208 protein-coding genes, 3 tRNA genes and 2 pseudogenes (1 of these 213 cut by a window edge) are annotated in these 226,187 nt (G+C 35.7%); 79 read left to right on the forward strand and 134 right to left on the reverse strand.

Annotated features, from left to right (window positions below; genetic code table 11):
* A protein-coding gene (locus DAY19_RS09790; RefSeq protein ID WP_115361881.1) for a hypothetical protein crosses the window boundary here: on the forward strand, positions 1–82 show its final stretch. The gene continues 206 nt to the left of window position 1, outside the view; 82 of the gene's 288 nt are visible here — the last part of the coding sequence; the start codon falls outside the window, past its left edge; its stop codon occupies positions 80–82.
* 3 nt (positions 83–85) lie between these two features.
* Here the strand turns inward: DAY19_RS09790 and DAY19_RS09795 are convergent, their stop codons facing one another.
* A complete protein-coding gene (locus DAY19_RS09795; RefSeq protein ID WP_115361884.1) occupies positions 86–922 on the reverse strand; it encodes a type II secretion system protein in 837 nt (278 codons plus the stop codon).
* A gap of 20 nt (positions 923–942) precedes the next feature.
* Between DAY19_RS09795 and DAY19_RS15155 the strand changes: the two genes are divergently transcribed.
* Positions 943–1,212, forward strand: coding sequence for a hypothetical protein (locus DAY19_RS15155; protein ID WP_133296936.1), 270 nt, complete (start codon positions 943–945; stop codon positions 1,210–1,212).
* A gap of 161 nt (positions 1,213–1,373) precedes the next feature.
* Here DAY19_RS15155 and DAY19_RS09800 read toward each other — a convergent pair whose 3' ends face one another.
* The 15 genes from DAY19_RS09800 to ybeY form a co-directional block, all read right to left on the reverse strand.
* Complete coding sequence (locus DAY19_RS09800; protein ID WP_115361886.1) at positions 1,374–3,107, reverse strand: 30S ribosomal protein S1; 1,734 nt, start codon at positions 3,105–3,107, stop codon at positions 1,374–1,376.
* Positions 3,108–3,270: 163 nt separating this feature from the next.
* On the reverse strand, positions 3,271–4,419 hold the full coding sequence (locus DAY19_RS09805) for a glycosyltransferase (protein WP_133296937.1): 1,149 nt from the start codon (positions 4,417–4,419) through the stop codon (positions 3,271–3,273).
* Positions 4,419–5,504 carry a DUF3108 domain-containing protein gene (locus DAY19_RS09810; RefSeq protein ID WP_158536867.1) on the reverse strand — a complete coding sequence of 362 codons (1,086 nt, stop codon included), beginning with the start codon at positions 5,502–5,504 and terminating at the stop codon, positions 4,419–4,421. Before DAY19_RS09810 ends, DAY19_RS09805 begins: the two co-directional genes overlap by 1 nt.
* Positions 5,497–6,588 (reverse strand): tetraacyldisaccharide 4'-kinase, encoded by a 1,092-nt coding sequence (gene lpxK / locus DAY19_RS09815; protein ID WP_115361892.1) that lies wholly within the window; start codon positions 6,586–6,588, stop codon positions 5,497–5,499. The genes DAY19_RS09810 and lpxK overlap by 8 nt, the downstream gene beginning before the upstream one ends.
* 15 nt (positions 6,589–6,603) lie before the next feature.
* The gene (gene lpxB, locus DAY19_RS09820) at positions 6,604–7,740 is read right to left on the reverse strand and encodes a lipid-A-disaccharide synthase (RefSeq protein ID WP_115361894.1); all 1,137 of its coding nucleotides are present in this window, start codon (positions 7,738–7,740) and stop codon (positions 6,604–6,606) included.
* Positions 7,737–8,684, reverse strand: a complete 948-nt coding sequence (locus DAY19_RS09825; protein WP_115361896.1) for a Gfo/Idh/MocA family protein — start codon at positions 8,682–8,684, stop codon at positions 7,737–7,739. The genes lpxB and DAY19_RS09825 overlap by 4 nt, the downstream gene beginning before the upstream one ends.
* A gap of 16 nt (positions 8,685–8,700) precedes the next feature.
* Positions 8,701–9,504 carry an acyl-ACP--UDP-N-acetylglucosamine O-acyltransferase gene (gene lpxA / locus DAY19_RS09830; protein WP_233500256.1) on the reverse strand — a complete coding sequence of 268 codons (804 nt, stop codon included), beginning with the start codon at positions 9,502–9,504 and terminating at the stop codon, positions 8,701–8,703.
* Positions 9,505–9,521: 17 nt separating this feature from the next.
* Positions 9,522–9,998 carry a 3-hydroxyacyl-ACP dehydratase FabZ family protein gene (locus DAY19_RS09835; protein WP_115361898.1) on the reverse strand — a complete coding sequence of 159 codons (477 nt, stop codon included), beginning with the start codon at positions 9,996–9,998 and terminating at the stop codon, positions 9,522–9,524.
* A gap of 8 nt (positions 9,999–10,006) precedes the next feature.
* Complete coding sequence (lpxD, locus tag DAY19_RS09840) at positions 10,007–11,029, reverse strand: UDP-3-O-(3-hydroxymyristoyl)glucosamine N-acyltransferase (protein ID WP_115361900.1); 1,023 nt, start codon at positions 11,027–11,029, stop codon at positions 10,007–10,009.
* Positions 11,030–11,105: 76 nt separating this feature from the next.
* Complete coding sequence (locus tag DAY19_RS09845) at positions 11,106–11,606, reverse strand: OmpH family outer membrane protein (protein ID WP_115361902.1); 501 nt, start codon at positions 11,604–11,606, stop codon at positions 11,106–11,108.
* Positions 11,607–11,622: 16 nt separating this feature from the next.
* Positions 11,623–13,857, reverse strand: coding sequence for an outer membrane protein assembly factor BamA (bamA, locus tag DAY19_RS09850; RefSeq protein WP_158536868.1), 2,235 nt, complete (start codon positions 13,855–13,857; stop codon positions 11,623–11,625).
* A 156-nt stretch (positions 13,858–14,013) separates the two neighbouring features.
* Positions 14,014–14,670, reverse strand: coding sequence for an ABC transporter ATP-binding protein (locus DAY19_RS09855; RefSeq protein ID WP_115361906.1), 657 nt, complete (start codon positions 14,668–14,670; stop codon positions 14,014–14,016).
* Positions 14,671–15,864 (reverse strand): ABC transporter permease, encoded by a 1,194-nt coding sequence (locus tag DAY19_RS09860; protein ID WP_115361908.1) that lies wholly within the window; start codon positions 15,862–15,864, stop codon positions 14,671–14,673. It abuts the gene before it with no gap.
* Positions 15,865–15,876: 12 nt separating this feature from the next.
* Positions 15,877–16,990 (reverse strand): peptide chain release factor 2 gene (gene prfB, locus DAY19_RS09865; protein WP_233500261.1). Its coding sequence is split into 2 segments (ribosomal slippage): positions 15,877–16,917 and positions 16,919–16,990, totalling 1,113 coding nucleotides; the frame shifts between segments, so codons are not numbered across the junction.
* Positions 16,991–17,007: 17 nt separating this feature from the next.
* A complete protein-coding gene (ybeY, locus tag DAY19_RS09870; RefSeq protein WP_115361910.1) occupies positions 17,008–17,568 on the reverse strand; it encodes an rRNA maturation RNase YbeY in 561 nt (186 codons plus the stop codon).
* Positions 17,569–17,615: 47 nt separating this feature from the next.
* Between ybeY and mazG the strand changes: the two genes are divergently transcribed.
* Both mazG and coaE read left to right on the forward strand, forming a co-directional pair.
* Positions 17,616–18,422, forward strand: coding sequence for a nucleoside triphosphate pyrophosphohydrolase (gene mazG / locus DAY19_RS09875; protein ID WP_115361912.1), 807 nt, complete (start codon positions 17,616–17,618; stop codon positions 18,420–18,422).
* Position 18,423: 1 nt separating this feature from the next.
* Positions 18,424–19,071 carry a dephospho-CoA kinase gene (coaE, locus tag DAY19_RS09880; protein WP_133296938.1) on the forward strand — a complete coding sequence of 216 codons (648 nt, stop codon included), beginning with the start codon at positions 18,424–18,426 and terminating at the stop codon, positions 19,069–19,071.
* A gap of 205 nt (positions 19,072–19,276) precedes the next feature.
* Here the strand turns inward: coaE and DAY19_RS09885 are convergent, their stop codons facing one another.
* From DAY19_RS09885 to DAY19_RS09965, 17 genes are all read right to left on the reverse strand, one after another.
* Positions 19,277–21,577 (reverse strand): hypothetical protein, encoded by a 2,301-nt coding sequence (locus tag DAY19_RS09885; RefSeq protein WP_115361916.1) that lies wholly within the window; start codon positions 21,575–21,577, stop codon positions 19,277–19,279.
* A gap of 198 nt (positions 21,578–21,775) precedes the next feature.
* Positions 21,776–22,561 carry a FliA/WhiG family RNA polymerase sigma factor gene (locus DAY19_RS09890; protein WP_115361918.1) on the reverse strand — a complete coding sequence of 262 codons (786 nt, stop codon included), beginning with the start codon at positions 22,559–22,561 and terminating at the stop codon, positions 21,776–21,778.
* 16 nt (positions 22,562–22,577) lie between these two features.
* Entirely contained in the window at positions 22,578–23,486 is a 909-nt protein-coding gene (locus DAY19_RS09895) for a MinD/ParA family ATP-binding protein (RefSeq protein ID WP_115361919.1), read from the reverse strand.
* A gap of 49 nt (positions 23,487–23,535) precedes the next feature.
* Positions 23,536–25,011 (reverse strand): hypothetical protein, encoded by a 1,476-nt coding sequence (locus tag DAY19_RS09900; RefSeq protein ID WP_115361922.1) that lies wholly within the window; start codon positions 25,009–25,011, stop codon positions 23,536–23,538.
* A 1-nt stretch (position 25,012) separates the two neighbouring features.
* Positions 25,013–27,088, reverse strand: coding sequence for a flagellar biosynthesis protein FlhA (gene flhA / locus DAY19_RS09905; RefSeq protein WP_115361924.1), 2,076 nt, complete (start codon positions 27,086–27,088; stop codon positions 25,013–25,015).
* Between the two features lie 22 nt (positions 27,089–27,110).
* Positions 27,111–28,187 carry a flagellar biosynthesis protein FlhB gene (gene flhB / locus DAY19_RS09910; protein ID WP_115361925.1) on the reverse strand — a complete coding sequence of 359 codons (1,077 nt, stop codon included), beginning with the start codon at positions 28,185–28,187 and terminating at the stop codon, positions 27,111–27,113.
* A 12-nt stretch (positions 28,188–28,199) separates the two neighbouring features.
* A complete protein-coding gene (locus tag DAY19_RS09915) occupies positions 28,200–28,976 on the reverse strand; it encodes a flagellar biosynthetic protein FliR (RefSeq protein ID WP_115361927.1) in 777 nt (258 codons plus the stop codon).
* A 9-nt stretch (positions 28,977–28,985) separates the two neighbouring features.
* Positions 28,986–29,255: a flagellar biosynthesis protein FliQ gene (gene fliQ / locus DAY19_RS09920; RefSeq protein WP_115361929.1), complete on the reverse strand. Its 270-nt coding sequence runs from the start codon at positions 29,253–29,255 to the stop codon at positions 28,986–28,988.
* A 17-nt stretch (positions 29,256–29,272) separates the two neighbouring features.
* Positions 29,273–30,022 (reverse strand): flagellar type III secretion system pore protein FliP, encoded by a 750-nt coding sequence (gene fliP, locus DAY19_RS09925; RefSeq protein ID WP_115361932.1) that lies wholly within the window; start codon positions 30,020–30,022, stop codon positions 29,273–29,275.
* A gap of 36 nt (positions 30,023–30,058) precedes the next feature.
* Positions 30,059–31,228: a flagellar biosynthetic protein FliO gene (locus DAY19_RS09930; RefSeq protein ID WP_115361934.1), complete on the reverse strand. Its 1,170-nt coding sequence runs from the start codon at positions 31,226–31,228 to the stop codon at positions 30,059–30,061.
* Between the two features lie 12 nt (positions 31,229–31,240).
* Positions 31,241–31,621 carry a flagellar motor switch protein FliN gene (gene fliN, locus DAY19_RS09935; protein ID WP_162929496.1) on the reverse strand — a complete coding sequence of 127 codons (381 nt, stop codon included), beginning with the start codon at positions 31,619–31,621 and terminating at the stop codon, positions 31,241–31,243.
* A 16-nt stretch (positions 31,622–31,637) separates the two neighbouring features.
* Positions 31,638–32,660 (reverse strand): flagellar motor switch protein FliM, encoded by a 1,023-nt coding sequence (fliM, locus tag DAY19_RS09940; RefSeq protein ID WP_115361936.1) that lies wholly within the window; start codon positions 32,658–32,660, stop codon positions 31,638–31,640.
* A 63-nt stretch (positions 32,661–32,723) separates the two neighbouring features.
* Positions 32,724–33,257 carry a flagellar basal body-associated FliL family protein gene (locus DAY19_RS09945; protein ID WP_115361938.1) on the reverse strand — a complete coding sequence of 178 codons (534 nt, stop codon included), beginning with the start codon at positions 33,255–33,257 and terminating at the stop codon, positions 32,724–32,726.
* Between the two features lie 291 nt (positions 33,258–33,548).
* Positions 33,549–33,827: an HU family DNA-binding protein gene (locus tag DAY19_RS09950; RefSeq protein ID WP_115361940.1), complete on the reverse strand. Its 279-nt coding sequence runs from the start codon at positions 33,825–33,827 to the stop codon at positions 33,549–33,551.
* A gap of 119 nt (positions 33,828–33,946) precedes the next feature.
* Positions 33,947–34,384 (reverse strand): hypothetical protein, encoded by a 438-nt coding sequence (locus DAY19_RS09955; protein ID WP_115361942.1) that lies wholly within the window; start codon positions 34,382–34,384, stop codon positions 33,947–33,949.
* A 107-nt stretch (positions 34,385–34,491) separates the two neighbouring features.
* Complete coding sequence (locus DAY19_RS09960; protein WP_115361944.1) at positions 34,492–35,286, reverse strand: DsbA family protein; 795 nt, start codon at positions 35,284–35,286, stop codon at positions 34,492–34,494.
* Positions 35,287–35,364: 78 nt separating this feature from the next.
* The gene (locus tag DAY19_RS09965; protein ID WP_115361946.1) at positions 35,365–36,330 is read right to left on the reverse strand and encodes a hypothetical protein; all 966 of its coding nucleotides are present in this window, start codon (positions 36,328–36,330) and stop codon (positions 35,365–35,367) included.
* Between the two features lie 141 nt (positions 36,331–36,471).
* Here DAY19_RS09965 and DAY19_RS09970 point away from each other — a divergent pair, with 141 nt between their 5' ends.
* The gene (locus DAY19_RS09970) at positions 36,472–37,113 is read left to right on the forward strand and encodes a hypothetical protein (protein WP_115361948.1); all 642 of its coding nucleotides are present in this window, start codon (positions 36,472–36,474) and stop codon (positions 37,111–37,113) included.
* A gap of 3 nt (positions 37,114–37,116) precedes the next feature.
* On the opposite strand, the gene DAY19_RS09975 is transcribed toward DAY19_RS09970, so the two are convergent.
* Together DAY19_RS09975 and DAY19_RS09980 are read right to left on the reverse strand one after the other, a co-directional pair.
* A complete protein-coding gene (locus tag DAY19_RS09975; RefSeq protein ID WP_115361950.1) occupies positions 37,117–38,268 on the reverse strand; it encodes a SpoIID/LytB domain-containing protein in 1,152 nt (383 codons plus the stop codon).
* 79 nt (positions 38,269–38,347) lie between these two features.
* Complete coding sequence (locus tag DAY19_RS09980; RefSeq protein WP_115361952.1) at positions 38,348–39,187, reverse strand: uracil-DNA glycosylase family protein; 840 nt, start codon at positions 39,185–39,187, stop codon at positions 38,348–38,350.
* Positions 39,188–39,348: 161 nt separating this feature from the next.
* On the opposite strand from DAY19_RS09980, the gene DAY19_RS09985 reads away from it, so the two are divergent.
* The gene (locus tag DAY19_RS09985) at positions 39,349–39,561 is read left to right on the forward strand and encodes a hypothetical protein (protein WP_115361954.1); all 213 of its coding nucleotides are present in this window, start codon (positions 39,349–39,351) and stop codon (positions 39,559–39,561) included.
* A gap of 4 nt (positions 39,562–39,565) precedes the next feature.
* Here the strand turns inward: DAY19_RS09985 and uvrC are convergent, their stop codons facing one another.
* A complete protein-coding gene (gene uvrC / locus DAY19_RS09990) occupies positions 39,566–41,446 on the reverse strand; it encodes an excinuclease ABC subunit UvrC (protein WP_115361956.1) in 1,881 nt (626 codons plus the stop codon).
* A gap of 87 nt (positions 41,447–41,533) precedes the next feature.
* Here uvrC and DAY19_RS09995 point away from each other — a divergent pair, with 87 nt between their 5' ends.
* Positions 41,534–41,956, forward strand: a complete 423-nt coding sequence (locus tag DAY19_RS09995; protein ID WP_115361958.1) for a hypothetical protein — start codon at positions 41,534–41,536, stop codon at positions 41,954–41,956.
* 360 nt (positions 41,957–42,316) lie between these two features.
* Here DAY19_RS09995 and DAY19_RS10000 read toward each other — a convergent pair whose 3' ends face one another.
* Positions 42,317–44,191: a hypothetical protein gene (locus DAY19_RS10000; RefSeq protein ID WP_120404159.1), complete on the reverse strand. Its 1,875-nt coding sequence runs from the start codon at positions 44,189–44,191 to the stop codon at positions 42,317–42,319.
* A 153-nt stretch (positions 44,192–44,344) separates the two neighbouring features.
* On the opposite strand from DAY19_RS10000, the gene DAY19_RS10005 reads away from it, so the two are divergent.
* On the forward strand, positions 44,345–44,893 hold the full coding sequence (locus DAY19_RS10005; RefSeq protein ID WP_115361962.1) for a hypothetical protein: 549 nt from the start codon (positions 44,345–44,347) through the stop codon (positions 44,891–44,893).
* Between the two features lie 29 nt (positions 44,894–44,922).
* On the opposite strand, the gene DAY19_RS10010 is transcribed toward DAY19_RS10005, so the two are convergent.
* Both DAY19_RS10010 and murJ read right to left on the reverse strand, forming a co-directional pair.
* Positions 44,923–45,363 (reverse strand): hypothetical protein, encoded by a 441-nt coding sequence (locus tag DAY19_RS10010; protein ID WP_115361964.1) that lies wholly within the window; start codon positions 45,361–45,363, stop codon positions 44,923–44,925.
* 100 nt (positions 45,364–45,463) lie between these two features.
* Positions 45,464–47,041, reverse strand: a complete 1,578-nt coding sequence (gene murJ, locus DAY19_RS10015; protein ID WP_133296939.1) for a murein biosynthesis integral membrane protein MurJ — start codon at positions 47,039–47,041, stop codon at positions 45,464–45,466.
* 42 nt (positions 47,042–47,083) lie between these two features.
* On the opposite strand from murJ, the gene DAY19_RS10020 reads away from it, so the two are divergent.
* The 3 genes from DAY19_RS10020 to feoB all read left to right on the forward strand — a co-directional run bounded on the left by DAY19_RS10020 (position 47,084) and on the right by feoB (position 49,947).
* A complete protein-coding gene (locus tag DAY19_RS10020) occupies positions 47,084–47,659 on the forward strand; it encodes a deoxycytidylate deaminase (protein WP_199506642.1) in 576 nt (191 codons plus the stop codon).
* An 84-nt stretch (positions 47,660–47,743) separates the two neighbouring features.
* Positions 47,744–47,974, forward strand: a complete 231-nt coding sequence (locus DAY19_RS10025; protein ID WP_158536869.1) for a FeoA family protein — start codon at positions 47,744–47,746, stop codon at positions 47,972–47,974.
* Positions 47,974–49,947 carry a ferrous iron transport protein B gene (gene feoB / locus DAY19_RS10030; RefSeq protein WP_115361972.1) on the forward strand — a complete coding sequence of 658 codons (1,974 nt, stop codon included), beginning with the start codon at positions 47,974–47,976 and terminating at the stop codon, positions 49,945–49,947. Before DAY19_RS10025 ends, feoB begins: the two co-directional genes overlap by 1 nt.
* On the opposite strand, the gene DAY19_RS10035 is transcribed toward feoB, so the two are convergent.
* The 3 genes from DAY19_RS10035 to DAY19_RS10045 form a co-directional block, all read right to left on the reverse strand.
* Positions 49,944–51,032, reverse strand: coding sequence for a hypothetical protein (locus DAY19_RS10035; RefSeq protein ID WP_115361975.1), 1,089 nt, complete (start codon positions 51,030–51,032; stop codon positions 49,944–49,946). The genes feoB and DAY19_RS10035 overlap by 4 nt on opposite strands.
* Positions 51,033–51,127: 95 nt before the next feature.
* Positions 51,128–51,625: a macro domain-containing protein gene (locus tag DAY19_RS10040; protein WP_115361977.1), complete on the reverse strand. Its 498-nt coding sequence runs from the start codon at positions 51,623–51,625 to the stop codon at positions 51,128–51,130.
* A gap of 24 nt (positions 51,626–51,649) precedes the next feature.
* Entirely contained in the window at positions 51,650–52,330 is a 681-nt protein-coding gene (locus DAY19_RS10045) for a transglycosylase SLT domain-containing protein (RefSeq protein WP_115361979.1), read from the reverse strand.
* Positions 52,331–52,462: 132 nt separating this feature from the next.
* Here DAY19_RS10045 and DAY19_RS10050 point away from each other — a divergent pair, with 132 nt between their 5' ends.
* Together DAY19_RS10050 and DAY19_RS10055 are read left to right on the forward strand one after the other, a co-directional pair.
* Positions 52,463–53,410 (forward strand): hydroxyacid dehydrogenase, encoded by a 948-nt coding sequence (locus DAY19_RS10050; protein ID WP_158536870.1) that lies wholly within the window; start codon positions 52,463–52,465, stop codon positions 53,408–53,410.
* A gap of 2 nt (positions 53,411–53,412) precedes the next feature.
* On the forward strand, positions 53,413–54,681 hold the full coding sequence (locus DAY19_RS10055; protein WP_115361983.1) for an adenylosuccinate synthase: 1,269 nt from the start codon (positions 53,413–53,415) through the stop codon (positions 54,679–54,681).
* A gap of 476 nt (positions 54,682–55,157) precedes the next feature.
* On the opposite strand, the gene mtaB is transcribed toward DAY19_RS10055, so the two are convergent.
* Positions 55,158–56,468: a tRNA (N(6)-L-threonylcarbamoyladenosine(37)-C(2))-methylthiotransferase MtaB gene (mtaB, locus tag DAY19_RS10060; protein ID WP_115361985.1), complete on the reverse strand. Its 1,311-nt coding sequence runs from the start codon at positions 56,466–56,468 to the stop codon at positions 55,158–55,160.
* A 202-nt stretch (positions 56,469–56,670) separates the two neighbouring features.
* Between mtaB and DAY19_RS10065 the strand changes: the two genes are divergently transcribed.
* The 4 genes from DAY19_RS10065 to DAY19_RS10080 all read left to right on the forward strand — a co-directional run bounded on the left by DAY19_RS10065 (position 56,671) and on the right by DAY19_RS10080 (position 59,150).
* Positions 56,671–56,747: transfer RNA gene (locus DAY19_RS10065), tRNA-Lys, on the forward strand.
* A gap of 32 nt (positions 56,748–56,779) precedes the next feature.
* Positions 56,780–56,857: transfer RNA gene (locus DAY19_RS10070), tRNA-Glu, on the forward strand.
* Between the two features lie 342 nt (positions 56,858–57,199).
* Positions 57,200–57,475, forward strand: coding sequence for a hypothetical protein (locus DAY19_RS10075; RefSeq protein WP_115361987.1), 276 nt, complete (start codon positions 57,200–57,202; stop codon positions 57,473–57,475).
* Positions 57,476–57,710: 235 nt separating this feature from the next.
* Positions 57,711–59,150, forward strand: a complete 1,440-nt coding sequence (locus DAY19_RS10080) for a hypothetical protein (RefSeq protein WP_115361989.1) — start codon at positions 57,711–57,713, stop codon at positions 59,148–59,150.
* Here DAY19_RS10080 and DAY19_RS10085 read toward each other — a convergent pair.
* Positions 59,147–59,971 carry an SDR family NAD(P)-dependent oxidoreductase gene (locus tag DAY19_RS10085; RefSeq protein ID WP_115361991.1) on the reverse strand — a complete coding sequence of 275 codons (825 nt, stop codon included), beginning with the start codon at positions 59,969–59,971 and terminating at the stop codon, positions 59,147–59,149. The two genes, DAY19_RS10080 and DAY19_RS10085, sit on opposite strands and share 4 nt — an antisense overlap.
* Positions 59,972–59,974: 3 nt before the next feature.
* Entirely contained in the window at positions 59,975–60,436 is a 462-nt protein-coding gene (locus tag DAY19_RS10090; RefSeq protein ID WP_115361993.1) for a hypothetical protein, read from the reverse strand.
* Positions 60,437–60,551: 115 nt separating this feature from the next.
* Here DAY19_RS10090 and DAY19_RS10095 point away from each other — a divergent pair, with 115 nt between their 5' ends.
* Together DAY19_RS10095 and DAY19_RS10100 are read left to right on the forward strand one after the other, a co-directional pair.
* Entirely contained in the window at positions 60,552–61,682 is a 1,131-nt protein-coding gene (locus DAY19_RS10095; protein WP_115361995.1) for a DUF3095 family protein, read from the forward strand.
* Positions 61,683–61,752: 70 nt separating this feature from the next.
* Complete coding sequence (locus tag DAY19_RS10100) at positions 61,753–62,592, forward strand: lipid A-modifier LpxR family protein (RefSeq protein ID WP_115361997.1); 840 nt, start codon at positions 61,753–61,755, stop codon at positions 62,590–62,592.
* Here DAY19_RS10100 and DAY19_RS10105 read toward each other — a convergent pair.
* The gene (locus DAY19_RS10105; RefSeq protein WP_115361999.1) at positions 62,589–63,125 is read right to left on the reverse strand and encodes a GNAT family N-acetyltransferase; all 537 of its coding nucleotides are present in this window, start codon (positions 63,123–63,125) and stop codon (positions 62,589–62,591) included. The two genes, DAY19_RS10100 and DAY19_RS10105, sit on opposite strands and share 4 nt — an antisense overlap.
* 177 nt (positions 63,126–63,302) lie before the next feature.
* Here DAY19_RS10105 and DAY19_RS10110 point away from each other — a divergent pair, with 177 nt between their 5' ends.
* On the forward strand, positions 63,303–63,548 hold the full coding sequence (locus tag DAY19_RS10110; RefSeq protein ID WP_115362000.1) for a hypothetical protein: 246 nt from the start codon (positions 63,303–63,305) through the stop codon (positions 63,546–63,548).
* A 73-nt stretch (positions 63,549–63,621) separates the two neighbouring features.
* Positions 63,622–64,044: a MarR family winged helix-turn-helix transcriptional regulator gene (locus tag DAY19_RS10115; protein WP_158536871.1), complete on the forward strand. Its 423-nt coding sequence runs from the start codon at positions 63,622–63,624 to the stop codon at positions 64,042–64,044.
* Here DAY19_RS10115 and DAY19_RS10120 read toward each other — a convergent pair.
* Positions 64,041–64,910, reverse strand: coding sequence for a radical SAM/SPASM domain-containing protein (locus tag DAY19_RS10120; protein WP_115362002.1), 870 nt, complete (start codon positions 64,908–64,910; stop codon positions 64,041–64,043). The two genes, DAY19_RS10115 and DAY19_RS10120, sit on opposite strands and share 4 nt — an antisense overlap.
* Before the next feature lie 102 nt (positions 64,911–65,012).
* Between DAY19_RS10120 and DAY19_RS10125 the strand changes: the two genes are divergently transcribed.
* The gene (locus DAY19_RS10125) at positions 65,013–65,891 is read left to right on the forward strand and encodes a hypothetical protein (protein WP_115362003.1); all 879 of its coding nucleotides are present in this window, start codon (positions 65,013–65,015) and stop codon (positions 65,889–65,891) included.
* A 52-nt stretch (positions 65,892–65,943) separates the two neighbouring features.
* Here DAY19_RS10125 and DAY19_RS10130 read toward each other — a convergent pair whose 3' ends face one another.
* From DAY19_RS10130 to DAY19_RS10150, 5 genes are all read right to left on the reverse strand, one after another.
* Positions 65,944–67,071, reverse strand: a complete 1,128-nt coding sequence (locus DAY19_RS10130; protein WP_115362004.1) for a hypothetical protein — start codon at positions 67,069–67,071, stop codon at positions 65,944–65,946.
* 80 nt (positions 67,072–67,151) lie between these two features.
* Positions 67,152–68,096 carry a hypothetical protein gene (locus tag DAY19_RS10135; protein WP_115362005.1) on the reverse strand — a complete coding sequence of 315 codons (945 nt, stop codon included), beginning with the start codon at positions 68,094–68,096 and terminating at the stop codon, positions 67,152–67,154.
* Between the two features lie 35 nt (positions 68,097–68,131).
* A complete protein-coding gene (locus DAY19_RS10140; protein WP_115362006.1) occupies positions 68,132–70,189 on the reverse strand; it encodes a DUF7844 domain-containing protein in 2,058 nt (685 codons plus the stop codon).
* A 128-nt stretch (positions 70,190–70,317) separates the two neighbouring features.
* Positions 70,318–70,590, reverse strand: a complete 273-nt coding sequence (locus DAY19_RS10145; RefSeq protein WP_115362007.1) for a hypothetical protein — start codon at positions 70,588–70,590, stop codon at positions 70,318–70,320.
* Between the two features lie 88 nt (positions 70,591–70,678).
* On the reverse strand, positions 70,679–71,356 hold the full coding sequence (locus DAY19_RS10150; RefSeq protein WP_115362008.1) for a TetR/AcrR family transcriptional regulator: 678 nt from the start codon (positions 71,354–71,356) through the stop codon (positions 70,679–70,681).
* Between the two features lie 194 nt (positions 71,357–71,550).
* On the opposite strand from DAY19_RS10150, the gene DAY19_RS10155 reads away from it, so the two are divergent.
* The 3 genes from DAY19_RS10155 (at position 71,551) to DAY19_RS10165 (ending at position 75,133) form a co-directional block, all read left to right on the forward strand.
* Positions 71,551–72,204 carry a lysophospholipid acyltransferase family protein gene (locus DAY19_RS10155; protein ID WP_115362009.1) on the forward strand — a complete coding sequence of 218 codons (654 nt, stop codon included), beginning with the start codon at positions 71,551–71,553 and terminating at the stop codon, positions 72,202–72,204.
* Between the two features lie 149 nt (positions 72,205–72,353).
* Complete coding sequence (locus DAY19_RS15490; RefSeq protein ID WP_115362010.1) at positions 72,354–74,066, forward strand: ABC transporter ATP-binding protein; 1,713 nt, start codon at positions 72,354–72,356, stop codon at positions 74,064–74,066.
* A 98-nt stretch (positions 74,067–74,164) separates the two neighbouring features.
* The gene (locus DAY19_RS10165; RefSeq protein ID WP_115362011.1) at positions 74,165–75,133 is read left to right on the forward strand and encodes a YheT family hydrolase; all 969 of its coding nucleotides are present in this window, start codon (positions 74,165–74,167) and stop codon (positions 75,131–75,133) included.
* A gap of 38 nt (positions 75,134–75,171) precedes the next feature.
* Here the strand turns inward: DAY19_RS10165 and DAY19_RS10170 are convergent, their stop codons facing one another.
* Both DAY19_RS10170 and DAY19_RS10175 read right to left on the reverse strand, forming a co-directional pair.
* Positions 75,172–76,320: a trypsin-like serine peptidase gene (locus tag DAY19_RS10170; RefSeq protein ID WP_115362012.1), complete on the reverse strand. Its 1,149-nt coding sequence runs from the start codon at positions 76,318–76,320 to the stop codon at positions 75,172–75,174.
* Between the two features lie 215 nt (positions 76,321–76,535).
* Positions 76,536–77,465 (reverse strand): LysR substrate-binding domain-containing protein, encoded by a 930-nt coding sequence (locus DAY19_RS10175; protein WP_115362013.1) that lies wholly within the window; start codon positions 77,463–77,465, stop codon positions 76,536–76,538.
* Positions 77,466–77,535: 70 nt separating this feature from the next.
* Here DAY19_RS10175 and DAY19_RS10180 point away from each other — a divergent pair, with 70 nt between their 5' ends.
* From DAY19_RS10180 to DAY19_RS10200, 5 genes are all read left to right on the forward strand, one after another.
* Positions 77,536–78,945, forward strand: coding sequence for a sodium:solute symporter family protein (locus DAY19_RS10180; RefSeq protein WP_115362014.1), 1,410 nt, complete (start codon positions 77,536–77,538; stop codon positions 78,943–78,945).
* A 71-nt stretch (positions 78,946–79,016) separates the two neighbouring features.
* Entirely contained in the window at positions 79,017–81,341 is a 2,325-nt protein-coding gene (locus DAY19_RS15495; RefSeq protein ID WP_148666856.1) for an NADP-dependent malic enzyme, read from the forward strand.
* Between the two features lie 14 nt (positions 81,342–81,355).
* Positions 81,356–81,742, forward strand: a complete 387-nt coding sequence (locus DAY19_RS10190) for a Rid family detoxifying hydrolase (protein WP_115362017.1) — start codon at positions 81,356–81,358, stop codon at positions 81,740–81,742.
* Positions 81,743–81,750: 8 nt separating this feature from the next.
* Positions 81,751–82,389 carry a YdcF family protein gene (locus DAY19_RS10195; RefSeq protein WP_115362019.1) on the forward strand — a complete coding sequence of 213 codons (639 nt, stop codon included), beginning with the start codon at positions 81,751–81,753 and terminating at the stop codon, positions 82,387–82,389.
* A 20-nt stretch (positions 82,390–82,409) separates the two neighbouring features.
* Positions 82,410–83,867, forward strand: a complete 1,458-nt coding sequence (locus DAY19_RS10200) for a leucyl aminopeptidase family protein (protein ID WP_115362021.1) — start codon at positions 82,410–82,412, stop codon at positions 83,865–83,867.
* A gap of 48 nt (positions 83,868–83,915) precedes the next feature.
* Here DAY19_RS10200 and DAY19_RS10205 read toward each other — a convergent pair whose 3' ends face one another.
* The 4 genes from DAY19_RS10205 to DAY19_RS10220 form a co-directional block, all read right to left on the reverse strand.
* Positions 83,916–86,105 carry a RelA/SpoT family protein gene (locus DAY19_RS10205; RefSeq protein ID WP_115362023.1) on the reverse strand — a complete coding sequence of 730 codons (2,190 nt, stop codon included), beginning with the start codon at positions 86,103–86,105 and terminating at the stop codon, positions 83,916–83,918.
* Positions 86,106–86,672 (reverse strand): guanylate kinase, encoded by a 567-nt coding sequence (gene gmk, locus DAY19_RS10210; RefSeq protein WP_115362025.1) that lies wholly within the window; start codon positions 86,670–86,672, stop codon positions 86,106–86,108.
* Between the two features lies 1 nt (position 86,673).
* A complete protein-coding gene (locus DAY19_RS10215) occupies positions 86,674–87,555 on the reverse strand; it encodes a YicC/YloC family endoribonuclease (protein ID WP_115362027.1) in 882 nt (293 codons plus the stop codon).
* A gap of 140 nt (positions 87,556–87,695) precedes the next feature.
* Positions 87,696–88,379 (reverse strand): hypothetical protein, encoded by a 684-nt coding sequence (locus tag DAY19_RS10220; protein ID WP_115362029.1) that lies wholly within the window; start codon positions 88,377–88,379, stop codon positions 87,696–87,698.
* A gap of 186 nt (positions 88,380–88,565) precedes the next feature.
* Here DAY19_RS10220 and DAY19_RS10225 point away from each other — a divergent pair, with 186 nt between their 5' ends.
* Positions 88,566–89,435, forward strand: a complete 870-nt coding sequence (locus tag DAY19_RS10225; RefSeq protein WP_158536873.1) for a flagellar basal body-associated FliL family protein — start codon at positions 88,566–88,568, stop codon at positions 89,433–89,435.
* Here DAY19_RS10225 and DAY19_RS10230 read toward each other — a convergent pair.
* Complete coding sequence (locus tag DAY19_RS10230; protein WP_115362033.1) at positions 89,424–90,698, reverse strand: sigma-54-dependent transcriptional regulator; 1,275 nt, start codon at positions 90,696–90,698, stop codon at positions 89,424–89,426. The two genes, DAY19_RS10225 and DAY19_RS10230, sit on opposite strands and share 12 nt — an antisense overlap.
* Before the next feature lie 53 nt (positions 90,699–90,751).
* On the opposite strand from DAY19_RS10230, the gene yihA reads away from it, so the two are divergent.
* Positions 90,752–91,429 carry a ribosome biogenesis GTP-binding protein YihA/YsxC gene (yihA, locus tag DAY19_RS10235; RefSeq protein ID WP_115362035.1) on the forward strand — a complete coding sequence of 226 codons (678 nt, stop codon included), beginning with the start codon at positions 90,752–90,754 and terminating at the stop codon, positions 91,427–91,429.
* Between the two features lie 6 nt (positions 91,430–91,435).
* Here the strand turns inward: yihA and DAY19_RS10240 are convergent, their stop codons facing one another.
* On the reverse strand, positions 91,436–91,726 hold the full coding sequence (locus tag DAY19_RS10240; RefSeq protein WP_115362037.1) for a hypothetical protein: 291 nt from the start codon (positions 91,724–91,726) through the stop codon (positions 91,436–91,438).
* Positions 91,727–91,802: 76 nt separating this feature from the next.
* Between DAY19_RS10240 and DAY19_RS10245 the strand changes: the two genes are divergently transcribed.
* Positions 91,803–92,717, forward strand: a complete 915-nt coding sequence (locus DAY19_RS10245; RefSeq protein ID WP_115362039.1) for a lysophospholipid acyltransferase family protein — start codon at positions 91,803–91,805, stop codon at positions 92,715–92,717.
* Positions 92,717–93,667 carry an NAD-dependent epimerase/dehydratase family protein gene (locus DAY19_RS10250; RefSeq protein ID WP_115362041.1) on the forward strand — a complete coding sequence of 317 codons (951 nt, stop codon included), beginning with the start codon at positions 92,717–92,719 and terminating at the stop codon, positions 93,665–93,667. Before DAY19_RS10245 ends, DAY19_RS10250 begins: the two co-directional genes overlap by 1 nt.
* Before the next feature lie 21 nt (positions 93,668–93,688).
* Here DAY19_RS10250 and DAY19_RS10255 read toward each other — a convergent pair whose 3' ends face one another.
* Entirely contained in the window at positions 93,689–95,596 is a 1,908-nt protein-coding gene (locus tag DAY19_RS10255; RefSeq protein ID WP_115362043.1) for an alkyl sulfatase dimerization domain-containing protein, read from the reverse strand.
* Between the two features lie 212 nt (positions 95,597–95,808).
* Here DAY19_RS10255 and DAY19_RS10260 point away from each other — a divergent pair.
* Positions 95,809–95,894 (forward strand) — tRNA-Leu (locus DAY19_RS10260).
* Positions 95,895–95,936: 42 nt separating this feature from the next.
* Here the strand turns inward: DAY19_RS10260 and DAY19_RS10265 are convergent.
* From DAY19_RS10265 to DAY19_RS10290, 6 genes are all read right to left on the reverse strand, one after another.
* The gene (locus DAY19_RS10265; protein ID WP_115362045.1) at positions 95,937–96,587 is read right to left on the reverse strand and encodes a hypothetical protein; all 651 of its coding nucleotides are present in this window, start codon (positions 96,585–96,587) and stop codon (positions 95,937–95,939) included.
* Between the two features lie 119 nt (positions 96,588–96,706).
* Positions 96,707–98,812: a hypothetical protein gene (locus DAY19_RS10270; RefSeq protein ID WP_115362046.1), complete on the reverse strand. Its 2,106-nt coding sequence runs from the start codon at positions 98,810–98,812 to the stop codon at positions 96,707–96,709.
* A 126-nt stretch (positions 98,813–98,938) separates the two neighbouring features.
* On the reverse strand, positions 98,939–99,775 hold the full coding sequence (locus tag DAY19_RS10275) for a restriction endonuclease (RefSeq protein WP_115362048.1): 837 nt from the start codon (positions 99,773–99,775) through the stop codon (positions 98,939–98,941).
* Entirely contained in the window at positions 99,775–101,115 is a 1,341-nt protein-coding gene (locus tag DAY19_RS10280; protein WP_115362049.1) for an MBL fold metallo-hydrolase RNA specificity domain-containing protein, read from the reverse strand. The genes DAY19_RS10275 and DAY19_RS10280 overlap by 1 nt, the downstream gene beginning before the upstream one ends.
* A 77-nt stretch (positions 101,116–101,192) precedes the next feature.
* Entirely contained in the window at positions 101,193–102,014 is an 822-nt protein-coding gene (gene fghA, locus DAY19_RS10285) for an S-formylglutathione hydrolase (RefSeq protein WP_115362051.1), read from the reverse strand.
* Positions 102,015–102,017: 3 nt separating this feature from the next.
* A complete protein-coding gene (locus DAY19_RS10290; RefSeq protein WP_115362053.1) occupies positions 102,018–103,139 on the reverse strand; it encodes an S-(hydroxymethyl)glutathione dehydrogenase/class III alcohol dehydrogenase in 1,122 nt (373 codons plus the stop codon).
* A 93-nt stretch (positions 103,140–103,232) separates the two neighbouring features.
* Here DAY19_RS10290 and DAY19_RS10295 point away from each other — a divergent pair, with 93 nt between their 5' ends.
* Positions 103,233–104,111: a LysR substrate-binding domain-containing protein gene (locus DAY19_RS10295; protein ID WP_115362055.1), complete on the forward strand. Its 879-nt coding sequence runs from the start codon at positions 103,233–103,235 to the stop codon at positions 104,109–104,111.
* Here DAY19_RS10295 and DAY19_RS10300 read toward each other — a convergent pair.
* From DAY19_RS10300 to DAY19_RS10310, 3 genes are all read right to left on the reverse strand, one after another.
* The gene (locus DAY19_RS10300) at positions 104,108–104,590 is read right to left on the reverse strand and encodes a hemerythrin domain-containing protein (RefSeq protein WP_158536874.1); all 483 of its coding nucleotides are present in this window, start codon (positions 104,588–104,590) and stop codon (positions 104,108–104,110) included. The genes DAY19_RS10295 and DAY19_RS10300 overlap by 4 nt on opposite strands.
* Before the next feature lie 196 nt (positions 104,591–104,786).
* Positions 104,787–105,296 carry a hemerythrin domain-containing protein gene (locus DAY19_RS10305; RefSeq protein WP_115362059.1) on the reverse strand — a complete coding sequence of 170 codons (510 nt, stop codon included), beginning with the start codon at positions 105,294–105,296 and terminating at the stop codon, positions 104,787–104,789.
* Positions 105,297–105,459: 163 nt separating this feature from the next.
* Complete coding sequence (locus DAY19_RS10310) at positions 105,460–105,789, reverse strand: DOPA 4,5-dioxygenase family protein (RefSeq protein WP_115362061.1); 330 nt, start codon at positions 105,787–105,789, stop codon at positions 105,460–105,462.
* 91 nt (positions 105,790–105,880) lie between these two features.
* Between DAY19_RS10310 and DAY19_RS10315 the strand changes: the two genes are divergently transcribed.
* A complete protein-coding gene (locus DAY19_RS10315) occupies positions 105,881–105,988 on the forward strand; it encodes an anion permease (protein ID WP_115362063.1) in 108 nt (35 codons plus the stop codon).
* 36 nt (positions 105,989–106,024) lie between these two features.
* On the opposite strand, the gene DAY19_RS10320 is transcribed toward DAY19_RS10315, so the two are convergent.
* The 7 genes from DAY19_RS10320 to DAY19_RS10350 all read right to left on the reverse strand — a co-directional run bounded on the left by DAY19_RS10320 (position 106,025) and on the right by DAY19_RS10350 (position 115,645).
* Positions 106,025–107,686, reverse strand: coding sequence for a HAMP domain-containing methyl-accepting chemotaxis protein (locus DAY19_RS10320; protein ID WP_115362065.1), 1,662 nt, complete (start codon positions 107,684–107,686; stop codon positions 106,025–106,027).
* A 22-nt stretch (positions 107,687–107,708) separates the two neighbouring features.
* Positions 107,709–109,586, reverse strand: a complete 1,878-nt coding sequence (gene cheB, locus DAY19_RS10325; RefSeq protein ID WP_115362067.1) for a chemotaxis-specific protein-glutamate methyltransferase CheB — start codon at positions 109,584–109,586, stop codon at positions 107,709–107,711.
* A gap of 26 nt (positions 109,587–109,612) precedes the next feature.
* A complete protein-coding gene (locus DAY19_RS10330) occupies positions 109,613–111,709 on the reverse strand; it encodes a methyl-accepting chemotaxis protein (RefSeq protein WP_115362069.1) in 2,097 nt (698 codons plus the stop codon).
* 35 nt (positions 111,710–111,744) lie between these two features.
* Positions 111,745–112,218: a chemotaxis protein CheW gene (locus DAY19_RS10335; RefSeq protein WP_115362070.1), complete on the reverse strand. Its 474-nt coding sequence runs from the start codon at positions 112,216–112,218 to the stop codon at positions 111,745–111,747.
* A gap of 25 nt (positions 112,219–112,243) precedes the next feature.
* Positions 112,244–114,232: a chemotaxis protein CheA gene (locus DAY19_RS10340; RefSeq protein ID WP_115362072.1), complete on the reverse strand. Its 1,989-nt coding sequence runs from the start codon at positions 114,230–114,232 to the stop codon at positions 112,244–112,246.
* A gap of 147 nt (positions 114,233–114,379) precedes the next feature.
* A complete protein-coding gene (locus tag DAY19_RS10345) occupies positions 114,380–115,216 on the reverse strand; it encodes a chemotaxis protein CheX (protein WP_115362074.1) in 837 nt (278 codons plus the stop codon).
* Between the two features lie 15 nt (positions 115,217–115,231).
* Positions 115,232–115,645, reverse strand: a complete 414-nt coding sequence (locus DAY19_RS10350) for a response regulator (protein ID WP_115362076.1) — start codon at positions 115,643–115,645, stop codon at positions 115,232–115,234.
* Positions 115,646–116,011: 366 nt separating this feature from the next.
* On the opposite strand from DAY19_RS10350, the gene DAY19_RS10355 reads away from it, so the two are divergent.
* Positions 116,012–117,985 carry a hypothetical protein gene (locus DAY19_RS10355; protein WP_115362078.1) on the forward strand — a complete coding sequence of 658 codons (1,974 nt, stop codon included), beginning with the start codon at positions 116,012–116,014 and terminating at the stop codon, positions 117,983–117,985.
* Between the two features lie 32 nt (positions 117,986–118,017).
* Here DAY19_RS10355 and DAY19_RS10360 read toward each other — a convergent pair whose 3' ends face one another.
* The 4 genes from DAY19_RS10360 to DAY19_RS10375 form a co-directional block, all read right to left on the reverse strand.
* Entirely contained in the window at positions 118,018–119,049 is a 1,032-nt protein-coding gene (locus DAY19_RS10360) for a pseudouridine synthase (RefSeq protein ID WP_115362080.1), read from the reverse strand.
* Between the two features lie 117 nt (positions 119,050–119,166).
* Entirely contained in the window at positions 119,167–120,696 is a 1,530-nt protein-coding gene (gene scpB, locus DAY19_RS10365; RefSeq protein ID WP_115362082.1) for an SMC-Scp complex subunit ScpB, read from the reverse strand.
* Positions 120,697–120,717: 21 nt separating this feature from the next.
* A complete protein-coding gene (locus DAY19_RS10370; RefSeq protein ID WP_115362084.1) occupies positions 120,718–121,614 on the reverse strand; it encodes a segregation and condensation protein A in 897 nt (298 codons plus the stop codon).
* A 25-nt stretch (positions 121,615–121,639) separates the two neighbouring features.
* A complete protein-coding gene (locus tag DAY19_RS10375) occupies positions 121,640–122,272 on the reverse strand; it encodes a site-2 protease family protein (RefSeq protein ID WP_158536875.1) in 633 nt (210 codons plus the stop codon).
* Between the two features lie 164 nt (positions 122,273–122,436).
* On the opposite strand from DAY19_RS10375, the gene DAY19_RS10380 reads away from it, so the two are divergent.
* The 11 genes and pseudogenes from DAY19_RS10380 to DAY19_RS10420 all read left to right on the forward strand — a co-directional run bounded on the left by DAY19_RS10380 (position 122,437) and on the right by DAY19_RS10420 (position 133,094).
* On the forward strand, positions 122,437–122,847 hold the full coding sequence (locus tag DAY19_RS10380; protein ID WP_115362087.1) for an NUDIX domain-containing protein: 411 nt from the start codon (positions 122,437–122,439) through the stop codon (positions 122,845–122,847).
* The gene (locus DAY19_RS10385) at positions 122,835–123,791 is read left to right on the forward strand and encodes a hypothetical protein (RefSeq protein ID WP_115362089.1); all 957 of its coding nucleotides are present in this window, start codon (positions 122,835–122,837) and stop codon (positions 123,789–123,791) included. The genes DAY19_RS10380 and DAY19_RS10385 overlap by 13 nt, the downstream gene beginning before the upstream one ends.
* The gene (locus DAY19_RS10390; RefSeq protein ID WP_115362091.1) at positions 123,788–124,756 is read left to right on the forward strand and encodes a hypothetical protein; all 969 of its coding nucleotides are present in this window, start codon (positions 123,788–123,790) and stop codon (positions 124,754–124,756) included. The genes DAY19_RS10385 and DAY19_RS10390 overlap by 4 nt, the downstream gene beginning before the upstream one ends.
* 135 nt (positions 124,757–124,891) lie before the next feature.
* Positions 124,892–125,104: a hypothetical protein gene (locus tag DAY19_RS10395; protein WP_115362092.1), complete on the forward strand. Its 213-nt coding sequence runs from the start codon at positions 124,892–124,894 to the stop codon at positions 125,102–125,104.
* Between the two features lie 8 nt (positions 125,105–125,112).
* On the forward strand, positions 125,113–125,313 hold the full coding sequence (locus DAY19_RS10400) for a hypothetical protein (RefSeq protein WP_115362094.1): 201 nt from the start codon (positions 125,113–125,115) through the stop codon (positions 125,311–125,313).
* A 117-nt stretch (positions 125,314–125,430) separates the two neighbouring features.
* Complete coding sequence (gene trmB, locus DAY19_RS10405; protein WP_115362096.1) at positions 125,431–126,183, forward strand: tRNA (guanosine(46)-N7)-methyltransferase TrmB; 753 nt, start codon at positions 125,431–125,433, stop codon at positions 126,181–126,183.
* 21 nt (positions 126,184–126,204) lie between these two features.
* Complete coding sequence (gene dnaG, locus DAY19_RS10410; protein WP_115362098.1) at positions 126,205–128,088, forward strand: DNA primase; 1,884 nt, start codon at positions 126,205–126,207, stop codon at positions 128,086–128,088.
* A gap of 18 nt (positions 128,089–128,106) precedes the next feature.
* Positions 128,107–128,316, forward strand: a pseudogene (locus DAY19_RS15530) (RNA polymerase sigma factor region1.1 domain-containing protein); the annotation flags it as partial.
* A 72-nt stretch (positions 128,317–128,388) separates the two neighbouring features.
* Positions 128,389–128,497: pseudogene (locus DAY19_RS15535) on the forward strand (sigma-70 factor domain-containing protein); the annotation flags it as partial.
* 62 nt (positions 128,498–128,559) lie between these two features.
* Entirely contained in the window at positions 128,560–129,858 is a 1,299-nt protein-coding gene (gene rpoD, locus DAY19_RS10415) for an RNA polymerase sigma factor RpoD (RefSeq protein ID WP_267895879.1), read from the forward strand.
* A gap of 104 nt (positions 129,859–129,962) precedes the next feature.
* Positions 129,963–133,094, forward strand: coding sequence for a DEAD/DEAH box helicase (locus DAY19_RS10420; protein ID WP_115362102.1), 3,132 nt, complete (start codon positions 129,963–129,965; stop codon positions 133,092–133,094).
* Here the strand turns inward: DAY19_RS10420 and DAY19_RS10425 are convergent.
* On the reverse strand, positions 133,087–133,827 hold the full coding sequence (locus DAY19_RS10425) for an inositol monophosphatase family protein (protein WP_115362104.1): 741 nt from the start codon (positions 133,825–133,827) through the stop codon (positions 133,087–133,089). The genes DAY19_RS10420 and DAY19_RS10425 overlap by 8 nt on opposite strands.
* Positions 133,828–133,829: 2 nt before the next feature.
* The gene (locus tag DAY19_RS10430) at positions 133,830–134,714 is read right to left on the reverse strand and encodes an aldose epimerase family protein (RefSeq protein ID WP_158536876.1); all 885 of its coding nucleotides are present in this window, start codon (positions 134,712–134,714) and stop codon (positions 133,830–133,832) included.
* Positions 134,715–135,071: 357 nt separating this feature from the next.
* Between DAY19_RS10430 and DAY19_RS10435 the strand changes: the two genes are divergently transcribed.
* From DAY19_RS10435 to DAY19_RS10445, 3 genes are read left to right on the forward strand one after another with little or no spacing between them, the layout of a single operon-like run.
* Positions 135,072–136,016 carry a methylenetetrahydrofolate reductase gene (locus tag DAY19_RS10435; protein WP_115362108.1) on the forward strand — a complete coding sequence of 315 codons (945 nt, stop codon included), beginning with the start codon at positions 135,072–135,074 and terminating at the stop codon, positions 136,014–136,016.
* A gap of 1 nt (position 136,017) precedes the next feature.
* A complete protein-coding gene (gene metH / locus DAY19_RS10440; RefSeq protein WP_115362110.1) occupies positions 136,018–139,701 on the forward strand; it encodes a methionine synthase in 3,684 nt (1,227 codons plus the stop codon).
* 8 nt (positions 139,702–139,709) lie between these two features.
* Complete coding sequence (locus DAY19_RS10445; RefSeq protein WP_158536877.1) at positions 139,710–140,690, forward strand: glycosyltransferase; 981 nt, start codon at positions 139,710–139,712, stop codon at positions 140,688–140,690.
* Between the two features lie 15 nt (positions 140,691–140,705).
* Here DAY19_RS10445 and DAY19_RS10450 read toward each other — a convergent pair whose 3' ends face one another.
* Entirely contained in the window at positions 140,706–142,418 is a 1,713-nt protein-coding gene (locus DAY19_RS10450; protein ID WP_115362114.1) for an ABC transporter ATP-binding protein, read from the reverse strand.
* Between the two features lie 81 nt (positions 142,419–142,499).
* On the opposite strand from DAY19_RS10450, the gene DAY19_RS10455 reads away from it, so the two are divergent.
* Complete coding sequence (locus tag DAY19_RS10455) at positions 142,500–142,898, forward strand: hypothetical protein (RefSeq protein WP_115362116.1); 399 nt, start codon at positions 142,500–142,502, stop codon at positions 142,896–142,898.
* On the opposite strand, the gene DAY19_RS10460 is transcribed toward DAY19_RS10455, so the two are convergent.
* The 3 genes from DAY19_RS10460 to DAY19_RS10470 all read right to left on the reverse strand — a co-directional run bounded on the left by DAY19_RS10460 (position 142,895) and on the right by DAY19_RS10470 (position 145,471).
* A complete protein-coding gene (locus DAY19_RS10460; protein ID WP_199506643.1) occupies positions 142,895–144,481 on the reverse strand; it encodes an amidohydrolase in 1,587 nt (528 codons plus the stop codon). The genes DAY19_RS10455 and DAY19_RS10460 overlap by 4 nt on opposite strands.
* Positions 144,482–144,661: 180 nt before the next feature.
* Positions 144,662–145,156, reverse strand: coding sequence for a hypothetical protein (locus tag DAY19_RS10465; protein WP_115362120.1), 495 nt, complete (start codon positions 145,154–145,156; stop codon positions 144,662–144,664).
* Between the two features lie 9 nt (positions 145,157–145,165).
* A complete protein-coding gene (locus tag DAY19_RS10470; protein WP_115362122.1) occupies positions 145,166–145,471 on the reverse strand; it encodes a hypothetical protein in 306 nt (101 codons plus the stop codon).
* A 114-nt stretch (positions 145,472–145,585) separates the two neighbouring features.
* On the opposite strand from DAY19_RS10470, the gene DAY19_RS10475 reads away from it, so the two are divergent.
* A complete protein-coding gene (locus tag DAY19_RS10475) occupies positions 145,586–146,365 on the forward strand; it encodes an endonuclease/exonuclease/phosphatase family protein (protein ID WP_115362124.1) in 780 nt (259 codons plus the stop codon).
* On the opposite strand, the gene DAY19_RS10480 is transcribed toward DAY19_RS10475, so the two are convergent.
* Complete coding sequence (locus DAY19_RS10480; RefSeq protein ID WP_115362126.1) at positions 146,329–147,231, reverse strand: phosphatidylserine decarboxylase; 903 nt, start codon at positions 147,229–147,231, stop codon at positions 146,329–146,331. The genes DAY19_RS10475 and DAY19_RS10480 overlap by 37 nt on opposite strands.
* A 124-nt stretch (positions 147,232–147,355) precedes the next feature.
* On the opposite strand from DAY19_RS10480, the gene DAY19_RS10485 reads away from it, so the two are divergent.
* Complete coding sequence (locus DAY19_RS10485) at positions 147,356–148,444, forward strand: S1C family serine protease (RefSeq protein WP_158536878.1); 1,089 nt, start codon at positions 147,356–147,358, stop codon at positions 148,442–148,444.
* Here DAY19_RS10485 and DAY19_RS10490 read toward each other — a convergent pair.
* The 11 genes from DAY19_RS10490 to lepB form a co-directional block, all read right to left on the reverse strand.
* On the reverse strand, positions 148,434–149,360 hold the full coding sequence (locus DAY19_RS10490; RefSeq protein WP_115362130.1) for a FecCD family ABC transporter permease: 927 nt from the start codon (positions 149,358–149,360) through the stop codon (positions 148,434–148,436). The genes DAY19_RS10485 and DAY19_RS10490 overlap by 11 nt on opposite strands.
* The gene (locus DAY19_RS10495) at positions 149,357–150,019 is read right to left on the reverse strand and encodes an ATP-binding cassette domain-containing protein (protein WP_115362132.1); all 663 of its coding nucleotides are present in this window, start codon (positions 150,017–150,019) and stop codon (positions 149,357–149,359) included. Before DAY19_RS10495 ends, DAY19_RS10490 begins: the two co-directional genes overlap by 4 nt.
* Positions 150,016–150,735: an ABC transporter substrate-binding protein gene (locus DAY19_RS10500; protein ID WP_133296940.1), complete on the reverse strand. Its 720-nt coding sequence runs from the start codon at positions 150,733–150,735 to the stop codon at positions 150,016–150,018. The genes DAY19_RS10495 and DAY19_RS10500 overlap by 4 nt, the downstream gene beginning before the upstream one ends.
* 75 nt (positions 150,736–150,810) lie before the next feature.
* A complete protein-coding gene (locus DAY19_RS10505; protein WP_115362136.1) occupies positions 150,811–151,821 on the reverse strand; it encodes an ABC transporter permease subunit in 1,011 nt (336 codons plus the stop codon).
* Positions 151,818–152,777 (reverse strand): ABC transporter permease subunit, encoded by a 960-nt coding sequence (locus DAY19_RS10510; protein WP_233500257.1) that lies wholly within the window; start codon positions 152,775–152,777, stop codon positions 151,818–151,820. Before DAY19_RS10510 ends, DAY19_RS10505 begins: the two co-directional genes overlap by 4 nt.
* A 90-nt stretch (positions 152,778–152,867) precedes the next feature.
* Positions 152,868–154,514, reverse strand: a complete 1,647-nt coding sequence (locus tag DAY19_RS10515; RefSeq protein ID WP_115362140.1) for an ABC transporter substrate-binding protein — start codon at positions 154,512–154,514, stop codon at positions 152,868–152,870.
* 123 nt (positions 154,515–154,637) lie between these two features.
* Positions 154,638–155,327, reverse strand: a complete 690-nt coding sequence (locus DAY19_RS10520; RefSeq protein WP_133296941.1) for a hypothetical protein — start codon at positions 155,325–155,327, stop codon at positions 154,638–154,640.
* Positions 155,328–155,383: 56 nt separating this feature from the next.
* Positions 155,384–156,067 (reverse strand): class I SAM-dependent methyltransferase, encoded by a 684-nt coding sequence (locus DAY19_RS10525; RefSeq protein ID WP_158536879.1) that lies wholly within the window; start codon positions 156,065–156,067, stop codon positions 155,384–155,386.
* Positions 156,045–156,440 carry a hypothetical protein gene (locus tag DAY19_RS10530; protein ID WP_115362146.1) on the reverse strand — a complete coding sequence of 132 codons (396 nt, stop codon included), beginning with the start codon at positions 156,438–156,440 and terminating at the stop codon, positions 156,045–156,047. The genes DAY19_RS10525 and DAY19_RS10530 overlap by 23 nt, the downstream gene beginning before the upstream one ends.
* 30 nt (positions 156,441–156,470) lie before the next feature.
* On the reverse strand, positions 156,471–156,848 hold the full coding sequence (locus tag DAY19_RS10535; RefSeq protein ID WP_115362147.1) for a hypothetical protein: 378 nt from the start codon (positions 156,846–156,848) through the stop codon (positions 156,471–156,473).
* Between the two features lie 708 nt (positions 156,849–157,556).
* Positions 157,557–158,321 (reverse strand): signal peptidase I, encoded by a 765-nt coding sequence (lepB, locus tag DAY19_RS10540; RefSeq protein WP_115362149.1) that lies wholly within the window; start codon positions 158,319–158,321, stop codon positions 157,557–157,559.
* Positions 158,322–158,457: 136 nt separating this feature from the next.
* Here lepB and DAY19_RS10545 point away from each other — a divergent pair, with 136 nt between their 5' ends.
* Positions 158,458–158,847, forward strand: coding sequence for a hypothetical protein (locus tag DAY19_RS10545; RefSeq protein ID WP_115362151.1), 390 nt, complete (start codon positions 158,458–158,460; stop codon positions 158,845–158,847).
* A gap of 27 nt (positions 158,848–158,874) precedes the next feature.
* Here DAY19_RS10545 and DAY19_RS10550 read toward each other — a convergent pair whose 3' ends face one another.
* From DAY19_RS10550 to groES, 3 genes are all read right to left on the reverse strand, one after another.
* Positions 158,875–159,282, reverse strand: coding sequence for a response regulator (locus tag DAY19_RS10550; RefSeq protein ID WP_115362152.1), 408 nt, complete (start codon positions 159,280–159,282; stop codon positions 158,875–158,877).
* A gap of 500 nt (positions 159,283–159,782) precedes the next feature.
* Positions 159,783–161,426: a chaperonin GroEL gene (gene groL, locus DAY19_RS10555; RefSeq protein WP_115362154.1), complete on the reverse strand. Its 1,644-nt coding sequence runs from the start codon at positions 161,424–161,426 to the stop codon at positions 159,783–159,785.
* A gap of 28 nt (positions 161,427–161,454) precedes the next feature.
* On the reverse strand, positions 161,455–161,742 hold the full coding sequence (gene groES / locus DAY19_RS10560; RefSeq protein ID WP_115362156.1) for a co-chaperone GroES: 288 nt from the start codon (positions 161,740–161,742) through the stop codon (positions 161,455–161,457).
* A gap of 206 nt (positions 161,743–161,948) precedes the next feature.
* Here groES and DAY19_RS10565 point away from each other — a divergent pair, with 206 nt between their 5' ends.
* The 6 genes from DAY19_RS10565 to DAY19_RS10590 all read left to right on the forward strand — a co-directional run bounded on the left by DAY19_RS10565 (position 161,949) and on the right by DAY19_RS10590 (position 170,443).
* Positions 161,949–163,715, forward strand: coding sequence for a chloride channel protein (locus DAY19_RS10565; RefSeq protein ID WP_158536880.1), 1,767 nt, complete (start codon positions 161,949–161,951; stop codon positions 163,713–163,715).
* Between the two features lie 139 nt (positions 163,716–163,854).
* Positions 163,855–165,021 (forward strand): hypothetical protein, encoded by a 1,167-nt coding sequence (locus tag DAY19_RS10570; RefSeq protein WP_115362160.1) that lies wholly within the window; start codon positions 163,855–163,857, stop codon positions 165,019–165,021.
* Between the two features lie 64 nt (positions 165,022–165,085).
* Positions 165,086–166,726: a hypothetical protein gene (locus DAY19_RS10575; RefSeq protein ID WP_115362162.1), complete on the forward strand. Its 1,641-nt coding sequence runs from the start codon at positions 165,086–165,088 to the stop codon at positions 166,724–166,726.
* A gap of 28 nt (positions 166,727–166,754) precedes the next feature.
* Positions 166,755–167,276 (forward strand): hypothetical protein, encoded by a 522-nt coding sequence (locus tag DAY19_RS10580; RefSeq protein WP_133296942.1) that lies wholly within the window; start codon positions 166,755–166,757, stop codon positions 167,274–167,276.
* Positions 167,277–167,327: 51 nt separating this feature from the next.
* Positions 167,328–169,970 (forward strand): hypothetical protein, encoded by a 2,643-nt coding sequence (locus tag DAY19_RS10585; protein WP_115362166.1) that lies wholly within the window; start codon positions 167,328–167,330, stop codon positions 169,968–169,970.
* Positions 169,952–170,443, forward strand: a complete 492-nt coding sequence (locus DAY19_RS10590; RefSeq protein WP_115362168.1) for a hypothetical protein — start codon at positions 169,952–169,954, stop codon at positions 170,441–170,443. The genes DAY19_RS10585 and DAY19_RS10590 overlap by 19 nt, the downstream gene beginning before the upstream one ends.
* A gap of 2 nt (positions 170,444–170,445) precedes the next feature.
* On the opposite strand, the gene polA is transcribed toward DAY19_RS10590, so the two are convergent.
* Positions 170,446–173,112 (reverse strand): DNA polymerase I, encoded by a 2,667-nt coding sequence (polA, locus tag DAY19_RS10595; RefSeq protein ID WP_115362170.1) that lies wholly within the window; start codon positions 173,110–173,112, stop codon positions 170,446–170,448.
* 72 nt (positions 173,113–173,184) lie between these two features.
* On the opposite strand from polA, the gene DAY19_RS10600 reads away from it, so the two are divergent.
* Positions 173,185–173,652, forward strand: coding sequence for a GAF domain-containing protein (locus tag DAY19_RS10600; protein WP_115362172.1), 468 nt, complete (start codon positions 173,185–173,187; stop codon positions 173,650–173,652).
* On the opposite strand, the gene DAY19_RS10605 is transcribed toward DAY19_RS10600, so the two are convergent.
* Positions 173,649–174,146 carry an RDD family protein gene (locus DAY19_RS10605; RefSeq protein ID WP_115362174.1) on the reverse strand — a complete coding sequence of 166 codons (498 nt, stop codon included), beginning with the start codon at positions 174,144–174,146 and terminating at the stop codon, positions 173,649–173,651. The genes DAY19_RS10600 and DAY19_RS10605 overlap by 4 nt on opposite strands.
* A gap of 183 nt (positions 174,147–174,329) precedes the next feature.
* On the opposite strand from DAY19_RS10605, the gene trxA reads away from it, so the two are divergent.
* From trxA to DAY19_RS10630, 5 genes are all read left to right on the forward strand, one after another.
* Positions 174,330–174,668, forward strand: coding sequence for a thioredoxin (trxA, locus tag DAY19_RS10610; protein ID WP_330220808.1), 339 nt, complete (start codon positions 174,330–174,332; stop codon positions 174,666–174,668).
* Positions 174,669–174,732: 64 nt separating this feature from the next.
* On the forward strand, positions 174,733–175,314 hold the full coding sequence (gmhA, locus tag DAY19_RS10615) for a D-sedoheptulose 7-phosphate isomerase (RefSeq protein WP_115362178.1): 582 nt from the start codon (positions 174,733–174,735) through the stop codon (positions 175,312–175,314).
* 321 nt (positions 175,315–175,635) lie between these two features.
* Positions 175,636–176,289: a MotA/TolQ/ExbB proton channel family protein gene (locus tag DAY19_RS10620; RefSeq protein ID WP_115362180.1), complete on the forward strand. Its 654-nt coding sequence runs from the start codon at positions 175,636–175,638 to the stop codon at positions 176,287–176,289.
* 14 nt (positions 176,290–176,303) lie between these two features.
* Positions 176,304–176,831, forward strand: coding sequence for an ExbD/TolR family protein (locus DAY19_RS10625; protein WP_115362182.1), 528 nt, complete (start codon positions 176,304–176,306; stop codon positions 176,829–176,831).
* Positions 176,832–176,846: 15 nt separating this feature from the next.
* On the forward strand, positions 176,847–177,356 hold the full coding sequence (locus DAY19_RS10630) for a biopolymer transporter ExbD (protein ID WP_115362184.1): 510 nt from the start codon (positions 176,847–176,849) through the stop codon (positions 177,354–177,356).
* Between the two features lie 57 nt (positions 177,357–177,413).
* On the opposite strand, the gene DAY19_RS10635 is transcribed toward DAY19_RS10630, so the two are convergent.
* From DAY19_RS10635 to DAY19_RS10680, 10 genes are all read right to left on the reverse strand, one after another.
* Positions 177,414–178,697 (reverse strand): hypothetical protein, encoded by a 1,284-nt coding sequence (locus DAY19_RS10635; protein WP_115362187.1) that lies wholly within the window; start codon positions 178,695–178,697, stop codon positions 177,414–177,416.
* 1 nt (position 178,698) lies between these two features.
* Positions 178,699–179,451: an outer membrane lipoprotein-sorting protein gene (locus DAY19_RS10640; protein ID WP_115362189.1), complete on the reverse strand. Its 753-nt coding sequence runs from the start codon at positions 179,449–179,451 to the stop codon at positions 178,699–178,701.
* A gap of 158 nt (positions 179,452–179,609) precedes the next feature.
* A complete protein-coding gene (locus DAY19_RS10645) occupies positions 179,610–181,508 on the reverse strand; it encodes an AgmX/PglI C-terminal domain-containing protein (protein ID WP_115362191.1) in 1,899 nt (632 codons plus the stop codon).
* A 9-nt stretch (positions 181,509–181,517) separates the two neighbouring features.
* Complete coding sequence (locus DAY19_RS10650; protein ID WP_115362193.1) at positions 181,518–181,778, reverse strand: hypothetical protein; 261 nt, start codon at positions 181,776–181,778, stop codon at positions 181,518–181,520.
* Positions 181,775–182,674 (reverse strand): hypothetical protein, encoded by a 900-nt coding sequence (locus DAY19_RS10655; RefSeq protein ID WP_115362195.1) that lies wholly within the window; start codon positions 182,672–182,674, stop codon positions 181,775–181,777. The genes DAY19_RS10650 and DAY19_RS10655 overlap by 4 nt, the downstream gene beginning before the upstream one ends.
* Positions 182,674–185,502, reverse strand: coding sequence for a tetratricopeptide repeat protein (locus DAY19_RS10660; RefSeq protein ID WP_115362197.1), 2,829 nt, complete (start codon positions 185,500–185,502; stop codon positions 182,674–182,676). Before DAY19_RS10660 ends, DAY19_RS10655 begins: the two co-directional genes overlap by 1 nt.
* Positions 185,502–186,893 (reverse strand): hypothetical protein, encoded by a 1,392-nt coding sequence (locus tag DAY19_RS10665; RefSeq protein ID WP_115362198.1) that lies wholly within the window; start codon positions 186,891–186,893, stop codon positions 185,502–185,504. The genes DAY19_RS10660 and DAY19_RS10665 overlap by 1 nt, the downstream gene beginning before the upstream one ends.
* 11 nt (positions 186,894–186,904) lie before the next feature.
* Positions 186,905–187,609 carry an outer membrane beta-barrel domain-containing protein gene (locus DAY19_RS10670; RefSeq protein WP_158536881.1) on the reverse strand — a complete coding sequence of 235 codons (705 nt, stop codon included), beginning with the start codon at positions 187,607–187,609 and terminating at the stop codon, positions 186,905–186,907.
* Between the two features lie 86 nt (positions 187,610–187,695).
* Positions 187,696–190,899, reverse strand: a complete 3,204-nt coding sequence (locus tag DAY19_RS10675; RefSeq protein ID WP_115362203.1) for a UvrD-helicase domain-containing protein — start codon at positions 190,897–190,899, stop codon at positions 187,696–187,698.
* A complete protein-coding gene (locus DAY19_RS10680; RefSeq protein WP_115362205.1) occupies positions 190,899–193,205 on the reverse strand; it encodes a PD-(D/E)XK nuclease family protein in 2,307 nt (768 codons plus the stop codon). Before DAY19_RS10680 ends, DAY19_RS10675 begins: the two co-directional genes overlap by 1 nt.
* 82 nt (positions 193,206–193,287) lie before the next feature.
* On the opposite strand from DAY19_RS10680, the gene DAY19_RS10685 reads away from it, so the two are divergent.
* Positions 193,288–194,136 carry an Hsp33 family molecular chaperone HslO gene (locus tag DAY19_RS10685; RefSeq protein ID WP_115362207.1) on the forward strand — a complete coding sequence of 283 codons (849 nt, stop codon included), beginning with the start codon at positions 193,288–193,290 and terminating at the stop codon, positions 194,134–194,136.
* A gap of 3 nt (positions 194,137–194,139) precedes the next feature.
* Here the strand turns inward: DAY19_RS10685 and DAY19_RS10690 are convergent, their stop codons facing one another.
* A complete protein-coding gene (locus DAY19_RS10690; RefSeq protein WP_115362209.1) occupies positions 194,140–194,982 on the reverse strand; it encodes a hypothetical protein in 843 nt (280 codons plus the stop codon).
* 261 nt (positions 194,983–195,243) lie between these two features.
* Between DAY19_RS10690 and DAY19_RS10695 the strand changes: the two genes are divergently transcribed.
* The 5 genes from DAY19_RS10695 to DAY19_RS10715 all read left to right on the forward strand — a co-directional run bounded on the left by DAY19_RS10695 (position 195,244) and on the right by DAY19_RS10715 (position 203,769).
* Positions 195,244–197,274, forward strand: coding sequence for a heterodisulfide reductase-related iron-sulfur binding cluster (locus DAY19_RS10695; RefSeq protein ID WP_115362211.1), 2,031 nt, complete (start codon positions 195,244–195,246; stop codon positions 197,272–197,274).
* Positions 197,255–199,195: a hypothetical protein gene (locus tag DAY19_RS10700; RefSeq protein WP_115362213.1), complete on the forward strand. Its 1,941-nt coding sequence runs from the start codon at positions 197,255–197,257 to the stop codon at positions 199,193–199,195. Before DAY19_RS10695 ends, DAY19_RS10700 begins: the two co-directional genes overlap by 20 nt.
* Positions 199,182–200,231, forward strand: a complete 1,050-nt coding sequence (locus DAY19_RS10705) for a hypothetical protein (RefSeq protein WP_115362215.1) — start codon at positions 199,182–199,184, stop codon at positions 200,229–200,231. The genes DAY19_RS10700 and DAY19_RS10705 overlap by 14 nt, the downstream gene beginning before the upstream one ends.
* Entirely contained in the window at positions 200,228–200,986 is a 759-nt protein-coding gene (locus DAY19_RS10710; protein ID WP_115362217.1) for a hypothetical protein, read from the forward strand. Before DAY19_RS10705 ends, DAY19_RS10710 begins: the two co-directional genes overlap by 4 nt.
* Positions 200,987–201,102: 116 nt before the next feature.
* A complete protein-coding gene (locus DAY19_RS10715; protein WP_158536882.1) occupies positions 201,103–203,769 on the forward strand; it encodes a valine--tRNA ligase in 2,667 nt (888 codons plus the stop codon).
* A gap of 27 nt (positions 203,770–203,796) precedes the next feature.
* On the opposite strand, the gene DAY19_RS10720 is transcribed toward DAY19_RS10715, so the two are convergent.
* From DAY19_RS10720 to DAY19_RS10735, 4 genes are read right to left on the reverse strand one after another with little or no spacing between them, the layout of a single operon-like run.
* Positions 203,797–204,333 carry a GNAT family N-acetyltransferase gene (locus DAY19_RS10720; RefSeq protein ID WP_115362221.1) on the reverse strand — a complete coding sequence of 179 codons (537 nt, stop codon included), beginning with the start codon at positions 204,331–204,333 and terminating at the stop codon, positions 203,797–203,799.
* Positions 204,334–204,384: 51 nt separating this feature from the next.
* Complete coding sequence (locus tag DAY19_RS10725; RefSeq protein WP_115362224.1) at positions 204,385–205,317, reverse strand: hypothetical protein; 933 nt, start codon at positions 205,315–205,317, stop codon at positions 204,385–204,387.
* Complete coding sequence (locus DAY19_RS10730) at positions 205,298–206,032, reverse strand: EI24 domain-containing protein (protein ID WP_115362226.1); 735 nt, start codon at positions 206,030–206,032, stop codon at positions 205,298–205,300. Before DAY19_RS10730 ends, DAY19_RS10725 begins: the two co-directional genes overlap by 20 nt.
* A 3-nt stretch (positions 206,033–206,035) precedes the next feature.
* A complete protein-coding gene (locus tag DAY19_RS10735; RefSeq protein ID WP_115362228.1) occupies positions 206,036–206,446 on the reverse strand; it encodes a DUF309 domain-containing protein in 411 nt (136 codons plus the stop codon).
* Positions 206,447–206,576: 130 nt separating this feature from the next.
* Between DAY19_RS10735 and hisC the strand changes: the two genes are divergently transcribed.
* The 5 genes from hisC to DAY19_RS10760 all read left to right on the forward strand — a co-directional run bounded on the left by hisC (position 206,577) and on the right by DAY19_RS10760 (position 211,231).
* Positions 206,577–207,710 (forward strand): histidinol-phosphate transaminase, encoded by a 1,134-nt coding sequence (gene hisC / locus DAY19_RS10740; protein WP_115362230.1) that lies wholly within the window; start codon positions 206,577–206,579, stop codon positions 207,708–207,710.
* A complete protein-coding gene (locus tag DAY19_RS10745; protein ID WP_115362232.1) occupies positions 207,707–208,711 on the forward strand; it encodes a fumarylacetoacetate hydrolase family protein in 1,005 nt (334 codons plus the stop codon). Before hisC ends, DAY19_RS10745 begins: the two co-directional genes overlap by 4 nt.
* Positions 208,711–209,817 carry a homogentisate 1,2-dioxygenase gene (locus DAY19_RS10750; RefSeq protein ID WP_233500258.1) on the forward strand — a complete coding sequence of 369 codons (1,107 nt, stop codon included), beginning with the start codon at positions 208,711–208,713 and terminating at the stop codon, positions 209,815–209,817. Before DAY19_RS10745 ends, DAY19_RS10750 begins: the two co-directional genes overlap by 1 nt.
* Positions 209,818–209,819: 2 nt before the next feature.
* Complete coding sequence (locus tag DAY19_RS10755; RefSeq protein ID WP_115362234.1) at positions 209,820–210,449, forward strand: flavin reductase family protein; 630 nt, start codon at positions 209,820–209,822, stop codon at positions 210,447–210,449.
* A 131-nt stretch (positions 210,450–210,580) separates the two neighbouring features.
* Positions 210,581–211,231: a hypothetical protein gene (locus DAY19_RS10760; RefSeq protein WP_115362236.1), complete on the forward strand. Its 651-nt coding sequence runs from the start codon at positions 210,581–210,583 to the stop codon at positions 211,229–211,231.
* A gap of 34 nt (positions 211,232–211,265) precedes the next feature.
* Here DAY19_RS10760 and DAY19_RS10765 read toward each other — a convergent pair whose 3' ends face one another.
* The 15 genes from DAY19_RS10765 to DAY19_RS10835 all read right to left on the reverse strand — a co-directional run bounded on the left by DAY19_RS10765 (position 211,266) and on the right by DAY19_RS10835 (position 225,990).
* A complete protein-coding gene (locus DAY19_RS10765) occupies positions 211,266–212,012 on the reverse strand; it encodes a hypothetical protein (RefSeq protein ID WP_115362238.1) in 747 nt (248 codons plus the stop codon).
* Between the two features lie 97 nt (positions 212,013–212,109).
* Positions 212,110–213,390: a trigger factor gene (gene tig, locus DAY19_RS10770; protein ID WP_115362240.1), complete on the reverse strand. Its 1,281-nt coding sequence runs from the start codon at positions 213,388–213,390 to the stop codon at positions 212,110–212,112.
* Between the two features lie 111 nt (positions 213,391–213,501).
* Positions 213,502–214,266, reverse strand: coding sequence for a tRNA pseudouridine(38-40) synthase TruA (gene truA / locus DAY19_RS10775; protein ID WP_115362242.1), 765 nt, complete (start codon positions 214,264–214,266; stop codon positions 213,502–213,504).
* Positions 214,253–215,224 carry a hypothetical protein gene (locus tag DAY19_RS10780; protein ID WP_133296943.1) on the reverse strand — a complete coding sequence of 324 codons (972 nt, stop codon included), beginning with the start codon at positions 215,222–215,224 and terminating at the stop codon, positions 214,253–214,255. Before DAY19_RS10780 ends, truA begins: the two co-directional genes overlap by 14 nt.
* On the reverse strand, positions 215,205–215,966 hold the full coding sequence (gene pssA / locus DAY19_RS10785) for a CDP-diacylglycerol--serine O-phosphatidyltransferase (protein ID WP_158536883.1): 762 nt from the start codon (positions 215,964–215,966) through the stop codon (positions 215,205–215,207). The genes DAY19_RS10780 and pssA overlap by 20 nt, the downstream gene beginning before the upstream one ends.
* Positions 215,959–216,555: a phosphatidylserine decarboxylase gene (locus DAY19_RS10790; protein WP_133296944.1), complete on the reverse strand. Its 597-nt coding sequence runs from the start codon at positions 216,553–216,555 to the stop codon at positions 215,959–215,961. Before DAY19_RS10790 ends, pssA begins: the two co-directional genes overlap by 8 nt.
* A 36-nt stretch (positions 216,556–216,591) precedes the next feature.
* Entirely contained in the window at positions 216,592–217,185 is a 594-nt protein-coding gene (locus tag DAY19_RS10795; protein WP_115362250.1) for a hypothetical protein, read from the reverse strand.
* Positions 217,185–218,735 carry an RIP metalloprotease RseP gene (rseP, locus tag DAY19_RS10800; RefSeq protein WP_115362252.1) on the reverse strand — a complete coding sequence of 517 codons (1,551 nt, stop codon included), beginning with the start codon at positions 218,733–218,735 and terminating at the stop codon, positions 217,185–217,187. Before rseP ends, DAY19_RS10795 begins: the two co-directional genes overlap by 1 nt.
* 8 nt (positions 218,736–218,743) lie before the next feature.
* Positions 218,744–219,562, reverse strand: a complete 819-nt coding sequence (locus DAY19_RS10805; protein ID WP_115362254.1) for a phosphatidate cytidylyltransferase — start codon at positions 219,560–219,562, stop codon at positions 218,744–218,746.
* A 12-nt stretch (positions 219,563–219,574) separates the two neighbouring features.
* A complete protein-coding gene (gene uppS / locus DAY19_RS10810; RefSeq protein ID WP_115362256.1) occupies positions 219,575–220,327 on the reverse strand; it encodes a polyprenyl diphosphate synthase in 753 nt (250 codons plus the stop codon).
* A 7-nt stretch (positions 220,328–220,334) separates the two neighbouring features.
* Positions 220,335–220,892 (reverse strand): ribosome recycling factor, encoded by a 558-nt coding sequence (gene frr, locus DAY19_RS10815; protein WP_115362258.1) that lies wholly within the window; start codon positions 220,890–220,892, stop codon positions 220,335–220,337.
* A gap of 10 nt (positions 220,893–220,902) precedes the next feature.
* Complete coding sequence (gene pyrH, locus DAY19_RS10820) at positions 220,903–221,610, reverse strand: UMP kinase (RefSeq protein WP_115362260.1); 708 nt, start codon at positions 221,608–221,610, stop codon at positions 220,903–220,905.
* Between the two features lie 67 nt (positions 221,611–221,677).
* Positions 221,678–222,562 (reverse strand): translation elongation factor Ts, encoded by an 885-nt coding sequence (tsf, locus tag DAY19_RS10825; RefSeq protein ID WP_115362262.1) that lies wholly within the window; start codon positions 222,560–222,562, stop codon positions 221,678–221,680.
* Between the two features lie 26 nt (positions 222,563–222,588).
* Positions 222,589–223,371: a 30S ribosomal protein S2 gene (gene rpsB / locus DAY19_RS10830; RefSeq protein WP_115362264.1), complete on the reverse strand. Its 783-nt coding sequence runs from the start codon at positions 223,369–223,371 to the stop codon at positions 222,589–222,591.
* 186 nt (positions 223,372–223,557) lie between these two features.
* Positions 223,558–225,990, reverse strand: a complete 2,433-nt coding sequence (locus DAY19_RS10835) for a DNA translocase FtsK (RefSeq protein WP_115362266.1) — start codon at positions 225,988–225,990, stop codon at positions 223,558–223,560.
* Positions 225,991–226,187: the final 197 nt, after the last annotated feature.

Below are 226,187 nucleotides of genomic sequence, written 5' to 3' on the forward strand. Positions count from 1 at the left end.
GATGGATGAAGAAATTGCATCCCATATCGAAGAAGAAGGTAGTTGCTCAATTTGTCTTCCCGATGGAAAGATTCATCAATAAGAGCTAAAACTCTTCGTTCATCAAGGCTTCCATCTTCTTATTTGATTCTTGAAGTACCTTTAAAGACTCCATTGCCTTTTGAAGTTCAGGACTATCTTGAACGGCCTTCTTGATATCTTCCTGTGAAATTTGCTGTCCCGTTTTCTGACTTGCTTCCTGTATAGACCTTTGAAAGACCTTGTCCATATCATCCTTTGAACTTAAACTCTCACTACTGCTGTCATCTGCAGAACTTACACTCTCACTACTGCTATCATCCTGAGATTCATTAGTAGTTTCCGTGTTAGAAATTACAGAAGGACCAAGAGGGAGATAAAGCCCTCCTAAAACACCACAATCAGAGATCTTATTCTCATTATCAACATACATATCAATCTCAAAACTCTTATTTAGTTTTTTCGCTCCATAGGAAGTATTATTTATTCGCGTAAGCTCAACGTTTAAGACGGCCTCACCGCGGTGAAGTTCGCGATCTTCAATCTTATTAACAAATAGATCACTTATATACATCGATGAAAGAATATAGTTAGTAGCGGCCACTTTTTCTTCAAGAGAATACTTTGCTTCACCATCAGGTCTTAAAATCTTTTCTACTATTAATCGATTCTCTAAGCGGCCAAGCTTCTCAAAAGTTCTTTTACAAGTTCCAGGCTTCCCCATATAGGCCTTCATCCCCTGAAAGTAGTTATTTAACTCGGTTTTATTGATATTTGTCTTTGTCGATTTAATCTGATTTTGCTGATATTTCATAAACGCTAAAGCTAAGAAACCCAAAAGTCCCGCAGCAATAACTATTTCCATTAAGGTAAAACCATTCTCATTTTTCGTAAATTTAAGCATGGGTATATTTTAGTGGATAAATGGATTTTATGGTAGTAGGTATTTCATGTAGTTTCGGGAACTTGTACAAAAAAGGCCACCTTTCGGTGGCCTTATATATCTATTTTATCTTAGATATTTTTTGCTCATCCTGCGGCAAAAGTGCCCCAACGGGCAGTTTTGAAGCAGAGATGGATGTGATTCAAGAATCAAAGAGCGAAGCTCGCGTGATTCGGTTGTTTACCACAAACAAAAAAGGCCACCTTTCGGTGGCCTTATATATCTATTTTATCTTAGATATTTTTTGCTAACTTTAGCGAAGCTAAAGTGTCGCTTTCTGCTCGCCAACTTTCCCATTGCTCCTGAGGCGAACCGCTCGGGCTTGAACCCTCGCTCTCGGCATCAGTCTCTAGCTAAAGAGATGGGGAGCTGGCATAGCGTCCAATAGTTTGCCCTTGGGCAAACAATGACGCTATTCCTCATTTCCTAGGTTGAAACCCTTAAGAACGTCACCAAGAGTTGCAGACTTAACTACATCTTGTTGCATTCCTTGAGTATCAGAGTTTAGAGCAGACTTGATAGAAAGAGCAATTTTCTTCGCATCTTTATCAAGAGAGATAACCATAGCCTTAACTACGTCACCTTTCTTAACTACGTCTTCTGGCTTCTCAACTCTATCTTCAGATAGTTCAGAGATGTGAACTAGACCTTCAATACCAGTTTCAAGTTCAACGAAAGCACCAAAATCAGTTACTCTAACGATTTGAGCTTCAACGATTGTACCAACTGGAAGTCTTGTTTCAATCTTCTTCCAAGGATCTTCTTTAAGTTGTTTAACACCTAGACAGAATTTTTGGTTTTCTTTATCAACTGAAACTACAGCAGCTTCAATCTCGTCACCAACATTGTATTCTTCGTTTAGGTTGATATTCTTCTTAGTCCAAGAGAAATCAGATACGTGAATTAGTGCATCTACTTCTTCTCCAAGGTCAACGAAGATTCCAAATTCAACAATTGATTTGATTTTTCCGTTAACTTTTGAACCAACAGGGAACTTAGCTTCTAGAGCATCCCATGGGTTTTCTTGAAGTTGCTTGATACCAAGAGAGATTCTCTTGTTTTCTACATCTACTTCTAGAACCTGAGCTTCAACAATTTCACCTACAGTGAAGTGCTTAGTTGGGTTCTTGATAGAGTTTGTCCATGACATTTCAGAAACGTGGATTAGACCTTCGATTCCGTCATCAAGTTCAATGAAGATACCGTAATCTTTAACAGATACGATTTCACCTTTAACTTTAGTTCCTGCAACGTATTTCTCGTTAGCAGTTTCCCATGGATTATCTTGAACTTGCTTAAGACCAAGAGATACTCTTTCTTTTTCTTTATCAAACTTAAGAATCTTAACTTCGATTTCGTCACCAAGAGTTAGGATATTAGATGGGTGCTTAACACGTCCCCATGACATATCAGTGATGTGTAGAAGACCGTCAATTCCACCTAGATCGATGAATGCACCGTAATCAGTGATGTTTTTAACGATACCCTTAACAACCATTCCTTCTTCAATTTGAGAAAGAACTTCACCACGTAGCTTACCTCTTTCTTCTTGAAGAATAGCTCTTCTAGAAAGAACGATGTTTCCACGTTTCTTGTTGAATTTAATAACTTTGAATTCCATCTTTTTACCGATGTACTTATCAAGGTTTCTAGTAGGTCTAACATCAATTTGTGAACCTGGTAAGAATGCCTTAACACCGATATCAACAGAAAGACCACCCTTAACTTTTGCAACAACAGTACCAGTAACTGGAGTACCATCTTCACAAGCTTCAGAAATTTTATCCCAAGCTTTAAGGATTTGAGCTTTGTCCATTGAAAGAACAAGGTTTCCTAGGTGTGACTCTAGCTTATCTAAATAAACTTCAATTTCGTCACCCATAGATACTTTTAGAGAACCATCGTAGTTAGTGAATTCTCTTTTTGGAACTAGTCCTTCTTGCTTGTAACCAATGTCAACAAGAACATAGTCTGGTGAAATGTTAACAACTTTACCCTTGAAAACTTCACCTTCTGTGAAAGTTGGAGTTTCTGTCGAATCTAATAGTTTCGAAAACTCTGTCTCTTCCTTTGTCTCGATGTCTTCACCAAGAACAACTTCGTAATCTTGCATCCAAGATTGTTTTAGATTGTTTAAATCTGTCATAATTTACCTCACGGCAGACAACTGAAAGTGTCCAATCAGCGTCTTAATTTTGATATCTAAAGGCAAAGCCTTTAGCGCAAATCTCTTCTACTGAAGACAATTTACATTTTTTGATTTTGCGCATCTTATGATTTTTGGGACTCTACGTCAACAATAAAACCTATTAATTATAGAATCTTATACGTTTATTAAGGTGCTTTTCGTAGAGTTTGAATAAATTGTATTTATAGCCATCAATACCGTGCTCATTCCATAATTCATCACGAGAATTAAAACACGCCTGCTTATACTCTTTATTCTTTAAGACGATCTCTTTCACCTTGGATCTAAGCTCTCTTGCATCTCCTTGTCGATAAGTTTCAAGGGAGCCATGATAAATTCGATGAAGTTCCTGAGTTGTGGCATTACGCGGCACAACAGTTGGAATTCCTTTTAAGATGGCCAAGAGTGCATAATCTTCAATTGGTGACTTTGAAGTATATGATATCCAAATATCAGAGCGTACATTGTAAATATCATCGGCCTCATGAAACTCGACATAATTCTCAAGCTTATATTCTGCAATTTTTTCCTGAAGCGGCTTATAAAGTATATTTCTTTTCCATTTACGATTAGAGAAAATATGTAATTTAAAGCGCTTTGGCATTGTGCTGTCGAGATTTAAGGCCCATAAACTTTCAAGACAGACAGTTAAGTCATTTAATTCAACTTCATGATCATTAACCCAGCAAGATAAGTGTGTTAGGCTTTCCTCATCGAAAGTATACTTCTGATCAAAGTTAATTTTATCGACACCAAGACCTGAAGAATAAATCTTTCTTACGGGAACATCCATATGAGCATTGATTGACTCTATCATCTCTCTAAAAGGAATGAAGATCAGATCGATCCTTTTAATTAATGGACGATACCAGAACTGCTTGTAAAACTTCTTCATTTCAAAATTAATTGTAAAGAATAAGGCAGTGAGGTTTCTCTTTCTTAAATAAGAGGCTAAAGGCCAAAGAAAGTTTAATTGATAGCAGTGAACAATATTAATATCGTATCTTTTGATGATACCTCTAAGTTTATTTAACTTATACCAATTCCAGACACGAAGCTTTGTTGTCCCTGTATGAAAAATACAATCAATCCCCGCCTTCTTACATTCACGATGTAGAAACGAGTCTTTTAAACAGTATAGAAAAATATTATGCCCAATTTCTTTTAGCAGTAAGCAATCTCTAATGAGCATTCTCTCTCTAGAGCCAGAGTTATACGTAGGTGATACGTAGAGAATATTTTGTTGTTTTCTAAAGATATTAATCATCATTATTTCTTATATTCACCTTTCTTATGACTAATAAGCTCACCTTTTACAGCACCTATTTTAATTTTAGCGGCAAATTTTAGAAGCATTCGACTCTCATCAGTTGAGAACCAAAAGTTAATATCTCCAGACTTTTTCAAAACACCAGGAAACTGAGTTTGTGCTGTTATTCGATAAGCCTGAAACTTCTTATTCATGACTTCGACTTCTTCTACATTATCCACTTCTGCTTTTAAGATCCAAACCTTCCCTCTTGTTACAATTGGGAATTCAAATTTTGAACCAATTTTCATTGGTAGCCCGCGCAGGAAATATAATGCAGAGAAAGAGTCAGTAAAATAACGTGGTAAGTATTCTTGAATTTTTTTATTCTTAGTCTTTCCATCTTTTAAGCGATGATAAAAGAAATAAGTCTTTAACTTATCATGATCAAATAATTGTAGATCATCAACAAGCTGACCAGACTCTCTTTGCTTCATTTCATACTTAAGAGGTGAAAAGCCACCTTTTTCAATATCAACATAAACATCGAGTGTATCTTTTAACTTATAAATACCTTCAAAGTATTCTGCAGATTCTAAAAGCCCATTAACATGGAGAACTTCTTTACCACCCATTGTCGCCATTGGCATTGTTCTAATGGTTGCTGTGCCTGCTTTAAAAATTGACCACCCAATTTCAAACTTAAATTCTTCTCCAATTAAATACATTGGACGATAAGACTTCCAATACTCTTTAGACTTTTCATCAATCGCAATATATTGCTCAGGATAATCATCAAGAGTCTGAGGGTTTATAATTTTTTCTTCTTTTTTCTCTATCTTCTTTTTGGTTACTTTTTCTTTAAGCTTCTTCTCTTTGGCCTTTTCTTTTTTGACGATTTCTTTTTCTTCTTTAGTTGGCTCTTGAGTTGCTGACTTCAATGATGGTTCGGCAACAGGATTTTCTGTTTTAAACTTTTCTAAGGTTTCACGGTCACCATTTTCAAAGATCTCAACGAGATCTTTTTCATCACTCTCACCTTGCATAAGTGCCCCAGCACAACTAACAAGTAATAGAAAAAGTATGATTGAAAGAAGTTTATTCAACTTGCCCCCTAGAGTCTCTAATAACAGAATTAATTCTTTGTTTTACCAATTCCTCACCCTTTAGAAATTCAATTCCAATTTGTAAGTAATGGATGCGCTCACTACTTGAACACCTCTTCATTTTAACAATATCTTTTTCTGTTGTAAGAATGATGGCATCCTTTTCTTCCGCTAAGGACACTAAGCTTTCTAACTCACTGACTTTATATAGGTGATGGTCAGGAAAATTAAAATCATCAACTATATTGGCGTTTAGCTGTTTAACTAACTTTAAAAAAGACTGTGGTGAAGCTAACCCAGATACACAAATAACATTCTTTCCATTTAATTCATCAAGAGCAATATCTTCTTCATGTAAGAGGTTTCTAATCGCCCCCGGTGCATACTTAAACTGACCACTTGGTGTATCTTTCTTACAGTGAGTAAGGACAAACTTTTCCAATTCATCTAATTCACTTCTATCAACCAAATCAGCTCGTCCAAATAAGACGACATCTGCTTCCTTAAGAGCACTTAGTCCCTCTCTAAGATATCCCCTAGGTGGACAATGATATTTTGAAATCGGTAAAAGAGAGTCAAATAGTACGATATTTAAATCACGCTCTATTTTTAAATGTTGGAACCCATCATCAAGTAGGACGATATCGGCCTTCTCTTCTTCATAGTAGCGTCTTAGATTATCTCTACGGTCAGCTCCAACAACAACACTAGCATTCTTTAAGTTTCGACTTAAGACTAGGGCCTCATCTCCAAAAACAAATGGGTTTTCAGATATTTTCTTTCCCGTCTTAATAATTCCGCTAGAGTTTTCAAGCTCGCCTTTATAGCCTCTTGTTAGAACCATTGTCTTTTTTTCTAGTGAGTCATTTAGATAATTCCCTATCCATAAAGTGAATGGTGTTTTACCTGTTCCACCAAGAGATAGGTTTCCAATACTAATAATAGGCACTTCAAACTTTGAAGAATTAAAAACTCCCATCTTAAACGCGAAACGACGAAGACGATAGATCCATTCCCACAAGAAACTTACTGGAGTAAGAAGCTGGGATAGCATGTTGAAAACTTTTACATTTAACTGACTCATGAGTCTTTTTTCCTATTATCCTTCAGGGTAAGCTTGCTTAAGCTTATCAATCAAATACTGAGAGATCTCAATATCCTCTCCCTCAGTTAATTCTTTTACTTTCTTGAGTTCATTAATAACAAACTCATAACGTTCTTTATTTTCAAATAACTCTTTTGCCTTCCTCTCTAAATTATAATGGCCAAAAGCATCTCCTAATAACTCAGGATAGACATCATGTCCGAGAATGAGATTAGGTATTGAAACAAAACCCTTATATTTTACGATATTCTCAGCAATAAAAGTATTGAGTAAATTTAAATCATAAGAAATAACACTTGGTACACCATATAAGGCAAGTGAGAGATTTACCGTACCACTAGTTGCAAAAGAAAAATCTGCTTCTTTTAAAGCTTCATCTAGTTGATCATCACGATAAATTTTATCAAACTCACCTTCAAAACGAGAGAAGAGTTCATTATCAACAGAGCTTGCCTTAACAATAGTTAAGTTAAAATTATATTTCTTTTTAAGATTTCTTACGGCCTTTATGAATTCTGGAAGCATAAATTCAATTTCAAACCGACGACTACCAGGAAGAAGAAGTAAGTTAAATTCTTCGTTCTTAAAGTCTACACTTCTGCGTGTAAAATCTTTAAGAAGCGGCTTTGTCTTTTTCAAAAGAGGATGCTCAATTGTAATGGCCTTACTTACACCACGATCCATAAACCACTTTTTTTCAAAGGGTAAGATGCAAAAAAGCGTATCAACAGATTGTTGGAGATACTTCGTTCTCCATTCTTTCCAAACCCATGCCTGAGGTGCAACATAATAGAGAACTTTTACACCTAATTTCTCAAGTTTCATTGCTAACTTTAGATTAAAGGTTTGAAAATCAATCAGTATAGCAACCTTAGTATCTCTCTTCTTTACTTCATCGATAAGATGACGATATGCCTTGTAGTAAAAAGGAACCTTTCGTATTGCTTCAGTGACTCCCCAAGTTGAGAAGTCCTTTAATTCGTATAGTAGTTCAACGCCAGACTCTTTCATCTGACTACCGCCTACTCCATAGAAATGGATATCCGAAGCCCCTTCTTTAAGGGACGGAAGAAATGTCATTGCATGTTCTTCACCAGATTTCTCACCAGCAATAATTAGACAGCTTTTCAAACTAAGTTAACCTCTTTGTTTTCATTCAATGAAGTATTTACGGCAGCAATTAATTCCATTGCAGCAATCCCATCATCAATTGTTACAAATTCTTCAATATTATTTGTAATTGAATTATAGAATTTTTCTTGCTCAATATAGAGATGATCTCTCTTCTCATAGTCAAACTCGTGAATTTCTTGTTCACTATCAGATTTAATATCTTTTGAATAAGAAACTTTATTATTTAGAAGATCGACTCTTAAGATTCCATTAGCTGAATTTAGCTGAACACTTCGCTCTGTCTTTACATCATTTCGAGAGTTCTCAATTGTTACAACAGAATGACCGTAATTTAATAGTGCTTTAACATGATCAAATTTATCAGTGAGAACCTTCATTCCATAAGCTCTAATTGACTTAGGCTTACCAAATAACATCAGAGCAAGATCGAGATCATGAATCATCAAGTCCTCAACAACTCCAACATCTGCGGCCCTTCCTTTAAAAGGAGAATTTCTTACAATAGTTGCGACGCTATTATTTTTAACGATCTCACTAAACTCTTCTAATCTCTCCCAAACCTGGTGACATCTTTCACTATGTCCAACTTGTAACTTAACACCCGCTTTAGAAGCTAGTTCTTTTAATTCCTTAGCTTCTTCAACTGTTACCGTTACAGGTTTTTCACAAAAAACATGTTTTCCATTTTCAAGGAGGCCTTTAGCTATTTCATAGTGATAACTTGTAGGTGTTGCAATAACAGCAGCATCAATCTCATTCATCACTTCTTTGATATCTGAAACAATTTTGGTTTCTGGATATTTTTCCTGTGCTTTTTTCTGATTCGGCTCATAAGGCTCTACAATAGCAATCAGTTCACATCCATCTAATTGATGGGCCTTCTGAGCATGCCACTGTCCGAGGTGACCAAATCCAATTGAAGCAACTTTTACTTTTGTCATAATTAAAACCTAGTTCTTAAGTTAAAAATGGTGCAATTCCCATTTTCGTCGAAATAATATGTTCTTTAATTTGTGCAATAATTTCATTATTCGCATATGGCTTCATAAGCTCTTCTGTTTCAACAAATGTACGAGGAGAATACGTAGAAGCTTCCATATCACGGAAGAAATCAACGATTTCTGAAATAGCATTTCTTTCTACTCCAGCACGACGAAGACCAATAATATTGATTCCACGAAGCTTTGCGCGATTTCCATAAGCAGTACAATAAAGAGGAATATCTTTATCAATTGCAGAAGCACCACCGATATATGCTCCCTCTGCAACTTTAACAAATTGTGAAATATTTGTTCCACCACCAATAATAACTTTATTACCGACTTTTACGTGACCTGCGAGGTTTGTCGAGTTGGCCATGATTACTCGATCCCCAACAACTACATCGTGACCCAGGTGAACTTTTGCCATAAGAAGACAATTACTACCTAGAGATGTTTTTTGGCGATCCTTCATCGTTCCACGGTGAATTGAGACATATTCTCTCATTACATTATTATCACCAATTTCAACTTCTGTTGGATCTTCTTTATAAGTTAAGTCTTGTGGTTCTTCACCAATAGAGCAAAATTGATAAAACTTATTATTGTCACCAATTTTAGTATGACCATTTATAATAACGTGATTTCTAATTTCACAGTTTTTTCCAATCTTTACATTTGGACCAATAATGCAATATGCACCTATTGTTGTCCCCTCTCCAATTTCTGCTCCTTCAGAAATAAGTGCAGTCGGATGGAATCTTTCATTCATATCACTCATAATGAGCTCCTTGCTTGTTATTCTTTAACTTTAAAAGTTGCTAAGACCTGACACTGGCTCATTAATTCTCCATTGTGAAAAATCTTACAATCATTTTGTAAAAACCCTGTTCGCATTTTTGTACAAACAGTCTCAATTTCTAATCTCATCCCTGGATAGACAGGCTTTCTAAATTTTGCACCCTCAATTGATAATAGCGCAACTTCGAAGTCACCTTCTTCTAAATTTTTATAATAAAGTTTTAACTGGAATGAAGTGAACTGGGCCATCATTTCAACTTGAACAACACCTGGAAGAATAGGATTTCCAGGGAAGTGACCAGCAAAAATTGGATGGTCTTCTCTCGTTGTATAATTTCCTTTAACAACAGCACCAACTAGATCTTTGATATCATTGACCTCACCAGTCGCTTCAACACTTGTAATTTCATCAACAAATAAAAACGGTTCCCTGTGAGGGAGAATTTTCATTACTTCTTCTTTGCTTAAATGCATAACCTTACCTACCTTTTAATATTCTTTCTAATAAAGGCAATTGATCTTAAAAATTCACGCATTGGCCTTGCAGGATAACCTCCAACAGTTTCCTGCGCGGCCACATTACCGATAACAGTTGATCCACCAGAGATCTGAGCGGCCATTCCTACTTCTAAGTTGTCAGCGACAGCAGACTTACCACCAAAGACAGCATAATCACCTATCTTTGTACTTCCACCGATTGCAACCTGTCCGCACAGAATTACACCTTTCCCAAGTTGAACATTATGACCAACTTGAACATGATTATCTATTTTAGTTCCACTTCCAATACGTGTCGGTGTAAATGTTCCTTGATCCACACAAGAATTCGCACCGATTTCCACATCGTCACCAATAAGAACTCCACCGAAGTGCCAGATTTTATGATGAACGCCTTGATGGAAATTATAACCAAAGCCATCACTACCAATAGTAGTTCCTCCATGGATTCGACAATTCTTTCCAATGACAGTTTCGGGATAAATTGTCACATTTGAATAAAGAGTCGTTCCCTGAGAGATTTTAACATTTGGCATAATCACGCAACCAGGCATGATAAAACAATCGCTTTCAATTTCGACATTTTCGCCGATGAAAACACCTTCAGCAATTTTTACAGAAGGGTGAATCTTAGCACTTCCATCTTTTCTACCATCAAGCTCAAAAGCAATACTACCTCTTTGCTTTTCATAGAAAACCTTTGATGCTTTTGTAATTGAAATTGGAATATTACTAGAAGTTAACAGAGCAAGTGTATTATTTGAGAGAGACTCTCTATCTTCTTGGTCTAATTCTTCATAAAGCTTTTCATCGATAATAATTACAATTTTATTTTCGACTTTGGCCTGTTGATATTTTTTAAAGAACTTTTTATTTCCTAAAAATAAGACCTCTTCATCATTAATTTCCTCAATTGAAGAAATACTATTCAAAGATAAATCTTTATTTCCTGCTAATAACTTTAAATCTGAATCATTTTTGATGAGGCTTTCAAGACTAACTTTCACTTTTTACCTCCTCCTTTAAAACGACAAAAGGGAATACATGAAGTATTCCCTTAAAAGAGTCTATATCAGTAAAAAATTACTTATGTTTCTTATCGTAAGCTGTAATAACATCATTTGTGATGTCAGTAACTTTCTTAATGTAAAGAATTGGAGTTGTTGATGTTTCATATGTCCAATCAAGACCTTTCTTTTTAGAAACTTCTTCAACAACAGCTTTAATTTTATTTAAGATAGGACCTTTTGCACTTTGTTCCATCTTAGCAAGCTCACCCTGATACTTTTGCATTTTTTGTTGAAAAGTGAAGAATTTCTTTTGAAGCTCCTGACCTTTCTTCTGCTTTGTTTTCTCATTCATAACAAGAGCTTGTTTCTCAAACTTCTCTTTCTCTTTTACTAGAGATTCTTCTTCTTTCTTAAGTTCGGCTTGCTTCTTATCGATTTCTTTTTGCAGCTTGTCCTTAATTTGCTTTGACTCTTTAACAGATAGTAGAACTTTTTGAACATCAACTCGCCCAATATTCATCGCACTTGCAGTTAAAGAAGAAAAAAGTAATCCAACCATTAATAAGTTTTTCATATCGTCTCCTTACGAATTAGAATAATTGCCCAATATCAAAATGGAATTTTGTCCCGCCGTTCATGTCCTCATCAGGGTTGATAGGAATACCCCACTCAAACCTTAGTACACCAATTGGTGAGAACCAACGGAAACCAAACCCATAATCCATATATATTTTATCAACATTGTTGAAATCAGCAGCAGTACCAGCATCAAAGAAAGTAACAAACTTAAGTCCCGCTTCTTTTGCTAGAGGATGCTCTAACTCAAGAGTTGTAAATGCCGTAAATGGAGCACCAATATTAAACTCTTCATCTTCACCATCTGAGTTCTTTGCCGTCTCCTTAGGTCCAATATCTTCGATATCGTACCCTCTTAAGTTTCTTGCACCACCAAGTGAGAATTTCTCATTTCGTGGAATTGGAACACCCTTGTCTTCAATTTTACCAGTATATAGACGACTTCTAAAGACTAACTCTTTCCAAACAGGATAGAAGTAACGAATATCAATTTCATTCTTCCACCACTTCTTGTCACCACCTATACCTGCGTACTCTGTTGCCACATTCCAGTAATAACCATCAGTTGGCTCAAAACGGTTATTTCGCTTGTCTTTAACAACAGCAACTCTTGCAGAAGAAGTAACACCCGCTTCATTTTCATCAACCGTTTGGTCTTTGATATCTGTAAGTTCAGTTTCTTCAAGTTTATAAGTAGTATAAAGTCTTGTGTATTCAAAAATTGGGTAACCGACTCGAGCTGCAAAACCATGTTTCTTATAATCATATGAGTCAAGTTGTGTATCGACTGTTCTAAAAATCTCTCCACCTAAAGTCCACTTAGAATCCATAAAGTATGGTTCAGTAAATGACAGAGAGAAGTTCTGTGTTTCTTTTGCAAGATTGGTAGAGAATGAAAGCTGTTGCCCTAGTCCTCTAAAGTTATTTTGAGAAACTGAGGCTTGGAAGAATCCACCTGTTGCAGTTGAATAACCGGCTCCAACTGAAATCTGTCCAGTACTTTTCTCTTTAACACTAATTTCAACATCGAGAACATCATCCTGTCCCGGAGCTGAAACAGTATTGAAAACAACACTTCCTGGTTCAAAGAAACCTAAACGATTAACATTCTCTTTAGATTCTCTAAGGCCTGTACCAGAATATTTGCCACCCTCATGAATCTTTAATTCACGACGAACAACTTTATCACGAGTTTTTGAGTTACCAGTAATTGAGATACGACCAAACTTAGCAAGCTTTCCTTTCTCGAAAGAGTATTGAATATCAACTCGATTCTCACCTGGAACTAATTGAATATTTCTAATAACGTTGGCAAAAGCATAACCAAGATCTTGATAAGATTCTGTTAGACGTTGAATATCTTTTCTAAGTAATTCCTCAGAGTAAACTTCTCCGGCCTTAAGCTGAGTTTTTTCAAGAAGCTCTTCTTCTGTGAAAAGAAGCTCACCTTGGAAGTAAATATCACGTACTTCAAACTTTGGTCCCTCTTTAATTTTTACAGTAATAAAGACCCATTTCTTATCTTCTGAAACTGTAACTTCCGGAACAGCCACATTAACTTGTAAGTAACCCTTCGTTGAATAGAAGTATTTAAGACGCTCAATATCTGTTTTAAAATTTAGCTCTTTAAAGTTTCCAGAACCCGATAGGAACGAGAAGAGACTCTCCTCTCTTGTTTCCATTATTGACTTAAGCTCTTCTTCAGCAAACGCTGTAAGACCTAGGAAGGTAATCTTTTTAACGCGAACTTTATCGTACTCACTGATGTGATAAATTAGATGAACATTCTCATTATTAACTCTTCTAATTTCATATGAAACATTTGCAAGGTAGAAGCCCTTTTCCTCGTAAGTCTTTTCCATCTTACGAACATCGGCCTGTATTGAGTTAACATCAAGGATTGAGTATTCTCTGGTTTTTAGACCTTCACTCAAATCATCTTTATCAACTTCATCATTTCCTTTAAAAATGATCTTTGCCACAATTGGCTTTTCGACAACTTTGAAAATTAGCTTCTGCCCCTCTTGGTGAGCTTCAACTGATTCAAAATATTTTAAGTTATAAATAGTCTCGATATCGTTAAAGAGAATCTCATTTGTCAGAGTAAGACCTTTACGCGCGCGAAGCTTATCAAGAACAGCTTCTTTCTCTACTTTCTTTAGACCTTGAATTTGAACATCTGAAATTTTAAACAGACGTTTAGTAGGACCTATTTCATTTGCAATAACATTGAAGGTTATTGAAAACACAATAATATATATAAAACTCTTCCAAGAGTTAATCATTCAGTCTCCGTGATTTTGTCTTGTGTGCATGCTGACAAAAAATACTTGAGTAAAAAAATATCAACAATCTTACAAAGTTACAAAAAGAAAAACGAACACAGTGCGACACAAAATTGCGTTTTAATGCAATATTCCATCCACCATCGTGTGAGTTCTCTCAAATTTAGCGGCCATTTCCTCATCGTGAGTAACAACAAGAAGTGTTGTTCCCAATTCTTTTGAAAGATTAAAAATTAGATCCGCTACGATTTTAGAGTTTTTCGAATCGAGATTACCTGTAGGCTCATCACATAGTAACATCTTAGGCTTAAGTGATAGAGCACGTATCAGGTTAATACGCTGTTGCTGGCCACCTGAGATCTCAAATGGGTATCTTTTAAGACACTCCTGGACACCCAGGGCCTTTGCTAAAGACTCGATATACTTCTTCGTCTTCGACACTCTGTGCCCACCTAGTCTTGCTGGCAATAAAATATTTTCCAAACAACTTAGTGATGAAAGAAGAAAGTGAAATTGGAAAACAAATCCTATTTTAGAATTACGATATTTCGCAAGCCCCGCGTCATTTAATTTGCCAATATTGAGGTCATCGACAGTAATTTCTCCTGCAGTAATATTCTCAAGACCACCAATCAAATAAAGCAGTGTTGATTTACCACAACCAGATGAACCTTTGATGACACATCTTTCTCCCTCACTAAGTGAAAGATCCACACCTTTTAAGATATGTGAGTTTCCAAAGTCTTTTTGAACATTCTTTACATTTAAAACAGCCATTTATGAAAACTCCTCTCTCAGGCCTTGGGCCATTGATTTAGAATCTAATCTCTTTAGAACGAGATAAGTTAAAAATAATATAAGAGCTAATGAGATGGCCCCAACAGCGAAAATATCTTTGAAGGCCAGATACAACTCAATACGGCTTAAGTGATAAACATTTGTCGGTAATGAGAAAATATCTAAAGTCCCTAAAAGATAATCAAAGATTTCAACACAAATTAAAGAACCTAAAAATGCCAAAAGCCAGATGCCAACATTTTGAACAACCCAAAGAGTCTTAAACTTACTTGGAGACAATCCAATCGCATATAATAAGAATATTTCTTGAGATCTTCTTTCCTTAGAAAAGATGATAAAGGCCAGGCAATTAAATATTGCCAAGATGACAACAATTGAAAAGACAATTGAGATCATATACTTTTCAAATTCAACCGCTTTTAAAAATGTTGCAAAGTCACTCCAATAAGGGGCCACTGTAAATTCATAATAGAAGACACTTCTCATATCTGAGACGACTTCATTTATCTTATTAATTGTGCGGTATTCGGGATCGAGCCTGAGGCTCATGATATTAATCTTTTTCCCAACTCCAAGAAGCTTTTGAATATGATCTAAATTCACGTAAACAAAACGATTGCGATATTCATGAATTTTAAACGGAATAATATCAACAACTCTTAAAACAGCATTTGTGGGAAGATACCTCTCTCCTAGTTTCCCAGCAGAAAAACTAAACTTGAGAGTATCTCCCTTTTTGACCCCCAAATTCTCGGCCAACAGATCCCCGATAATAACTTCATTTTCTTTTGGCATGAATAGGCCATTATCAAGTTTTTCCACACCTTCATCAACACCGACAACAAAGACAGCTTTTCCTTTTTCGTCTTTATTTGCAAATGATTGTGTACGAAGCATTGGTATTTTAGTTTGAATTGGAAAGTTATTCAGGTCTTTTACTTCATTTTCATTTAACTCAAAAAAACCACTATTTGCAGTAAGAATGATTTCTCCACTACCTGCATTTAAAGATTTCTTAAGAGTCACCCCAAAACCATCCATTAGAGCAAGACTACATAGAATAACGGCCAACGAAAACATTAGGCCAAGTATAGTAGCAGAAATAAAGTAACGTGAAGAACGATCACGAAAAAAGAGTAATTGGAAATCTTTTAAAAGATAAAAAAAGTTCAATGCTATATTTCCTTATCCTTCTTTCTTACCATCAACAGACCATCTTAAGAATGCATCCATGAATCCATCAATATCCCCATCAAGTACTTTTTCAGCTTGAGAAGATTCGAAATTTGTTCGGTGGTCTTTAACCATTTTATATGGATGAAGAACATAAGAGCGAATCTGAGCTCCCCAACCAATTTCTTTCTTATTGGCCTCTTCTTCAGCGGCCGCAGCTCTTTGCTTTTCAAGCTCAAGTTCATAGAGACGAGACTTTAAAACTTTCATTGCTTGAATCTTATTTTGAAGTTGTGAACGCTCGTTCTGACATGTTACCACGAGTCCTGTTGGATGGTGTGTAATTCGAACAGCAGAATCTGTCGTATTTACAGACTGTCCACCGGCACCACCTGAGCGATACACGTCAATACGAATATCTTTATCGGCGACTTCAATTTCGATATCATCATCAACTTCTGGTGAAACAAAAATTGAAGCAAAAGAAGTATGCCTACGATTTGCTGAATCAAACGGAGAAATACGAACAAGGCGATGTACTCCTGTTTCAGACTTTAAATTTCCGTAAGCGTAATTTCCTTCAATGAGCATAGTAGCAGATTTAATCCCAGCACTATCTCCATCCTGTACATCTAAGACTTGAACCTTAAATTTCTTTTGTTCGGCCCAACGATTGACCATACGAAATAACATACTTGCCCAATCACATGATTCAGTCCCACCTGCACCAGCATTAATACTTACAATTGCATTATTTGAATCGGCATCATCTGAAAGTAAGACTTTAAGTTCAGCTTTATTGAAAGCATCGACGAATTCATCAGCAATGCTTATTGCACCTTCTGCTGATTCATCATCACCTTCACCAGCATATTCGAGTAGAATATCGAACTCATCGTATAGATCTTTTAATTTTGTATATGTATTTGTGACATCCTCTAAGAGGTTTTTTTCTTTTTGAACTTTTGTTGCGTTAGTATTGTCATCCCAGAAGCCAGGCATTGCTTCCATCTCTTGAATCTCTTTGATACGTGCAGACTTTTGGTCTACATCAAAGTGACCTCCTAAGACTTTCTAATTTATCCTTATAATCCGCCATGAGTGATTTTTTCTCACTAAGGCCAATACGTGTACTCTCTTCCATTACTTTCTTGCCTTTTTTATTTTTAAGAGAATCTCTTTTTCAAGCGACTCCATAATCTCTTCTTCTTTTTCAGATATTTCGTGATCATATCCTAACAAATGTAGGAGTCCGTGACAAAATAAGTGAATAACCTCTTGCTCAAGACTTAAGTTAAATTCACGTGCTTGTTTCCTAGCGACATTGCGACTGATGATAATATCACCAAGCATAACAGGCCCAGGTAGAACGAAATCCGTACTGTCTGGTCTAAGGCTTTCATACATTGGAAACGACAAGACATCAGTGGTCTTGTCTTTGTTGCGATGCTCACTATTAATTTGACGCATTCTTTTATCGCCACAGAAGTGAAGATCGACTTCTATTTCTTGATGAATCTTCTTATCTAAACAAGTATTCTTTGAGAAAAGGAAATTACTTAAGACTTTTAGTGAGTCCTGCATCATCTTTTCACATGCTTCTAATCCCCATTTAGACCTAGCGTTATCTGTTAAGTGAATAACCAATTTTGATTTATCAATTTGAATGGTTTTAGTGTAGGCCATTATTTCCAATCTCTTCATTCTGGGTGTAATATTCAGTTATTAGATTATATTACCAAGGCTAGATTATGTCACTAAGCGAAATGGAAAGATTAAAAGAGGTTGTGGCCAAATTAAGAGATCCTAAAGATGGATGTCCATGGGATTTGGAACAAACTCATAAGTCACTTCTTAAATATTTAATGGAAGAATCTTACGAATACATGCACGCCGTGGAAGATGGTGACTATAGAAAAATGGAAGACGAGTTAGGTGATGTTCTCCTACAAGTCGTGCTCCACTCTCAACTAGCTAGTGAAGAAGGAAAATTTAATCTTAATTCTGTTGCTAAAACTATTGCTGATAAAATGGTAAGACGCCATCCTCATGTCTTTACGAATAATAAGGCCCGCGATATTAAAGAAATCAAAGACAATTGGGAGGCCATCAAGAAAGCTGAGAAGGCCCAAGAAGAAAGTCTAAAGAAGTATGAAATATGCGATGAGCTTCTATCTTTTCCGGCCCTGACAAGCTCAGCAAAGATTGGAAAGAAGACAAGTAAAATAAACTTTGACTGGGAAGAATACTCTCAGGTTATGTATAAAGTGGAAGAAGAGTGGCAAGAGCTTAAAGAAGAGTTAACTCCAGGACGCGACTTAAATAAGGCACGTGTTCAAGAAGAGATGGGTGATTTACTTTTTTCAGTTGCTCAGTTAGCACGACACCTGGATCTTGATCCAGAAATGACTCTTAGAGAGGCCAACCTTAAGTTCAAAAGAAGATTTAATCAATTAGAAGATATTGCAAGACAAGAAGGTATTGCGATTCGAGAAAGTTCACAAGAAGAACTAGAAGGACTTTGGTCTCGTGTAAAAGAGATTGAAAAAAATAAATAATATGAAATCATCCATTAAATTAAAAAAGAAATATATTTCTCTTAAAAAAGACAAGCGTCTTTACGAAATGCCATGCCCAATTGTTGGTCTTACAGGTGGAATTGCCACAGGAAAGTCAACAGTCTCAAAAATTTTAAAAGAAAAAAACTTCCCTATTATTGATGCGGATGCATTGGTTAAAGAAGTCTACAAATCTAAAGAGTCTATAGAGCATTTAAAAAAGTATTATTCACAAGTAATTAACGATGAGGATGAAATTAATTTCAAACTCCTTCGAGAATACTTCTTTCAAGATATTCAAATTCAAAACGATATCGAAAGTTTAATCTATCGCCAACTACCTGAGATATTTCTCAATGCATATAAAGACCTTGGTTCTCCAAAGGTTATAATCTACGACGTTCCTCTTTTATTTGAAAAAAACCTTGCACCATTTATTGATTTCAAAGTCGTGGTGTATTGCCCAAGAGCAAAACAAGTAGAGCGTTTAATGGCACGTGATGGAATCGAAAAGGACCTTGCCTGTAAGATCCTTTCTAAACAGATCAATATTGAAGAGAAGGCCAAACTTGCTGACTATGTCATTAATAACTCTGGCAGCGCTGAGGATCTTAATTTAAAACAATTCTTAGATCATTTTGACTTTTAGGTACGCGGTCCTAAAATTAGTTTGGGTTGGACTAACTTTAGCTTCGCTAAAGTGTCGCTTTTTTTTGCGACTGCTTTCCCATTGCTCCTGAGGCAACAAAGCCGGGCTTGAACCCGGCTTGTTGAATATTATTTTCTAGCTAAAGATATGGGGAGCGAGCACCGCAAACAATAGACTGGCCTGAGCCAGTCAATTTTGCGGTTGCTTAAATAATAGGGTGACTGTCAGCAACAGTATTTTCAATTTCACCATTTTGAGTTCTTAAGTTTTGGAAACTTCCATAAAGTCCTCTAAGTGATGAAATTAATTCTTCATCTTCTTCTTGAGCGAAACGAGATAATTGTTGCGTTTGCGTTGAAACTTCATTCATTTCGCCTCTGATTGTTTTAAATGTCTCTTTAATTGCTCCAACATCAGGAACTTCTTTACTATCCATAATAATCTGAACCTTAGAAAGACCAACATCTAATTGAGTTGATACCTTTGAGAAGTTTCCTAGAGTTGAATTAAAGTCCCTAAGCTCACCTGCAAATTTTTCAATTGTAGCATCTGTCGCTACACCTCTTTGAATTTGATCAACGATTTGAGAACTTCGTGCTCTAAAGAGTTCAACTTGTGACTTAAGTGACTTAAATTGATCACGAGATTTAACAAGGCCAGCAAAGGCAGCCTTATTTTCATTTATAATTTCAACAATCTCACTTGAACGAGTCGCTAATTCAATCTCTTCATTGAAAAGACGATTACTCATCTCTACCATGTAACGATTCATTTCTTCAAACTTAGCTCTCATCTCAACTACTGATACAATCTTATCCTTAGCAGATTTGAACTTATTAATCGCTTCTTTTTGTAAGTCCTTTTGACCTTCAAAAATAATTCTTACATCATCGATTATCTTATATTGTTCAAATAAGTTATTTTCAAGAAGCTCTACCTCTTTTAAGAAAGATGCTTTTTGACTTAAGAAGTGATCGTTAACTTTTGTGAATTTATTATATACATTATCAATACCAGCAGCAGAGAAGTCTTGTTTTAACTTTTCTTTTAACTCACCTGAGAAGCTAGCTTCAACTAAAGCATCAAGAGACTTACACACCGGTGAGACGACTGATTTCATTTGATTTGTTAAAGTCTCTTCTAAACTTCTTAATGGATAGAAGATAACCATAATTCTTTTTTGATCTGCATATTCAACTGGTGAAACATACATTTCAAAAGGAGCAGCTTCTTTATCATTTTCTGTTTTTACCTGAATTTGATAAATTCCAGCAATACCATCTCTTACAGCACTAATAACAGGATCGTTTTCACCGAGGTTTGTAAATGTGCTTAGATAGTCCCAAGTAATACTGTGATCATTTTTAGTATTATCAATACTCCAATGCTCATAAAATAATGAGTTTGCCCAAACAGCATTTAAGTTTGAATCAAGTAATAAAGAAGAAAATGGCATTGCGTCTTGAAAGATTGATCCAAAACTCATTCTCTTATGAATATAACCACGATACTTTTCAATTTCTTCTTTAAATAAATGAGACCATTCCCCTTCTAATTTTGCACTGACTGGAATAACTCCATCTTTAATAAGATCTAGAGAAGTTTTTTCTAAGATCTTTGATGCCCTTCTTTCAGTGTAGGCAACCATAAATATTCCACCTGCAAATACGAGAGTAAGGATACCAACGATTGCAATTAGGCCATATAGCGTAGTTTTAGAAGCTTCATTTAATTCAATTTTTTGGTAAGTAAGTTTTGGACCAAATTTCTCACTCCAAATCTTATATGATTCATTTGTTGAGTTCCAAATTGATCCAAAGTCTCTAAGAGAATCTAGTGATCTTTTTAAGAGATTTAATTCTGTTTTTAATGTCCCAAGTCGGATAACAATCAAGTTCTTATCTTCATCAGATAATACCGATCTCATTGTTACTCTTTCCATATAATTAACATCTGATGAAATCGACTGATGTAATTTCTTTAAATTTGAATATGTATAAAAGTTAGAACTCTTTGTTGTGCCTACTGAGATTTTTGTTTTAATCTTTGTTGAAACTCTTGTTAATGTACGCCATTGATTGTGGACGACAAAGTTTTGAAAACCAATCACCTTTGTTCTTAAAACATTAATCAATGTCGACTTATTTGCAGAAGCTGTAATATCATTTAACTTCTTTTTCAAATTAGAGAAGTTCTCATTCAAAGCTTCATATTCTTCAATATTAGCAATATTATTTAATTCATTTACACCCGCTTCAAATCTTTCAAATTCTGAGATCGCTTCTTTCGTACGATCAACTCGAACAAGCTCTTTAATACTTGTTAGGGCATTTGAATTTTTAACTTCATCAAATTTTGAAGTCGATTCATAGATCATCGTCATTCTTTCAAAATTAGCAGGTCCTTTTTTCCAAAAGGTCCATACACCAGCGGATATAAGAGCTGTCGTTAGAATAAGAGAAACTGAGAAATAGATGTACAACGGCTTGCTGAAACGAAGCTTCATATTATTTATCTCCTAAATGGCGGCTAGGGAAAATCACTTCCATATGTTAACGGTCCTTCACTTCCTGTGAACGTAAGAATTTCTACATCTATTATGCTATTTTTTGCCGGGTTTTTAAAGGGTTAATTCATTTAATTTATAGGAAAAAAAAGGCCCTCTTTCAAAGAGGGCCTGATTATTTTGATCTGTTATTTTTTATTAGCTTACTAGTTCCTCATAACCTTCAAACATATTTTGTAGCTTAGCTTTAAGCTTCATTACAGCTTGTGTATGAAGTTGTGATACACGTGATTCCGTTACATCTAATACCTGACCAATCTCTTTAAGATTTAGATCTTCATAATAATACAGTGATAGTACTAGTCTTTGTTTCTCAGGTAATTGCTCAATACCCTCTTTAATTTTATCTCTAAAGTTTTTGTTAGAAACAGCAGTAAAAGGATTCATTGATTTACTGTCTTCATTTAAACCGGCCATTGCTCTCTTATCATTGCGATTAAAAGTTGCCGAGTCATCAATATTTAAGATTGAAACTGATTTTGCTTTATTTAGCATTTCATGGAACTCTTCTTTACTACATTCAAGTTCCTTACACATTTCATCATCAGTAGCAGGACGACCTAATTCTGATTCAAGCTTCTGATAAGCACGATCAATAGTCTTTGCCTTCTCTCTTACTGAACGAGGTACCCAGTCCTGTGAACGTAATTCATCAAGGATAGCTCCTCTTATTCTAAACTCTGCATATGTTTTAAATTTATTATCACGAGTTGGATCGAATTTCTCGATTGCATCCATTAGCCCGATAACTCCACATGAAATAAGATCATCTAATTCGATATTAGATGGAAGACGTGAAGCAATTTTCTGTGCGATATATTTAATTAGTGGTGCATATTCCACAACGATTTCATCTTTTACTTTTGGATCTACTGTTGAGCGGTAGTCTTTTAAATTCTTTAATTTTTTGGCCAACGATGACATCTCTCTCACTCCTTGATTAGGCTAACTGTTGTGGACTAGTTCCGGACTCACTAAATCCATTTAGGATTACCGGTGTAATACGACTATCGTCCTCGTCGGAAAATTTATTAATGATCTTTGTGTAATATTTTGAAAGGGAATTCTTTTCCGTTTTCAAAAGTGCATGATCAAATTTATCAGATGGAATTTCGATATTTTTAACCCCACCTAAAACACTCAAGTTTGCCTGCATAAAGCTTGAAACAGTATCAACGAGCGAACGTACAACTTTATTGTATTGTTGATTCGATTCTACTTTGTTTACGATTAAATGGTTGTCTTTGATATTGTATTTTTGATTTAGAATTTTAATTAGTGCGTATGTATCTGTGATTGATGAACGATCTGGATTTACAACCATAAATCGATAATCAGAATAGGCTTGAAGATTGATCGTCTCCCTATTCACACCAGCTGGACAATCAAGAATAATATGATCGTATTCAGTACGATGTTCAGCAATAATATCGATAATGAATTTATCGTGAGAGAAAGATTTCTCAAAGAGATCGCTATTACCATTACATCCACTTAGAAGATCTATATTACCTAATTTATAGACACATTCTTCAAATGGCTTCTCATTAGAAATAAGGGAGTAAAAGTTGTCATTTAAAGGAAGCCCTAGCTTAACTGCCGTGTTAGAAAGATTGTAGTCACAATCGATCAAAAGAACACGTTTTCCTTTAGAGCTTAATTCATTGGCCAACATCAAAGCTGTCGTTGTTTTACCAACTCCACCTTTTCCTGAACCAACAGCTATAATTTCGCAATCGTCACTGATTAAATTAAGAGATTCTTTTACGTTAAGATCTTCTAGATTAGAGATCTCATCGCTGTCACTTCTATGTGACATCAACCAAGTTGAAAGATCGTTTCTGGACATCCTGTCTCCTAAACAAAACTTAAAATTTAAATATAAAAAATAAAATCAGCTACAGTTTAAATATTCCTGCCAAAATCCTTTCGGCAGTTGCAGCTTCGAGGTCATCTGGAACAATCTCACCTGTTCCAAAAAACTTATATGGTAGCGAATTAAAATCAATTGCTAAATTAAAGAGTGATCCATAATTTAAACACTGATCTAAATGCGTCACCACGAGACCGTTAGCAATATTTGCATAACGATTAAGTACTTTTCTATTATACAACTCTGTGTTGATTCCCGAAAGACAGATTAAAACTTCCACATTTTCAAATGAACGTCTTAGGCCATCTACGAACTTCTTGATTTCATTGATTTCTTGATTTGTTGCCTTGTAGTCGATAAAAACATTTTTCTTGGTTTCTATTGATTTTCTTGTTTGCGCAACGATCTCAGAAATTGTTTCACACACATTTGATTCAACATTAAAAAACTTCTCAGAGAAAGAAGTATTGTCTTTATATCCAACTTTTCCCTTATTTCTAATAATCACTGAATCATCTTTAAGAGCAGAAAGCTTCGTTAACATCGAGCTCTGTCCACAAGTAGCATCAGAGATTAATACTGTAACAGTCTTTGAAGCTTCGTTATCGACTGAAGAAAAAAGTGGCATTGCCGTCTTTACTTCCCCCATCATCTCTTTAAGAGCAAATTCGAAAACTGTATCTGGATTTTCTTTATCATCATCAGAAAGATCAAAGTTTGCTTTGCGAACAATTTTTTGAATATATCTTTCTTCAATATCTAGACTTCTAAAAATTGTCACCATTTCCTTAACACCAAGTGCTTGCGGCTTAGTCATTCCCTGTACACTTTGTGTTAATTCATAAATCTTTTTTTCAAGATCATCGATTTTATTTCTTTGTGAATCAATTAAATGATTTACTTCTTCATTATTAATTGATGGTGTAGATGGACCAGTTACATAATTGTCTTGCATTGCTGGTCTAGCTTGAGCAACCTTTGGCTCCTCAACTTCAATCTCATCATCAAGAGAGAAATCTCCATTTAAAAAATCATTGAAGTTTTCAGAGTCTGCATTAGCTGTTGCTTTCTTAACTTCTTCTCTATCAATAGAGCTTAAGAAATCATCAAGTCCTGATGCAGAATTTGAAGTCGATTTTTCTTCAAGAGAGTTAACACTTTTGTTTAAGCCAAGGCTTCCATAACCGGCCATTGGATTTTCATTAGTGCCTTGATTTTGTTTATGTTGATCATGTGAATTTATCATATTTGCTATATAAGATGAGTTATTTTGATAAAAAGAATCTTTTTGTTCAGGATTTAAAACGCTATCAACTTGAGCTTTTTTCGTGTAGTTCTTCTCAGAGATTGCAGCAGTGATCTCAATTTTTTTCTTTTTGAAAGCACCCTTTATTCCCTTATTCGTCTGTGTTTTAAGAATAATTGCATCAGGTCCTAGCTCGGCCTTAATATTTGCTAATGCCTCATCTAAAGAATCTGCTTCAAATTTCCTAACGTACATCCTATAACCTCACCGTTCCAAGCGATCTAATATTCACATCTGGACTTAATTCATTATGACTTACAACAATTAAGTTTGGTATGAATTTTTCTGTTAATTTCTTAAAGTGGCCACGGATAACAGGTGAACATAGAACAACCATTTTTTCACCCATATTCGTTGCCTCCTCTATTTTCTCATTTAAACTGGCCAAAATCGATTGGGTAATTCTTGGGTCTAAAGAAACTTGTTGACCATTTTCTGTTTGTATGAGATTGCCAGCAACCTGCTCTTCTATTTTACGATCTAACGTAAATATCGGCAAATCACCATTTGGAGACTTAATAGACTCAGTGATAGTGCGGTATAACGATTGTCTGACATTTTCTGTCAGAAGATCTGTATCCTTAATTTTCACTCCATATTCAGATAAAGACTCTAAGATTGTTCTTAGGTCACGAATGGAAACATTTTCCCTTAAAAGGTTCTGTAATACCTTTAAAACAGCTCCTAGAGGAAGAATATCTGGAACGAGATCCGCAACAATTTTTGGATAATGTTCTTTAAAATTATCAAGAACACGAACAAGTTCTTGGCGTCCAAATAATTCATGTAAATTAGTTCTGAGTATTTCAGTCAAGTGAGTTGCAAGAACAGTTGATAAGTCTACTACTGTATAACCATTAAATCCTGCATCATCTTTCTGATCTTCTGTGATCCACACGGCAGGAAGACCGAAAACTGGCTCAATTGTTTCAATTCCATCAATTTTCTCAATGACACTACCAGGGTCCATGGCCAGGAAGTGATCAGGAACAAGTTCACCTTGAGCAATTTCGACACCTTTAATCTTTAAAGAATAACCACCTGGAGCAAGTTCCAGGTTATCTTTAATACGAACAGATGGAATGATAACACCCCAATCCAGAGCAAATTGCTTTCTCATATATGTGATACGCTCAAGTAAATCACCGTTTTGTGATGAATCAACGAGATTTACAAGTCCATATCCAACTTCTAATTCAACAAGTTCAAGATTAAGGAGATCCTCAAGTGACTCTGGAGTCGATTTCTTCTCGTCTTCAACAACTGATTCAGCTGCAACTTTCTCCTGAGCAATTTCATTTTCCATTTTATTTGAAACAAAAAGAAGAGCTAAACCGACAACAATAAATGGTAGTTTTGGAAGCCCTGGAATAAGTGAGAAAATAAGAAGCACACAACCTGCAATTAAGATTGCTTTTGGGTGAAGCTTAAATTGCTTACTCATTTGAGCACCAAGATTATCTTCACTTGTATTTCTTGTTGCAATAATACCGGCAGCAGTTGAAATAATTAGAGCTGGAATTTGAGAAACAAGCCCATCCCCTACCGTTAATAGAGTATATGTTTCAGCTGCTTGGCTAAAGTTCATATTATATTGGCCAACACCGACAATAATTCCACCAATAACATTAATAGCAGTAATTAGAATACCTGCAATGGCATCCCCTCGTACGAATTTGGAAGCACCATCCATCGACCCGTAAAAGTCAGCTTCTTCAGCAACTTCAGCTCGTCTTTGCTTTGCTTCAGCATCATTGATAAGTCCGGCATTTAAATCGGCATCAATGGCCATCTGTTTACCAGGCATTGCATCTAACGTGAAACGAGCACCAACTTCTGCAACTCTTCCAGCACCTTTTGTGATTACCATGAAGTTAATAATTACTAAGATGATAAAAACGATGATACCAACAACAAAGTTCCCTTCAACAACGAATTCACCAAAACTTCTAATGATCTCACCAGCAGCACTTGTCCCCTCACTTCCAGAACGAAGTAAAATATTTCGAGTTGATGCTACGTTTAGAGAGAGACGAAAAAGTGTTGTTACAAGTAGAACCGCCGGAAAAGTAGAAAATTCTAATGGCTTCTTTGTATAAACAGAAACTAATAGAATAATGATTGAAAATGAAAGAGTTGTCGCTAAAAGTAAATCAAGTACAATTGGTGGAACAGGAATAATCATGACTGCAAGAACAGCTAGAATCCCGACTGCAACTGCAAGATCTGAGTTTTCAGTTAATACTTTTAATCTCTTAAAGATACCATCCATGATACTTTTCCTAATACTTCAATTAACTTAGAGCTTTGTTCTTTCTCTTAAGCTTATAAACAAACGCTAATACCTCAGCGACTGCTTTATAAAGTGTGCGAGGAACTCCTTCCCCAACTTTTACTGATTTATATAATGCTCTTGCTAAAGGCACATTTTCTACAATTGGAATATTGTGTTCTTTAGCAATTTCTCTAATTCTCATTGCAAGGTGATCAGCACCTTTTCCAACAACCCCAGGGGCCACCATATTTTCTTGATCGTATTTTAAAACAATTGAGATATGTGTTGGGTTTGTGACAATTACATCTGCTGTCGGTATATCTGCAAGCATTCTCTTTTGGGCCTGCTCTCTTTGAATACTACGAATTCTTTGCTTAACTTCAGGAGAACCATCTTGTTCTTTTGATTCTCTTTTTGCTTCTTCTTTTGTCATCATGAGTTTCTTTTTGTGAGAATACTTTTGATAAGCAAAATCAGCGATAGCAATAACAACAAGACCTGCTAGGATTGCAAAACCTAACTTAATGAGAATATCTTTTCCGATTACAAATGCTTGAAAGAAGTCAACATGAAGAAAACCTACAAAAGATGCAATATCTTCTTTCATATAAAAATATACAATTCCTAGAATGAAAACAAATTTTAAGACACCTTTAACGGCCTCAACAACTGCTTTCATTGAGAATAGTTTCTTTATTCCCTTTATTGGATCAATTCTTTCTGGTTTCCACTCTAAAACTTCAGGAGCATAGATGAATCCGATTTGAGCGACGTTTGCAACGATCCCCATACAAAGAGCGACAAGACAAACAGGAGCGGCACAAACAAGGGCCGTAGAAGCTGTTTTATTAGCAATTGTTTTAAGTGATTTTTCAGTAAAGGCAGTCGCTGGATCAAGATACATAATCCATCTAATGAATTCTTCCATTTCTTGATAAATGAAAAGAAGAGAAAGACCTAATGTCATGATACAGGCGGCCAGTACTAACACACTGGTTAGTTCTTTTGAGGATGCGACCTCACCCTTTCTTTTCGATTCGTCAATTCGATGCTGGGATGGATCTTCCGTTTTTTCCTGATCTGTTTCTTCGGCCACGACTTACTTCCTTTAAAGTATAAAGTTAAACCACTCGCCTAATCTTTCCGTATACATTTTAAATGCAACGTGAAAGAACTCATCGCTTGTTGCCGTGAATACTAGTAGACCTAGGCCAATATTAACGACAAAGCTCACCATAATGATATTCATTTGTGGTACAGTTCGAGCAATAATTCCTAGAATCGAACTGATGAGCATATTTGTAAAAATCAATGGTGTTGCAAGCATAAGGGCAGCAACAAAAATTGATTTAAAAGCTTCAATATAGAAAATATGAGACTTCGCAAAGACACCCATATCGTAGATATGAATTGAATAAAAAGATTGGAAAATCCCTTTAAACATCGGTAAAAGTGCTCCGGAAGATATAACCATTACAAGAACAGTCCATTGTATAAGTTTTTCGAAAGGACCCACTTGTTGACCTGAAGAAGGATCAAAATAGCGAATCGCTGCAAATCCAATTTGCTGGGTAATAATACTACCTGCTGACAGGAAGATACCCATGATTGATTTTACCAAATATCCAATTATCAATCCAATGAGTGTGTAAATAATAGTGAGGGCCCAGAAGTTATCTTTTCCCACATACATGATGTCCTTGACTACTTCACCTTGAATATATGGAAAGAAGCAAAAACTCATAACAAGAGTTGAAAGGATCTTTACCATCATTGGGATTGGTAAGTTATCATAAATAGGTAGCTGAAAGTTAATAGCAAGTAATCTGGTAAAGATTAACCAAAAGGCGATTATAGGGACAATGTCAGTGATTTGAATTGTCATATATTACGATTACCTACCAGTTACTAGTTGTGGAATACTGATGATTAATTCTTTTGTAAAAGTAGTCAGTTGATCTGTCATCCATGGTGCTGTTAACACTAATGCACCAACAATCACTAGAATCTTAGGGATGAATGAAAGTGTTTGCTCATTGATTTGAGTAACTGCTTGAAATATCGATACTAAAATACCCATAATTAGAGCACCTGCTAACATTGGTGCTGAAATCATTAATCCTACAGTAACTGCTTGTCTTGCGATGTCTGAAAAAAAGTCCATCTTGTTCTCCAATTCTTTTAGTTAAAAGACCTTAGTAGTGAACCTGTGACCAGTTGCCAACCGTCTACAAGAACAAAGAGTAATAATTTAAAAGGCAATGAAATAACAACCGGAGGAAGCATCATCATCCCCATGGCCATTAAAACAGAGGCAACAACCATATCTAAAATGAGAAATGGGATATAAAGTAAGAAGCCAATTTGAAAGGCCGTCTTCAATTCAGAAATAATAAATGCAGGAATCAAAAAATGAATAGGAACATCATTAATTGATTGTGGTGCCTGTCTTCCTGTTACATCATAGAAAAGACCGATATCAGCTTTACGTACTTGTTTATTCATGAATCCACGAAGAGACCCTTCAATTCGATCAAGAGCAAGAGTCGTTGATATCTTCTTATCCATATATGGCTTAATAGCATTATTATAAATATCTTCACCAGTTGGCTGCATCACAAAAACAGATAGAAACATTGCAAAACCAATTAGTAGTTGGTTTGGTGGCATACTTTGAGTTCCAATGGCCTGTCTCATGAAAGATAGAACAACGATAATTCTCGTAAAACATGTACAAAGAATTAATACAGCTGGTGCTAACGTAAGAACTGTAAAAAGGACCGTTAACTCGATCGTATCGACTAGATCAACACCTTGACCAAAATTAACAGAAAGTCCTGGAAGCCCCAGGTTCGTTGACTGCTGTGCAAAGATCGTACTTAGCCATCCGCCGATACTAAATACTAATAATGCTTTTAAAAGGTTCTTCATTCAACTTCCTATTGAATTGATTTTAAAATCAAATATCTATTGTAAAGACTTCATGTCTTTTACTTTTTTCTTAATTTGAGCAGTAAGACTCACCTTCTCTTCACTTGTTGCTTGTCCTGCTAGACTATTTAAAATTGCTTCCTGTGAAGATCTTGTAGAGTTGCTTGCTTCATGCATATTTTGAGTTACTTCTTTTAACTTAAATTCTTTTGAACCTTCATTTGCAGAATCAAGGTTTGTATCAAAGTTAGATCCAGTGATTTGTTTTTCACCTTCCTTAAAGAAAGCTGATGTATCTTCAATCTCTGTTAAAAAATCCATACCTTTTTCTGACTGTGCCATTAAAAAGACTTGTTTTTGAACTCTAACAACAAGAAGACTTCTTTTTGGGGCAAGATATGTTGTCGATAATACTTCAACCATCTTTGCACTAGAGAAGATTCCTAATCCACCTTTCTTAAGCATTCCCTTTCTAAAAAAGTTCATTAGAAAGAAGATACCGGCAGCAAAAAGAGCGAAGAATCCGATAAATTTAAAAATATAAGTCGACATTTGAAATCCACCCTTTTCAACTCCAGAAGAAAGAGAGCTTACGCTATCTTCTACTTGTTGTTTTTTCTCTTTTGCTAATGCTAGAAGAGAATCATTTGTATCATTTAGTTTCTTATTATTAGGTTTTTCGTTCTTTGTTACTTCTTCTTTATCTTTTAAAAGTTTTTCTAAGTAACTTTCATCATATGCTTCTGCTTTTTTAGTTTTAGCAGGAGCCTTCTTTGGAGTAGCTGCTCTTGTTACAGCAACTTGTTTTTTAGAAGCTGAAATTGGAAAGAACATTTTTATTTGGTTATCTCCAACCTCTAAACTTACTTTATCTTCCTTACCTCTTAGTTCATAAGGAAGAATGGCACGTACACGAGCAACATCTTTATTGAATTGATACGCCATAAGTTTCGTATCAAACTTATTATTCACAGAAACTTGTTTTTCAATTTTTGGCCAAACAATTGTTCCATCAAGAGCAACTTGAATAATATCATCCTTAATTGTTAACTCAGGAGTATCTCGGTAGTTACCTTTTAACGCAATGGTTACAACACCAGTACTTCCATCTTTAGTTAACTCAACTTTTCCAATTTCAACTCTTGCATAAGCATTTGCTGTTATTAAAGAAAGTGCTAAAAATAATAATTTAAATCGTTTGGCCATAATAAGTTCCTATTATTTAAGGTTTTCAATTCTCTCAATTGGCGAAATGATATCTGTTAAACGAATTCCAAACTTTTCGTTAACAACAACAACTTCACCTTTAGCGACAAGCTTCCCATTTACTAAAATCTCAAGAGGCTCACCAGCTAACTTATCAAGTTCAAGTACAGAACCTTGTCCTAGTTGCAGAAGGTCTTTAATAATTACCTCTGTACGCCCTAGTTCAACTGTTACCTTTAGAGGAATGTCTAAGATAAAGTCTAGGTTTTGTACCTTTAATTTATTAATCGCATCATCACCGGCCCTAATTTCATCAGCAAGTTTTTCAACTTCCATCGTATTGAAATTTTCTAGACCTTGTACTTCATTATTTAATTCTGTTTGATCGCTCATTTATATACTCCCTTTATTACTCTACTTCGATATCCATAGAAACTTTCGGTGTTTTATCAACATGTGTGACTTGTACCGCTCGGCTTCCTTTATATGTTCCAATTAGACACTGTAACTTCTCTACTCCCTGAATTGTTCCCTTAACTTCACTTGAAGCTTCTTGGTTCAATGGAATAATATCTCCACTTTGAAGAGTGAGAAGGTCACCCACTGTCATCTGTGCCTCACCAAGTTTGACAACAATCTCAGCTTTCGTATCTTTAATGTGCTCATTCATTGCACTTGTCCAGATACTATCTGCCATGTCGTTATCAGTTTGGTAATTAGATGAAAGCTTTTGCTTAATTGGTTCAATTGTTGAGTAAGGAACAACGATCATAATCGTTCCAGATGCAGACTCAAATTCAACTTCTAGAGTTGTTGCGATAATTACATCTGATGGAGGAACAACCCCAACGAATTGTGGGTTAATCTCTGTTCTTACATATTGTGCATCAATTCTGTGAACTTGTGCCCAAGCTTCCTCAAGGTCAGCAATGGCCATATCCATAACTTTTCTCATGAATGAAAGTTCAATTGCTGTGAATTCCTTTCCTTCAATCTTTGTAAATGGACGATCCGTTCCACCGAAATATGAATCAATAATTGCATAAGCTAACTTTGATTCAAAAACTAGAAGAGCTGGACCTCTTAGTTCATTGAATTTCATAATACACATACACGAAGGAATCGGTAGTGTGTTTACGAACTCACCAAACTTAAGAAGATCAGTTGAGATCATTGAGATCGTTGAAATCTTTCTTAAAGAATTTGAAAGTGATACACGAAATGAACGAATAAATCTTTCGTAGATGATTTCAAGAATAGGCATTCGCCCACGAATGACTCGGTCTTGATTAGTTAAGTCATAGGGCTGTATATTCTCATCTTCAGCTTCATCATCGAAATCGCCACCATCACCTAAAAAATCATCTGCTTCACCATCGTTTACAGCGTTTAATAGAGCATCGACTTCGTCTTGACTTAAAACCTGTGCCATCGTTCCCCTCCTAGGATTTGATGATCTTGGCATCCTGCCAAAAGTTAAACTTTTATTTATGTACTAGTTGATCTGGAAACCAACGTAGTAAACATCTAAAACTTTTCCATCAACGAGATATGAGTTAATCGCTGATTTAATTTCTTCTTTAAGGTATTCCTTACCTTGTACTTTAAGAAGATCATTTGGCCTCTTTGAGTTTAGAATACTAATAATTGTATCTCTAATCTGAGGCTTTCTTGCTTTATATTCTTCCTCTTTTGCATTTAGAGAAAGCTTAAGTACAGCATTTAAACGAATGTAGCGTTGAGGTCCATCACCTTGTGAAAGGTTTGCTGTAAAGCTATCAAGAGGAAAGAGCTTACCTTCTTCTTCTTGTGCTTCACCAGTTGTCACAACGTCTGCTTCTTTATTTGCTTCGGCCATTTGGGCCTTAACAAGATCTTCTACTGAAGATTGCTGCGATAATTTCACATGTGTCTGATACTGAAAATAAGCGATTACACCCATTAAGATAATATTCAGTAGTAGAGCTACTGTTAAAAGAGGGCTTTTACCACTTCCTTGGTTTGTATTATCAGCACTTCCATCTGCCATACTTATAAATCCTTTACTTCACACAGAAAAAAATTCCTTTATAAACTGTGCCTCGTCAAAAATTATACATCCTACCGGCAAATTCTACAAGATAGTAAAGAATGTTCTACCACATTCTATTGCCCTTTAAAGGAATTCTAACCGTTTAGCTTGTATGTAAAAATTGGCCGGTGTCAAAATGTCGACGCTTTTTTGACGCTTACTGAGTTGAGAGGCAAATTTTTCCCCTCTAGAAATAAGAAAGCCTCCCAAAGGGAGGCTTCTTATTATGAAACTAATTTAAATCTAAAATTAGAACATTTCCTTCCAAGCTTTACCTGGCTTGAATTTTGGAAGAGTCTTAGCTTTGATTTTAATCTTTTCACCAGTTGCTGGATTGATACCAGTTCTAGCTGCTCTTCTTACTTTTGTGAAAGTACCAAAACCGATTAGTGATACATCGTCACCTTTCTTAACAGCTTTCTTGATTGTTTCAAGAGTAGTTGATACGAAAGTATCTGCATCTTTCTTAGTTAGGTGCTTAAGTTCTTTGTTCTTTAAGATTGCTTCTACAAGTTCTTTTCTGTTCATGTAAACTCCAAATAGTTAGTTATTTAGTTGTTGTAAAAATAGGATGAGGCCTGAAACACGCTTTGACAAGGCTTTTTAAGCCTTTTTTTTTAATTAAGTTATTTTTTTTATTTTTTAGGTTATTTTAGACTTTTTTCTTGCCAAACTACCACTTCTTCCTCTAGTGCGATTCTAACGGCTTTAAGCCACTCTAGCTCTAATTGAGAGTGCTCTTTTATGTCTTCAATTTCAACAAATAATTGAATGAAGACTGGGCCGAGTTGATGATAGAAAACTTCCATATTAGGAATCTTTATATCAACAGGAAGGTGCTCGGAAAGCTTATCAAGAATTTTTTCAAGCTCTAAGATCTCATGAGCAAGTTTATAAATCGAGTCAGTTTTAAGTAGAGATGAAACATGCTTGATATAAGCATGATCAAGTACATTTTGTTCAATGAGGTTATGAGGAATATCATCATGTAAAAAATCAGATAGAGAATAATCGATCTGCTTAGCAGATTCACGCATATATTCTTTATTAATTTTTACCTGGTTATGATCAAAGAAGCTTGTCATTTTTAACCTCCATTATTTCTAGTATAACAGAAGATTAGATTTTGCCCAAATAAGAAGGCCTGCAAAGAATGCAGGCCTCTTATTAAATATAGAAATGTATATTTGAATTAGTTCAGCTTTAGCTTCCCTTTCTCTTTTAATAGATCAATGATCATTTCAAAGTGTGACATTGGGTAAGCACCTTTAACTGGAACACCATTGATTACGAAACCAGGAGTTCCTTGGATTTCAAATTTTCTTGCTTCAGCTTCATCGGCCTTAACTCTATTTACAACGTACTCAGACTTAACATCTTTAGCAAGTTTAGTCATGTTAGCACCAACTTTCTTTGCTGCTTGCTTTAGGTACTTTTCTTTGTACTGTCTAAGTTTCTGCTGACCTTCTTGAGTAAAAAGCATATCGTGGAATTCAAATGCCATCTTTGGATCTTGTAGACGAAGAGCTTCATAGTACTCTGCTGCAATTCTTGCTTCAGAATGGAATGAAAGTGGAAGGTGCTTATAGATAAACTGTACTTGACCTTCATACTTTTCAAGCATTGGCTTTACAACATTTTCAAATCCTCTTGTACAATATGGACATTGAAAATCAGAGTATTCAACTAGAGTGATCGCTCCACCTTTTGTACCACGGATAGATTCATCCTCTCTAATTTCTGGCTTAAGAGGATTCTCAATAAATCCATGAAGTTTTTTATTCTCTTCCTCTTCTCTTTTCTTTGCCATTTCAGCTTTTGCATTTTGAGCTGCTGTTTGTAGAGCTTCCATAACTTCAGCAGGGTTTGCTTTAATTGCTTCTGCTAAAATAGTTGGATCATCTTTAAGAGCTTGTTTGATTTGATCTTTACCTACACAGCTGGCAAGTAGAAGAAGTGACATTACAATGCCGATTGATTTTTTCATTACTATCCCTTTTGTTGTTTTAAACAATAATTTCACGTCAAGTTATTATTAGAATTCTACTTGAACAAAATGAAATACTCAATCATCTTTTGCAGAGTACTCTTTTTCCATGTAGTCGAGATAGCGGTTTATGACACGTGTCTGATTACGCACATACTTATAACCGATTAAATGAACTCTTGAGGCATATCGTCCACTAATGAATGATCGCATAGTGGCAAAAATCCCGAAAGCAGGTGTAGCAACCTTGTTATAGAGATAGAGTAGAAAGATACCATAAGAAATAATATTGACAATAATTGTGATGTAGAGAATGTCGTTTTGCAGTATCGCCATGTTAACTAAGTAATCTTTAAAAACTTTACTATCTGTTAAGATATGATTAACCACCATAATAATGGCGTCAAAAAGAGCAAAGTTTATGATCGTAATAATCATTCCCATCAGTATGCAAACAATCGCAACATAGAAACTCTTATTAAGGAAGAACATTGATTCAAAGACAGGCTTGTGTATCTTTTTGTATTTATTTGGAACTTCAATTTTAGTTAAAACACCACTCTTTCTAAAAGTTTCAGTAGTTGTAAAAAACCAGTCACTAAAATTCGATAGTAATCTTAGCTCAGAACTAAAATCAGCATCAAATGTTGCATCTTTATTTTCTGCACACAGAAATTCATTACAGTAGTCTGCTATCTCATCAAATGGACGAAGCATTAATTGAGCAAGAATAATTCCTGCAATTAAGAGACAAATAAATGAAAAGATCACCCATGGCCAAACTTCGACTAAGCCTATCTGTAGGTAGTCTAAGATAAGATCATCAATAATGTAATCAAGATCCTTTCTAAATGTAGTAATGTAGATAACTGCCGACTTTAAAAGAAACCAATTTAAGATGAAGCCAGCAATGATTGATAGAAAAGGTAGAACGGCAAAAATGAGTCCTAGCTTCAAACGAAACTTTGCCTGGTCATCCTTTTTAAAGTCTTTTAAGGATTGTGCTACGACATTAAACATTGATTTCTTGAAATTTTCGTACATAAGTAATTCTATAAGTTGTTTTAATTACATATCTTTTCGGTTCATGATCTTTATTTCTTAATTAATTTTATCAATTTCTAAAGAAAATCTTCAGAGTCGCCGATACAGGAAGTAGCGTGAATATTAATATTTGAGGATATTATGAAAAAGTTTAAATTATTGATGGTTGCTACAATTACTTCAATGTTAATTACAAGCTGCGGTAGTGACTCAGGTGGCGGTGGCGGTGCTACAAACTTCTCTGGTTGGGGATCTAACGGAAGCGGTAATGTTGCAAGAGGTGTTGAACAACTTCACAATAGCCTTGAAGGCCACTTCCCATGTAGTACAGAAAGAGTTTTCATGAGTACTTATCTTGATAGTTATCAAACAACGTCCCAAACAAATGGAACGGGAATTATTGGTAATTTAAAACAAGGTGCCATGGGTGGAGAAACTGGTGATTACTATGCGGGAGCAAATGGTAATAGCGATATTCTCATTATAGCTAAAACAACAAATGGAAATAATGTTGGGTTCAATTATTATTTCTCTTTTTGTGGGCGCTACTTTACAGATAATCAATATGGAACTGGAAAATACCCTCTACTAGCAAAAGAAAGAGGTGTTAACGGTATTCAAATGACTTCACCTTCAGTTCTAACAGCAACTGCATTTTGTCCAACAAATGTAATCTCTGCTGGTCAATTCTACGTTTATGTACCACAGTACACTTCACCAAATGGTGTACCGTTACAAGCAACAGCGTTGACAATTAACTTTGCTCCTCCGGGATGTCAGTAAGACTTAATACAATTTTAAAATATTTAATTTAGGAAAATAATGGGCCAGAATTTCTTTATGGCCCTTTCCTTTTTGGGCAAGACCTAAGGCACCTACCTGACAAAGGCCCACACCATGGCCATTACCTTTTCCAACGAATTGAAGTCCTTCGCGGCCAAGATCAACAAGGTAGAAGTAATTAGAAGGAAAGTCTACTCGACCAAAATAGCGACGAAATAAACTCTTTTTAATCTTTATCTTATTCTTTCCATTTCGAACATAGATGGCCTTCGCATTTTTCTTGTCTGGATAAATTGAAAGTTTCTTGTGTAGCTTTTGTTTTTTTACATATCCCTTTCTCATACCCCACTCAATCATTTTTTTAAAACGAATTTGAGTGATCTTTGAATCCCAGTTCTTCTTTCTTTGGCAATAGGCACACTTTACAGTGGAGTAACCATGAACTTCATTTGTCCATACATCGTCAGGTTGTAGAGTATTTCCGCCACAACTTGCATGAAAAAATGCTGGTACAAGATTCCCTTGTTTATTTGTTAGTACCATTCCAGCTGTTTTTCTAGCAGCTTCAATTGTACTTGCTGTTACATCATTAAATGTTCCGTTTACTTGATGCTTTTCTGAATTCTCTAAATCGTAGAGAGTATCATTTTGAAGACCTGAACTCATCATATGATGAATTGCATATGTTCTAGCTGCTACGGCCTGAGCTTTTAAGGCCTCAACTGGCCAAGAAGCATTCATCTCTTTTGCTAGTAGTGTTGCAATGTAATCATCTAATTCCATCTCATTGACAACATCGCATGACTTTCCATCTTCACTTGTTACAATGTGCATCTGCCCCATGAATTGTTTTTTTTCAAAACCAATAAGACCTGTCTTTGAAGTTAAAGAAGCGAGATATTGTGGCCTTATCGAGCGAGCATGCTTTAAATTTCCGCAATTTATTTTTATTTTCTTAAAGCCTTTAAAGCTTTTCGATTTATTAGTTGCGATAACTTCTCTCGTTATTCCAACACCTTCTAGAAAGACCTTATTTAAGTTCTTAGCGACTCTCACTTTAATAGTGTGACCTGACTTAAAATTTTGAAGTGGACTAATTCTTGCAAAAGAATTGAAAGTAAATAAAAGAATAAAAAGTAAGAATAGACTTCTCAAATATCATCGTCCTGATTCGTGCGGCATCCTTGCCAAGCAACTTAATCTATTAAAATGATATATGATTTTACTATACTACTCAACTTGTAAGAAATTTAATCGCCTTTTGCATATCGGCCCAAGCCGTTTTCTTCATCGACTCATTAACTTCTAATAGCTTAGGGTGGAAAAGTGGCATTGTTTCTATTACTTGAGTTTTTCCATCAACTTCAGTTTGAATAGAATGGAATACTCCATGCACATTTGCCAATCGAACCTGCTTGTCTAAGCACAGCTTAGTGGCAGCCGCTCCAAGAGGAACAAGAAGAGAAGGCTTAAAGTGTGCACAACAAGAAAAAATAAATTCTTTTGCATCTTTTTTAATAAAAGGAACTCGAATAAAGCGCCCTGAAGAGATCTTCATCGCCTTAATCATTCTTCCCATAATATCTTGATCAGACTCAATCATTGATAGCGGAAGAAAATCAGGAAACTCTGACTCCTCTATTTCATCTAATCCAAAAAAGATAATATCAATTTCACCTTGATAGTCCTGATAACCAGGAATTGTCTCTAGTTTCCAATTTTCATTATATTTTTGAATTAAATTTGTGAACGATGTATCAACTTTAACCAAAGATGAGCTGGCCTTTTTTTCCACTTCAATCTTTACTGGCGCAGGGTTGTCTTCTATAGGAACTTCAATTTTCGCTTCTTGAGGCTTTGCTGCAATCTCTGGGACATTCACCTCAAAAGACTCTTTCTTGGTCTCAATAGGCTTATTAGAGGCTTCATTTGAGCTAAGAGTACGACCTACTAACTTAGGAAACCACAGGGTATTTTCAAAGATTTTTGCATAGTAATTCGGCTTCTCATTAGATGAGATTTTTAGCTTATTATTGAAATCTTTAGTTAATTTTGAAATTAGTTGCTGTGCCATTCAATTCTTTCCTATGGGTAAAATATCCCTAAGGCACTAAAATTAAAAGCTTAAATTTTAGAAGATTTATAAGCCTCCGATAAATCTAGCATACCCACTGAGGACGCCCTGCATCAAAGAGTCCAAAGTTACGGGGAATTAGATTTTAAAGGAGCTACTACATGTCTTTCGATCCAGATTTCCAACTTGAAAATTTCGAAGAACTTTTTGGGGATTTCGAGCAAGTACATAAAGTATTAAATGAGTGTCCAGTTTGTGGTTCAAATATGGTTCACACACACTTATCAGATTATAAGAATTTGTACATACACGAGAATTCGAGATGTACTGATTGCGGGCACGGCAATCGAAAAAAAATTCACCATATCAACTAGCACTCTATTTCTGAGGGAATTCTTTTAAAAGTTTTAATTGAATTCTCTCAGCAATACTCTCCTTCACATTTAACTTGTGGCTAATTTCAATCAAAGATAATTGCGCAAGCTCTTTTAAAGTTAAATCCATATTCTCGTGAATAGTTTTTAAAGTCTTCTCTCCAATCCCCTCAATATCATCAAACCATGAAGTAAAAATTCGATCCTTTTCTTTCTTATGATGTAGCTTACGAGAAAAACGATGGGCCTCATCTCTCATTTGAACAACAATTCTCATTAGTGAAGGTGTCTTCTTTAAAATATATGGATTAATGCGATTAGGAATAATTAAGCGCTCATCAGAACTTGAAACCTCTTTATCCTTAAAAGTTTCACTCTTACTTGTTTTTATTTTTGCAATTCCAACAACAGGAATATCTAATTCAAAATCTTCCAAAACAGCTAAGAAGCTTGAAACCTGCCCTTTACCACCATCGACAATAAAAACATCAGGTAGCTTTCCTTTCTTAAGCCTTCTTGCGAGAACTTCCCTCATCATAGCAAAGTCGTTATTACCTTCAGGCCTCTCTTCCAAATGGTAGTAACGGTATTGAGTCTTATCGGGTTTTCCATCGCGAAAAACGATTTGAGAAGCAGTTGGAGACTTACCTTGCCAAATGGCAACATCAAAACATTCTAAAATCTTTGGTGTCTCTTTTAGTTTTAAAAGTTCCTTTAACTTATTTAAACCGATCCAAGGGCCATCCATATTTTTAACGCGAAAGCGCTGATGCTCTTTTGCATGATCATACGTTAATTCATAAAGGGACTTCATTTTTCCAATTGGCTTTTGAACTTCTATTTCTTCGTCCACAACCTCTTTAAAAGCCTCGCTAATCATTGCAAGATCATTCTTTTTCTCGTCGATATAAATGCGACTTGGAAGTTTTTCTTTAGTATTAGAATAGTACTGAAATAGGAATGTTTGAAAAAGTTCGTGATTCTCTTTGTCACTATCCCCTTTCCCAAAATGAAAGTTCTTATGTCCTAATAAAATTCCCGATCTCATCATATAAATAGAAATATCGACTTCTAGCTCTCCCACATGATAAGCGGCAATATCAAAATCTTTCTCAGTAGATAATTCTACATTTTGTTTTTGATAGGCCTTTGAGAATTCTTTTAATTCTTCAATGCTATCGCGGATTTCAGCAGCACGTTCAAAATGCTCTTTTTCAGCTTCCTTAAACATTCTCTCTTCAAGAGTTTTTAAAACCTGACTACTTCTTCCCTCAAAGAAATTAATCACATTATTTAAATCAACCTCATAATCTTCACGTGAAATATAATCCACACAAGGAGCAGAACATTGTCGCATTTGATAGATAAGGCACGGCCTTTTTCGTCTGCGCATCTCCTCAATTGAACAGTCTCTCAATGTAAATGACTTGGTTAAAATACGAGAAATCTTGTGAATATTACTGCCTGTGGTGAAAGGACCAAAAAGGCGAACCTTCTTCTTTCTCTTAGGTCTTCGAGTATAAACTAGTCGCGGAAACTTTTCATTGAGATCGATTTGAATATAGGGATAACTCTTATCGTCTTTTAATTGAATATTATACTTAGGTATATGCTTTTTAATTAAGTTATTTTCTAAGATATATGCTTCAGCATCAGTCTTCGTCATGATGAAATCAAAGTCCTGAATATGAGAGACTAGGATCTGTGTTTTCGGTGACTTCTCTGAACTATTAAAATAACTAGAAACTCTCGCTCTAAGATTCTTCGCTTTACCAATATAGAGGATCTCTTCGACGCCTGCTCGCTTGCGTTTCATCAAATAGCAGCCGGATTTCGTTGGTAAATGTTTTGCTTTTTCAAGAAGCTGTAAAGTATTTTTCTTCATTATAATTATCTACATATAACCTTTTATTCTCTTTACTTTAACACTATTCCCCATTAAATTGATCAGATCATTAAAAGGAAGAGGTAAATGTCAAAACTAGGTGTTGGTAAGGAAATTGTAACATATTGTAGCAAATGTAAACTCGATCTTGCTCATTTAATCGTAGCAATGAAAGATACAGAAACTCCACATAAAGTTCTGTGTAATACATGTAAGTCAACTCACGCATACAAAGCTAAAAAAGTAGCTTCTCCAAGTGCTGCTCGTAAGAAGGCAGGAACTAGAAAGAAGCGTGTTTCTACTGAAGATAAAATTATCAACATTTGGGAAGATGCAATGGCAAAGCTTGATGGTGATCCAATCAAGTACAATATTCGCCAAAAATTTGAAATTGGTGATGTTATCGGCCACCCAACTTTTGGCCCTGGTTTAGTTGAAAAAAACCTGGATGCCAATAAGATCGAAGTCGTTTTCCGCGGCACAATCAAAGTTCTCATGCATAACAAATAAAAAAAGAGGCTGATAGCCTCTTTTTTTATTTGTGCGCCCCATTTTGGTGCACATACTATTCGAGAGAAAGACCTTTAGGTCTTTCGGTTCGCCACAGGCGCTACAAAAAAGAGACCATTGGTCTCTTTTTTATTTGTGCGCCCTACGCAAAAAAGCCTCCAATACTGGAGGCTTTCGCATATCTCTCAATGTTTTGCTAACTTTCACTTCGTGAAAGTGTCGCTCTTACTTTGCGTTAACTTTCCCATTGGCCTAGAGGCAACAAAGCCTGCATAAACGCAGGCTTGTTGAATTGATTATTTATTTCATTGCAATGAGGCCTACTACCGCATCAAATCTTGCTTACGCAAGATGCTGCGGCTAGTTCATTCCCCAATTCATTCCAGCGCCACCTTGGACACCAATACTGAATTGACCATTAAGTGCTCCACCGGCCATTGAGCCGTAATTTACACCAGAGTTATACATTCCAGAGTAATTATTAGCATAGATATTCTGCTGAGCATTTTGTAAATTTCTATAAAGGGCCTGATTTGCATACATTGCAGTTGCTTGGTTCTGGTAGTTACCTTGAGCAACAGCTTGTCCCTGTAGTCCATTAATATAGCTTTGGAATTGTTGTGTTTGGTATGCAGAGTTTCCTCCACCATTAACACCCCAGTTTCCATTAGCACCCCAGCCACCGCCAGCGTTACCATTTAGACCCCAGCTTGTTCCACCGTTGACTCCCCAGCCACCGTTGTTTCCAGCGCCCCAGTTACCATTACCTCCGCCGGCCCAGCCGCCATTAACGCCCCAGCCACCATTGATATTTCCGTTTCCACCAGGGTATGTATTTCCACATGAACAAGGAGCAGAGATACACATACAAGCTGCGTTTCCGCCTCCATTTCCACCCCAGTTTCCACCAGTGTTAATTCCCCAGTTTCCGTTACCACCGGCTCCTGGATATTGTCCTGGTGCTGGATAAGTTGGATAAACTCCACCGTTTCCACCCCAGTTTCCGCCTCCATTGACGCCCCAGCCTCCGCCAGCAACACCACCTGGATACATTCCTGGATAACCTCCAGCTCCAGCACCGCCGTTAATACCCCAACCTAAGTTGAATCCTGCATTAACACCTGCTCCTGGATACATTCCCATTCCAGAACCTGGGTACATTCCCCACGCTCCTCCTGAGTTCATTCCCGGATAAGCACCGATTCCAATATTAAGTCCAAAGCCTGCTCCGGCCCCAGCTCCTGGGTAACCAGACATTCCTGGATACATTCCAACACCCATTCCGTTGCCCATTCCCATTCCGAAATTAGCACCAAAACCTGAGCCGAAACCAGATCCAAATCCAGCTCCATATGGGTAGCCACCCATGCCCATACCTGCACCCATTCCAAATCCTGGATACATACCACCGTAAATATTTCCGCCAGGGTACATTCCTGGGTATCCACCCATTCCCATACCACCATTCATTCCGACACCGCCATTAATACCGATTCCGAAACCTGCGTTACCACCTGTAAGAAGTCCAGCAAGAGCTGATCCTGCAAGAGATCCCAGTGGATTCATATAAACATTTGCTTGGTAACCGCCACCAAAGCCGTTACCCATTCCACCCATTCCAGGGTATCCACCCATGCCAAATCCACCACCGCCGTAGATTCCGCCACCGAAGTTTGGTCCGGCCATTCCACCAAGGAAGCCACCTGTGTAACCTTGACCTTGCCAGCCATTTCCTACACCACCAAACATTCCACCAGTAAGTCCAAGACCACCAGCATATGCACCATAACCGTAACCATTACATGAATTGAGCATATTAGATTGCTCATCTGGAAGGATTGGGTTTGCCCCTCTTTCTAGGTTGTAGTTATGATATGAGTCGATTGAGCCATGACATGACTTAATTCCGTTTTCAAAAGAATTTGCCCACGCTTCTTGTGAATCAGCAGCGTGTTTTGATTGAAAATAAACACTTCCCATAGCAGCAAGAGAAGGGATTGCAACTTTAGCGACTTCGGCCCACTCGTTTCTTTCTGGTAGTTTAGGTAAACATTCCACACAGAAGTCACCGTTGTCTGAACCACCTCGAGAAGCTCTGGTTACACATGCCGCTGCATCATCTTCATAGCCATTGTCTCTTAAGTAGATACAATCGCTGATATCGATTTCAGCATATGTGTTGAACATCAGTGCTGCTAACAAGATGCTCTTTGCGCTAATAAGTCTTAACTTCATAGTTTTCTCCATAAAAACTTTAACAATCCTCATCTTCTTAACGACAGAATATGAATAAAACTTAAGCATTACGGCGACTTTTTTTATAAACTACTGATTTAACTGATTAATATTACGTTTACGAAGACAAAAAGACAGGCTAAATTGTCGGGTATGAGTAATACATTTTGGTGGATCCTTCTCATTTGCGTCTTAATTTTTGCCACTTATGCTGCCTTTGTTATTAAAGGTGAAAAGGAAGTGGCCCTAAAAGATGCTATCCCCTTCCCATTTTTTGGATTAGAAATTCCCGTACCACCTTGGTGGACACTAACAACTAACGAAGATGAATTAAAAATATTTGAAAGAACTGACACACGCTACGAGTGGCAGTCGCGCTTTAGTTTTTCAAGAGAAGAATACAAAGACCTGCAAGATGCTTTTGAACAACTTGCAATTAAAAATCAACTTGTCTTCGATAAAGACACTTCCATTATTCATGAACCAACTTCCTTTAAAGAGCTACTAGACCAAGGGATCGAAACTCTTAGGGTGGAAGGAACCGCAACCAAAGCTCACGAGCTTCGTGTCTACTACGATGCTGCCTTATTAAAAGTTGATGATGGGATTGTGATATTAGAAAGTGAAAGCTCGGTTTTAAATGGTCTACTTGAGGGACCGTTTTTTGAGCAAGCGCTACATCACATCAAAAAACAGAAATAAAAAAGGCTCCTTTCGGAGCCTTTCTAATATTAACGACTTCTAAAAGTTCTAATATTTTGTACTAGGAAGTTGTGAATCTCTTCATCCGTTCCGAAAACGTCGTCGATGAATTCACAGCCAATTAAGAATCTTGTCATTCTCTTTGCAATATTATGAAGAGACTCTACTAAGTAAAGGCCACCAATATTCTCACCACTAAAAGACTTAATGATTTCTTTACGAGCGTGATTGAACATTTCAGACTCAGTTACATCTTCAGGCATATTATCTACACCCATTTTCTCTTCAACTTCTTCAATTGCTTGGTCACGAATATCTTCGTCAGTTGCAAGCGCTACACCAAACTCAGTTGCCATTGCTTCGATAAGTTTCTCGCGATTTGCAATATCGAACTCAATAACACCTTTCTCTTTAAGTGTATTAATTGTATGACTCGCTAAATTTTCGAGTGTTTCAAAGTTTGTTCTCATTTAATGCTCCAAATATATAATCTTCTTAAGTTTAACGACTTGCAAGCGGTGAAGCAAGGCAAATAATGTAAGAAACTAATAAAATTCTAACGACATAGGACTACTTTCGACGCAGAAGCTTATTTAAGAAGCGCTGAATTAAAACGTAATCACCTAAGACACTTAGCGCAATAAGATAAGCTAATCCCCCTCCTAATGCACTTATACTAAATGCACCAAGGTTATCCACAGTAGAAAAAATATTCACTGGAAAAAAGGAACGTAAATAAGATGCTGTAAAAAAAGCAGCGACAGCGCATAAGCAAATTTTAAAAAATCTAATTGGAAAAAAGAATGTTAACTCTAAATTTAGCATGCGAAATAAAAGTACTGACTGAGTAACGATGATAAAGATCATTGAAACAGAAGTTCCCATTGCAAGAATTTTAAAGCCATAAGTTTCGACAAGTGAAATACAAAAAATAATATTAATAAGTACTGCAATTGAAGAAATCGTTACAGGAATCTTTGGCCTATCCAATGTATAAAAACTCGGTGAGAAGACCTTATATAGGCCATAAAAAGGTAGACCAATCAGATAAGCATAAAGGGCCTCCGTTACCATCTTAGTATCATCTAGCCCAAATGCTCCTCTTTGAAATGAGATTGCAACAGTATCTTGAGCAAGAGCAAACATCAGGGCCATGGCCGGCATAAGTACAAAGAGACTAGTTATATAGCTTGTTTGTAGAGCTTTTTTTGCATCTTCTTCATTTCCACTTCTCCACAACTCAGAAAAATAAACGAGATTTGAGTTTCCAATTGAAACCCCTAGGATTCCTACAGGAAATTGAAAGAGGCGAAAAGCATATTGAAGCCATGAGACGGCACCGATAACAGTACCTGTAGCTAAAAATGTTGAAACAAGTAAATTGATTTGCGTTGCTGCAACACCAATTGTTCCAATACTCATACGCTTTAAAATTTCTTTTACATCTTTTGAGAAGATATCAATTTTTTCAACCTTAAATAAACCCTTGCTCACAAGCATTGGTAGTTGGATGGCCATTTGAACAAAGCCACCGACTAAGACACCGATCCCAAGAGAGACAATTGGATGAAGATTTCTTGCTTCTAAATACTTTGGCAATGAAACCATCGAGATAATCATGATGATATTAAAGAAAGCTGGTGCCATCGCAGGCGCAAAGAACATGCGATAAGTATTTAAAACTCCCATAAATAAGGCAGCAACAGAAACAAAGGCCAAAAAAGGAGACATCATACGAGTTAAGAGAATCGACATCTCAAAGCGATTGGCATCACTTGTGAAAAGCTCATTTGTTAGAAGCTGAATTAATTCAGGAGCGAAAATAAAAATAAGCCCACAGATTAAGGCTGTCACACTGAAGAGAACAATGGCCATTGACCATAATAAAGTTCTGGCGTGCTTATCCCCGTCGACTTTTGCACTGGTAAAAATTGGCACAAAAGCAGCTGAAAAGGCTCCTTCAGCAAAGAGGTCTCTAAGCATATTGGGAATTCGAAAAGCAATCTGATAGGCATCTGTTAAACCTGAAGCACCAAATAATTTGGCCATCAAAATCTCACGAGCAAAGCCCAGAACGCGACTTGAGAGAGTCGCCATGGCCATTTTTATAGAAGATAATAAAAAATTCTTTCGGTGTTCAGTTGTCATTACAATATTTTGCACCACCCTCTATGACTTAACAAGTTGCCAATGAATGCAATATTTTCTAATCTTGTGGCCATGAGAACAGACATGGAAAAGACAATTAATCATATCAGCACAAAGAGTGCTGTGAACTGGGATGAATACTTCATGCTTCAGGCCATTATGGCCAGCTACAAAAGCAAGGACCCGGCCACTAAAGTGGGATGTGTTTTTGTTGATGATAATAATCATCAAATAACTTTTGGTTACAACGGATTTGTTGCAGGGATTGATGAGTCGAAACTTCCATGGGGAAAAGAGAGAACAGTACCTCTTGAGCATCAAAAATATGGCTACGTTGTTCATGCGGAAGCAAATGCTATTCTTCACTCTAACCGTCCACTCGCTAATACAACTTGCTACGTGACACTCTTTCCATGTCATGAATGTGCCAAGCTACTTGCCTCTTCAAAGATCAAAGAAGTCGTATACTTACAAGATAAGCATGCTGGATCAGAAACAAATCGCATCGCTCGTCGCATCTTTGACCTGACGGGAGTCACTTATCGTCAGCTTGAACTTGGAGAACATGTTCTAGACTCACTCATAGCACACTTTACAGACGCCTTTTACCGCGACTAGAACGTTGCACAATTTTCAGTAAATCCCTAGACAAGTTTGACTAATGAAACTATAGTAAGCCCGTTCAGACAAATGGAGAATACTATGGTTTTATCGAAGGCAAAGAAAGGCGCAAGCGTAAAGATACTATCTTTTAGCAACGAGCTTAAGCACAAAACAATAATGACTGGTTTAGGTATCCTACCTGGTGATTCAGTTTATATTGTTGCTCCTTCATTTCTTGGCTCTCCTTTAACTCTAAGATTAACAGATGGTGAAACAGTTGCTCTTCGTCTAAGTGAAGCAAGCTTCATTAACGTAGAGGAAATGCAATAATGAAAAAGACGCTACTTATAGGGCCAGCAAACTCTGGAAAATCTGCCATCTTCAATATGCTCTCAGGAGCAAATAGAAAAGTTGCAAATTACAATGGTATTACTGTTGATACTGCAACAGCGGGACTTATTTCAAACTCTCGCCATGAAGAACAGCTTGCTATTGTCGACCTTCCAGGGATCTATTCTCTAGTTCCTTCATCAATTGATGAGGCCGTTACAACTTCAACTCTAATTGGAAGAAATAACCAAGTAACAGAGTTTCACGATGTTGTTTGCGTTGTGGACTGTGCACGTCTAGACTCTTCTCTTTCATTAACTCTTGCTATGAAGGATCTCTTTGGTGGAAAGATAAAAGTTATCTTTAATAAGATTGATCTTGATATCGCAAAGAATTATGACTTTGATAAAATTGGTCAGCACCTTGGTGTTCCCTATTTAAAGTTTTCAACAATGAGAGATAGCAGTGCCACTGTCGATCAATTCATAAGAGAAAATGCATCAGCTTCTGTATTAACTCCAGTTAATAAAATTCAACTTTCAAATGAATCAACAGAGTATAATCCTTTTAGTGTTAACTTTGAGGAAGAAGAACATATTCAACTAGAAAATGAAGTTGCAGCTCTTTCAAATATTGAAAAGTATCAAAGAGAAGCACGTGATCTAAAAGCATCATATGCAATAGGAAAGAATAAAGGACTAATTCAATTATCAAATAAAATTGACCATATTGTTCTTCATCCAATTCTAGGTGGAGTTATCTTCCTGGCCGTTTTCTATTTAATCTTTCACTCAATCTATACTTGGTCAGGTCCAGCAATGGATCTCATCGATGGTGGCGTGGGAGCTTTTGGTGAATACGTAAGTTCAATACTTCCTCCAGGCATGCTCAATAGCTTTATTGTTGATGGTGTTATCGCTGGAGTTGGTGGGGTTATTATCTTCCTACCACAGATTATGATCCTCTTCTTCTTACTAAGCCTTTTAGAACAAAGTGGATATATTTCTCGTGCTTCAATTATTACTGACCGTGCAATGTCATACTTTGGACTAAATGGAAAAGCATTCCTTCCTTACCTTTCTGGATTTGCTTGTTCTGTACCTGCAATTATGGCAACGAGAACAATCTCAGATAAGAAAGAACGTCTTGCAACACTTATGACGATTCCTCTTATTACTTGTTCAGCAAGACTACCTGTTTATATTCTTTTAATCGGAACTTTTGTTCCAGAGAAAACAATATTTGGAATCTTCAATTCACAGGCACTTTCGTTCTTCTTCCTATATTTCCTAGGAAGTTTTGTGGCCTTAATTATTGCAAAGATATTTAGACTAACTCTTTATAAAGGTAGTACGACTTCATTTATTATTGAACTGCCACTCTATCAACTTCCAACTTTTAAGCCGGCTTTTAAGGCCATGACTTTTAAGGGAAAGGTTTTCTTAAAGAAGGCCGGAACAATTATCTTAGGTCTTTCGATGGTAATTTGGTTTCTTTCAACATTTCCAAAACCAGCGGAACAACTACTTGTTGGAAAAACTGATGCAGAAGCTGCTTCGATCTCACTTGAGCATTCAACGATTGGGCAATTTGGAAAACTAATTGAGCCAGTAATTAAGCCTCTTGGATATAATTGGAAAATGGGTGTCGGTATTACTGTTGCTATGGGGGCCAGAGAATTATTTGTTTCTACACTTGGAACAATCTATGCTCTTGGTGATGTAGATGAAGAGTCCACAACTCTTAGACAGCGCCTACAATCAGAGATCGATCCAGTCACTAATAAACCAGTTTTTAATACGGCCGTAGCTTGGTCACTATTAATCTTCTTTGCCTTTGCCATGCAGTGTATTTCAACACTTGGTATTGTAAAAAGAGAAACAGACGGTTGGGGACATGTCTTTCTTATGTTTGGTTACATGACAGTTCTGGCCTACGGTGGCGCATTCATCACATATCACATTTTAATTTAATTACATTCATATATTCTCACGGCATCGGATAATAAAATTCCGATGTCCAGAGGATCTCTTTCCAATATAACTGAAACCATTGTATCTGGTTCAACACTTTGTTTGCCAAGTGGATACCAACCACCTTTTCCTGATTTCATATTATAATTGATTAACCTTGAGAAGATCTCTATATCCTCTTGAAAAACAGTCACTTTAGCATTGGAGAGACCGCCAATAGTTGTCACTCGATAAATATCAATACAGTAATTTCTATTTTTAGGAATGAAGCTATAAATAGCGTATGCGTATTCATCCTCACTCATTCGCACCGTGCTTTCTTGATAGCCTTTAAGATTACTCTCCTGCCAATCTCCATATTCACGATACCCATCATTACTAGTAAATGATTTTTCATCCATTCCTTTGGCAAAGATCACCGCTTCTTTATTCACGTTAACATATTTTCTTCCCTGACAATCTTCATTCTCTTCTAGACGAGAGAAACGAACTTCATCAGCTCGTAATTTCTTGAGATCTTCAATACCTTTATAAACAATGACCTTAGCTTCTTGTTCATTAGTAAATGTAAACTCGCCAAGAGGATACCAGCCTTTGCGATCCGTCGGTAATGACATATTCACGCTGGCCACTCCAATTTGTTCAGTACCATCAAAAATATCCACAAATGCACTTTCGGTTGCATCAGGAGATGTTACTCGATAAAGCCATATACAATAAGTCGAATCACCTAGTTGATCTGTTAGATAAATACTTTGTGCCGTTGGGTCTACTGAATAGCGAGAAATACTGCCTCCGGAGCCACGAAGTTCATCCTGAAACCATGCTCCTTCCTGAATAAAGCCATCTGTATCCTCTTTAGAATTATCATTTGTAATGTCAAAGTAATTTCCAATAGTGAGGCTTTCAACACCTTCAACATAGGTACTGGCCGGAGAGCGATCAACTGCCATTGCACCTTCATTAGTTTTCACAACTTCTGAACTTGTTGTTCTAAGATTATGTCCTCTGCCAAGACAAGCGATGAGAACAATCAATGAAATTGGAATAAGAGAATAAGTGAACAATTTTCTAAATTTTGACATATGTGCCTCTGTAGCGTTGTTCTACACACATCTTATCAGCTATTTAGAAAAATTCTAAAATGAAGTTCAGTAAAGATACTCAAGAATTTTTAAGATCACAATATTGTCTGATAGATCTCGTAACTTTCATCATCAAAGCAACAAAATATCACATCATCAAAAGAATCGATTCCATCAAAACTCTTTACAGCAGAAGTTGCTGTAATGGCCGCTTCAATCTTAGGGTAACCAAAGATTCCTGTAGAGATACATGGAAAAGCAATGGACTTACACTCATTTTCTTGGGCAAGTGAGAGTGCATAGATATAACATTTTTCAAGTAGTGCTGATTCACCGTTATTGCCACCTTCCCATTTAGGACCGACAGCGTGGATGATAAACTCAGCAGGAATATTAAATGCCTTTGTTAAGCGGGCCTCGCCTACAGGGCAACCTCCCATTTCACTTAATTCCTTTTCTAACTCCTCACCACAGGCTGCATGAATAGCGCCATCAACACCACCACCGGCCTTGAGTTCAGAGTTTGCGGCATTAACAATAACGTCCACATCTAGAGTTGTAATATCGGCTTTAATAACTTGAATATTTTTCATAAGAGATTTCTAGCATGAATAAAATTAGATTTCATCGTAAAACTTCAAAATTGTACGAGCATACCAATATTTACGATCCCCTGGCTCCCCATTATAGTCCACTAACGCTTGATAATAATTATCCATTAGGTCTTGCTCATAATTCTTGGCCAAAAAGACCTTTAAAAGAATCATGCCGTAGACGATAGAAAGCTGAACATCTTCTAAGAATAATTCTTTCTGATTACTCCAGCCACGCTCTCTCAACCAAAGCTGCTGCCACTGATCAGTGCAATTTCCAATAATATCGTTTAAATAATTAGTATTGCGAGAATTCGCATATCGCGGGCCTCTCTCCCCTAGTTGATCAGAGACTTCTTGGGCACCAATAGAAGTAAATTGTGTTAATCCCACTGCTCCGGTGTGGGAAATGGCCGTCATATCAAAATTTGACTCCATTCTCATGAGGGCCACAAAAAGCTTTGCATCCACTTTAAAACACTCAGCAAGAGTGATCGTTTCATAAGCAATCTGAATCACTTGCTCAGTGGGAACTGCTGGATTTTCAGAAAGCATATAAGTGAGAAAATCATTAGGATTGTATTGTTTCTCAATTCGGTAATCCTTAATTAGCTTATCGTGGTCCACGAAGTATCCTTCTGGAATTGCGGCCACGGCACTTAGTGTTAATAGGCTTAATATAAGTATTTCTAATAATTTTCGCATTTAATAATTATTTCTAATGAAAAACTAAAAGGCAACTTACAAAAAGTTGCCAATAATAGGGTTACATGTAGTGGCTAGCGTTCTATAATCGCAGCACAACTAAGAAAACTTCAAAAAGCTATGGAGGCCTTTGTGAAACCATTTATTGTCGTATGTGACGGAATGGATGCTGACGTATTTGCATCATTACAAGCTGTAAGTGAATTTGACGTACATCCAAAAGCAAAATTAACTCAAGATGAGATTAAAGAACTTCTTCCAAAAGCAAGCGCTCTTGTTATCCGCTCTGCTACAAAGGTTCAAGAAGAATACTTAGAGCTAGCACCAAATCTTAAGTACGTTATTCGTGCTGGAGCTGGTACAGATAATATCGATAAAGTTAAATGTGGTGAGCGTGGGGTAAAAGTTTCTAACACTCCAGGTGCAAATAATAACTCGGCAGCAGAGCACGCCGTTGCTCTTATGATGACTGTTCTTAGACATACTGCTGCAGCAGATGCCACAATGAAAAACGGTGGTTGGGACAAATCAAAGTACACAGGAAATGAGCTAACAAATAAGAAAGTTGGTATCGTTGGTTTTGGTCAAATTGGAAAGATCGTTGCTAAAAGACTTCAAGGTTTTGAACCAGAAGTTAAATTCTTTGATCCATTTTGTGAATCAAGTGATCTAGCGTACGTATCAAAGGCCCAATCAGTAGAAGAAATTTTTGAAACTTGTGACATCATTACACTTCATACTCCTCTAATGGAAGAGACGAAAGGAATGATCAACAAGGACTTATTTAATAAAATGCAGTCTCATGCTATTTTAGTTAATGCTTCTCGCGGAGGAATTGTTAACGAGGAAGACCTTGTTAGTGCTCTTAAAGAAGGTAAGCTAAAAGCAGCTGGCTTTGATGTATTTGCAACAGAGCCACTTGAAGAAGACTCTCCCCTACGCCAAATCCCAAATCTCGTATTAACTCCTCACCTAGGTGCTGCAACAGATGAAGCACAATTAAGAGTTGGAGAAATGGCAGTAAATCAACTTAAAGAATACTTTTTAAATGATAATTTACTACACGAGGTTAAAGCTTAATTATGAAATCACTTGCGATTATTGGTTCTCAATGGGGAGATGAAGGAAAAGGTAAAATCACTGATCTACTTGGATTAAAATGCGATGTTGTTGTTCGCTACCAAGGAGGAAACAACGCTGGTCACACGATCATTGTTGGTGAAAAGAAAGTGGTACTACACTTGATTCCTTCAGGAATTTTACACGATCACTGTGTCTCAGTTATTGGCCATGGTGTTGTTCTAGATCCAGAAGCATTCTCTAAAGAAATAGAAAATGTTAAAAACTCTGGTCTAACTGTTACTCCTGAGAAACTTAAGATTTCTTCTAATACCTCTGTTATCACTTTTTATAACCGTCTTCTTGACGGGCAACGTGAAGCCAAAGGTCCAGTAAAGATTGGAACAACAGGAAAAGGAATTGGCCCAGCATATGAAGATAAGATTTCAAGAAAAGGGATCAAAGTAAAAGACCTTTTCGACAAAGAAGTTTTAACTGAAAAGCTAAAGGCAAACCTTTTAGAAAAAGAAACTCTTTTCACTAAATTATATGAGTGTGAATACCCAAGTGTTGAAGAAGAAGTAGAAAGACTTATGAGTCTTGCTAAAGAACTTGAACCATTTGTTTGCGATACATTTAGCTTCCTTGATGAAGCAAAGCGCGCTGGTAAGAAGATTCTTTTTGAAGGCGCACAAGGTGTTCTTCTTGATATCGACTTTGGTTCATATCCATTTGTTACATCATCTTCAACTGCTTATGCAGGAATTTACTCTGGAGCTGGACTTCCAGGTGGTACCGTTGAAGAAGTTCTAGGGATTACAAAAGCCTACACTACTAGAGTTGGAGAAGGTCCATTCCCTACTGAATTATTTGATCAAATGGGTGAAGATATTCAAACTAAAGGTGGAGAATTTGGAGCGACAACAGGACGTAAGAGAAGATGTGGATGGCTTGACCTTCCTCTTCTAAAATACTCTGTTAAATGCTCAAACTTAACTTCCATTGCGCTGACTAAGCTTGATGTTCTAAGTGAGATGGGACCACTTCAAGTTTGTACAGGATATGAGTACGAAGGACGTACAATCGATTGTGCCTATCCAGGAATTGATCTTTCAAAAGTTAAACCAATTCTTAAAGAAGTTGCTGGTTTTAACGATGACTTCAAAGGTGAGCTTTCAAAAGAAGTAAAAGATTATATCGCACTAATTGAAGAGGCGATTGAAATCCCAGTTGGAATCATTGCCTTCGGTCCAGAAAGATCTGAAATTAAATTTCTAAAAGAATACTTCTAATTAATCATTCAAAATAAGAAAGATTTTTGGCCTAGGTTCTACCTAGGCCTTTCTATCTTGAACGTTGTTTTGGGAGATGGCCGTTGCAGACTACCATCATTGAGGCGAGCGCCCTATTCAGAGCAACTCATTGGCGTGTGTGATATAGGTTCTATCGCATCTTTTCTAGAGCGATGTATTTTCTTACTTTCTTAGTCAAAAGATCTTTGTGCCATACCGGAGAGAGAGAGATGATCGAAATGGCACAAAGCTTTTGTACTCGTCGATAGGGACCTTCTCAGGGAGGGACAAGTTGAGATAAGCACAAGGTGTAAGAGGAGTTTTAAAAGCAGAACAAAATAAAGCTTACTTCCTTTTGCGTTCCCTATCGACAAGATTAGAATACGCAAAAGTTGATATGCATTTGTTCAACTATTGTTAGGAATCGGTTTTAAATTGTTAAAAAATTGTCAAAAGTGCCGTGAGCGGCGCAGCAATTACAATAACTCTGCAAAAACCTTATTGTCTTTAAACTCTTTAAGTTGCACTTGATGAATTTGATTCTTCAAATCACCATCATGAGATACTTTTACGCGAATAAAGTTGGATGTATAACCTTCCCAAAGTCCGTTCTTATCTTTCTTTTCAAAAAGAACGTTAGACGTTTCACCAATAAAGTCTTCAGAGAACATATTAAGCTTAGCATCGCCTAACATCATCAGAGTCTTTACTCGACTCTTCTTTACTGGATGTTGGATATGGTCTTCCATACGTGCTGCAACCGTATTCTTTCTCTTAGAGTATGGGAACACATGAAAGTGTGTAATTGGTAATTCTTTTAAGAGGTTAAAAGTATCTTGAAATTGCTCATCTGTTTCACCAGGAAAACCACAAATAACATCGGCCCCAATCCCAGCATTTGGAAAACGTTCAATGATCTTATTTATAATGCGACGATAATCTTCCACAAGATACTTACGCTTCATCTTTGTGAGGATCTCATCATTTCCACTTTGCATAGGAACATGAAAGTGATCAAGAAACTTAGGCGAAGAGGCCATATAATCAAGAAGCTCATCTGTGATAGTATTTGGCTCAACACTTCCAAGGCGAATTCTCTCTAGGCCTTCAAGTGCATTTAACTCTTTCAAAAGATCCAGAAGTTTTTCACCTGACGTTGTTTCGTATTCACCAATATTAACACCAGTGAGAACAATTTCTTTAAAGCCTTGAGCAATAACACTCTTTGCTTCTTCAATCGCCTGAGCGATTGAGACGGCCTTAGAGCGTCCACGAGCAAAAGGAATAATACAGAATGAACAAACGTAATTACACCCGTCCTGAATCTTTAGAAACGCTCTCGTGTGACCTTCTTCTTTTGAAGTTGCCGCACCAAAGAAATCCTTAGATTTATCAATATGGATTGTATCGGTTTCATCTTCACTTAAATAATCAAAGACTTTATATTTCTCACTTGTTCCAAGAACAAGATCAACACCAGTCATTTTAGCAATGCGTGGGGCATCCATTTGGGCGTAACAGCCAGCGACGACAATCTTTCCATCAGGAGAAGCTCGATGGGCCTTACGAATTAAGTTGCGGCACGTAGAGTCCGCACCATCCGTTACTGTACATGTATTAATAAAAGTAACATCAGCACTATCACCAAATTCAACAACCTCATATCCACGCTCAACAAAGCCTTGAGAAATCGTTCCCGTCTCTGAAAAATTTAAACGACATCCTAAAGTGTGGAATGCCACTTTTTTTTGTGAATTATTATCTGTTGAATTTACTTCTGTCGTCACTGAAGTCTACCTTTATAAAGTCCTGTATTAATCGGCTTAAAATAGACTATTTCGGCTTTCGTGACAAGTTAGGCGATAAAAAATACCATGAGTAAATAAATTTAACTTCCTAAAAAAATTACTATTTTTCTTAACTTTTTTGAAAATCAGCATTGACTTCTGAACCAAGAACACTTATATTCTATCTCACCAAAACACAGATGGTCTCTTAGCTCAGTTGGTTAGAGCATCTCCCTTTTAAGGAGAGGGTCCTGCGTTCGAGTCGCAGAGAGATCACCATTTTGGTTTCCAAATCCGGGAAATAAGTTAGCGCTCCCATCGTCTAGCCCGGTCTAGGACACCGCCTTTTCACGGCGGTAACAGGGGTTCGAATCCCCTTGGGAGTACCAGTTTTATAAAGAAGCCAGACCTAGTCTGGCTTTTTTATTTTTTGGAGGCAGCAATTGCCACGATGGCAAATTGATGCCGAACAACACCGACCGACCACTACGGGAGGTCAGGTGAACCAACTAAGCAAAATAGTCTCACTTACTTTTACTCACAATAATTCAAACAGAAGCGCCACGATGGCAAATTGATGCCGAACAACACCGACCGACCACTACGGGAGGTCAGGTGACGGGCCCTATTTTTCATTCAACCTCTAATTCATCAAATAAAATAACTAGACTAACCATTTCTTTAGAAGATATGTTCGTGAAAAAGTCACTAATAGATCATATGGAGGGGATATGAGATTTCTAGGTTTATTTTTCATCTTAATAACATTAAGCACTCAAGCATTTAATCTACCAGTTGTTGGAATTGGTAGATCGGGAAAAAAACATGAAGCCTATGAGGCCATGATTTCTTGGTGTGATAAAAATAAAGGTCAAATGGATGGTTATATTTGTCGTCGTGTAAGTAGTGAGGCCCACTGCTCATACAACACTTATGTATGCTCAGGGATTTGTATTGTTGGTGAAGAAGCATTAACAGAAGAGGCCCTAAGAGACTTTCAATTTTAATTGAAAACATTTCAATACTTTAGCACTATCAGGTACGAGATTGCGTATAAGAAGTTGCGATACGCGTCTCGTCCTGAAGCTGTATACCCGCTCTATCAGGGGTCTTCAAAGTAACAAAAACTGCATAAATATTTGTCATAACCCTGTTTAAATTACAAAAAGCACGTACCATACTGTGAATAAATACTATATATTGTATAATTAATACTATTTATTAAGGGGTGTACTAAATAGTATGCAAGCGAAAGACTACTTCCATTTGAATCAAAAATATCGTGAGTTCTTTCAAATGCACGTTTTGGCAGCAGTGATGATGATTATCATCTATATTGCCTTCTCATATTTTAATATTGAGCCTCACCTTTTAAAGGCCTTTAATCTTCTTATTCCATTTAATTTATTAATGGCATTTTGTTTTCATAAGAAATACTTTAAAAACCACTTAACGGGCTTCTTTTTTTTCACCGTTGTTGTCGAAAGTTTAATGTGGACTATTTACCCACGTTTGGCCGGATACACTCCAGCCAGCTCTTTTTGTTATATTGCTGCCATTATTATTTTGGCCTTTCACCTTCAGCATACAAATATAAAGTACTGTCTCCTGCACTTTCTTATTATTTCATTTAATAATTTTATGCTTGATGATCCCAATCTCGTATTAATTACATTTCTTCATATATTCATTACAACTGTGAGTTCAATCCAATCGATTATTTTTAGAAATAACGCTACTGAAATTCTACATAAAAAAGAATTCCACAAGAATATTTTAAATCTCAAAAGCTACTTCGCTCATAACTTATTAAATCCCATCAATAATATATTGAATGTCTTTTCTTCTGGGATTAAAGATCGAAAGAAAATAGAAGAAAGCCTAATTAAAAATAGCTCTCGTATCGAAGATTTTTTAGACGAAGACTTCGATGACGTTGACCACCTACTCGACTATCAAGTTGATATTTTCAACATTCCAATTTTCAATAACTTTAAGAAGTCTTCGATTATAGTCATCTTATCGATTTGTTTATTCTATATGCTCTATACAATTGATATCCATGCATCGATTTCAAATATCTCATATACTGGCCTAGCAATCGTTATAAACTTTCTAGTTTTTGCCTTTCATCTTTATAAGACAAAGAATCACTACTCTATTCAGAAAGTAAGTTTCTTTTATCTGCTGATAGCACAAATTCTTTTTTCAGCTAAATATTACTTCAGCCATGAGTCTGCTGTCTCACTCTCTCTACTATTGAGTAGCCTTCTATTTACAATAGTCTTAGCGGCCAATACTCGAGAGAAGTATATTTATATTTTATCGACAACGGCTTGCCTTCTCTCTCTTGTCACTGCAGATACAACACATATTATTATGTTTATTTCCTTTATCATTTACTTTACGAAAGTCGTCCTAGGATTCTATTTTAAGCATGAAATTATAAATGCAAGAATTAAAGACCTTGTTAAACAAGAAATATCTTTTGAATACTCAAATAAAATAGAGAAAAACCTAATTCCACTTTTTAGAAACCTTAAAAAAGATATTGATAACTTTATTATGAATAGTAGTGATAATCTCGATACAGAGGTTTTAAAAAGTGCACAGAGCCTCACCGAAGCGGTCTATATACTTAATCAAACAGACGAAAATGGCCAAACAGATTTCAGAAATTAATTAGATAGAGACTTTGCTAATTCAATGGCCTCTTGTACTTCATTGCCTTTAAAGCCTCGTTTTTCAATATAGCGTCGAAAAAAGCCACTCGCCTTTGCCACTAAAGTCTTGCGCTTAGGAATGACAACTAACTCAGCTCGATCTTCGAGGCCATTTAAGATCTCATCCACAACTTCTTCAACAGTGATCATTTTCCAAGGGCCTTCTTTATTTCCCCCCCATAATTTGTGCCCCACGGGATCACTCGTTACATTATCCATTAATGGAGAAGGAAAGAAAGTTGGATGATAGCTTCCAACATCGACTCCGAGATGTTTTACTTCTAATCTAATACTATTGCATACAGCGAGCATTCCGGCCTTACTAGCAGCATATGATGCCTGCAAAGGACAATGAACAAATGAGGCCATCGAGCAAATTGCAGCGAGGTAGCCCTTGCTTTCTTCAATATACGAAAGTGCAGCCTTAAATGTTCTCCATGAACCATTTAAATTTATATCGATAACTCTTGAGAAGTCTCTTTCATCAGTTGTCGTCATTGGTGCAATTTGAGTTATACCAGCATTAGCAATAACAATATCAATCTGTCCGTAATGATCGTTAACTTTGGCCATTGCCTTTTTAATCGATTCGTAATCTGTTATATCAACTTCTAATCCTAAGGCGTTGAGCTCAGTGGCCTGCTTTTTAACTTGCTCGACATCAAGGTCCATTAATGCAAGCTTAGCTCCTCGCTTTTCTAATTCAAGACTCAAGGCCTTTCCTAGTCCTCCAGTTGTACCGGTAATAGCAATGACTTTGTTTTTAAGATGACTGTTCATAGCCTATTGTAGGTCCACTTCAATAACGTTTTTAAATTTTGCATGACAGTTTAAAACCTTTTTAAAAAATCCGGTTTCTTCACACTTAATATTTGAAAGATAAGTATCTTCAAATGTTACTTCAATATTTTGCATTTTTGCCATTAGCTCAACGTAGAAATCATTAGTCATCTGTTTTATGATACTTTCTTGTGATCTCTCATCAGAATAAGAAAAGCCCATTGTAGACTCTTTGAAACGTCCAAAGTCAGAAAAAGAAAATAATCTTGCATCCACCTGCTTTCTCTCTTCCATGCTTAACTTTGCCATCTTTGCCGTTCTTCCATTCCTAACGACTGAAATGCTTCCAGCTTTCTTCTTTACAGAAACATTCCATTTAACATAACCATGATTTTCTAACGTAAATGAACCAGCATAAATACTAGAACATAGAACGCTTATAATTAAGCAGTATATGTACCTCATAATCTCTCCTTTGCTCATTTATATCATGTCACAGAAGGCAGATTTTATAGCTTGTAAATATGATAGTGTGTTAATTCTTTAGATAGGTTAAAATACTGTAATTAAAGGATATTCTATGGCTTTTGACTTCTATGAGAAATTACCGGTAATCACTGATTTTAATAATATGACTGATCGACAATTCTACCGCGATCTACCAAGTGATTGGTCGATTATTGTAACAGACGTCAAAGGCTCGACAAAGGCCGTTGCAGCAGGAAAATATAAGGACGTAAACCTTATTGGTGCAGCAACAATCTCCTCAATTCAGGCAAAATTAAAGACCTTAAACTTCCCTTTCGTTTTTGGGGGTGATGGTGCAACTGTTGTTTTGCCAAATGAAGCCATTGAAAAAGTCAGAGGCGAGCTTATTGCATTAATGAATATTTCAAAAAAGAAATTTGGCTTAGAACTTAGAGTGGGAATGATTTTAAATTCAGAATTACTTGAAAAAGATATCAAAACAAAAATATCTCGCTATCGAATTAATCCCAATCAAAGTATTGCAGTCTTTAGTGGCGGTGGCCTCAAAGAAGCAGACCGTATTATTAAAGACCAATATGATAAATACCAACTTAAAGATAGTAACCCTATTGCCGATTCTGACTTAAGTAATTTGTCATGTCGATGGAACCCTATCCCTAGTAAAAAAGGTAAAATCTTAACTCTACTTATTGAATCAATTGGAGTTGAAGATCATTACAAAGAAATACTTCAAAGAATTAATGAGATTATGGGCAAAGATATTGCTCAATCGGGTCCAATGAATCTTGAAAAGATGTCATACAAAAGTTTTCTTCGCTGCTTAATTGAAGAGTCAAAATTTTCTCTTTCTTTTAAGCGACTGAAAGATATCTTCTTTTCTATTGTGCTTTTTAAATGGGGAAAGTTTAAAAACTACCCAAATGTCGAAAATTATCGCAATCAAATGGGAAGCCATAGTGATTATAAGAAGTTTGATGACATGATTAGGCTAGTTCTTGATTGTTCTAATGATCAAATCGAATCAATCAAGACTTATTTAGAAGAGCAATATCAAAAAGGAACTATCATCTACGGAACTCACCTATCAGATACTGCTCTCATGACTTGTTTAGTTGAAACAATCGATGATGGAGGGCATATTCACTTTATAGATGGAGGAGATGGTGGCTATACATCAGCATCTGTTCAACTTAAAGCCCAAGCAAAGGCATTAGTCGAGTAATAAGGTCCGATAACTAGAACAATAATTCCGACTAATTTTTTGAACATTTGATTAATGATAAACTTTTTTAGTGAAAGTATTATTAATATCAATACTATTCTTAATTTCTCCTTTATCTTTGGCCCAAAGTAAGCGCGCCAATGAGCTTTCTATTAAATTTGATAATGATGCTGCCTTTGAAACAGATAAGTACTACTCCAATGGAATTGAACTTATGTATAAAAGAAGATTTGGTGGTCAAAGCTCGTTAACAAAGTTTCGTCTTGGAGTTGCCCACAAGATCTTCACTCCAGAAGCAACTCTGAGTACAGCTGTTGTTGAAGGAGACCATCCATATACAGGATTACTCTATGGAATCTTTGGATTTAGCCACGTCAATAATAGCTATTATCTAAGGGCCGATCTCTGGTATGGAAAACAAGGCCCAGATGCAAAGGCCGGATCACTTCAGAATCTCTTTCATCGAATGACGCCATCATCAGAAGTAAATGGATGGCAAAATCAAACAAGTAATCAAACTTTTTATAATGGTGAGTTTAAGATTATAAAAATTAATCGAGGTCCCGTTTTTGAATTCTCTCCCTGGCTACAAGGTCACACGGGTGGGCTTCTTAGAGATGTAGAACTTGGCCTTAAGATGGCCATCCATCTTGGTTTTCTTGAATTCTTTACAAATGGATCTGTTGTAAATAATTACTTCAATGCCATTTTACAAGGCTCAAAGAAGCAAGATTCTACTTATGTAATTGCCAGCGAGGATATGAAAGATATCTATTATAAGGCCGATGCAGGATTTCACCTTCTCCTACAATCATTTCGTCTAACTTTAAAAGTGAATTATTATAGCGCTCAATTTGAAGGAGCAAAAGATCATACCTACGCGACTTTAGAGACAGCTTTCTACTTTTAATCTCTAAGAATTGAGTAATATTTCATATCCCAAAACTTATTGCGATGATAAATCTCACGTCTTAATGTTCCCTCATAGGTCATTCCAAGCTTTTGCATAACCCTCTCACTTGCAAGGTTTTCAGACTTACATCGGCATTGAATTCGCTCGATATCAAAGTGCTCAAAGCAATACTCAATAACAGCATCTGCCGCTTCTACAATTATCCCTTGTCCCCAGTACTCATCATTTAGGACATAGGCCAATTCCATACTCTTATTCTTCGTTGATACCCAAAAGCATCCTACACAACCAATCAACTTTCCCTCACCTTTTAAAGTAATGGCAAAAGGCTCGGGAACTCCTTGCTCGTAATTTGAAAATGCATATTTTTCGATGAAGTCGATACTATCCTGGACAGATTCATGAGGCTCCCAAAGGGTGTATTTTGATATATGTGGCTTCTTGCCATATTCGAAAATGGCATCTTGGTCACTTAGTCTAATTTCTCTAAGCTCAAGTCGTTTTGTTTCAATTTTTGGTGGATGCCACATTTTTACCCTCCCCAGGAGATTCACTAAATATCAGATTTTATTATAAAGACAAAAAATTTACATAGGAAGTGCATTTTTCTATTGTGCGAAATTTGAGACAGGAATATTATATAACCTAGATATATAAATAAGGTATATATCTTAAGTATATACTAATAACTTATGAGGAAATTAATGATGAAAAAGCTTAGCCTACTGTTACTCCTATCTTTGATGTTCAACACTTCTTTAACGTTTGCACAAGAAGATTGGTCAGACTCAACAAGTGAGACTGAAACAGCAACAGAATATGAAAGTTCTGATAATGCACCAGCAACTGATTGCTCGGCGACTGATGATTGTGTAGATACTTCGTCAGAAGAATCATCTACACTTGGATCTGAGACAACGTCCGATGACTCTGATCTAGAAGTCGAATATTAAACCCTTTTCGCAGCGGCCATAGTGGTCGCTGCCTTCGTTTACTAACCAGCTTTATCGTGTATATAATATGCTTGTGAAAGACTTAGCATTTTCAAGAATACTTTTAGATATTATGCCCTTTATCGTTCGCTCAATTAGAGACGAAGTTAAGGCCGTGGCATCTCCACGTATTTCCTATCCCCAATTTAGGGCCTTATCAAATATAGGTCGCGGACTGACGACAGTGGGAGAATTGGCAGAACATCATGGGATTAGCCAACCGGCCATGACAAAGACCATCAATATTCTTGTTGATGAAGGGCTTGTTACAAAGAAGAAGTCAGTTGAAGATGGAAGACTAACACTATTAAGCTTAAGCACTAAGGGCCAGGGACTTTACAATGAGGTCTGGTCAGAAGTTCAAGAAAAGATCTCAGTAAAACTTAAAGACTTTCCTATAAAAAATAGAAAGATGATGGTTTCAAATCTTGAGAAATTAAAAAGTATTATTAGTTAGGACTTTTGAAATCGATTGATATAAGTGCAATGCTTACAGAACTCCTCAACTCTCTTATTATTATCAAAGCCTTCTCTCATTGCAATTGCTCTGTCTGACTTTAATATACCAGCAAGGTCTTGTTCAAATGCATTTCCAAGTGGAATCTGACATTCCTTATCCAGGCAACAAGGTACGACTGTACCGTCAGCATGAATTCCAATATGTGATTTAAGAGCATGGCAACGGCCGATCTCACCCTGATTTGGAAGATCCCAAGAAGGCCAATCAAAATGCGTATCAAAATGAAGATAGACACGATTCCAAATTCTCTTACTTTTAATTGATTCAACTTGTGTACGACGATTCACTTCAATATCGTAAAAGCGCTCAAGGATCTGGAAGACTTCTTCATTTTCTTCCATAATCTGCTCATTTCGGCCGAGATTCCAAAGTCGATAATTCACATATGTCTCAGGTGAGACTTCATTTAACTCACGAGAGAAATCGAGAATAGGACGCAAGTAAGTGTAGAAATCGCGATTGGGAAAATTATCTTTATAACTTTGTATCGAAAAATTTATTTGCCTAAGAACCTTGCTTTTTAGAAGGACCTCTTTTCGATTGGCAATCACCACACCATTAGTCGTTATCTGAACAGGTACGTTATTTTCTTCACATATCTCCATCATCTTAACAAAGTTAGGATGGGCCAGCGGCTCCCCCATTAAATGAAGACATACTTGTTTCGCCAAAGGCTTAGCTTGCTTTAGAACCTTTTCAAAATCCTCAGGGCCCATCACTTTATTATCGCGTTCGACCACTGGACAGAATGAGCACTGCAAATTGCAAATATTTGAAATTTCGATAAAGATTCTGTCTAACATAATCCATTTCTAACACGCTTCATCATGGCATGTCATGCTTTTTGACGAATGGCATATAGCACTCGATAATTATTATATTCAACAAAACTTAGGGAGTTCAAAATGAAGCAATTTCTATTGGTATTAGCTATTTTTATAAGCTCGGTATCGGCCCAAGCAAGCCTTGATCAATTCTGTAAATCAAAGAAAGGCGATACTGGTCACTATAAGAATGGTGATAACTACTATATCTACAAAGGAGCTTTTCTCTATAAATTTGAAGAAGATCAAATTAGATTGATCTTTTCAAAATATGAAATCCGTTCAGTAAGAGAACACGATAATAAGATCTATATCCTTACTCCAGACTATGTTTTTGTCCACCGTCTCGGTGACTATGGATTCGTCACAAGTTTTCCAACTACCGATCAGCAAATGACAAAGAATCATCAAACGGCTCAAGATATGGCCATACTCAATGATAAACTCTTTATCGCTCACGGCTCACTTGGCCTAATAAAGATTGACCTTCTTGGAAATAGCATCGAATCAAATCATCAATTTGACCTACCTCACGAAAGAGGACAGGTATCAACAGCAACAGGAATTGATACTTATAATGGAAGACTTTTTGTGATGCTCGATAATGTTACTTACAACTTCTCAACAAAGAAGAGGGCCTATGAAGGACTGGTTATCTTAGACGAAAATATGAATCAACAAAGAGTTGTTCCAATTCGTCAAAATAGAGAAGCACTACATATGCCAAAGGCCATCATTTCTGGCGGATTCCTTATTTCAAGAAATATGCAAAACCTATATTTTTATAAATTAAGTGAATTAGATCGAGTCAGAACACTCTGGCCCAAGCGTAGACTTTACGACTTTGCAGGAGTGGATTTAGACTCAAATCCTTGGATATCAAATGGACAAGTATATGGATGCTTTAATCGATATGATGGAAAAGGGTTTGAATACATGCACAGAGAATTTCAATTATAAAATAAGAAAGCCTAGCAATTGCTAGGCTCTCTTCACTTATTAGAATAAAGTTTTATCTAACAAATTCAATATGTCCTTCATTAATTCTCTCCAATTCCTCATCTAAATTAGGAACAGAAAGTTTTAATTTAATATAGGCATCAATTTCTCTATCTCCAAGAAGAGCATTTAATTCTTCTCCATTAACAACATTTTCATTAATCATATTTCTGATTAGATCACGTAGCCCCGCAAGACCTTCAACATCACCTCTTTCAACCATTTGTTCAATTTGTTCTCTTTCTTTTCTATTAAAATCAAATAAGTGAGAGATTCCTGTTGTTGCTTGTGAAACTAGGTAGAAAGCTGCACCAATACCTTCTGAAGTTAACGAGATACCATTTCCTGTATACTGTGTACCTTTTTCAAGATTGTCAGCACCAACTAGAAATGTTGTTAGTTCAGAAGATTCTTCACTGGCCTTAGCAATAAGTTCAAGTGCCTCTTCTGTTGCCATTGAAGAAATATCAATTGGCTTCTCGAGTACTTTTGAAAGGAATTCATTTAAGTCTGTTAAAAGCTCTGATCCTTTTGTCGTCGCTTCTAAAGCTAGTTCTACGATTCTCTCAATTCGAGAAAGACGTGTTGCCTTTGACAATAGCTTTGCAACTTCTTCTGTTGCCATCGATGTAATATCAATAGGCTTCTCTAATACTCTTGATAAGAATTCATTTATATTTGTCAGTAGCTCTGATCCTTCTGTTGTACCTTGATAAGCAAGGTCTAGGATGTGATCTAGAACCTCACCAGTTTTCTCTAAGCTTGGCTCTAGGAAAATATAGATTTTTCTTGAAGCTTGAAGGCCGGCTTTTGTAGCATCTCCAGATACTTCAAAAACCATCGCAATTCCATCGGCAGTGAAACGAAATACTGGTTTTGAGACTTCAGATATTTTAATAACTTGTTTAGCAATTTGTTCAGATGTACGGTAAGAAGACTGAAGACTCTTTGAAATTAAAGCTTCAAGTTGTTCACCAGTAATATCTGCGACTTCAACTGTTTTATCAATTGAACTTTTTCCGGCATCATATAATGCCTCTGATACTTTTGAAGAAGCACCTAGAGATGCATCTCTCATTTCAACTGCGTTTGCTTGAAGTGCTATTAATGTAAGCAATGCTGCTGCTGTCATCTTTTTCATTTCTATCCTCTCTGTGTATATGTATGTTTTGTTGTTTTGTTTTATAAATGGGAGCCAAAAATGGCCCCCAGTAGGAATGATTATTTTATTCCGTATACTTGTTTAAGATTTTCTTCTAAGTTAGGAACTGTAAGCTTAAGCTTGATATAAGCATCAACTGCATTGTCATCAAGTAGAGCATTAAGATCTTCACCATTTGCGATATTTTCGTTGATATTGTGTCTGATTAGATCACGAAGACCTGCTAGACCTTCAACATCACCTCTTTCAACCATTTGCTCAATCTGCTCTCTTTCTTTTCTGTTGAAATCAAATAATTGAGAGATACCAGTTGTCGCTTGAGAAACTAGGTAAAATGCTGCTCCAATTCCGTTAGAAGTTAGAGAAATTCCCTCTCCAGTATACTCAATACCTTTTTCAAGATTTTCAGCACCTAGTAAGAACTCAGAAACCTTAGTTGACTGCTCACTTGCTTTTTCAACTAGCTTTGCAATTTCTTCTAAAGTCATTGTTGTAATATCTAGTGGCTTTTCAAAAACCTCTGATAGGAATCTATTAATATCAGTAATTAGTTCAGATGCTTCTGATGTTCCTTCAAATGCAAGCTCGATGATTTCCATTAAGAATTCACCAGTTTGTTCAAGAGTTGGCTCAAGAAAAATATAGATTTTCTTTGAAACATCAAGACCTGCTTTTGTTGCATCTCCAGATACTTCAAATACCATTGCAAGACCTTTACCTGTTAAACGGAAAGCTGGCTTAGATACTTCTGATAGCTTTACGATCTGTTTAGCGATCGTCTCTGAAGCTCTGTAAGATGACTGTAGATTCTTAGAAATAAAAGCCTCTAATTGCTCACCTGTAAAATCAGCTACTTTAACTGTTTCATCTGTAGCACTTTTTCCTGCATCATAAATAGCTTCTGAAACTTTTGAAGAAGCACCAAGAGATGCATCTCTCATTTCAACTGCGTTTGCTTGAAGTGCGATTAGTGTAAGTAGTGCTGTTGCTGTCATTTTTTTCATTTTGTTCTCCTTTTTTGTTTTTTGTATTTTTAAAATTATTGGTTTGAATAAATCTTCATTGACATAATTCGTGATTCGTTTCTTATATTTCTAATTAAATCTAGTACTCTTGCTAAATCTTGTACTTCATCTTCATAGTTTGCTTTAACATCTTCTAATAACTGGTTCTCCATCTCTTCTAATTCGTGGGCCTTTGTATTGTGACGTTCAAAGTCTGAGTCCTTAACAACTAGTGGAATTCCATAATCATGGTCATTTGGTTTAACTCTTGTTGATTTACGAAGCTCATTCCATCTGTTAATTCTTTTTCCAAGTTCAGTCTCTTCTTCCATATTCTTATCTAAGAAGTTACCAACTTCTTCATCAATATAAGCTTGCTTAATCTTAAAGATTGCGCCTGTTAGAATTGAAAGATTCTTTAAACCTTGCTCAACATCTCTAGTTTCGCCAGCAAGTTTTAACTCTTCATATTTTTCAAATAAGCGATCAACATCAAATTCTTCTAAGATGTCTTTAATAAACTTTTCACGCTTAATCTTTTTATAGCGGTGGTGGTGCTGAGGACCAACTCTTCTGCGATATACTTTGTAGTCTGATTCTTCCATTCCAAATAATGACTTCTTAACATGCTTTAAAAGGTCGATATCACTTGGAAAGAACATTCCTTGCTCTTGGGCCTTTTCAAGGTCATCTAAATCTTCCTCATTTGAAAACTTACTTTCAGTAAACTTATCTAATAGTGAGTAAGGCAGAATTACTCTTTCATGTGCAAAGTCACTACTAGGAAAAGCTGCTTGAAATAATTCATTTGATTCTGAAGCACAATTGTTAGTGATAAACTTATAATCACCTTCGTACTCCCAATATGTTTCTAGAACTTTATGGATAAAGTCACGTTTCTCTTCTTTTGATAAATAGATAGGTTGGCTAATTAGGTCTCTTAACTCTCCACCATTGTACTCATTAAGTACTTCTGGAAATGAAAGCATAAATAACACTGAATCATATCCACCAAAGACACCTTTTAACATGTCACTTTTAATATCTGAAACGTTGGCACGATAAGATAGAACAACATGGTATAATTTATCTTTTAGACAGTTCTCATCGACCTTCTTTCTAAAAGGAGCACAAAGAACAATTCTAAACATTGAGTGACCAAAACCAGAAATTACAGAGTCACCTTTTGAAGCAAGTAAGTAATCAACACGATAAACACGATCTGGGTTTATATCTCTTACTGTTTTAAGATCGTCTAAAACAATCTTAGAATAGATTTCACAATTATTATCTTCAAATGGCCTGTGATTTAATAACTCACTATAGAACTTATAATAACTTGGTCTTTTACACTTATAGTCCTTATCCATTAAAAAGAATTCAAAGTTAACAGCATTATGCTCGTCTAGATTTTCATATTCGTACGAGTCTGCTGATCTCTTATTTGAAAGATTCTTTGTTTTCTTTTTAAAGAATCCCTTCTTCCAATTTGCTAATTTAAAAAATGAATGTAGTCCACTAATCGACTTTCTATTTCTCTCTTGTGAAAGTACAGCACGACATTCTGAAGACACATGATTGCGATCTTCTTTTTCTCTTTCACAAATACGTGCCTTTGATTTATGCTCGTCCGTTCTGACATACTTTAAGTCATAGAGGTGGGCAAGTTCATGTAGAATAGTTGCCTGGGCCTTACGAAGATAATTTCGATGACCACAGTTATATTGAACTGTGCCCTCTTCATTGTTGATAATCTCGTTTATAAATAGAGAAGATATTTTTATTTCATCGCGATTAAAGAAACTTACTTTTCCGTACTTAATCCCAGCTGCATCATCACAACGATTTGTAGGAAATTTTGAAAAGGCTTCATTCTCTTTAAATTTCGTAAAGGTAATTTCAACTGCTTCACCAATGGCATCGCGAACCGTGGCCGGAACTTTCTCATCAACATTAGATAGGAATCTTTCAATATTAGGAACTAGGTCTTTTGGGACACTCTTCTTATTAAGCTTAAACACTGGCCCACTATAAGAGAAAGCCACTGTTGTTAATAAAGTAGTCACTAAGTACTTAAAAGTTTGTTGTTTCATAACATTCCTTAAACAGTTGTCTAAAACTTGTTCAGCTTGAGATAGTTAACTAGCTGAATCTCGTTCTCATTTGTTTGTTTGGAATATTATGTTGCAACCACTGTGCCAAAACTGATTTTGTTCAGTGTTTAATAGTTATTCACCCCACTTTCAATATCTTCGATATTTTCTCCGCATATACGCAATGGAGCCTGACCATTATAGCTAAGAGGAATTGTCTCCAGTAGTGTCCCCACAGCATCATCTTCATCCAGATAGCCTCGACATTCTATTGAGTTATTTCCATAAGTAATAACTTTATAGGAATAGAAGCTGGCAGGTGCCCTTTCACGTAGCTCTGGAGTTTCTTGAATACACGAGAAAAGTATTATCAGTAATATTATCCACTTTGATTTGTTCATAAGGAGTTTATCGGTTTAATTCGAATGGTGAGGAGTTAAGAAAAAATGAAAAGGGAGCTTGTGGCCCCCTTTAAGAAAATCTGAATCGCTAAAAGTTACCTGTATTCGAACCTGAACCAAAGCCTTGACTTGAGTTTGCGCTGGCCTCTGAACTAGCTGAGCTAGAACCTAGTCCACCTAAAAGGTGTCGAGAAGTGAAACGTATATAATCAATACTTTCTTCTGCACCAAATGAAGAAGTGTAAGCATGAAAGCTTGATAGGAAGTGGTGCCAAAGCATTCTTCTAAAACCTTCCTCTTCTTCTGTTCGAATAATTATTCCTGCACTTCTAAAAAGCGGTTGAACCCATCCCCAATAGAGATCAATAATCTGAGGAGTTAATCGTGCTCCAACTGAGTCCTTATCTGAGACATTCTTTGTGTTGTATGCCAAAGACAAGAATTCATCCGCTATATTCTTATGAATCATTAACTCTTGGAAGACCTCTTTGTAATTTGCTGTGAGGTTATCTGCATTTGACATCGACTCATCAACCTTGAATGGCCGTTGAGTAATTGCCGCGTTCAGATTCTCTCGAAATAAACTAAAGATAACGTCTTCTTTCGACTTAAAGTAATTATAGTAAGTCCCAATTCCCAATCCACACACCTGGGCCAATTCTCGCATTCCTACTTCATCGACCCCTTTTTGAGTAAATAATTCCATTGAGTTTTTTAGAATCATTTCTCTTGTTCGTTGTTTTTTAATCTCACGTAATCCTGCCATAACACCTCCTTCATGGTCAGCGTCGAACTAGCAGCTCCCGAGCGATTCAGTCGAGAACTCTTTCTATATTGATCATAGTCGATAGATGAATGACGCTCATCTTAATTAAGTTAAAAGATGGTAATTCATTGGTAAAAATTTAGTCAGAACACCTTCATATTTACGAAGTCGAGCTTTTTACCTATAATTTGCGAATGAAATTCCTACTTAAATTAGTTCCGACGTTAGTCTCTTGGTATTTACGATTTGTCAGACTGACTTCTAAGATAACTGTCTTAAATAAAGAAAATCTTGAAAAGGCCAAGAGCATGAGCAAGCATGGCAATTATGCTCTCGCTGCTTGGCATGAACACTATCCTACAAGTGTAATTAGTGAGATTGATACAGGCATGATTGTCATGGCCTCGAAATCAAAAGATGGAACACTTGCAGCAGATACCGTTATGAAATTAGGCTTTACTCCAACGCGAGGAAGTTCATCACGAGGCGGTGCCCAGGCCCTCGAGTCCATGATCAGTCAAATTTCGCAAACTAGTCTTTGCGCTGCAATTACGGTGGATGGGCCGCGAGGACCTCGCCACAAACCAAAACGAGGAATAGTTCACGTTAGTCACGAATGTGAAATACCAATACTTCCAATTCAATGTGTTTCCAGTAGACATATCTGCTTTGAAAAAAGCTGGGATAAGACGAAGCTTCCAAAGCCATTTGGTCATATCTACATCAATTACGGTGAACCTTTTTTCGCAAAGGGTCTAAATAAAGAAGACCTCATTAAGTATTCTGAGCAGATTGTCGCATCGCAAGAGCTACTAACTAAAGAAAATCGTCTATACGTCGACTTCTAAGTACTTAAATATACGTAATTAAATCAGAGTTTTTGATGAATTAAGTCGTGAAATTATGTGTCGGAAGTGGTAGAAATTTAAGTTAGTATTAAGAGTTCAATAAGAATACATTATATAAATACTTATTAAATATCAGAAAGTGAGATGTTATGGCAGAAAAGTTGCTTGAAATTAAAAACCTAACAGTTGAATTTCAAACTGAAGATGAATCAGTAAAGGCCGTCAAAAGCCTCAACCTATCAATTCCAAAAGGAAAAACTGTTGGACTTGTTGGTGAGTCAGGGTCTGGTAAATCTGTTACTTCCCTTGCAATCATGGGCCTAATCCCTAATCCTCCAGGTCGTATCAGCGAAGGTGAAATCCTTTATCATGGTGAAGACCTAACAAAAGTTTCAAATGAAAGACTTAGACAACTTCGTGGAAATAAGATCGCAATGATCTTCCAAGAGCCTATGACTTCATTAAACCCAGTTTTTACAACTGGTAACCAAATTGATGAAGTACTAATGCTTCACCAAGGGATGAATAAAGAAGAAGCTCGCAAGAGAACAATCGAATTATATGAAGAAGTTGGTATTCCTGAGCCTAAAGAATCAGTAAATAAATATCCTCACCAAATGTCAGGTGGTCAAAAGCAACGTGTAATGATTGCAATGGCAATGGCATGTGAGCCAGAACTTCTAATTTGTGATGAGCCTACAACAGCTCTTGACGTTACAATCCAAAAGCAAGTTCTTGAACTAATGTTTGATCTACAAAGAAAGCACGGAATGAGTATGCTATTCATTACTCACGACCTTGCTGTTATTGCAGATATTGCAGATGAAGTTGCCGTAATGTTTAGAGGTGATCTTGTTGAGCAAAACACTACGAAAGCACTATTTGAAAATCCACAACACCCATATACAAAAGGTCTCCTAGCTTGTCGTCCAAGTCTTGATGAAAACCCAGTTAGACTTCTAACTGTTGATGACTTCTTAAATGCAAAAGAAGATATTGATGTTTCATCACTTGAAATGAAGAAGCCAAGAGCAATTAGCGAAACAGAAAACCCAGTACTTCTTGAAATCAAAAACTTCAATAAGCACTTTCCAATTAAAGGTGGAATCTTTGGGCGTACTGTTGATTGGTTCAAGGCCGTTGATGATGTAAGTCTTCAGGTTAGAAAAGGTCGTACCCTAGGACTTGTTGGTGAGTCTGGTTGTGGAAAGACTACTCTTGGGCGTTCAATTCTTAGACTTCTGGAGCCAACAGCTGGTGAAGTTATCTATGATGGAATTAACGTTACAAACTTAAATAAAAAAGAAATGAGAGAAATTAGAGAGAGAATGCAAATCATTTTCCAAGATCCATACTCATCTCTTAATCCACGTATGACTATTGGTGATATCATTACTGAGCCAATGGTAATTCACGGTATTGGTTCAACAAAGAGAGAAAGATATGATGTTGCGGCCGACCTTCTTGAAAAAGTTGGTCTTAAAGGTGATCACCTTAACCGTTACCCACACGAGTTCTCTGGTGGACAACGTCAAAGAATTTGTATCGCACGTGCTCTATCACTTAAGCCAGAATTTATCATCTGTGATGAGTCGGTATCAGCACTAGACGTATCAGTTCAGGCACAAGTACTTAACCTACTTCAAGACCTTCAAGATGAGCTAGGTCTTACATATATCTTCATTTCACACGACCTATCTGTTGTTAAGTATATCTCAGATGAAATTGGTGTTATGAACAAAGGTCAAATTGTAGAATATGGTCCAGCTGAAGAAGTTTACCATAATCCAAAAGACGAATACACGAAGAAGCTTCTTAGCGCGATCCCTAGAGGGGTTCCTAAAGAGCTACTTCAAGAATAAAAGAAAGTTAAAGTTTAGTTCATAAAAAGAAAGGAGGCACAATGCCTCCTTTTTTTTATTGAGACATTTCGTATATAATAAGTTGATGGAGGTTATATATGCCAGTCATTCAATCTGAATATCAATGTCATCAATCTCTTAAGAATGGCCATATTCAAACATTGATTCCATTCTTTATCCGATGGGGTAAGCCACATGAGCTCCTCACTCGTACCTTAACAACTCCCGATGGAGACTTCTTACGCTATTACATCTCCAAAGCAGAAAATCCATTAAATCATGTCATTATCATTAGTCATGGCCTAGAAGGCAACGGTCGAGATCGCTATATCATCGATATGAAGAAGAAGTTTACGGCCCAAGGTTATGATGTCATCTCATGGGATATGCGATCTTGTGGAGGAAAACTCAATCGTACAAAAAAGTTTTATAACGCCAAGGACTTTAAAGACCTCGAATTTTTAATTGAAAATATTGCTGATGACTATGAGAAAGTTTCTTTAATGGGAATTAGTCTTGGTGGGGCGATTACAACAAATTACTTAGGAAGAAATTGCGATAACGTTCATCCTAAAGTCTATCGTGCCTTTATTCTTTCCTCACCACTTGATTTAAATGCAAGTAACAAGAAATTGAGAACTGAATTTTCGCGATTTATCTATCGCCATGCATTTGTCTACTCAATGAGAAAGAAGGTTATTGAAAAAGCCAAGGTAATGGATCTTCCTGTGGATCTAAATAAAGTAAGAAAGATTAAACATATTGATGAGTTTGATGACTATGTAACAGCTCCATTATATGGCTATCGAAATGGCGAGGATTATCGCTCTCAAGCCTCACCACTTGCCCATTTAGAAAAAATAAAAATACCATTTTATATTCTAAATGCTTATGATGATCCATTTCTATCAAAGGAAAGCTATCCCTTTAAATTAGCCAAAGAAAAAGAGAATATATTTCTTGAAGTGCCAAAACATGGTGGGCACGTGGGGTTTGTGAAGTCTTTTCGAGATGAATACTATTGGTATGAATTGAGAATCTTAGAATTTTTAAAAATGAAAATATAAAAAAAGCCTCCATGATGGAGGCTTTTGTAACTAATTTTTTACTTCTTAAATTTCACTTCGTATTCTGCTGTCGCTCCTCTATAACCATAAACTTTTATATAATAAGCTTTACTTGTTGAAACACGTAATCTTACTCGTTCATCATCTGTTGAAGACTGCTTGCGGCTTACAACTTTAAATGATCCACCTACTTTCTTATAGACAACGAAGTCTAAGTCACCTTGAGCATGAGAGAACTTGATTTCAAAATCCAATACCTCACCTGCTTTCATTTCTACTTTATAAAAATCCATCTCTTGTGAGCTTTCGATTTCAGCTTTAAATGAATCTCCCGACTCTAATTTTGCAGCTGTTTCAAATGTATTATTATCTTGTGATGGAGTTGTTGAACCATCATCACTACTATCACCACTATCAGCTAAGACTGAAGGAAAGTTTGCTTGCATATGAGGTACAATCTTACTCATTGGTACTGCCGCATTCTTGATACCTCGCCCAGTCCATCCTCCTCCGTAACCAGCATGGTGGATAGCAAAGACCTTATCTGAGTCAGCGTTAAATACTGGAGATCCTGATGAGCCGCCTAAAGTATCAGCATCATAGAATACATCTGTTTCAACTCCGACAACCTTTCCTTCTGATACTTTCTTATTCCAGTTACAATTGTAATCAGAATAGTAGTCACAATTTTGTTGGATGATATAGATACTATCTCCTTCAACAGCTTGAGTTGTTTCTAAAGTAACTTTTCCATATCTCTGTCCAGGACTTCCTTCACATTTAACTAAGGCATAATCTAAAGTTACATCATTTCCGATAAACTCATTACACTTAACCTCTGCATATTCTGACTCAGGCACTCCTTTCTCATGCTTCATAAATACTTTCATCCCAACAACATCTGATGCACTTCCAATACAGTGCTCATTAGTCATTAGAACATCATCTGAAACAAAGAAACCTGTACATCTTCCACCATTTGCAAATTGCACATCGGCCACGGCCTTCGAATTCTTTCTGATCTCCGATTCAGAATCAAAAGTCGTAACTTCTACCCAATCAACTTCTCCTACAATAATTGATCCCGTCATTGAAGTTGCATTACCTGCAGGAACTGAATCTCCACATGAGACCGTTAAAAATGTGGACATTACGACTAAAAAAACCATGTAACCTTTCACTGACATACCCTCTCCTCAAATCTTCCTGTTTGAACTCACTCCAGATTCCCCTAATGAATCTGTTGATTAGGTAAGTTATAGAAAAATTGAAGCTAAATAAGAATGGCCATGGAGTTTCAGGAAGTTAAAAAGGCCCAAAGTTAAGCAAATGTAAGAAAACTCACATATATTACACCCGCTACACATAAGAAATAGGTGCAAAATGATCCCTCTATGATGATTTAATCAATTGGAACTATTTCAACATCTGTATTTTTGTAACTTTTTAACTCTTTTGGAATAAGTTTTAGAATAGTTTCTTCAATAGCATCAATTACTTTCTCTTTATAGAAGATACGACTATAGGCAATAGAAACTTCACGTGTCGGAACTGGTTGTTTAAATGGACGAACCATTTTCTTGCGTGCACCAGTTATATCTTGGACATCAAGATGAGGAATAATAGTGTAACCACTATCCTTTGCCACAAGATTCTTTATCGTCTCTAAAGAGCCACTTTCAAAATGCTGAAAGCCTTTTACTTTCTTACATAGATTTAAAACTTGGCCTCTTAGACAATGACCTTCTTGTAGAAGCCACAGGCCATCTTTATCAAGGTCTGAAAAGTCTAATTGGGTCTTGTGGTAAAGTTCATGATCTTTTGAAATGAAACCATATAGTGGCTCATAAAATAATACTCTTTCAATAATTTGATTATTATGAAGAGGAGTGACTAGAAGACCAGCATCAAGCTCATCACGGTCTAATTTATCAATAATTTCTTCAGTTGTTCGCTCTTCAATAATGAGATCAACTTTAGGGAACTCTTTCATAAAACGACTCAAAAAAAGAGGAACGAGATATGGTGCAAGAGTCGGGATAACACCTAATTTAAACTCACCTTCAATTCCAACGATTGGATCACTGGCAATATCTTTTAATTTTTTAAACTCTCTTGTAACAACTCTTGCTTGAGTAATAAAGATCTCACCTTCAATTGTTGGTACAATAGGATTCTTAGAGCGATCAAATATAACAAAACCCAAACTATCTTCGAGCTTCTGGATTTGCATACTTAAAGTTGGTTGTGAAACATGGCATTCTTCAGAAGCTTTTCTGAAGTGGCGGTGTTTATCAACAGCAAGTACGTATTCCAGTTGTGTTATTGTCATAACAAAAAGTCTCCGAAAGAGTTGATTTATAGAATCTATATTATATCATACTTCCATAAGCGGAGCCTATATGCAAAATAAAATTAATCTCTTAGAGAGCCTCTCTACTTTAGATTTATTTATCTTTTTTTCAATACTTGGAATTACAATAGCAAGTGTAATCTACGGTCAGTACCGTATGAATAAAACAAATGAAAAGGAAACTTTTCTCGATCTCTTAATCATGGGAAGACGATTAACACTTCCTCTTTTTATCGCAACTTTAGTAGCAACTTGGTACGGAGGGATTTTTGGGGTTACTGAAATCGCCTTTAATCAGGGGATTTACAACTTTGTTACTCAAGGGGTGTTTTGGTATGTCGCCTATATTATCTTCGCTCTATTTCTTATTCATAAAATTGAACCATATCGTGCCGTAACACTTCCAGACCTGGTAGGAAAAATGTTTGGGCCAAAGTCTGCAAAGATCACAGCAATCTTTAACTTCTTCAATGTTATTCCTATTGCATATGCAATTAGTTTAGGGATTTTTATTCAGCTACTCTTTGGAGGCAGCTTATTTGCCAATACAGCAATAGGCGTAAGCTTTGTTGTTCTCTATTCAATGTGGGGAGGACTTCGCTCCGTTGTTTACTCAGACTTAATTCAGTTCTTTGTAATGTGTGCAGCAGTCTTACTTGTTCTCGTTTTTTCAATATTTGAATTTGGTGGAATAAGCTTTTTGAAGGCCAATCTCCCTGAAAGCTACTGGAGCTTAACCGGTAAGAACTCACTTGCAACGACATTTGTCTGGGGATTCATTGCTCTTTCAACTTTAGTTGATCCAAACTTTTATCAAAGATGTTTTTCTGCTGTAAATGGAAAGGTTTCTAAAAAAGGTATACTTATCTCAACTGCCATTTGGTTTTGCTTTGATATTTGTACAACATTCGGTGCAATGTATGCCAAGGCCGTCATTCCAAATACAGAAAGCTCACAAGCATACTTAACTTATGCCGTACAAATTCTTCCTCACGGACTTAAAGGTTTTTTACTTGCAGGAATTATTGCAACAATTCTATCAACTCTGGACTCATATCTATTCATAGCTGGTACAAATTTAGCTTACGATCTAGCGCCAAAAAAGCTTCGCGGTCGTGTTTGGATTCACCATTTTGGTGTTATTTTTGTTGGCGTATTAACAGTAATTATGTCCGTTTATTTTCAAGGAAATATAAAATCTGTTTGGAAAACATTAGGCTCTTTTTCTGCCTCGTGTCTACTGCTTCCAGTCATGTTTGGACACCTATTTCCAAAGAAAATCTCCGACAACCAATTTGTGACGGCATGTATAGCAGGAGTCATCACTACTGCAACGTGGCGACATATACCAAAAACTGGCTTCTACCAAAATATAGATGAGCTGTATATGGGTATTGTTGCAACTAGTCTAACACTGATTTCTTACCACCTAATTAGGGATAAAAAACTGGTCGGATAACTGTCAAAATTGTATCCTAGGGACTTAATTTTATATGCTTTTAAGTATGATTTTAAGTCAAAGGAATACATATGTCGGAAACAAAAACTGATAAGGCGCAAGTGGACGCGCAAAAAATTCAAAAGGCCCTTGATTATCACTCAATGGGTAAACCAGGTAAAATTGAAGTTATTGCAACGAAGCCATGTTTAACTGCTTCGGATCTAACTAAAGCATACTCACCAGGTGTTGCTCATCCATGTCTAGAAATTGCAAAAAACCCAGATGATGTTTACAAGTACACTGCAAAAGGAAACCTTGTTGCTGTTGTATCAAATGGTTCAGCGGTTTTAGGTCTTGGAAATATTGGACCTGCAGCTGGTAAGCCAGTAATGGAAGGTAAAGGTATTCTATTCAAGCGTTTTGCCGACATCGATGTATTCGACATTGAAGTAGATGAGACTTCTGTTGAAGGAATGGTAAACGTTGTAAAGTCACTTGAACCAACTTTTGGTGGGATCAACCTAGAAGACATCAAAGCTCCTGAGTGTTTTGAAATTGAAAAACAATTAATAGAAAAAATGGATATTCCAGTATTCCATGATGACCAACACGGGACTGCAATTATTGCAGCAGCTGGTTTCATCAATGCCCTAGAATTATCTGGAAAGAAAATCGAAGATGTAAAAGTTGTCTTCTCTGGTGCAGGTGCCGCTTCAATGGCATGTGCAAATATCTTCTTCGCTCTTGGTGTAAAAAACGAAAACTTGATGATGACAGACTCTCGCGGTGTTATCTACAAGGGCCGTAAAGACGGAATGAACGAATACAAAGAAAAGTACGCAATTGATACCGATGCAAGAACGCTTGGCGATGCCATGAATAATGCTGATGTATTTATTGGTTGTTCAGCAAAAGGTGTTTTAACAAAAGACATGGTTAAAACAATGGCCTCTAATCCAATTATCTTTGCAATGGCCAATCCAGACCCAGAAATTCTTCCAAGTGAAGTTGAAGAAGTTCGCGATGACGCTATTATGGCAACGGGACGCTCAGACTTCCCTAACCAAGTTAATAATGTTTTAGGTTTCCCTTCAATCTTTAGGGGGGCCCTTGATGTTCGCGCTAAGAAAATTAATGAAGAGATGAAACTAGCTGCTGTCTATGCTCTAGCAAATCTTGCAAAAGAAGAAGTTCCTGATGAAGTTAAATTAGCTTATCAAGGTGAAGACTTTAAATATGGAAGAAATTACATCATTCCAAAGCCATTTGATACAAGAGTTCTCACAAAGCTTGCACCAGCAGTTGCAAAAGCAGCAATGGATACAGGTGTTGCAAGAACAAATATTACAGATCTTCAAGAGTATTCAGAGCACCTAGCAAGTCGTCTATCGGCATCTGGTGCATTTATGAAAACTGTTCGAGATCGTCTTGCTTCACAAATTAAAGCTCGTGATGGAAAGAAAATTAAGATGGTATTTGCAGAAGGTGTTAATACGAGAATTCTTCATGTTGCTAAAACACTAGCAGAAGGTGATGCAATTCAACCAATCCTTCTTGGTCACCCAGATGATATTAGAGCTAAGATTAAATCACTCAACCTTGATGATGTTCTTGATGATAGCATCGAAATTATTCGCCCACGTAAAGCTCCAAATTTCAAAGAGTTCTACACTGAATATTGTGAAATGAAACAAAGAGAAGGTGTCTCTCTAAATGCAGCTGAAGACTTAATGATTCAAGAGAATTACTATGGATCAATGATGGTTAAAAAAGGTCTAGCAGATACATTTATTGCTGGTCCAAGTCTTAACTATAGTGACTGTCTAAAGCCAGCTTTAAGCGTAATCGGTGCACAGCCAGGAAAGAAGGCAGCCGGTGTCTTTATTCTAGTATTTAAAGACCGTGTTCTATTCCTAGCAGACACTACAGTTCAACCAGATCCTTCAGCAGAAGATCTTGTGGAGATTGCAAAGTCGACTCAGCACTTATACAAGTCTTTAATGAGAAGAGAGCCAAGAATTGCATTCTTAAGTTACTCTAACTTTGGTGACTCAAAACTTCCTGATGCAAGAAAAATGAAAAACGCAACGAAGATGGCAAAAGAGAAGTACCCTGAATTAATTATTGAAGGGGAAATGCAGGCCGACGTTGCAGTTAATGAAAATATTATGAATCACCTATTTGATTTCAGTAAGCTTGGTGGTTCTGCAGATATCCTAATCTTCCCAGAACTTAACTCAGCAAATATTTCATATAAGTTACTTGCACAATTAAGTGAAGCTTCAGCAATTGGGCCAATTCTTGCTCCAATGAATCAAACAGTTAATATCATTCAAAGAACTGCTTCGATTAAAGAAATTGTTGACTCTTGTCGCTTAACAGCTCTAAGAGCACTTGAAGAACCGAAACACTAATAAAAGGATCTAATATGAGTTTTAAAAAGAATATAATCTCAACAGATAAAGCACCAAGTGCAGTAGGTACTTACTCACAGGGTGTCGAATTCAATGGCGTTTTCTACTTTTCAGGACAAATTGGAATTGATCCAGCTGACGGAGTTCTTAAAGAAGGATTTGTTCCACAGCTTGATCAAATCATGAAAAATATAGACGGCCTTTTAGAGTCTCAAGAGCTTACAAGAGAAAATATTATTAAAACGACAATCTTCGTTACAGATCTTGCAAACTTCGGTGAAGTAAATGCTGCTTATGAAAAGTATTTTACAGCGCCGTATCCAGCAAGAAGCTGTGTACAAGCAGCAGCTCTTCCAAAAGATGCAGTTGTTGAAATTGAAGTTATTGCTGCAAAAAACTAGTTTAATATATGTTTGATAAGAAGTATGTATTCGAGACCACAGAGACAAGATTTTGGAGAAAGGCAACGAGCCTTTTCTTCAAAGTCTTATTTGTTTTCCTCGGATACTCTCTTCTTTCTTATATCCTCATACTCTACTCACAAAACGAAAACGTAAAAACGAAAGAGACCTTCTTTAAAAAGAGGCCTGACCTTATCGCCGTCTTCACTGGTGATCGCGGACGAATTCAAGAGGCCATAAAACTAGCTAAGGAATACAATCAAGAAAATATTCTGATCTCAGGTGTTCACACAAATAATAATGTAAATATCCTAGTTAGAACTCATGATATTACAGATGAAATTAATCATGACTTTCTTGATATTGATTATAATGCGAGAAATACCCTGGAAAACGTTCTTGAGACACTACAGGCCTTACGTAAGAAGAGTAATATTGAAACTGTTTTAATCGTTTCTCACGATTATCACATCCTTAGAATCAAATCGATTCTAAACTACAGAAGAAGAGAAACTGATAATTACCAATTCTATTACTGGGGGGTCAAGTCTGATCTCGCATCTTTTAGAAGTCTAAAAATCATCTACAAAGAAGTATTTAAATACTTCAGAACACTTACTTACTTAGCTCTTGCAAGTAAAGATTAAAAAATACAAAGGGAGGAATAATGAATATCGTTCCATCAATTATGGCAACTAAGAAAAGTGCCGCAAAAAACCTACGTTCAACAGTAACAAAAGTTTATCTTCTAACTACTGAAGCTCTTAAAGACAGTAAAATTACTCATTCAGAAAGTATTCCAGAATGGATTATTGAGAGAATTGGAGATGAGAAAGAAGTTAGTATCCTTGGTAGTGAAGGACCAATTATCTTTAAGGTTATCGACACTCAAAGCCAAGAAGATCAACACTATAACCTCATTGCTGACAGCAATTACTCTATTGCCAGAGAGGCCCTAGGCTCTCTTGTTGGAAGCATTAAGAAAGAGCGCTCTAAGAAAGTTGAAATCAATTTCTTTGGACTAGATGAAGAAATGGTAACTGGTGCAATCGTTGGTTTAGAACTTGCGCTATATCGTTACAACGAAGAGTTAAGTCATGGTTCAATTACATTCCTAGATGATGGGAAGAAAGTTAAAAAATCAATTGCTGATAAAGCACTGGCCATTGCTCAGTCAATTAATACAGCAAGACACCTAGTAAACCTTCCAGCAAACTTACTTAACCCAGTAACTTATACAAATGCTGTAAAGAAACACTTTGCAAAGTCTTCAACAATGAAAGTCGTTGTCTACGATGAAAAGAAGCTAGAAAAAGAAAAGTGCGGTCTAATCCTAAGTGTTGGACAAGCTGCTGCAAATCCTCCAAGAATTGTTCATTTAAAATATAGGCCAGCAGGAGCAAAGGGAAAACCTACTGCAATCGTTGGAAAAGGTATCACTTTTGATAGTGGTGGACTTAATGTTAAAAGTGGCGCCGGAATGGGTGTTATGAAAAAAGACATGGGTGGATCAGCAACAGTTATGGGCTTTGCTACATGGCTTGAGAAATCAGGAGTTAAAAAGAAAGTTGATATCTATCTAGCTCTTGCAGAAAATGCAATTAATGAGCACGCTTCTCGTCCAGGAGATATCTACACTTCTCGTAATGGACTTAAAGTCGAAATTGGAAACACTGATGCAGAAGGAAGACTAGCTCTTGCAGATGCAATGGATATTGCAATCACTCAAAAAGAAAAACCTGAAGTACTTATCGACTTCGCGACTCTTACAGGTGCAGCAAAAGTTTCAATGGGTGATTTTGTTACAAGCATGTTTGCAAATGATGATGAACTCGCTGATAAGCTTTTAAGAGCATCACAAGCAAATGGTGATCTTTCGTGGCGTATGCCTCTTTACCGCCCATATTATAAAGGATTCAAATCGAATTTTGCAGATATGAATAATATGTCTAAGGTTAAAGGTGGCTCAATTGGTGCTGCTCTTTTCCTAGAAAAGTTCATTGGTGATACAAAGTGGGCACACTTTGATATCTTCGGTTGGACATCAGGATTTAGGCCATCACTTGTTCAACAAGGTGGATCTGGTCAAGGTGTTGAAACGCTAATTGGTTACTTTAAAAATTAGGTATAAAAAAAAGCAGGCTTATGGCCTGCTTTTTTTATCTTAAAAGGGCTATCCCCTTGTAACAGAAATTACGGCATCTAGTGCCTCAAGACCCGAGATGGTCTTTAAAAGTTCAGAATAATCTTTTACTTCAATTTCAAAAACTAAACTTCCCTTTCTATCTTGCGTTGACCTTGCAACAGCAGAGCGAATATTAACCCCTAAGTTACCAAGCTCTTTTGAGATCATCGAAAGGATACCTGGACGATCATGTGTTAGAACTCTGATATTTACAGGATGCTTAAAGCTGAAATTCTCATTCCATTCTACAGCTATTTGTCTTCCAACATCACCAACATCATAACGTGTACAATCTGAGCGGTGAATTGTAATCCCTCGTCCTCTAGTGATATAACCAATAATCGGATCACCTGGAATTGGATTACAACAACGGGCCATTCTAACCATTAAATCATCAAGGCCATCAACGATAACTGCATTATCTTTATGGGCACGTCTCTTTGCCGTTTTAGAAATTGTCGTAGAAAGAGTATCTATCTCTTTCTTCTTTGTTTCGTCTTTATCGTGATCATCTTTTAAGCCAGGAATACATTCAATAACCTTATCAACGTGAAGCTTACCTGCTCCAACGTTATTGTAGATTTCACTAAAAGTTTTTATATTAGAAAGCTTCTCTTTTGCATTATCTAATTCATTTCTTTTAAGAACCGCTTTTAAGCTTGTTCCTAGAACTTTAAATGCTTTATCTAAAGTTTCTTTACCAACTTCAATATTTCTTTCACGTTCAGCTTTTAAAAGATAAGATTTGATCTTGGCCTTAGCCTTTGATGATCTTACAATATTAAGCCAGTCTTTATTTGGTGTTTGAGTCTTAGAAGTTAGAATCTCAATTGTATCCCCAGACCTTAGAGAATATTTTAGTGGAACCATTCTTCCGTTTACTTTTGCACCAACACAGCGATTTCCGATATCAGTGTGTACACGATAAGCAAAATCTAGTGGTGTCGCATTATCCTGTAGTTCGAAAACATCACCATTTGGAGTAAAGACAAAGACTCCACCGACATCTAAGTCGTTTTTAACATGTGACATGAATTCAGAACTATTGTCTGTATCTTTATTATACTCAAGAAGTTCTTGTACCCAATCAAGCTTAGTTTTACCTGATGAGACACCCTCTTTGTACTTCCAGTGGGCCGCAATCCCTCGTTCAGCAACTTCGTGCATTTCCTGGGTACGAATTTGAATTTCAATTCTCTCTGCCTTAGGCCCGACAACTGTCGTGTGAAGAGATTGATAATTGTTAACTTTTGGAATAGCGATATAATCTTTAAAACGACCAGGAATTGGAGTAAAGGCCGAGTGAATAATCCCAAGGGCCTTATAACACTCAGTGATATTATTTACGATAATTCTAAAAGCAAGGATATCGTGGATTTGTTCAAAGTCGACACCACGAGAAACCATCTTCTTATAAATTGAATAAAAGTGCTTTGAGCGTCCTGTAATATCGGCCCTTACAGAATACTCAAATAGCTTTTCTGTAACAACACCTATCGTTTCACCAATATAATTTTCACGTTCAGACTTCTTCATCGCAACTTTTTCAGCTAAGCGATAATATACATCTGGATGTAAATAGCGAAGACAGATATCTTCAAGTTCAATCTTAACTGAGTTAATACCGAGTCTTGAAGCTAATGGAACATAAATATCCAGAGTTTCTTCAGCTATTCTTTTTTGCTTTTCTTCACGCACATATTGAAGTGTTTTCATATTGTGCATTCTATCTGCAAGCTTAACAATAATGACCCTTAAGTCCTGGGCCATTGCTACAACCATCTTACGAAAGTTTTCTGCTTGAGATTGTTCCTTTGACTTAAATTTCATTTTTGAAATCTTTGTCAGGCCAACAACAATTTGTGCAATCTCTGTCGTAAACTCTTTTTCAATCTCTTCTGGTGTTACATTACAATCCTCTACAACATCGTGTAAAAGACCTGCAATGATAGTATCCAAATCCATGTGTAACTTAACTAAAGTCGCTGCTACATTTAATGGGTGAATAATATACTTTTCACCAGAGCTTCGCATTTGCCCTTCATGTGATTTTTCAGCAAAGAGATACGCTTTTCTCAATAGAGTAAAGTTCGCATCGGGATAATAGGCTTCGACACGTCGACAAAGTTCATCAATATTTAATTCACGCTCGTGAGTGAAATCAAGTTGCTGGTACATTTATCTAAGGATTCCTTCAAAAATATCTTTTAAGTCTAAATATGCTTTTTCTAGTTCGTCATTTACGACAAGATAGTCATAGTCATCTTTACGAAGTAATTCTCTCTTCGCATTTTCAAGACGAATATTAAGACTCTCCTCTGTCTCAGTCCCTCTACCTCTTAGCCTATTTTCTAAAGCTTCAACGCTAGGAGGAGCAATAAAGATTACTCTTGCGCGATCTCCAAAGTATTCTTTAAAAGAATCAGTTCCTTGAATATCAAGATCAAAAAGTAAGTTGTGACCTTTTGAAATCTCATCTTCAACAAACTTCTTTGAAGTACCATAATAATTCCCGTGAACCTTGGCCCATTCTAGAAATTCATCATTTTCTTTACGATCAAGAAACTCTTGTTCTGAGATGAAATTATAATGTTGTCCATTTATTTCACCTTCTCGTGCTTTACGAGTTGTAAAAGACACAGATTCAAGTAAATCAAGAAACTCCGCTTTAATTCTCTTTATAAGCGTCGATTTACCTGAGCCCGATGGAGCAACAATTACGATTATCTTTCCTTTATTCATCATATTACTCGAGGTTTAATCCTTGTTCACGAATCTTCTCAAGTTGAACCTTCATTTGAACAACGGCTTCAGAGATCTCTTGTATCGTTGACTTCGAGCCAGTTGTATTTGTTTCTCGGTTCAACTCTTGAACTAAGAAGTCCAGTTGACGTCCAACTTCTCCACCTTTAGATAGAATATCATTTAACTTCGTCAGGTGGGCATTAATTCGGTTAATTTCTTCGTGAATATCCATTTTCTCAAGATAGAAGATTACTTCCTGCATAAAGCGAGGCTCATCTGTAGGCATTGAAGTTTTGTATTCTTCAAACTTCTTTTCTAATCTTTCTTTTACTGTATCTTGAAATTCTTGAGATTTATCTGTGACTACCTTAAAAAAGCTTTCATATGCTTGTTGGTGTTTTTCAATTACACTCAGCATCTTCTGGCCTTCGCTTCGACGTGACTCTTTTAAATTTTCAATCGCCAAATCTAGCGCCTCTAAGGCATAGCTCGACATTTTTTCAATAGAAGACTCATCCACTTCTTTCATGAATTCATTTCTTAAGAAATCTGTCGGTTTGATATCAAGTTGAACATCATTAGCATCGGCCAAAATTTTCATGGAACTAACAAATGCGTTCACTTTTTCTTTATCGATATCATCAAAACGTGATTTAGTTTCAAGCTTCTTGTAATTGACATTAATATCAAAACTTCCTCGCTTAAAGTTTTTAGCGATGCGATTTCTCATTTCTAATTCAGTGCTATTAAAAAGTGAGGACATCTTAAATCTAATGTCTTTAAAACGGTGATTAACTGTCTTAATCTCAACAGTTAATTGAAGTTTGTCATCTCCAGCTTCGCCTTTACCAAAACCAGTCATTGAATGTATTTCTTTGGCCATTTCCTCTCCCAATGAATGACTTTTTTAACCTAATTAAAAGACCTTATCAACAACAAGCTTTATAATAATATTCAATATTTACTAGCTTATTTATAACGCAGTCCATATCAAATCTATTGCTGCTGAATTGGCCCCTTAGATTACTCTAAAGTCCATCCATCAACCTTGCCTTTACTAAAGAAAACATATTTACTGTCCCCATTCTCATAGAAAGTCCAACGCTCATTGCCAAGTCTAGGATTACCGGCCGTATCAACTCGGTGTGGATTTCCCCATCTCTGTATAACGGCTTTCTTATCCATTCCGATCTCGATTTCACGATGTGCCTGTGCTCTTGGTGAATAATGAAAAACTGAAGCTAAATTACGACTTTTTGCGCTCGTCTTTCTATTATGTCTAAAACTTCTTTGATTGCGGTAAGCATATAGATTCTCATCATACTCCTTTTGTTCATATCGCCCTAAACTTAAATAATAGAGCTTTTGTGAATCATTTTCAAAGTAGCGCTCTTTACGATAAAACTCTTCGCGATCAGCTGGCCTTAGGCTATTAAGCTTACCTTGTAGCTCACGCTTAAGCCTTCGATCCTGGGTCCACTCTGGATAATCTTCTTCACTTGCGGGAGTTCTCTCCATCATCTCTTCACGAGTATAGCGTTCATAACTTGGATCGCCCCCAACTGTATCAAAGGCCTTTCCTGGGCTAAAAAGTGCAAATCCATCATCTTCTTCTGTTCCCATCTCATTTAAGAAACGACGGTCCATAGAAATTGGCCCACACGAAACGATTGCTATTAATGAAAGTAATGTTAATGCTTTAAGCATAATTTCTCCTTACTTATCTCCCCCATCTTCTGCACTTTACGGTGAAAATAGGTGAAATTCTTAAAATTTGCCCACATTTAGCTCAATTTCAGCAAAATCTACCTAGCTAAATGTTTTACTCAGGAATACTTAGGAAATCTCATTTCCTACCGATAAGAGTTAGAGAGAATAATGGGGATTTTCCATATGATGGACAAATGGGTCAAACTTGAAAATTTAATCAATGGGCTTTTAATTAAGCTTGTTAACTTCTTTAAGAAGTTAACGCCCAATAGTTTCAAAAATACATACCTTGGAGTTAAGAAATCTATTAGTAAATTCTTTGCAACCTTTGCAAAGATCCCTCTTTTATTTAAAGAAAATGGAAAACGTTGGTTTATGGCAAAGCTTGCCATCATTATCAGTTTTCTAATGGCCAAGAAAGAGTCTGCGGCGAAACTAGTAGCATCTCTAAAAGGCTTTAAGTTAACGGGAGAGCTTCCTCTCCTAATGTATAAAAGTACACAGCAATTTGTATCAAAGAATATTGTCGCAAAAGTTGCTGCACTATCTCCAGCAAAAGCAGTAGGTCTTACTTGTACCCTTACAGTCTTTTCACTTGGAGGAATTTCTGTTTATCAAAATGTAAAAGAAATTGCTGATAAAACATCCCCAAAGCAAGTTAGAAAAATTGCAAGTGTATCTAAAGAAGACAAAGAAAGATGGGGAAGAACAAGATTTCGCAATATTCAAAAACAACGAATCTTTCTAAGGAATGTCTATATTCCAATTTATATCAAGAATAGAAATGGAATGAAGAACTTACAAATTGATGTTTCACTTAAAACTAATAATCGCTACACCGCTCGTTACTTCTACAAGCCAGAAAACGAGATCATGATACGCGATCGATTAAACTCTTCTCTCCAGGCCGTCGTACCTAACTTTCCTCTCGAACCAGAGGGAAAGAAGATTATTAAGGAAAAAATTCGCAGAGAAGTTAATCATCTCATAGAAGACTTAAAGATCGAAGGCCGTGTCGATGAAGTATTCATTCACTCAATTTTAAATGGCTAGAACGGAACGAACGGTCTGATCTGATACCTTCAATAACTTTGATGTCGCCTTTACATTTTGATGACAACGATTATAAACCTTTAAAAAGTACTGATATTTAAGTTCTCGATAACTCGGAAGATTTTCTTCGATATCTGAAACGAGATTACTTTTACAAGTAAGCTTCAAAAGTGCTTCATCAATTTCACAATATGTTAGTAAACTTCCCTTTGATTTAATTTTCTTCTTTTTTATATGAGCATTGATTTGTCTTATATTACCAGGCCATTCATATCCATGATAAAAACTTTTCAATTTAGGATGAATTGTAATTCCAAATTTCATCTCATATGAATCTAGAATATCTTGTAGCCTGTCTTTATTTTTACGAAGAGGCTTTAAGAAAATAGTTTCCTCAGAACTGATTCGATAATAGAAGTCTCTGCGCATCTCTCCCTTATTCACTAAGTTTAATAAATCTTGACCAGAAGAAACAATAAGACGAGTTTTCACATATTGTGGTTGATTCTCTCCAACAGGATAATAGAGCCCATCATCGAGAAAGAGTAGCAATTTAGTTTGCAGCTCTTTTGATATCGAATCAATCTCATCTAAAAAAAGAGTTCCTCCATTAGCACGTTTTAATGCTCCATCCTTATCATTTACTGCTCCAGTAAAAGACCCTTTTCGATGGCCAAATAATTCTGATTCAAGAGTTCCTTTTCCAAAGGCACTTAGATTTAAATGAACAAACTCCCCTTTAACTTGGCTTTCTTCATGTAGTTTTTTGGCCAGAAATGATTTTCCTGTTCCCGTTTCACCTTCAATTAAAACATTAAGACTGGGATGAATTGAGTTAATTAATTCTGAATGAGAGCGATCATAGGAATCACAATTTATTGGAGCCTTAATCTTAAGTTTATTGCGGCCAATAATAACTTCATCTCCAATTCTTAGATATGCATGAGAAGTATAAACACCATTGACCTTTATAAGATTTCCTCCCTTTTGATTACATGAAATACTGTAAATATCCCCAATATTTGTTGGAATTAAACTAATGCGAAATTTAACTTCAAGACCTTCATCAGGATTTATTAATTTAGGTAAAGTGATACTTGTGGCCGAAATAATCAGATCCTGACCACTTAAAACCAGATCATACCTTGTTCTCTTGAGCTCAATACGCCTCTTTCGTCCAAAAAGTGGTGTAATTTCTATATGATGGCCGAAATGGCAAAATGTATCTTTTACAAGCTTATCTAACTTTGGTACTTCTATCATGATATAACTCCTTGGAAATTAAGCACACTATAAATAATTGGAAGATAAAAGATATGGAATATAAAGTTGCCAGAGGTACTACAAAATTCAAATACGGAATGACTGATTCAAATCAATTAGTTGAATGGTTAAATGAAGAAAAACCAATTGGAGTAAGCTTTATTGGGCGCTCTAATGCAGGAAAATCTTCAACTATCAATTCTCTTTTTGGAAAGAATACAGCAGTTACTTCAAAAACTCCTGGTCGAACTCGACAAGTAAATATCTTTTCGTTTCAACTTGAAAAGGAAGGAAAACCTGTTGAGGACTTACCTCCATTTTACCTCTTTGACCTTCCTGGATATGGACATGCAAAAGTTTCTAAAGACATGAGTGCACAGTGGGCCCATCTAATGGATGAGTTCTTTAGAAATTGTGGTGATCAGAATCTAATGCTTAATCTTCAAGATGCTAGACACCCAAATCAAAAAGCAGACCTCGTCTTTAGAGATTACCTTGCTCCTTTTGGGCATGAAGCATTTTTACTATTTAACAAATTAGATAAGCTAAAAACTCAAAAAGAAAGAGCGGCGCTTAATAAATTAAAGCCAGAGATCTTTAAGCAACATAAATGGGTTTCGCAAATTCACTTTATTTCGGCATTAAAAGGCAAAGGTCTTCCTCAACTAGAAGATGCCATTGTAAATTATCTACTCTTACAAAATGAGCTTAATAAGCAAGCTTCAATGTAAGAAAGATTATTTCTTAGATTTAATTTTTGAGACATCTTTTTCCATAAGATCGAGCTGATTTTCGTACTCTTCAATTTCTTTTAAGAGTTCATTAACTCTTGGATTTTCCCACTCTAATATTCCACTACGAAGATGTTTAGCGGCAAGCTGGCCAAGTTCTTGATACTTCTCATTGAGAGCTGCATTAGTATGAGAAGCAGTAAGCATTTTCTTACCAATAACAGTAGCTTTTGACAGTTCCTGAGAGCAGTCATCAACTATTCTCTTAATCTTGGTTTTCCATTCCTCTTTTTGCATAATTCACTCTTTCAGATAGAATAAAGTAAGGGTTTCCCCAATAATTGTTATAGCAACATCTTACAAAAAGTTGAGTATGATTTCATTAGATTTTTTCACTAAAAAATTCATTAGTTTTGAACAAGTTCTTGAAAAAAAGCTCTCAGCTTACTTAGAGATGCTTACCAGTAAAGAAAAAGAACAAGTTGAGAAATCTTATCAAGCACTTCTTGAAAAATACGGTGAAAATGAAGATCCTTGGGGACTAAATATCCCAAAGGCCAGAAAGAGTATCGAAATACTCTACGCCATATATCAGCATTATTTTAAAGTACGCTTCTTTGGTAAAGAAAATATTAAAGACGAACATTATATGGTTATCTCAAACCACTCAGGACAAATCGCTATTGATGGCCTACTAATAGGCTGTGCCTTTGCTTTTGAAGTTGATAAACCAAGAGTTTTAAGGCCAATGGTAGAGAGGTTTTTTACAGCACTTCCCTTTATAAATAAGTGGTCTGCTGAGTGCGGAGCAGTCTTAGGTGACCGCGATAATTGCCTAAATCTTTTAAAACGAAAAGAATCTCTACTCATCTTCCCAGAAGGTGTTCGTGGAGTATCAAAGAGTACCAGTGACTTTTACAAACTTCAGGACTTTACAACAGGGTTTTATCGTATGGCCCTTAAAAGCGGAGTTAAAATACTTCCTGTTGCAGTCGTTGGAGCTGAAGAAGTTTTCCCTTATGTATATCAAGCTAAAGGGATTGCCCAAGCACTTAATCTTCCCGCATTACCCATAAGTGCCAATTACTTTCCTCTACCTTCTCCTATCGATATTCATGTCGGTAAACCAATAGAGCTTCCAACTGATATTAATTCAGAAAGTGAAGACCATTTGATCACACCACATATAAGAGAGATTGAAAGAACAATTCAAGAGATGATTAATGAGGGAAGAGAAAAAAGAAGACCTTGGATCTTCTCAAAAGATCAAAAAAAGGATGCAAATTAATGAACAAGCAACCTTCAATTCTTATCATTGGTGCCGCTGGTGGACTTGCCAATATTCTATGTGGAATACTGTCAAAACGCAGAAGTGAATGTCGTGTCATAGGGATCGATACAAGGGCCTTAAAAAATGATATCGACTTTGAGAACTTCTCTTTTGAAAGAATGAGATATACTCGAAGAAATTTTGAGAAGCTTTTTAGAGAAAATAAATTCGATGCCATCTATCAACTTGGACGTCTCACCCCTCCAGGTGGAACAATTGAACAACGCCTAAGTTTTAGTCTCGTCAATACAAATAAGGTTTTAGAATTAGCACAGAAAAATAAAGTAAAGAAATATATCCTATTAAGCTCGTATCATGTTTATGGAGCACTTGCAGATAATCCAGTTTTTATTACTGAAGACTTCCCTCTTAGAGCAAGTATCAAACACTCAGAATTAAGAGATGTTACTGAAGTTGATGCTCTATGTACGAACTGGATGTGGAAAAATCAAGATTCTATTGAGACTGTTGTGCTAAGGCCATGTAATATTATTGGGCCTCAAATTGATAATACAATCACAAAGTACCTAACATCACATATGACACCTGTTCCAATTGACTTTAATCCGATTCTTCAATTCATTCACGAATATGATATGGCCAATATATTGTTTGAAACATTAGATAAAGTTCCAACAGGTGTATATAATGTTGCTCCAGACCAAACAATCTCCTTACAAGAAGCAAAGAAAATCATCGGTACAAAGAATATCCCATTTCCTATATTCACTGTAGGAGTGGTTTCTAAAGTATTTAAAAAGCTATGGACATTTCCGGGGTACTTTTTAGACTTTCTTATGTATTCATGTGTTATTGATAATTCTAAGATTCAAAAATATATTTCAAAAGATATTTTCAAATACGATACGAAAAAGACTTTATCGCTATTAAGAAAGCCCCTCCCTTAAAAAAGGAAGGAGCTATAAAGTTTAGTCTTCTTGCTCACTCGCAATTGAGCGCTCAACAAGCTGCTTAAGTGCTGGATCATTTTGCCAATCATAAATCATATCAAATTTAGAGAAAGCAGAGATCGCTTTTTCATTAGAACCTTCTGTCACAGAAACGAGGTCCTGCTGAATCAAATTCTCAACATTATCGAGATTATTATATATACTCGCCCATACTTCAGGCTTCATTCTTAATTCGACAGTTTTTTCCTTTTCGATTCTCTTTTGATCATCAACAAAGTCAACAACTGCATTTCTAATATTTAGTCCATATTTCATACCGTTGCCAAAATCCAGAGAAATAAATTCTCTAGCTCCTACTGACTGCTCTGGATTAATTCTAATCCTAAAGTAGTTCACAAAGTCACCAACATTATTAACAACTTGAGTTTTATCTGCTGGTGCATTCTTAATTATTGCAGCTTTACCTTCAGCTTCTCTTGCTTGGCTAAGGGCCCAGCTTCGAGCTGTCGTCGCAAGACTTCTATATCCAATTTCATTGAGACAATTTGCCTTAATCTTACGATTATCCTTACTGTCATTAACATCCACTAAATATCGTGCTAATTGGCAAGACCACTGGTAATCACCATCACGATAAGCCTTATCTGCAAGATACTTAACACGTGCTTCCCCACCCATAGAAATTACCATACGGTTAGCTTCATCTTTTGGGTGAAGCTTAAATAGAGTTGTCGCATCACGATTGAATTGACCAAAGATTGCTGTAAAAATACGAGGGGCCATTGTCGAAATTGGGCCATAGTTTTGAATCAATGTCGCTTCTTCTGAAAGATATTCAGGAAGTTTTACAAAATAGCGAAGTTCATCAGGCCCCATACCAAGAGCAATACCCTTGAGAGTTTGATCAAGAACATAAGACAGGCCATCTTGATAATTTTGTAATCTTTGTGCAACTTTCTCTGCTCCAACAACACTTGTCGAATGTGTACTCATAAGAACTTCAGGCTTTAATTTTTTGATTAACTCAACTGACTGTTTCCATCCTAATGGATTTCGATAACGTCCACCACGCAGACTATAAATATTTGGGTACCAGCCCCACATGACATTATTTAAAACTGCCTTCTTAGATGGGATATGTACGAGAACTTGATTATTAGTGTCAGTTCCAACTCCTTCTGTATAAAAGACCATCTGAATTCCAGCCACTGTTAATTTTTGACCATCTTTAACGGGAGTATTTACAGGTACAAATCCAGAGGCTCCTGGAATAATGGTATTTTTAAATCTGGCATCAGGACCTGAGTCTGGAAGATAGAGATTAAATTGTTCAACTGATCTTGCCATAAGAACACCTCCAACCTCTGGATGAAGAGTTGAAACTCCTCCAGTAGTTAGCATTTCTTTATTTGTATCCGGATGGCCGATGATTCGAATCCTTGAATTTCCACGCTTCTTTTCTTCATCAACAATATACTTAGTACCAAGTGCATAATGTTCATGAGAATAGATAATGGCCTTAACAGGATAATTTGTGACCTTTCTCATTTCACTATAGAACTGTTTTGCGTCATGGGCATTATCTCCAGTATCATAGATAATGACTCCACCCTTGCCTACAATGAAATGCGAGTTTACAATACTCTCACTTCCAATAGTGTAAAGACCGTTTCCTAAGTTGACTGTTGTCAACTTATCATAAGAGCCTCTCTTCTCACTTTCTGATGGAAGATTTAAATAATCTTTTGTCTCTTGAGTGACTTTGGCTCCATTTTCAAGTGATACAAGTTTATCTTCTTTAGCATTCATCATTGGGTTTTTAAAATACTGCTTGGTTTCAGTGAATGCCGTCGACATGACACTTGTGCCTCGTCCAACAAAGAATGAGATTAGGCATAAAAATACAATTGCAAATCCTAGTTTCATAACTTTTCCTTTTTTATAGTTACGTAAACTTTTTCGGAACTGTATTCACATGTAATAAGTTAAGAAAGGTAAATTATTAAATGAAGGTTTTTTATTTTAAAACAACATTATTAAAAACCCAGCCATGGCGCATGGCACAAATAAAGACTAATAATATTAATAATTGACTGATATTTCATATATGAATAGACTTATAACTCACGTATCTCTATGCCTTGGTGGTGGAATGGTAGACACGACGGATTCAAAATCCGTTGCTAGCAATAGCGTGCGAGTTCAAGTCTCGCCCGAGGCACCATAAAAAAAGACTAGCTTATGCTAGTCTTTTTTATTCTTATAATTAATTTGGCCAAACAAAGTATTTTAAAAGAGTTCTCTCTAAATTATCAAGATTAACTTCTGTAGATACTAGAAGCCTTCCATCTTTTTCAATAATATGCTCGCCAGACATTGTCACAGGAGAGATTCCAACTTCTAAGTTTGTAACATCCATGACAAATCCACTTTCTTTAATCTTTGCAATTACTGCTAAAACAAGATCCTTTCCTAGGTGAAACTCCTCTGTATTAGAGCTATTATGTAGGAAAAACAAAATTCCATCCTCTGTAACAGTATCAAACCTAAAATAGTCAAGAAGTACTCTTTCTAAAGTATCTTCATCAATTGTAATTGAAACAAATAGCTTCCCATCCTTTAATACACTTAATCCTTCAGGCATCTTAACTGGTGTTATACCAATATCCAAAGTTGGTTGAATTGGTGTAAAGCCTTCATCAATGATTCCCTTAAGAACAGAGTTAACAAGTTCTCGTCCTCTTAAAAACTCTTTTACATTTGCTCCGTTATGAGCTGAATAATGTATCTTTAATGATTTAACAGAGTCAGTCAGTGCGTATTCAACAGTATTTAAAATATCAGATGTTTGAGCACTAGCGCCTTGTGCAAATAGTAAATTTAATAAAAATAGTGTTGTTGTAAGAACTCTTTTCATTTCCCCTCCATACAAGTTAATTAAAAAATTAGATGTACTTGTAGCAATAGAAAAAGACTCAGAGTACTTAAAGAAGGTTAATTGTAAGTAAAAAAAAGGCCCTAAAGTAGGGCCTTTCTTTACCTTGTTATTGTTGTTAAATTAGAACATTTATTCTTTTTATAAAACTTTTGTAAGCCAACTGTTCGATCGCGATTATTAACAATCTCCATCATTATTTGACCTAGGCGGTCTGCTCTTAATCCCTTATGACCAAATTTATCATCCAGGTACTCTTGGGCTTCTTCTAATGTCAACTCTTTACCGTAAAAGTTAATCGTACGAGCAACATTATCAGCAACTTCTAATGAGTAAGTTTCGCCTTCAATTTCAACTTCACTTCTTCCTAATTCTCTTTGCATTGAGATTTTCTTTAAGTAATTTCTAGCAGTAATGATTCTTCTTGCTAGAATTGCTGAATCATTATGAGACTTAATTTTTCTGCGATCCTTATTATCAGCATCTCCAAAGATATCATTATTTGTGGCCAAAAAGTCATAACCAAGCTCTGATAACTTTTGAGCATAAACCCATACTTCTCGAGTTGTTTGAACATCAACACAAGCATTTAGTTTTCTATCTTCGCCTAAGTCATCAGACTCACCAGATTTACTAATATTGTAATGCTTCTCTAAATCCTTATACTTATCATTAAAGTTCTTATTTTGATCTTCTGCCATACTTCTCATTTTATCGACAAACTCACGGCCGTACTTTCCGTATACATGATTTCTAATGATATCTAATGATTTAATAATTTCTCTTAGATCACCATCCTTAGAGTCTTCAGATGAGTATTCCTTTTTTGCAATAATCGCAGCAAGTCTATTGTCGACATCTGAAATTGCAGCTAAAGCATCAGTGATTCTCTTTTCTCTCTTTTTAAGATCTTCACTCTTTAATAGTTCCTTATACTCTTTCACTGTTATATTTTCATCACCCAAAGAGATAATATATGTGTCATCAAATATTGATCTTGCTTTCTCTCTCTTTGCACTAATATTTTTAAGAACACGATTGAAAGAACTTGCCATATCAGCAAGAAATTCTTTGTTAAAGTCTTTCACGCTCATTTCCATAAGTGCCATAGGATTATCCAAAAGACTTAGTTTCTGCTTAAATAAAATATTTAAGAAACGATCAGCTCCTTTTGACTCTGAAATATAAGAATCTAAGTACTCTTCTAATAAATCTTTAGAAAAAGCCAACTCTCCTAAAACTTCAGCTTGCTGATAGCGAGCAGACTTTCCTGGCAGATCTGTTAAAGGGGTTTTCATCTTCTCATAGAGACCTGAGATTAATTTTTCAACTTCTGCATCTATCTTATTAACTTCTGCCGACTTAATCTTTTCAAACTCTGCTTCAACATTTTCTTTCGCTTTTACTAATGCTTCATAATCTTTTTTAATTTGTGCAACTAGTGCTTTTGAAAGTTCACGATCTGTATAGTGTCTTTGAGTGTCAATATCAAAAATTTCTAAAGCTTTCACCTGATTACGAACATCATAGTAAGCACAATTAAGTTTTACGAAAGTATTTATATCTTCTTCATTTTCAAATTCAAATCTATCATTAAAGATATTGCTTACAAATCTTAAGATTGAAGCAACTGCTAATCCACCATATGCAACAGTAATTCCAGATGGAGAATATAAACCAAATTGTGAAAATGTTTGAATGATATCTGCTGATCGTTCTAAGAAAGGTGTTCTCTCTAAACTAGAACAACTATTATTTGAAAATAACGTATTTACCCCATTTATTACTTGAGCTACAGGAATACCATCTACAGTTACCTCTTCACTACTTGGGATTACATCTGTCGTTTCTTTTCCTTGCTCTTCTTTCAATTTATTTAATTCAGTTTCTAACTCATTTGAACTATCAATAAGGTTTCCAATTAAAGACTCATTCCCATCAAAACAATCATCTTTAAATACCGTTACAATATTTTTTAGACTTGTTAATGCTTGTTCATATGAGCGAGTGTTATTTAGTGGACAAAACTCTGGACGAGTAAGTGGTAATTTATTTCGAGATACAACATCTTTGATTTCAGCTTCAAGTTGTGAATCTAGTTTTGCATTCTTAATGGTCCTCACATAACTCTCAAAATCAGAAGCATGAGCACTAACTGATGTGGACAAGATAAGAACTGAAAGAACTCCAGACATTACTCTTTTCATTTTATTCTCCCTAAACAATAATGATGCGTAGCAGAATTATGACATATTCATGTTTGAGCACGATCATTTCGTGGGAAAATTGTAATAATTACCAGAGCTAAACACTTAAAATTACGTATCTCTAGATTAATCTCGCTTAAGAAGTAGCTTAACTTCTCTCATGACCTTATTGATTTCATTCTTTGAGAGACCAAGCTTTTCAAGGTGCTTTCTTTCTAAGTGCTTAATAACGACGATATTTCTTTGCAATAGGGCCTTCTTCTCTCGTGCCCTTAAAGTCGATAAAGCTGTTATTGGATAGATACGATATTTTTGAATCAATTGGCAGAAAGTATTCTTCTTAGGGTAATTCATTGAATAAAGAAGCAAGCCTACTCCATTAGCATAGGCGATTGCATCTTCAGAAAATTGAGTATTGGACATCAGTGCATATTGGAATTTTAATTCTGGATTGGCCTCTTTTATATCTAGGTAGCGCGAATGAACATAGAGTGGAATTTTCACATCGTTCTTATAATATTTGCGATTGTGAAATTTGCATTCACAATATATATCACCATCAGCACGTTCCGCGACAACATCCACTTCATGTAGAACATTCACTCCTTTTTTTAAAACAGAAACTTGAGTTTCGTACCCCTTGGCCTTAAACATTTCTGCACATAAGACTTCAAAAGGATAACCTGTTGGACCTAATTTATAGATGGCCCTTTTGATATTATAATTAGCAGCATCGACTTTGGAGATCTTCTTTAAAGCTCGATATGTTTGCTGATGAATCTTGGTTGTTGATGACAGGGGTTCTAGTCCCTGATAGACCTCATTAACAATATCTTCAGTGTCCTCTTTTGATACACCAGCAGCTTTTAAACTTTTTGCAAACTTCTTCTTATCAAATTCTTCATACGTACGATTCACTTTTCGAATTAAGTACTTAAGCTTTTTATTTTTTCTAGCGCTCATTAACTATCCAAAAGATATGTCTTACCATCTTCAACATTGATGGTCTTAATCTTTAATCGCTCTTCAATACTCTTTGCAAAATGTATAACTGTTTCTTCTTCCCCGTGATTCAAGAAGACTTTCTTTAACGATGGCCCAACTTTTTGAATAAATTCGATTAATTCATCTCGATCAGCATGAGCAGATAAAGACTCTAGCTTCTCCACATGTGCCTTAACCTCCATACTATGTCCAAGTAAGTAAATTTCTCTTTCTTCTTCTACTAACTTCCTTCCGATTGTTCCTTCACCTTGAAATCCAGTTATAAGAATAGTGTTATTTTCATGTTTTCCATACATTTCCATGTATTTGAGAACTTTTCCACCGCTTATCATTCCCGACGAACTAATTAGAATAAATGGTTTCTTTGTTCTAGCTAGCTTCTTTGTATCGGAGCTATATTCTATAAACTTCACAGACTTCATTGCTTCATTAAATTGTTCAGGATCAACTTTTAGCGAGTCGGCCATACCCATATAGAGTCTTGTGGCCCTAACCCCCATTGGAGTATCTAGATAGACAGGTATTTTTACTTGAGGCTCTTTTGCAAACAGCTCAGACATTAGATACATAAGAACCTGCGCTCTTGCGACAGCAAAAGCAGGGATAAGTAAGACGCCATTTGTTGAAATTATTCTTTCAATATGTTTTTTTAATATTTCAATAGAATCTTCTTTCTTATGAAGCCGATCACCATATGTTGACTCTAAAACAAGATAGTCCGCTTGAATATTCTTTTGTGGCGGATTATGAATTAGATCATCTCTTCTTCCTACATCTCCAGAAAAACATATTTTCTTTGTCCCATTATCAAATGTGATATTGGCGGCACCGAGGATATGACCCGCTTCTTCATAGATAAATCGAAAGCCTTTGTCATACCATTTATTTAAACTTACAGACCTTAGATGACTTAGAGTTGCATCAACATCATCAAGATCATAGAGGATTGACTGAGACTTACCTTCTTTAAACTCGTAAGCTTGAATACTAGCAGAGTCTCTTAAAATAAGCTCAACAATCTTACGTGTTCCCTCTGTACAATAGATCTTGCCTTTAAAGCCATTCTTTATTAGCACAGGTAAGTAGCCACAATGATCGTAATGAGCGTGAGTTAAAAAGATTGCATCAATTTCATTAATATTGAAATTGGGAAGAACTTGATTCTTTTTCGTAGAATCTTTATCACCTTGATACATTCCACTATCAACAAGAACCTTCTTATTATTAATTTCTAATAATGTCTTAGATCCGGTTACTGTTGAAGTGGCACCATAAAATACAAGTTTCATATTATCCATAGGGGATATTATATCGCTTATTATTCTAATGTTACAAATATAAGAAAGTAAAAAAGCCTCCAAAAAGGAGGCTTATATCATGAAATTAGATGTTTTATATGATCACCAATAAAGCTAGCAATGAAATAATAGCTATGGTCATAGCCTTCACGATAATTAACTTGTAAATCCTGATTATTATCAGTGCAAGCATCTTCGAAGTTCTTAGTTTTTAGTTGTCCCTCAAAGAATTCGTCAGCTAAACCTTGTTCAATTAAGATTTTCTTAACATGACGCTTCCCACTTTTTACAAGCTCACAAGCATCATATGCTTTCCATGCTTCACGATCATCACCAAGGTAACCTGTAAGGGCCTTCTCTCCCCAAGCTACTGCTGTAGGATTAACAATTGGAGAAAATGCAGAAATCGCTTTAAAAAGATCAGGGTTTCTTAAACCAATAACAAGAGCTCCGTGTCCCCCCATTGAATGACCTGTGATTGAAAAGTTCTCAGGCTTAAATTCATCCTTAAGCATTGGAATGAGTTCAGTCACAATATAGTCATACATATTATAATGATCTTTATATCCTTCAGTTGTGGCATTAAGATAAAAACCGGCGCCAGAACCGAAATCATAACTATCATGCTCACCAGGAAGATCAAGTCCTCTTGGTGAGGTATCAGGACAAACAATCATAGTATTAGTATTTGCAAGATGAAGCTGAGCTCCTGCTTTTGTAATAAAGTTTTCTTCAGTACAAGTAAGTCCAGATAACCAAATAATGATATTTTCAATTTTATCTGTCTTAGGTTTGAAGTACGAAAACTTCATATCTGTTTTTGTTACACTTGATGAGTGGAGACAGAAAGCTGTCTCCCCTTCAAACGATTTATGACTCTTTACTTTTTCAAAGCTCATAGCTTACCCTTCAGTGTTAAAATCAATAACTGTTCTAATGGCCTTACCTTCGTGCATTAGATCGAAAGCTTCATTGATTTTTTCTAGTGGAAGTTTGAATGTTACAAGATCATCAAGATTGATTTCTCCAGACATATAACGATCAACGTAGCCTGGAAGTTCAGTTCTTCCTTTTACACCACCGAAAGCACTACCACGCCAAACACGTCCAGTTACTAGTTGGAATGGACGAGTACTAATCTCTTGTCCAGCACCGGCAACACCAATGATAATCGATTCACCCCAACCTTTATGACAACACTCAAGAGCAGATCTCATAAGCTCAACATTACCAACACACTCAAATGAATAATCAACGCCACCATCAGTTAATTCAACAATAACTTCTTGGATTGGCTTGTCATATTTTTTTGGATTAACAAAGTCAGTTGCACCAAATTTCATGGCCATCTCTTTCTTATCGTCATTAATATCAATTGCAATAATTCTTCCTGCTTTTGCCATCTTGGCACCTTGGATAACTGAAAGTCCAATACCACCTAGTCCAAAAACTGCAATTGTTGCACCTTCTTCTACCTTTGCAGTATTGAATACTGCACCAATACCAGTTGTTACACCACAACCAAGAAGGCAGATTTTATCAAGAGGAGCTTCCTTACTTACTTTTGCTAGTGAAACTTCTGCCACTACTGTGTATTCAGCAAAAGTTGAAGTTCCCATATAGTGGTGGATCATCTTTCCATCTTTAGAGAAACGGCTTGTCCCATCTGGCATCAGTCCTCGACCTTGTGTTTCTCTTACTGAAGAACAAAGGTTCGTCTTTCCAGATTTACACATTTTACATTCACCACATTCAGCAGTGTATAGAGGAATAACATGATCACCAACTTCTACACTTGTTACACCTTCACCTACTTCAACAACAACCCCACCACCTTCATGGCCAAGAATTACAGGGAAAAGCCCTTCAGGATCCGCACCAGAGAGCGTGTATGCATCAGTATGGCAAACACCAGTTGCGTGCATCTTGACTAGAACTTCACCTTTCTTTGGTCCTTCTAGGTCAACTTCTTCAATTTTAAGTGGCTCATTTGGGCCCCAAGCGACAGCTGCTTTTACTTTCATATATACCTCCGATTAATTATTTATTTGATTCATTATTATAAGGGGAAATCAGATTGTTGACAATTGTGACATACTGATACAAATTGTTTACACATGGAAACAATAAAGGACCTTACCCATATTTATAGCTTTATCAAAGTTGCCCAATTTCGCTCATTTACAAAGGCAGCAGAAGCGCTCAAGGTTTCACGTTCACATTTGAGTAAGTCTGTTAAGGAGCTAGAAGAAAAGCTCGGTCAGCCTCTCTTAAAAAGAAATACCCGTTTTATTGACTTTACTGATTTTGGTAAAAAATACTTCGAAACTTGTGCAAATCATATCGAAGAAATAGAAAGATTTACTAAGATTTCTAAAGAAACAGTAAAAGACACCAAAGGTAAGATTAGAATTTCTTTAGCTGGTGCATACGGAGAAGATGTTATCGCACCAATGATATCAAATATCTTATTAAAGCATCCAGGAATAGAAGCGGAATTAGACTTCTCCACAGAGCTTGTGGATATAACAACTCATGAGTTTGATCTTGCAATTCGCGTCGCTGAAAAAAAACCCACAAAAGGATTTGCCATACAGATTTCAGAAAGAAAAGAATTTGTATGTGCTTCTCCAAATTACTTAAATAAATTCGGTATTCCAAAAAAACCAAAAGAACTTATTAACCACAATTGTCTTATCGGTAGCAATGAAAAGTGGAGCTTTACTCATGATAGTGGAAATGAAAAAGTTTCAATAAAAGGAAACTTTAAAAGTTCAAACGGTAGGGCCATCATGAACGCTTCTCTTCAAGGCTTAGGTATTTGCAAACTCCCAGGTGTCTATGTTTTAGACCATATTAGAAATAAAACACTACTACCACTTCTAAGTGACTACACACAACAATCAATCCCAATTTGGGCCGTAACACCATCAAAGAAATCAATTTCTTCCTCTGTTAAGTTATTACTACAAGAGTTTGGTGTCTTTCTATTTTAAGAACAAGCTTGTAAAGAGCTAGACTCTTCAATCTCAGAAAGATATTCAAAGAGAATTTCATTTTCTCGTTCCATGTGAATATTAATATCTGAAACAACTCTCTTGATATCTTTAATAAATTCAGTCCACTCTTTATTCACTTCATTGCTTAATTCGTATCCCTGAACCTTTGCCATTAGCTCTTTTAATTCAAGCTCCTGCTCTTCATGCCCTTCTAATATTTCTTTGATATCTTCACAGGCTTCTAGCTCATTTGATAAAAGAAGAGGAAATAAATGAGACTCTTCTTTTTGCATATCTGCTTCTATAGTAATCCAAAAACGGATGAAGAAATTAGAAAGTCCTTTTGGAATATTTGGATCATCTTGGTACTTCTCTTCAATTTCATATGATCTACGCATTAATGCTTTAAACTCATTTCGAATAATTTGATGATAAGAGATTAACTCTTCTACTTTGGCTTTGAATTCAGCACTCACTTTTACACCCTTGATAAGACAACTATACTTAGCTTCTTATCCTAACCTAATGCGGTGCAAATAATATGATATTCATCATGGTAAATTTGGTACAAGCTTTTAAACTACAAAGTTATTAAGCCGATGAAATTAAAGAGTTTTTCTTTGTAAGATTAATTTGTTTGCACAAATATTTTATTGATAAAATATGACCTCACTAACTGACTTCAAGCTCAAGTTCAAGTTCTAAATCGAGCTCATCAATTGACTCGCTATCAAAGATAACAATTGATTTTTTTAAAAAACGATCTTCTTTTTTTACATGGGCCTGTAGATCTTCAACAAAAAGACGTGTTCTCTTAACTAGGCTCTTCCATAAATCACAACTTTTTGTCGCAACTTCATAGTTCAACACTTCATCAATTAATGGTTGTAATTCTTTTTCAAAACAGCGATGTACTGCTAATACCTCTTGTATGTCACCATAACTTTCATCTACACGATCATCTAAGATTAATGGAAATATGGTCCCTTCTTCTTTTTGTATCAATGCCTCAATAGTGACCCAAAAGCGTAATAAGAATGTTGAAATTTCTTTTGGGACATCCGGGTCAACACATTTCACTTCCACTTCTTTGGCCATGATAATGAGCTCTTTAAAGTCATCTCGTAATGACTTATGATCAGAAACTAATTCTTGAATTTCAGAATTGACTTCATTACTCATATTCTCCCCCTAAGTACATAACTATGTTATTGCCTAAACTAAATTATAGCTCAATAAGAGGTCTATTAAGGTTTATAGATTTTAATACCTTTGACACTTTTACGTTTTTCCACAATTTTAGTAGAACTGTAACACATAGTATTTATAGGCTTTGAGAGAGATCTTATTTATTAAATATATCTAGTTTCAAACTTAAAACTTCACCCATCCATAAAGTATTTTGAGTATGATCAAGATAATCATTACCAGTGTTAGCGTGTAAGAAAACTGTTAATTCATCTCTATTTTCAAAAAGCCAAGGTATAAAATCATTAAGCTTTTCTTTAGAAAAAAGAAACTGACAACTCCATCGAGGATGAGGACCGACCTCTTTTTGATGGGCCCTTCCAACCTGAATATAGTTAAGATCTCGAGCTTTATTAATAACTCTTAATGCTTTTTCATAAGTTTCATCGTCGTAATATAGGTGTGCATGGTAGTCCAAAATTTTCATGTGCGAATTCTCCCTAATAAAAAGTTAAATTGCAAGCAGTATGAATATCGAATGGCATCAATAAAAACCACTGATTTGGTCAAAGTAATATGTGGAATTAAGTGAATGGTGGATAATTGGATTTATTATTTCTATCGTAAATATTGCGATCTGGATGATAGTAGGCGGTATTTGGTGGAAGTTTTTAGGATTATATTAGGGATAACTCATAAATGAGTTACCCCTAAATGATATTTTAAGCGGCTTTATTATTCTTCGGTGAAGCCTTCTTTGCTTTTGGCATAAAGTTGATCACTTCGCCTTTTCTTACAAAAGAGGTATTCTCAGTAATTAATGTTTTTAAGTTAGTAATATTACCACCAATATTTACTACTGACTGACTTAGATCTGTTGAAGCAGCTTTAAGGTCATGAGCAGATTGACTTGTCTGACTAGCAGAACTCGAAATCTCCTGCATTGCCTTACTCACTTCTTCGACTCCAATAAGTTGTTCTTTTGATGCTGATGCTACCTCATTTGAGTTTGCAGCTACTTCATCAAAGTTATTAATAACTTGTCCAAAAACTTTCTGACACTGGCTACTAATCTCGACACTCTTATTAATTTTATCCTTACTTGCATTTAAAGAATTATTAACCTGACGACTTGAGTCTTCAACAATCTGTGAAACTTTCTTTAAACTATCGACGAGAAGCTTTGAAATCTCATCAGCTGATTCACCACTCATTTTTGCAAGGTTACCAACTTCTTCAGCGACAACTGAGAAGCCCTTACCATTCTCTCCTGCTCTAGCAGCTTCTACTGAAGCATTGAAAGAAAGGAGCTTCGTTTGAAAAACAATATCGTTAATAACTTGCGTTTTAACGTTAATCTCTTCAAATACTTTAACAATTTCATTTAGCTCTTCATTACTTTTTTCTACAGTCGTTGCTAATTCAGTCGTACTAGAGTCAACCTCTTTTACACCTTGAGCGAGATCAGAAAGATAACCAACACCATCATTTACAAGTCCCTGACTCTCTTGAATTAGATGAGCTACTTTATTTGATCCATCTGTATTACTCTTAATCATTTGAGATATTTCATGAAGAGAGCTCGATGTTTCTGTAGCTGCAGCAGATAATTGTTCAGAGATTGAACTCAATGCTACAGAACGGCTACTAAATGTTTTTGAAACTGCATCCAGATTATTTCCTTCAGTTGAAATTGAATCAACAATTCCATTAATACGACTATCAATTTTACGGGCCATAAAGACAGCAATAAAGATCGAACCAATAAAGCTGAATATTGAAATAAATGTCATTAGGAAAACTGAACGAGAGTATGTTTTATCAGCCTCTTTAAACTCTGCTGACCCCATACTCATAATAAGTTCCTGTAACTTATTTAAGTCTTCACGGGCATTTTCAAAAGATGTATTTAATGTTGTAAGAGAATGCTTTCTTATCTCCGCCTTAGAAATACCTGCTGGTAAATCCCCATTACCATCGATAGCAAAATGCGCCTTTGCTGCTTTTTCAAAAGAGGCAATATTTTTTTCAAAGCCAGCAGAAATCTCTTTTTCAGCTTGCGTATTAGCGAACTTTCGATACTTATTAAAGCGATCAACAACTTGTTGTTTATTATCGAAATAATCTTGTGCAAAAGACTTCTTTTGCTCTGCAGTTAGGCCATCTAATAAAAGTGATCTTTCTGCAACAAGCATCTGCTGAAAATCTCTATCTGCCTGTACTAATGCATCAATACCTGGAAGTCTTTTTGAAAAAACTGTATACAGATGTGACTTTACAGAAGTAAGAGATGTATATCCTACGGCCGCAATAATTAATTGAATTAAAAGCATTGTTCCAGACAAAGCAATTAATTGCTTTTTAATTGTCCATTGTTTCTTCATACGTCCCCCAAACTCCTCTTCTCTATTTTATCTTTGATAAGATCTTGTCGGTTATCTTATCAAGGGCCAATGACTCACAGGATGCACCAAGTTCGAATGCTTTTTTCGGCATTCCATAAACAACCGATGTGTCTTCATCTTGTGTAATCGTAAATGATTTATTTTCTTTTAGTTTTAATAATCCCTTAGCTCCATCTGCTCCCATACCTGTTAATAATGCAGCAGTAACACAATGAGATTTAACTTTTGCTAAGTTTTCAAAAAGGTAATCAACACTAGGCTTATGACCTGAATATAGTGGTGTTTCCTCATCTAGCTTGATAGCTAAATTCTTAGTTCCTATTACACCCATATGGATTCCTCCAGGTGCAATATAGACGGTATTATTTTTTAATTCCTCTCCATCAACTGCTTCCTTTACGGTAAATGGACATAATTCATTAAGTCTATTTGCAAAAGCAGTAGAAAAAACTGGTGGAATATGTTGAACAATTAAAATAGGTGGAAATTGTTTTGGCATAGTAAGTAACAATTGTTTAATTGCCTCTGTTCCACCTGTCGAGGCCCCAATAGCAATAAGCTGTCCTTCTTGGAAATTGAAAGTACCTTGACCTTGCCAACTTGATAAACGTCCTCTCTTACTTTTTACAATACTACTATAAGCAAGATTAATTTTTTCCGTTAAGGCTTTTTTGAAATTGAAGATATCGTCAAAAGAAGGCTTCTTTATATAATCAAAGGCACCATCTTCAAGACACCTCATAACAATATCACCATCACTCTTACTTACAGAACTAATTAAAATTGTTTCTACCTTCAGATTACTTGGCAGTCGCTTAATTACCTCGTGACCAGACATTTTAGGCATATTAATATCAAGAGTGATAACATCTGGCCTAAGCTCTTTAATCTTATCAAGGCCATCTTGACCATCTACTGCCTCTCCAACAATTTCAAAATCATTATTATCCACAAGACATTTCTTAATAAGCTTTCTAACAGTTGCCGAATCATCTACAATCAGAATTCGTTTCTTTGCACTTTTATTAAGTTGAACTGGTGAATTTACATCAGTATCAGTTCTAAAAAATATGGACTGGCCAATATTTTGGAAACCTTCATATTTTAATAATGTTTCGGATAGGCCAAGAAATAGGTATCCCTTATTAACAATACACCTATTAAGACTTTTCATGACCTTGTTAATTTGTGCTTCATTAAAATATATAAAAACATTGCGACAAAGAACAAAGTCAAATTCTTCTTTATATTCAGGACTATCATCATTTACAAGATTATGTGTCTTAAAACGACAATATTTCTTAAGATCATCACTAACTTTTACAAAGTCAGAAATATCTCCACTTCCTCTATACCAATTCCCGGCAAGATACTCTTTTGGTACTTTTTGCAGTTCTTTCCAATAATACACACCCTTTAGAGCATGCTTAATAGATGCTTCGCAAATATCAGTCCCTAAAATTTCAAATGTAAAACTCGGATCAATTTTTTTAAGATGATACTTTAGCACCATCGCCAGGCTATAGACTTCATCACCTTTACTACAAGCAGCACACCATATACTAAGCTTCTTGCGACCTTTTGATTTTGCTCTTTCAATTATTTTAGGCAATGATTTAACAATGAAATCAAAATGGCCCTTTTCACGCATAAAGAAAGTGTAATGAGTAGTTAGTAGCGATATAAGAGCATTCTTTTCTTGATTGCCTGGTTTTTTGATGAGAGTTAAATATTCATCAACACCATTTAATTTTAATTCTACGATTCTCTTATCAATACGAGATTTAATCATGGCGTTGTTTTGCGCTGTAAAATGCGCTCCACTCTCTTTTGCCATAACATCAGCAATCTCAATATAGCTTTTTGCTAAACTACCCATTATCTCTATCTCTCAACTACTTCTTCTTAAACCGCTTTATCAAATCGATCATCATCTTCACTAGGATATTCTTCACTTGATACTTCCATAACAGGATCATCTGCTGTTTCGGCAATAGCTACTTGTTCATAACTATCTTCTTCAACAACCTCTGGCTCAAAGCTTGGAAAGTCTTCCTCTGTTTTTACAGAGTGACTTGCTGTTGGCTGATAAGTATCTTCTGGTTCAAAACTAGACGTTCCAATAGAATCAATTAAATCATCCTTTGATACTTGGCTTACATGAACTTTGCCTCCAAGTACTTCACTTTCTAGTTCTTCAACAATATTATTTAAGATAGTAGTCTGTTCAGATAAGCTATCTGCAAACCCAGACGTCTCTTGAGCAATCGTTGAATTAGAATGAGTAACTTCATCTAACTGATTCATTGCTACAGTGATATTATTAATACCTTCTGCTTGTTCTTGAGATGCTGTAGAGATTTCGGCCATTAACTTAGTAACAGCTTCAACATTACCAACAACCTGGTCAAGAATTCGCCCACAACTTTCAGATACGTCTACACCTCTTTCAACACTAGATTTTGCATCTTTAATAAGTGATTCAACATTTCGTTGTGTCTCTTCTACAATGGATTGTACTTTCTTAATTGATCCACCAAGTAGATCCTCAATCTCAAGTGCAGCGTTTCCACTCATTTGAGCGAGATTACCGACCTCTTCAGCAACAACAGCAAATCCCTTCCCATGTTCACCGGCCCTAGCCGCTTCAACAGAGGCATTAAAAGATAATAGCTTTGTTTGGAAAACAATATCGTTAATAACATTTGTTTTCTCTGAAATTTCCTTAATAACGTCAACGATCTTAACGATCTCTTCGTTACTACGGCTCATTTCTTTCATGATATCTTCATTATTTCCGTTGATTTGATCAATAGCATTTACCATATCATTTACGGCAAGCTTACCTTCCTGAGCAACCTTTTGAGACTCATCAGCTTTTTCAGTCGATGTTCTTGCACTCTCAACACTCTTATTTACCATTGCTGAGATTTCATTTAATGTTGCAACAGTTTCCTGAATAGCACTTGCTTGCTCCGTTACAGAAGACGAAACTTTAGATGAGGCCATCGACATATTAGTACTCGATTTTGCAGTTACTTGTGATGACTCTCTTAATCTCATACTTAGATCAACAATAGCCTTAATTGATTTAGAGAAGTTATATTGGAAACCAAATGCAAATAGTGCAATAACCCCAAATAAACCTAAAACAGTATAAGTGACTTGATTTTCTTTAACCTTAATCCCAGCAACTTTTTCTTCAATTCTCTTATCCACAAGATTTACTACACCATCAATTAAAACAATCATCTTACCAGCATATTCTTGTGATAACTTCATATGACGATTTAATTCAAGCTGATTATCATATAATTTTTTTAATGTACTTACATAACCATCTATAGATTTATTAAAGTCATCAACAATATATTTCTTATAATTTCTCTTAACTAGCTCATCTTTGATTCTTTGTGACTCGGCCATTGCACGCTTAACATATTTCTCAGTTCTTCTAAGGAGAAAATCTTTTTCATATCTTCTTAGAGTTAGGAGAGAAACCATAAAGGAATCACCCAAATTATAATTTTTAATATGCTCCTCGATGTTGTGAGCATAACTTCTAAGCTCTCCTCTTAACCCATCTTTAGAATCACCTTCAATCTTAGTATGCCTAGCAATTTCTTTGAAATTGTCTTTATATGCTAAATAGGCTTTCTCTATTGATGGCCAGTCAACCTCAGCAGAATAATCAAACTTTGTTTCCTTCATTTTTTTAATCAAATCATCATTATAATTTGAAAACTCATGAAATTGTTCTGCTGCGAATTCATCTTTAGTGATCACAAACTCTTTTTCATATGAGATTTGTTCAACGATATTCTTTGCCACAATTCGGAATGAATCCTTTTTCTCAAGGTCCTTATTGATTGTATCGGTAAGGCTGTCAACTAACCCATTAAAAGAGTAGATTGCAATACCTAAACCAATACCAAACATAAGAAAGATCCCTAAGAAACTAAGAATTGTTTTCTTACTCATTGATAGTTTTGTCTTTGACATAATTTTCCCCAAAATTTTGTTTTATCTTTTCTCTATTAAGCTGCTTTTTTTGCTAAGCCAGTTAATTCGTCAATGTTTAGAATTGACTCCAGTTCAACAAGCTGAATAAGAGTATCTGTTTCACTATGTCGATAAACGCGATTTAGACGATCTCGTTTCTTCGTTTCAATTGATGCAACTTCTTGAATTTTATCCTCATCAACAGGAAGAACTTTACAAATATTATCCACAACTATTCCAAGGCATAATTCTCCAAACTCTACGATAATTACGGCCTCTTCATTTGACTCTGAAGGCTGTACACCAAGTCTTGTACGCATATCAATAATAGAGATAACTTGACCTCTAAGATTCATAATACCTACATAATACTTTGGACTAAATGGTACACTAGTCGTCTCTGGTAAAGAGATTAACTCTCTAACTTGTAACAGAGGAATTGCGTAGTGCTCTTCTCCAAGTTTAAATTCTAAGTATCTTTGTGTTACATCTGTCATTTCTTTTTCCATAATATCCCCACATCAAATGCTTAAATTAAGCGACGTTTCTTATTGAACTTTTATTTTTTACTTTTGCGACTTTATCAACCACTAATTCTTTTAGATCTAAGATTAAAGCTGGCTTACCATTACCCAAGATAGAGCTTCCCATAAAGCCTTGCGTATTTTTTATGTCATTACCTAAACTTTTAATAACAACTTGTTGTCTTCTTAGAACATCATCTACAATTATAACGAAGTCCATATCTTCTGTTCTAACAACAAGAGCAATTTCATTCTTATTATCTTCTTGTGGCTTATGTCCTAGTAACTTACTTAATCTGAAGGCAGGCATTACTTGTCCTCTAAGAACAACACAACCACCAACATTATTTACCTTGCGATAATTTTCTTCTGTTACAGATAAAGTCTCATGGATTAAATTAAGTGGAACGACGTAGTTTTCACTACCAACTCTCGTTACCATTCCTTCAATAATTGCCATTGTAAGTGGTAGTTTAATTCTAAAAACAGAACCACTTCCTAATACGGACTTAACTTCAACAGCACCAGAGATGTCTTGGATATTTCTTTTAACAACATCCATTCCAACACCACGTCCTGAAATCTCACTTACTGCTTCTTTAGTAGAGAATCCTGGAGCAAAAATTAGATTTATGGCATCTTGATCTGCAATTTTATCGGTGCTTTTAATAATACCTTTTTCAATTGCTTTATTTCTGATAACGGCCGGGTCAATTCCCTTTCCATCATCATTAACTTCAATCACAAGACTATTACCCTCGTGATATGCTTTAATTTGGATTTCACCTTTTTCAGATTTACCGACAGCAAGGCGATCGTCGCTAGTTGCTTCAAGCCCGTGGTCAACAGCATTTCTAACGATGTGGACAAGAGGGTCAGAAAGTTGCTCTAAGATATTCTTATCAACTTCAGTGTCCTCTCCAACAATATTTAAATTTACTTTTTTTCCAAGGGCCTTTGATGTATCTCTTACAATTCTTTGTAGTTTTGAGAATGTCGTCTTTAATGGAACCATTCTCATCTTCATAGAGATATCTTGAATTTCTTTTGTGATTTTTGCTAAGTGGCTCACACTCTTACGTACATGATCATCAATAACTAGATCATCACATTCACTAAGTACTGTTTGAAGAATAACAAGCTCTCCAACATAGTTATTTAATTTTTCAACTCGGCTAACACCAATTCGAATTGTTTCTTCTGGCTTAGCTGGTTTTTTAGGAGCTGCAGCAGCCTGTTTTGGCTCTACCTTTTGTTCTGCTTTCTTCTCTTCTTTTTTAGCTGACTCTTCTTTCTTTACAGACTCAATAGGAATAACATTTTCTTGCGGCTTCACTGCACTAACAGGTGCTATTAAGTCCACTTCTTCACCAGCGGCATCACCATATAAGAGGCGGTCTAGATCGCTGATATCGTCATTACTTGGACGAGTTGCTAGCGCTTCCTCATCTTCACCATCTTCATCACTAGCAAAAATCTCTTCTAACTCTTCTTCCTCAAGATCATCAGAGTCCTCAGACTCATGCGAATCATCTTCAGCAACGACTTCCTCGTTAAAGTCTTCAGACTCCTCAGGAAGATTTGATATTTTTAATTCCTCATGCTCAAAGTCAGCACTACCTACGGATTTGATAAGTTCAATAATTTCATCGGATTCAAAACGGGCCTCAATATCTTCTCTAAGGCCTACGATCATATGATTTAAATGGTCAGAACATTTAAGAAAGACATCAATTACATCAGCAGAGATTTCCACCTCTCCTTTCTTAACTTTTAAAATCAACTCTTCCATTTCGTGTGTGAACTCTGCCACATCACTAAACTCAACGGCCCTTGAAGTCCCCTTAAGGTTGTGAGCAAGACGGAAAATCTTATCAACATGATCATCAGGGTTTTCAACACCTGACTCAAGTTCAAGGAAAGATTCCTCACAGTCTTCTAGAAGCTGAATTGCCTCTTCAAGGAAATCCATTTTTAATTCTAATTCAAACTCATCCATAAATCACATCTCGTTTGGTTTTTATCTCATCTATTTTTCGGACATATTGAAAAATAAATTAGTGTTTTTGGGCACTTATTAAAACTTTCTGTAAATAATCTTTACTTCTTAAATACTTATCATTTCATTTAAAACCTAAGTTATTAACTATTCGTTAACACCTAGGAGAATATAAATATAAAATGAACCCATTTTAGTTGCTAAAGGGATCATTAGTGATTCATATTTGTTTAATTCGATCTCATCAAAGTTCTCTCTCAGTAAAACTGACGGTATCGCTCGGTCTATGACAATTCCTTTATTTTGATTTAGTGTGGCCTTGGCCTGCCCAAGAGTAATATTTGTGAATTCAGCAATAGCGTCCTTCACATCTTCATTAAGTTCCATATACTCTTCACCAAAAATGGCATTATAAATACTAATGAATACAGCATCGGGAAAACAAATCAGTAATCTTCCTTCAAACGCCTCATTTTGAATATCAATTGATCCAATTATTCCTATTTCATAACTTTCAAAGTCCTTGGCCTTAGAGACTTTCCCAGGTAAAACCTTCAAATTTGCCTGAACTCCAAAAGTATCAATAGCTGCTTGAATAAATGGGTTTACAAAGTTTACATCAAGAACAATTCTCTTCTTTTTAAGATTAAGTTCTTCTAACTTACTAGTAATTGAGTCTGTAAAATTGAATTTCTGATCAACGAAATCACTCTTTAATTCTCTAACTAGCTTTGGCTTTGCATTGATTGTATAAATTAAGATCTTTCTTTCCTGCGCAGAAGAAAATAACCTAAAAATCTCATTATAAATATTTGGTGAGATATACTCGACTTTTTTGAAGTCTAGTATAATCAACTTATCCTTTTCATCTTCTAAAATAGCATCAAAGATCATTGCAAGTGACTTAACACAATCCTGATCGATATCTCCCGAAAAGACTAATACGGAAAAGTGGTTTTTGGTAATCCTCTCTACCATGCCCATTACAAGCGCTCCTCGTTATCCTTGTGGAAACCTTTTTTTCAGTGCTAACGACAGTCTCTTTTTAAAAGAATCTGAATCGAATGGTTTGATTACGTATCCATCAACGTCACTTGCGATAGCTTCTTGAATTTGGGCAACATCTTGCTCGGCCGTAACCATAACAAATGGCATTTCTTTGAAATTCTCACTCCCTCTTATTGTTTTTAACAAATCAAGTCCGGTAGCATTTGGCATACTCCAGTCAGAGATAATAAATGTGATTTCGTGAGGTCCACCTTTGTTTTCGACAATCTTTTTTAAAGCATCTTTTCCATCAACAGCCTCAACAAACTTGTCAGCACCTAGATCACGCAACAGCTTCTTAACGATCTTTCTCATTGTGCTCATGTCGTCCACAATTAAGAAAGAGAACTTCTTTAAATCGTACATTTCTTTATCTCCTGGGGAATGTATATTTCCTACTATAACACCGTGATATCACTCTAAATATTTGGTACGTTCTTTCCCATAAATATTTATCAATTAGATTCTCACTGAAAACTTAGTAACTATGATGACTTATCGGAGATATTGAGATTTTTTTTATATTGATTTATGTCAATGTTTTACTTTTGCTAACATTTCTATAAATAAATTCCCTTACAAACAATGAGACTTATTTTGACTTTATTTTTTGCCACTAGAAACCATGGCCATATAAGTTCAATACGTTACGGCCGTTTACACACTATACAGTTATAGATAAGGTTTACACACCTACAGTTATATCAGTTAGTTATGTGATACAACCTAAGAATGAAACAATTCACTATCCTCACATTATTCTTAATTAGCTTAACGACCTCTGCTGCAAACCCTGAAATTTCAGAACCAGTGAAGGAACAAAAAGAGAGTAAGTTTACTTATTTTTTAAAGAATTACCTAACCAAAGAGAATATAAAGCGTAATCTTGTGGATGCTTTTAATAGTTTAACTATTAGCCTCGATACCGATATCTTCAAGATCGACCTATATGATGGCCTAAGTTTGAAAGGTAAGTATGAATATGAAGTCGACAAGTCTTATATTCCAGGCCAATACACAAGACGTGACAGATTTGAATTTAAAATAGATCACGATAGCAAAAGAACATTTTTTCCTGAATTACAATCACCTCTATTTTTAAAAGGTAATCGTAAAAACGAAGTTATTATTTCACGTCAATATGTTAAAAAAATTGATGCTATGAAGGCACTACCATTTAACGTTGCCAAGCTACCAATTAGAGCAAAATACGTTGATCGTTTAAATGAAGGAGACTTCATTTCCATACCGGCTTCAATGGCACTTACTACAGGTTTTTCATATAGTGACGTTGCTCCTGTCTTAAAAACTGGTCTCACTGGTTTTTATACATTTGCAGGAGAATTTCTTATTCAAGTCTACAAACTTGAAGATCAAAAAGTAAGAGTTAAGATTATTGCAGAAAAGAAGAAGGCCAGAGGACTTAGTTTTAAAAGTAGCTTTGGTGTCGAATTATTCAGCTTCGAAATTCTAGGATTTGATGTTGATCATGAATATAAAATAGACTGGATCAAACTCGATACATCGAAAACAAAAGGTAATATTATTCTATCTGACTATGTTTTTGATCTCAAAGATGAAGAAGTTCGTAAGGTCTATAATAATCTATTCAATAATGTATTCAAATTTAAAGAAGCAAAACTTCTTGCTGAATCATTAAATACAGATCTTCTCGATCGCTACTACGTAGTAAACCTTGAAGATGTCGATCGACTTGCTGTTGCAGACAAAGACCAAGAGGCGCCAAGAGTTGAAAGAGTCTTTAAAGGTCACAACCGCTACACTTCAAATTCTTCAGGGGTAACTCTAGACTTAGACTTTCTAAAGCTTAGCTCACGTGGCCACTATATTAACAACCGATTCAACTTCGAGAGATTAGATGGCTCTACAATCGCCTTCTATTACCCTAATTATACGAAGAGATCAGAATCAAAAATCACAATTCAAATTTTTGATACAAAAGAAGAAAAGGTTCTCTCTTATTATGGGCTTACCTCTTCTCATGAAGATCATAAATTCTTAAATGTTGGGATGAACTTCATAAGACGTGACAATGAATTTAGAAAATCAGAGCAAAGAAGATATAAGAAGGTTCTGGAAGGGATTGTTCCTGATCGTTTTAAGAAGGATGTACTAGATAGTATCTCACTAGAGAGGAGATACGTTAACTTTAGTTCAAATCTTAAGATGATTTTTAAAGGCCCTGCCTTTTCAGTATTTGATAAATACACTCTGGAAGAATTCATTTCAATCATGCAAGAAAAGTTAAAAGGTAAAGACGTTATTCGTTTATCAAATCGTCACCTTCATAAGACTGATCACTTTTACACGTGGCAACTTGAGCGTGAGTACTTAAGGAAATCAAAAAAGTTAGCTGAGTACTTCTACAATATTATTAAGAGTGATTCTCCATATCAAGAAAAAGTGGAGAAGTTCACAAAGAAGCTCAAGAGATTAAGAAATGAATACCATGTTATGCAAATACTTGCAGATCTCCTACCACAAGATAATCTGGAGGATTACCTCTATTTTGACTTACTAATTACAGATGATTCTGAAACATTAGTTGATCTACAATTTGGAACTAATGACTATAAAGAAATTTATGGGCAATTAGAATACCTCGATCGATATATTCGACGAAATGGTGAAGACTTAAGAATTGACACAAGAATAGAAGATATCCAAATGTCCATAAATGATTAAAAAAAAAGCCGCTTTGATAAGCGGCTTTTTTATTATTTAACAAATTCAACGTGAACTGGTTTTTCATTAAGCTCTTTCTTAGCAATTCTAGCCTTCTTCTTTTCCTGTCTCTTCTTATGAGCAGCTTCTTTTTCTTCCCAAGCTTGACGACGAATCTCTTTCTCTTTCGCCTTCTTAGTCTCAGCAATATCAGTTAATGATTTGTAATATGTTTCTTTTCTGAATTTAGTGAAGGCCTTATCATCAGCTGCAGTACAGTTTTGATGACCTTTCTTTTTAAGGTTTACTGATTTTTTACTTGAAATATATTCAACAGCTTTTGCCGTTTTATTACCAACGTTATCGATACCAATAGCTGCAAGAAGACTCTTCTTTGAAACTAAACGATATGAACCTGGAGCAATTCCATCAACTGTTAGCCCACCAATTGCAACACGCTTTAGTTTATCAACAGTAAGTCCCGCACCTTCACACATACGACGAATCTCACGATTCTTCCCTTCAGTAATTCTAAACTCTAACCAAGTCTTTGTTTCAAGTTGCTTAATAACTCGAACCGCCTTAGGTTTTGTCATAACACCATCAATATAAACACCAGCTCTTAATTTCTTAAGAAGGAATTCATTAACAGCACCAAAGATTTTAACTTCATAGACTTTAGTTAAATCTGAACTTGGGTGAATAACAAGGTTTGCAAAATCACCATCATTTGTCATGAGAAGCAGACCTTCTGAAAGGTAATCGAGGCGACCTACAGGATAGATCCTTTCACTGATCTCTTTACAAAGATCAATAACAGTCTTTCTACCTTCTGGGTCATTAACAGTTGTCATAACACCACGAGGCTTATTCATAACCATATAGATTTTTTCAACAGCACCAAGATCAGCTGCTTTACCGTCAACTACGACCGCATCAACTTCAGGTGCTACTTTTGTTCCTAATTCTCTAATTGTGATTCCATTAACTTTCACACGACCTTGAACAATTAAATCTTCGGCCTTCCTACGTGAAGTAATTCCACAATCAGCAATAAATTTTTGTAAACGTACTAGTTTAGACATTTGATACTCCTATCTGCCATCACGGCGGTTAAAAGGTTATAAAGAAAAAGCTTACGCATAGATAGAACTAAACGTAAGCTTTTACAAGTATTTAAGTAATTATTTCTTGATTATATATTACTCAGGACGTGAGTCTGAATCTTCTAAGTCCTTGTTATTTAAGAAATCAAGGTCCAGATCCAAATCACGGGCCCCATTAATTAAATTCTGAGTTGTTTCATTGATGCTATCATCAAGGTCAACGGCCATCTCATCTTGAGGTAGTGAAGTCTCTCCACCAAAAAGTTTAGAGAAAGCATCATCAAGGGCCTGGGCCAGCTCATTGGCTTCATTGTCCGTTTTCGTTTCATCAATAATTGCAATTTCTTCAACTTCCTCAACTTTCTTCTCAGTTAATTCAGGAGTTAAGATTGCTTCGGCCACTTCACTAAGGGCCTCATTAACAGAATCTTGAGCTTCAACTTCTTGTGCCTCAATCTCAGACTCATCTTCATTATTATCTTCAAACTCTATTGGCTCATCTTTTATGACTTCACCAGAATCTAGATCGATCATTTCAAAGTCATCTTCCTCTTCTTCAGGTACATTAAATGGACCTTTAGAAAGATCTTCAATAACTTCAGGACAAGTAATGGCCGTGAATATTTCAGAGCTAGCTGACTCTTTATTAGCACCAGTAACTAGAGAATTATCAAGATGTTGCTCAAGTAGGTCAAAGGCAGTTAGAGATACTTCATCTCCTTCCCCTTTCTTACGTTTTCTTTCTTGAACTCTAAGTGATTTTGTAAATGCTGTTTCAGAATCAATCGACTTAATTGATGCTGCAATATTATCAAGTTCTTCAATTTCATCTTGGTCAAAGCGCGACTTAAGGTCAGCATTAACAAGAGTTTTAATATCTTCAATTTTCCCCACACCTTGAGTAGCAATTTCAGATAGCTCGTGCTCAGGTGGTAGTTGATCAATATTTGCAAGATTAAATACTTCTAAAAACTCTGGAGTCGTTCCATAAAGAACTGGTCTACCGACTTCATCAGAGCGTCCTGCAACTTTAACAAGTCTCTTATCCATAAGTCCGCGCACAATATGCGAACTATCAACACCACGGATCTTTTCAACTTCAATTTTTGAAACTGGCTGCTTATAAGCAATAATAGCGAGTACTTCAAGAGCTGTTGGAGATAAAACAAGCTCGTTAATTTTAAATAAATCTTGAACATATTTAGAGAAAGTTGCTTTCGTTCTAAATTGATAACCATTAGCAACTTCTTGCAGTCGGATACCATGATGCTTTAACTCGTATTCTTCCTGAAGTCTTGAAATTGCTTCGTGAACTACTCTCAGAGGAATATCATCATCAATTAGAGCCTTAATCTTCATTAATGGAACAGGCTTATCGCTCATGAAAACAATTGTTTCAATTGCACCACAAATTGTCTCTTCGTTAAGGCCAGTTCTCGCCTTCCAAAGCTTATCTTCTTGAAGTTTTTCATCTGCAAAGTCTGACTCTAATTTTAAGTATTCTTCTGGATACTCAAGATCATCATCTGAAGGCATAAGGGCCATCTCAAGCTCTTCAAGCATCTCTTCATCTGTCGATACAAACTCTAAGTTTAAATCTTCATTCATTGTGTTGTTTTCCATCATAAATCTCTCTAAATATGTATGCTATTGTTGTATTGCTTGTTCTAGTTCTTGAGCATCAATTTGCTCAGCTGTATTTTCATCTTCAAAGCCATCTGCCTGAGTTACGTCAAAGTCATCGAGTGATCTAACAACATCAACATAGACTTGACCAAAGTTTTCATTTTGAAAAATCTCTAGTCGCTTAAGTCTTGCTAGCTCTAATAATGAAATAAATGTGATAACAACGTTATCAATCGTATTCTTACCATCGGCCGAAACTTTTGCAGTACTCTCACCAGTCGTTGTTGCAATTCGACTATTGCTATCATTTTCTAAAAGCTCTTCTAAATTAGTTTTCTGACCAACTGATAAATAACTCTTTAAGAATTCTAGTTTTTCTTTAATCGATAAACGATCTCTTTTAACAACCGTGTACTTACGATTTTGACGGAAAATAAAGTCAATCATCGTATCAGTTAACTTCTCGAGATCCATTGGTGTAAGAATTGAGTTTACAATCTCTTTGCGATTAATCTTTGGCTTAACAAAGATATCAACACCTTTTTGTGGTAGCTCCATCAGGCGTTGTCCCATTTTTTGATAAAGAGCTAACTCCTCGAGGCGGCGAACAAGTTCTGCATGAGAAGTGATATTAAGAGAGCCTTCTGCTCCCAATTGATTGTGCAGTTTTGCCTGCTCTTCTTCTGTGACGGCATTCTTAGATTTAAGTAAAACAAGAGTTGCAGCTAAGAATAAATAATCACCTGCAATATCGAAGTTTAACTCTTTCATATTTGCAAGATAATCCAGGTACTGCTTTGTGATCTTTGTAAGATCAAGCTCCTTAATTGACATCTGCTCCTTCTGAATTAATAGAAGAAGTAGAGACAAGGGGCCATCAAACGTATCCGTTTTAACCTTAATCGTTGTGTCTAACATGTGTTAATCCCTCAAAATCCTATTGCTAGGAAAGAATAGCTGCAAAACCATTCATTAAAATCAATCCAAGCCCCATTACTGGTCGAATCACATAGCCTAAAATTGGTGTAAACCAAAGTACTAGGATGAAAACGAAGCTAAATCTTTGGAGCTCTTCATATTTGCGTGCTGTATTGTAGTCTAAGTATGCTGCTACCATCTTTGAGCCATCTAATGGCGGAAATGGAATCAAGTTGAATACTGCTAAGACGACATTAATCATTACAGAGTATTCAAGCATTTGTATGAATTGTGATTTCAGTGAGAATGTTGCAGGAACATAGGCGTAAACCATTCCAAAAAGAAGAGCAGAAAACACCATCAGCAATAAATTTGCTCCAGGGCCTGCAAAGCTAACCCAAAAAAGTCCTGACTTAATATTTTTAAAGCGGCGAACATCCACAGGAACTGGTTTTGCCCAACCAAATGGGATCCATCCAGCAAAAATAGCAACAAGTGGAAAGATAACTGTTCCTACAAGATCAATATGTGGAGCTGGATTTAAAGTTAAGCGCCCAAGTCTATCGGCCGTATCATCTCCATATCTCTTGGCCATCCATCCGTGACCAAACTCATGAAACGAGATTGCCAGTAAGAAGCCTGGTAAGGCCAACGTCAATTTATTTATTATCTGCATTAAATCCATCGCAATAATCTACCAAAAACCACGGGAATCGACAAAAAATTGCGACGCAAAATGAACGGAATGTAAGACAAATTAAAGAAATTCACCCATTTTTTGCCCAAGCCACTGTAATTTCAAAATTTTGCTATAATAAAGATATGAATTCACTGCATAAAAAAGTCCAAATTATCACTCTGCACAAAGAGAAAAAGGCCCTCCTTCTCCTTGAGATGAAGGCCGATCGAGGATTTGGTTGGCAAAATGTAACAGGATCTGTTGAGTCTGGAGAAGATATTTTCACTGCGGCCAAAAGAGAACTCTTAGAGGAAACGGGAATTGAGGAAGCTGAATTAGTTCAACTCTCCCAAGAATTTAAATTTCATGATCGTTGGGGAAAGGATGTTATTGAGTATTGTTTTGCGGCCCTCACTAACAAGGATGAAATAACAATATCAAAAGAAGAACACCAAGGATTTAAATGGCTTCCTATAAACGAAGTCCAATCCAAAGATTTTAAATACGAAAGTAATTTTCTAGCATTTCAAGAGGCCATAAATTGTCTAAGTTAATTCTTCTCCAATTATTGATGACTACTCTTTTCTTTTCAAATGCAAGCCATGCAAATGAAGAGAAGCTCTTTAACGACCTATTAGAGCTTGGTCGAGAAGATAATGCTCAAAAAATCAACTATCGTAAGCGCTTTAAATACACTAAGAATAATTTCAAAGTACGTACATTTCGAAGTGTTATTTTAAAGAATTCTCTCGTTGAAAACCTAGAGGGAACAAAGTTTTACCGAGTGCCAAAAAATACGATTATTCGTACACAAGAAATAAGACCAGGATCAAAATACTATTACCTTGTTCCTAAAAGCGGTGAAATGAAGGATGTTAAATATGTCACACAAGGACAAAATTTAAATCACTTAGAGAATATTCTCACCTTCCATGAGAAAACATTTAAACCCTTTAATCGAGAAAAATTTAAGGCCGTTGAATTTGATAAAAAACAAATCCATACCTACTTACACGCTCAAGCAGGAGTTGGTTCTTCATCGCCTAATTTCTTCACAGATGGCCTATCTCTTAATGCTACAAACTTCACTCTTGAAGCAGGTGTCGAGACATTTAAGGACCTTCCAGTATTTGTAAACTTCGAGTACCTCTCACAAAATAGCGGACAAGAAGTTCAATTCAATACTTACTCTATAGGCTTAAGAATTGAATACCGTTATCGTATTAACAATGACTCATTTATGACGGCCGGACTTGGGGCCAATCGCTCACTATATTCTTCGGCCGAAGTATTTGGTCAGTCAGTAGACCACTCTCTTGACTCTTTTGGCGCCAACTTCAGCTATAATTACAAAAGTTATTTCTTAAGTTTTGATTTAAAAAAACAAACATATACATTTGATGCAAATGTCTTCTTTCCAAATACATCACTTACTGATGATAATTCAGCGACAATGCTAAGTCTCAGTATAGGAAAGGAGTTTGAGGTTTCCATATGATAAAAGTATTCCTAATACTCTTACTGTCTTTTAAGACTCTTGCAACTCAAGGAATTATACGAGTTCATGAAGCACCAGTTGTAAGCGAGCCCAATGCCAGTGGAAGAATTCTTATGCGCATCAGAAAGGGTGACAGTGTTTATTTACATCCGAACTATCTAAATAATGAAAACTATTATGTTACGTTAACGAGAGATGGACGAAAAGCCTATATTAGGAAAGACTTCATTAAGCTGGTTTTAAATAATGACTCAGAAGAAATTGGAAACACAATCTATGTGAAGAACGACCCAACTGATTATGTAATAGATGAACCAATTCCTGATGAATATCCCCTAAAGGGCCATCCTACAAACCGGGCCCAAGTGGACCTTATATTTAAGCAAGGGCCAACTTCGCGTTACGGCTACACCTCTCAAGTTGAAAGAGAGAGCAATGGTTTTGAGGGTAGTCTAAATATCAAATACTTAAGACCTGCAAGCTTTGATGACGAAAACCGCCTCTACTTTGGCTTCTATGGTGGTATCTCAACGGGACAGAGTGAGTATCAGTTAAATGGAGATATTTTTACGAAAGAAAGTAGTTCAATTTTTACATTAGGACCTGTTGTTTCATACACCTTTCATAAAAGACAATACTTTGAAATCGAATCGATGCTTCAAGTAGGTGTTAATTATCAAAGACGTTTTATTTCTCAGGATGACCAGACAAATTCCATTGCTGAAGAGAAGTTATTTTCTGGCATGATGTTCAATATTCGCCTTGCAGTTAATCTATCTCATAAAAGAGCATTCAGCTCAAAACACACCTACTTCTATCACGGCCCAGTGATTGATATTAAGCTTCCATCAACACTTGACTCTGATGCTCAGTTTACTCATGGGCAACTATGGCCCTCACCTTCCGTTTCAACAGAGCTTGAAGGAACCTTTGGCTATAATGTCGGAATCACCTATCGTTACTAGGGTTTAGACGACCTAGGTAGTTTTTTCCCCGTCTAAAAGAAAACTCATATATTTTTAATTAATAAATTTAAGTGTCGATATAGTTAGTGTCATTGTTTTAGCAAGGATTGCTAAGCATAAATCAGGAGGAAGATTATGACAGTTTCATACAAAGGCACAGAAGTACTATTCCAAAAATTAGGTAATAACTGGTTTATTTTCGCTGAGATTAACGATGAGGTTGTTTACTCAACGATGCCAGACGGAATGGATCCTTATTCAACAAAACTAGAACTATATGAAGTAATTGAAGATCACATGAAAAGAGTATCATCAATGAAAAAGAGCTCAGCTGAAGCTGCAGCTTAGGATATCCAATGGGTGTAAAAAAATACACAAATTTATACATGGGTGCTCGCTCACACGAGCATGAAGCACCCACTACATCAAAAGAGCACAATAAGCAGCAAGACAAACTTGAGATCGAACAATTGAAAAAAGCTATTGCTGATCGATTCAAAGATCCAGAACAAGTCAAAAAAGCTGCACGCATTATTGAAGAAATGCTCAATCGCTAAGAATTCAATAAAATTCTCTTAATCCAAGTATGTAGAATCTCTTAATAGAGCCTATAATACCTTGCCTGAGCGACTTGAATTTGATAACTAGGTGCAATAATCATTTAGGAGTTCAAGTTGCCAGTAAAATCAGACGCTCAAGAAGCGACAAACGATCCATTTGCTTATGAACAAAATAAGGATAAGTCTTTTTCAAAAGACTTCCAATACAAGCATCGTAATCCATACCACGATAAACTAACTGAATTTAGTGAGTTCGTTCTTCGAGATGAAGAGGCCGAAGAATACCAAGGGAAATGGAATAGCGAAGTTTTCAAACAAGATGGTGAATTATGTCTTGAGATTGGATCTGGTTACGGACACTTCATGCTCCAATACTGTGACTCATATCGCGACCAAAACTTTGTCGGACTCGATTATCGTTTTAAGAGAAGCTACGCCCTAGCAAAGAAATTAAAATCACTACCATATAGAAATTTCAAATACTTAAGAGCAAAAGGTGAAAGAATTGAGCATCTTTTTGCTGAAAACGAGCTTGATAAGGTTTTCTACTTCTTCCCTGATCCATGGCCGAAGGCACGTCATCACAAGAAGAGACTTTTTCAACTTCCTTTTTTAGAGAGAGCTTACAAAGTTATCAAGCCAGGTGGATACTTCTTTGTTAAAACAGATCACGATGGATATGCTGAGTGGATGAAGGAAGTTATTGAAAAACAGGATCTATTTGAACTTGAATTAGAAACTAAAGACCTTTGGAATGATGCTCCAGATCACTTACTTTGCCAATTTAAGACGAAGTTTGAGAAAATATTTATCGAGCAAGGTGTAAATATTAAAGCTTTTGTTCTAAAATCCAAAAAAGCAAATTAATTAGCTAGGTTAGTCACACACATGTCTTTACAACAACTGCGCGAAAAAATCGTCAACGAGATCCCGATTTCAGATTTAATCGAGCGCTATGGTGTGCACTTAGTTCGAAAGGGAAATAATCTCTATGGAGTCTGCCCTTTCCATGATGACACAAACCCTTCTATGTCTGTCGTCAACGATAAACGAATGTATAAATGCTTCTCATGTGGAGCCGGTCACAGTCACTTTGATTTTGTTATGAACCTGCAAAGCATGGAATTCATTGAAGCAATGAAGGATATATGTGACAAATTTGGAATTGATTTTGACTCTTACACAAATAAGAAAGAGAAATCCAAAGAGTTCATTTATGCTGAAAAACTACTTAAGGTGGCATCAACTATATATTTTCAATCTGGCCGAAACCTCAAGCCAGAGCAGTATCTAGACTTTCTAAAAAATCGTCACTTGAGTGATGAAATTGCTGACCTCTATCAACTAGGGTTTGCTCCAAAGAAAAATAGTGTCTACGACTATGTATGCTCTCTTCCCAAAAAAGACCGAAATGAAATTCTTCAAACGGCCTTAAAAATAGGAATTATTAAACACAATAAAGATAATGGGTCCCATTATGATACTTTCAGGGAGCGTATTATGTTTCCTATTTGGGACCACTACGGTAAAGTTATTGGCTTCACAAGCCGAAGAATTCACGAGTATCAACACGCTAAGTACATGAATTCTATAGAATCGTTCATATTTAATAAGAGAAACCTACTCTATGGCCTCCATCTTGCAAAATCTTTCATTAGAAAGCGCGATAGCGTTATCGTCGTAGAAGGAAATATGGACCAAATTGCAACTTACAAGAAAGGATTCGAAAATAGCGTTGCCATCATGGGTACGGCCCTTGGTGACAATTCTCTGCGTACACTAAAGTCTATGACGAAAAATATTTATCTTGCTCTGGATAATGATGAAGCAGGATATAAAGCATCGCAAAGAACAAACCGCCAATTCTTGGAACACGGTATTTTACCTAAGTTTGTCGACTTATCTCCACATAAAGATCCTGATGACTTTCTTGATAAAGAAGGTACTCTTGCTTTCCAAGATCGAATTGATAATGCCCAGGCCTTTATTGACTATGAATTTAACAAGTTGCTTCCTCAGCGACCAATAGAGATTCTCGACGAAAAGTTAAATCTTCTTAAACAAGCCTTTGATATTGTTTCACCTCTTGGCAATGACCTTAATGCCAATGAAAGGCTTGTCTCATGGGCAAAGAAACTTGGCCTAGAGTCTAGTAAAGAGAGTATTCTCGATAACTATGGACAATTCTTAAAAGATTCGAAGAGCTCAACTTTTCAACCTAAAATTACTAATCAAAATACCCCGCAAGAGGAACCTCCTGCATACGATGAAGATTATATGGCAAACTTTGTGGAAGACTCTGCAAACGGGATGCCAAGTTACCCTGAAGAAGAGGATAAGATTTCCAAAACAGAGGAAACTTTATTACTTGCTATCATTGAACATCCGGATTGCCTTGAGTATGATGAAATGACCGATCTACTTGATTTTATGCAGTCAGATAGGGTAAAAGAATATATTTTGAATCTAAAAAATTTAATCTTTGAGATAGATCAGAGGGAATTTAAAAACTTTGCACTTTCGAGTTCTTCCGAATACGGCCTTGAAGAAATTATCAAAAAAGGCATTATAAAAAATAAAGGAATCCAACTAGAAAAAGAGAAAGCTGTAAAAATAATTAATGACCTTCGAAAAAAATTAATTAAAGAAAATCTTAGAGAAAAAAGACAACTCCTAAAGTTAAAAAGAAGTGAGATAAAAACTCAATCAGAATTAACTGAGTTGTTAAAAGAGATTCACGACATCGAAAAAAAGTTATTTACTTTGAAGTAAAAATTGGAGAAACCGAACATGTCAAGTGCTGCACAATTTTTAAAATCAAAGGGGTTTGAAAAACTTATCTCTAGAGGTAAGGATCAAGACACCCTGACTCCAGAAGAAATCAATGATGCGATTCCAGCAAGTATCATTGCTCCTGAAGAACTTGACCTCATCATGCTTGCTATCAACGAAGCTGAAATCGAAATTACAGAGCAAGAATTTGAAGAAGAAGATGAGGGGATCAAACTTGATGGTACAGAAATTATCGAAGAAACACTTTCTAAAGAAGAGAAAGCTGAACTTAGAAGTGCCTCAACTGATCCAGTAAAATTATATTTAAAGAGAATGGGATCTGTCGCTCTTCTAACAAGAGAAGGCGAAGTTGTAATTGCAAAAGAAATTGAAGAAGGTGAAAGAGAAATTATTCTTTCATGTCTAAAGTCTTCACACGCAATCGCAGAGATCATCACTCTAAAAGATCGTATTACTGAACTAGAAAACCCGACAGAGTTTGTTAGAGAACTTGTACGTGGTCTTGATGACGAATCAACTCAAAAAGATGTTGATAAAGTTAAGAAGACAATCATCAACCTTTGTGATGAATTAACAAGTATCTACAATGAAAACGTTAATGAAGATGATGGAACATTTGAAAAATTCTCTAAATCAGAGAAAGAAAGAATGGACCGTATTGCAACAGATCTTGCTGATCTAACTTTCAATAGAAAAATCATTAATAGCTTTGTTGAGCCAGTTAAGAAATACTATCTACAATTTAAAGACCTTTACGAACAACAAGATCGTATCTTTAAATTCCTTGAAGTAGAGACAATTGAAGCATACCGTGAACTTCATGAGAAGATTATGGAAGACGATGCATTTAAACGTGCATTTGCTAAAGAGCTTTTCACAACAGATGCTAAAGTAGAACAACTTGTTCGTAACCAGGAAGATATCCTTAGAAAACTAAGAAGATTATCTCAAGAAGCTGGAATGAGCTTTGATGATATCGAAACTGTTTATAAGATTATCACTAATGGTGAAGAAAGAGCTGACCGCGCGAAAGCTCAACTTGTTGAAGCCAACTTAAGACTTGTTGTTTCAATTGCTAAGAAATATACAAACCGTGGACTACAATTCCTTGACCTAATTCAGGAAGGAAATATTGGTCTAATGAAAGCAGTTGATAAATTTGAGTATCGTCGTGGTTACAAGTTCTCAACTTATGCAACTTGGTGGATTCGTCAGGCAATTACTCGTGCCATTGCTGACCAAGCAAGAACAATCCGTATCCCAGTTCACATGATTGAAACAATCAACAAGATGGTTAGAACTCAAAGACAACTTATCCAAGAGCTAGGGCGTGAACCAACTCCAGAAGAAATTGCTGAGAAAATGGAAATGCCAGTAGATAAGGTTAAGAAAGTTCAAAAGATCTCTAAAGAGCCAATTTCTCTTGAAACTCCAATTGGAGAAGAAGAAGATTCATCTCTTGGAGACTTCATTGAAGATAAGAAGATCATTTCACCTGCCGATGCTGTAATGAGTATTACATTATCTGAGCAAACTCGTTCAGTACTTTCAACTCTTACACCAAGAGAAGAAAAAGTTCTTAGAATGAGATTTGGTATTGGTGAAAAGTCAGACCACACTTTAGAAGAGGTTGGTCAAGACTTCTTCGTTACTCGTGAGCGTATTAGACAAATTGAAGCAAAAGCGCTTCGTAAACTAAGACACCCATCGAGAGCAAAACTTCTAAAATCGTATATCGAAAATAGTTAAGTATTTTAGGCCCCTATTCAGGGGCCTTTCTTTTTAACAGAACAATGACTATTACATTCTCTAATTTTACGTTATAATAAGACTTTTAAAGATAAAGCTTATTTATGACACAAGAACCTGGACTCGATCTAGCAAAAAAATATTTTACGACGTTGGCCATTTCTAAGGCCAGAAAACTTCTCGGCTATGGAAAAGTATCCCTTTCATTTAAGAAAGGTAGTCTTGATGGTTACCTCATCACAACAGGAATCATTAAAGAAGATCGTCCTTACGAATCGAAAGTCGTCTATAAAAAACGTCTTGAAGGTACAGATGAGCCACCTCTTTCAACCACTTGTGATTGTTTAGAGTGGACAGCTGAGAAACATTGTCATCATACTGCGGCTTTATTTATGTATTATATGGCCACTTCTGGCGACCAAAGTGACAATAGTACACAACTTCCCCCAATCGGAGGATATGGTGTCTACCCTCTTGAGTACGGAACTATTATTAATGGCCCGCATGAATTAGAAAATGCTCCACATGGGCCAACATATTCAACTCTTAATTATTCACTTACTAATAAAAAGACGATTGAATTTCCAATTCCTGAAACATTGAACGGAAAACTTGTCTTTAATATCGCTCCTAATAAAGAGCAGCGAATTGATTTTCAAGACGACTTAAAATCAAGTATTCGCTTTGCTATTAAAGATGACGATAAAACCCATCGTAATATAAGCGTTTTTGAAAATCTTTATCTCTTCAATTGGGATACTGGTGAACTCTTCTCTCTTCCAAGTGAAGTAAGAGAATTTGTATCATCTCTAAGATCTAATATTCACTCTTATAAAATTGATGATGCACTAAATCTCGCCTACTCAGAAAGATTAAAAAAGTATATCTCCTTTGAAGTAGAAGGTAATGAATTTGATATTAATGAAATTGAGTCCCCTGATTTAAGAGTTTATATCAATAACTCTCAAAGAAAGGGATATAATAACTTTTCTGTAGAGTTCTTTAATAAGGAAGATAAGAGAACAAGACCACCACAATTCTTCTCTTCCCTTACTTTTGAAGGTGGATACCTCGATTTATTTAGAAAGAAAAGTGAAGCATATAACTTCTTAAGAGAAGTTCAGCACTATTTTGAAACAGGTGTTGATGGTTACAAGAAATCTCTTTCTGGTAAGAGTAAAAAGTCAGCTTGGATTCGTATCATCTCTGAAGTTGTAAGCAAAGAATATACACTTAGCTTTGATCATGAAAATCATAAACTCTATAAATATGACAATAAACTTCAACGATTAATTTTTAAAATCATGGTTACAGAGTTTGGAGATCATTTTTTCCGCTACTCTTATCATTATAGAGATAGTAACGAAGTTATTTTTCAAGTTTCCATGTCTCAAATCACTCAAGGACTTTCAAAACTATTTAGTGTGACTAAACCTTATGGTGTTGAGATCTTTTACGATAATAATGAACTCAAAAGCTGGAACTCTCGTATTCGCTTTGAAAGAAAGCAAATTGGACGTTCAGGCTGGTTTGATCTCGAGTTAGAGATCGATGAGCTCGATCAAGATGTTATAAAGAATGTCGATCTAGAAAATAATATCGCCATTACAAAAAGTGGCGTCGTCCTTTTAAATAATGAGCAAAAGGATCTTTTAAAGTTTGTTCAAAAATATACAAAGTTTGAAGCAAAAGAAGAAGTACAGGAAGGTAAATTCAAAAAATTCATCCTACCATTTTCTCGCGCAAGAATATTTGAACTTTTTGAACTCAAAAAGATTGGGCTTGAGGGAGCTCTAACAGATGAAGAAGTTGCACTTTGTGAACGTCTACAAAACCTTGAAGGTATCCCTGATTACCCACTATCAAAGCACTTTGATGATATTTTAAGGCCATACCAAAAAACAGGATATAATTGGCTAAACTTTCTTTATGAAAATAAGCTTGGAGCCTGCCTTGCCGATGATATGGGTCTTGGTAAGACTATTCAGACAATTGCTTTTATCGATAGCATCTATGACGAAATCGATAAGGTTCTAATTGTTTGCCCTGTCTCTCTCCTACTGAACTGGGAGAATGAGTTTAAGAAATTTTCAAATATTGATGTCCATATTTATCATGGCGCAGATAGAGAGCTTCCAGAAGATGGTAAAGCAAAAGTTATTCTAACTTCATACGGTATCTTAAAGAGAGAGCTTGAAGCTGAATTTGAAGAAACAAATTATGACATTCTGGTTCTCGATGAAGTCCAGCATTTAAAGAATATGAGATCTCTCGGTGCTCATTCAGCTAGAAAGATTAAAGCAAACTTTAGAGTTTGCCTCACAGGTACGCCTGTCGAAAATGATTTGGCAGAATTCTATAATATTATCGACTTAAGTATTCCTGGAATTTGGGGAGATCTACGATTTATAAGATCGAGCTCAACACCTAAGTCACGAGTATATGCTAGAAAAACAGCTGCACCTTTTATTCTTAGACGAACAAAGAGCCAGGTTCTGACAGACTTACCTCCGAAACTAGAAAATAATGTTCTTCTTAGCTTCAATGATGAGGAAGAAGAATTTTATAAGAATAAACTTCAGTCAATTAAGAACAATATTAATAATGCTCCAAAGAATAAGAAGTATGGTGAGATTCTAAAAGGTCTTCTCGAACTTAGACAAAGTTGTCTTTGGCAAAATCATTCGAATAAGATGACAAAAAATATTCGAAGCTTGGCCTCTACTAAAGTGGACTATCTCATTGAAAGTTTAGAGCAAATTGTTGAAGAAGGTCATCAAGTCATTATCTTCTCACAGTTTACAACATATCTTGATATCATTGGTTCGGCCTTTGACGAGCAGACTTGGAAGTACTCTAGAATCGATGGCTCTCTTAACGTAAAAAAACGTCAAGCGGCAGTTGATGAGTTCCAAAGTGGAAAAACGAAGTTATTTTTAATCTCTCTTAAAGCCGGTGGTGTTGGTCTAAACCTAACAGCAGCAAGTTATGTATTCATAATGGATCCATGGTGGAACCCAGCAGTAGAATCTCAGGCCATTGACCGAGCTTACCGTATCGGTCAGAAAAATACTTTAAACGTTTTTAGGCCAATTATTAAAGGCTCTGTTGAAGAGAAAGTCTTAAAGTTACAAGAGATCAAAAGAGAGCTATTTAAAGAACTTCTTCCTGAAGATGAAGATGAGTTATTTAGCGGTAAATTAACAATGAAAGACTTTGAAGAGCTCTTTAACTAGACTTCAAGCGCTCAATTTCTTCATGGACAATATCTTTTAGCTCATCACGGCAAAAAATGAATGGCCCATTAAGCTTCTTGTCTGCTAAATCAGTGATTTCATCAGAATAAATTCCTCTAGAATGACATATCACTACTCCAGCGGCGATATCCCAAATATTCTTATCACGAAATGAGATGACACATTCACATGCGCCTGCGGCAAGAAGTCCAAGTTTAAAAGCGATTGAGCCGAGTGGAGCAATACGGAAATTCTTCGAGAAGTCCTTTTTATATGCACCCTTCTCCCACTCTGAACGAGAAATCATTATATTTATAGCATCAGCATGAGCATGTCGACTTCCCAATGGAAACTTCACATCACTTGTAATTTCAAACCCTGTAAATGGATTATAGATCCAGCCAAAGTTTCTTTCATCTTTGATATCTGCCGAATACAATATCGCCATCGAAACTGCACATTCACCATAACCTTTGGCAAACTCACGTGTTCCATCAATTGGATCAAGCACAATGACAGGAAATTCAAAACGCTCCTGATCTTCTTCTGAAAAAAAATTATAATTATGACCAGACTCTTCAAAGACCTTCTTTATATAGTCCGAAACAAAAATATCAAATTCAGTAACAATACTCTTATCTGCTTTTCTTTCAATGGACATATCGCCCCAAGACAAGCTTTCTAGTTTATTGTGAATACCTTCTTTTATTTTATCTAATTCATTTCGATACATATCTACCTTATGTGAAAGACGATCTCATGCTTAAAAGTTTTTTCTTGTTCAAGATCAACAAGTCCTTCTTTCATATAGAAATCATTATTTGAATCTAGAGCATCAGTAACTCCAAATGCTGGTGAAATACGAACAAATTTTGCACCTGGATAAGTCCATATCGATAGATATGGTATATTTCCGAAGTCTATATTTACTGATTTTTCATTAACTAAGTTCTTAAGAGTAACGTTTGAAGAAATAATGTCCTTAAAGACCATCTCTTCGCCTCTGAAGTTCTCTTGATTAACAAAAATCCTTCGATTATTCATAATCTTCTTATTATCAGCATCATGAAAATTAACGAGATCATTTTCTAAAAAGTAAGCTCCTCTTTCTTCTTCACGATCTAATTCGATAAAGCAGTCTTCGACACTTTCATACCCTAATGGGAGATTAAATGTAGGCCCAAATCCAAGGGAGAAGAACATCTCTTTCTTATCAAGATTTTTAATAACAAATGAAACAGTAAGTTTTGGCCCATAGACCATATAGGTTATTTCTATACTATATCGAAAAGGAAAGATAAGCTCTGTGTCATTAGTATTTGTGTGGACAAAGGTTATACGATCGCGCCTCTGGTTCTTTACTTCAAATAGAAGCTCTTTTAAATAACCATCCTTTTGCATGCGATAATACTTACGGCCAAGCCAGTATTGATCATCCTTAAGCTTTCCTACTATTGGAAATTGAATTTGAGGCTTCCATGGATGTAAAGTAGGATGCCCCTGCCAAAGGTATTCAACATTTGACTCGAGGTCAAAGATAGAAAGAAGTCCCGCCCCAAGAGACGATACTGATACGCGAATAAATTCACTTTCTAAATGGTATACTTGATTCTCTTCCATCGATGAATCCTCACTTATTACTATCATATCAGCTTTTCTTTCAACATGAAACTCATAAACCCCTGATAATACTTATATTATTCCAATCTGAAATCACCTCTGTATTCCAAATAGAGAAAAGATACGAAATCGAAGTGTCCTTAGATAAAACATCTTCAACAAATTGATGGATTTATTTAAATAAATTTTCCCTCATTCGTCCTGCCTCAATAGTCTAAAAATTCAAATTACTCAGATTCATTCGAATTAACCTAAGGCCTCAAAACTTGAGGCCCCTACCTTCCCTTAAAGCTTTATTTATCGCTTATAAATGATTAAAATAAGGTTTCACAACAAACACATAGGGATTTAGATTTAATGAAAGTAATTGAACACATCGATAAGGCCACAAGTCCATTATTTAGTTTTGAAATTGTTCCTCCACCAAGAGGAAAAAATATTTCTGCAGTAACTGATATTGTAAAAAAACTTTTACCATTCAATCCTTCATGGGTTGATGTAACAGCTCATTCCGCTGGTGCATATTATAATGAAAAAAGTGATGGTTCTGTTGAAAGAAAAATCTATAAAAAACGTCCAGGTACTGTTGGTATTTGTGGAGTTATTCAAAATCGCTTTAAGATCGATACTGTAACTCACCTTCTCACTCAAGGCTTCACTAAAGAAGAAACCGAAGATGCTCTAATCGAACTTAACTACCTAGGGATTCACAATGTATTAGCATTGCGAGGCGATGCTCTTAATTACAATAAGAAATATGATCTTTCTCGAAAGAGAAATTTCTATGCCAAAGATCTTGTTGAACAAATAAGTGATGTAAATAAAGGTGTATACCTCGACGATATTTCAAATAGTTTTCCACTAGACTTCTGTGTTGGAGTTGCTGGATACCCAGAAAAGCATTTCGAGGCTCCTAATCTTGCTACAGATATTCATTACTTAAAACAGAAAGTAGATGCTGGTGCTGATTATATTGTAACTCAGATGTTTTTTGATAATAGCAAGTACTTTGAATTTGTTGATAAGTGTCGCGAAGCTGGCATTACTGTTCCAATCGTACCAGGAATAAAGGTTATTAAGAGAATGAATCAATTCTCAAATGTCCCTCGTCACTTCTACGTTGATTTTCCTGATGAATTTGTAGCTGAGGCCCATGAAAACCCTGATCACATTATTGAGATTGGGATTAACTGGGCACGTAAACAAACAGAAGAATTATTAAATGCAAATGTTCCTTCTGTTCACTTCTATGTCATGAATGATTGTGACAATGTATCAAAAGTTTTAAAGGGCCTATACTAAAATGACAAATGTAACTGATATTCGTAGTCAGCTTGAAGACAAAATAAAAAACCGAATTCTATTTCTTGATGGTGCTATGGGAACAATGGTTCAACAATACCATCTAAAAGAAGAAGACTTTCGAGGTGATGTTTTTAAAGATACTAAAATTGATCTTAAGGGAAACAATGATCTATTAAATCTGACTCGTCCTGAAATTATAAAGGAAATTCACCTTAAATATCTCGAAGCTGGTGCAGATATCATTGAAACAAATACATTCTCTGGAACGCGAATCGCACAAGACGATTATAACCTCAGTGAATATGCCTATGAAATAAATGTTCAAGCTGCAAAGATTGCAAAAGAAGCTTGCCTTGAATTTATGGATAAGAACCCTGATAGGAAATGCTATGTAGCAGGGGCCCTTGGGCCAACAAATAAAACGGCTTCGATCTCTCCTGATGTTAATAATCCTGCATTCCGCGGGATTACTTTTGATGAGCTCGTGGATAATTACTACGAACAAACAAAAGGGCTAATTGATGGTGGCGCCGATTTACTTCTTGCAGAAACTTCCTTTGATACTTTAAATCTAAAAGCAGCAATTTTTGCAATGAGAAAGTATCTCGATGACAATAATCTTGATACTCCTATTATGCTTTCAGTTACAATTACTGATGCCTCGGGAAGAACCCTCTCAGGACAAACTGTTGAGGCATTTTGGAATTCAATCGAACACGCAAGGCCATTTAGCGTTGGTATTAACTGCGCTTTAGGTGCAAAGGAGATGCGTCCATATATTGAAGAATTATCAAGAGTTTCAAATTGTTATATCTCCTGCTATCCAAATGCAGGACTGCCTAATCCTTTAAGTGATACTGGTTATGATGAAAAACCAAATGAAACGGCCTCCCTTCTAACTGATTTTGCAGAGTCTGGACTTGTTAATATTGTGGGTGGATGTTGTGGAACAACACCAGAGCATATCAATGCAATTTATAATCATTTAAAAGATATTAAGCCTCGTAGTATTCACGATTTACCTGAGACTCAAAGACTATCAGGGCTTGAGCCACTGAATTTAAATCACCATGGGCAAAGACCTTTTATCATGGTTGGAGAGAGAACAAATGTAACCGGCTCTCCTCGCTTTGCTCGATTAATACGAGAAGAAAACTTTGAAGCGGCACTAGATGTTGCCCGCCAACAAGTTGAAAATGGTGCCAATATAATTGATATCAACTTTGACGAAGGTCTTCTGGACTCTAAGGCTTGTATGGTGAAGTTTCTAAACCTTATCGCTTCTGAGCCAGATATCTGCAAAGTACCAATTATGATCGATTCTTCAAAATGGGAAGTTATCGAAGAAGGTCTAAAGTGTGTTCAAGGAAAAAGTATTGTGAATTCAATCTCGCTAAAAGAGGGGGAAGAACAATTTAAAGAACATGCTAAGAAGATCCTTCAATATGGAGCTGCCGTTGTTGTTATGGCCTTTGATGAAAAAGGACAAGCTGCTTCAAAAGAAGAAAAAGTTTCAATCTGCCAAAGAGCATTCAAGATTCTAACAGAAGAGGTTGGTTTTCCAGCAACAGATATCATTTTCGATCCAAACGTTCTAACTGTTGGAACAGGAATTGAAGAACATAATGATTACGCAATTAACTTCATCGAAGCAGTACGAGAAATAAAAGAGACTTGCCCTGGTGCACTTACTAGTGGTGGGATATCAAATATTTCATTTTCTTTCCGAGGAAATAATGTCGTTCGCGAGGCAATGCATAGCTCTTTTCTCTATCATGCAATTAAAGCAGGTCTTGATATGGGGATTGTTAATGCTGGAATGCTTGAAGTCTATGAAAATATTAAACCTGAGCTATTAGAGAAAATTGAAGACGTTCTATTTAATCGTAAAGAAAATGCAACAGATGAACTAATAGACTACGCCGAACAATTTAAAGGCGTTAAATCAAAAGCTAAAGAAGATGACTTATCTTGGCGTGAAGGCACTCTTCAAGAAAGAATTTCTCACTCTCTTGTAAAAGGGATTGGAAAGTTTATTGAGGAAGATGTCGAGGAAGCAAGACAAGAGCTAGGCTCACCTCTTGATGTTATCGAAGGCCCATTAATGAATGGTATGGGTATTGTTGGAGAACTTTTCGGTGAAGGGAAAATGTTTCTCCCACAAGTAGTTAAGAGTGCTCGAGTCATGAAACAAGCTGTCGCCTATCTTGAACCATACATGGAAAAAGATAAGGAAGGTAAAAGTAAGAAGAATACTTTTGTTATCGCAACAGTAAAGGGTGATGTTCACGACATCGGTAAAAATATTGTTGGTGTTGTAATGGCCTGCAATGGATATAACGTTGTCGACCTAGGTGTTATGGTAAGCTGTGAAGATATAATAAAGGCAGCAAAAGAACATAATGCAAAAATCATTGGCCTTAGTGGTCTGATTACTCCTTCACTTGATGAAATGATCCATAATGTTGCAGAATTTAATCGTCAAGGACTTGAAACACCAGTTCTAATTGGTGGTGCCACAACAAGTAAGACACACACTGCAGTAAAAATTGCACCAGAATGTACAAGTCCAGTCGTTCATGTAGGAGATGCATCTCAAACAGTTGGAATATGTAACAGCTTATTAAATGAAAAGCTTCGCGAAAACTTTATTAAGGATCTTAGAGATAATCAAAAAAGAACAAAAGAATATTTTGAAAATAAAAAAGACTCTGTTCAGGCTACAATACCTCTTGAGGAAGCTCGTAAGAGAAACCGCATTAATCCAGAGGATACCTTTAAGGAATTTACCCCTCCGTATATCGGTGAAAGAAAGTTCGACGATATTGAAGTAAAAGAAATTGCCAAGTATATTGATTGGTCTCCTTTCTTCTGGACTTGGGAGCTTAAAGGAATTTATCCAAATATTCTCTCTCATAAAGATTATGGTGAAGAAGCTAAGAAGTTATATCAAGAGGCCCAGGATATTCTCGATGATATTATCGATAATAATCGTTTCAACCCCAAAGCCGTTCTTGGATTCTGGCCAGCATATTCAAAAGAAGAGGAAGTAATCCTTCTCGATGAAAATAAGAATGAATTTGGTACTTTTAATTTCTTACGCCAACAAAAAGAGAAAACACAAAACGATCGACCTTATTTATCTCTAGCAGACTACATTCTTCCTAAAGGAGATAAACAGGACTATATTGGGTCTTTTGTCGTTACAATTGGTAAAGAGGTTGAAGAGTATGCAAAAACTTTTGAAGACAAAGGTGATGATTATACTTCAATTATGGTTAAGGCCGTTGGAGATCGCTTAGCTGAAGCTTATGCTGAATTAATCCACGAAAGAGCACGACAAATGTGTGGAATTGAAAAAGAGCGAGAACTCTCACTTGAGGAGCTTATAAAAGAAAAGTATACAGGAATTAGACCTGCCGCTGGTTACCCTGCTTGCCCAGATCACACTGAAAAAAGTAAAATCTGGGAATACCTAAAGGTTGAAGAACATACTGGTGCAATCTTAACTGAAAGCTATGCGATGTATCCAGCGAGCTCAGTATCAGGCTACATCTTCTTTAACCCTGGCGCAAAATACTTTAATATTTTGAATATTGCAAAGGACCAAGTTGAGTCTTATGCCAAACAAAAAAATCAGAAAGTAGAAGAAATTGAAAGATGGCTAAGGCCAATTCTATAGGAATTAATATGCACGTTTGTATTCATCATCACACCGCTCTTCCAATCAAAACATATGGTGGTGTCGAAAGACTTGTTTTTTGGCATATGAAAGAACTCATTAAGTTCGGACATAAGGTTACATTTATTGGACCAGCAGAGAGCCAGGTTACAGAATACGGTATTCAACATATACCTTGGTCAAAGAAAGATAATTGGCAACAACTTGTACCTGATAATACAGATGTTATTCATCAATTTTTCAATGATGATATAAAACTTGATATTCCTTATTTAATTAATATTGGAGGCAATGGTTTTCCTGGTGAAAAGTTTGATCTAAACACTGTTTTTGTTTCCAAGTCCCATGCAAGGAATCATGGATCAACAAGCTACGTAAACAACTGCCTTGATATGGAAGAGTATCCTGCCATCTATAAAGAAAAAGAGATAAAAGATATTAAGAATCTTCTATTTCTAGCAAAAGCATCTTGGCGAGTTAAGAATTTAAAACAATCAGCAAAGATAGCAAGACAGACAAATAAGCATCTTCATATTTGTGGCGGTGGTTCAAAATTATTTGGTTGGCATCCTCTCATTCATAACCATGGAATGGTAGGTGGACAACACAAGCTTGATCTAATGCGCGAATGTGATGCACTCTTGTTTGCAGTTCGCTGGCATGAGCCTTTTGGACTAGCAATTATTGAGGCCATGACTCAAGGTCTACCAGTATTTGGCTCAAGTTTTGGCTCACTTCCTGATTTAATTGTGGAAGGTACAGGAAGAACATTCTATTCTCATGAAGAGATCATCGAATACTTTAATACAACTAAAGACATTTATGATCGTGAATATATTAGAAATTATGCTTTAAAGAACTTCTCTATGGAAAACTTCACAAATGACTTTTTAGAAAAGTATAAAATTGTCATTTCTGGTGAAAAGCTAAATAAAGTGGCTCCAGAGTGGATACACCCATTTAGAGCAGGAAAAAGGCTACCATTCTAGGTAGCCTTCGCTATCTTAAGATCTCATACTTAATTCATATAGTTTTTTGTACTCTCCACCTAAGGCCATCAGTTCTTCGTGACGTCCCTGCTCAATCTTTTGTCCATCTTTTAGAACAATTATTTTATCGTAATTTTGAATTGTTGAAAGCCTATGAGCAACTGCAACAACTGTCTTATTCTTTGCAAGATCATTTAATGATTCTTGAACGACTTTTTCAGATTCATTATCTAAGGCAGAAGTAGCTTCATCAAATAAAAATACATCATTATCTTGAAGATAAGCACGGGCTATCGTTAACCTCTGAGCTTGACCTCCTGAAAGCCTTACTCCTCGATCACCTATAATAGTCTCAAGCCCTTCAGGTAGTTCATTAATATAATCTGTTGCATGAGCAACCTTAAGTGCTTCCTCCAACTTCTCTTCCGATACATCTTTATCTAACATCAGGTTTTCTCTGATTGTAGTGTTAAATAAGAAAATATCCTGAGAAACAAGGCCAAAGTATTCGCGTAAGCCTTTAAGTGTAAAGTCAGAAGAGTCAACTCCGTCAATCTTATAACTTCCCTTTTTAACTGGATAAAGGCCTAAGAGAACATTAATCAAGGTCGATTTACCTGATCCAGAAAGTCCAACTAACGCTACTTTCTCACCTTTTTCAATATCAAAGCTTAAGTTATTAATGACCTGGTTATCACCATACGAGAAGTCTAAGTTTTTGAATGAAATTCTTTCTTTTAACTCAAAGTTTTCTTGAGTTCCAGGATCAGCTTCATTTTCAACTTTTAAAAACTTAAAAATTCTTTTCTCTGCCGCTTGTGCCTGATTAATCTTCAAGTTTCCGTCATTAGTTTTTCTAATCGGATCTTGAATCATTGCCATGATACCAATAAAAGTAATAAAGTCTCCCGTACTCATTGAACTTCCAGAAATCTTAATCTGAGCAAAAACAATAACGGCAGAAAGAGTTAAAGTTGTAATGAATTCAACTAAAGGATGAGAAAACTGCCTCATCACTTCTGCTTTCATTTGAAAATCAAAAAACTCTCTCTGATAACTTTTGAAAAAATTTCTTGTATAGTCTTGAAGATTGAAGGCCTTGATAATTTTTTGTCCACCAACACCTTCACCAATAATATGAGTCATGTCAGATAGGCGCCTTTGAACATCCTCTTGATGGGCACGTACCCTTTTTCCAAAGAATGTAAAAACAAAGAGCATTAGAGGTAAGATTGCAAAAGTAACTAAAGTTAGTTGCCAGTCGATATAAAATGCATAACCAAGAAGTACAATCAGCGTCACTGGTTCACGGACCATAGTGATAATCCCACTAATCCCCTGAGAGTAGATCATTGTATCATTTAAGATTGTTGAAATGACATCACCCTGCTTTGTTGTTGTATAAAATGAGATTGGAATATCTTGGATTTTTGAATAAATCTTCGTTCTAATCTCACAGATAGCGTCATTCATTGAATATTCCATCCAATAAAAATGAAAGAATCTTACCGGCAAGTTAATCAAAGCAAGTAAACATAGAAGACCCACAAGACTCAAGATATCTTCCATAGTCGAATCAGGTGATAAACCTTTATTAAATAAAGGACCAATGAGCGCAACTTGCCCACCTTTAATCAAGGCCATTCCAACACCAAAGAGCATACTTCCGATAACTCGTAAGCGATGGCGATGTATCAATGGCCATATATTTTTAATAGTTTCAAACATGTAAAACCCTTGCTAAATTATAAATAGATAACTTCGTTAGTTTAGAACAAAATTATTAATTTGCACACCATGTTAGGTACTATGACTGAAAACTATTTCCAAAGACTCAGGGCACAATACCCAATTAGCTTTTTATCTGATGAAAGGCTGGAATTATTACTGAATAATATAAGAAGCGAAGATGAATTAAAAACAATCTTTAGTTACCTACAAAAGCATCTAAAATCATCGCCGAATCATAAAGAAAATGGAGAGCTCCTTTTTTCTTATATTGATAAAACTCAATACTCTGTTCGTGAATGGATTGAAGCTATAATTCTATTTGATAATTGGTTAGAAAATCAAGGCCGAAAAACTGACTTCAAAAAAATGATTGGATATATTGAATGTTCAACAATGTCTCCGGAAAATAAAATGCTAAAATATAATTTAAAAGAGCTCGTTGAAAAAATGCTCAACGAATTTGGATTCGTTGGTTAATTTTTTGAATAGACTACTTTTCCATTTTTAATTGTCTCAATTACTTGAATATCCTTAATTTCATCACCTGTTATCCTCATCGGATCCTTATCTAGAATGACATAATCCGCTAAAAATCCAACCTTGATCTTCCCCTTTCTTTCTTCTTCAAATACTTGATAAGCTGGCCCAGTTGTCAATCCCTGTAATGCGGTATACATATCGACACGTTGTTCCTCACCTAAAATAACTCCTTCTCGTGTTTTCCTTGTTGTAGCTGTCCAAAGAATAAAAAATGGATCCAGAGGAGTTACATTAAAGTCAGAATGATTCGAGTATATTAACCCTTTATCAACAGCGGCCTTTATTGGGCTTATAAAGCTTGCCTTAGATTTCCCAATATTCTTAATATGAACATCTCCCCAAAAGAATGTGTGATTAGTAAAATAAGATGGAGTCAGACCTAATTTTACATATTCATCTAATTGATCCGGACGCTGAAATTGAGAATGAATAACGACAAAGCGTCGATCATTTGATGCATCTATACCGGAAAATTTTGTTGCCTCAATAACTTCATCAATAGCAGCATCACCATTAGCATGGGTGAAGATCTGAAGGCCTTTATCAGAAAATAATTTAAAAAGATTCAAAAACTCATCTTTTTTTAATATTCCTTCTCCGTGCCAATGTCTCTGACCTCCTGGACCTCCAGTAAGGTACTCATCACTGATAAATGCTGTTTTTCCCTGAGGTGACCCATCTTGTAGCATTTTGACTCCCTGAAACTTAAGGTGATTTTCATATTTTCCAAATATAAAATCATCTTTATCAAACCATTTTTCATACTCAGTAAATACAGGAAGGGCCACAAGATCTAGATAAAGACTTTTATTCTTTGCAGCTTTTTTAAAAAATTTAATATCTTTTGCTAATGTTGCACCATCCTGCATATGTGTATAACCGAATGAAGCATATAACTGTTGTGACTTATCAAGAAGCTTGAGCATATCCACTTCGGACATCGGAGGCAACTTATCTAAAACAAGAGAGAAGTAGGCTGTCTCCATTAAAAGACCTGTTGGCTCATTTGAATCATTTAAGCGCGCAATGACTCCACCTGACGGTGTTTTCGTTTCATTATTAATATTGGCCCAACTTAATGCCTTTGAATTTAGAACAATCCCATGCCCAGAGACATGTATTAGCATTACTTTATGTTCAGGAAGAACCTCATCTAAGTCTATTTTTGTAACATGTCGTTTTTCTAATAAGCCTTCATTATCATAGCCCCAACCAACAACCCATTCTCCTTTTGGAATTTGATTTGAGCGCTGAAAGTTAACTAATGACTTTTGGATATCCTTTATACTTTCTACATTTCCCACTGGAGGTATTGAAAGATTTACTTGATTAACCATTTGAATAGCAGCAACAAAGTGTCCATGAGAATCAAGAAAGCTTGGTAACATCGCCTTACCTTCTAAGTTTACTCTATTTGCATCAGGATACTTTTTAAATGCCTCTTTTTTTTCTCCTGTAAAAACTGTTTTTCCATCCCTTTCTACAACAGCTTCAATATATGCTGGAGACTTCCCATCCATTGTTAGAATCCTCCCTCCAAAGTACAAAGTCTCTTTCTCTTTTGTTTGACAGCTCAAAATTGTAATTATTATTAGGAATATAGGTAAAAACCTCATAAAAAAACCTCGTGAAATGAAATATATAAAGATTATTTCATTTCACGAGGTGACTCAATTAAACATAATTTAAGTTTTCTTATATTATCTCGCTAATTGAAGAGAGCTTTCAATTAAATCGTTATAATTACCGTGTCCCCACATAAGAATCTTTTGTTTTTTTACGATATTTCTTGAGTTTTTCTTATGATTTTTCTGTAAGTCTTCAACGAAGCGATTTAATTGATCAAGCATTGAGTTTAAAATTAATTCTTCTGTTTTATCAACATATACTTTTTGTAGTTTAAGAGAGCGATTTTCTTTTCTTGTAAAGTAATTCTCAATCATTGAATTTGTTACTTCGCGAACTTCTTTTCTAATATTCTCTGGAGAATTCGCAACGACTAAGCTATTTGCATCTTTATTTATATAATAGTGATTCTGATTTCTCGCTAGTATTCCTTTTTTCTTCAAGCGAATACAAAGGGTACCAATCATGGAAATATCAATACCTGTTTCATCAGCGATCTCAAATATTGTTTTTTTACTATTTCCACAAGATTCTAAAATTGCTCTTTCAATCATAAGTAAACGTGTCATATCAGCTCCCTAAGCACCAATTAATTTTCTAAGAAATAATTTATTTTCAATTTCACTTTTAAACTCAATACAATCATTACGACTTAAGCCAAATGAATGCTTTTCTAAGAACTGGATTAATTCTCCAATCTCCGATGAATTCGATTCTAATTTTTCTTTGATAATAAAGTATTCACTGGCCTTTAAATCACACGCACCAGTCATCAAGCGAAATAGTCGTGTTTGTTGAATTTCAAATAAAGCTGATAACTTTTTATAGGTATAATCAGGGTACCTTTTTCTTACTTCATTAAATAATTCGATTTGTTTAGACATCAGTCCTCCTTAGTTAAAAGGAAAGTAAATGTAAGAGATAATTAAGGCCAAGAGTGCTGAATCTGGTGTTTTCTATTTTTCTATTGATGAAAAATATGTTTTCATTAATGAAATATGTTTAAGTTCACAGTAATTACATCAAATATTCGCTTCGATAATCCAGCAGATGGAGAGCACGATTGGCACAATAGAAGAAAGCTTCTGGCATGCGCAATTAATGGGTATCATCCTGATATCATTGGAACCCAAGAAGGATGGCAACCTCAACTAAAGGACCTTGAAGGACTGCTCCAAGGACTTAAGATTGTTGAAGAAAATCGTCAATGGATCGATGATCGAATGTATCCTTCTATATATTATAGGCCTTCAAAATTTAAACTTATTCACTCTGGAGACATCTGGCTATCTGAGACGCCGTATATTGCAGCTTCAAAATCATTTGGAAGTGCGTTTCCTAGAGTATGTACATGGGCAATTTTAGAAGCAAGAGCGAATAATAAGAAATTCTTTGTTGTGAATGCTCACCTTGATCATTTAAAGACTAATACAAGACAAGAGCAAATAAATGTTCTTATCAATGAAATAAACCGTCTAAGGTCTGATTATCCAGTCATACTGACAGGAGACTTTAACGAATCACCTTTTGAGCAAGTACGCTCAATTATCAATCAAAGAATCCCCGAGCTCATAGATCCATGGCTTGAGCACAAGCATGAAGAATGTGAAAGTCACCATAGCTTTAAGGGGCAACGAGAAGATGGCTCACGCATTGATTGGATTCTTTGTTCAAAAGATAAATTAAAATGCGAAGAGATCTTAATGCACAAGGAAGAAAGTGATGGGATATACCCGTCGGATCACTTTCCTGTAGTTGCAACGATATCTGCTAAGTGAATATAAGTTTCAATACCATTTTTTGTATTATTGATTATATCGTCTGAAGGTGACCACTTACCTTTTTCACCTAATACAATTACAGTCGATCCACCAAAGAGGAAGTAACCTTTTTCCTGACCTTGCTTACATTCTTTAAGATCACTTGTTTGAACAATACGGCCAACCATCGTGGCCCCTACTTCAACATAAGCTAATTTTCCAAACTTTTCAGTCTCGATAATCGTTACTTCACGTATATTCGTAGAAAAAATATCATTTTTCATTTTTAAAGCAATGGGATTTACCGAGTGATAAGTACCATCAACTTTATAATAGTCAATGACTTGTCCATCTAGTGGATAGTGGAATCGGTGGTAATCAACTGGACACAATCTTGCCAATAATAGTGGGCCATCATTAAAGACATCCTGCCACTTCTTATTCTGGAGTAATTCAGTTGAATTTAAATACTTTCCTTTTACAGGAATTTTATAACTATTCTGAATTGATTCATATCCAAAATATCTCGCTTCACTAAAAGCAGGCATTTCGTTTTCAGCAGCGTTAAATTCACGCTTACCATCTTTGAATCGTCTAATAAAGAATTCGTTGAAGCTACCATATGGATCATCTAATGAACGGCCTTCAGCTGGCAAATAGTCATCAAGGTTAATTTCAAAATCTTTTACAAATTTTGGAATTTTATTCTTTGTAAATGTCATACTTTGTAATTCACCATAGAAAGTCGACACTATTGATGAAGTAACAGCACCAGACAAAAGCTTTCCAATAGGGTTTGAGTATAAAAAACGAACAGCTCCATCTCCATAAACCTTTTCAACTTCAACCTTATTCGTATATCGATTATAATAGCGTATATCCACTTATCCCCTCAGAGTTCTTACAAAAATTTGACATTTATCTGAATCAAGAATTCATTAAATATGATTATATATGTATAATGGGATAAGCGTCAAAAGAGTTAATAAAAAGAATATGAGGATTATTATGAGAACAAAAATAGGACATTTTTTCTTAACTTTTTTATTACTAGCTTCGTTTAATACACATGCATTATTTAACGAAGGCCAAGCAAGATTAGAGTCTGAAAAGAATACCATTTCTATATTTAAAGATTCAGTGAATTCTGTTGTGAATATCTCTAGTCTTGGCAAACTAAGAGCACGTCGCGGCTTCTTCTTTAGCTCATCAACAAGAGAAGTCGTAAAAGGTGAAGGTTCTGGATGGATCTGGGACAAAAATGGACATATTATTACCAATTATCATGTCGTTGAAGGCGCCGATAATTTCTTAATTCGTTTTAATAATAACAAAAAAGAATACAAAGCAACACTTGTCGGTACTGAGCCAGCAAAGGATATCGCTGTATTAAAGTTACTAGAAGTCCCTAGAGATATTACTCCATTAAAGACCGGAGATTCAAATAATGTTCAAGTCGGTCAAAAAGCAATTGCCATAGGATCGCCATTTGGTCTGGATGCAACAGTGACGACAGGAATAATTTCAGCAAAACAAAGAGGAATACAAGGAATTGGTGGAGTAGAAATTCGCGGAATGTTACAAACAGATAGTTCAATTAATCCAGGAAACTCTGGTGGACCACTTATTGATTCTTCTGGAAATGTTATTGGTGTTAACACAATGATCTTTTCAAGCTCAGGATCATCTGCAGGAGTTGGATTTGCTGTTCCAATTAATATCGTTAAGAAAATTGTCCCTCAAATAATCAAGTTCGGAATGGTTAAAAGACCAGGACTAGGAATTGCTATTGCTGAAAAAAGAGAGCTTGCTTACTTCTACGGAATAGACCTAGAAAAAGGGCTTCCAATACAAAGTGTAAGGCCAGGCGGGCCATCTGAGAAGGCCGGACTAAAAGGTCTTTCACAAAATCCTAGAACAAGAGAAGTGAAGCTAGGAGATGTTATCTTAAAAGTAGATGGTAAAGAAATTAACGATTTTGATGATATTTTTAATATTCTCTACGAATACAAAGTTGGTGATATTGTGGAAGTTCTATACCGTCGCGGTAGCGCACTTAAGAAAGCAAAAGTTAAACTAGAAGAAATTAAGCGCTAGGCTTTTTAAACAGTTGGAGTACTAATACTGGTGCTCCAACACATGCTGTAATCGCACCAATTGGAATAATACTATTCTCCAATATAACCCTAGATAAGAGATCACAAAGAACTAAGAAAGCGCCTCCAAAAATAAAAGTTGGAAATAGATTCTTTTGATAATTTGCACTTATCAAGCGTCTTGTAATATGCGGAATAATAAGCCCAACAAAGCCAATTGGTCCACATTGCCACACAATGATTGCAACAAGAAGATTTGAAATTAAAATCAGAGTTGCATTAACTTGACGAGTTTTAACTCCTCTTGTTTTTGCAAAGTCTTCACCAATTGATATCATGGCCAAATTTCTTCGATTCGCGATAAAAAAGACGAGGCCGATTAAGTAGAGAGGTAATGTATAAGTAAAGCTTTCAAAACCAACAATTGAAAGGCTTCCCATCATCCATCTTATTAGACGAGCAATACTTTCATTTCCAAGTAGACTTTGAACAAAGACGATAGCGCTTGAAGAAAATATTGATAAGCACACTCCAAAGAGAAGAACTTTTTGAGACGAAAACTTATTTAAATATAGGAATAGAAGAATAAATAGAAATGTTGAAGATAGGGCAATATAAGCACCTAATGAGTAACTTTCAAATCCGAGTTCAGCAATTGCTAATCCGAGTGCAGCAACACTTGAAAAACCTAATGTATAAGGTGTCGCCAAAGGATTTCTAAAAATGACTTGTGTAGTATTTCCAATCATAGAAAGAAGTCCACCAACAATAAAGGCCAAATAAACACGAGGAAATCTTAAGTTTTCTAATATATAGAGACCCTGCTTATCAAAATCAATAAATCCGCTACGTCCTAAAAAAGGCGCAAGAGCGATTACTATAATAGCGACAAAATAAAGCAGGATACCTTTTTTCATAAAATATACCTTCTTCCATCAAAGCTTTGATAATTGAATTCTTTTAAAAAGACTTTATCAAATGCTTTGTCATCTAAAGCTTTTGAAGTTTTCCCATCAAAGCTCACACAACCATCATTGAAGGCAAGAAGTTGTTGGCAATTATCAATTACAAAATTTAGATTATGACTAACGATAAAAAGAGACTTCTCCCAGCTCTTTAAAAATTCAGAAAGTAAGTCAACGTATATAGGATCTAAATAATTAGTTGGCTCATCTAAGAGCGTATAATCACAATCATAATAAAAAATTGAAATTATATTTAATCGCTGTTTTTCACCACCACTTAATGTTGAGACAGGGCGATTGAGTAATGTTGTAAAATTAAAATGTTTTATAAGATGATTTAAAAAGTCTGAATTTTGGGCCTTATTTCCACGTGCATAAAAAAGAACCTCACTAGCAAGCATATCACTCTGCAAAGAGCTTGCGTCACCACAATAGGCAACATCACCTTCACATATGATACTCCCTTGAAAGTCTTCAAGTTGTGCAATCATTTTCAAAAAGCTAGACTTACCTGCTCCATTTGGGCCGATGACACCACAGCTTTTCTCGCTCAACGTAAAGCGCTCCACTTGAACTCGACTGTCAATGGATGCATTTTCTAGTTTAATCATTTTAATATTTCTCTGAAGTCTTCTATTAAGTTTAAAGTTCGAGGTCCAAGAACAACAGCATAGTCTTTTTCATATAGGTATATTTTATCCTTAAATATTGAAGATCTCCAATTCTTTGCATTTTCAATCTTTCGATCTGAAACTCTAATTAGAATATCGAATTTGAGCTTTAAAAGGTTTTCAAGATCTAACAAAGGATAACCATTACTAGAGATAACATTTGTTGCGCCAAGCCTAGTAATAATTTCATTGAAGTAATTACCAGTTCCAATGGCCCTTAATTCATGAAGTTTAGAGTTTTTAAACTTCTCATCGATAACCATTAAGACCTTTTTCTTCTTCTTTAAAGGACTTAATAATGAATTCATTTTTGATTGAAATAATTTTATTTGCTTATCTTTATCTAAATTGAAATTTTTATTAATAGTTTCAAACATTGCCGTTGCATCAGCTAACTTCTTATATGGTATTACAATTGTCTTTATTCCTACCTTTTCAAGATTTTCTTTTATTCGACTCCCTTGAACTTCGGCCAATAGGACAGTATTCACATTCTCTTTAATGAGCTTCTCTAGGCTAATTTCAAAAGAAGTACCAAAGCGCGGTAACTTCTTAGCATCAGACGGGTAATTACAATAATCCGAAACACCAACAAGAAGATCTTGTGCATCTAGAAAATACATTGCTTCTGTGTAACTAGGAAGTGTTGAAATCACTCTAAATTTTTGTGCGAAAATATTAAAGAAAAAGAGAGCGGAGAATATTAAGATGAATATTCTCACGCTTACCTCTTATTGCATTTTTGGATCAAGTGCGTCTCTTACTCCGTCTCCAACGAGTACAAGTAAGAAGAGACTTGTAAATAGTGCAGCTGATGGATAAACAGCTAGCCACCAAGCAATTCTAAAGTTTTGATGTGCCTGATTTAATAACTCACCCCAAGATGGCGTTGGAACAGCAAGTCCAAATCCTAGGTAATCAAGTGAAGCTAGTCCTGAAATACCAGCAGCAATTGAAAATGGAGCAAAAGTAATAATTGGCCCAAGTGAATTTGGTAGAATATGTTTTACAATAATTCTTGAAGTCGATGCTCCCATTCCGCGAGCAGCTTCAACAAATTCTTGCTTTCTATTCTTCAAGAACTCTCCACGAGCATAGTAACTCATTCCCATCCATCCAAAGATAGAAGAAATGAAAATTAGAAGCGTTAGAGTCGGCTTAAAAATTGAAATCATTGTTAGAAGTAATAAGAATACTGGAACTGTACTGAAGATCTCAACAACACGTTGTCCGAAGAAGTCAACTTTCCCACCAAAGTATCCCATGATACCACCAAAGAAGACTCCCATTACAGTCGAAAGAAGCCAAACTAAGAATGCATAAGCGATTGAATACTTATAACCGTAGAGAAGTCTTGTGAATACGTCACGTCCTCGATCATCTGTTCCCATGATATTTTCATCACTTGGAGGAGCTGGATACTCATATACATCTTTATTCGATTCGTATGGGTCCCATCTAACAATTGGCCAAATAGCACTATCCATATCAAGCTTTCGGTAGTCAGTTACATAAACATTTGTGATACCAAAATCTCTTGGATGATAATCTTTAAACACAGGGAAATATGACTTTCCTTGGTATGTCATATAGATAGGCTTACTATTTGCAATTAAAGGTGCAGCTGCCGTTAGGAGCAATGATGCAAATAAGAAAATACAAGCTGCGATAGCAGATTTTCTTTTCTTAAAGCGTCTCCATCTTTTAAGTGTAAGTTCATTTTCAATAAATTTTTCAATCATGAGAAATCAATCCTTGGATCAACAACAGTGTATAGAACATCACTGATTAAGTTTCCGATGAACATTAGAACAGTCTGAATGAAGAACAGTCCCATAATTACGTTATAATCTCTTTCTAAAAGTGACTGATAACCAAGTAGTCCAATACCATCAAGGTTAAAAATACGCTCAATTAGAAGTGATCCAGCAAAGAATAGTGATAGGAAGTGTCCAAAACCTGTAACAATTGGAATAAGAGCATTTCTTAAAGCATGCTTCATATAGACCATCTTATCAGATAGACCCTTCGCTCTTGCAGTACGTACATAGTCTTGAGAGATAACATCTAACATTGAGTTTCTCATAAGAAGAGTAAGAACAGTGAACTGACCTACCATGTATGCGATTAAAGGAAGCACAAAGTGCCAAATACGATCTGTAATTTTTCCAAAAATCCCTAGATCATCGTAGTAGTCTGAAACGAGGTCTCCGATTGGGAACCAGTCAACAAAAGTACCACCGGCAAAGTAAACTAAAAGAAGAATACCAAGCATGAAAGGAGGGATTGAGTAAAGCCCTGATAAAATGAAAGATGATACAGCATCAAACTTCGTTCCACTCTTAACAGCCTTAATTACTCCAAGCGGAATACATATCAAATAAGACATGATGAATGAAACAAGTCCAAATTGAATTGAGACCGGAAGTTTACTCATGACAACATCAATAACTGGCTCTTCATAAGTAAACGATTCACCAAAGTCTAACGTTGCTAAGTTTTTAAGCCAAATTACATAACGAATATGTAATGGTTTATCAAAGCCGTATTGCTTCTTGAGTGCTTCAACAACTTCTTGTGAAACAGCTCCATTATTTGAACTTGTATCCGATGTTGTTTGTCCTACTCCACCAAATCTCATTTGCTGAAGTTTTTGCTCGATTGGAGAACCTGGTGCCAGGTTAACCATCGCAAACATAAGGATACTGACCCCGATCAACGTCGGGACCATAATCATTAATCTTCGTACGATATAGTTAAACAACTTCTACTCCTACCTACTTAACTTCTACTTAGGTTGCTTAATTGACCACTTACTTCCGTAACCAATTCCGTAAGTGTAAGTGTCTTTTTCTTTTTGCATACGCTTAGTGTTTCCATAGAAAGCAAAGCGATCGTTAAAAAGGAAGATATATGGATAATCTTCTGCAATTAACTTATAAACTTTCTTAAGCATCTTCTTTCTCTTTTCTTTATCAAGAGTAAGCTGTGCTTGATCAATTAACTTATCAACTTCTTTATTTGAATAAGAAATGAAGTTAGATCCATTATTTGCTGCTGAGTCTGAGTGCCAAATTTGTTTTGGATCCCAATCTAGAGAACCACCTGACCAAGCAAGTGTTACAGCATCAAAGTTTCTTTCATCAAGAGCCTTAATGAATGAGTTCCACTCAATATACTTAACTTCAATATCAACACCAGCTTGCTTAGCATCTTGCTGATACATCGTTAGGTATTTAGAAAAAGTTTTTGAAGGATTTAAGATTGTAAAAGAAAGCTTTGTCTTCTTTCCATCAATTACCTTATCTAGAATAGCGTCTTGATCAGTATCGGCCCAACCGTCAGCTTTAAGAATCTTAATTGCCTCACCAACATTAAATGGAATTGGCTTAACATCTTTGTTTGCATATTCAGACTGAAGATAAAGTGGACCTGTCGCAAGTGCAGAGTATCCAAAACGGAACTTCTTATTCATCTCTTTACGATTCATTAAGTAGTTCATTGCCTTACGAACTTGCTTTGACTTAAAGATTGGATGCTTAAAGTTCCAACCAACAAAACCGTAACCTTTAACAGCTTTATTTTCTACTTTTACTTTTAAAACGTCTTTACCCCATTTTGGGCCATTCGTTTTCTGCTCATATTCCTCTGGAGAAAGAGCATTGAAGTCCAAGTCACCTTTTTCAAGTCTTTGAATAGCAACTGAAGACTCTTTAATAAATCTCATGAAGATTTCGTCATATGAGTAATCATCTTTATAAAGGTCTGTTTTATAACCCCACCAATCTTTATTCTTAACTAGAGAAATACCTTTCCCTCTTTTAAGCTCTTGAAAGATATATGGACCTGTACCAATAAGAGTCTTATTTAACTCTTTTTCTTGTTCTTCTGTTGGGTTCTCATAAATATGCTTTGGTACGATGGCAAGGTATCCACCACTTGCAACAGACATTAAGTTACCAAAGTACTTTTTCTTGGCCTTAAAACGGATTGTTCTTGGACCTTCAATGACAGCTTCTTTGAAGTTAGCGAAGTATGACTTCATGTGAGCTGTTTTGTATTTATTTTCAGGGTGCATAATTGCATCAAAAGAAAACTTAACATCTTCTACTGTTAATGGTTTTCCATCATGCCACTTAACGCCTTCTCTAATTGTGAAAACGAAATCAAAACCGTCATTTTCAATTTTCCAAGACTCAGCAAGCCCAGGCTCCCACTCATTTGTGTCAATATTCTTATTTAGAAGTCCTTCTAAAACATAAGAATGTACATTTGATGAGTAAGCATCAGTTGAAGATAATGGATTTAAAGTAGTAGGTGTACCACTAAGATTGTAATAGAAAGTGTTATTAGCCTTTTTTGGTCCACCTTTATTACAGCTTACAACTGAAATTAAAAGTGTACTTAATAGAGCTAAAAAGATTCCTTTTTTCATAAACTTATCCCTTTTTATGTTTAGCGAGTCACGATATAAGATTTTACACCAATTGACTAGAGGCCACATTAAGATGCGTGCTCTTGTCTGTCTAGAGGCAAAAAATATTAAATATTTAGATGATTATTTTATGATGTAATTTCTTGGATCCAAGGACCAACGGTCTTCTTTCAAATTCTTAGACTCAACGCGGTATTGCTGAAGCTTAAAGTCCACTTCATTTAAACGTGTTTGAATTCCCTCAGTATTTCGAACAAGCTGTTGATGGTCTTCTTCGAGGCGACGCAGTTCGTCGCGCCATTCTTTCTCAAGCTTTTCACGAAGAACAGCATACCTTGTATTAACAGTTTCGACTCTCTGCGCATACGTCGTTAGACTTTTTTTATTGCGTTTAATTTTTGACTTAAGTGCCAATCTTTTCTTGGCCAAAATCTCAATTAATTCTTTACCCATCGCAATATTATTTACAAGATCTTGTGAGTAAAAATTATAGTAGCGGCCTGTCACAAATGTTGAGTGTCGATTACAAGAGTCAAATTTTGGAACCCTAACTAAGAGGTAATCACTTGTTCTACCCATTACTATTGCACGACATTTCTTATCTTCTTGGTGAAGTCCCCAAAGATCGATTTCGTCCAACTTATTTACATACTTAATATTATCAAAATCAAGCTTGAATCGAACAAGCCTCGCCGCTTCTTCAACATGCGAAACTCTACCAGAGAAATACCCCAACTCTTTATTGAATTCCAAAGTACTGGAAAAACCAACTTGATTGCTAAGGAATATAGAAAATAGAATGAAGTACTTCACACTTTTATTTTGCCACAGATGTAACTTATTAAAAGATAAGGGAAAGAGATGCCCTTCTACATTGGTTTTCGGGCAATAATTGATTGAGTTAACTCAGAACCATGCACAGGCTCCTCAAACTTCAAGATTTTAAAGTCATTAAACATATTAAGTAACTCAGCAGACTTTAAAAAATAAGAATCAATGCTATCGTCATTAAACTTCTTCTTATGGGCGACAGTATAACCTTCGTAAATGATTACACCACCTGGCTTTAACCATTTCTTTAGTTTTTCAGAAATTTCTCTGTCTACAAAATAAAAGCAAATAATTGCATCTAATGAATTATCGGCAATTTTTAAATGATCAACTGACTTGTGAATTGTTTTAATTCGGACACCTGCTTGTCTTGCAAGTTTTAATGACTTTTCAATTGCTACAGAACTAATATCAACACCTGTAACTTTATATCCTTTTGTAGCAAGAAAAACCGCATTTCTTCCTTCACCCATTCCAATATCAAGAACGGTTGAGCCGCGAGGGATAAATTGATAATTCTTAGCAAGAAATTGTGCCGGAGATTTTCCATAAATATAGTCATGATTAGCAAATTTCTTATCCCATACATTAGAGATTTTTTCTTTTGCTTTTTGCCCCGTTAATATTTCAAAGCGACTTCCAGAAATAACTCCTCTGGCGCTAACGATTTGAACGAGAAAAATATTTATCAGAATGAATTTAAGCAACATCGCTTTCTTCATGAGTCTCCAGCTCAGCATTGAGATATAAATTTAATTGATCATACTTGTTTTTTACATCTCTTACCATAGCATGGACTCTATCTTCAATAGTAGCAGGCATATCTTCCGTATGAACTAAATACCAATGCATATCGTCGATAGTATTATAGAAGTCTTCTAGATTTATAATGAGCTCCTCAGATAAGAGCATTAATTGTTGAACGGTTATTGTTTTAAAATTTGAACGAAAAACAGCATTAAAGTGTTCACGAGTTCGCTTCATTGAAAGTATATGGAGGTATTCTTTTTCACGAGTAATAATTCGATCCGCAAGCCTAGCTGCATCTTGCCTCAATATAATCAATAAACGGCTAGTATCTTTTGAAACTCTCATCCTCTCCCACTTTTTTCTAAGGCTTCCCGATTAATATTCTGGAAGCTTCGCCCTACGGCCACCTGGCCAGCGGCTTGAATTAGTAACAAGCTTACTAAACATGTTTTGGCCAATAAGATCGGCCATACGAAACATACTAACAGGCAGTCTTTCTTGAAAAACGCGCTTTGTTTTTAAGATTGAATCATCATGAACAATAGAAAATGAACTAAATTCAAATAGAGTTACACTTCCTTGTCTCAGCATATAATTCAGATATCTCTTTAATAACTTATTGTAATTTACGAATGATCGAATATCGCGAACAGAAGCAATAATAAATTGATGCTCACGCATTCTGATAGACTTAAAGTCACCTAACTTCATTGGAACAAGCTTTATTCCAAATTCAGAAAATACTCTCGACATATAGAGGAACTCCTCGCCGAGCTTCTTTTCAAATTGCAAATAGATTACATAGTTAGACTTTCTCACAATGAACACATCGGTTCTATTGGAGTGGATGTTTATGTTGAAATACTAAGGGGAAAAAGTTGCCGGTAAATAATAGAAAAGCCGAGAGCAAGATTAAATAAATACCACACACATTGCTCTCGGCTTCTTAAGCTTTGGATTAAATCATAGGGAGAGAGGGATGTATCTCCAAAGCTTTATAACTTCCATGTTTCTTCTGTGTCCTTCCGTGGACACCAAGTTTTATCAATGTTTTAAAAGGGCCTAGAGGTGGATAAGTTTCAAGCTTCGTGCTTTTTACAATTCTGTCGCCCTAACCTCTAGGCCCGTTTTTTTCCGAAAGATACCTTAAATTCATAAGTGTAACTCTCAGTAACCACTGCAACGTCCTATTGCAATTAATCCAAAATCGTCCTAATTTTGGAAGGGTCCCGATGCCCCTTGGTTACTTATATATAAGCAGGAAGTGTGCCAAAATTAACTAATAGTAGATTCAATAACTTACAAAAAGTTGACATTCAAAATGAGCAAAACGCCCCACAGGCCGCGCCAAAGAAGATTAAGCGGTCCTACAAAAACAAGGACTTACGGTAGGACCAAAAGGAAACTAGTACTTGAGTAGTTTCCTTTCTGGCACCATAGAAAATTTATTGTCAGGTTTTGTTAAAGAGATGTACCGATTCGTTCTGGCCTAAAATGAAATGGTTTATCTGACCAAGGGTAGACAAGAGACATCCAAACCATGAACGCCTTCCCTCTAATATTCTTGATAGGAACAAATCCCCAAACTCTGGAATCACTTGAGTAATCTCTATTGTCACCCATCACAAATACATGGCCATCTGGAACAGTCACCTTATCTTGATTGAGGTGTCTAAAAAATGTTGGATTCTCACCAATTGTAAATTTCTTATCACCAATTTTCTGATAGTAGAATTTGATATCTTCAGGATTAAGAGTTGGCTCTTTGTCATAAAGGCTTCGAAGTTCTTTCTCCTTCTCACCACTTATAACTTCTTTCTCAACTTCTTTCCCATTTATGAAAAGTTTATTTTCATAGACTTCAACAGTATCACCTGGAAGAGCAATTGTTCTTTTTACAAAAAGAATCGCTGGGTTTATTGGATATTCAAATACAATAATATCTCCTCTTTCAGGAAGAGACTGACCACCGAGATAAACAGGGTTAAAGAATTCAGTGAAAGGAAGTTTAAATCCATAGGACATTTTATTTACTACAATTGAATCACCAATTGCATTTGTAGGAAGTAGAGAGCCTGTTGGGATATGATAGTGATCAATAAATGTCGATCTAAAACCAAAAACAATTAAGATGATTTTGATCCATGACCACGCTTCATCCTTAAACCATTTCGCAGATAAGAATGCAGGTTTTTCAACCTCTACTTTACTCTCTTTATTAAACATAATTCCTCACTTGATAATGCTAAGTATTATAACTCCCAAAGTCTTCATTGTAAGGCTTCACGCGTTAGAAAACTTAAGTTGCCGAATGATTTTCTTTAATCATAAAATTGTATTTATAAATAATTAGGGAGGATTTATGAAGAAATATCTATTAGTTTCAATTTTTTCACTATTAGCATTTGTTTCTGTTAGTGCAAGTAATGCCGAAGAAGAATCATTTTTTCCATCACACTGTTCTAACTATGGAAGCACAGTAAGCTTAAGCTTCACGAATTGTATTAACTCAAACTTTCGTCGTTTAACATTTGATCTACCAAGAGAGTTCTTTTCTTACTGTAATAATTTTGGAGATGATTTAAGCTTCTCATTTGAAAGCTGTGTAAATAACAACTTCAATAAAGTAGAAAGAAGCCTTGGTTTATTCTTAAGCCACTGTATGAATTTTGGAGATGGTGTTAGCTTCTCATACCAGAGTTGTATCAATTCAAACTTCAGAGAAATTCAATACGAATTACGTCGTCAATAATAAGATAAATTTCATGTGGCTTATCTCTTAAGCCACATGATCTACTTTTAAAACACTGTGAATTTTCTTTTCTAAATTATCCGATGTGAAAGGCTTTAATAAGTAGCTATCTGCCCCCATCAAAATAAGCTTTTTAATTATCGACACATCCGATTCAGAACTAACCATAAGCACAGGAACACTCCCCACTCTCTTATCAGATCGAATTTTTTCAAGTAATGAAATACCATCACAATTTGGCATATGAACATCACACAGAATCACCTGAAAAGGGGCTCCGCTTTCATATTCATTAAGAATCTTTTCTAAGGCAATTTCTCCATCTTCTGCTTCTTGGATATTAGTAATTCCCATATCACCAAGCAGGCTTAAGAGTGAACTTCTAATATAGTCTAGATCATCAACCACTAAGGCCTTAATATTTGAATAGTCCATTTTTGATTCCCCCAAAAAGAATAGAACGTAATAAAAATTATATCGGAATTCTGAAAAATAACTTTATTTAGTTTAATTAAAGCGTGTAATGCGTTGAAATGATTGAGATTGAAAATTAAGTGTAAAAACATTTTACGCCTCTGGGGGTGGGCGTGGGTTCGATTCTCCGATGTTCGGCTATTTAAGAGAGGTTTTTGCTAACTTTCACTTCGTGAACATCTTGCGGCAAAAGTGCCCCAACGGGCAGTTTTGAAGCAAAGATGGATGTGACTCAAGAAACAAAGAGCGTAGCTCGCGTGTTTCGGTCATTTGAAAAAACTTGGTCACTCATTTTCACTTCGTGAAAATATCGTTCTTGTTTGCGGATGCTTTCCCATTGCTCCAGAGACAACAAAGCCTGCATAAATGCAGGCTTGTTGAAATAGTTTTCTAGCTAAAGACTGGGGAGCTAGCGCCGCAAACAATAGACTGGCCTTAGCCAGTCAATTTTGCGGGGGCGCTTACATCATCCCTGGCATTCCGCCCATTCCACCACCCATTGGTGGCATTGCTGGACCATTATCTTCTTTTGGAAGATCAGCGATCATTGTTTCAGTTGTAAGCATAAGACCTGCAACTGAAGCAGCATTTTGAAGAGCTGAACGAGTAACCTTAACAGGATCAATGATACCTGCTGCGATTAGATCTTCATATCTTTCTTCACGAGCGTTGAATCCATATTTTGCATCTTCGTTCTTCTTAACTTCGTTTACAACTACTGAACCTTCAAGGCCTGCATTTGTAGCGATTTGTCTAAGAGGAGCTTCAACAGCTCTTTGAACGATCTTAATCCCATGCATTTCTTCTTCTCTATCTGTCTTAAGACCTGCAAGAACGTTTGCAGCTTTAACAAGAGCAGATCCACCACCAACAACAATACCTTCTTCAACAGCAGCTCTTGTTGCATTTAGTGCATCTTCAACACGGTCTTTCTTTTCTTTCATTTCTGTTTCAGTTGGAGCACCAACGTTAACAACAGCTACACCACCAGAAAGCTTTGCAAGTCTTTCTTGTAGTTTTTCTCTATCATAGTCAGAAGTTGTCTCAGCAATTTGTCCCTTAATTTGAGAAACACGAGCTTCAACTGCAGATGCTTCACCAGCACCGTCTACGATAGTTGTATTTTCTTTATCAATTGAGATCTTCTTAGCTGAACCAAGGTGTGCAAGGTCAGCAGTCTCAAGGCTCATTCCAAGCTCTTCAGAGATAACTGTACCACCAGTTAGGGCAGCAATATCTTTAAGCATCTCTTTTCTTCTATCACCAAAACCTGGAGCTTTAACAGCTGCAACGTTTAATGTTCCTCTTAGCTTGTTAACAACTAGAGTTGTAATTGCTTCACCTTCAACATCTTCAGCGATGATTAAAAGTGGCTTAGAAGTTTGAACAGCTTTTTCAAGGATTGGAAGAAGCTCTTTCATATTTGCAATTTTCTTATCAGTAATAAGGATATTTGCATTATCAAATGAAACTTCCATCTTTTCAGAATTAGTTACGAAGTACGGAGAAAGGTAACCACGGTCAAATTGCATACCTTCAACAACATCTAAAGTTGTTTCAGCAGTCTTTGATTCTTCAATTGTGATAACACCATCTTTTCCAACTCTATCCATAGCTTGCGCAAGAAGTGTTCCGATTTCTTTATCGTTATTTGCAGAGATTGTTCCTACTTGTTCGATCTCTTCATTTGTTTTGATCTCTTTAGAAACATTTCTAAGTTCTGAAACGACTTTTTCAACAGCTGTATCAATCCCTCTTTTAAGATCCATTGGGTTGTGACCAGCAGTTACAAGTTTTGCACCTTCTGTGTAAATTGCTTGAGCTAGAACTGTTGCAGTTGTTGTTCCATCACCTGCATCTTCATTTGTTTTTTGAGCAACCTCTTTAACCATTTGAGCGCCCATATTTTGGAAGTTATTTTCTAATTCAATTTCTTTTGCAACAGAAACACCATCTTTTGTGATGTGTGGAGCTCCAAATGATTTTTGGATTACTACGTTTCTACCTTTTGGCCCTAGAGTAACTCTTACTGCATTAGCAAGTTGGTTAACACCGTCTAGGATTAGTCCTCTTGCTTCTTCTGAATACTTTAATTCTTTTGCCATAATTATCTCCTATATGTAATCGATTCGATTAAACTAAAATTCCTAAGATATCTGATTCTTTCATAATAAGGTACTCTTGACCTTCAAGTTTAACTTCGCTTCCTGAATACTTTCCAAAAAGAACCTTATCTCCTTCTTTTACAGCAAGTTCTGCTACAGATCCATTATCTAAACGGTAACCTGGACCAACAGCAATAACTTCTCCCTGAGCAGGCTTCTCTGAGTGGTTATCAGGAATAATAATCCCTCCAGCTGTCTTCGTTTCGTCTTCAACTCTTTTAATAAGAACTCTATCTTGTAATGGTTTAACTTGCATAATTCCTCCAGTTAAATACATTTTTTGTTTAATTCATAATCTTTATACATAACTTGGTAGCAAACGGATACATGTCAAGGTTATGTATCAACTTTTTTTGATGGCACCAAGCACAATTTCCTTCACGGAATCTTAAGAATATGAGATATTGCGAGAAATTAACAAGTTATCCTATAAAAATAAGGATTGAGACCGATAAATACTGTATGAAGCTAAAGTTTAACCAAAAACTTTTAGGCAAATTCCTGCAGGATGAAACTGCAGAAGAGAGAACATTTTTTGTCCTTACGCTAATTACAGGCGTTTTATCAGCTTTCGTGGCCGTAGGCCTTCAAAAAGGAGTCCACTGGCTCCAACATATACTAAAAACTGATTCAACTTTTACATGGGAATCCGTTCTTCTTGGAGGCGTGGCCCTATTTATATCTGGCTGGTTAACCACAAGAAAGTTTCCATTCACAGAGGGTTCTGGAATTCCAAAAGTTCGAGCGGCACTAGTTGTTGATCATGGAAAAATTAGCCTTAGAGACACTTTCGCAAAAACAATTACAACATTAATGGCCCTTGGCTCAGGTGTTTCACTTGGACGAGAAGGACCGACTGTAACAATAGCGGCCGGAATTGCATCTCGCTTAGGTTTTTCATTTCATCTTTCTAAAAAGAAAATAAAGGCCCTCGTTGCCGTAGGTGCAGCTGGTGGTATTGCTGCCGCTTTTGCAACTCCAATTTCCGCTGTTGTTTTTACACTTGAAGAAGTTGTGGGTGATCTAAACGCAAAAGTACTTGGTTCAATTGTTATCTCTTCTGTTGTTGCCTCTGTTACAGGACAGATCTTAACAGGACAAACTCACATGTTTGAGCAACTTTATTATAAGATGCATGATCACCGTGAGTTATTATTCTATTTAACAATTGGTATTGTGTGTGCCTTTATTGGACCACTGTGGATGAAGTCAGTTCTTACCTTTAGAGAATTTAATCGAAAATATATGAAAAGCCATAAGCTAACATATATGATGATTGTCTTTTTAATCATTGCACTTATGACCCAAGTTCACTCTAGCGTAATTGGTAGTGGTCACGGAACGATTGAAGATACTCTACTATCGTTAATTCTTGATCCGAAAATTCTCTTTATCATGTTCTGTCTAAAGTTTCTTGCCACATCACTTTGTTATTCAGCTGGAATATCTGGTGGTCTATTCATGCCAACACTTTTAATGGGAGCAACTCTTGGGAGTTTAATTGGTTCACTTGCCAATGCCTTTTTTCCAGAGATTACAACAAACACTGGAGCTTATGCATTAGTTGGAATGGGAGCTTTTTTTGTAACAGTTATTAGAGCACCATTTACTTCAATACTCATCGTCTTTGAATTAACGAGAGACTACAATATTATTCTTCCACTTATGATTGCAAATATCATTGCCTATATGCTCTCTTCAAAACCAACAGAGAACGAATCAATCTATGAACAAATATCAGCACAAGATGGAATTCATCTACCAACAAAAGAAGACCTAGAAGTTCTTGATCAACTACATGTTGAAGATGCAATGATTAGAGATATTATTACCTACGGTGCAAGTCTATCTGTTTCTGAAACACTTAAAGACATTGAAGAGCACAATCCAAAACTACAAGGATTTCCCGTTTTAAAAAATGGAAGACTACTTGGAATGATGTCAACATCAGAGCTTCGAGTTCAACACGCTAAAGGCAATGGTGAAATGAAAATTGAACATTGTTGCGAAAAGAAAATTATAAAGATTTATCCTGATCAGAGTTTATATATTGCACTTCACAGACTCAAAAGATTCCATATCTCCCGTCTACCAGTCGTTTCAAGACTTGATGAAAAAAGAATCATTGGAATCCTAACCCCAAAAGATATCGTCAAACAATTTGGTTACCAAATTACAGAAGCGAAAGAATCGGAAGAAGTCTCTAAAGAAAACCTTCAATCTAGTTAAGCAATTCTTAAAAGGCAGTTAATTAAAGTCAAATTCACCTTTCCTAACCTTGACCCCTATCGACTTTCAAAAATTGGGTTGCTACAAATTTCTTCATCAATATTTTTTGTCTAACAACCTAACTAAAAAGGAGAGGGTAATGAAGAAACTCTTATTAGCATCAGCTATGTTTCTAACAACATTCTCGTCGCAAGCGGCGCGAGTACAATTCGATTTTGATGTACTATCATCAGGTGCATCGATTTATCCATGTAATGCTGGTTTAAAGCACAAGCCTCAAAGAGGAAAGATTTGCTACAATCCAGAAACGTTTCAATCTTGTAATCCAGATGGCAATGGTGTAGCTGGTCAGCCAACTAGTGGTCAAAATGGTGGAGGCTTTCCATTCCCAGGAGGTGGAGCAACTGGTGGTCAATTCCCAGGCAATGGCCCATTCCCAGGACAAGGTAACGGACCAGGTCTATTGGCAGATATTGGCTTACAAGAAACTCCTCCACCATCGAATAATTGTGATCCACAAACTGGTGTAGGCTGTGACTGTGTATGTACAGGAGATATGGATGGGGATTACGACAATACTCTTGATGTAATGAAAGCTACGTATACAGCATGGAGAGATCATGGCGACCCAACTTATGGAATCGATAGAGACCTAGAGGTAATCGCTGGAACTCATAGTTACAATGAATTAGAAGATGAGTATTTTACAGGAAACAAATTTGCAGCAAGACTTAAAGAACTTTCGTTCAATCTAGGTTCAGAAAAGTATGGTTCTAAATACTTTGTTGATATTTGTTTTAGAGCGACTCAAATTGATTACTTAACTGAAAATCAAGATGAATCATTTAACATCAATGTTGATGAAATTGTTAAGTATGCAGATAATAATCAACAAGAGTCTCTAACTCCATTCTACAAAGCAGAAAGAAAAGTTACAGCAACTGACTTAGCAGGTTCTCCTACAATTGATCTAAACTGGGACTTAAACAATGGACCAATCGTATGGTCAGCACACAGCTACCAGTCACTTGCAAATCTACATGTTAAAACAGTTCTATACTGTAAAGACAAAAATGGTGGAAGTATTTTCGTAGATGGGCCAACAGCTTCTCTTGCTAATAATTCAACTGTTAACTTTCCAGATCTACAAGGTCCAGCAGACCTTAGAGGATGTGTGGTTCGTTATGTTTTCAAAGAAAAAAGCGGACATTCTCCTAACATGATTGATCGAGTCAGAAGATGGAAAATGCATGGTGCAAATATTTGTACTGACACAGCAATTACAAGTCTAAATGGCGGATTATAAGAAATAGTTTATTGGGTGAAGTCTAGGCTTCACCCTTTTTTATCAATTTGTGAGGGGGGGGAATATGAAAGGAATACTTCTTATATTAGTAACTTTAATTAGCTTTAGAAGCTATGCATGCGTAAATATTAATGCTCCAGAAGCTATTAATGTTTCTCTTTCATTAATTGATAAAAAAGCGATGATTTTTGATGAAGAAGGTATTTTTCAAGATGAAATGCCTTCTCTTCTAGCATCCTCATGTCAAAAAGCTGCAAGCCAAAAAAAGTTCATGATGTTTGCAATTGGTATTGAGAATTTTATATTATCTGATGAGTTTTTATCTTTCAGCATAAATGACACTCTAACGTTTGGCTCCAAAGATCAGTGCAGAATAGAGAATGTCGAAAAAATCAATGGACTAAAAAAAGAAGATCGAAATAAAAGACTTCAAAGAAGAAGATATCTTATTAATCACTGTGTAAGTTTTGATGTAGAAGATAAATCAAAAACAGGATTGGAGCTTCCAGAGGAAGGCCAACCAGGCTGTAAACTAAATCGCATTGATAAAAACAGTGCTAACTTCTTTGGGTTTTTCTGCTTTTTTAAACCAAAGCCAGATTCTCAATTTAAAATTACTCCAAAAATAGCTCAAAAATGCCTTGAAAAAGAATTCTACAATGAGAATAAATTTGCACTACAAGATATCATGGGAACACTTGAACTTTATGCCGCAGGAGATGCCACGGGTAGGTCTGCAAAACTTGAGTTTTTGGAAGATATAAAATTTAGATTTACTCAAAACCCAGACCCTATAGTACCAACAAATAAATCTCGTTACGAAGATATTCCGAAGTGGCCAACACAATGGAAAATAAAAAATACAACAGTAGGAAAAATAAATATAAACAAAATATCGGATGAGCTTATAACAATTAAAGCTCCGATTTTGGTCAACAATCAATGTGAAGAATCCAAATGTTTGAATGGAGTTTGCACTTCTTCCTGCGATTACAGCCAACCAGTTGCAAGTGAATATGCTCTTTTTGATATCACAAACCCAAAAAAGAAAGAGTATATAAAGTCATGGTTTGATGGTGGTATAGCTCCAGCAGATTGGATCGGAATGATAAGTGGTTTAGGGATATCTCTTAACAAAAACTCTCTTGAAAAAAACCGACGCTATCGTCTTGAAGTCGATATGAGCGATATTGAGTATAATTATATGATGTTTAAGGGACAAATTGAAAGTCGCCTGCTCTTGAATCCTAATACAATTCCTAACATTGCACGAGAGGGGCAAACTATTGGTTCAATCAATCCAATTGGAGAAATTCAGCGCTATAATAGCTTACCTAGTTTTCCTGTTTTCGACACAATTAGGTTTACCGGTGAAAACCATGTAGGAGTTAAAAACTCTGTTAACTCAATAAGTAGAGTCTTTAAAAATACAGTATGGCCACCATACTTCACAGACTACTGTGAAAATGGGCAATGTATTCTAAAAAAAGATCATCGTTTATTATTTGCACTAGAGTTTAATATAGATATCGACAAGAACGATAAATATATTATTGAAAATGTTTCATATAAAAAAATATCTAATCATAACAATCAAACAACAATACAGAACTTTAAAGGACCATATTTCACGTGTGAACCTCCTGGATCAGACCAAGATGACGATGGATGGGATGATGATGACTTTGGGGATATTGATTTCTAAAAAAGACTTACTAAAAGAGGAGAATGAAATGAGAAAGTTATTACTAGTATTAATGATTATGACTACTTCAGTATTTGCAAATGATGTCGATGACATGTTTGGGGGAGGTGAAGACCAATTTGAATTCGAAAAATTTTCAAATGAAGAGATATTACTAAAGATTGAAGAAGACATTAAAGTCTCTTGCCGAAAAGGTCTTTGTACTTTATTTGCTTCTGAAAATAAATTTGGAGGATTTGAAGTAGGATTTAATATCGGAGAGGGTATGAATCAGCAAGCTGGTAGTGGTGTGAATATCTACACAGGAGGATACGGTGGACAAATCAATGGTGAATACTGGGGAGTTAACGTTAGATACTACAACGGGAAATGTACTCAGCGCATCAAGGTACCTAAGTCTGTTTATATTGCTATTAATCGCTACATGTATGGCCTACTTGATACAGATGGCAATACTCGCCGCGGTTTCACTCCTGCCGATGAAGCAATGATCCTTTTCTATACGACAATCATTGGAAAATCAGGAAATTGTGGCAAGAGTAATCAATAATTAACTTTTTCTTTAATTGTTAAGAAAAACTCAAAATTATAAAACCTCTCTATGAAGAGAGGTTTTTTTATTGCTTTTATATTTTGGGTCTCACTAAGTACTCTTGCTGGTACGAAGTGGAATGAGTGGAAAAACTTAGATCTTAATGATCTTGATGTGGAGTTAAGTAAGGTTCAGTTAAGAAATCGTGCTTCATGTGCCATTGATTCCAAAAAGCCAACACGATCCATGTTTATTTTTATAAACAATACGATTGCAGCAAAGGCAGCATATCGTCTTGCCAATAGAACAGGACAAGATAGAGCAACAATTACCAAAGAACTTATACGAGACTTTCGAAATAAAACAACAAGACTTACACAAGAGATTCATGAGAAATTACTTTCCGGCCAGCTTCCACTCCTCCCACATCTTGATAGTGAAAATAATATTCCTGTTAAGTACCGAACAATGCTTAAAGAATGTTATGGAAAGTTACAATGCCCGCAACTTAATTATTATATTGAAAATATTTGGACTTCTTCCCATCGATTAAAGCATCGTCTTTATGACAGTTTTGAGGATAGTAACTACTTCAACTCTAAGTACATTAAAGATAGTAATACGTACAAATGTTTAAAAGTAAAAAAGTTTGGCCCATTACAGGCAAACCTCTTTGGACAAAAACCAAGCATCCAAGACCTGAATAGGATTGCAAAACAACTTAGCGACATAGGTGAAACAGTAGACGAATGTCGCATGGATGGAATTGATACACTTGAGAACTTACAAGTAGCTGGTTATCAATTTGATATTAAAAATATAAAAGAGCGTTATTGGGATAAAAAAGTTGGCTTTGATTACTGGAATTCGATGAAACTCTACTTTGCATGGGCAATGAAGAATCTGAAAGTCGAAAACACAAAATATGAAAATATAATTCGCAATTCAAACACTCAAGATTATATTCTATTTTCTCCTAATGGATGTCGTAGTGATATCATGCCTACTTGTAATAATAAGAGACTTGCAGAGAATTCATTCCGCGAGTTTTCTCGTAGGAACTTTGAAAAAGAAGCGCTTGAACTCGATATTCTATCCCCTATTTCAGAAGGCGTTCAAAATGATTTATTAAAAGATCCATTTGCTAATGTTAATAAAGATATCTTAGACCTTGGCTCTTACGATGATGCAGATGCTTGGATTCAACAGATATTCAAAAACCAAACACAGACTAAGAATTATGTGAAAAACAAGCTAATTGATGCCTTAACATTCTATACCCTAGTAAGAAAAAGACTCAATCCAAAAGAAGTTAGAGATCAATTAGATTTTTACTTCCGAAATCTTGATGGAAATATTATTAAAAATGACCTCTACTATCTTTGTGCAGAGGCATCTGTTATATCTGATGATATATTCAGTTTTACGAAAAAGCATATTGAAGGACTTAAAGGAACTGAGTTAATTGATAATCTCGACATTCTCTTTACAGACTCTCCCTACAATAAAATCATTGATTACTACAAAGAACTAATGGATGAGACGAGATCATATTGTAAAGGTCTTAAGCAAAAAGAGATTTGGGATGAAAATTTTGAAATAGAATATGAAGGTTTTCATCAATGGTATATTGACAAAACTCGTGCTGATCAGTCATTTGAAACCTTTCCAGACAAGCATTATGAAAGTGACGCTCTTTCACAAGACTTCATCATCTACAAAAATGGTGACATTATTTGTCGATCAATTAGTCACTGTTTAAGAAAATCAATCATCAGTATCATTGAAACATCACGTGCTACTTACTATGGTGACTTATTTTGGAAATCAAAATTCTCACAGCCATCTTCAGACCTCTTCAATCCCTATGCTGAAAGGGTTGCTTGTAAAGTCTACGACCCCTACTTTAAAACAAAACAAGTTATGACTCGATTTGTATCCGATATTGGCCAAGGACTCATGAGCTGGTTTACTCCAGGTGTACTTTACACACGTGTAAGTCTAACTCCTGGTTACGTTACTTCATTTAATAAAATGATCGAAGATGGACAAATTGAATTTAATAAAGAATATGAAAAATCTAAGGTTAATGTAGAATTGATTACTGAATTTGGCCCTCTAATTGGTGTACCATGTGCAGTATCAATTACAGGAAGTAATAACAGCCCTACAAATCTATATCACTTTCGAGGAATATCAGTGGGTGCATGTGTTGACCGCCAAGGTGGTGATATCATCGCCAACAGTGGTTCCGATATTAGTGATAAACAAACAGATGGTGTCGCAGCATGTGCTGCATGTAGAATTAACTTTGAAGGAATTTCAAATACACTAACTTACTTCAACTCTAAACTTGGTCCATTTTTCTATATCGCTCGGGCCCTATACAGTCTCTATCAGGGACTCACTGATTTTGATAATATTCCAAGAAGATGGGAACTTGACCTGAACAAATTAAAAACGACATACCAACGCTATGGCGAGATTCCAAAAAGCTGCCGTTCAACTCTTTTAAATGGTCGAAATTGTCTTAAAGACAAAGAAGAACTCGCAGCTGTCGAACTCATACAAAAAAATGAATTAACAATCCTAGCATCTAAAAAGATTATAAGCGGATATAAGTTTAAGGTTCAAGAATGTAACAATGAACTCACCGTCATGATTGATAAACATTTCACAAGGCTATTTTCAAAATGCAAAAGAAAGCATTAATACTTCTATTCATGCTTCTTACAATCTCAAATGCTTTTGCAATAAAGCTTGATATTGTTTGGACAGAAAATTTTGAAAAAGAAATACATCTTGAATGTAGGGATCCAGGGTGTCTTGATGGTTCGAGTCGAGGTATCATTTTCGAATCAATATGCGATGAATGTTTTTCTGACTCTATTAATGCAACTTTCATCTTTAATGACATCACAACGTATCTACATCGTGGTGAACTTATAAGCACAGATGAATTTATTAATTATTTATTTGAAGAGGAATACATAACTATCCAATATGATACTCCATACGATGTTGTATCAAGTAGATCTAAAGAAATCAAAAAGCTCCTATTTCAAAACTTATGTCCAAATGAATACGATGCTATTATTTTCTTTGAAAGAGGCTATGGAAATATATTTTCCTCCCCACAATTAATTTACTGTGGAGAGGAAGTTTACTCGGCTTTATTATTTTAGAGTTATTTTAAGTCGTACCAGTTAACACCAAGAGAAGGCTCAACTTTTAATGGTACTTTAAGCTTAACAACGTTTTCCATTCCCTCTTTTACTAATGTCTTCATTTCATTTAATTCGTTTTCAGGAACATCAAATATAAGCTCATCGTGTACTTGAAGAAGCATTTTCGACTTTAATCCACGCTTTTGAATTTCTTCATGGATATTAATCATTGCACACTTAATGATGTCAGCAGCAGTACCTTGAATTGGTGAGTTAATCGCCATTCTTTCAGCATTTGCTTTTACCGTACGATTATTAGAGTGAATGTCTGGTAAAAAACGCTTTCTACCATACATTGTAATCGAATACCCTGTCTTTTCTGCATCTTCCTTAAGCCCATCTAAGAAGCCCTTAATTTTAGAAAATCTTTCAAAGTATTTTTCAATATAGGCCTTAGCATCTTTTCTTGAAATCTTAAGTGCTGAGGCCAATCCAAAAGATGATTGTCCATACATTAGACCGAAGTTTACGGCCTTGGCCTTCGATCTTTCATCCGAAGTTACATCTTCTAAAGCAATATCATTAATTTCACTTGCTGTTTGTGCGTGAATATCTTTGTCCTCATTAAATGCCTTTATCATTGTTGGGTCTTCACTGTAATGAGCAAGAATTCTTAGTTCAACTTGAGAATAGTCGGCAGCTAGTAGCATATTTCCAGGTGTTGCGATGAATGCCTTTCTTACAAGTCTTCCTGTTTCTGAACGAATAGGTATATTTTGAAGATTCGGATTCACACTAGATAATCTTCCAGTTTGAGCAACATGCTGATTAAAACTTGTATGCACCTTTCCAGTCTTCTCATTAACGATTTCAGGAAGTGCCTTAACGTATGTTGATAAGATCTTACCTAGTTCACGATATTGTAAAATCAAGCCTGGTACTTCATTTATATTCTTCGCTGCAAGCTCTTCTAAAACCGAAGAGTCTGTTGAGTAGCCAGTTTTTGTTTTCTTTACAACAGGAAATGATAATTCGTTAAATAGAAACTCTCCTACTTGTTTTGGAGAATTTAAATTAATCGTGTCATTTACAGAGAATGAATCAACTTTCTTTTGAATAACTGAAAGCTTCTCCTCTAAGTCTCTCGCCATATCATAAAGGAATTCTTTATTTAGACACACTCCCTCAAACTCCATCTCTGCAAGAATAGGAATTAGCTTATTATCAATATCTTCATATACAGAAACAAGCTCTTTTTCTTTAAGCTCTTCTTTTAAAAGATTTGCTAGTCTAAATATAGCAATTGAGCGAAGGCCACTATAAGTAGATCTTTCTTCAATTGTTTCAAGAGAAGTTATATATGGATTCTTCTTATCAAGCGTTGTGACATTAACATTTACATTAGTGCAAATAGCCTCAATATTATGCCTCATACTTGGACTTACATTATAATGGGCCTGAACGATATCAAAATTCTTTGCCTTAAATGAAACCTTATGCCTGAATAAATGCGAATAATCCCTCTTTGAATGTTCACTATAAACTTCTTTTGATTCATCACTATAAATTAACTCTAAGTATTCTTTTTCATTCTTCTGATCAACTTCGAGAAAGTACGACTTGTTATCATCAAATGAGAGGTTTAAGGCCACTAGATTACGAGCATGAATATCAGAACTATCAAATTCAGTCTGCACTGCAAGTTTCTTGCTCTCTTTAATTAACTTTTTAAACTCATCTTCTTTAATATCTTTTCCAACAATTAGATGTTCGAAAGGAGATGCGACTTCACCTTCTTCACCTTCACCATCAGCAATAGAAAGTTGATACTTTAGATCCTCCATTCTTTTAATCATGGAATTCATTCCAAGCTCTTTTAAGAATGCAAGTAACTCATCTGTAGGATAGAACTTTAATTCGGAATCTTCTGACTTACATTTTAAATCAATATCTGTAACAATCTTAATTAAATCACGTGATAATTTTGCATCATCAACATATTCAGTAAAAGCAGTTGTTAATTTTTTACCTTTAAACGTATCTGAAATCTCAAAGCACTTATCTAATGTATCGTGTTCTGCCAGAAGCTTTGCCGCTCCCTTTGCTCCGATCCCACGCATACCAGGGATATTATCTGATGTATCTCCAACCATTGATAAGTAATCTACAATTTGGTCAGGGCGAACACCCATCTTTTCAAAGACGCCTTTTTCATCGTAGGTAACATCTTTCATCGTATCCAGCATCTTAATATTGCCACCTACAAATTGCATTAAATCCTTATCACCTGAGGCTATAAGAATTTCATCAAAGTCATCCTTCCACTGAGTCACAGATGAGCCGATAATATCATCAGCTTCATAATTTTCATCTGCAACATTTAGAAGTCCCATTTTATCAATTAACTCTTTAATAAGAGAAAACTGAGGAACTAAATCCTCTGGTGGTTCTGAGCGATTTGCCTTGTACTCTTCATACATTTCATTACGAAATGATCCTCCCGATGTATCTCGAGCTAAGAGCATATGAGTCGGCCTATAATTGGCCATAATTTTAAGAAGCATTGAAAGAACACCATACGTTGCATTAACAGGTGTACCATTTGGTGCCGTCATTGGACGGATTGCGAAAAACGCACGGAATATAAAGTTACTGACGTCGACGACGATTAATCTTTTCTTTGACATATAATCTCCAATTTATGCTATAAATCTAGCCAATTATGTTGAATCTGTTAATGATTAATATAGGACCAAGTTATGGACAATGCACAAAAACAAGAGCTGTATAATAATGTAAAAAGAGATATCTTTGCGATTTGCGAAGGTGAATCGAATACAATTGCAAAAATGGCCACAATCTCTTGTGTATTAAAGCAGGCTTTTCCACACTTTTATTGGTGTGGGTTCTATAATGTTGATAACTCAAAAGAATCTGAACTCGTTGTTGGCCCTTACCAAGGGACTCTTGGCTGTTTACGCATTCCATTTGGTAAAGGAGTGTGCGGAACAGCTGCTCAATCTTTAGAAACACAAATTGTTGAAGATGTTTATGCAATTGAAAATCACATCACTTGTGATCCTAAGAGCCAGTCTGAAATTGTCGTGCCTGTTTTAGAAAATGGAAAGCTAATCTCAGTGTTAGATATTGATAGTGATGTGAAAGCAAGTTTCAATGATATAGATAAAGAAAACCTCGAAGAGATAATTAACAGAGTATTTAATTAGGTTGGAGTTCCTTGATCTTCAAACCAATTCGCCTGTCTCTTTTTAATAGCGAGCATCGTGTCATCATTGGCCATAACTGTAGTATCGGCCATAACATCACCTAATCTGTGACCTGAATCTAGTTTATATAAAAGATATAATTCAATTCCGACCATTGGAATACCAATTATCACGGCCATAAACCAACCAAGAACTGGAATAATGGCAAAAATAAGTGGAATAATAAAAGGCAGATTACGAACAAAGCTCTGCTTCAATGAACAAGGTGTTCCATCAACAAGAGAGATAACGCGAAAGCCAATAAACTTCTTTCCTACCGATTGACCATTTTGGATCGCATCTGCAAAAGTTAAATAAACAATGGAAAAAAGAATACCGATTGGATAGAGAAATAGCGATAACACAAGAACAATAAATAGGTCTATTGCCTTTGCTAATATCCTTGAAAAACGTGCAACCTTTATGGCCGACTTCAATAAGTACTTTCTATCCATAATAAATATCTTATCCTATGAATTTTATTAGAAAACAAGGCATTTTTTGCACCACGTTCAAATAAGGAATATTAAGTAAAGAAATACTTTAACTTCTCTATAGACCAATAGATGATCACTAATAGCCAAAAATAATATTTTAAGTTATAAATGTAGACTGAAAGAAAGAAGAGCAAAAAAGCTCTGGAGGATAATTATATGAGTACTGTTGGTAAAACTGACGTAGCAAATTTTGAATCTGATGTATTAAAGAACGCAAAGCCAGTTCTAGTTGATTTTTGGGCAGAATGGTGTGGACCTTGTAAAACTCTAGGGCCAGTTCTAGACGAAGTTGCATCAGAAATTGGTGAAGGTGCAAGCATCGTTAAAGTTAACGTTGATGATAATGGTGAGCTTGCTCAACAATATGGAATCCGTGGGATCCCAACAATGATTTTCTTCAAAGATGGACAAGCAACAAAGACACTTGTTGGTGTTCAGACGAAAGAAGAAATTAAAAAGTCTTTAGAAGAATTAATGTAATATAAAGCCTCTATCAAAGAGGCTTTTCTTTTATCTTTATCAAGGATCGAAAAGGTATCTAATAATGAATGATTTTATTTCTCACGCTTTTAATCACGCTCAAGAAACATTAACAAAGTTTATTGCTAACGAAGATAATTTCAAAGTTATGCAAGATGCAATTGATGAAATGGTTTCAGCTATTAAAAACAATGGCCGAGTAATTAGCTGTGGAAATGGTGGTTCAATGTGCGATGCCATGCACTTTGCAGAAGAGCTGACTGGACGCTTTCGTAAAGATCGTCCCGCGATGCCAGCAATGGCGGTAGCAGATCCTTCACACATTACTTGTGTTGCAAACGATTACGGATTTGAGTATATCTTTTCAAAATATGTTGAAGCACATGGACACAAGGGCGATGTTCTTCTTGCAATTTCAACTTCTGGAAATTCTCCAAATTGTCTTGAAGCAGTTAAATCTGCTCACGCAAAGGGAATGAAAGTTGTTGGGCTACTTGGAAAAGGTGGCGGAAAGATGAAAGACCTTGTGGACTTCCCTCTTGTGATTGAAGCTGATCTTTCTGATCGAATTCAAGAAATGCACATTAAAATTATTCATACGTTTATCGAAGGTATTGAAAGGCAAGTTTTCCCAGAAAATTACTAAAGGGTCGTAAAGCCGCGCCTTCGGCTAGCTTTACTTTTTTCACATTCATCTGTTCGTCAAAACTTGCCTTTGGGCAACTTTTGTACGCACGATGTCCCAGAAAATTACTAAAGGATCGTAAAGCCGCGCCTTCGGCTAGCTTTACTTTTGTCACATTCATCTGTTCGTCAAAACTTGCCTTTGGGCAACTTTTGTACGCACGATGTCCCAGAAAATTACTAAAGAACCGGCACAAACTTCCAAGTCTTTAAAATCAAGTATTTGACGCGATTATGAGTTAAAATAATCTTAAGTTAGTACACAATTTTAAGGAGCTATATAATGGAAGGCACTGCTGTATCATCCGTAAACACAATCGCTGCTTTTTTTCAAAACGGCGGACTTTTCATGTGGATCATTCTATTCATCTGGGCCGTAGGTCTGGCAATTGGATTAGAGAGATTCTTTAAATTAAGTTTTAAATTTGATGTTGATGGAGCTTCTTTTATGAATGAACTTCGTCGCTACATCATGGCAAATGATGTTGAAGGTGCTTCACGTGTTTGCTCTGGATCGAACGCGGCCCTACCAAAAGTTCTAAGAAGTGGACTTGAAAGAGCGTCAGCAAAACCAGAACAAATTCAAAATGCAATTGATGCTACTGCACTTGAAGTTATCCCTAAGGTTGAACTTAGACTTAACTATCTTCAGTTAATTGCAAATATCTCAACTCTATTTGGACTACTGGGAACAATTCAAGGTCTAATCGCTTCATTCGCAGCTGTTGCTGCAGCTGATCCTACACAAAAAGCAGAACTACTTGCTAAAGGGATCTCACAAGCGATGAATACGACTTTCCTAGGTCTACTTGTTGCCATCACAATTATGATCATTCACTCTTTCCTAAGTTCAAAGTCTGAAAAGATCATTAATGAAATCGATGAATATTCTGTAAAGCTAATGGATATCCTAAGCACAGAAGAAAGTAAGCAGTAAGAAAGAAATTAATTATGTATAGAAAACCGAGTCGAAAATATAAGAATAAGAAAGTTGAGAGGCTGAATCTAATTCCAATTTTAGATTCGGTCTTCATCTTTATCTTCTTCCTTCTTATGTCTGCTAACTTTGTTAGAATCTATGAGATTGGCTCTGATGTTCCAATTATCTCAAACAGCCAACCTCCAAAAACAGATAAGAAGAGACTTGATCTTACTTTAAAGATCAATCAAAGCAATATTAGCCTCCACTCTGGACCTAATGAAAGACGAATCTTCAGCGCAGGTAAAACGGCCAGCGGAGAATATGATCTTTTCAAACTTCGTCAAAAGCTCATCGAATTAAAGAAAAGCTATGTTGATGAAAAAGAAGTCATCTTTATCCCTAATGCAAATATTACTTATGAAGAACTCATTAAGATTATGGATGCAGTACGCGATCTAAAGAAAACAGATCCAGAGATCTGGACGAAGAGAAATGGCGAAGACACAAAAGTCACTGAGTTATTTAATAATATTATCTTTGGTGACACGCAGTCTTAAGACAATAGGTAAAGTATGAGAAAACGTTCGATAAGAAATAGAGGAATAAGAAGAAAGAAGGAACCACTTGATATTGATATCACTTCCCTTCTTGATATCCTTGTTATCTTACTTGTATTCCTAATTAGAAGTTACGATACAACTGGTGTAATTTTAAATATTCCAAAAGATATTACAATTCCTCACTCTGTTTCGAAATCAATTAACGAGCAAGGAGTTGTTGTACAAGTTTCACCTAAGGTCATTTGGGTTGATGACAAAGAAGTTCACAACACTGAAACTTACAAGGGACGTCTCTACTCTCAAGGCGGAAGATTAATTCTTCCTCTCTACAACGAGTTAGTGGCCAAAAAGAAAGAAATTGATGATATTGCAAAGACGACACCTAATGCGAAGAATTTCTCAGGTATAGTTAATCTCGTAATTGATAAGTCTTTGAAGTACAACTATATCAAAAAACTCATGCATACTGCTGCTGAGGCAGGGTTTCAAAAGTATAAATTCGTTGTCCTTGGACAAGAATAGAATAAAAAAGGCTCCGTAAGGAGCCTTTTTATTTTCATTAATACTATTTTGATAAATCTAAAAGAAACGAGTTAGGGTAACACCTAATTCATCATCTCCATCTAGGATATAGAGACCACGACGATCACTTTCTGCATCATCTCCAATTGTAACTCCTCTAAAGTTAACCTTGGCTTTCCATGCATTATTCAGGCGTCTCTCATAGCTTAAGTAATACAAAGCTTCACCGTTTCTTTCAAGGTCAATATACAGCCCAAGTGTAAACTCATTTGAATAAGCATCATTTAAAGCAAAACGATGACCGATGAAGAGATCATTTTGAAAAATCTGGGCCTGGCTTCTCTTCTCTTTTCCAACTCCTAGAACATATTGATATTCAGTGTAAAAACTAGAACTCCAATTATTTGCGTAGTTATGAGTATATTCATGACCTATAGAAGCTAATTGATAATCAAAAACTTCTCTCGTTCCACCTGTATAATCGAGAATAGCAACTGAATCATCTGCATTAAAATCAGAGTAGAGGTATTCGAATTTAAAAGTTTGCTCGCCCCAAAAAAATGTTGCGGCCGCTCCAATATCTAAAACATCAACATAGAATGCTTCAAGCGTTGTCGGTGTTGATGGTCTAGCGCCAAATATTGGTCTCGTTCGATCAATATGATCCATGGCAAATACTGTCAGATCGAGATCTCCAAACTGATGAGCGTAATAGACTGCGAATTGATTATACTGATCTTCTTCGTCACTACTTTTAACTTCATTTCCTGAAACGACATTCTGCCTTACCGGCTCTAGCCCATCAAAAATTCTCATTAATGGATCAGGATAAAAGCCTTCCGTAAAATATGGCATATAGATGAACTTCATCGTACCGATACTTGTATAATGACTGGCAACAATGGACTTCTCACCAAGCTTTTCAAATCGCTCAATATTTCCATCGTTTATGCGCGAGTTAAGAACATCAACAACATGATATGCCTCTAAGCGAGACCACATGAACATGTGATAACCAGCAGAGAATTGCCAATTCCCAAGACTGCGTCCGATATTTAACTCATTAAAGTCCACATAACTATTTTCTTGATATTTTTCATCGGCACGAGCAACTAGAGAGAGATTGTATTCCCACCCTTTCCAATCATCACGTTCCTCAAGACTTAACTTAACAAACTTCAAATCAGTAGGCTGTTTCTCATTTCCCAATAAAACATCAGTATACTTCTTTTGAGTATAGTAACGATAATTTAACGATATCTCTCCCCTGCCATCTGCATATGCAGTTTCAGATACTAGAGAGAGGGCCCCAATAATTACTGTAAAAAATACATTCTTCAATTTACTTCAACTTCCTCTTAGTAAGATCGTTCTCATTTACTTTCTTACCAATAACTCTATTTTTCCATTTAAATATTGATTTCTTCTTATTATTTAAATTAACCATATCAATTTGGTTAGCTCGCCACATCTTTCTTTTTCCAACTGTGTAAGATTTAAACTCACTCATTGTCGAAGTCTTAATATGTTCATTTCTTTTGTTGTAGTACTCAGTTTTTACTGGCGCTAAATACTTCTTTGATACATGTAGAATAACTCTTAGATAAGAACTCTTTCCCTTTGCTTTACGCTCTAGAGTCCAAGTATTCTTATCTTCACTTAAGAACTTATAATTATATTTTTCGATTGTTTGACCACCGATATCTTCGAATGAAAACTCAGACCCCATAAATGAGCTCCCCTTAGATCGAGAGTTGATTTTCTTTACTCTTCTTAGAGAAGGTAAGTATAACCACTGGTCATCATCCTTATCAGAACTCTTCCATGTCCAAGTTAAAAGCTTTGTCCCTTTTACATCTAATGGCTTTCTAAACTCCATAAGACTTTTATCAACGCCTTCAAATTCACCAGATGTACCAAGCATTTCTCTAACAATCTCAACGCCACTTGTATCAACTAAAATAAGCTCCATTGTCGATGTGTCACCGATATAACCTTTATTGGCCGCATCCATCTTCTTTGCAATCTCAAGACCTTTCTCATCTGCAAGAACTGCAAGAGAAAACATTATTAAGAAAAATTTAACAAATTTCATTATCCTACCTCATTATCGTTGGTCTGTTTCCACAAGATACTATCATTCACATCACAATGATTGAATATTTAGTATTGATAATAGTAATGGATTCATTAAATAGCTGAAAATATGCCCCTTATTTACAACAAGGGGCATCATATATTGATTGAATATACTTAGTAAGAGCTTGGATTTAGGTTAAGAGGTACGTGAACAGCAACCTCAGCTCCACCTTTTGGTCTTGGAAATTGAATTGTTTTAAGGTGATTTGCAACACAGTTTTTAACACTGCGTGGCACGGCCTTATCAGCTTTCGTCACCTTAGCTCTTGTAACATTCCCTGATGCACCAATGACAAAGTCCATAGCAAGAACACCTGAAATGGCCTTTTGCTGAACATCTAATTCCTTTTGGTAGCAGTAACGGAATTGAGGAACGTTCTCCATTAGAATTCTCATAATATCATTACGATCCATTGATCCAAGAATAACTTCACGGTAAGGGACACCAGCAATATAAACTTTCTTTTTATGAACTAGTCCATCTGTACCAAACGAAGAAGAAAGTTTTCCACGAGTCTTACTACTTAGCGAACCAACCTCTGCTTTAACATCAGCCTTTTGAACTTGGGCCGACTCACCCATTGAAAGAGCATTACTATCATCTTTAAAACTTTCAGTCGTACCAGCATCAGCAAAAGAACTTAGTGATCCGCCCTTTGCCATCAAAGAGTTCATTGATGATGTGAAAGACGGTGACTTATATACATCGACTTTTCCTCTACTCTTTCTGTTATTAGAAAGCTTCTTAACTTTAGAGGCCTTCTTAGTTGTTCGAGAAGGTTTGCCTGCTTTTTTATTGGACTTTCTCACAACCTTTTTATCATTTGTTGGTCCCTTCTTAGGAGCAGCTTTTTTTGGAGTAGAATTTGAAGCCTTAGCAGTTCGGTCCCCCCTACTCTTTGAAGGCTTCTGCTCTTTAGGAGTATTTGAAACCTCTTGCTTAACTGGAGCCTTCTTTTGTACTTTCTTTGGTGTTTCCTTCTTAATGACATTTTTCTTTTTAGTCACTCTAAGCTGTTTTGGCTTATATAAGATTTTTGCAATTCTTTCAGGAACTTTCTCTTTCTCAATCTCTTTATCGACTTGGAAGTTAAGCATTCCCCCCATAAAAACAGCGAATACTAGCACACAAAAAATCAGGTACTTTCTTAATTCCTTATCTCTTCTAAAGATTGGTGCCGATTTTACAATTGGAGGTGCTTCAGTACCTCTGATAAATACTTTTAAATTATCTTTTTCAAAAATATGAATATCATCACGACGTAATGAATTTTTAGCATTTTTATTATTTAAAAATGTACGATGTTCAAATCCAGGAATTCTTCCAACAGCAACATCATTTTTCTTTATATCTAATAGCTCAACTTTATCTTTTTTTCCTAAATATGGAAATTCAATATCATTGCCACGTGGGTTCATTCCAACGAGATTATACTTTCCGTCTTTATGTGGAATATAATCGAGTCCAACAATCTTTCCATTAAAAAGAATGATTACTTCAGCAGCTTCTTTATCGACACTGTATTTAAAGATTGGATAAATCTCATCTGGTTCTTCAAAAATATACTCAGAGAACTTAACATTATCATCCATACTTAAAGGATAATTAACTTGGTAATCACTATCCTTTTGATTCTTTTGAATGACTTCATCGTTAAACTTAGGTTGTTTCGGTAAGTTTCTAACAACTTCTTGTGGATGTATTAATTGCTGAGGAGGTAGTTCACTACTTTCACCAAAGGTAAAAGAGTAATTACCAATTGTAATAGTCTCTCCCCCTCTAAGTTCACACGTTACGACTTCTTCATTATTTATTTTGACGGGATTCTTTGTCGACATACTATATATTGATGTCTTATCTTGTGCGAATTCAATAAGACAATGAATATCATCTATTCCTGCCCCTCTCATTCTTACATCACAAGAGTCACTTGCCCCTAGGATAATTCTATTCTTACGAGGTAGACGTATATCCTTTTTACCTTTTAAATAAAATGATCTTCCTTGATCCACGAGGTCTCCCTATCTAATTCGATCTAATCCCTTCATCATTTCAAGATGAAAATTAGGTTTCGATGGTAGTTTATTTTTAAATTGTCTAAGATAACGACTTGAAACAGTGATTTCGCCAGGAGCACCCAGCTCACCATCGACACTAATTTCGTCTAAATTAAATTTCTCAAACTTCTTGTACTTATAAATAACTTTATCGTTTACAGATTTTTGACCGAACGATGCTTGTGACAACAAGATAAATAAGGCCGTTGTTATAATTCTTTTCATATTGTTAACCCTTTAATCTGCTGAAAGATTGTTTTATCTTTTGCATTTAAATCCATATCTTCGATATCTTCTCTTACCCTCTTAGCGTGTTCGCTTTTAAGTTGCTTTAGAGAATAATATAAAGCGATTTTAAGACTTGGAATTTCAAAGTAATCAGAATTCATTTCTTTTAAAATCGTATAAGCAAACTTAGGTTTCCCATCAAACAAATAAGAATAAACCAGCGAATTTATCACATCGCGATCTTTTTTATTAACGCGATATAAGTTCTTAAGCATTGCTGTTGATTTACTATAAAGCCCATACTTGATGTATATATTTGAAAGATTAAACATTGCTGTCTTATTGTTTCTCTTAATTAAAAGAACTTGTTTAAAAGCTGCAATGGCCTTGCGATCTTTACCTTCATCAACTGAGATAACACCGATATTATTAATAGCTGGAATATACTTACTATTTAAAGCGACAGCTTTATTAAAATATACCTTCGCTAATCTCTTATTACCTGTTTTATATGAGCAAATCCCCTGCTGATTCCAATATGCAGGATTCTTCTTATTTTTTTCATAAAGAGCGTCAAGCTTCGCGAGTCCTTCTTTTGTATTTCCAAGATAACAAAGTCCAACTAGGCCTGTTTTCTTCTCATCAATGCTTTCTAATCTTTCCTTAGACACCTTATCTAAAGATTCATCCTCTAAAACATCATCAACTAGATCATTAATAAGGTGATAATCGGCATCAGCATTATAACGAACTTGCTTCTTCGGTTTAAAATCTTCATTTGATAGGTTTTCAATTTGCTCAGCTTCTTCGCCACCTAATTTCTGTACAGTCTTTCCACCAGAGGCGCATGATGCCAAAAGTAATATCAAAAGAGAAATATTTAAAAACTTCATTACTGATTCCCCCTCTTATCCATTAAGACAGCACCTGTCATCGATGGAAGGCTTAACCCCTGTCGAGAAAGTGTTCCAAAGTTTACTGTTAGAACATCATTCTTATTAATCAAAGAATCTAGTTCTCTTTTTAATTGTCTTGATTTTGAAGCGAGGTTTGCTGATACATTTTGCATACTTCCCTTAAAAGAGTTTACATATTCCTGAGACTTCCCAGTCGGTGTAAAAGTAGCGACATCTTTTGAGAACTTATCATATGAACTAATAAGTAATGAGTAACTCTTAACCATCGCTTCACCAGATCCCATGGCCACAATCTTTGTTACTTGATTCTGGATACTTTCAAGACGTGCAAACTTGCCTTTCATAGTGTTATTGAATTTATTCTCAGGGAAGCTTAACTCAATTGCATTAAAGCTATTAACAGCTCTTTCTACATCTGCAACTTCAGCTAGGGCAACTTCATCGATCGTCTCAATTGCAAGTTTTTTCTTATTTTTAACCCTACGATAAATATAATTAAGCTCATTGTTGTAACGAGAGCTATTACCTTGTTCACGAGATAACTTTGCTAACTTTCCAACATATTCAGACTTACGATATAGATTTTTTGTATATGCTGACAATCTTTCACGATAAATCTTATCTGCATTAGTAATTTGTTTAAAGTCTATATAGTAGTCAAAGATTTGTTCATAAGAAGCTAGCATCGTTGAATTATTAAATCGACATTTTGATTGTTGATCGACAAATGCTACGGCCTTTGAATCATTACGAGTTGCTAGTCCCATAACGATATAGTTCTTTAGAAGTTTTTCTTTATTCTTATTATTGATACCACATGTCTTACCAAGTAACTTTTGTGTTAATAACATTCCATCAGCAACTCTCTGTCTCAAAAATAGTTCACTTATAATACTATTAAAAGATTCATAGAATTTTACTAATTCAGTAGTGGTCATTTCTTCAATTGCTCGATCCAACCATTTAGCAGTTAGGCCGACATTTCCTGACTCATAAAAAAGAACGGCAATATTATAAGCAGCATTTCTCTTAGCATCTGCGGTACTTTCTGGATCTTTATAAATGAAGAGATATCCCTTTAACGCAGTGATCTTATCACCACTTTTATTGGCCTTTTGAATATCTGAAAATTGTGCAACAAGAATAATCTTATTTAGATGATTTACAAATCCTCTCTTTAAAGGAATTCCCTGGCCTTTTAGCTCCCCAACAAAAGACATAAGTCCCTTTTTATTTTTTTGGGTTTTATACATGTCTACAATACGGCCAATCATTGCTTCATTTTTAGATATATTTCTTGGATTCTCTTTAGCATACACAAAGAATGTCTGTTTTGCTTTTTCAACATCTTTCTTTTCATCTACGTAGAAAGAAAATAGTTTTTCTACTGCTTTATTCTTTTTCGACTTAGATTCTTCTGTTTTGATATAGTTTGTGAAGATTGTTTCAAAGTACTTATTACGTGTTGATTTAGAAATCTTACGATCATTTAGGACAATCATCATCCCCGCTAGAGATCTTTTATAATAAGTTGAACCTGGTTGAGCAGTAGATAAGACTTTATCATACATATAAAGTGCCTCAGGATATTCATTAGCTGCATAATATGACTCACCAGCAAAAAAGAGTGCTCTTTCACTTAGCTTAGGATCAATTTGTTGTGAAATAAAATATAATTCAGCAGCCGTTTTCCCTTTAGACTTCATTACCTTGGGACGCTTCTTATTATGAGACATCTCTAATTCTTTTTGGAGTTGTGCGGCTCTTTTCGTAACAAAATATAGTGCTTCTTTCTTTTGTTCTGCATTTAATGGCGACTTTGTTATCGCTCTTGCATATCTAAGGAAATATGAATTATTCCCATATTTATCGTAAATCATTAATAGCTGAACTAATGACATTGCTTTATACTTCGGATTTTTGCCATTGAATGCTCTTCCAAACATATCTGCAGCTTGAGAATATTTTTGTTTTCCTATAAGGATCATTCCCATGTCATAGAAATTTTTCTCGGCATCTGTATTTTGATTCTGATAAAACTTCAGGGCCTTATTTGTTTTACCGCTTTCTGCGTAGAAGTAACCGACATCACGTGATGCCATATCTTGTTTATCTATATATTTAGGACTCTTAGAAAGTTCAAAAACCTGCTCCATTTGCTTTACCGCAGTATTTTTTCGCCCTACCCTAAAGTTTGACCATGCAAGGTTATAAAGATACTTCGTATACCATTTATCGTCTCTAATTTTACCAATTGCTGTATTGTAATACTGTCTAGATTTATTAAAATCACCTTCACGATAGTAAATATCACCTAGAGCGAGTCGAGACTTAGTTTCGATGAAGTCACCTTTGGGAGCTGATCTTACTGATTTTACAAATAACGACTTTGCATCTTCCATGTTAACATTCTCTAATTCATTATAAGCAAGAATGTAGTAGATATGAGAGCGGGCCCTTCTGTTAGGTTTTTTCTTTAAAATAGAAATACCTATTCCACGAGCTTTCTTATAGTATGAGTCAGAAACCGAAAAAAACTTTTTTCTATCGATTTGATTCTTTTGTTTTGGAGTTAGTTTAAAAAAGTTTTCATTTTCTTGTTCACGAATGATACGACCTTTTTCAAGGTTTAGTTCGGCCATTCTAAGATCTAAAGTATTATCCCTCTTTGTATAACGCTTCATTCTACTGATTTCTTTAAGTTCCATATCGATAACAGAGACGATACGGTCTCTTTTTGGACTTAATTTAATTCCATAGGAACTGAAGCTTATAAGAGATGCTAGTAATAATACTTTAATCATTATTGACACTCCGATCGAAGAGCAAATACATAGTCACCCATTTCATCGGCCCAAAATTCACCGTTGAATGACCAGAAGTATTGCTTCGAATTTCTTTTTAAATATTTAATATCGCCACGTGCACCTGTATCTGTAATCCCACTATACAACTTAGCCTTTCTTGCATTTAAAGCTTCAAGTCTTAAATAACTTAGACCGATGAATGATTTTTCAAGTTGTGCTGAAACTAACTTAAAAGTTCTCTTAGTATATGAACCAATAAGTTTTTGTTGAAGCATCAGAGAGTCTTTAAGGTTTATAGCAAGAATCTTTCTAAGGCGACGATTACGTACTTTTTTGATATTTGATATTTCTCTTAAGCCAGCTTTATAACTTTGAAAAAGCTGTATAAATGCTGGGTCTTTAGAAACATTTCTAAGGACTTTATTTGTTAAAGGATCATAGTATTTCTTTCCATCAACAAATGAATTAATAAAGTTAAAATACCATTCAAGAGAATGTTTACGGGCAATCATCTTATCGATGACTTGTTTAGATTTATCAAACTCCGCATAGTGATCATCAATGATCTTAGACATATCATCGTATAAACAAAGTTTAAAATAACTCAAAGCCTTTAAAACATTAATTTCTGGATTAACAATATAGTTAAGTACCGGTGCTTTATATGTAACTAACTTACCAAGCGTTCTATTGTAGTCACCCTTGTAATAACTATTCCAAGCCTCCTCAATTAAAAGCTCAGGCCAAATATATGATCTCTTATCGACATCAATGAATGATAATTCTGCATCATCTAACTTTTTCTGCTCATATTTAACACGAGCAATACCTGCTAAACAATAGTCATGATTTATTTGTAATTGTCTGGCCCTCACCTCATCATCACTTGAAGTGGACATATCAACACATCTTTCAAAAGCTGAAATAGCGGCGCGGAAACCTCGTTGCATTGTAAACGCCATCCCTTCGAGATGAAGAGAGAATGCTTTTACAGGATGCCCTGCTGGAATAGTTCCATTTAATGTTTGTAGGGCCTCTTTATACTTTCTTCTCTTTAATAGTTTTTTTGCAAGTAAGTACTTTAAAGTCGGCGAATCAATCTTGCTAAGATATTGCTCAGGTAAAAGAACAAATTGTCTATCACCTACTTTGGAGACAACCTTTTCAAAAAGTCTTTCAAAGTCTTTATTAGTACGTCCCTTATATGTAACCAAGTACTCTTTCACATATGGAACAGCAGTATGATACATTTCCTTTTCGATTAGGAGTTTAATAATATGGGGATATCGTGCGATGCGATTTCGAGATTTGGTTAAGTCTGTCCAAATAGACTCGAGAGCAAAGACTTGCCCCATGAGTAAAAATGCAATGATCGATTTCTTTAACACAACAGCTTCCCTTAAATATCAAATTGAACAGAAAAAGTTAGATCAATATTTGAATATAGTTGATCTGACTCTGATCCCGCTTCTCTAGCAGGTGCCGCTTGATATAAGATTCCGTTAATATCTGCTCTAACACTCCAAGAAGTGTTTACATAAAACTTAGATGAAACATTCCACATTAATCCAGTATGCGACTCATCAACCGTTAGGCCAGGGTTTGGTGAACCAGCTCTAACTTCAGGCCCATTATTTGTTTCGTTCAGTTTTGCAAAACCAAGACCGAAGATCCAATCAACATAGACAATAGAGTTAAATGTATTAATTTTCGAATAAAATGGTGACCACAGGGCCATCGCACCGATGTAATCATTTACAATGCGACGAAATGGAATAGACCCACTTCCTCCTCCATTACTATTACGTACTGAAGCGGCCGTATCATTTTCTTCACCTGAGTTAGAAGCGTAAATAAACTCTGCCCCCCACTCTTCATGAAAGAAATAACCAGCTCTTAATTGTAGAGATGTAGAATCAACGAAAGCACCTGATAGTGTTTTCCCAAAACCTCCACTAACGTAGAAACGATTTACCTTTTTAAATTTACGATTTTGTAAAACATAAATTTCTTTATCTTTATCAAGCCATGAAAAATTATAAAGATCCGTTTCTGCCGCGAAAGTTTTCATCGTTAGAAAAGTTAAAAATAATACAAAGATCATCCTAATCATTTTAGCGTCCTGCCTTTCAAATAGTTGGATTTACAGAGATTATTTTAACATAAGATGTTAAGTACTAATTAAGTCGCTTATTGGTGGCATAAATTTCCATACAAACAAGATGAACAGTGCTTAATTCTTTTTCCGACCAAATCACTTAGTGTTTTCCACACTTCGAAGAGATCATTTTCAACATTACTGATTTCAATTTTCTCTTCAATAATTCTCTTCTCATCAAGGGCCAAAACTTTAAGATTTATAGTACTTGCCATATTTTCATTGATTAATTTCAGACCAAAAGCATAGGTTTTTAACTGGAAGAAATATGATCTCAGCTTATCTTCATCAATTAGACCTGACTTAAAATCCCAGATCTCCACTACTTGATTATTTTGATAGACTAAAGCATCTATAATACCAGTTATCATCTGGCCAAAGAAAGAAAACTTAATTTGATGCTCACTTAGAATCTTTTCGTGGGCCGATTTTTGAATATATTCATTTACCCACTCCACAATCTCTTGTTCCTGAGGACTGTTAAATTTTAAGTCCTTGCCCTTAATTAAGTTTTCAACAAGAAAATGCAGACGATTTCCACGCTCGACATCAGAAACACCGAATGCAGAAGGAGTTTCAATTTCATTCTCTTTTGTGAATTCTTTAAAGTCTTCATCTAATTTCAAAACTTGGTTTAAATAAAACTTTCGTGAGCACAAGGCCAATTCAGATAACTTTGTAACTGATAATTCTGAGATTAGTCCTAGCTTTGTAGTTGATTCAACATTTTTAATTCCAAGTGCATCCATGAAATAGATTGGTGGTCGATTTGACGAGCTAACTTCATATGCAACTGAAAAGTCATCACATTCTACTTCGTTTAGACGATGAGTCCGAAGAGGTACAATCCAGCTATTATCTGAATGCTTTACTTCCTTCCCATTTACACTGATATCAAAATACTCAATATTTTCAACGGCCCGAGTACAGGCAACATAGAATAGTCGTTTTGATTCTGAAAACTCTTTTTGCTTTTTAATTAGTTTTTCTAGAATTAAATCAGGAGACGAGTTTAACTTCTTTGTATGTATATCAGCTCCCCAAGACAAGGCCCCAGGAAGTGAACCAAACTTTGATGTATCAACAACAGTACGTCCATTAGTATGAATACCACCTAATATAATTGTATCAAATTCAAGACCCTTTGAAGCATGAGTCGTCATAATTCTTACATTCGCATTAGATAGATATGAAAAGCTTGCACTATAAGAGTCCTTCTCAAGAGACTTCAAGATTTTATAAATTTGATCTATATCTCCTTTAGCGCCACCTATAATTCCATTTATCTTTTCTGAATTATTCTTATATGTAGAACTCGATAGTCCGAGGTCAAATACAAAAGACCAAAATGCATACTCCACATTACTATTCTTGTACGTACCCTTCATCTTAACGAGATCTTCAATTGTAAACTCTCGATACTCGTCGTAGTAATGTCGACATACTCCATTAATTATAAAATTATAATAACGAGCAATAGCCTGTAACCTCTTTGAATCCGCCCCTTCTTTATCTGCTTCAATCAAGAAATTAATAAAAGCCTTAAAGATAATTACCAACGGATCTTCACCATATGGAATTTTAACCTGAGCAACAAACGGTATTTTCTTACTCATTAAATTTGAAATCAATTGCTTTGACGGGGCCAGAGTACGATAAAGAATACAAATTTGTTCTTGTGGATTTTCCTTGAACTTCTTTTCAATTAATTCAGCAATTGAGCTGGCTTCAATATCGTCATATACAGTAGAGGTAAGTCTTCCTTCGACCTCCATTTCAAGATCAACAATATGCCCTTTAACACTACCTAGAGCGGACTCTTTCACATCGGCTGGAAAGTTTTGATAGTCGACCTTTACACTATATTGATCGTGCCCTTGGTATTTTTCACCCAAACCAAAGATGGTATCAAAGAATTGGTTATTAAATTTAACAACTGCTTCTTCTGATCGATAGTTATTAGACATATAGAGATTTTGAGGAATCAGTTTTTCTGTTTGATTAAAGACGGCAATCTCACCTCCACGAAAACCGTAGATGGCCTGCTTCCTGTCACCAACACACATAAGCTTTTTAAAATTATCACCTATTGCATGACGTATTATTTGGAATTGTCCTGGTGAAGTATCTTGATACTCATCAACAATAATATAATCGAAATTTTCCTGACAGAGCCTTCTTGACTCTTCTGACTCCTCTAAAGATTTCAAAGTTAAATATTCAATATCTGAGAAGTCCATACCGGGGTAATTATAATAATGTTCCTGAATATAATTAAATAGTTCTTTATATAATCTTAACCACTCACGATATATATTTTCATTAGCAAAAAATTGATCGAAGTTTTCACCTTCTTTTTCAACAAACTTTAGTAATTTATTTGCATCTTCAATTAACTCACCAACTTCAAGTGGTATCCCCTTGGATTTACGTGGCTTATTTGCCTTATAGACTTCGCAAAACTTTTTAATATTTTCCCAATCATACTTATTAGAAGAAAAGAATGACTCGCTTGCATTTAAATGCTTCCACCATGCTTTTTTTGCGTGTTCTTCTGAATAGGTATCACTCGAGTAATGACATTTAAAAATTTCGGAACATCCCAAAAGACCTAAAATATTCTCAAAGTATTCTTCTTCATTAAATTCAACATGATCAACATCAAGTGTTTGCCACTCATATCGTAACTCAGGACTAGCAAATACAAACTGCATCGAACTAGTAAGTGCATCAATATTTTTTAGAAATATTTCTATTTTTGGATTATTAAGATTTCGATTAAACCACTGCTTTGTAAGCTCTTCTATTTTTACATTTATTTTAAAGCGATCGACGATATCAAGATTAGCAGGTGCACCAAAGATATAGCCTCTCTTGATTAGTTTTAAACAGAAGCTATGGATCGTTGAAATACCTAAGGATTCGAGGGCCTCATCGATTATTTTCTTCTTATTTTTATCCTCAACATCGTTAAAGCGATCAAACATACGAGATTGAAGCTCTCCAGCGGCTTCTTTTGTGAATGTCATAACGACTATTTTAGAAAGATAAGCTTTCAAGTATTGACCAATATCAGGAACCTGTTGTTCTTCCAAAGCCGTATACTTTTCCTCTATTAAATAAGCCAAGTGTTCGATAATTACTCGTGTTTTCCCTGATCCTGCACCAGCGTTTAGAAGAACACCACCATCATGCTTTACTGCTTTTTCTTGTTCTGCATTTAATTGAATGGCCATTATTGCATCTCTCCTTTTGCACAGACAGGATTAGCGACACAGAAAGTACATGTTTGATTACTCATTGGTCTTGCTGGCCAAGTCTCTACCGAGCCCATTTCTTTAATAATTTCTTTCATGTGATCCTGGAATTCATCAAGATCAACTTCTTCGATCTGTTTAGACTTTGAATGAAACTCTCCAAAGAAAACTTCATCCCCAATAAAGAATGAGTCCTTCAAGTTTTCAAGACAGAGATATCCGCCACCTTTTAATGAATGTTCACGTGACCATGCTCTATAATATGCTATAAGCTGAATTTTTCGATAATCAACGATATCTGTTTTATTAGGTATTGAACCTCCAGATGTCTTAAAGTCATAAACATAATAGTCATTTCCTTTTTTAATTAAAAGATCAATGAAACCTTTATACTCTTCATTAACTTTTGAAATATCTCTTTCAAAAATTAATTCGACATCTTTGTCTTTCTTTATTTCTAACAACTTTATAATAATAGACGAACAATATGATTCAATCGCAAGCCTTAAACTTTCAATATCAATTCTTTCTGGAAGTAGCGAGTTCTCAACAATAAAACGATTCAATGTGTTTTTAATTAACTCTCTCAATATAGATTCACTAAAGCTTTCATGCTTTTCAACATACGCTTCAATTACACTGTGATTAATTGTCCCAATATATCTTCTATCAATAAACGCCGAAGATGAAACATCAAGATCAACCCCTTGTGCATATTTCAAGTGCCACTTCTTTGGACAATCAATATAAGTTTGAATAAATGAAGGTGACAACTTCTCACCGACACTCGCTTTTTGCTGGGCCCTCTTTTCAAAGCTCAGTCTCTTACTTACTTCTAAATTATAATCGTTAAGATTTACGCCATCAAAAAGAGACTCTGCTATAGAGTTACCGTGGAGCAAACCTTCCTCAAGAATGAGCTTTCCACCACTTTGAATAAATTGTCTTATCAATGATCTCAAACTTGCAATATCTAAGGCCTTACTTTGAAGAGGACCAAAAGCACTAAAGATAACTAAGACATCATTTGAGAATCTTTGTGCTGTTGTTAAAGCTCCTAAGTCATCCTTTGAAATATAAAGATATTTATTTTCACAATCTTCTAAACTTAAAAGATTATCTCTTATTCCAATCGTTCCCGTGTCATCTTTAGTTAAATTAACAACAGATGTTCTTGGAAGATTTAGCCCCAATACTTCTTTAATTAACTTTAGATCTGAGCTTCTGAGTTCTTCGTTAATCGTCGCTTTTTCTGAGTAAGCCTTAATTTCATTTTTAAAAGACAGGATTGTTTTCAATTTAATAAAATTATCTTCATTGAAATTTAGAAGACTTAATTTAGTTAAAAACTTTTGAATATCATCACAACTTAAAACTCCACCATTGAGATTTAGTTGTTCTTGGATTTTTGAAGTAATTTGATCAACGCTACTAAAAAATAATGCAAAATCAGTTTTAAACCTTTTTTCAGGTATCAGTAACGAATTGACTTGAGATAGATCTAAGCTGTTTGAAAAACTAATTAATTGTTTGTCCTGCCTTATCAGTTCACTAAAATACTCTGCACTTCGTCCAGATGGAATTGAAATATATTCGCAATCAATATTTTCAAACTCAATTTCCTCTTTCAACTGTTGCGTCTCTATCCAATTTGGCCAAAAGACTTTACCATCACATTGGTTGAAGACCTCCTTACTAATTGGAACATAGACCTCTGCTTTATTCCCCATCCCTTTCAGCATATCTATTTGATTTGCATTAAGGTGATCAAATCCAATAAAGATATACCCGATATTCTCTTCGGCCCTAAATTGCTCACTTACTAATTGATACGATTTTTGTTCATCTACTATATTGAAATTTTCAACATATGTATGAAATCTCATCAGCCCAGCAATACACTCCTTCTCCAGGGTCTCTAACTGACCTAATTCTTCAATAAGATTTTGACTTAGATCATAAGAGCGTACTTCAGTGAAGAGTTCGAAACTAAAATGAAATTTTTCGTAGTCATCATTTACAGCAGACTTCCAAAAAGTCCATAGGTCTACCATTAATTCAGATTTTGATAATTTTGTTTGAGATTCACTAAGTTCTAGGTGATCTGATAAGAATTTTGCAATTGTTATGGTTTCACAAGTGGAAGCGAGTCCGCGACGAATAAGAATATCTCGGTAGAGATCGGCCCTTTGTGGTGAAGGACAGATAATTTGCCAATTTTTAATGTTCTGATTGCTGGCCAGCAATTCATCGAATTGATTCTCGTATAAGTAGAGACTTAACACGTAACGTTACCTTTTTTTAAGCTTCCTAATGACACTTTACTAGAAAAACGATATATAAAGCGCATACAAGGAGAATTTTACTGTGATTAAAGAAAGTCGTCTATTCAACTTCATTAATAAAGAAAAAACATTTGCAATCTCTTTCTTAGAGGGGCAGAAGGTTATTCACGATCTTGCACTAATTCACGGTGTCAACCAGCAAGGCTTTGCATTTTTAAGAGATATTACTCTTTCAATTCTTCCAATGATCAACTTTCTTAAGCCACAGGAAAATATGGGGATCTTTTTAGATTCACAAGAACCATATTTTAGATTCAAACTTGAAATGAATCAGGCAGGCTTCTTTAGAACTCTAATTCTTCCAGAAGAGTTACCAGAGATGCCAAAAAAGATCTCAGGACACCTTAGAACTGCTAAGCAATTTCCTCATTCTAAATCTCCTTATACAAGTATCATTGAAGTTAAAAATAAAAATGTAAATGGAATCATTAATGACTTTTTTAAAAGATCATATCAAATGAATTCAGCAATTATTCTTAGTGAGGATAGTGACCAAGTTGCACTGATAACAAAACTTCCAGAAGTAAATGTCGATAAGGAAGAAGTTATTGAGTCTGTCAGCCTCGATCAATTTCTTGCTGAAAACAAAGAGTCTTTAGATACAATATTCAAAGAAGCACTTAATGAAGAAGGTCCAATTCAAGAGAAGTTTGAATCACTAGGTTATGATTACCTTACTTCAACTGAGATTAAATTTAAGTGCAGCTGTTCTCGTGATCGTATGGTTACAGGAGTGGCCAGTGTTGTAAGATCAAGTGGCTTTGACGATGTTTTCCACGAAGACCTATCGGTAGAAACAAAATGTGACTACTGTAAAACTGCATACCTTATTACAAAAGAAGAAGTTACAAACTTACTTAATCTACAATAGAGCTTAAAACGGTAATGTCGTTTCTTCTGAACGCCAGAAGAAGCGGCGATTTAAGTCAGACTCTAAATATAGTCCACAAAAATTTTCTGCCAAAGCGCCATCTGCCCAAACAGGGGCCATTAACTGTGACTTTTTATTTGTAGCGATAGGAATACTTCTCCATTTTTTATTAATTCTTTTCCAATCAATGGCCTTTGGAGAAGCCGAACTAACGACAATTAAATAATCGTTTGTTTTACTAATTCTCTTTCTTACTTGGATAAGAAAGTTATTTAGATTAGACATATAAGAGGTAAACCCTTTCACATCCTGCTTATTCAAAATATTAAGTAATTCGTAATCAACAATATTAATGAAGCGACGATTCGAATCATTCATCGCAGTTAGGACATGATTAAATAAATCTGTTGTTGTAGAGAAGCACTTATCTCTTTTGCACGATTTATCATAGTAAGTACTGCCTTTTTGATATTCTTTCTTTTGTTGAAAGTGAAAAGTTTCTTTATCACTTGCAACTTTTTCTTTGGCCCCTGAGACGAATAGTCGAGTATTTTTGTAGAAATTTGTATTACATTTATCAATTTCTTTAAATTTTGGAGTTTTGCCACGATAAATAACCGAAGAACTATAGCCAGATCCATTTAAAACATCCCAAATTGCTCTTCTCTGATATTTTTCACAACTATTACTTGGAAGTGAATATCCATTTAGCTGTGTTAGAAGCTGGTCGTCGATGTCTGGAGTTACTGTCATCATATTATAAGACCACATCTTTCCAAAACAAGAATACTTTTCAAGCTCTGTTTGAGCATTGAAATTTAAGTTCTTAAAGTGCAAGTAGCCCATGTGCTCTTCACTCAGGCCAGGTATCTGAATAAAAACTAAATTTGAGGGATAGTTATTGAAAGAATGATTTTTTAAATTAATGGTTTTTACTCTTGAACAAGAAAAAAATAAGCCGAAGAGTATTAATAATATTAAGTTTTTTTTATTGTACAACATAATTTCTGACTCTTTAAATAAGGATACTTATGGTATATTACCATATATATAAGATTGAAATTATTAAAAATGTTATTCACCTACAAAAAGTAAGCGAGGGAAGAAATGAATCAAACTCTTGATGCTGCTACGCGAGAAATATTTTGGAATATTCCATACTCGTTTAAGGTTGTCATGTACATCCTATTTTTTGCAGCGGTCTTTGTTATGTTCAAAGGGCTTTATGAAAAAGCCAAATTTATTACAGGTAAGAAAGGATTCGATGCTGTAAAAGGCTTAAAAGATCTTTTCCCTGAAAAGTTAAACTGGAGCTCGTTTTTCAAAACGATGCTTCTAACAGGAAAAGTGCCTCGTTTCTTAAATGTTGCAATCTTCCACGGCCTTATTTTCTGGGGATTTGTAATTCTCTGGATTGCTACTGACCTAGTTGCAATTCATGCCGACACTCCTTTTAAAATCTATAAAGGTAATGTTTACATCGTAATCTCATTCCTCGCTGATATTGCAGGTCTAATGGTTCTTACCGGAATCGCTCTTGCATACAAAAGAAGATATATTGATAAGCCTGACTACTTAAAAGCCACTAAGCCAAAGCAAGAATTATTTATGTACAGTATGCTAATTGCTCTTGTCGTTCTTGGTTACTTAATTGAAGGTGTAAGAATCATGGGAACAGGTATGCCTGTTGGTGAAGCAACATGGTCTCCTGTTGGATGGTTCCTTGCTACATTATTCCAAGGCATTCCACTTTCAGAGAAAGCTTGGGCATATACTTATCGTGGAATGTGGATGGTTCACATGGCAAATACAATGCTATTTGTTGCTGCTTGTGGAACAACTAAATTTTCTCATATTTTTGTTCTACCATTTGCTGCCCTTGTTACACCAAAAAGACGCGGGGCCCTTCTTGATCCAATGGACTTTGAAGATGAAACAGCAGAAACATTTGGTTTAGGTAAACTTTCTGAGTTAACAATTAAAAACAAGCTTGATCTTCTAGCATGTGTTGAATGTGGGCGTTGTACACAAGTATGTCCGGCCAATATCGCAGAAAGACCACTAGATCCAAAAACAATTATCACAAAAGCACGTGATCTTGCTTTTGATACAGCAGCTAAAGGTGAAACCGATGCTGACTTCTGGGAAAACTCGACTTACTCAGCAATCGAGCTAGACTCTTGTACAACTTGTGGTGCCTGTATGGAAGAATGTCCTGCAAATATCGAGCACGTTGACATCATCATGGGTGCAAAGAGATATAAGACTCTTACACTTGGTGAAGTTCCAGCAGATGCTGCGACAGCTGTTCAAAAGGTTCAAATCAATGGAAACCCTTGGGGAATCTCACAAGATGATCGCTTTAAGTGGGCAGATGGACTTGATGTTCCTGTAATCGAAGCAGGAAAGAAAGTTGATTATTTATACTATGTTGGTTGTGCTGGTTCATACGATGCATCTAACCAAAAAGTAGTTCAAGATACTGTTAAACTCCTAAAGAAGGCAGGCGTAGACTTTGCTGTAATGGGGAAAACTGAAAAGTGTAATGGTGACCCAATCAGAAGAATTGGTGATGAATACTCTTTCTTTGAAATCGCAATTGAGAATATTGCCAATATGAATCAATATGACTTTGATAAGGTTGTAACTCACTGCCCTCACTGTCTTCATACTATTGGTAAAGAATACGCGAAATTTGATGATGGTGACTTCGATACAGTTCACCACACAGAACTTCTCGCAGACCTTCTACGCTCAGGAAAACTAAAGCCAGAGAAAAAAGTAGAAGAAAATCTTACTTTCCATGATCCTTGCTACCTTGGTCGCCATCACGGTGAATACAACGCACCAAGACAAATTCTTGAAGCAACAGGTGTTGAAATCAAGGAAATGGATAAGACTAAAGACACTGCTCTATGCTGCGGTATGGGTGGTGGAAACATGTGGTACGAAGTTGAGGAAGGAAATGATCCTGCCGTTAACAGACTTGCCCATGTTGGAGAGAAGAAAGTTGAGAAATTAGCTACGGCCTGCTCTTTCTGTATGATAAACTTTAAGGGTGGAATTAGCGAAAAGACAGGTACAGAAAACCTTGAGATTGAGGACGTTGCCTCAATTCTTGCAAAAACTATCGATTAAATTAATTATACTAGGCTCAGTACTAACTGGGCCTAGTCTATATGCTCAATCAAATACACCTCAAAAAACAAAAGCCAAATTAACATTACCAGAGAAAGGACTCCTTGAATCATTTGAGGAAAAGCTAAATCTATATCGTCAGGACATAGGTCAAAAAATTTTAAATCCTTCTAATGAAGAGAAAATAAGACAAATTTTTAAAGATGAAGAAAGAATTGAATTATCAACACGCCAAATAAATACAATTCTTCTTTATTCACCAGACTATTACAAAGAATTGTATCGTATAAACAATTGTTCAATCTATACTCTATTAAAAAACCGACTTATCAACATTAACGGAACTCCCCTATTAAACGTGGAAGCTACGGTAACAGAAGGAGAGAAAAAGACAAAGGCAATTGTCCCGATTGATTCTTTCTTATCTCACTATTATAAAAGCAACTGTCGACTTTCTTTTAAACAAAGTCGTGTATTTGAAAAAGGACTCCTAGCAGATACTTTCAAAAAAATTACACCAAAGTTTCCAACTTCCAAAGGACAATGCTTAGATCAATATAATAATTTAAGTGCAAATATAAATGTCGATCACATTTGTAGTGCCCCTTATACAATTGATCTTGCCTCTAAACTTAGTCAAAATTTAACAGAAAATGATCTTTCAATTAGAGAAAGAAGTTATATAAACTCACTTAGAAGACAAGCAAAGACTTATACTGAAGAAATTAAGGAAAAAGATCTTCTATACTTTAGAAACTTCTGTTCTAACCTAAATCGAAAAGAAAAATTCTGTAATAATTATGCTCAGCAAGACTTTTGGGCATTAATTAGAAATAAACAAAGATCAAGAGATTATATTAAGCAAAGATGTCAGAACATCTTTAAGAAAGAAGACTTAAAAGATGTTGAATATATAAAATGCATAAAGCTATTAAGACAAAGACCTGAAGTATGTGAAACGAAAGGACCTAGAGAAGGAAGTGTTCTCTATCCGATGCCAGACTGTCAAAAAGTCTCTGAGACATTAATGGTTTCGAGATTAAAAAATAATTTTAATGATTGTCCAAAGTTCATAGGAAATCTTGCCATTGTAAATGGAGCAAGAGTGATAAAGCACTTTGCAACAAATGATATAAAAAGCAATGACTGTGTATTTCCAAGCTATGAAAAGATTTATGGGCTCTATCTTGAGTCAGATGAAGAAGATAAGTGGCCTCTAAAGATTTGTTATACTTCGATAAGTAAGGAAAAAAAATGTCTTCCTTATATTCCAGGTAACTCAAAAGAAAATTACAATGCTTTAAATATGGTTGTAGCTAATATGCTCTATCAAACCAAAACTGTATCAAATAGAATCAAGTGCCAGGAAGTTTCCAAAAAAGAATACAATCCTCTTCGCTTAAAATATAAAGCTGGATGTTGGATTGTTCCTGAAGAAGTAGCATGTCGTACTGTATCTTGTAAGTACAAAATCATGTTAGACAATAGAGCGATTAAAGAAATTTGGAGTGAAGGACAATTAACCTTTGATTATTTTAAAACAAAGTATAATTCAACTGATTCCTCAATTCATGATCGAATGATCAATCTTCTAAGACTAAAGGAACAGGAGATTAACTCTCTTTCTTCTCTTAAGTTCTTTTTAGATAAAAAGAAAAACGGAATAATTCACGGAATGGGCTGTGGTGAAGATCTTTACCCATCACATTACCAAAGCACTAAACTTGGAATCTGTACTCCTATGCCATTTATAATCGATGGCCATAAAGAGATTAACAACAATACCTACTTGAGTTTCAGAGGGGCAATTGACGATGTGAACTCCCCAAGACTTATGCTCTGGGCAAACGTCTTCACTGCATTATCACGTTATTCAACCCTATCACCTTTAAAAGCATGGGAGTTTTATGGCATTTACTAAAGCTCTTTTACTTATCTTGATACTATCGAATAGCTTAGTTATGGCCAGGACTAAACTCCTTGAGTTTTCAACAAGACAAAACGTTCATAACTTAAAGCTCGACAGCCTTACAGGTGTTACATTTTATCTAAAGGGTAAGAACACTTTAGCTTATTCAGCAAAGAATAGAGCAAATGTTGTCATAGAAAAGAAGTCTAATAGCGAGTTTGATGTAATTAAAGTTAATGATGATCTTTATATTATCAGTGTGAAAGAGAATCATTTTAAGAATTTTAGTTTCTTTCAAGATTCTGAGATATATTTTTATAATATAAAGTCCAACGAACTTAATTTTATCTCTAAAGGCTCATATCCTAAATTCCATAAAAAAAGTGGCTATATTTCATTTACGAAAGAAGACAAAGATAAGCTCTTCATAGAAGTTATCAATACAAGAAACTATTTGGATCGCTTCCAGATCCCACTTAAAACAAGGGATCTTCTCTATCGTCCACAAACGGTTATTTTCGATGATAGTCTCATCTACTTCACTGATAGAAACAAAGACTTTTACGAATATGTTTCAATCTATAACAACAGATCCAAAAAGCAGTTTTTATTACATGAGTTTGATACGACAAATTCTAAACTTAGTCTAACAAGTGATAATGAAAAAATTTATATTCTTGAGACTGCCATATCAAATAAGTCATATGTACAACTCTCAAGCCTTGAGAAAGGCTCAATCGACTATACTAAAAAGACACCACTCTTTAATACAACATACGGTCCAGCTTATAATCTTCAACATAATAGTGGTGAATTAAACTTCATTTTGACTTTGAAGAGTAAAAATTCAAATCTAATTAATCAAAGAGAGCTCGTCTCTTTTGATCTTAAAGAAAAGAAACTATTTAAAAGAACAGACCTAAATTATGTGTCGACATATACGATTCAAAATGAAAAAGTTCTTATTCCTTATAAAGATAAAATCTATCTACTAACAAATAAAGAAGGGAAATATTCAATAAACGAGGAGATTAAATCACAATTATGAAATTAATTATTTCGTTTCTATTTACTCTTTCAATCCTAGCATCTGCACCTAGCGAGAAGGAAATCAAATTTGCTTCCAATGTAAGTCCATATCTTAAAGACCTTATCTTAGAATTATATTTAAATAGTAAAATCACACAAGAAGAGGTCGTCATACTGGGAGAAAACCTTTTGGCACCTATTGATAATGATTTTATAGAGCTTTCTATCATGGATACTGTTTTAAAAACAAAGACGACAAAAGAATACAAACATATTGATATTTCTCAAGGCCTTTTTAATGAACTAGAAAAAGAAGTGCTTAAGTTAAATCAAGAGATGTATTTTTCTAAAAGAATTGCAAAGAAAATTCTAAAAGACTTGGGAGAGCTACTAACTAACCAGACTCTTCGAGAATATAATGCTTATATAAAAAGTACTGATAGAAATAAAAAAGCTTCAAAAGAGCTTTCCCAATTCATGAATCGCATAAGCTATCTTCAATTTTGGATTCAGACACTAAGGAAACCAGCTGCAACAAGAAAGCAAACATTACTTGATACAAACTTAGAAGTTTTTAATGTTGTTAACAGAAACCTTCAAGTAGCATCACGAACTGGTAATCAAAATACTAAAGGTCAGTATATTTCAATTAATGACATTGATCTTATTAAGGCACGCCGTGCAGTTGATAAACTCTTCTTTGACACAACTCCCCAGAAAGATCCTGACTATCAAGCACCTGAAGAACTCCCAGATCCCGTGGATTCTTGGTAGATCCCATCAATATATTTTTGAAATTTCAATAGTTTACCCATCTATTTTTAAAAGAAAAAATGTGTATCATATGATATATAATTTCAAATAGTTAAATCGATAAAAGGAAGAAAGTTGTGACAAAATCATTCGAAGATTTACCGAAGACTTATAGCTCAAATGATGTTGAGAAAAAGTGGTATAAAAAGTGGGAAGGTGAAAAGTACTTCGCTCCAAAAGCCGGAAAGACAGGTGAGTCTTTTTGCGTCATCATGCCACCTCCAAATGTCACAGGTATTCTTCACGCAGGTCACGCTCTTGATATAACAACTCAAGATGCCCTTATTCGTTTTAAAAGAATGAAAGGATATGAAACTCTGTTCCTTCCTGGTATGGATCACGCAGGTATTGCAACTCAATCAAAAGTTGAAGAGCTAATCTGGAATGAAGAGAAGAAAACAAAGCACGACTATTCTCGAGAAGACTTCTTAAAGAAAATTTGGGAATGGAAAGAGCAATATGGTGGCGTTATTGCAAACCAACAAAAAGTAATGGGTGCAAGTTGTGATTGGGATTACTCAATGTTCACAATGGACCCTGAGGCAAATGATGCTGTAAGACGTGCATTTGTGACTCTTTATAATGAAGGCCTTATCTATCAATCAGATTATATTGTTAACTGGGATCCAAAACTACAATCAGCAATTTCTGATGCAGAAGTGGATCACAAAGAAGTTAATGGTGCCTTCTATCATATTCTATATTCTGTAAAAGATAGTGATATTAAGCTAGAAATTGCAACGACACGACCAGAAACTCTTCTTGGAGATACAGCTGTTGCCGTTAATCCAAATGATGAAAGATTCGCTCACTTAATTGGTAAGAAAGCGATTGTTCCTCTATGTAATAGAGAGGTTCCAATCGTTGGTGATGAGCATGTTGATATTGAAAAAGGAACTGGTTGCCTTAAGGTTACACCAGGTCATGACTTTAATGACTTTGATATTGGAAAACGACATAATCTTGAAATAATCAATATTCTTAATCTAGACGGAACTCTTAATGAGCACGGACTAGAGTGGCAAGGCCTACCTTGTAAGAAAGCTCGTAAAGGCGTAGTTGAAAAATTAAAAGAACTAGAGTTATTTGTTAAAGAAGAAAAGCACGTACATCAAGTTGGTCATGGAGAAAGATCAGGCGTTGTTATTGAGCCAATGATCTCAAAGCAATGGTTTGTTGATGTAAATTCTATGGCCAAAGAAGCTGTAGAAAGAGTTGAGGATGATACAACTCGATTCTATCCTAAAGGGTGGGAGAACACTTACTTTGCTTGGCTTCGTGAACCAAAGAATTGGTGTGTTTCACGCCAGCTTTTATGGGGACACCGAATTCCAGTATTTACTTGCAACTCTTGTGAGCACCAATGGGCAGACGAAGAACTTGAACCAAGCTCTTGTCCAAAGTGTAGTACAAAAGATTATACACAAGATCCTGATGTACTAGATACATGGTTCTCTTCTGGGCTATGGCCAATGACGACACTTGGCTGGCCAAATAAAGAAAGAATGGAACAAAGAGGATTCGATAAGTTCTATCCTACTTCAGTACTTATTACAGGTTTTGATATCATTTTCTTCTGGGTAGCTAGAATGATGATGATGGGAACAAAATTCTCTAACAAGGTTCCTTTTGATAAAGTTTATATCCATGCAATCGTTCGAGATAAACTTGGTCGCAAGATGAGTAAATCTCTTGGTAATGGAATTGATCCGATTGAAATGGTTGAGCAATATGGTGCAGACGCATTTCGTTTTACACTAGCAGCAGGCTCTGGTTACAATCGTGCCATTAATCTTGATCCAGAAAGAATCGCAGGATACAGAAACTTCATTAATAAGATATGGAATGCTTTCCGTTTCATCTCACCATTCTTAGATCTTGCAAATAAAGAACTTCCTGCAAAGCTTGATGATCAAGAGAAATGGATACTATCAGAACTTAATGATGCAACGAAAGTTGTCAATGAATCACTCGATGCTTTCCGCTACGACGATGCATGTTCTGAAGTATATTCATTTGTATATGATAAATTCTGTTCTTGGTTTATTGAACTTTCTAAAAACACTCTTAACGGAGATGATCAAGAAGCAAAAATTCAAAGAGCAACTGTTCTAAAGTACTGCTTTAGAAAGATCACTGCCCTTCTTCACCCAATCACTCCTTTCATCACTGAAGAGCTTTGGGGATACTTAAAGGAAGAAAACGAAGACCTATTAATCTCAGCCGATTACCCAGAATACGATACATCTCTTAACTACCCAAGTGAACAAGTTAAGATGAATAAGTTTATTGAAGTTGTTTCAAGTATTCGCTTCCTAAGGCAATCAGTAAATATTAAACCTAAAGATGAGGTTGAAGTTGTCCTTTTAACAGATGATGAAGAAGCATCTTCTTACTTTGCAGACAATATGGCAGGCTTACAAGATCTCGCTCGTGCAAAAGATGTAGAGATTGCAGTCAAATCTACTGAGAACCCGAAAAAGTGTATTATGAAAGCAACAACTCACACGGATATCTTCTTAAAGCTTGATGGTGTAATTGATCTAGATGCTCAAATCAAACGTCTTGAAAAAGATTATGATAAGACAAAGAAAGAGCTAGATAAAATTGGCAAGAAATTAAATAACGAAAAGTTTATGGCAAATGCACCTGATGAAGTCGTTACAGAAGTTAGAGAAAAAGCCGCAAGCTTTGAAGAAAAAATAAAATCTCTAGAAGAACAAATCGAACAATTCAAATCATAAAAAAGGCCTCTTTAAAGAGGCCTTTTTTTATATTTCAAAGTAAAAATACTCTTCTTGGTAAACTTCCCCGTTGAACTCAAATGGAGACTCTTTCAACAACTTAGCACCGTTATTAATAAAGAAGCCTTTTGATGGATTCTCTTTAAATGTACAAAGATAAAAGCAATCATAACCACGGTTTTTAAAATCTTTCACAACTGCTTCAAATAACTGTTTACCCATTCCTGACTTTTGATATTTTTTTAAAATATAAAAATCATAAATTTCACCAGGGATACCATGCTCATGCTCTCTCGCTGGTCCATAATCGATAAATCCAGCAACATCACCATCAGGACCATGAAAGACAAGTGTCCCCCCCTCTGTTGGGCGTCTTGGAATTTTTCTTTCCCAAGCTTGTTGAACGTCGGAGTATTTAAGTGAGTAGAGATATTCTTTTGAAAGAATGCCTTTGTAATTTTCCCAAAAGCAATCAACATAAATGCGGGCCAGAGATTTGATATCATCAACCTCGACAGGAAGGATTTCAAATGGTGCAAATGTATGATCTTTTGCGGCCGCCATAGGTTTATTTTATCAACTTTCCCACTGGCCCGCAACGTTGGGTCTTTGTGCTTAAGGAACGAGCCTAAGTGACTGATAATTTAAGATATAATCTTCTAAATCAGGAAAAGCTTTCAATGAGATCGTCTCACTTATACCGTATGAAAGAAGAGAACTTCCGCTAAAATTAAGTCGACCAATTGACTCAGGCATGTACTTCCACTGTGGTAGTTCATCATCTTCGTCACAAATAAGAAATGCTAACTGACCTCGGTTTCGAGACATTTGAGCGATGGCCAGATTATCAGTTATAACTCCATCAAACTCATCGATTCGACGGGCCAAAACATTTGAAGACTCACTAAAAAGGCTAATTGCTCCATGAACTTTAACTGCATCATAGATATCCACACTTTGTGAGGATATGTAACCATGTAGTTTTATCGTAGGTAAACATTCTGCGATAAAATTAATTTTTTCAATGAATGCTACATCCATTTTATGTGGAAAAGAGATAAATATATTTCTTATATTTTGATGAGTGAAAGAATTATCGATTGCAGGGTTATTAAAGTCACCTTCGATAGCATTTAAACTGCTAACTTTTTTTTCATCAAGAAATTCTCCTGAGAACTCAGGAAGTGAGACCTGATAGAAAAAGCTCTTTGGCCCACCTTGTAATCCTATTTTTATATTTGCTCTAAAGGCCAAGCCTAAGAATGCAGAATACATATCGCTAATAAAGTCGATATAGTAATCAGTATTAAAAATATCGTGAAGATTTGCAGCAAATTTATGTGCAGCAAACATCGATTCTGTTTCCTTTTTAGATATTGGATAGGCCCAACAACGAGAAGGTAACCAAAAGTCTTCTAATTCAAGCCCATCATTGTAAACGATGGCCACTTGATTATCTTCATTCTCATTCAATATCGCTTGTACTACAGGTAAAACAGAGGCGAACTCTGTTGCATCTCCTGTAACCCTAAGAAGAAACTTCTTCATTACTTGCCTGCTTATTTATTCTTAACTCACAAAAGATAACAGTAAAAAAGACAACTGCCAGAGGTAAGAAAAATAGATTTAAAAGAGGAATCGAAATAAGAAACATAAAACAAACTCCACCAAGTAAATAAGGGAGAAAGCCTTTTCTTACATCTCTAATGCATTCTGAGACTCTAAGCTCATGTCTTGCCCATGAGTAGTCGATAAAAGAAATTGCTAAGATTAATCCACCTAAAATAAAAGTAACTGGTGGAAAAACAAATCCAAACGCGATGTTTATCACTGATAAAATAACAATGACTCCTACTTTCTTTACTTCGTTTAAAAGAATGCTAGGTAATCTTTTAAATGTAGCAACAAGAGTGTCTGACTCTTTTTTTTGAAGATTATATATAACTTCAACTCTTGCACTTAACATGTCATTAAATGGAGAGGCGATAAAAGAGATAACAAGGAAAAAAGTCCAATTAATAATAACGCCTAATAAGACAATCAACACACCAGAGAAGACAGTACTCACCCATCCTTGATCTGGATACTTTTCATTAATATAACCATGACCCCATGTTGAGACTTCATTAAATGCGTATTGTCCTAAAAAGTAATAGAGAGCAAAGCCAATTATTACCGGACATAATGCAATAAGAATCATCTTCTTATCTGATTTTAATATATTCATTGAGCGAAAAAAGAAATATGGAATTTTACTTACCATTTTTTATACACCTTGTTTTAATGGAAATTTAAAAGACTTTAACTCTTTAAAGTCTGAAAGCTTTGGAGAATGTGGAATCTTCTTTACTATTCTCTTTAGCCTTTGCCAGTCTAAATATTTATCCATTATATCTGACTCCACGTGATTTTTTTCGATGAAGTCAATTTTACCTTTTGCTTTATTAACCATCCCACTTGCTCCATTAAGATTGTCATCCTCATGGTGATAGAGAGACGTAGCTAGTTGAATAACTACCCAATAGACATAACGAGCATTATCTCCCATTGCATCCATCCATAGATCTTCAATAACTTCATGGCACATCCAATAGTGCCCAGTGTTATATAATTCTAGACCTTCTTGAATAAGCTCTAGATGTTCAGGGGTAAATTGTCCAAAGTGATATTTCGTCATAAATGATAGTCTAAATCATCCTAATCCTAAGTACATGATGCACCGGTCAAAACTATTCAATTAGCACTAAAGAAGTTAGAATCACTCAGGTTAATATCAATTTAAATTACTTAGAAGAATAAGGAGCAACATGCACCGCAAAGACCTTGTCCCAGAATATTTAAAAAACTTACAAGTTTACCAAGCAGGTAAACCTATTGATGAAGTTGTAAGAGAGAAAGGACTAACAAGAGTTTCAAAACTTGCCTCAAACGAAAATCCACTTGGGCCATCTCCATTTGCTATTCGTGAAATGACAAGAGGACTCTGGGATCTTCATCGTTATCCAGATATGCATGCATATGCTTTAAAATCTAAACTGGCAGATATATACGATTTAAAACTTGAGAATATTATTTTAGGTAATGGCTCTGAAGGTATTATGGCCTATATTGCTCGAGCTTTCCTAAGACCGGATGATGAAGTCTTAACATGTGATAATACTTTCATTGGTTTTTATATTCTTGCACGAAGTGTGGGAGCAAAACTTAATAAAGTTCCACTCACTGAAGACTATCGCTTTGACGTAAAGGCATTAGCTAAAAATATTACAGATAAAACGAAAGTCATCTATATTGCAAATCCCAATAATCCGACTGGAACTTATATTACAAAAGAAGAATTTGATTATCTAATGGAGTACGTACCTCCACACGTTCTCGTAATACTTGATGAAGCCTACTTTGAATTTGCTCAAGATCAAGAAGATTACCCAGACTCAATGAATTACCGATATGACAACGTTCTTACTTTAAGAACTTTTTCTAAAGCCTATGGCCTATCTGGAATTCGCGTCGGATACGGTTTTGGCCATGCAGAATTAATAGGCTATCTTTCTAGAGTTAAGCTTCCATTTGAACCTAATTTAATTGGACAACTTGGAGCTGTTGGCGCACTTGAGGATCAACCACACCTAGATCGTACACTTAGAAATAATAGAAAAAGATATGATGAACTAATGAGCTTTTTAGAAGAGAGGGACTTCTCTCCTATTAAGTCCATAACAAATTTTGTCACAATTAAAACAGGCAGTAGTGAAGCAAGTGACTTCATGTTTGAGGAACTCCTTAATGAGGGTGTTATTATAAGAAAACTTGTGGCCAATGAAATGCCAGAATTCGTACGCATCAGTATTGGAACGAAGGATGAGATGAAGCACTTCTTTGAAGCTTTTGACAGAATACTACCTGCATATAACAAAAGATTTAGAAAGGATCTCGTATGAAAATTTGTCAGTATATAACTCATGGATCAAATCGACCAGAAGCAAGACTTGGAATTCTCACTGATGACGGTCTTGTCATTGACCCTAACAACGTTTGGGCATGTGATTATGAAAGAGAAGGTTATTTTAATTTTTGGCAAAGGGCCAATCATGTTTGCCCTCCTTCTCTATTAGAGATTCTTCAAACAAAAGATGATCCAATTGATTTCTTAGGGGAATGTTATGGTCTCTATCTATTCTTAGAAAAAGTAGGTGATCTTACTCTTAAAGATGGTACACCAATTGCCTTTAAAACTGATGATGTTAATTTGAGAACTCCTATTGATAAAATTCCAAATTATCGCGACTTCTATGCACATGAAAAACATGTTGCTGCAGGATTCAAAAAAAGAAAAGAGCCAATTCCAGAAGCTTGGTATGAGATTCCTGCTTACTATAAAGGTCCAACACATGGTTTTATTGGCCATCAACAAGAAGTTCTTTGGCCAAGTTATACAGAAATTCTCGATTATGAATTAGAGCTAGGAATGGTAATCGCAAAAGATGGAATTAATATTCGTGAAGACGATGCAAAGGATTATATCTTTGGCTTCACTATCCTAAATGATATATCAGCTCGCGATATTCAAAAGAAAGAAATGGCCGTCCGTCTTGGGCCGGCCAAAGGCAAAGACTTCTGTTCAGTCATTGGACCAGTTATTACAACATTTGATGAATTTGATTTTAAAGAACCAAATCTTAAAATGACTGCAACGGTCAATGGAGAGAAATGGTCAGAAGGATTCTCTGGAGACTCTCATTACAGTTGGGCACAAATGATTGCTCACGTCTCTCAAGACGAATGGGTACTATCTGGTGATCTTTTTGGTTCAGGTACAGTTGGTACAGGATGTGGACTTGAGATCGATAAATGGCTAAAGCCTGGGGATGAAATCACACTTGAAGTAGAATGTATTGGAAAGTTAACCAATAAGATAGGATCTAAAAGAGGTACTAGATAATGGCAACTGATAATAAAATGGAAAGTTTTAAAGCAAGCGGTGTCTACACTAAGCAGGCACACGTTGATATCCCAGAGGGGTTATATGAAGAAGAACATGGACGCAATGGCTTCTTTGGGCGAGTCAGCCAACTTTATCACACACAACCACCAGTTAACTGGACAGATATTTCGGGAGACTTAAAACCTAAGAATCTTCCTTCACTTTTTTCACATCCAGATCTTAAAGATGACTTTCAAACGATCTTAGCTAATACAGATTGTGAACTAAGTCTTGGAACACTGACAAAGTCTCTGGACTTCTTTTTAAGAAATGCAGACTTTGATGAACTTTACTTTGTTCACGAAGGTAGTGGAACTTTTGAAACAATTTATGGACACATACCTTTTGTTAAGGGTGATTACATCGTTATTCCTCGCGGTACAACTTATATAATAAAGATTACTGAAGAGGCTAAATTCTTCCAAGTTGAGTCTCGCTCAGAATTTGAAGAGCCTTCACGTGGACTTCTTGGGCCAAATGCACTTTATGATCAGACGGCGAAGTTTACGCCTGAAGCTGCACTAGGTTCAGATCAAGATTGGTCAGAATATAAGGTAAGAGTTAAAAGGCTTGGTGAAATTACAACCATCACTTATCCATTTAACCCTCTTACGGCAAAAGGATGGAAAGGATCAGTCTATCCATGGAAGATTTCAATCTATGATATCTGCCCTATCATGAGTCATCGCTATCATGTTCCACCATCAGGTCACACAACTTTTGTAGCAAAGAACTTTGTGGTTTGCTCATTTGTAGAAAGACCACTTGAGGATAAGAAACATAAGGTTCTTAAAGTTCCTTTCTATCACTCTAATATCGATTTTGATGAAGTCCTTTTCTATCATCAAGGAGACTTCTTTTCTCGTGATAATATCGATGCGGGAGCTCTTACATTTCACCCTCAAGGCGTTCATCACGGGCCACACCCAAAAGCCTTTAAAGCAGGTGAAGATAAATTATACACTGACGAGTATGCTGTCATGGTTGATACTCGCTACCCTCTAAAACCAACTAAGTGGTTTGAAGAGAATGAAAATAAAGACTACTGGAAAAGCTGGATGTAATTATGGCAACTTTTGATACAACAAAACAAGAATTTAAAGATAACTATAAACTACTAATTGGATCAGTCGTTCCAAGGCCAATTGCTGTGGTTTCAACTATAAATGAAGATGGAACAAGTAATATTGCACCATTCTCGTTCTTCACAGTTGTTAGTGCAAACCCAATGATTATTGGCTTTACTCCAATGATTCGCTCAAGCGATGGAGAGCAAAAAGACACATTAAAAAATATTCTTCGCCAAAAAGAGTTTGTCGTAAACTTTGTTACAAAACATAATTATGAAAAGGTAAATCTTTGCTCAACTGAGCTTCCTCATGGTGAATCAGAATTTGATTTTGCAAAATTAACAGAACTTGATTCAGAAGTTGTCACTCCAAAAAGAATGAAGGAATCGCCAATACATTTTGAATGTAAGTTTAGAGACTCTCTAAGTTATGGTGATGTCCCGGGAACAGGAACATTTGTTACAGGTGAAGTTGTGAGAGTTCACGTTGAAGATGAGCTTCTTGATGAAGGACGAATTGATCAAGATAAGTATGCTCCAATTGGACGTGGTGCCGGAAATGACTGGATTGTCTGTGATCACAGAGTTCAAATTGAGCGCTTAATGAAGGCACAAATCCAAAAATGACCAATAAATTCAAGCCCTTAGGGGCTTGAATACTTTCTTTACACCCCTAGTAATTTTTCCAATTTCAGCCATTTACCTCCCATTATTAGCTATTCTCTTTATAGAAACACACAATTAGAAAGAGGATAAATATGAAGAACTTACTTATTTTAACAATGCTCCTATCAACATCTGCTCAAGCAGACCTATTTGATAATTTAACAGCAAACTTAAACTTATCACCTTCTCAATCACAAAACTTAAGAAATGGACTATCTTCAATTCTTAATGGAGGTGGAAGTTCACAAGTAAAGATTAAAGAAAACCTAAGCTTTAATAAATGTTTTCAAATGCTTGAAGCCGCAAAGAATAAACAAATTAATAACGATCAAGCACTTGTAAATATTGGTTATTCAACGAGAGCATTTTATTCTGATGTAATTGAAGGTGATTTTCGCCAATTCCATATAGAAGATACTCGTCAATTTGGTATTCAGTTAATGCGTGGGCTCTCTGATACGAGAAGCATCCATATCAATTCATACTCTTCAGTAGAAACTGCTCCACAAAATGATCGTGATTGTTCAAATTATATGGATATTGAAAAAGTATCAAAAGTTAAGATAGATGGAAAAGTATGTCGAAAAGTAGATCTTGTCTTAAATGCAATCGATCCAAATACTCAAAAGAAGTATAAACAGCAAGCATCTAATATTTTCTGCGAAGGTGAAAATAATATTAAGGCCGATTTCACTGGAAAAGACTTTGATGTAATTTATGAAATGAATGAAATTATTGATTAAAAGATAGCCGCTGAAATCAGCGGCTTTTTTATTTTTAAAATGTATAACCTAAGCTTAATCCGTAAGTAAAATCATCAGAGTTATTCTCTTTATATGAAGAATTCAAGAAAGAGTAACCTGACTCTATTTGAACGTAGGCACTATCAAAATCAAGCCTCAATCCTGGTAAAACAAGAATAACCTCAGGTGACTGTTCTCCATCATACTCAACGGTAGCGCCATCTTTTAAAACACCGTCAACTTTATATTCCATAAAAACAGTATTTAAATAAAATAACAAGTCTGGATTAACACGATAGCCAACATTTAAGGAAGCTCCTAATGACTTCGCCTTAAGGTCTGTTGTGTATGATTTCGAATCTGTATTTAGTGTTCCATTCTCATGATAGCCAAAGCCAAACTCTCCTTGGAGAGATACTTTTAGACCACTTGTTGAACGATCACCTCCTATAAATTGGTATTTAACCTTTAATAGATCAGATGTATCAGGGTAGGTTTGAAGTCCAATATCAAGACGAGGCATCAGTCCAACATTCCCTTTAAAAGTTAATAAGGGCTCTGGCCCTGTTACTGATTCCTGTGTAGTCGTTCCACTAATAACAAAGTCATAAGCTTCAGCAAGATCAACGTCGTATCCACTTGCAGCACCTATTGCAACATCAAACTTACCAAGCCCTCCAGCTGTTTCCGGACTATCGAGACGAGAAGTTGGGATATTATAGTCGAGTTGAGCACAGCTCATTAATGACAATAAAATAAAAGTAAAAATAATCGATCTCATAAACTCTCCAAAAAAAAAACATATTTAATAATTATATTAGAGAATTGAGATTTTAAAAGATGGAATAAAAAAGCCCGCTTTGAGCGGGCCTTTTTTATTATTTGATATTTAGTTCTTCATGAAGTTTTGCAAAAGTTTTTTCTTCACGGATTGCATACATAAGGTTTGCTTTCATGCGCTCATCTCTTGTGTAGAATTCTTTTACTTGATCAGCTGTAAGTCCTGAAAGACCTGCGCTTTCTTCAATTTTTGCATCAAAGTCAGCTTCAGTTGATTCAATTTCAAATTTAGTTGCAAGGTTTTCAAGAATAAGACCTGACTTAACTTGGAAAAGAGCTTTCTCATCAAGATCACCGGCCCATTTCTCAAAGTATTCACCTAGCATATCTTCTGTGAAACCTTGTTGCTTTAGGTTATTAGCAAGATCGTTCTTTAAGTGTTCTTTTTGTTGAGCAACCATTGTTGAAGGAACATCAAAAGAGTTCTCTTCAATTAGTTTTTCAAGGATTTCTTGATTTAATTTTTCAGCAGCTTGTCTTTCGTTTTGCTTAGTTAGGTTTTCTCTTGTTTTAACTTGGAAATCTTCTACAGATTCAAAACCAAGCTCTTTTGCAACTTCGTCAGTAAACTCTGGAAGTTTTCTTTCTTTAATTTCTAGAAGTTCAACATGGAACTTAACTTTTGCATCTTTAAGTTCTTCTACGTGATACTCAGTTGGGAAAGTAAGTTCAATTGTCTTCTTCTCACCTGCTTTCATACCGATCATTTGATCTTCGAAACCTGGAATAAATTGACCAGAGCCAATCTCTAGAAGGTATTCTTCACCTTTCATATTTTCTGGTTTTTCACCATCAGCTTTTTCACCTTCAAAGTTCATTACAGCGAAAAGTCCGTTCTCAAGAGCAGTACCTTCTGCAGCTTCAACCATTTCAGCTTTAGGAGCTAAGTAGTTTGTACGTACTTTTTCAATATCTGCATCTGTTACTTCTACTTTATCTTTTGTGAAAGAAAGTTTTGAGTAATCTTTAAGTTCAACAGTTGGGAATACTTCAACGACAGCATCAAAAGAAACTGATTTTCCATCTTTGTAATCCATGTTTTCGAAGTTAGGATAACCAACTACTTTTAGATCTTCTTTATTGATTGCTTCAAAAAGTTCTTTTTGTACGAAACGATTTAGAGCATCACCTTCAACTTGTGGACGATATAGCTTTTCAACCATAGCGATTGGCGCTTTACCTTTTCTGAAACCTTTAATTGAAACAGACTTTTGCTTCTCTTTAAGAGCTACAGTAATTTGCTCTGAAAGGTCTAGGTTATCAAATGTAAAAGATAATTTCTTAGTACAGTCATTAACTTGTTCTACTTTATAAGTCATGAATAAATCCTCACTACGCTATGCGACATTATTATAATTAAGAATAGCCGAAATTAGCCAGAATAGGCCAAAAAGTCAATGAATATCAGGGTTTTAGGTGTATAAGATTGGTTAATACTGAACATCAAAGAGGTAAAGACCTTGTGGTGGTGCTGTTGGAGCGATCTTATTCTCACTCGAATTATTAAATTGATTAAGAATATCTCTCTCTTCAATCTTTCCTTCAGCATATGACCAAATTGCTGACACAACTAGTCGAACCATTTGCTTAAGAAATCCACTACCGGAAACCTCAAAGATGTAAACATCTTCACTTAGTCCTGGCCCATAATTTATATTTTCTTTAAAGATGTGGCATCTAGTTATCTCTCTGATAGTCGTCTTCACAGGAGTTCCTTTAGTGGAAAATCCCTCAAAGTCATGCCTGCCAATAAAGATCTTACATGCCTCATTCATCTTAGTTAGATTAATATCCTTCCCAATAAAAGAGACCGTATCTTTTAAAAATGGATTTGCGATTTTTTTTAAACTAAAGACATAGCGATAGGTTTTTGATTTTGCATCATACACAGGCTGAAAGTCATCATGGGCCATCTCAACATGGCTTGCTCTAATACTTTCAGGCAATAAGCTATTTAATGCATTTTTTAAACTATCTTCTTCAATCTTCAGGGGCATTTTTACACGGGTAACTTGTTTAACAGCATGCACTCCTGCATCTGTTCGTCCACATCCTACAACCTGAATATCTTGAGATTTAGAAATTTTTTGAACGACTTTTTCAATTTCACCCTGAATGCTTTTTTGATCTATTTGCTTTTGCCAACCGAAGAAGCCGCTACCATTATATGAAAAAGTAATCTTATAAGTATTCAAAGTTAAAACCTATCCCGAAAGAGGTTCCAGTTACTTTAAAGTCTTCTCTTTTAAATCCAGATAATTCCATTGTTCTGGCCACTAAACTAATGCTCATATCAGATACATCACTAAACTTTTTCAAACTTAGGCCAAACTCAGGGAATATATTATAAATAGAAAAATCAAGAGATGCAGATCCATTAAAGCCATATCCAACTTGTCTTATATCTTTTCCGTCTTCACCATCTTCTCTGTCATCTCGATTTTGCCATATTGGAGCTATAGTTGGTCCACCTTGCAGAGTTAAAGAAAAATAGCGACTCGGATTAATCTTTAAACCAAGATTTAAATCGATAGGAAAAATCCATAAGTTAAATGTCGTTTGAGATAAGGCCCCTGTATTAAAGCTTCCCTTTCCCGAATTAAAAGAGACACCAACATTTCCTTGAAAGAATGTTGAAATATAATTTCTTTGGAAATAGTGCTTATAACTTGCAAATAAATAACCGGCTTGGACTGAGTCAGCTTCTGCTGAGCTATTATTAAAGGTATTTTCGAATGTTCCCGAATTATCATAATAATCAAACGTATCATATATATAAGAGAAGCCAATCTGCGACTTTGTTGCTTGATATGTATCTTTTAGAATTTCTTCTGTCGTAAATTCTGCGTATTCATTCTTATGAGATTTAAAAAGAATTGAATCCTCTTCAGAAGCACTTTCAAGCCACTTCTTATCCTTGGCAGACATTTGAGCACCCTTAAGCTCCTCTTCTGTATACTGTTGAGGAACAGAGCCAAAAATATTAGGTACTGAAGTATTATCAGATGGTTCACTAGAGTCTGAGTTTTCATAAGGAGAATCTTTAGGATCCAACTCTCCTGAAACAGTATGGCCAGATATTTCAGCAAAACCATTAAATGAAAATAATAATCCTATTAATAAAATATAGAGATTAAGATTCGTTTTCTTCATCATTGTCTTCCCAGTCAAATATTTCAACTTTTGTGTCTTTACTGAATATATTATACACCATACATCCAAGCACATAAGCAGAAATGAGCACGAAAATCATCAGTTTCTCGTAAATAAAGACCATAACAAGGATTAGAAGTATTAAAGCAAGAACCTTTCTTCGATTCTTTCTAACATAATCAGAGTTCTTAAAAGAATTAAAGGGAATATTTGAGATCATTAGTAAGGCATAGAAAACAACATAAGCGGCTGCATAGTAATTTCTATACATTCCAAAATCGAATTCTAATGTCACCATAATAAAACCAATTATAGCAATGGCCGCTCCAGGAATTGGTAACCCCTGAAAGTAGTTAGAAGGAACTTTATTAATATTAGCATTGAATCTTGCAAGCCTAAGTGCTCCACATAGGAGATAGAGGAAAGAGATGATCATTCCCGCACGACCAAGATCCTGAAAATATTTAAAATAAATCATAAAGGCCGGTGCCATACCAAAAGAGATGACATCACTAATTGAGTCAAACTGCTCACCAAATTCTGATTGAGTCCCTGTTAATCTAGCAATACGTCCATCAACACTATCAAAAATTGCACCCAGGATAAGAATCATACAAGCACCATAATAAAGGCCCTTTGTTGCCATAATGATAGCTGCAAAACCACAACCCATATTTAATGCTGTGAATGTATTTGGTAGAAAAAATGTTAATCGATGTGGTTGTGCATCATATTTATTCATGTGATTCCTCATTGTAGCGTCCAATAATTGTTTCACCACCACGAACTTTTTCATGAAGCTTAACCAGAGATTGAACGTTGTCTAACTCCATTTTAACGGTGGCACCAAAAGGATAAAATCCGAAATCAACTTGTCTTCTTCCTAAATCACCTGGAAGAACAACGAGTTCTGGATTTCTTTTAAATATAGAATTGATAAAGAAAAGACGAATCTTTCTACTGTCTCTATCTTCTATCGTTACTTTATTTCCGTGTTCTTTATTATTAAAAGAGACATTATTAAAGCGGCCTGAAATTGGTAAATAAATACCATATCCACTTAAGAGATTCATTTTTATAGAAATTTCTGTCTTCTGATCATCAATCGTTTTAATCTCTGAAATCTTACCTGAAACGGGTGCGTAAATCGTTCCAGCAGTTGTAACCTGATCCTCTTTGAAGAAAATAAATTTTCGACGAAATAAAAACAGAAAAAGACTAACTAATAAAAGATAGATTAATAAAATATAAAAGCTAAACAAGAGCATCAGAAGAAATGCTATGACAATTATGAAATTAATAGTCGACTTAGATAGATAAAATATTTTCACTCTTATAAAGTACCAATATTATGCTGACATGTCATACTAAGACTTTTTAAATTCAACATGTAGGGGTCTAAAATAATAAGGTCTCTTCCTCATCTTTTCAGAAATAACCTTCTTAAATATAGACTGTGGCCGTGAGATTAGAATATCTCGAGTATCCTTAGCACATTGAGAGCTTAATTCATTTTCCCCATGAGTATATAAGAGGGACTTATCAACACCAGCGGCAAACGCTCCAAAGTCTTCTTCACTTAGAAGTTTTTCCTCGCCACTTGTACGAATATAGTACTCCCTTTTAAAGGCAGGAAAAACCCAATGCCCATCTGTGTCTCCGAGCATTTCAGGGATATCTGAACTATAGAATGAAAATACCGGTAATTTTTCTAATTCAAAGATTTGTGCAAAACCTTCTCCAACTCTCATGCCAGTATAGGAACCGGGCCCCGCAATAGTGACTAGTCCTTTTAGATTAGCTATTTCTATGCTGTGCTTTTCTAATAAAGAGTGAACTTTTGCATGCAGAATTTCTGATGTCTTCTTTGTTTCAACAACTTCACTTTCTATCCATGAGAAGTTCTCATCAAGAAGACCAAAGTGAAGTAAATGTGATGTATCAATAAATAAGTATGCCATTAGAAAAATCTAGTAAAGTCGTTAAACAGTGCTCCAATCATTAATAGAAGAAGTACTGAAAGACCAAATTGTTGAGCGATCTCAAGCTTTCTTCGTGAAAGTGGCCCACCATTTATAGCCTCTAAAATAAGAAAAACAATATGCCCACCATCCAAGACAGGGATAGGAAATAAATTAATAACTCCAAGATTAATTGAGATTAATGCCATTAACTGAAAGAAATACGATATTGATGTATTAAAAGAGTCAGAAGCAACCTTTCCAATTGATAAAGGGCCTCCAATATTCTTTAAAGATACCTCTGCCGTAATTAACTTCTTGAAGCCTTCAAAAGTTTTAACAACTCCATCCCATGTACGATAGAAACTTCTTGGTATTGCAGAAAAGAAATTCATTGGCTCTGTTGTAACATATCTACCAGGAGCATAAATACCATAACTATAAACACCAATTAACTTAACTGTTTCATCACCTTGAGTTTTCACTTCTGGAGTGATCTGAAAATCTTTAAGCTTACCATTTCTAATAACTTTTAAGCTTGCTGCCCCATCTGTATCCTGAATTCGACCTCTAAGTCGATCAAAAGAGTAAACTCTTTCTCCTCCAACATTTGTAATAATGTCACCGGCCAATAAACCGGCTTTGTCTGCAGGAGACTTCATTTGTACACTCTTAATGATTAAGTCCATTGGATATAAGTCATTAGCGACAAGAGATTCTTTTAAGTCACCACTTACTTCGATCTCTCTTACAACTTTAGCGTTCTTATCAAATATTGGTTTATTAGTTTCACTATCAATACTTTTAACTGGAAACACGTAAACTTTCTGTGTGTTAATTGATAACTCTTCTAAGCTATATTTTGTACTAGGCTTGTTGCTATTAGAAATTAAGAAAATATCGCCATTCTTTGATTTTACTATTGGAAGAAGTAAAAACGGAGGATAGTTAACTAGCTCTTGAAAGAATTGTTCAGGCTTCATATCAACTGAAACCTCTTTTGATTCTCCTAAACGATTAACTGTAATCGAATGAATATGGCCATCACTCTCTAACACGATATCACTTGGAGAAGTAATACGATGCTCATTTACTTTATTAACAATATCTCCACTTCTGAAGCCTAGCTTATAAAATTTTGACTCTGTCGTAACATTTCCAATCTTTATCTCAGGAACTTTTTCTCCTGTTAAAAATAATGCAAAGAAAATAAAAAATGCCAAAATAAAGTTTGCTAATGGCCCACCAAAAACAATCCAAAATCTTTGCCACTTTTTCTTATGAATAAATGAGTATTTTCTTTCTTCTTCAGGAACACCATCTTTATTAAATGGATCGTCCCCATACATTTTGACATATCCCCCCAGAGGGATTGCAGAAAACGCGTACTCTGTATCACCTTTTTTCCACTTAAATAATTTAGGGCCAAAGCCAATTGAAAAGACTTCAACTCTTACTCCAAAAAGTCTGGCAAATAAGAAGTGTCCCAGCTCGTGAAAAAATACAAGAGGTCCTAAAAATAAAATAAAAATGACGACTTTTTCTAACATGGTATTCCTTATAAAATTTTATCGCTTAATAATAAGGTGTAAAAAGGGATGACAAATAATAGGCTATCAATCCTATCGTAAACTCCACCATGCCCAGGTATTAAATTTGAGCTGTCCTTTACACCAATCTGTCTTTTAAATTTTGACTGAACTAAATCACCAACTTGACTTAAAATTCCCAAAATAAAAAAGATCAGTATATATTTTACCTCAAAATTACCAATTAAATAATACCAGGCCAAAGTTCCTAGGATACCTGAAGTTAAGGCTCCACCAATAAGCCCTTCTATTGTCTTATTAGGACTGACCGCTTTCCACAACTTTGTTCGGCCAAAGTTCTTACCAAAGAACCAGGCCCCAGTATCCATTCCAAAGTTAAAGATAAGTAGAATGATTATAAGGCCTTGCCAATTTTCTCGATGAAGAAGTGAATGTAAGTTCAAAAATGGAATCAAAAAGATAACCATCGACATTATAGAAATACTTTTTAGAAACTTAACAAATCTCATGGAGTCCATTGGTGAAATGAACAAATATCCCATAAGTAAAATGTTCACTAAACATCCCGCCAGAGGGATCAGCTGATTTCCAAAAATCTGTGGATTCAATGTTGCCCAAGACTGAACACCTATTAGAATAAAGAAATTTAAGATAGAAAAAAGGCTTCCAATTTTTAAAGAAAGGAAATTAACACTAAACTCAAAAAGACAGGCGGCACTAACAAGGATGAGTAAAACTTCAATCCCGATAACACCAATTGAATAGGCAATGGCCACAATTCCTATCATCACTATCGCAGATAGGATTCTTTTCTGAGTATTTGTCATTATTAAGTCCGTTTAATTAATTAATCTAAAATTATTTTTCACTTGAGTCTTTGTTGCTGCCAATGACTCTGTTTCTGTTACTTGGCCAAAGCGTCTTTCACGTTTTTCAACTTCCATGATAATTTTTTCAAATTCAGTACAAGTAAAATTTGGCCACATTGTTTCAGTGAAATACAACTCACCATAAGCAATTTGCCATAATAAGAAATTTGAAATTCTCTGATCGCCACCAGTTCTAATCATTAAGTCTACATCACCAAGTTCAGGCGCATGAAGAGCATTTGAAATACTCTCCTCAGTTACCTCAATATCTTCAGCAATTAATTTATTAACAGCACTAATAATTTCAGCTCTCCCACCATAGCCAAACGCAAATGTGAGCTTTAAGCCTGTATTATCTTTTGAATCTCGTTTTAGATCATCGATAATCTTTACTGTATCTTTTGGAAGCTTAGAGATATCACCAATGATATTGAATTTGATATTATTCTTTAAGACTTTATTTCGTTCTTTAATTAAGAACTTTTTTAGAAGTAGAAATAAGGTTCTAATCTCAGAAGGGGGACGTCCCCAGTTTTCTGTTGAAAATGCATAGAGGGTTAAAGCCTTAACCCCCATATCATCTGCTTTTTCAACGATATTACTTACAACAGAACTTCCACGAACATGACCCCAAACACGACGATGGGCGCGGTTCTGTGCCCAACGCCCATTTCCGTCCATTATAATTGCGACATGTTTAAGTTTATTAACTTGAAAGTCCATATTTCTATTAGAGAGTAAGTAGCTCTTTTTCTTTTCCTGCTACGATTTCATCAACTTGTTTTGTAAACTTATCTGTAACAGTTTGAATTTCAGCTTGAAACTTCTTTGAATCATCTTCAGAAATCTCTTTTGCTTTCTCTGCCTTTTTTACCGTTTCGTTTCCATCACGACGGGCATTTCTTATTTGAATCTTGCTATCTTCACCAATCTTTTTGATTTCTTTTACCTGCTCTTTTCTTCTTTCTTCTGTTAGAGCTGGGAATTGAATTCTAATTAGGTTTCCATCATTTGATGGAGTTAGTCCTAAATTTGCATTGATGATTGATTTTTCAATTTCACTTATAAGTGTTTTATCAAATGGTTGAATTTGAAGTAATCGAGCCTCTGGAGTTGAGATTTGCCCAACCTGATTAACTGGAGTTGGAGCTCCATAATACTCAACCATAACACCATCAAGAACAGATGCTGATGCACGTCCAGTTCTTACTTTTGTCAGTTGATGCTTTAGAGAATCAATTGCTTTTGACATATCTGTTTCAAGGCCAGCTTTAATTTCATTAATCATTTTACACCTCTTATTTAATAACTTTTGTTCCTATTGCTTCACCTCTTACGGCCTTTGCAATATTTCCATTTTCAAACATATTAAATACCACAATTTCCATCTCATTATCCATACAAAGTGAGATAGCGGCAGAATCCATAACTTTGATTCCCTTATTTAATACATCGATATATTTTAATTGATCGAACTTAACTGCGTCATCATATTTCATAGGATCTTTATCATAAATTCCGTCAACTTTTGTTGCTTTAAAGATTACCTGTGCGTCAATTTCATTAGCTCTTAACGCTGCCGCTGTATCAGTTGTAAAATATGGATTACCTGTTCCAGCTGCAAAGATAACAACGCGTTTCTTTTCTAAATGCCTTTCAGCGCGACGTCTGATATATGGCTCACAAATCTCTTGCATATCAATAGCTGACATAACTCTTGTAAACACACCTTTTTGCTCTAACGAGTCTTGCATTGCAAGTGCATTTATAACAGTGGCCAGCATTCCCATATGGTCAGATGAAGTACGATCCATTCCTCTAGTTGCTCCAGCTACACCGCGGTGAATATTTCCTCCACCAACAACGATAGCTACTTCAACACCCATCTCTACAAGATCTTTAACTTCCTCTGAGATTTGATTTAGAACATCGTGTGTAACACCGTAACCAGCTTCCCCTGCTAAAGCTTCACCTGATAGCTTTAATAGAATTCTTTTATATTTCATAAGTCCCCAAAACCTTGCAAAAAAAAAGGGCTTATAAAAGCCCTTTTCTTATATTTAGTAATTATTTTTACTGTTGAGTCATCTTAGCAACTTCGTCTGCTAAGTTATCTTCTTTCTTCTCAATCCCTTCACCAAGGTTGATTTTATGGAAAGCTTTTACAGTAATGTTACCACCAACTTTACCTGCTACATCAGCAACAAGTTTCTTGATAGTGAAGTCTGGGTTCTTGATGAATACTTGCTCAACAAGACAAACTTCTTTAGCAAGTTTTCCTAGTTTACCTTTAACGATCTGATCGATCATGTTCTCAGGCTTCCCTTCTTCTTTAAGTTGTGCACGGTAAACTTCTTCTTCTCTCTTCTTGTATGACTCATCAATGTCATCAGAAGTTAAGAAAGTTGGAGCAGCAGCTGCAACGTGCATTGCGATATCTTTTGCAAGTTCCGCAACTTCTGGAGCATCGGCCTTATCAGTATCTAGATCAACTAGAACACCAATTTTTCCACCGTGGTTATATGAACCAAGAACACCTGTAGTTTCAACTGCAGAGAATCTTCTTAGATCAATCTTCTCACCACATTTCATAGTAAGTTCAGTTGTTTCAGCATTTTTAGCTTCTTTAAGTTCATCAACAGAACCAGGCTTGTTAGCAAGAGTCCATTCAGCAACTGATTTTGCGAAACCTTGGAAGTCGTCACCTTTTGCAACGAAGTCTGTTTCACAGTTAACTTCAAGGATTACACCTTTGTTACCATCAACTACAGATACTACAGTACCTTCAGCAGCAACACGGCTTGCTTTTTTAGCAGCTTTTGCTAGACCTTTAGTTCTTAGGAAATCAACTGCCGCTTCTAGGTCTCCGTTTGTTTCTGTAAGAGCTTTCTTACAGTCCATCATACCTGCACCAGTTTTTTCTCTTAATTCTTTAACAGCGCTTGCCGTAATAGCCATCTTATACCTCGCTAATTATGATTTAATTATTCTTCTTCACCAGCTAAATCAATATCGTTCTCGTACTTAGAAAGAATTTCTTCTTCTAGAGCTTTATCGGCAGCTTTAGTTCCTGCAGCAGCTTTAGTCTTTCCACCACTTGCAGAGATCGCACCAGCGAAGTACTCAGAGAATAGAGTAATTGATTTGATTGCATCATCGTTACCTGGAACAATGTAGTCAACACCTTCTGGGTTACAGTTAGTATCAACGATTGCAACAACAGGAATACCTAGCTTGTTAGCTTCTTTTACTGCAATTCTTTCGTTATTTGGATCAACGATAACAACTGCACCTGGAAGCTTTCTCATATCCTTGATACCACCAAGGTTTTTCTCAAGCTTTTCAACTTCTTTTCCAACTTTGATTCTTTCTTTCTTAGTTAGAAGCTCGAAGTCACCTGTTTCTTTCATCTTTTCAACTTTTCTTAGTTTATCGATTGAAAGATTAATTGTTTTGTAGTTTGTAAGCATCCCACCTAGCCATCTGTTAGTTACGTAGTAAGCTCCACAAGAAGCAGCAGCATTCTTTACTGTTTCAGATGCTTGTCTTTTTGTAGCTACGAAAAGAATTGGCTTACCTTCAGAAGCAGTCTTCTTTAGGAAATCGTGAGCTTTCTTTGCCATTGGAATTGTTTTAGCAAGATCTAAGATGTAGATACCGTTTCTTTCACCAAATACATATGGCTTCATTTTTGGGTTCCACTTGTGTGTTTGGTGACCGAAGTGAGCACCAGCTTTTAATAGATCATTGATGTTTAATTCTGACATTATTACTCCTAAGTTGGTTAATTACACTAACTCGAACCGAACGGACCAACCCTTCGAGCAGCTGTTTATTTCGCGATATTGCGATGGTGCATTTTTAACACGATGACTTCAGGGATTCAATATTTTTTTGTAATATTTTTAAGGATGTATAGGCCTTGAACTAGACTCGCACAAGGCCTTTCGAGATTATAATGATGCCGAATTACCATCGACGAGGACGCGACGCGGCTTAGCCCCTTGAGCAGGACCAACTACACCACGCTTTTCGAGTTCCTCAATAAGATTTGCTGCTCGGTTATAACCAATTCTCAATCTTCTTTGTAACATTGAGGCTGACGCTGAGCGTGACTCCATGACAATTTTTACCGCATCATCATAAAGTGCATCTCCAGAGTTCGATGAAGATGGAGTCGAGATATGAGAACCATATGTATAATCATCTGTTTCAACCTCTCCACCATTCTCAAGAAATTCCATTGCTTTTTCATCAAAGCCTGGCTCAAGTGCTTCTAACTTATTAGTTAGTGCTTCAATTTCATTTTCATCAACATATGAAGAGTGAACACGTTGTGTATTAATTCCGTGTTTATATAGCATATCCCCTTTACCAAGAAGTCTTTCTGCTCCTATTTTATCAAGAATAGTACTTGAGTCCGTACGAGATGAAACCCTAAAGGCAACACGAGTTGGGAAATTAGACTTGATAACACCAGTAATAACATCAACTGATGGTCTCTGAGTTGCTAATACTAAGTGGATACCGGCAGCACGAGCTTTTGCAGCAATACGTGCAATATTATTTTCAATTTCTTTCCCAGCTTTTGTAAGTACGAGGTCTGCAAACTCATCAACAATAATAACAATATAAGGAAGTTCGTAATTTTCAGCTGTCGTATCCTCATAGTGATGATGAATTTTTGCCAGCATCTCCGGTGTCGCACGCTTAAGCTTTTCGTTGAATCCAGAAATATTTCTAACACCAAAATCTGCAAGAATTGAATAACGTCGATCCATCTCTTGGCAGGCCCACAATAATGAAATTGATGCTGTTTTGGCATCTGTCACAACAGGCATCAATAAGTGAGGTAGTTTCTTATAAAGTGCCATTTCTAGTTGTTTAGGGTCAATAAGAATTAACTTCATTTTCTCAGGTGACTTCTTCACAAGAAGAGAAACGAGTAGAGAGTTAATAAATACTGACTTACCGGCCCCTGTTGCACCAGCAACTAACATGTGTGGACAAGTCGCTAAGTCGATAACAAATGAGTCTCCGAATGCATTCTTCCCCATTGCAATTGGAAGAGAGTATTTAGAGTCTTGAAACTCTTGAGAACTTAAAACCTCATCTAAATATATGATATCACGAGGATTTCTAGGGACTTCAATACCAACGGTATCCTTACCAGACATCGCTGGAACAACCCTAATTGGGGCACCATAAAGGGCCAGAGATAAATCATCTGCTAATCCCGTAATTTTTGAAACCTTAACACCTGCACCTGGTCGGTACTCAAAAGTATCAACAACAGGACCTTTTAGTACGTTTACAATTTCACCTTCAATTTTGAATTCTGTAAGCTTTGATTCTAGAAGTGTAATAATTTGTTCAAAGTAAGCTTTATCTGGCTCATTTGAAACCTTATCAACAGTACTTTCTTTTGCCGTATCAACAATATCAAAATATTGATTATCATTTTCACTATCAGCGATTCTATTTAAAGGTGCAGTAACATGGATCTTCTTAACCTGAGGCTCTCTTTGCGGTGATTTCTCTTCACTAGAAGCCTGTTGTTGCTGAAGATCGACTTGCTCAGCCTTTTGACTTTCATCTACTTTATCCTGCATATTAGTATTTGCAGTTAAAGTAGGCTTGATAATAGCATCTTCAATATCCTCATCTTTTGAATCATCTGATACATCATCGTCTTTTTTAGATTTTAAAATAGATGGAGTTTTAATTTTATTCAAAGAATCAAATAAGCCACTTTTTTCTTTTTTATCTTTTTTAGAGTCATCTTTAAGAATATTATCCATTCTCCTTTTTAGACTATTATCGTGCTCAATCTGAGCAATCGATTCTTTTTTAGCTAAGGGAGCAAGAAGGACCTGCTTAGCTTTCACTGTTTTGGCCGGTACAGATTTAGCAAAATAGAATGTTTTTACAATAGAATCCTTAAATCCAGTTCTGAAAGTCCCAAATAGAAAGGCAACAAAAGCTGCTGCTGTATAGATAGATAACCAAAGTGTTGTGAATCCATTTTTAAATGCGTATTGAAGGCCAAATCCTAAACTGTCTTGGAAAAATAAGAATGAAAGACTTCCAGAAACAAATACTAATGGAAAAAAGTTCAATACATCGACTAAATACTCTCGCTTATCATAAATGAAAGTATGACAAATAGAAAAAATGAAGAAAGGTATTAAAATCCATGGCCCACTAAAATAAGAAGCTAACTTTACCAATGAAAAAAAATAATAACTTAATATATTGCCTGAGTTTTCTGAAGTAATTGTAAAGTAATTATCAGGTAGATCATTTCCGAAATAGAAAGATGTAAATGAAAATAACGTGAGAACAAATAGTATAAGTAGTTGAGTTTTAAGGATATTTTTCTTCATATTAATATTGTATATGAAATGTTGCTAAAGGCAAAAGAAAAGGCTTATAGATAGGATTTAAAAGATTTTTAACCCCTAAAACAAAAAAAGCCAGATCATTGATCTGGCTTTTTATATAGAAGGTGCATCTTCCTAGTCTCACACCAAGTTACCCTGGCACTACCTTTGGCGCTAGCGGGCTTAACTGCTGAGTTCGG

The sequence above is a fragment of the Halobacteriovorax vibrionivorans genome, from assembly GCF_003346865.1.
In the GTDB taxonomy this organism is placed as follows: Bacteria; Bdellovibrionota; Bacteriovoracia; order Bacteriovoracales; family Bacteriovoracaceae; genus Halobacteriovorax_A; species Halobacteriovorax_A vibrionivorans.

Coding starts and splice junctions, on each gene's coding strand:
- DAY19_RS09795 (WP_115361884.1), bottom strand. CDS start 922: ATGCTTAAATTTACGAAAAATGAGAATGGTTTTACCTTAATGGAAATA.
- DAY19_RS15155 (WP_133296936.1), top strand. CDS start 943: ATGGATTTTATGGTAGTAGGTATTTCATGTAGTTTCGGGAACTTGTAC.
- DAY19_RS09800 (WP_115361886.1), bottom strand. CDS start 3,107: ATGACAGATTTAAACAATCTAAAACAATCTTGGATGCAAGATTACGAA.
- DAY19_RS09805 (WP_133296937.1), bottom strand. CDS start 4,419: ATGATGATTAATATCTTTAGAAAACAACAAAATATTCTCTACGTATCA.
- lpxK (WP_115361892.1), bottom strand. CDS start 6,588: ATGAGTCAGTTAAATGTAAAAGTTTTCAACATGCTATCCCAGCTTCTT.
- DAY19_RS09825 (WP_115361896.1), bottom strand. CDS start 8,684: ATGACAAAAGTAAAAGTTGCTTCAATTGGATTTGGTCACCTCGGACAG.
- lpxA (WP_233500256.1), bottom strand. CDS start 9,504: ATGAGTGATATGAATGAAAGATTCCATCCGACTGCACTTATTTCTGAA.
- DAY19_RS09835 (WP_115361898.1), bottom strand. CDS start 9,998: ATGCATTTAAGCAAAGAAGAAGTAATGAAAATTCTCCCTCACAGGGAA.
- DAY19_RS09845 (WP_115361902.1), bottom strand. CDS start 11,606: ATGAAAAACTTATTAATGGTTGGATTACTTTTTTCTTCTTTAACTGCA.
- DAY19_RS09855 (WP_115361906.1), bottom strand. CDS start 14,670: ATGGCTGTTTTAAATGTAAAGAATGTTCAAAAAGACTTTGGAAACTCA.
- ybeY (WP_115361910.1), bottom strand. CDS start 17,568: ATGAAGAGATTGGAAATAATGGCCTACACTAAAACCATTCAAATTGAT.
- mazG (WP_115361912.1), top strand. CDS start 17,616: ATGTCACTAAGCGAAATGGAAAGATTAAAAGAGGTTGTGGCCAAATTA.
- coaE (WP_133296938.1), top strand. CDS start 18,424: ATGAAATCATCCATTAAATTAAAAAAGAAATATATTTCTCTTAAAAAA.
- DAY19_RS09885 (WP_115361916.1), bottom strand. CDS start 21,577: ATGAAGCTTCGTTTCAGCAAGCCGTTGTACATCTATTTCTCAGTTTCT.
- DAY19_RS09890 (WP_115361918.1), bottom strand. CDS start 22,561: ATGTCATCGTTGGCCAAAAAATTAAAGAATTTAAAAGACTACCGCTCA.
- DAY19_RS09895 (WP_115361919.1), bottom strand. CDS start 23,486: ATGTCCAGAAACGATCTTTCAACTTGGTTGATGTCACATAGAAGTGAC.
- DAY19_RS09900 (WP_115361922.1), bottom strand. CDS start 25,011: ATGTACGTTAGGAAATTTGAAGCAGATTCTTTAGATGAGGCATTAGCA.
- flhA (WP_115361924.1), bottom strand. CDS start 27,088: ATGGATGGTATCTTTAAGAGATTAAAAGTATTAACTGAAAACTCAGAT.
- DAY19_RS09915 (WP_115361927.1), bottom strand. CDS start 28,976: ATGACAATTCAAATCACTGACATTGTCCCTATAATCGCCTTTTGGTTA.
- fliQ (WP_115361929.1), bottom strand. CDS start 29,255: ATGGACTTTTTTTCAGACATCGCAAGACAAGCAGTTACTGTAGGATTA.
- fliP (WP_115361932.1), bottom strand. CDS start 30,022: ATGAAGAACCTTTTAAAAGCATTATTAGTATTTAGTATCGGCGGATGG.
- DAY19_RS09930 (WP_115361934.1), bottom strand. CDS start 31,228: ATGGCCAAACGATTTAAATTATTATTTTTAGCACTTTCTTTAATAACA.
- fliN (WP_162929496.1), bottom strand. CDS start 31,621: ATGAGCGATCAAACAGAATTAAATAATGAAGTACAAGGTCTAGAAAAT.
- fliM (WP_115361936.1), bottom strand. CDS start 32,660: ATGGCACAGGTTTTAAGTCAAGACGAAGTCGATGCTCTATTAAACGCT.
- DAY19_RS09945 (WP_115361938.1), bottom strand. CDS start 33,257: ATGGCAGATGGAAGTGCTGATAATACAAACCAAGGAAGTGGTAAAAGC.
- DAY19_RS09950 (WP_115361940.1), bottom strand. CDS start 33,827: ATGAACAGAAAAGAACTTGTAGAAGCAATCTTAAAGAACAAAGAACTT.
- DAY19_RS09955 (WP_115361942.1), bottom strand. CDS start 34,384: ATGACAAGCTTCTTTGATCATAACCAGGTAAAAATTAATAAAGAATAT.
- DAY19_RS09960 (WP_115361944.1), bottom strand. CDS start 35,286: ATGAAAAAATCAATCGGCATTGTAATGTCACTTCTTCTACTTGCCAGC.
- DAY19_RS09965 (WP_115361946.1), bottom strand. CDS start 36,330: ATGTACGAAAATTTCAAGAAATCAATGTTTAATGTCGTAGCACAATCC.
- DAY19_RS09970 (WP_115361948.1), top strand. CDS start 36,472: ATGAAAAAGTTTAAATTATTGATGGTTGCTACAATTACTTCAATGTTA.
- DAY19_RS09980 (WP_115361952.1), bottom strand. CDS start 39,187: ATGGCACAGCAACTAATTTCAAAATTAACTAAAGATTTCAATAATAAG.
- DAY19_RS09985 (WP_115361954.1), top strand. CDS start 39,349: ATGTCTTTCGATCCAGATTTCCAACTTGAAAATTTCGAAGAACTTTTT.
- uvrC (WP_115361956.1), bottom strand. CDS start 41,446: ATGAAGAAAAATACTTTACAGCTTCTTGAAAAAGCAAAACATTTACCA.
- DAY19_RS09995 (WP_115361958.1), top strand. CDS start 41,534: ATGTCAAAACTAGGTGTTGGTAAGGAAATTGTAACATATTGTAGCAAA.
- DAY19_RS10000 (WP_120404159.1), bottom strand. CDS start 44,191: ATGAAGTTAAGACTTATTAGCGCAAAGAGCATCTTGTTAGCAGCACTG.
- DAY19_RS10005 (WP_115361962.1), top strand. CDS start 44,345: ATGAGTAATACATTTTGGTGGATCCTTCTCATTTGCGTCTTAATTTTT.
- DAY19_RS10010 (WP_115361964.1), bottom strand. CDS start 45,363: ATGAGAACAAACTTTGAAACACTCGAAAATTTAGCGAGTCATACAATT.
- murJ (WP_133296939.1), bottom strand. CDS start 47,041: ATGACAACTGAACACCGAAAGAATTTTTTATTATCTTCTATAAAAATG.
- DAY19_RS10020 (WP_199506642.1), top strand. CDS start 47,084: ATGAATGCAATATTTTCTAATCTTGTGGCCATGAGAACAGACATGGAA.
- DAY19_RS10025 (WP_158536869.1), top strand. CDS start 47,744: ATGGTTTTATCGAAGGCAAAGAAAGGCGCAAGCGTAAAGATACTATCT.
- feoB (WP_115361972.1), top strand. CDS start 47,974: ATGAAAAAGACGCTACTTATAGGGCCAGCAAACTCTGGAAAATCTGCC.
- DAY19_RS10035 (WP_115361975.1), bottom strand. CDS start 51,032: ATGTCAAAATTTAGAAAATTGTTCACTTATTCTCTTATTCCAATTTCA.
- DAY19_RS10040 (WP_115361977.1), bottom strand. CDS start 51,625: ATGAAAAATATTCAAGTTATTAAAGCCGATATTACAACTCTAGATGTG.
- DAY19_RS10045 (WP_115361979.1), bottom strand. CDS start 52,330: ATGCGAAAATTATTAGAAATACTTATATTAAGCCTATTAACACTAAGT.
- DAY19_RS10055 (WP_115361983.1), top strand. CDS start 53,413: ATGAAATCACTTGCGATTATTGGTTCTCAATGGGGAGATGAAGGAAAA.
- DAY19_RS10075 (WP_115361987.1), top strand. CDS start 57,200: ATGAGATTTCTAGGTTTATTTTTCATCTTAATAACATTAAGCACTCAA.
- DAY19_RS10080 (WP_115361989.1), top strand. CDS start 57,711: ATGCAAGCGAAAGACTACTTCCATTTGAATCAAAAATATCGTGAGTTC.
- DAY19_RS10085 (WP_115361991.1), bottom strand. CDS start 59,971: ATGAACAGTCATCTTAAAAACAAAGTCATTGCTATTACCGGTACAACT.
- DAY19_RS10090 (WP_115361993.1), bottom strand. CDS start 60,436: ATGAGGTACATATACTGCTTAATTATAAGCGTTCTATGTTCTAGTATT.
- DAY19_RS10095 (WP_115361995.1), top strand. CDS start 60,552: ATGGCTTTTGACTTCTATGAGAAATTACCGGTAATCACTGATTTTAAT.
- DAY19_RS10105 (WP_115361999.1), bottom strand. CDS start 63,125: ATGTGGCATCCACCAAAAATTGAAACAAAACGACTTGAGCTTAGAGAA.
- DAY19_RS10110 (WP_115362000.1), top strand. CDS start 63,303: ATGAAAAAGCTTAGCCTACTGTTACTCCTATCTTTGATGTTCAACACT.
- DAY19_RS10120 (WP_115362002.1), bottom strand. CDS start 64,910: ATGTTAGACAGAATCTTTATCGAAATTTCAAATATTTGCAATTTGCAG.
- DAY19_RS10125 (WP_115362003.1), top strand. CDS start 65,013: ATGAAGCAATTTCTATTGGTATTAGCTATTTTTATAAGCTCGGTATCG.
- DAY19_RS10130 (WP_115362004.1), bottom strand. CDS start 67,071: ATGAAAAAGATGACAGCAGCAGCATTGCTTACATTAATAGCACTTCAA.
- DAY19_RS10135 (WP_115362005.1), bottom strand. CDS start 68,096: ATGAAAAAAATGACAGCAACAGCACTACTTACACTAATCGCACTTCAA.
- DAY19_RS10140 (WP_115362006.1), bottom strand. CDS start 70,189: ATGAAACAACAAACTTTTAAGTACTTAGTGACTACTTTATTAACAACA.
- DAY19_RS10145 (WP_115362007.1), bottom strand. CDS start 70,590: ATGAACAAATCAAAGTGGATAATATTACTGATAATACTTTTCTCGTGT.
- DAY19_RS10150 (WP_115362008.1), bottom strand. CDS start 71,356: ATGGCAGGATTACGTGAGATTAAAAAACAACGAACAAGAGAAATGATT.
- DAY19_RS10155 (WP_115362009.1), top strand. CDS start 71,551: ATGAAATTCCTACTTAAATTAGTTCCGACGTTAGTCTCTTGGTATTTA.
- DAY19_RS15490 (WP_115362010.1), top strand. CDS start 72,354: ATGGCAGAAAAGTTGCTTGAAATTAAAAACCTAACAGTTGAATTTCAA.
- DAY19_RS10165 (WP_115362011.1), top strand. CDS start 74,165: ATGCCAGTCATTCAATCTGAATATCAATGTCATCAATCTCTTAAGAAT.
- DAY19_RS10170 (WP_115362012.1), bottom strand. CDS start 76,320: ATGTCAGTGAAAGGTTACATGGTTTTTTTAGTCGTAATGTCCACATTT.
- DAY19_RS10175 (WP_115362013.1), bottom strand. CDS start 77,465: ATGACAATAACACAACTGGAATACGTACTTGCTGTTGATAAACACCGC.
- DAY19_RS10180 (WP_115362014.1), top strand. CDS start 77,536: ATGCAAAATAAAATTAATCTCTTAGAGAGCCTCTCTACTTTAGATTTA.
- DAY19_RS15495 (WP_148666856.1), top strand. CDS start 79,017: ATGTCGGAAACAAAAACTGATAAGGCGCAAGTGGACGCGCAAAAAATT.
- DAY19_RS10190 (WP_115362017.1), top strand. CDS start 81,356: ATGAGTTTTAAAAAGAATATAATCTCAACAGATAAAGCACCAAGTGCA.
- DAY19_RS10195 (WP_115362019.1), top strand. CDS start 81,751: ATGTTTGATAAGAAGTATGTATTCGAGACCACAGAGACAAGATTTTGG.
- DAY19_RS10200 (WP_115362021.1), top strand. CDS start 82,410: ATGAATATCGTTCCATCAATTATGGCAACTAAGAAAAGTGCCGCAAAA.
- DAY19_RS10205 (WP_115362023.1), bottom strand. CDS start 86,105: ATGTACCAGCAACTTGATTTCACTCACGAGCGTGAATTAAATATTGAT.
- gmk (WP_115362025.1), bottom strand. CDS start 86,672: ATGATGAATAAAGGAAAGATAATCGTAATTGTTGCTCCATCGGGCTCA.
- DAY19_RS10215 (WP_115362027.1), bottom strand. CDS start 87,555: ATGGCCAAAGAAATACATTCAATGACTGGTTTTGGTAAAGGCGAAGCT.
- DAY19_RS10220 (WP_115362029.1), bottom strand. CDS start 88,379: ATGCTTAAAGCATTAACATTACTTTCATTAATAGCAATCGTTTCGTGT.
- DAY19_RS10225 (WP_158536873.1), top strand. CDS start 88,566: ATGATGGACAAATGGGTCAAACTTGAAAATTTAATCAATGGGCTTTTA.
- DAY19_RS10230 (WP_115362033.1), bottom strand. CDS start 90,698: ATGATAGAAGTACCAAAGTTAGATAAGCTTGTAAAAGATACATTTTGC.
- yihA (WP_115362035.1), top strand. CDS start 90,752: ATGGAATATAAAGTTGCCAGAGGTACTACAAAATTCAAATACGGAATG.
- DAY19_RS10240 (WP_115362037.1), bottom strand. CDS start 91,726: ATGCAAAAAGAGGAATGGAAAACCAAGATTAAGAGAATAGTTGATGAC.
- DAY19_RS10245 (WP_115362039.1), top strand. CDS start 91,803: ATGATTTCATTAGATTTTTTCACTAAAAAATTCATTAGTTTTGAACAA.
- DAY19_RS10250 (WP_115362041.1), top strand. CDS start 92,717: ATGAACAAGCAACCTTCAATTCTTATCATTGGTGCCGCTGGTGGACTT.
- DAY19_RS10255 (WP_115362043.1), bottom strand. CDS start 95,596: ATGAAACTAGGATTTGCAATTGTATTTTTATGCCTAATCTCATTCTTT.
- DAY19_RS10265 (WP_115362045.1), bottom strand. CDS start 96,587: ATGAAAAGAGTTCTTACAACAACACTATTTTTATTAAATTTACTATTT.
- DAY19_RS10270 (WP_115362046.1), bottom strand. CDS start 98,812: ATGAAAAGAGTAATGTCTGGAGTTCTTTCAGTTCTTATCTTGTCCACA.
- DAY19_RS10275 (WP_115362048.1), bottom strand. CDS start 99,775: ATGAGCGCTAGAAAAAATAAAAAGCTTAAGTACTTAATTCGAAAAGTG.
- DAY19_RS10280 (WP_115362049.1), bottom strand. CDS start 101,115: ATGGATAATATGAAACTTGTATTTTATGGTGCCACTTCAACAGTAACC.
- fghA (WP_115362051.1), bottom strand. CDS start 102,014: ATGAGCTTTGAAAAAGTAAAGAGTCATAAATCGTTTGAAGGGGAGACA.
- DAY19_RS10290 (WP_115362053.1), bottom strand. CDS start 103,139: ATGAAAGTAAAAGCAGCTGTCGCTTGGGGCCCAAATGAGCCACTTAAA.
- DAY19_RS10295 (WP_115362055.1), top strand. CDS start 103,233: ATGGAAACAATAAAGGACCTTACCCATATTTATAGCTTTATCAAAGTT.
- DAY19_RS10305 (WP_115362059.1), bottom strand. CDS start 105,296: ATGAGTAATGAAGTCAATTCTGAAATTCAAGAATTAGTTTCTGATCAT.
- DAY19_RS10310 (WP_115362061.1), bottom strand. CDS start 105,789: ATGAAAATTTTGGACTACCATGCACACCTATATTACGACGATGAAACT.
- DAY19_RS10320 (WP_115362065.1), bottom strand. CDS start 107,686: ATGAAGAAACAATGGACAATTAAAAAGCAATTAATTGCTTTGTCTGGA.
- cheB (WP_115362067.1), bottom strand. CDS start 109,586: ATGGGTAGTTTAGCAAAAAGCTATATTGAGATTGCTGATGTTATGGCA.
- DAY19_RS10330 (WP_115362069.1), bottom strand. CDS start 111,709: ATGTCAAAGACAAAACTATCAATGAGTAAGAAAACAATTCTTAGTTTC.
- DAY19_RS10335 (WP_115362070.1), bottom strand. CDS start 112,218: ATGGAAAAAGAAATGACAGATGTAACACAAAGATACTTAGAATTTAAA.
- DAY19_RS10340 (WP_115362072.1), bottom strand. CDS start 114,232: ATGGATGAGTTTGAATTAGAATTAAAAATGGATTTCCTTGAAGAGGCA.
- DAY19_RS10345 (WP_115362074.1), bottom strand. CDS start 115,216: ATGGGCATGGTAGAGAGGATTACCAAAAACCACTTTTCCGTATTAGTC.
- DAY19_RS10350 (WP_115362076.1), bottom strand. CDS start 115,645: ATGTACGATTTAAAGAAGTTCTCTTTCTTAATTGTGGACGACATGAGC.
- DAY19_RS10355 (WP_115362078.1), top strand. CDS start 116,012: ATGAAACAATTCACTATCCTCACATTATTCTTAATTAGCTTAACGACC.
- DAY19_RS10360 (WP_115362080.1), bottom strand. CDS start 119,049: ATGTCTAAACTAGTACGTTTACAAAAATTTATTGCTGATTGTGGAATT.
- scpB (WP_115362082.1), bottom strand. CDS start 120,696: ATGATGGAAAACAACACAATGAATGAAGATTTAAACTTAGAGTTTGTA.
- DAY19_RS10370 (WP_115362084.1), bottom strand. CDS start 121,614: ATGTTAGACACAACGATTAAGGTTAAAACGGATACGTTTGATGGCCCC.
- DAY19_RS10380 (WP_115362087.1), top strand. CDS start 122,437: ATGAATTCACTGCATAAAAAAGTCCAAATTATCACTCTGCACAAAGAG.
- DAY19_RS10390 (WP_115362091.1), top strand. CDS start 123,788: ATGATAAAAGTATTCCTAATACTCTTACTGTCTTTTAAGACTCTTGCA.
- DAY19_RS10395 (WP_115362092.1), top strand. CDS start 124,892: ATGACAGTTTCATACAAAGGCACAGAAGTACTATTCCAAAAATTAGGT.
- DAY19_RS10400 (WP_115362094.1), top strand. CDS start 125,113: ATGGGTGTAAAAAAATACACAAATTTATACATGGGTGCTCGCTCACAC.
- dnaG (WP_115362098.1), top strand. CDS start 126,205: ATGTCTTTACAACAACTGCGCGAAAAAATCGTCAACGAGATCCCGATT.
- DAY19_RS10420 (WP_115362102.1), top strand. CDS start 129,963: ATGACACAAGAACCTGGACTCGATCTAGCAAAAAAATATTTTACGACG.
- DAY19_RS10425 (WP_115362104.1), bottom strand. CDS start 133,827: ATGTATCGAAATGAATTAGATAAAATAAAAGAAGGTATTCACAATAAA.
- DAY19_RS10430 (WP_158536876.1), bottom strand. CDS start 134,714: ATGGAAGAGAATCAAGTATACCATTTAGAAAGTGAATTTATTCGCGTA.
- DAY19_RS10435 (WP_115362108.1), top strand. CDS start 135,072: ATGAAAGTAATTGAACACATCGATAAGGCCACAAGTCCATTATTTAGT.
- metH (WP_115362110.1), top strand. CDS start 136,018: ATGACAAATGTAACTGATATTCGTAGTCAGCTTGAAGACAAAATAAAA.
- DAY19_RS10445 (WP_158536877.1), top strand. CDS start 139,710: ATGCACGTTTGTATTCATCATCACACCGCTCTTCCAATCAAAACATAT.
- DAY19_RS10450 (WP_115362114.1), bottom strand. CDS start 142,418: ATGTTTGAAACTATTAAAAATATATGGCCATTGATACATCGCCATCGC.
- DAY19_RS10455 (WP_115362116.1), top strand. CDS start 142,500: ATGACTGAAAACTATTTCCAAAGACTCAGGGCACAATACCCAATTAGC.
- DAY19_RS10460 (WP_199506643.1), bottom strand. CDS start 144,481: ATGGATGGGAAGTCTCCAGCATATATTGAAGCTGTTGTAGAAAGGGAT.
- DAY19_RS10465 (WP_115362120.1), bottom strand. CDS start 145,156: ATGACACGTTTACTTATGATTGAAAGAGCAATTTTAGAATCTTGTGGA.
- DAY19_RS10470 (WP_115362122.1), bottom strand. CDS start 145,471: ATGTCTAAACAAATCGAATTATTTAATGAAGTAAGAAAAAGGTACCCT.
- DAY19_RS10475 (WP_115362124.1), top strand. CDS start 145,586: ATGTTTAAGTTCACAGTAATTACATCAAATATTCGCTTCGATAATCCA.
- DAY19_RS10485 (WP_158536878.1), top strand. CDS start 147,356: ATGAGAACAAAAATAGGACATTTTTTCTTAACTTTTTTATTACTAGCT.
- DAY19_RS10490 (WP_115362130.1), bottom strand. CDS start 149,360: ATGAAAAAAGGTATCCTGCTTTATTTTGTCGCTATTATAGTAATCGCT.
- DAY19_RS10495 (WP_115362132.1), bottom strand. CDS start 150,019: ATGATTAAACTAGAAAATGCATCCATTGACAGTCGAGTTCAAGTGGAG.
- DAY19_RS10505 (WP_115362136.1), bottom strand. CDS start 151,821: ATGATTGAAAAATTTATTGAAAATGAACTTACACTTAAAAGATGGAGA.
- DAY19_RS10510 (WP_233500257.1), bottom strand. CDS start 152,777: ATGTTTGCGATGGTTAACCTGGCACCAGGTTCTCCAATCGAGCAAAAA.
- DAY19_RS10515 (WP_115362140.1), bottom strand. CDS start 154,514: ATGAAAAAAGGAATCTTTTTAGCTCTATTAAGTACACTTTTAATTTCA.
- DAY19_RS10525 (WP_158536879.1), bottom strand. CDS start 156,067: ATGAAGAAAGCGATGTTGCTTAAATTCATTCTGATAAATATTTTTCTC.
- DAY19_RS10530 (WP_115362146.1), bottom strand. CDS start 156,440: ATGAGAGTTTCAAAAGATACTAGCCGTTTATTGATTATATTGAGGCAA.
- DAY19_RS10535 (WP_115362147.1), bottom strand. CDS start 156,848: ATGTCGAGAGTATTTTCTGAATTTGGAATAAAGCTTGTTCCAATGAAG.
- lepB (WP_115362149.1), bottom strand. CDS start 158,321: ATGTTTAATAAAGAGAGTAAAGTAGAGGTTGAAAAACCTGCATTCTTA.
- DAY19_RS10545 (WP_115362151.1), top strand. CDS start 158,458: ATGAAGAAATATCTATTAGTTTCAATTTTTTCACTATTAGCATTTGTT.
- DAY19_RS10550 (WP_115362152.1), bottom strand. CDS start 159,282: ATGGACTATTCAAATATTAAGGCCTTAGTGGTTGATGATCTAGACTAT.
- groL (WP_115362154.1), bottom strand. CDS start 161,426: ATGGCAAAAGAATTAAAGTATTCAGAAGAAGCAAGAGGACTAATCCTA.
- groES (WP_115362156.1), bottom strand. CDS start 161,742: ATGCAAGTTAAACCATTACAAGATAGAGTTCTTATTAAAAGAGTTGAA.
- DAY19_RS10565 (WP_158536880.1), top strand. CDS start 161,949: ATGAAGCTAAAGTTTAACCAAAAACTTTTAGGCAAATTCCTGCAGGAT.
- DAY19_RS10570 (WP_115362160.1), top strand. CDS start 163,855: ATGAAGAAACTCTTATTAGCATCAGCTATGTTTCTAACAACATTCTCG.
- DAY19_RS10575 (WP_115362162.1), top strand. CDS start 165,086: ATGAAAGGAATACTTCTTATATTAGTAACTTTAATTAGCTTTAGAAGC.
- DAY19_RS10580 (WP_133296942.1), top strand. CDS start 166,755: ATGAGAAAGTTATTACTAGTATTAATGATTATGACTACTTCAGTATTT.
- DAY19_RS10585 (WP_115362166.1), top strand. CDS start 167,328: ATGAAGAGAGGTTTTTTTATTGCTTTTATATTTTGGGTCTCACTAAGT.
- DAY19_RS10590 (WP_115362168.1), top strand. CDS start 169,952: ATGCAAAAGAAAGCATTAATACTTCTATTCATGCTTCTTACAATCTCA.
- polA (WP_115362170.1), bottom strand. CDS start 173,112: ATGTCAAAGAAAAGATTAATCGTCGTCGACGTCAGTAACTTTATATTC.
- DAY19_RS10600 (WP_115362172.1), top strand. CDS start 173,185: ATGGACAATGCACAAAAACAAGAGCTGTATAATAATGTAAAAAGAGAT.
- DAY19_RS10605 (WP_115362174.1), bottom strand. CDS start 174,146: ATGGATAGAAAGTACTTATTGAAGTCGGCCATAAAGGTTGCACGTTTT.
- gmhA (WP_115362178.1), top strand. CDS start 174,733: ATGAATGATTTTATTTCTCACGCTTTTAATCACGCTCAAGAAACATTA.
- DAY19_RS10620 (WP_115362180.1), top strand. CDS start 175,636: ATGGAAGGCACTGCTGTATCATCCGTAAACACAATCGCTGCTTTTTTT.
- DAY19_RS10625 (WP_115362182.1), top strand. CDS start 176,304: ATGTATAGAAAACCGAGTCGAAAATATAAGAATAAGAAAGTTGAGAGG.
- DAY19_RS10630 (WP_115362184.1), top strand. CDS start 176,847: ATGAGAAAACGTTCGATAAGAAATAGAGGAATAAGAAGAAAGAAGGAA.
- DAY19_RS10640 (WP_115362189.1), bottom strand. CDS start 179,451: ATGAAATTTGTTAAATTTTTCTTAATAATGTTTTCTCTTGCAGTTCTT.
- DAY19_RS10650 (WP_115362193.1), bottom strand. CDS start 181,778: ATGAAAAGAATTATAACAACGGCCTTATTTATCTTGTTGTCACAAGCA.
- DAY19_RS10655 (WP_115362195.1), bottom strand. CDS start 182,674: ATGAAGTTTTTAAATATTTCTCTTTTGATATTACTTTTGGCATCATGC.
- DAY19_RS10660 (WP_115362197.1), bottom strand. CDS start 185,502: ATGATTAAAGTATTATTACTAGCATCTCTTATAAGCTTCAGTTCCTAT.
- DAY19_RS10670 (WP_158536881.1), bottom strand. CDS start 187,609: ATGATCTTTGTATTATTTTTAACTTTTCTAACGATGAAAACTTTCGCG.
- DAY19_RS10675 (WP_115362203.1), bottom strand. CDS start 190,899: ATGGCCATTCAATTAAATGCAGAACAAGAAAAAGCAGTAAAGCATGAT.
- DAY19_RS10690 (WP_115362209.1), bottom strand. CDS start 194,982: ATGGGCTACTTGCACTTTAAGAACTTAAATTTCAATGCTCAAACAGAG.
- DAY19_RS10695 (WP_115362211.1), top strand. CDS start 195,244: ATGAATCAAACTCTTGATGCTGCTACGCGAGAAATATTTTGGAATATT.
- DAY19_RS10705 (WP_115362215.1), top strand. CDS start 199,182: ATGGCATTTACTAAAGCTCTTTTACTTATCTTGATACTATCGAATAGC.
- DAY19_RS10710 (WP_115362217.1), top strand. CDS start 200,228: ATGAAATTAATTATTTCGTTTCTATTTACTCTTTCAATCCTAGCATCT.
- DAY19_RS10720 (WP_115362221.1), bottom strand. CDS start 204,333: ATGGCGGCCGCAAAAGATCATACATTTGCACCATTTGAAATCCTTCCT.
- DAY19_RS10725 (WP_115362224.1), bottom strand. CDS start 205,317: ATGAAGAAGTTTCTTCTTAGGGTTACAGGAGATGCAACAGAGTTCGCC.
- DAY19_RS10730 (WP_115362226.1), bottom strand. CDS start 206,032: ATGGTAAGTAAAATTCCATATTTCTTTTTTCGCTCAATGAATATATTA.
- DAY19_RS10735 (WP_115362228.1), bottom strand. CDS start 206,446: ATGACGAAATATCACTTTGGACAATTTACCCCTGAACATCTAGAGCTT.
- hisC (WP_115362230.1), top strand. CDS start 206,577: ATGCACCGCAAAGACCTTGTCCCAGAATATTTAAAAAACTTACAAGTT.
- DAY19_RS10745 (WP_115362232.1), top strand. CDS start 207,707: ATGAAAATTTGTCAGTATATAACTCATGGATCAAATCGACCAGAAGCA.
- DAY19_RS10750 (WP_233500258.1), top strand. CDS start 208,711: ATGGCAACTGATAATAAAATGGAAAGTTTTAAAGCAAGCGGTGTCTAC.
- DAY19_RS10755 (WP_115362234.1), top strand. CDS start 209,820: ATGGCAACTTTTGATACAACAAAACAAGAATTTAAAGATAACTATAAA.
- DAY19_RS10760 (WP_115362236.1), top strand. CDS start 210,581: ATGAAGAACTTACTTATTTTAACAATGCTCCTATCAACATCTGCTCAA.
- DAY19_RS10765 (WP_115362238.1), bottom strand. CDS start 212,012: ATGAGATCGATTATTTTTACTTTTATTTTATTGTCATTAATGAGCTGT.
- tig (WP_115362240.1), bottom strand. CDS start 213,390: ATGACTTATAAAGTAGAACAAGTTAATGACTGTACTAAGAAATTATCT.
- DAY19_RS10780 (WP_133296943.1), bottom strand. CDS start 215,224: ATGAAGAAAACGAATCTTAATCTCTATATTTTATTAATAGGATTATTA.
- pssA (WP_158536883.1), bottom strand. CDS start 215,966: ATGAATAAATATGATGCACAACCACATCGATTAACATTTTTTCTACCA.
- DAY19_RS10795 (WP_115362250.1), bottom strand. CDS start 217,185: ATGGCATACTTATTTATTGATACATCACATTTACTTCACTTTGGTCTT.
- rseP (WP_115362252.1), bottom strand. CDS start 218,735: ATGTTAGAAAAAGTCGTCATTTTTATTTTATTTTTAGGACCTCTTGTA.
- DAY19_RS10805 (WP_115362254.1), bottom strand. CDS start 219,562: ATGACAAATACTCAGAAAAGAATCCTATCTGCGATAGTGATGATAGGA.
- uppS (WP_115362256.1), bottom strand. CDS start 220,327: ATGGACTTTCAAGTTAATAAACTTAAACATGTCGCAATTATAATGGAC.
- frr (WP_115362258.1), bottom strand. CDS start 220,892: ATGATTAATGAAATTAAAGCTGGCCTTGAAACAGATATGTCAAAAGCA.
- pyrH (WP_115362260.1), bottom strand. CDS start 221,610: ATGAAATATAAAAGAATTCTATTAAAGCTATCAGGTGAAGCTTTAGCA.
- tsf (WP_115362262.1), bottom strand. CDS start 222,562: ATGGCTATTACGGCAAGCGCTGTTAAAGAATTAAGAGAAAAAACTGGT.
- rpsB (WP_115362264.1), bottom strand. CDS start 223,371: ATGTCAGAATTAAACATCAATGATCTATTAAAAGCTGGTGCTCACTTC.
- DAY19_RS10835 (WP_115362266.1), bottom strand. CDS start 225,990: ATGAAGAAAAATATCCTTAAAACTCAACTACTTATACTATTTGTTCTC.